We start from the raw sequence: 191,674 nt of genomic DNA, 5'->3' as shown, positions 1-191,674 counted from the left end.
AAGAGCCTCCACGGATGGATTCACGGCGCCCCCCGCAAACCCACACCCGCCGGCCAAGCCGCAGACGTCCGCAGACCAGGGCTTTTGCTGTTGTTTTTTGCTTTTGCTCTGCGCCTTACGCGCCAACCGACATCACTCGCAACGAATCGCCGTGATGATGTTGTCCTTGTCGAGGAAGACGCGCAGGCGGTCGGAGCGGCGGTCGCGGGTGGCGATGGTGGAGCCGGGGCCGATCGGGATGATCAGGCCGGCGCCGCTCTGCTTGAAGACGGTGCGCAGGGTGGCTTCGTCGGCGTTCTTGCCGATGGCCCAGGTCAGGCCTTCGGCGTGGCATTCGCCGCTGCCGGCGATTTCCGGGCCGGGCGCGGTGGCACAGGCGGACAGGGACAGAGCGGTGGCAAAGGCCACCAGCGGAAGCACGTTGCGCGAACGGGTCGTCATGGGTCGCTCCTGCGGTTGCCAGCCCCGACCATACCACCGCCGTGGTGGCGCCGGGGTGGGCGCCGCTACACTGGCGGCCGGAGTCGACGAAGGAGTGGGCGGTGCTGCACGTGTTCATGCTGGGTGGGCGCCACGCCCGCGCGCGGATCGAGGTTCATGACGTGGCGTTCGCCAACGTTGATCGCATCGAGGATGCGTATCCGCAGCTGCGCCGGGACTGGTTTGGCGAGATCAAGGGCCTGCACGTGGACGGCTGGCTGGCCGTCGACGGTGTCGAGGACCATCGCGTGCGGTTTGGCGATGCCGCACCGGCGGAGGGGGAGCCGCGGCTGTTCTTCGTCAACCTGGGGGGCTACGTGCCCGGCGCACTGGGCGAGGCGCATGACTACGTGTTGCTGGTCGCGCCCGACCTGGCGGCCGCCAGGCGCAAGGCCAAGGCACTGCAGGACGCCCGCTGGAGCAAGCCGCATACCGATGCCGTGCTCGAGGTGGATGACTGCATTGCCATCGACCAGGTAGGCGGCCGGCATGTGCAGCTGGTGCGTGGTGCGCACGCCGGCATTGAGCAGGTCAGCGACTACATCGTGATCGGCTGAGCGCGCACCGCCGCCCACAGCGCATCCAGGTGCTGCACGAACGGTGCCGGCGCCGCCGCCAGGTTCGCGCTGTCGTGGCGCTCCCCGCCGCGCGGCTCCTCCCCAGGCAGTGACACCCCAGCGTCCCCTTCGATGCCGTACCGCGTGCCGCCATCGATCAGGCTGACATGCAGCTGGTGCGGGTCGCCGCCGCCCCCACAGAATGTGCGGCTGGCCAATGTGATCTCTGCCTGCCCATCGCCGTCCAGGTCGGTCACGCCCACGTGCTCCAGGAGCCAGCCGGCGTCCAGGTCGAGACCGGCGCAGGGCTGGCGGATCTGGCGGTGCCATTGCCTGCTCCAGACCGTATTGGGACCAGGCCGGGCGTGCATCTGCGCGGTCAGGACCACCACGTCAAGCACCTCGCCGCTGTCGGCATGCTCAAGGGTTTCGCTTCTCCGCTCGAGCACCAGCAGGCCTTCCCCGTGACGATCGCGGAAATGCAGCCGCCGAAGCACGGCATCGCCGCCCGGCAGCGGGGCGGCCGTGGCTACCGGTTCGGGAAGCAGGATCAGCGCTGGCGCCACGGCCGGTACCTCGCCCGCGCAGGCGGCCACGGCCAGGCAGGCGACGCCCACCAGGACAGGGCGGAATGGACGGGTCAGACAGGAAGGTTCGTGCATGGGGGAGTGGTCGCGCATCTGCGGCGATCATCACCCGTCCCCATTGGCATGGCCACGCCCCGCGTCGCGACCGGCTTGTTCAGGGCCGCAAAGACCCATCGGACGCCTGTTGTTGCACTGCAGCGATCTCGCCGGCGCTAGCCCGCTGCAAAACAGCCACGTTATAGTGGTGGATCAATGCGGTGCCCGCTTTCGTGCCCGGGCTGTATGGCGCGTCGTACCTGACCAACTTCATGACTGCTGAAACGACTACTCCGCCGGCCGCTCCGGCCCAGGCTTCCGGTCCGCTGTTCTACCGCCAGCCGCTGCCGCTGCAATCGGACAAGCACGCCAACTGGCGCCTGCGTCCGGGTTCGCTGGCGTTTGCCGCCGAGACCAACGCCATTCCGGCCGTGATCGGCGAATTCGGCATGGCGGCCCAGCATTTCCCCATCCTGTTCACCGGGCAGGATGCCTCGCCGATCGTGGCGGTGGGCCTGGCCCGCCGCAATCTGTTCGTGGCCGATGGCAAGTGGGCCGACGATACCTACGCGCCGGCCTACCTGCGCCGCTACCCGTTCGTGTTCATGCAGTCCGATGAAGACGGCAACTTCCTGCTGGCACTGGACGCTGATTCGGAGCAGGTCAACCAGGGCGTCAGCGACGAAGGCGAGCCGTTGTTCGTTGACGGCAAGGCGACCGAACTGGTCGACAACGCCATGAAGTTCTGCGCCGATTTCACCCGGGAATATGAGCAGACCCGCCAGTTCAGCGCCGCGCTGAAGGAACAGGACCTGCTGGTCGAGCGCAGCATCGACGTCACCCTGCCCAGCGGCGAAAAGATGTCGGTGAACGGCTTCTACGTCGTGGATGTCGAGAAGTTTGCCAAGCTGCCCGACGACATCATCGTTGCCTGGCACCGTAATGGTTGGCTGGCCTCGATCCACCACCACCTGAGTTCGCTGGCGCGCTTCAATGCGCTGGTGCAGCGCCAGAGCGCACAGGTCGCGGCCGCTGCCTGAGCAGCCAGCGTGTGAGTGCGCAGACGGCGGCCGCAGGGTCGCCGTTTTTGTTTGGCCAGCGGTCAGGAACTGCTGTTCCGTGAACGGCCCAACTGTCTCCGGAACCCTTCAAGCTTGCTCGAGCGTGGCTGGAGATCGATCCCCACCCAGCGGTCCTGCTCCCGGCCGTCGGCGTCGATCTGCAGTTCGTGATGGAACAGTTCGCGAAGGCTGATGAGGCTGTCGCAGATACCGGTGATCTCGCTGATCGAGGCGATCACACGGCGGCCGCTGCCCAGCCGTTGAACCTGCACGACAAGATCAACCGCACCGGCGATCTGCCGACGCAAGGTGTCTTCGCTGCCCTGAAAGCCCGCGAGTCCGGCCAGTATTTCCAGCCGCTGCAGGCAGTCACGCGGCGAGTTGGCACGGAGGGTCGCCATGGAACCGTCATGGCCTGTCGCCATCGCCTGCAGCATTTCAAGTGCCTCGGCACCCCGCAGTTCACCGACCAGGATCCGATCGGGACGCATGCCCAGGCTGCCGCGCATCAGCTCGCGGGTACTGACCGCGGTCTGGCCGTCCGGGCCCGCTGGGCGGCTTTCGAGGCGGACGACATGCGGGTGCTTGAGGGTCAGTTCGGCAACCTCTTCAACGGTGGCAATGCGTTCGTGGGCGGGGATGCATCCGGCCATTGCGTTGAGCAGCGAGGTCTTGCCCGATTCGGCGGTGCCGCAGATGAGGACGTTGCAGCGGCCACGCACCATGGCGTTCAACAGCGCGTGCACGGCCGGATCGAACGTGCCCATGCGCAGCAGTTCGTCACAGGTGAAGGGGATCCTGCGGAACTTGCGGATGGATACCACCGGGCCATCAAGAGCCAACGGCGGAATGATTGCATTGAGATGGCCGCCCGCGGGCAGGCGCACATCGGCAATGGGGCTGTCTTCGTCGAGGCGGCGGCCCAGCGGGGCCAGGATCCGGCGCAGGATGCGCAGCAGATGATCATCGTCGGTGAAGCGCTGGCTGATGGGCGTCAGTTGCCCGCCCTGGGAGACGTGGATGTCGCGGTAGCCATTGATCAGGATGGCGTCGATGGCAGGGTCGCGCAGCAGGTCGTCCAAGGGGCCGAAGCCGGTCAGTTCCTTGACCAGGGCGGCAGCGACGACCTGCATTTCAGCGGTGTTGACCGGGATGCGCCATTCCTGCACGAACCGTTCGGTCTCGGTGGTGACGTAGCGCGCGACCGTGACGGGCGACCAGGCGTCGATGTCGACCTGGCCGTCCTCGATGCTGTTGAGAAGGTGCTCGTGCGCCGCTGCCAGCACCCGGAGAAAGTCCTCGGACTGGGCAAACGGCACCCGGGGTTCCGCGGCGGGATGGGCGGGCATCAAACCCGCACGCGAAGCGGCATGATCGAAGGGAGCTACTTTCTTTTCCATGGGCTGCGGTCCAGGAAGCGCAGGATGTTCTGCAGCGGGGAGTGGGGCCGGGCAGGCGGCGCCGCCGGGCGCAAGCGCGCCAGCAACGGCGCCAGGGCGCGCAGGTAGGGTGCGCGCGGTGCATCGTGCAGCAGCAGGTGCCCATGGGTGGCGCTGGTCTGCAGGCGGTCGCAGCAAGGCAGGCTGGCCAGCAGCGGCAGGCCGAACCGGGCAGCGATCTGGGTCGGCCCGAGCCCGCCGCCTGGGCCGTTGCGGCGGTTGATGACCAGGTGCAGGCGGGCATCGCGGTTGCCGATGGCGTCCAGATGTTTCAACACCTGGTCCAGTGAGACCAGGCTGCCGATGGCCGGGTCGGCGATCAGCCATATCTCGTCGGCACCGTTGAGCAGCGAGCGGGGAATCTGACGCACCGGCACGCCGCCCAGGTCGCACAGCACCGTCCCGAACACGCCGCGCAGACGCTGCATCAGTACGGCTGGATCGGCGAGGGTGGCACCCTCGCCGCCTGCCGGCTGCCCCAGCAGGCGCAGTCCACCTTCGTGACGCGTCATCACCGTGGTGACCACGCTCGCGTCGATGCGATTGGCGTGGCGCAGGGCATCCTCGTAATGGAAGTGGCTGTCCACGTTGAGGTACAGCGCGGCATCGCCTGTCGGCTGGCCGAGGTCAACCAGCAGCGTGTCGGGCGCGTCGCCCCCTCCAGCGCGATGCGGCGCGAGCTGTTGCGCCATGACGCCCAGATGCGTGGCCAGAGTACTGGTACCGACGCCGCCGCGTACGCCCAGCAGCAGGATCAATCGAGCCCTTTCGGCTCCCTGCGCCGGCTCGGCGGGAACGTCGGCGGGCAGCGCTCCGACACGCCCCACCACGGCGTCGATCTCGGCGGTGCTGGCCTCCAGGTCGAGGATGTCGCGCAGGCCCGCACGTACGGCCGCAACGACCCCTTCCTCGTTCCTCGCGGACGTCGAGCCGACCGCGACCAGCGGCAGGTCGGGATGACTGCGCTGGAGCCGCCTGGCCAGTTCGTTGGATGCCTGCGCGCTCCCGTCCAGGTAATCCAACAGCACCAGGCAGGTGCCGTTGCGACGATGAACGTCGAGGGCGCCGGCCGGTGCGGCGCTGTCCTGCCAGTGCACGCGCATGCCGACCGGGAGCCGGGCTTCGAGCAGGGCAGCCAGATGGCTGCCCGGCGCATAGAGGACGAGCGTCATTGGCGGCGGCTTGGGGTGCAGCAACTGGAGGCTGGCGGCCATGGGCTGTCGTCCTTGCGCGCGGGGCGCGTCGGACGATGTTCCGCCATCGCAGGCCCCGGCGGATGCACAAAATCGGCAGGGTGCGCGGTGGCATCAGGGGAGGGGACCGATCACCGTCGGTGAAGGAAGCATATTGACGCCGTGTAGACATCTTCACGCGGACACTCGGGCGGAAGCAGCGATGCTCATTCGCACCGATACAGCCACGCATTCCAACGGGGGGAATGCCCAGCAATCCAGGGGAGGGCAGCAGGGTCGATGGTGACCACCCTGCGGTCACCCCGCAAGGGAAGCCACTGTCATGGTCGATGGTGAAGTGCGGCAGGGTCACGATTCCAGGTTGCGCCAGCATGATCTGGCGTCCTTGAGCAGCGTGCTCCGCGTATGCGATCTGGAACTGGTGCTGCTGGATGACAACGGGCCGCGGGCCTCGATCCAGTCGCAGGTCCATGATGAATCGCTGTTCTGCACGGCCACGTGTGCTTTCCAGTGTCGTGGACGCTTCGTGCTGCCGGCCGAATGGTGCCTGCTGGGCTTCATCCACGAGACCGACGAAGCGCGAAGCTGGTGCCACGGGGTAAGCCTGGGCGCGGGGACGGCGCTGACGGTATTTCCGGAAGGCGCCAGCGAATTCGCGCTCAGTGCCGGCACCCGTTTCAGTTTCCTGCTTGCCCCCATGCAACGGATGCAGCGCAAACTCACCGAGCTGAGCCTGTGCTCGAACCTGCCGTTCGGGCAGACGCTGTCGCTGTTCCAGGCGGACGCTGGCGGCAGCGGATCCCGCCTTGCCCAGCGCTACACGCAGCTTCCCGCCTGGTTGTGCAATGAGAACGCGGTGCTGCCGCCGGATGCGGTCGATACGCTGCTGCACGATCACGTCCAGGCGTTGCTGGCTGCCCGGGGACAAAGCCGGCCGGCCAACTCCCGCGCGCGGCGCGCGCATTACCTCATCGCACAGCGCGCAGAGAGTTTCATGCGGCAGAACCTGCGGCGCAACATCTACATGCACGAGATCTGCGCTGCCGCCGGCGTGAGCGAACGTGCCCTGCGCTATGCCTTCGAGGACCTGTTCGGGACGTCGCCGAACAGGTACCTGTCGATGCTGCGGCTGTGCGCCGCGTGCCGGGGGCTGTCAATGGCCGACGCTACCCGCAGGTCGGTGAAGGCGGTGGCGCTCAGCTGCGGCCTGTGGGATCTGTCGCGGTTCGCCGACAACTACCGGCGTGTGTTCGGTGAACTTCCGCGCGATACGTTGATGCGGGCGCCCACGACGACGGGCATTCCCGCCTGAGTGCACGTTTCCGGCACCGTGCCGGAATTGCACATCCACGTGCCGCAATTCTCCCTCGTCTTGCCGGAACACACAGTCGTGCTGCCGGATCGAGGCGTCTTCGCGTCCATTCCACGGCTCTAATGACCACGAAGCGCCAACGCGTGGAAGGTCACCTGGATGCACAGGATCCCGCGACCGGCACACTTTGTCCTGGCTCGCTGTCAACCGCGGGATGTCTCCCCCGTCATCGCTCAGGGGGCAGCGAGCCAGGCCATTCTTCGATGGCGATGCGTCTCAGCTGCGGCCCCGCTCGCTGGTAATGACCGCCCCTTCGCGCATCACGAGGGTCACCGGCGTCCGTTCGACAACATCGAGCAACCGCTGCCACTGCGCGTCATCGAGCGCACCGGTGGCATGCAGGACCCGGTGGACCAGCAGCCGGTTGTCGGCGTCGCGGGAGGAGGAAAGCTCGGCGCGGAACGTACCGAGATCCCAGCCCTTCTTCTCCGCATACATGCGCAGGGTGATCGCCGTGCAGGCCGACAACGCAGCCAGGTACAGTTCGAACGGCGCCATGCCCGCGCCCTGGCCACCCAGCGTGGCCGGTTCGTCGGCCACCACGACATGTGTGCCGGCCTGGATCTGGTGCCGGTAGTCGGGGCCGTCGGAGATAATCTGGACCTGTGCCATGGGGCGTGCTTTGCAACTGGAAGGATGCACGGAGCATGCCACGCGGGCACGCCGCACGCAGCCTGCCGGCGACGGGACGGAGTGTTGCCGTCGACGGTGGATCATTCCACGCCCGGAATGATCACCTTCAGCGCAGTTGCCTCGGCCTCGCAGTCCTGCGCCACCACGCCGCTGCCGCGCAGGCTGTCGATCTCGGCGCGGGCGGCGCGCATGTCCGCGTTGAAGGTTTCATTGGCATGCAGCACCGCGACGGCGCCAGCGCCGACCGCGCGGCCTTGCAGCACGTCGCTCTGCCAGTGCGCGTTGCAGATGAGCCGGTTTTCGCCGAAGGCACGGCCGCGCGCGAGCACGGCGTCGGCCTGGGCCGGGCTCAGCTCGCTGAGCAACAGGGCCCAGGCCCAGCCGATCGATGTGTGCCCTGACGGATACGAGCCGTCGGTGCGCAGTGAGGCTTCGTCGGGCGGGAAACAGGTCCTCTCCTTGTAGAACACGAACGGCCGGGTGCGCTTGTAATGATCCTTGGCCGCGTACGTGGCCAGGCCCGCATCGACGAGGCTGCGTTGCAGCAGCAGGTACAGGCGAGGGGTGTCCTGCTGGCTGATCGGCACCCCCAGCGCGCACGAGAACGTGCCGGCCACCTGCGGGAAGCGCAGGTCGGCGTCGCGAATGGCCAACGCATAGCGCGTGCCGGACTTCAGCTTCTGCGCCGCCCGGCTGATTGCCTGGTCGCGGGCAAACCCGGGCGAGCCCTTGGCGGGGGGTGGCGGCAGCAGCGCCAGGCTGTCGGGCAGGTCGCGGCCCAGGTAGCCGGCGGGCACGCCCGGGCGCAGTTCGGGGACCGGCGCAGGCGGTGGCGGCAGCGCGGAGGGGTGCGCCACCGGTGATGGGGCGGTCAGCGGGCCTGTGGCGCAACCGACCAACAGCGCGACGGTAAGCCAGGACGTCCTGCGAAGAGCGGGCATGGAAAACTCCAGACGTGTGGGTGCAATCTGTCGCCGCCAGTAGTTCTACTGGCCGGGCGTCCCACGTGGGGCAGCGTCGCGCAGGGGAAAGCGCACCTCGATCCGCGCGCCGCCCAGCGGGCTGGTGCCCACATGCAGGGTGCCGGCCAGCAGCCGCGCGCGCTCTTCCATGCTGATCAGGCCCAGCCCAGGCGTGCGCCGAAGGCGGCTGTCCAGGATGCCCACGCCATCATCATCCACCCGCAGCACCACGTTCTGCCCGCGCACGCACACCAGTACATCGGCCACGCTGGCCTGCGCGTGCTTGTCCACGTTGTTGACCGCTTCCTGCACGATCCGGAACAGGCTCAGCTCCTGTTCGTCGTCCAGGTGCGGTGCATCCTCGATGCTGCAGCGCACCCGCAGGCGCCCCCGCGCGTTGCGCTTGATGCAGAACGCATCCAGCGCACTGGCAAGGCCGGTGAAACGCAGGATGCTGGGATGCAGTTCGTGGGAAATGGCGCGGATGTCGTTGGAAACCGACAACAACTGGTCCTGCAGCTCGACGACGCTGGGGCGCTCGGCGGGCGGGATGTGGTTGCGCAATGTGCTGAGCCGGATCGAAATCGCGGCCAGCGACTGGTTGACGTCGTCATGCAGGTCGCGCGCAATCCGGGTGCGTTCCTCTTCCTGCACCACCAGCATCCGCCCGGTGACCTCGCCAAGGCGCGCGTACGCACGCTGCAGCTTGATCCGGTTGGACAGCTTCTGCTCGGACAGTGCGCCCAGGAACAGCAGCGCGAGCCCAGTGCACAGGGTCCAGGCCTGGCCGGTGAGCAGGTTGCGTTCGGGCGTCCAGAAACCGAACGGCCCCATTGATTCCAGCCCCAGCTGCATCCCCAGCACGGCGACCGCCAGCAGGGTCATCGACGCACCCGCGATGCCAAACACGATCAGCGTCCAGACCAGCAGTGGGATCGGGGCCAGGGTAAGCAGCGGGGTGACCACGCCGTCCTGCCAGTCCACGGTCCATAACATCACCAGCACCGCCATCAGGACCAGGGCCAGGCCCGCGTTCCGCCAGTGCCAGCCGTGCCGTCGCTCGGGCGCATCAAGGATGCGGGCAAGGTTGACCAGGGCCGGCACCAGCAGCAGGTAGCTGACGCTGCTGGTCAGGGCGAACTCGCGCATGGCGGCCGGTTCCAGCGCGTCGCCACGCCCGCCCAGCGCCAGCGCGTACCACCACGCTCCGCACAGCGGCAGCAGCACGCAGGCCAGCAGCAGGAACAGGGTCAGGTCGCGGTAGTCTTCCAGTGCGGCGCGCTCGCCGCGCCAGCGCAACAGCAGCCATGCCACCACCGCGGCCATGGTGAATTCCCCAAGGCTGGCCAGCAGGCGCGGCAATGCTGACAGCGGCACCAGCAGCAACGACAACACCGTGCCGGCACAGGCGGCAAGCAGGCACCGGCGCCATTGGTTTCGCGGCGTGAACAGCAGCCAGCCCAGCAGGAGTGGACCTGGTACCCACAGCACGTGCAACCGCGGCGCGTCGGCCAGGGTGGGCAGCCAGTGGCCGAGCATGCAGCCGACCAGCAGCGGAAGCACCGTTGTTATGAGAACGCGCACGTCCAGTGGAGATGATGTGAAGCGTTTCCGGCGTGGAAAAGGAAGTCGACTGCGGACAGTGTCGGGCGGAGACGCTTCGACCTGGTTCACCTGGCTGCCTGCCTGCACTCTGCACCTCGGGGAGATGCGCGGGATCGCCACACTGGCTATCCATGCGCCGTAACGTGGTACGACTTTCGGGTGAGCAAGGGACTGCGACCGGTCATGGCTGGGGGCCGGCGGCGCCACTTGTCGCCATGCCGCAACGGCCCCACAATCGCGCCGATGAGAACAGGTTGAGTCGACGCGCGCTATCCACATTCCGACACGTTGCTGGAGTTGGTGATGGACGAACCGGTGTCTCCCTACAGTCGTTTCGTGGTTGACGGCTTTGATGCGGACGCCCTGTTGGGGGTGGTGCGCGACGCCCGCTTCGAGCAGCGGCTCCTGGCTGCCGGTCACTTCCGCGCCTGTGTGCAGCGCCTGGTCTTTCCCGAGTTCAGCCTGGACAGCGGCGCCTACACCCTGCCGATCTTCGCCAGCGGAAGTTTCAGCCAAGGCATGATCGCGCTGGCCCTGGCGGTTACCTGCGCGCAGCCGATGTGGGCGAACGGGCGCTGGATCGGAGCGGGTCAGATCATGGTGTTTGCCGAGGACAGCGAACTGAATGTGCGGCCCAGCCCCGGCGGCTGGCAGTGGGCGGTGATGCTGATTCCGCGCGCGGTGCTGCAGCGCGAAGCGGTGCGGCGGGTGAGGCGCGAGTTGCGGTTGCCCCGGGGCGGCTGGTACAGCCGCGCGGCAGCGCCCAGGGACGCGCGCAACCTGCGCGAAGGGGTGTTCAAGGTCCTGCAGGACGCCGCCGATTGGGACGGGATCATCCGGCCCGAGCAGCTGGACATGCAGGCAGCGACGCTGCTGGGGGTATTCATCGACGCGGTGGCGGCCTCCGATGGTGGTCCAGAACGGCGCGGCCTGGGCAGCTGCAACGAACGCCGCCGTGATGCGATCGTGCGCCAGGCGGAGGCCTACCTGAAGTCACAGCTGGAAAACGCATATGACAGCCGGGCGCTTGCCGTCCATCTGGGGGTAAGCGAACGCCAGCTGGAGCGACTCTTCCGCGATGCCTATGGACACGGTCCGTGCCACTGGCATCAGCTGGCCCGATTGAACCTGGCGCGTAACGTCCTGCGCCATGCGAGGGGCACGCTGGGGGTGACCGAAGTGGCCACGCGGTTCGGGTTCGCGCACCTGGGGCGATTCTCGGTGATGTACCGCGACGTGTTCGGCGAAAGCCCCCGGGATACCCTGCGGGGCTGAACCGTTTTAAACACCCGTCACAGTACAGGACAACGTCACGGCGCCATCACGTCGTCACCATCAAGGTCGAGCCGTTGTGCGGGGCCGGCCACACCGCTGGTCCGCAGAGCACTTCAATCAGGGGACGATTGATGCCACGGGAGACGATAACATGCAGGTTTCGTATTCGACGGCGGAGTGCCGGTATCGCAGGGTAGTGCTGGCCGATGACCACCGCGTGGTGGCTCAGGGCATCGAGCATCTGCTGGAAGACCAGTTCGATTCGATCGAGCTGGTGTCCTCCGGCGAGGAGCTGGTGGAGGCCGTTCGACGGGATCCTCCCGACGTGGTGGTGGCCGACATCAGCATGCCGGGCCTGACCGGCATCCAGGCGCTGCGGCGGATCCGTGAGGAGGGCTATGACATTCCGGTGGTGTTCCTCACCATGCACGACGAGTCCAGCGTGGCCGCCGAGGCGATACGCGCAGGTGCGCGCGGGTATGTGCTCAAGAGCGCGGCCGGCGAAGAGCTGGTGCGCGCGCTCGCCGGCGTCATGGGCGGGCATACCTACGTGACCCCGACGCTGGCGGTGGATGCCATCACCAATGCGGGGCGGCACCAATATGTGCTGACCGACAAGCAGCTGCGGATCCTGGAGTATGTGGCGAGGGGCCTGCGCTCGAAGCAGATCGCCTACGAACTGGGTGTTTCCGTGCGCACGATCGAATCCCACAAGTACGCGATCATGCAGGAACTGGGCGTGCATGGAACGCTGGAACTGGTGCGCAAGGCCGAGCTCGAAGGGTTGATCCGCCACTAGACACCCCGTCGGCGGTGGGCAAGTAGATTTACTTGCCTCCGCCCGGTTGTTTTTCCCTTGTTACGGTCTCCGCTGCGGCACACCATCAGGGCACGCGATGCCCTGGCGGAACCCATGAACGCTGTCCGTGTGCTGCTGGCCGAAGACGGCTCCGCCATGGGGCGCCAGCTGCGCGGGCTGCTGGCCGAACAATTCGAGGTCATTGGCCTGGTCCAGGATGGCGCTTCACTGGTCAAGGCCGCCCAGAGCATGCTGCCAGACGTCGTAGTGACGGATATCGCCATGCCAGAGCTCAATGGGCTGGAAGCCGCACGTCGGCTGCGCGTGCAACGCCCGGTGCTGGGCGTGGTATTCATCACCGTGCATGCCGAACCGCAGATGGTGGACCAAGCCATGGCGCTGGGGCCCTGCAGCTATGTGCTCAAGTCCGATGCCGGTGATGACCTGGCACTGGCCGTGCAGGCCGCGCTGCGCGGCGAGCGGTTCGTATCGCGCTCGCTCTGAGCCACCGATACCGGCTCAGACCAGGATGCCTGCCAGCTTGGCCACCAGGTCGTCTACCGACATCGCCACCAGCGCCAGCGGCAGCAACGGCACGAAGGTGACCAGCAGCAGCGCCGCAGCGAGCCACCAGGACAGGTGCGGCTGCCTTGCAGCGCACCGCAGGCGTGCAGCAGGCGGTGCAGCAGTCCACCCCGCATCAGTGAGTAACTCTCCTGGCTCATGCCGGATGAGCATACCCATACGGTCAGCCGCTGCCGACGCAGTAAAAATACTGAAGCCGGTGCAGTACCTATCCCGATGTGCATTTACGTTGGCAGCAGCCAAGCTGGAATCCTCTGGACTGGAACCCGGCAATGCTCCTCGCCATCGATTTCCTCACGCGCTTCTGGACGGACATGATGGGTCGTACGGACGGTCCGATGGCGTTCCGCTTCATGCTGCAGCCGACCATGGCACTGATCACCGCGCTGATCGACGGCATCCGCGCTGCGCGCGCGGGAAAGCCGCCCTATGCCTGGCTCATCGCGCACAGCAGTGGCGGCGAACGTCTGGCCACCTGGCGCGAAGGTGTCACCGCGACCGCGCGCATCCTGCTGCTGGGGGTGGTAATGGATGTGATCTACCAGGTACGCGTGTACGGCGGCTTCCGCTACCCGCTGGAGTCGTTCGTAGTGGCAGTGGGGCTGGCCTTCGTTCCGTACCTGGTCCTGCGTGGGCCTTTTACCCGGCTTGCCTCGCATTGGTTGCGCACTCACCCCACCCATGACAAGGGATCCCGGCAATGACCGAAAACGATCCTGTGAACGCATTGACCGAGCAGGCAGCCGCATTGGAACGCGCACGTCAGGCCCTGGGCGGAGCGGACCAGGCATCGCTGGAACTTTCGTCGCGGCGGACCGGAATGTCGTTCCAGCGCACGCGCATGAGTGCCGACCGCACGTTGATGTCGATCATGCGGACCGCGTTGTCGCTGATCGGATTCGGTTTCACCATCTACCAGTTCTTTGGTCACATGCTGGAAGTGCCCGGCGTGAACCTGCGCCCACACGCGCCACGCAACTTCGGGGTGGCGCTGGTCGGACTCGGCATCGTGATGCTTACGCTCGGCATCGTCTATCACGTGCGCTACATGCAGGGGCTGCGGCACGAACGCCGGTTGATGATCGCCGAAGGTCTCGTCCATGGGGAGAGCCACTATCCCATCTCCCTCACCCTGATCACCGCCGGATTGCTGTGGCTGCTCGGCCTGCTGGCCATCGCCGGCATGACATTCGACGTGGCGCCGTTCGGATGACGCGCCTGCGCTGCGACGTTCAATCTTCCCGCACGCCTGACCCGGAGAACCCGATGGCAGCCACAGCTTCCCGAACCCGATCGCACCGGCGGCCCTCGCTGAAGGATGGCCAGGAATGAGTGTCGTGGCCGACAGCATGATCGAGATTGAAGGCGGGGTGTTTCTGATGGGGTCCAACGACCACTATCCGGAAGAGCGTCCGGCGCACAAGGTGCGTGTCGGGGCGTTCCGGATTGACCGCTATCCGGTTACCAACCGGGAGTTTTCCCGCTTTGTGGCCGCAACCGGTTATGTGACGGCCGCCGAACGGCCGGCGGATCCGCGCGACTATCCGGGCGCTGACCCGGCCCTGCTGGCGCCCTCGTCGGTGGTGTTCATGCAGCCCGCCCATCCGGTGGACATGTCCAATACCCACAACTGGTGGCATTACGTGGCCGGCGCGAACTGGCGCCACCCGCGTGGGCCGTTCACCCAGCTGGATGGGCTGGACGACCACCCGGTCGTGCATGTGACCTTTGCCGATGCGCAGGCTTACGCCACATGGATGGGCAAGGACTTGCCGACCGAAGCGGAGTGGGAGTATGCGGCGCGCGGCGGGCACGACCCCACCGAATTTGCCTGGGGCGACAGCCTCACCGTACGCGGGCGCCACCAGGCCAACACCTGGCAGGGCGAGTTCCCGTGGTTGAACCTGGAGGAAGACGGCCACCGCTGGACCTCGCCGGTGGGCAGCTACCCCCCGAACGGCTACGGGCTGTACGACATGATCGGCAACGTCTGGGAGTGGACGACCGACTGGTACCAGCAGCATGACCAGCTGCAGAGCAAAGCCTGCTGCGCGATCGACAACCCGCGCGGAGGCGAGCGCCAGCGCAGCCATGATCCGGGCGACCGCAGCGCGGTGCCACGACGGGTGATGAAGGGCGGCTCACACCTGTGCGCACCCAACTACTGCCGCCGCTACCGGCCCGCCGCGCGAATGGCCCAGCCGATCGATACCTCCACCTGCCACGTCGGCTTCCGCTGCGTGGAACGCTGATGAACGAGGTGATTGTCATGCCATCCCCGTCCGCCTCGCATTACCGTCGCAGCTGCCTGGCCACGGCCGTACTGCTGGGCACGCTGGCGCTGGTGGCCACGCTTCCGGCACACGCGGTCGAAGGTGGCCTGGGCCGTTCGATCACGGGCATGCAGATTACCTCGTACGTCGGCATCATCCCGCCGGATCCGGGCATGCAGTGGTCGCTGAGCTATGTGCACTACGACGGAACGATCGGCGGCAGCCGACCGGCGCCCATTGCCGGACAGATCTCGCTGGGGCTGGACGCCGACGTCAGCCTGTTGGCAGCTACGGGGGTATACGTGTGGCCGACCAAGGCCGGCAAGTGGAACTTCGGCACGATGCTCACGGTGCCCTACATCGACGCGGATATCACCGCTGGGCTGCAGGGCCCGTTGGGCAACCAGGTGCGGGTCCAGGACAGCACCTCCAATTTCTTCGACCTGTACTTCGCCCCGGTCATTGCCAGCTACCACATCGACCCGGTACAGCACGTCTCCTTCGGGCTGTACGTGTACGCGCCCACCGCCAGATACACCCCGGGCAAACTGGCCAACCCCGGCATGAATGTGTGGACCGTGTCGCCGGCGGTGGGCTACACCCACCTGTTCCAGACGGGGACGCTGGAGTTCAGCGCGCTGGGCGGCATGGACTGGTACAGCCGCAACGACGCCACCGATTACAGGAATGGCCTGGTCCTGCGCGCCGATGCATTGCTGGTCAAACGCACCCCGGGTGGTTGGGGCTTCGGTGCCGCCGCTGGCTGGGTGCAGCAGGTGCAGGACGATGACAGCGCGCTTGCCGATCGTTTGAATGGCTTCAAGGGCCGCTCGTTCGGGGTGGGTCCGGTGCTGACCTACGGAAAGAAATGGTCCGGTGGCGAGCACGTGGATGTGTCTTTCCGCTACCTCAGTGAGTTCAGCGTGCGCAACCGCTTCGAAGGCGATCCCTGGAGCGTATCGATCAGCGCCGGTTTCTGAGTCGCGCGTTTCCCCTTCCGTTTCCGGAGATACCCCATGGCCACCCCTGCGATCCTCAACGTCCGCACTGCCTGCCTGCTGGTCGCGGGGCTGGCGGGCATCGCATTGCCACTGGCGGCTGCGCCCGCGCCCCCGCCCGCCGCCAGAACCGACGCCGGCGAGCGCGATCCCGAAGCGCTGGCCGCGCTGGACCGCATGGGCGCGGCATTGCGCGGCCTCAAGCAGTTCTCGCTGACGTCCGATGCCAGCACCGAGGTGGTACTGGAGGATGGCCAGAAGATCGAACTGGACGGGGTGGTGACCTACAAGGTAAAAGCGCCCAACCAGTTGTTCCTGGAACTACGCAGCGACCGCCAGCTGCGCCAGCTGATCTACGACGGAAATGCGTTGACGGTGTATTCGCCGCGCCTGAAGTACTACGGGCAGGTGGACGGGGCAGGGGCGTCGCTGGGCGAACTGGTCGACCAGGCCGCCACCCGCTACGGCATCGAGATGCCGTTGGCCGACATGTTCCTGTGGGGCACGGACAAGGCGCCCAAGACCGCGATCCGCAATGCACTGCACATCGGCGGTGGCACCGTGGACGGCGAGCCGGTCGAGCAGTACGCGTTCAAGCAGGACGCGGTGGACTGGCAGGTGTGGATCTCCAAGGCGACCTCGCTGCCGAAGAAGCTGATCATCAATTCCCTGGACGACCCGGCCCAGCCGCAGTACCGCGCCCGGTTGACCTGGGATACCCGCACGCCGGTGCCGGCCACCGCGTTCCAGTTCAGTCCACCGGCCGATGCCGCGCGGATCAAGCTGGTGCCGCTGGAGGTTGCCGTGGTGGTCCCCGATGGCAGCCAGGAGAACTGACATGCGCATTCTGCTCAAGACCCGTACGCCTCTGTTGGCCAGCGCGGCAAGCCTGTTGGTCCTGCTCGCGGTGGGCATCGCGCCGGCCAATGCGCAGCACGGGCACCGCGGCGGCGGTGGCGGTGCGGCACGTGCCAGTGCCCATGCCAACATCAACCGGCCGGTACAGCGGCCGCAGGGCGGCGGTGCGCACCGCGATGTGAACCACAACGCGAGCCATAACGTGGACCGCAACGTCAACCGGAACGTGAACCGCAACGTCAACCGGGACGTTCACGTCGACGTGGATTACCACGATGATCACTGGAACCGTTATGACGATCATCCGTTCGCCACGGCGGCGGCGGTCACCGCGGGCGTGGCGGTGACCTCGGCGGTCATCGGCTCCATCGTGAACTCGGTACCGCCCAGCTGCGTCACCACCGTCATCAATGGCATGGCCTACCAGCAGTGTGGCAGTACCTGGTACGAGCCGCAGTACAGCGGCACCACGGTGCAGTACGTGGTGATCAATCCGCCCAGGTAAGCATGACGGTCAACCTGTGTGCGGGTGCGTTTGAAAGGGGGGGTCGAAGGAGAGTCCACATGCACGCTCTTATGCACGCACACAGGCCTCGGAGGCCCGAATGATGACGCTGACGCCACACCCGGAATCGGCAACACGGGACCAGGTGAAGCTGCGGACGGTCCTGAACGCGCTGCCACTGGCCTTGCTGCTGGTCGACCGGCACTGCGTGGTGCGTTACGCCAACGACCGTGCGGCGGCGGTATTCGGCTATGCGCAGGGAGAGATCGAGGGCACGCCGCTGGTCGGGCTGTTGCCCGATGCCACCGGTGCCATCTGGTCCTGCCGCCATCGCGCAGGTCCGGTCGCCGCGCGTGCCATGGACCGCGACGAGCAAGGCCTGCGTCGTGATGGCCAGGCATTCCCGGTGGAACTGCTGTTCAACGCAGTGGAGCTGGACTGTGGGTGGCAGGGCGTACTCGCGGTCGCCGACCTGACCGCGCAGCGGCATACCGAGCAGGAGCTGGCAGTGGAGCGCGAAAGCATGGCGCACATGTCGCGGGTCACCCTGATCGGAGAGATTTCCGGCTCGCTGGCGCATGAGCTCAACCAGCCGCTGGCCGCGATCCTGAGCAACGCCCAGGCCGGGTTGCGGATCCTGCGCCGCGACCCGGGCGCGATCAGCGAGATACGCGAGATCCTGCAGGACATCGTCGAGAACGACCAGCGCGCCGGCGAGGTGATCAGCCGCCTGCGCGGGCTGCTGCGACGCGAGACCCGAACGCTCGGCGCGCTGCTGGTCAACGACCTGGTGCATGATGCGGTCCGTGTGATCCGCAACGACCTGATCAACCGCGGTGTCGAATACCGGCTGGACCTGTCGGTACCGTTCAGTCGGGTCCAGGGGGATGCCGTGCAGCTGCAGCAGGTGCTGCTCAACCTGGTCATCAATGCCTGCGATGCCATGGTCGACAGCCCCCGCCGGGTGCTGACCCTGCGCACCGACGGGTCGGTGCCAGGGACCATCCGGATCGAGGTGCGCGACACCGGACCCGGCATCGCGGTGGAACGCATGGACGCCATCTTCGCGCCCTTCCATACCAGCAAGCCCGAAGGCATGGGCATGGGCCTGGCCATCTGCCGCACGCTGCTGCGTGCCCACGGCGGCGAGATCCATGCCGGTAACCTGCCCGAAGGCGGCGCCTGTTTCTGCATCGAACTTCCCTTGATGGAGTAGTGCCATGAGCACTGTCGTGCACATTGTCGACGATGATCCGCGCGTGCTTGCCGCGCTGGGGCGCTGCCTCCGCGCCGATGGGCTGGAAGTGACCCTGAGCGGTTCCCCGGACGAATTCCTGGCCAAGTATGATGCCGACACCGCAGGCTGCGTGGTGCTCGACCTGCACATGCCCGGGATGGACGGGCTGGCGTTGCAGCAGCTGTTCGGAGAACGCGGCCAGGCGCCGGTGATGATCTTCGTCAGTGGCGATGCGGACGTTCCCAGCTGCGCCCAGGCAATGCGTGCCGGTGCGGTGGATTTCCTGACCAAGCCGGTGGATGCGGCGGTGCTGCTGGAGGCGGTGATGCGCGGCATCGACGCCGATGCCTGCGCACGGATCCGGCGTAATGGCGAGCAGGGCGCGGTGCAGCGCTACCAGTGCCTGACCCCGCGCGAGCGCCAGGTGCTGCCGCATGTCATTGCCGGGCGCTTGAACAAGCAGATCGCTGCGGACCTGGGTATTTCGTTGAAGACCACCAAGGTGCACCGCAGCCGCATCATGCTGAAGTTCGGCGTACGTTCGGTGGCGGCGCTGGTGCGCCTGGCCGAACTGGCCCATGTCGACCCCGGCAGTGGCTGAACGCGGTCCGCGCCGGCCGGCACTCAGGCCATCGCCAGCACCATCACCGTCCCCCAGGTGGTCAGCAGCACATGGGCGATGGCGACTGCGCCGGAGTAGCCGATCACCGCGATCGGACTGTCCGAGCGCTCCTGCAGCGCGGCCAGTGCCGCGGTGAACGTCTGCGCGCCGGAGATCGCACCCAGCAGCAGCACCCCGGGAATTTTCAGCACCTTGTGCCCGAACCACAGCCCGGCCAGCAACGGGGTCATGGTCACCACGATGCCGCCCAGGAACAGGCCGAGCCCATGTTGTTCCACCGCTTCGACGAAATGCGGGCCGGCGCCCAGCCCGACCATTGCCACGAACGCGGCAAGGCCGTAGGACTGCATCAGCTTGACCGCGCTGTCCGGGACCCGTCCAAACAGGGGGCGGCGGACCCGCAGGTGCCCGACCACGATGCCGCCCAGCAGCGCGCCGACGCTGCTGCCGATGCTGACCGACAGCGTGCCCAACGGAACCACGGCGACGATGCCGAACACCGCGCCGAGGAAAATCGCCATGCCTACCACCACGAAATCGGTGGCGGTGGTCGGGTGCAGGATCCGACCGACTTCGGCGGCAGCACGCAGCACCGCAGGTTCCGGTCCGATCAGTTCAAGCACGTCCCCGCGTTCGAGCACCGTCTGGGTGCCGATCGGTATCGATTGGCCGTTGCGACGGATCCCGCGCAGGAACACCGCGCGCACCGCATCATCGCGGGCGATCTGTTCCAGGCGCTGCCCGGCCCAGGTACGCCGGCTGACCAGCACCTGGTGGGACGCCATCGGAATGTCCAGCAGTTCTGGATCGTCTACTTCCTCGGCACGCTCGCCAAGCACTTCCACCAGCGCCTTGCGTGGACCGCCGATGACGACGTGGTCGCCGGCATGCAGGCGCGTGGCATGGCCCGGCTCGACCAGGGACTTGCCGTGGCGCACCCGGTAGACGAACAGGCGCAGGCCCGGGAGGAGGCATTCGGCCTGGTCCACGCGCAGACCGGCGATGCGCATGCCCGGCGCGATGCGATAGGCGCGGGTATCGAAGGGTTGCCAGGCCGATGCGATGCCGGCCGCCGAGCGTTCGATGCCGAACCGGTGCTCCAGCGCCAGCGCGTCGCCGACCAGGTCTAGGCGCAGCAGGCGCGGCCCGATCACGTTGCAGGTGAGGATCACCCCCAGTGCCCCGGCCACGTAGCACAAGGCATCGGCAACGCCGACATGGGCGATGTAGCGGGCCTTGAGCGCGTCATCGATGGGCAGGCGTTGGATGGCCTCGCTGGCCGTGCCCATCGCCGGCGATTCGGTCAGCGCGCCGGACATCATGCCGGCGGCCAGGCCCGGATCGAGCTTCAGCGCATGGGCGACGACCAGGGCGGCCAGCAGCCCCACCACGGGCATGAATACTGCCAGCACCGCATAGCGCCAGCCATCGCCCTTCATCGCGGACAGGAAGCGCGGGCCGACTTCGTAGCCGATGCCGAACAGGAACAGCAGGAACACCAGCGATTTGGCGGTGGCCGCCACCGGGACATGGAAGGCCCAGCCGATCAGCATGCCCACCAGCAGCGAACCGGTGACGCCGCCGAGGTTGAACCCATGGATCTTGATGCTGCCCAGCCAATGGCCCACCGCCAGGGCCAGGTACACGGCAAGTTCCGGATAGCGGACCAGCAGCGATGCGAAGCCGTCCATGCGCGCCTCCGGAGGGGTGGATCAGAGTCCCGGCGGGTCGTAATAGACCAGCAGCCGGAGGTCGTCCAGGTCGCTGGTCTGCGGACCCTTCTGGCTGACGTGCGCGTACCGCACCCGCATCATCAGGCCTTTCAGCGGTCCGTCGGCCATCGTCCATTGGGCATTGAGGTTGTACTCGTCCTTGGCGTATTCGGTAGGCGCGTCGGGATCGGAGCCATCCACGTACAGCGCGTAGAAGCTCAGCCCCTTGACCGATTGGACGTTGTACGCCGCACGCAGCAGCCAGGCGCCTTCGCCATTGCGGTTGAAATCCTCGACCTGCACGCTGGTGTAGCCGGGATAGCCGCTCCACGGGTTCTGCATGTTGGTGCCGCCGCTGGCACGGGTGTAGCCGGTGGTGAACAGCGCGCCCTTGTAACCCAGTTCCAGCTTGCCACCCCACTGGCGGGCAGAAAATTCATCGCCGCGCAGCAGGTTGTCGCCCGCACTGTCCTGGTCGGAGTACTGCAGCGCCAGGTTGAGTTTGGCGGTGTCGCCCAGCGGAAAGGCGTACTTCGCCTCGGTGTAGAAGATGCCGATGATGTCGTTGCTGTGGTAGTAGATCGCACCGGCGCTGAGCCGGTCGCGGGTGTAGTTCGCGCCGAGGGTATATACACCGCGGTCGACCCAGGACGGCGCGCCGGCGTCCCTGGCCATGGAGACGAAGGTGTCGGCGTTGCGCTCCTTGATCTTGTCGAAGTAGCCGGCGCCGAACTTCCATTGCGGCGCGCCGTCGTCGCCGCCGTACACCCCCTGCACGGTCAGGGCCTGGAAGGTGTTGGGGGTCATGCGCGCGTCATTGCGGTTGACGTAGGGGGTATCGATGCCGAAGCGGCCGAGCTTGAGCCGGGTGTCGTCGTTGATCAGGAATTCGCCATAGGCTTCGCCCAGCACGGTGTAGCCTTCCTGGCCGGGTTTGAGCAGCAGGGTGCCGTCCTTGTCATCCGGTCCGTACAGGCGCTGGGAGGTGTAGCCGGTGGCGCCGAAGGCGAAGCGTTCGCGGAAGTAGCCGGTCTTGAACCCGGCCGAGCCGCCCAGCGCCCACGCCGTGCTCTGGCTGTCGTCGTACTTGTCGCGGTCCAGGTAGAAAGTGCGCGCCTGCACGTCGAAGGTGGTGTCCTTCCACGCCTGGCGGCGCGTGTCGCGGATCCAGGCAGCGCGGTCGCGCGGGGTGAACGCTTCGTCGAGCGGGGTCTGGCCCTGTTCGGTGGAACGGGGCTGCGCGTCGGCCGTTTCCGGGTCATCAGGCGCAGCGGACTGCGCCTGGGCCAGGGCTGGCAGCAGCGCCGCTGCTGCCAGCATGCATGCGAGCGGCTTCATGTCGGCCTCCTAGTTCGAAAGCACCATCGCGAAGTAGCCAAACACCGTGTACAGCACGCCGGACACGGCATAGCCGACCGGGAAGCCCACCCAGGGCACGGTACTGTCGATCTCCTTGGCGGCCTCGCGCGCTGGACCCGAATGCGAACGCGAACCGGCCACGCCGCCCATCAGCACGGCGGGATTGATCTTGAAGAAGTGGTAACCCACGGCCCAGGTGATGAACGGCGGCACCGTGCTGGCGACGAAGCCTGCCAGGAATATCTTGACCGCGATGGCGCCGGTCAGCTGTTCCAGCAGGGTGGCACCGGCGTTGATGCCGACGATGGCGATGAAGGTCACCAGGCCCAGGTCCTCCAGGATGTTGCGCGCGGCGTTGGGCGTGCTGCCGAAGAAGCGCAGCCGCGACACCACCGACGACACCAGAATGCCTGAAAGCAGCAGGCCACCCGCGTTGCCCAGCCCGACCGAGAAGTCGCCGATCGGTACGTTGATCTTGCCGATCAGCAGGCCCAGCACCATGCCAGCGGACAGCGTCAGCAGGTCGGTGGTGGTGCTGGGGCGGGCGATCTTGCCCAGCAGGCCGGCCGCACGGTCGACCGCGCTCTTCAGGCCGGTGACGAACACCACGTCCAGGCGCTTGAGTTCCGTTTCGGCGCCGGCCGGGATGGGTTCGCCCGAGCGTTCCAGCCGGGTGACCTGCAGCTGCCCGGCGAAATCTTCGCCGGCCAGGCTTTTCAGCGGCTTGCCGACGAAGTCCTTGTCGGTGACCAGGATCTCGGCCTGGTCCAGCGGAATGTTCAGCGCCTTGGGGTCGTCCACTTCCACACCGAGCAGGCCGATGTTGTCGGTGAGGTCCTGCAGGCGACCCCCGAGCGCGACCACGTCGCCCTGCTGCAGCACCAGGCCGGGGGCGGCACCCAGCGTCTCCTCGCCGCGGCGCACGTTGGCGATGCGGTACTGCGGATACCTGCTGCGGAACTGGCCGATGCTCTGGCCGGCGGTGGTGGTGTTGTCGAGGCGGTAGGCACGCAGGCCACCACCGCGGTAGCCCGACAGTGCGGCGTCGTCGACATTGCGCACGCCGTGTTCCAGCTCGTATTCGCGCGCGGCCTTGCGCGCATCCACGCCCCACCAGCGCGGCAGGTACTTGCAGATCAGGATGATGCCCACCGTGCCCCAGATATAGGTGACGCCGTAGCCCAGCGCGATCATTCCTGAAACCTGCTCGGCGGTGGTCCCCGGCGGCAGCTGGTAGGCGCCTTGTTCGACCGCCATTTCGGCGGTGCCGATGGCGGCCGACATGGTCTGCGAGCCGGCCAGCACGCCACCGGCGGCGCCGGCCGGCAGGCCCAGCATGCCGGACATCAACACCACCAGGCCCAGGCCGAGCACCGAGCAGATCACCGCCAGGATGGTGAAAGTGATGCCATCCTTCTTGAGGCTGTTGAAGAACGCCGGCCCCACCCGCAGGCCTACGCCATACATGAACAGATAGTAGAAGAGTGACTTGGCGAAGTTGTCCAGCTGCAGCTTCACGCCGTAGGTGGACGCCCAGGTGGCCAGCGCCGCGCCGACCACCACGGCCGCGGCGACCATGCCCAGGCCGTAGCCCTTGACCGAGAACTTACCCACCAGCACCGCCATGCCGACGGTGAAGAACAGCAGGATGTAGGGGTTGTCAGCGAGAAACTGGAAGAAACCTTGCATGACATGTGCTCCTGTCCGGGGAACGGCGGTTCACTGCAGGGAACCGGCACGCAGGCCGGCCAGCGCATCGGGTTTGATCAGTTTGATTCCCTGCGCGGCGTGGTAGCCGTGGATCTCCTTGACATCCAGCTTGCGCATGAAGGCAATGGTGTCGGCGGTGATCACCTGCCCGGGTACCATGATCGGGAAGCCGGGCGGGTAGGGGATGACGAAGTTGGCAGACACCATCTGCGGCCCTTCGGCCAGGCGCCGGTCGACGTCGTCGCTGTGCAGCCGCACGAATTCGCAGTTGGCTTCCTCGTACGCCATGAAGAACGCCGGGCGCATGTGGCCTTCGTTGCTGGCCCCGTCCGGTGCTTCGCGGAAGGCATCGTGGAACTGGCTGAAGTTGGGCAGGTCGGGCACGTCGGTCATCAACGCGCGGACCCGCTCGGCGAAGACCTGGCGACCGTTGTCGCCTTCCTGCGCCAGTCGCGATTCGATTTCGCGCGAGAGGTCGGCCAGCGCCTTGATCAACAGCGCCGCGTCGCTGTGGGTGTTGTTGATGTTGGTCTGTACCAGGATGCTGTTGCGCGAGGTCTTGTTGATCTGGATGTCGAAGCGCTCGGCCAGCAGGCCCTTGAACTGGGTGCCGTCGAAGCCGGCGGCGCCGCAGATCACGGTCAGGCGGGTCGGGTCCAGCGCGAACTCATCGTCGTCCCAGGCCTGCAGCGTCTCCACCCAGCTGGCATTGGGCGGCCCGTAGTCGCGCAGGCCGGAGGCGCGGAATTCGGCCGGGATCATGTCTTCGGGCGTGGCGACATGGAAGTACTTCGAGATCAACGGGTGGCTGTTGATGGTGCGCCGCAGGCGCAGCGCCAGGTCGGTCATCTTGAGTGTCAGGCCGTATCCCTCCAGCTCCATCTGCCGCCGTGCCAGGTCGAGCGAGGCGATCAGCTGCAGGTTTGGCGAGGTCGAGGTGTGGGCGAAGAACGCCTCTTCGAACGGGCCTTCCACCTCGTGGAAGTCCTCGTCCCAGACCAGCATCATCGACCCCTGCCGGAACGCGGACATCGACTTGTGGGTGGAGTTGGTCTGGTACACCCGGATGCGCACCGCATCCGGATCGGGCAGCAGATGTTCATCGAGCTGCGCCGGATCGCCGGGATCGACCTTTCCCCGCTGTTCCTTCCAGGCCTCGTACTCGGCGCGGTAGGCCTTGCTGCGATAGCGCTCGGTCAATGCGGCCGCGGCGCCCAGGCCGGTGCGCCGACGGTGCAGCGGGCTGAAACGGGCGAAGCCGAACCACGCTTCGTCCCACAGGAAAATCAGGTCCGGCTTGATCGCCAGGCATTCCTCCATCACCCGCTGCGGGTTGTACATGTGGCCATCGAAGGTGCAGTTTGTCATGTCGATGACCTTGACCCGGTCCAGCGTGCCGCCGGCCTGGCAGTCCAGCAGCGCCTGCTTGATGGTACGCAGCGGAACCGCGCCGTACATCGAATACTGGGTCAATGGGAAGGCTTCCACGTAGTAGGGCTGCGCACCGCTGAGCACGAAGCCGTAGTGGTGCGATTTGTGGCAGTTGCGGTCGACAATGACGATGTCGCCCGGCTTGCATACCGCCTGCACCACGATCTTGTTCGAGGTGGAGGTGCCGTTGGTGCCGAAGTAGGCGCGCTTGGCGCCGAAAGCCCGTGCCGCTGCCGTCTGCGCGCGTTTGATGGTGCCGGTGGGTTCCAGCAGGCTGTCCAGGCCACCGGTGGTGGCCGAGGATTCGGCGAACAGGATGTTGGTGCCGTAGAAGTGGCCCATGTCGCGGATCCAGTTGGAGCCGAAGATGGACTTGCCGCGTGCGATCGGCAGTGCGTGGAAGGTCCCGATCGGGCGCAGCGCATATTTCTTGAGGTTGTCGAAGTACGGGGTTTCGTAGCGGTCGGCGATGCCATCCAGCAATGCCAGGTGCACTTCCATGGGTTCTTCGACGTGGTGGAAGACGCGGCGCAGCGGCGCGGCTTCGTCGCTGCCGGCCAGCCGCTCCGGGGAGCGGTCGGTAAGCAGGTACAGGTCCAGCTCCGGGCGGAAGTGCTTCAGGGCGCGGGCCAGCGAGGTGGACAATGCGCCGGCAGCGGACGGCTCGGCGTCGTTGCCGAGGTTGCGGGCGAGGAACTGTTTCAGGTCCGGGATGTCGAGCAGCGAGGTGAAACGGAATCCGTCGACGATGACCACTGCCTGCACGTCCGCGTTGACCATTGCCGCCAGCGCGGCATCCTCGAAACTGCCAGCGTGGGTGACGGCATAGTGGAACTGATCATCGCCGCGGCGCATGGCGCGCATTTCGTCACGGGCACGTTGCCACAGCGCCGGTTCGTTGGGGGTCACGATCAACACTTCGAAGTAGGGCTTGTCCGGCGCGCCCAGCAGCTCGGGCGGCAGCGCGTCGAGCAGGGTGCGGTCGCCGTCGTCGTCGGCGTTCCAGGCCTGTTCGTCGCGGCGGAAATCACCGGACAGGATTGCGGCGGAAAGCTTGCGTGCCAGCCGCGCGAACTGTGCGGCGTCGTTGTCGGCCAGAGCCGCCGCCAGCGCGGCCAGCAGGCGTTCGCCGGGGTAGGCCCAGCACTGTTCGAGCGGGCGCAGGTCAGCCAACGCTTCAACGCAGGCGGCGCGCCGTTCGGCGCTGTCGGTGCCTGCGGCAGCCCACACTCGCGCATACGCGTTCAGCTGGCGCCAGTGGTCGGCGCGCATCGAGGCCGCGGCCAGCACCGTGGACAGTTGCGGAGGGGCAGCAGGGTCGGCATTCATGGCAGGGCTCCGGCGGCGAACGAAAGGAACATGCCGCGCGCTGCGATGAGGGCGCGGCGGTCACTACGCAGCGCAGGCTAGACCCCTGCCGCAGGGCCGGGAATTGGCCCTTGGGGCCATGCCGGACGTATGGCCCCAAGGGCCAATTGCGGGGCGGCTGGCCCACGCCTAGCGTGGTTCATCGTCCCCGTTCCTGGAGCTGCCCCATGTCCACGCGCCCTTTGTTCCGCGCCGCCGCCCGCCTGCTGCTGGTGCTGGCCGGCTTCACCGCCCTGGCCGCCTTGGCCGCCGATCCGGGCAGGACCAAGCTCAAGGGCGTGATCACCGCCGTGCAGGGCAACACCATCACCGTGGTGGACCAGACCCGCACGGCACACACCGTGCAGGTGTCGGCCGACACGGTCTACAAGAAGACCAAGGGCTTGACCAACGTCATCCATGAAAAGACCGACGCCAGCGTTCTGGCGGCGGGCCTGCCGGTCACGGTCGAAGGCAGCGCCGCAGGCGATGCGCTGGCCGCGCGCGAAATCAGCTTCCGCTCCGAGGACCTGCGCACCACCCGGCAGATCCAGGCCGGCATGGCGCCGACCACGGCGGAAGTCGGTGCGATGAACCAGCGCATGGACGAGTTCGGTACGTACGAGCAGCTGGATGCAGCGGAAGTGACCTTCGACTCGGGCAGCGCAAAGCTGTCGGCCAAGGCGCGCGGCGACCTGGACGCATTCGCCGCGAAGGCCAAGCAGACCCACAACTACGCCGTGGTGCTGCAGGGCTTCACCGATGCCACCGGCAACGCCGCCGCCAACCAGCGCCTGAGCACCCAGCGTGCCGCGGCGGTGGCCAACTACCTGCAGCAGAATGCCGGCCTGGCACCGGGTCGGGTCCGCGCCGGCGACGGCATGGGCGTGGCACCGGATGCCGGCAGCGGCAGCAACGGCGCGGCGCGCAAGGTGGTGGCCAAGCTGGTGGTGGACAAGGGCGTACAGGCGGGCGTCAAACCCTGAACCCTGGCCGCAGGCGCACGGCGCATTGAAGTGGAGGTTGCATGCACACCTACCTGACATGGGCACGGCTTCCCACGCTGGTGCTGGTGCTGGCGCTGGCCTGCTCGGCGGTGGCGGTGGATCCCGTCGTCGCTGCCGTACCGGCGCCCGCCAAGGCAGCGGTGGGCCAGGGCACGTTCACCCGCGAACAGCTGGACCAGATGCTCGCCCCGGTGGCGCTGTATCCCGACGCGTTGCTGGCGCAGGTGCTGATGGCCTCCAGCTATCCCGGCGATGTCACCGACGCGGTGGCGTGGTCCAAGGCGCATCCGGATGCCAAGGGCGAAGACGCCGTGCGCCAGGTGGCCAACCAGGCGTGGGATCCCAGCGTGCAGTCGCTGGTTGCGTTCCCGCAGCTGCTGGCGGTGCTGGGGCAGGACCCGGCCTGGGTGCAGAAAATGGGCGATGCGTTCCTGGCCCAGCCGGACGCCGTGATGGACTCGGTGCAACGCCTGCGTCGGCAGGCGCAGAGCGCCGGCAACCTGGACTCCAACCAGCAGCAGAAGGTGAGCACCCAGCCTGCGGCAGCGTCGGCGCCGCAGACCATCGTGATCGAGTCGGCCGACCCGCAGGTGGTCTACGTGCCCAGCTACAACCCCGGCGTGGTGTATGGCAGCTGGGCCTACCCGGCCTACCCGCCGTACTACTACCCACCTCCGCCGTACTACTATCCTGGCGGTGCGCTGCTCAGTTTCGGCATCGGCGTGGCCGTAGGCGGTGCGCTGTGGGGCGACCTGGACTGGGGGCACGGCGATATTGATATCGACGTGAACCGTTATAACGAGTTCAACAGCAACCGCCAGATCAACCGCAACGACAGCAAGTGGAAGCACAATGCGGCCAACCGCGACGGCGTGCCCTACCGTGACGGTGCCACCCGCGAACGCTTTGATGGCGCGCGCGACGGTGCGGCGCAGCGCCAGGAGTATCGCGGGCGTGATGATGCCCGGGCGGCCGAGCGCGACCGCGCGCGCCAGTCGATGGAGCGCCGCGGATTCGATACGCCCGCCACCACCAACCGCGAGGCGCGCGACCGCGCCGGCGCGTCGCAGCGTGAGCTGGGACAGCGCAGCAACCAGGGCGGCGCCGGCCACGGCCGCCCGCCCGGCAGCCATCCGGAGAATGCATTCAGTGGTGCGCGCAATCCCGGCCAGTCGCTGGGCGATGCCAACCGCGGGCATCGCAGCGTGCAGAGTTCGCAGCGTCCCGCCGGCGCACGCCCGCAGGGCCGGCCGATGAATCGGCCCGCCGCTCCGCGCGGCGGCGGTGGCGGCGGTCGTCGCCGTTGATCGGAGATCTGCCATGACCCTTCGTCTTTCCCTATTGAGCGTGGCCTGCCTGCTGCTGGCCGCGCCCACCCAGGCGCAACAGGCCTACCCCAGCGCCGCCGCTGCCGCCGATGCCCTGGTGACGGCGCTGGAAGTGCGTGACACGCAGCCCGAGCAGGTTTCGGTGGTGCTGGGTGCCGACTGGGAGGACTACGTGCCGCGCGACGATATCGAGCGCAAGGACGTGGACACCTTCGTCAGCCAGTACCAGCGCAGGCATGCGATACAGCCGGTCGATGCCAGCCATGCGCTGGTCAGCGTGGGCGACGAAGGCTGGACCTTGCCGGTGCCACTGGTGAAACAGGGCGCCGGCTGGGCCTTCGACCTGGCGGCGGCGGCGCCGGAACTGCGTGCGCGCCGGATCGGGCGCAACGAGCGCGAAGCAGTGCAGGCCGTGCTGGCCTACCATGACGCCCAGCGCGAATACGCGCGCCGTGACCGCAACAACGACACGCTGCCCGAGTACGCGGCCCGGCTGCGCAGCAGTCCCGGCACGCATGACGGCTTGTACTGGCCGGCCGATGCCGGTGGCGAGAGCCCGCTGGGGCCGTTGTTCGGCGGCGAGACGCCGGACGACGAGTGGCATGGCTACCACTACCGGATCCTGCAGGGGCAGGGTCCCTCTGCACCGCGAGGGGCTTACCCTTACACGGTGGCCGGTGCCATGACCCGCGGCTTCGCGCTGGTGGCCTGGCCGGCGCGTTACGGCGACAGCGGCGTGATGAGCTTCACCATCAGCCATGCCGGCCAGGTCTACGAAAAGGACCTGGGGCCGGACACCGACCGCGAAGCCCGCGCCATGACCCTGTTCGATCCGGACAGCAGCTGGACGCGGGTCGATACCGAAAATTAGGTTTCGTCGTTGGCCGGTGCCGGACGTCCCTCCCAGTACGCCTTCGGCACCACCTTGGCCTGCTCCGGGTCGCCTTCGTAATTGGGCGACATGATCTGCACCCCTGCGGCATTGAATGCGTCCTGGATCTGCGCGTGCAGAGCGCTGCGTACCTGCCACCTGCGCTCGACCTCGATCACGCGCACGCGCAGCACGTAGCGCACCGCGACGTCGCCCAGTTCGGACTGCACCACGTGCGGCGCTGGATCGGCCAGTACCCCGTCAGTGGCCGCCGCGGCCTGCAGCAGCAGGCGGTGCACCTGCCGCCACGGTGCGTCGTAGCCGATGGTGAGCGCACTTTCCAGCCACAGGCCCGGCCCCTGCGGATCGCGCGAGTAGTTGCGCAGCTCGCCGGCCAGCACCACGTTGTTGGGGATGCTGACTTCCACCCCTAACGGCGTGCGCAGGCGGGTGGTGAACAAGCCGATCTGCAGTGCCACGCCTTCGGTGTCGCCCACGCGCACGACATCGCCGACCATCAGGGTGCGTGAGTACAGCAGGGTGAAGCCACTGGCCGCCTGCCCAACGATGCTGGACGCACCCAACGACACCATCAGGCCGACGAACACGCTCAGCCCCTTGAACGCGTCGGTCTCGGCACCGGGCAGGTAGGGGTAGGCCATTGCCAGCGCGAACAGCCAGATCACCACGGTGATGATCCGGCGGGTCGGTTCGGCCAGCGGTTGGTCGATGCCCACGAACTGGAAGCGACCGCTGGCCACCCCGTCGAACACGATGCGGACCGCCTGCACCACCAGCCGTGCGGCCAGGAAGATCAGCGCGGCCGTGAACAGGTCGGGCAGTGCCTCCACCACGCCGCGACCAAAGCGGCCGAACCGTTCGGCGATCCAGCCGCCCATCGCCGCCGACCACGGCTGGGTGTAGGGGAAACGACTGAACACGAAGCGCAGCCATTCCTCCAGCACCACCAGCACCACCAGCCAGCCCACCAGCCGCCCCAGGCTGCGCGCACTGGTCACCAGCCCCAGCAGCAGCTGCCGCGCCGAAACGCTGCGCAGCAGCTGCACGCGCTGCTGGACCCAGCCATCCACCCGTCGGCGCATGCGCCGGCTGCACCAGCGCAGCCCCCACAGCACGCCCACCGCGATGACGGTGGCCAGCAGTGCCCACGCGGCACCGGCCAGCAGGCGTTGCGGCAGGCGTGCCTGTTCTGCGGCCACCAGCGCCTGCTGCATCCGGGCCACGGTGCGATCGCGCAGTTCAGGCAGGGTTTCGTTGCCCAGCGCGTTGCAGTCGGCCGGTGTCAGCACGGTGACCAGCTGCCCGCCGGCCAGGATCAACACGCCCTGCGGCACCGGCTGGGTCTGCAGGGTTGCCTGGCCAGGCAGATCGACGATGCGGGCCAGGTTGGCTTCCGTGGCGCGCGCGCGCATCTCCGGCGGGTTGCCGTACAGCGCTGCGCGGAAGGTCACCAGGTCGCGGTTGAACCAGCGCGCCGTGGCCGGGGTGGGCGCAGCGCCCGCCATGAGCGCCCAGGCCAGCAGCCCGGTCGCGCACGCACAGCGCAACAACAGCCGAAGCACGGGCATGGCGATCAGAACCGGTAGATCACACCGACCCGCACGCCGCTGTCGACGAAGCGCAGGTTGCCATCCAGGCGCGAGGCATCCACGTCCGCTTCGATGCGGCGCACCGTGTAGTCGAGCGAGAACCCCCAGTTGTCCCACGGGAAGTACTCCACGCCGCCGCGACCGAAGGTGACGTCCGCATCGACGTCATTGAGGCTGGCGCTGAAATATCCCGCGTCGGCGCTCAGGCGCCAGTGCTCGCCAGGTGCCCAGCGCCAGCTGCCGCCGATCGTGGGCGCCGGCAGGTCGGCGTTGACGTCGTTGCCCGCGCGAGCATTGATGGGGTTGCCGTTGACATCGGCGGTGGCGCTCAGGTCCAGGTCCATCTGGTACCAGATCAGGCCCACGCGCGGACCCAGGGCCCAGCGCTCGTCGCCCCAGGCCCACCACGTGTAGTAGCCCTCGTAGGCGTCCAGGTCGAACTTGGCGCGGATCCGGGTATGGGTGGCGTAGTGCTGGCCGTTGAAGTCGATGTCGCGTTCGGTGTTGCGCTCGGCATCGGCGCTGTCGCGGTACCAGGACAGGCCGAACTCATGCTTTTCCCAGGGGCGCCAGCTCAGCGCGATCACCCCGATGGCGTTGTTGTTGTCCAGGCCCAGGTCGCGGTTGAGGTCGATGCGCGTACCTTGGCCGGTCTGGCCGTCGGCGCGCACTTTCGTATCGAAATCGGTGATGTAGCCACCGACGCGGACGCTGAAGGTATCCAGCGGTTCAACCGCCCAACACGGGGAACTGGTGAGCAGCAGGAGGAACGAGGGCAGCAGGTACAGACGTTTCATGACGGGCTCCCGGGTGTGCGATGGGTCAGGGGGATCGATCGGTACTGCGCAGGCCCACCAGGCGCGCGACCAGCAGCGCCAGGTAAAGCTGGCCGGCAATCGCTTCCAGCGTGGCCAGCCCGCGCGCAACCTGGCTGACCGGGGTGATGTCGCCGTAGCCGAGCGTGGCCAGGGTGACGAAGCTGAAATACATCGAGGTGCCAATGCCCAGGCCATGCGCCGTGCCCTGGCCGCCCACCGCCATGGAGCCAGGTGAAATCGCCGACAGCGCGGCGAACACCACGCCGCCACACACGCCCAGCAGCAGGTAGGCGCTCAACGCGGCGGCCAGATGCTCGGTGCGCACGCGGTGGCTGGACAACGAAAAGCGCACGGCGTGCCAAGCGGCGATGGTGGCGAGCACGCCCCACAACACCGCGCCGGCCATGGCGACCGCGCCGCCGGCGTCGCTGGCCCACCAGCGCAGCAGCTGGGCGACCAGCACCAGCACCAGCAGCACGTGGCGCTGCAGGCGCTGCCCGATCGGAAACAGCGCGGCCAGCAGGCTGGCGCACAGCAGCAGTTCCATCAGCCGGTGGCCGAACGACATCGCCTCCAGCAACGGGCCCAGGGTCACCGTCACCAGCAGCGCACCGAACAGGAAGGTGTAGCGATGGCGGTGGATCAGCAGGGCGGGCGAGGGGCGCATGCGCGATCATGTTCCCGCGTCCGGCACGAACCAGAACAGCGTGGCCAGGATCACGTACAGCCCAAGCAGCTGTACCCCACGCAGCCAGTCCGCGCGACCATCGCTGGCCACCTGCCCGGTGATGATCACTGCCACCAGCACGCTCAGCACCAGGCCGGGGCCGAATTCCAGGCTCATCGGCTGCGGACCGATCACGTAACTGAGCAGCACCAGCAGCGGCGCGACCAGCAGCGCCAGCTGCACGCCCGACCCCAGCGCGATGGACAGGCTCAGGCTCATCTGGTTGCGGCGCGCAGCCACCAGCGCGGTGGCCTGTTCGGCCGCGCCGCCGATCACGGCCAGCACGAACACGCCGGTGAACGCATCGGAGAATCCCAGCTGCTGGCTGGCCGGCTCCACCACGCCGACCAGGATCTCGCTCATCCAGATGATGCCGATGCTGGTGCAGGCCAACAGCAGCAGGGCGCGGGTGTTGGACAGGCTGGCATCGTGGCCGTGGCCGGCGGCGGGCTCGCCGCCCTCGCTTACCGCGTTGCGCAGGGTGAACACCACCGTGGCCAGGTACACCAGCAGCAGCAGCACCGAGAGCACCAGGCTGATCGACTGCAGCGCGGCGTCGGCTTCGGGCACCACCGCGCGGTACGACGCCGGCAGGATCAGGGTGATCACCGCCAGGGTCAGCATGGTGGCCTGCATGCGGGCATTGGCGGCGTCGTAGCGCTGCTGGCCGTGGCGCAACCCGCCCAACACCATCGACAGCCCGAGCACGAACAGGATGTTGCCGATGATGGTGCCGGCGATGGAAGCCTTGACCATGCCGTGCAGCCCGGCGCGCAGCGCGGCCAGCGCGATGATGAATTCGGCGGCGTTGCCGAAGGTGGCGTTGAGCAGGCCGCCGATGCTGGGCCCGAGCCGCGCGGCCAGCGCGCCGGTGGCACGCGACATCAGCGCCGCCAGCGGCACGATCGCCAGCGCGGTGGCGCCGAAGACCAGCAGGGCGTTGCCCGGCAGCAGGTAGTGCAGCGCGATCGCCAGCGGTACCAGCAGCAGCATCCAGTACATGCGCACTTACTCCGGGGAGGGGGAGGGCGGGCTGCCAGGCGCCGCGGCGTCTGCCGTGGCGTAGTCGCCGCCCAGGGCCAGGTACAGATCCACGCGCCGGCTCAGCCGTTCGCGGCGCACGCCCAGCAGCGCCGAGCGGGCGGCCAGCGCCTGCATTTCCTGGGTGGCCACCGCGCGGTGGTCGGCCCGGCCGATGCGTTCGGAATCGCGCACCTGCAGTACTACCTGTTCGTTGTTGGCCAGCACCTGCCCGAGCAGCTGTTCGCGCTCGGCCAGCACGCGTTCGGCGGTCAGCGCGTCTTCCACCTCGCCCAGCGCCAGCAACGCGCGCCGCGCATAGTCGGCCACCGCCTGCTTCTGCTCGGCCGAACGCAGCTGCACCTGGCCGCTGAGCGCACCGCCGGTATAGAGCGGCATGATGCCGGTGGCCGAAACGCTGGAGGTGGTCTGTTCCAGATCGTCACGGGTGCGCACGGCGGCATTGCTGAGCCGTCCGTAGCCGGCCGACAGCGACAGCGTGGGCAGCATCGCCGCGCGCGCCTCGCCAACCCGGTCGAAGGCGGCTGCCACGCGGCGCTCGGCGGCATACAGGTCCGGCCGCCGGTTGAGCACATCAATGGGCATGCCGGCCGGCACGTCGCCGGGCAGCGCGGTGAGCGCGGCCGGCGCGGCCAGCGTCGCGCCAGGGTAGCGGCCCAGCAGGATCTCCAGCGCGCGGCTGGCGCTGTGGGTGGCCAGGTCGGCCTGCTGGCGGGCATCCAGGTAGCTGGCGGCGCTGGCGCGCGCGGCCAGGGTTTCGTTGGAACTGCCCGCGCCAACCCGTTCGCGCTGTTCGGCCAGGCGGACCAGCTGCTCGCCGCTGCCGGCCATCTGCCCGGCGATGTCGTACTGCAGGCGTGCTTCGGTCACCGTGAACCATGCGCGGGCGACGCTGGCCGCCAGCGATTGCTGGGCATAACGGTAGTCGGCGTTCTGCGCATCACTGGCGGCCATGGCGGCATTGCGGGCGTAACGCAGGCGCCCCCACAGATCGATCTCCCAGCTCAGGCGCAGCATCAACCCGCTCAGCAGCGGCACCAGGTCGGCGATCGGTTTGGAGCCGCCGCGGCCGATCAAGCCGATGGCGGGGCGCAGCTGGGCCTGGGCGATCTCGACCTGGGCATTGGCCTGTTCGACCCGCGCCGCGGCAATCAGCAGGTCCGGATTCCGGGCCAGCGCTTCGTGCACCAGGGCGCTCAGCTGCGGGTCGGCAAACGCATCGAGCCAGCCGCGGTCGACCTGGGCCTGGCTGGCGGGCGCCGACCAGTTCGGCGGAATGGCCACCGTGCCCAGCGCATCCGCGCGGATCTGCTTGCTGCCCGGTTCCGGAGCGGTGGCGCAGCCGGCCAGCGCGAGGGCCAGCGCCAGCAGCAGCGGGCGGGGCGGGGCACGACGGCGGCGGCGCGGTGCGGTCATGTCAGTGCAGCTTCAGGACCAGCCAATCCAGCTTGCTGCCCACGCGCAGGATCACCCGCCGCACGATGTGGATCAGCGTGCCGTGCTCGGTGTAGATCGCGCCCTGGCCCTGCGCGCCCATGGCGATGAACACATCGCGGTCGCGCCCGTCCGGGCGCAGCCGCACCGCGATCCGCCCCGGCGGCAGCGGGCTGGTACCGGTCTGCGGAATCATGCCGCTGATAGGCAGCTGGCCGGTGCCGGATGCCCACACCACCGAATCGACCCGGCACTTGATGATGCGGTTGGGATACACCTTCAGCGCGATTTCCGCTTCGTTGCCGGGCGCCACGTTGCCCAGTTCGTTCTGCGAGAACATCGCCAGGATCCATTGCTCGCGCTCGACAAAGGTCATCACCGGGGTCAAAGGCAGGCTGGCGGCGTAAGAGCCTTCGCGCAGCTGCAGGTTGATCACGCTGCCATCGGCCGGCGCGCGCACCACGGTCTGCTCCAGCTGCCAGCGTGCTTCCACGATCTGCGCCTGCAGCTGGACCATGCCGGCCTGGGCCTGCGCCACCTCGGAGAGTTCGCCGTCGCGGGTCTGTGCGGACAGTTTCTGCTGCACCTGCGCCATCTGCGCGGTGGTGGACACCAGGTCCGAGCGCAGGCTGGCCGCTTCGGTCTGCGCCTGTTCATGTTCGAAGCGGCTGCCTGCACCGGTGCTGGCCAGCTCACCGGTCTGGCGTTGGCGGCGTTCGGCCAGCTGCAGGCGCACGGCCAGCGCCTCGCGGGTGGCGCGCGCGCCGCGCAGCTGTTCGCCCAGTTCGCGCTGGTAGGCATCGGCACTGTCCACTTTTGCCGACAGTTCGGGCAGCTTCGCTTCCAGCGCCGCCAGTTGCTGCTGGTAGGGCACCGGGTCGATGCGGAACAGCACCTCGCCCTTGCGCACCGGGCGGTTGGCTTCCACCGGCACCTCGATCACCCGTCCGGTGACGCGCGGGACCACCTGCACCACGTAGTTGATCGCACGCACGTCCGACGAGGAGGGCGCCACCACGTTCAGGACCAGGATCAGCGCGGTCATCGCGAAGATCGGCAATGAGACCACCACCACCTGTGACACGAAGTTCCACGGCAGCCATTTGAACTTGAAGAAGATCAGCCAGACGAAGAAGGAATAGATGAGCAGCAGGATGACTTCCATGGTTCACTCCTCCGCCCGCGTCGACGGGCCCGGGTGCAGCCGTTCCATGTCCGCCAGGCGCCGCTCGAGGGCATCGACCCGCTGCTGCCACGCAGAGGCGTCCACGGGGGTGGGCAGGTCCGGCTCGACCGACTCCGCCCGGGCATCGTGCAGGGGCGCCAGCGCGGCGTCGCCGTGGCCGTGGTCGACCTGGTCGGTGCCGTAGGCCAGCTTGTGCAGCACCGGGCGGGTATAGGCCCACAGCCATGCCAACGGCCACAACAGGCCACCGAACAGCAGTGACAGCAGGCACAGGGTCTTGATCGCATCGAGCTGCGGGTGGTGGCGCTTGTGGGCGATCTTTTCGGGCAGGATGTGCACCATCCAGAACACCGCGATCAACACCACCGGCACCACCACCAGGGCCAGCCAGGCGATCACGTTGGCCGCCGTATCCAGCGCCTCGCCACTGAGGAAGGAGGCGTGCGCATCGGGCGCTGCACCGAGCAGCAGGGCGGGCGGCAGCCACGCGGCGGCGGAAGCAGCGGCGGAACAGCGGGGACGGTTCATGGGGACTCCGGCCGACCATGCGGGGAGGAGGGGTGTTGTCGCGCGCAGCGCTCGATCGCCGCCTGCGTGGCGTTGATCAGCGCATCGCCGTCCACCGGCTTGCACAGGTACGCGTCGGCGCCCCCGGCCAGCGCCTGGTGGCGGCTGGCGGTACTGTCGTCGGCGCTCAGCACCACCACCGGAATGGTCAGCTGCTGGGCGCGAAGCGACGCCTGTACCTCGAAACCGCTGGGACCGGGCATGCGCAGGTCCAGCACCACGCAGTCGGGCAGGCTGGTTGCGGCATGGCGCAGGAACTCCGACCCCGATTCGTAGGCCAGCACGTCGTACCCGGCCGAGCGAAGCAACCGGCGCAGTGCAAGCCGCACGTCGTCTTCGTCGTCGACCACCGCAACCACTGGCGCTCGCTTGGTCATTGGGGGTGAAGATCGCCTGTGCTGGACCGGGCCAGCAATTGGCCCTTGGCCCCATGCCGGTGCGGCAACCCGTAGTTTTGCTGGCTGGACTGCGTAGTTATGCGGATGACCACGCGTGGGCCACAAGCTAGGCTGGAAGCCAGATCACTGCCCGGGAGTGTCGCGTGATGAAAGCCTTTGCGATTGCGGTCCTCGCCACCTCGCTGGTGGCCTGTGCCACTACGCCAACCGTTCACACCGACTTCGATCCGGGGGCGAACTTCGCCTCGTTCAAGACCTACAGCTGGGCAATGAAGCCGCAGGGCGGTTCCCCGCTGATCACCCAGCGCATCGTGGACGGCATTGATTCACGGCTGGCGGCGCGGGGCTGGCGGCAGACCCCCAGCGACGGTGACGTCGCGCTGGCCGCGCATATCGTGACCAGCCAACGGCAGACCCTGGACACCTTCTACACCGGCAGCAACATGGGCGGCTGGGGCTGGCGCGGGGGCGGCTGGGGCGGTGGCATGGGCATGGGCAGCGCGACCACGACTGTCCGCACCTACGAGGTGGGCACGCTGGTGGTGGACATGTTCGACGCGCGCAGCAAGCAGGCGGTCTGGCGTGGCACGGCCAGCGCCACGGTGCCAAGCTCGCCTGAGCGGGCCAACGCGGCGGTGGAAGCAGGCTTGGACAAGCTGTTTGCCGCTTTCCCGCCGGGTAGTGCGCCGGCCCGATGAACCGCTGACGGCACACGACGTTTCACCGCGCGGCGCCGCACCGGGGCCCATCCCTCCCACCGGCCCGGCGCCGCGCACCTTATCGAGGTGGCTCTTGGTGATTCCCACGCCTGCGGGCATGTGCCTGCTGTTGGCCGGCTTGCTTGCGCCTGGCGCCGCCCTTGCCGTCGGGCCGGCCGCGACGCTGGACGGCACGCAGTGTGGACACCGCGACAGCGGCGACCCGCGTCCGCGGATCGGGGTGGCGCTGGGCGGCGGTGGCGCGCGCGGTATCGCCCATGTGCGCATCCTGCGCCAGCTCGAAGCCCTGCACATCCCGGTGGACTGCATTGCCGGCACCAGCGCGGGTGCACTGGTGGGTGCCCTGTATGCCTCCGGAAAATCGCCCGACGAGATCGAACAGGTGGTCCTGGGTACGCAGTGGATGGCGATGTTCAGCGACACCCTGCCGCGCCGCGAGCGCTCGCTGCAGCGCAAGGCCGATGACTACGAACAGCTGGCGCCGATCGGGATCGGGCTGGGTGGCGAAGGCAAGCGGGTGCAGCTGTCGGCGGGCATGTCCCAGGGCGAACGCCTGATCGCGCTGTTCGAGACCGCCACGGGTGGCAGCCGGGTCACCGGCAACTTCGACGACCTGTCCATTCCCTTCCGTGCCATCGCCACCGACCTGAACACCGGCGAGGCGGTCGTGCTCGATCACGGCAGCCTGCCGATGGCGATGCGCGCCAGCATGTCGCTGCCCGGTATCTTCCGGCCGGTCACCCTTGATGGACGCGTGCTGCTCGATGGCGGTGTCTCCAACCAGGTGCCGATCGACGTGGTGCGCGCGATGGGCGCGGACCGGGTGATCGCGGTGGATGTGGGTACCCCGCTCAGCGCGCTGGACCGTGATGCCAGCCTGGTGGACGTGATCGGCCAGCTCAGCGGCTTCCTGACCACCCGCAACGCGCAACGGCAGCTGGACACGCTGGGCCCGCAGGACATGCTGATCGCCCCGGCGCTGACCGGCAAGGTGGCCACCGGCGACTTCGACAAAGCCCCCGAAGCGTTGGCCATCGGCCAGCAGGCCGCGGAGCAGGCCGCGCCGGCGCTGCGTGCGTTTTCGCAGCCTGCGCCGGTGTACCAGCGCTGGCATGCCAGCCGCGAAACCCGTGCGGCCCGCGCGGCGCCGGCGCCCATCGCGTTCATCGAGATACGCAACCATACCGGCTACGCCGACGAGCTGCTGCTGTCCTACCTGCCGGTGGAAATCGGCAAGCCGCTGGACAGCAGGGCCATGCAGGAAGGCGTGCTGAAGGCCTATGGCATGGATACCCTGGCCAGCATCAGCTATGCGCAGGAGCGCCGCGATGGCCAGGTCGGGGTGGTGATCACCGCTTACGAAAAACCCAATGGGCCGGCGTACCTGGAAGCGGGCTGGACGCTCAGCAACGATCTCGACGGCAATCACGAAAGCAACCTGCGCGCGGGCCTGCTGTTCGCGCCCCTGTCGCCGTATGGCGCCGAGGCGCGGATAACCCTGCAGGCAGGTAGTGAGCCGGCGATCAAGGGCAGTTATTACCATCCTTTTGACGTGCGCAACCGCTACGCCTTCGACGCCGTGGGCGGCTACGAAACGCGCAGCTTCAACGTGTTCGACCAGGCCGGCAACAAGACCGCGCGCTACCGGACGCGTCGCACCGGGGCGGGCGTGGACCTGGTGCGCAATGTATCCAACGTGCTCTCTGTGCGCGCTGGTATCGAGCGCTATACCGGCAGTGCGCGGATGGACATCGGCTCGCCGCCGGTGCCCCGGACGGACTTCGACGAAGGAGCGCTGACCGCCCGCATCACCTACGACAACATCGACAGCCTTTACTTCCCGCGCGACGGGTTGCTTGCCGGCTTGGGCACCTACCAGTCGCGTGAGAGCCTGGGGGCGGATTCGCGGTTCGGCCAGATCGACCTGGACGCGGTGGGGGCGTTCCCATTCGGGCGCAGCGCGGTGCAGCTGGGCCTGCGCTACCACGTGACCTCGTCGGGCACTGCGCCGGTGCAGAGCATCTACCGGCTGGGCGGGCGCTGGCGGTTGGCCGGTTTCCAGCAGAACCAGCTGACCGGCCAGGACTACGCGCTGGGTTTTGCCGGCTACACCTATGAGCTGGGCAAGGTGCTGGGGCGGTCGGCACAGGTGGGCGGCACGGTGGAGTACGGCAATGCGTGGCAGCGCCGGTCGGACATGTCACTCAGCGATGGGATCTGGAACGGCAGCCTGTTCCTGGGCTTCGATTCGTGGATCGGGCCGCTGATCTTCGGTTTGGGCATGCGCGAAGGTGGGCATCGGGTGGTGTTCATCGAGCTGGGGCAGTCGCTGTAGCCGTTACAGCACCTGCGACAGGATCACGGCCAGCGCGCCGATCCAGCACACCAGCACGAACCAGGCCAGCACCGCGTTGGCGGTGATGCCGCGCCTGCGCACCAGCAGGCTCACCACCAGCGCGGCCACCAGCGGCACCAGGAACAGGGCCAGGAACCAGATCCAGGGATGCTGCAGCGTCATCGCGGCACGCCTGGCGCTGCGTACTGCACGGTGGTGTCGGCGTAGCGGGGTGGGTAGCCGCCATTGCTCGGACTGCGGCAAGAACGCATGGGGTTCTCCTGTGGTTCCGGGCCTGCCAGGCAGGCCATGCCCCCACTGTGCGCACCCACCGCGGCGCGGACAAGCGGAGTTTCACCGAGGCGTGCTAGGTATTTCTACCGGTCAGGGGGCGCGTCGAGGATCACCGCCGCCACTGGCAAGCCACGCGTCCACGGCCTGCTCCACTACGGTCATCGGCAGCGCGCCGTTGCCCAGAATCAGATCATGGAAGGCGCGGATGTCGAAGCGATCGCCCAGTTGCTTCTGCGCCTTGGCGCGCAGCGCGAGCAGGCGCAGCTGGCCCATCTTGTAGGACGAGGCCTGGCCCGGCTGCACCAGGTAGCGGTTTACTTCGATGCGAACGTCGGATTCGGCCATGCCGGTCTTCTCGCGCATGTACGCGATGGCCTGCCCGGGCGTCCAGCGCTTGCGGTGCAGGCCGGTGTCCAGCACCAGCCGCACCGAGCGGAACATCTCGGCCTGCAGCCGACCGATGTCGGCGGCCGGGTCGTCGCGGTAGACCCCGGCTTCGGCCATCAGCTGCTCGGCATACAGCGCCCAGCCTTCGGAAAACGCACTGGGATTGAGGCTGCGGCGCAGCAGCGGCAGATCGGCCAGGGTCTGCCCGATCGAGATCTGGAAGTGATGGCCCGGCGAACCTTCGTGGTAGGTCAGGGTAGGCGTGCTCCAGCGGGTGTTGGAGGCCATGTCACCCAGGTTGATGAAGAAGGTGCCCGGGCGCGAGCCGTCCATCGCCGGCGGGTAGTAATAGCCGCCGGGCGAGGTGGCCTGCATGTGCGCCGGCACCGGCTGCACCAGCAGTTTCTGTGGAGGCAGGTGGCCGAAGTAGGTGGGCAGGAGCGGATCCAGGTTACGCAGGCGCTGTTCGATGTCGCCGATCAGTTCCCTGCGGCCGGCATCGCTGTCGGCATAGCGGTAACGCGGATCGTCGCCGAGGGCCCGGATGCGCTCGGCGACGGTGCCATCGCGCAGGCCGATCTCGCGCAGGCGCGCGTCCATGCTCTTTTCCAGGCGCGCCACTTCGTCCAGGCCGATCTGGTGGATGGCATCGGCATCCAGGTCGGTGCTGGTGTACCAGCGCAGGGCCGCGTCATAGAACGCATCGCCATGCGGCAGCGCCCACATGCCGTTGTTGCCGGGGTGGGTGGCCTGCAGCGCCTGCACGCGATCGAGCAGGCGCTGGTAGCCGGGGTTGACCGAATCGCGCACGGCCACGGTGGCCTGTTCGACCAGTGCCGCGCGCTCGGCGGCGGGGATCGACGGCAGCGTCTCCAGCTTGCGCTGCAGCGACGCCACCCACAGGCTGTCCTTCGGTGCCGGTTTGAGCAGGGTGCGGAACTGGCTGGCCGCGCCGGCCAGGGCCAGTTCCGGCGGCACCACGCCTTCGGCGGCCTGCATGTCGAGGTTGGCCCGTACCTGGTCCAGCTTGCTGCCCATCGCGTTCAGGCGGGCAATATAGTGGCGCGCACTGGTCACATCGGTGACGGCGTGCTGGTTGTCGAAGAACTGTGGCAGGTTCACCGGCAGGCTGAACAACTGGTCCACCGCGTAGGTGCTTCCTCCCACCGGCAGCCACGCCGCCGCCCACGGCACCGCCATCAGGTCGATCTGCGCCTGGTAGAACCAGCGCGCCAGGCCGTCGCTGAGCTGTTGCTGCGGGTCCAGCGGCGCGCCCTTCCAGGCCTTGATCGCGGCCAGGTTGTCGGCCAGGAAGCGGCGGTTGACTTCACGCCGGGCCAGCGACACATCGGTGAGCTGGTCGGAAGTGTCGCCCGCGCCGTCGCCGCTGATCCCCAGCAGGGTTTTCAGTTCCGGATCGGCGTTGATCGCCGCCATGGTCTGCGCATCGAGCAGTGCGTTGAAGCTCTGCGTCGCCGGGACGCTGGGAGGGGCAGGAGCGGTCTGCGCGGCAGCGATGCCGGGCAAGGGCGCGGTTGCGAGGGAGAGGCAGAGCAGGACGTTTACGGCGGGCAGGGACGCGGGCACGGTCGGACTCCAGCAGCGGGCGGATTGCCCGCAGCCTAAGCCAGGGCAGCCGCCGCGTCAGCTGCGCGGCTCGAACCCGTCCGCGCTCCAGTCTTCGCTGCCGACGCCGTGATGGATCACGAACAGCCCGTCCGGGTCGTAGCGGCGCTTGGCTGCCAGCAGGCGGGGGTAATGCGGGCCCCAGAACGACTGCTGCCAATCGCGCTGGAAAAAATCGCACTCGGAAACGTAGGTTGGCGCGGCAGGCAGCACTTCACGGAGCGCAGCGTAGGATCGACCGACCCTGGCGCTGCCCTCGCGCGCTTCCACCTCGTCCACCGCGCCGCCGCTGCCGGCGAACACCGGCCCGCCAGCGTTGCCGATCAGCGCCAGCGCGAACGCATCCAGCACCGCAGGATGCATGGCGGTATCGCGGCTGGCCGCGAGCGCATCGGCCGGTGCGCCGAACAGGCCCTTGTTACAGTGCAGTTCCACCGGCATGTGCGCCGCGGCGTTGCAGATGGCCGCGGCGGTGGCATCGCGGCGGGCATCGTCCAGCAGCGCGGAAGGCATCCACGCGGAGGCATACCCATGCAGGTACCAGCCGACCTGGCCCTGGTCGCCCTTCCACAGCATGTGCGTGGTGCGCGCGCCAACCCGCGTGTCTTCGGCGATCAACGTTGGGGCATGCTTGCGGAAGAAGTCCGCGTCCCACATGTGCTGGGCGGGCAGCGCCAGCGCCTGCAGGGGATCGATCACGGTGTACTGCGGGCGCGCGGCCACCCACGCCGCAAACGGCGCCCACACCGCCACAGCCTGTTCCTGGCTCAGCCCCTGGAACACCATCGACACGCCGAAGGTGCGATGGCTGTCGAAGCGCAGCTGTTCGCCCCACTGCGCATTGCACAGGGCATCGCGGTAGAAGCGCAGGACTTCGGCGGCCAAGGCCTGGTAGGCCGCGTCGTTTTCGGCCTTGACCTTCATCGACACCCCACCGAACGTCGCCGGCAGGGCATGGGTGCGCAGCGTGATCTGCGTAACCACGCCGAAACTGCCGGCGCAGCCGCCCTTGAGCGCCCAGAACAGCTCCGCATCCTGGCTGGCGTTGACCACCCGCACACGCCCATCGGCGGTGACCACTTCGGCTTCGAGCAGGCTGGCCGCTGCAGTGCCGAAACGTTTCGAGAAGCTGCCGAAGCCGCCACCGGTGACCAGACCCGTCACGCCCACCGAGGTGCAGCCGCCGCCCTGGACGTAGCGGCCGGCGCGGGTGGTGACCGCATCGTAGGCATCAATCCACATCGCACCGGCGCCGAGGCTGACTGCCGGCTGCGCGGCGGTACCCGTGGGCGCGCCCTGGGCCACGAAAGCATCGTGCAGCGCGACCTGGTTCATGGCGCGCGTCCAGACCAGCAGCGAATCGGGCGTGCAGGAGGTGCCGTGGTAGCTGTGCCCACCGCCCTTGACCACCAGCCGCAGCCGGTGCCGCCGCGCGAAATCGACCGCCGCCGCCACATCGGCGCTGTTGGCGGCGGCTATCACCCGCGCGCTGGGCCGCGACAGCCACGCCCCGTGGTAGCCGCTGGTCTGGGTCAGCGCAGGCTCGTCGCCGATGAAGAACGGGTTCTGGATCTGCGCCAGTGCCTCGGCGCGGGCAGCCGCATCGGCGAGGAAGGGGGAGACCGGGATCGACAGCCGTCCACCGACGGCGCGGGACAGCTGGTTCCATTCGTTCGCAGATGGCCACCCGGCGGCACCGGGACGGACACGAGCGAAGGCGTTCCGTGACGCCTTTGCAGTGCCCGCAGCGGCCTTCTGGACCAACGGAAGCAAGGGCACGGCCAGGCCGGCTTTCAGGCAGTCACGACGTTTCATGGCAGTCACAGGCAAAGGGCGAAGAACCCAGCATGTGCCCCTCAACCCTTGCTGTCATTGGCCTGGGGCCGAATGGCGGTCACCCGGGACGAATGGCGGCGGCGGGGTGACATGGGTGTTGGCCGGTTCGCGGTCAGCAGGCCCGGATCGACCAGCACGCAGCGGTGAACACTACCCGATCGCCCCGCACGAACGGTGCGAACGCGTCGACCACGGTCGACAGCACCCGCTGCCTGACGTCCGGATCCAAGCCCTTGGCCCGCAACGCCTGCCCGACCGGCCCCAGCAGTGACACGTACGTCGGCAGATCGTCGCGGGCGATGCTGCATTCCACGTCGAGCGGAGCGATGTCGATCTGGTCCCAGCCACTGTCATCCAGGATATCCAGCACATCGTCCGCATCGGCAAACGCAAACTGCCCCGGCCCGACTTCCGCCCGCGCCGGCAAGGTCAGCAGGGACGCAGCGGCGCGCTCGGCGGTGGTCATGAACGGATTCTCGCCCGGGCTGCGCCAGGCGATGGCATGCAGCATGCCGCCGGGACGCAGCGCCTGCCACAGGTTGCCGAACGCGCGCACCGGATCATCGAAGAACATGACCCCGAACCGCGACACGATGCGGTCCAGGCTGGCGGGGGCAAAGGGATGCTGCTGGACATCGCCCACGGCGAAATCGATGGACTTGCCTGCCGCCAGCGCCCGCGCACGCGCCACCGCGATCATCGGCGCGGAAATGTCCACGCCGCTGCACCGGCCCTGTGGACCCAGCCGATCGGCGATAGCCAGGCAGACCGCGCCGGTACCACAACCGACGTCGAGCACGCGGGCATCTGGCTCGGCGGCAATGGGATCGGCAAGCATCGGCTCGAAGCCGGCGAACATGCCATCGAGCAGGGACTGCGCCTGTACCCAGGCGTCGCCGGCGGGGCCGTTCCAGAGGTCGTGCTGCGAAGGAGGCGATGTGGCGTGGGCCATGTCGGAAATTCCAGGAGGACTCCGCGCACTGTGCCACCTCAACTGTGATTGAGGTCAAGAGCAGACAGGCAGGGCCTGTCGCTACGCGGCCGATGCGTACAGCCGGAACGGAGGCGACCGGATGTATCCGGGTCTACGCTCGTTACGCAACCCTTCGCAGCGCCGGGCCATGCCCGGCGACCCCCGATCACCCCACCAACGTCTCCGCCAACAACTTCACGTTCAACACCACGATCACCGCGGCAATCACCCACGCCAGCGTCAACAGCCATCGCGGGGCCGCCAGCGTGCCCATGCGTGCTTTGTCGCCGACGAACATCACCAGCGGAATCACCGCGAACGGCAGTTGCATCGACAGCACTACCTGGCTCAGCACCAGCAGCCGCGCCGTGCCCTGTTCGCCGTAGATTGCGGTGACGATCACGACCGGCACGATGGCGATGCCACGGGTCAGCAGGCGGCGCGCCCACGGGGCGATGCGCAGGCGCAGGAAACCTTCCATCACGATCTGCCCGGCCAGGGTAGCGGTCACGGTGGAATTGATGCCCGAGGCGAGCAGCGCCACCGCAAACAAGGTCGAGGCCACCCCGACCCCCAGCATCGGTGCCATCAACTCATGGGCCTGCTCGATCTCCTGCACGTCGGTGCGACCGTTGGCATGGAACACCGCTGCGGCCAGGATCAGGATCGAGGCGTTGATGAACAACGCCAGCATCAACGCGATCGTGCTGTCGGTGACGGCCCAGCGCAGTGCGCTGCGCCGGCCGCTGTCGGTACGCGGGTAGGCACGGGTCTGCACGATGGACGAGTGCAGGTACAGGTTGTGCGGCATCACGGTGGCACCGATGATGCCGATCGCCAGGTACAGCGCATGCGGGTTGGTGACCACCTCCGCGCGCGGGATGAAGCCGCCCAGCACTGCCATCAGCGGCGGCGCGGCCAACGCGATCTGCACCACGAAGCAGGCAGAGATCACCAGCAGCAGGGCGATCACGAACGCTTCCAGCGCGCGGAAGCCGCGATGCATCAGCCACAGCACCAGCACCACGTCCACGGCGGTGATGATCGCACCCACCACCAGCGGCAGCCCGAACAGCAGTTTGAGCGCGATGGCGGTGCCGATCACTTCGGCCAGGTCGCAGGCGATGATGGCGATCTCGCACAGCACCCACAGGCACAGGTTCACCGGTCTGGAAAAATAGTCGCGGCAGGCCTGTGCCAGGTCGCGGCCGGTGGCGATGCCCAGCCGCGCCGACAGCCCCTGCAGCACGATGGCCATCAGGTTGGAGAGCAGGATGACCGACAGCAGCAGGTAGCCGAACTGCGCGCCACCCGCGATGTCGGTCGCCCAGTTGCCCGGGTCCATGTACCCCACCGACACCATGTAGCCGGGGCCCAGGAAAGCCAGCAGCCGGAACCACCAGTGTCCACCGCTGGGCACGGCCACGCTGGCGTGCATCTCGCCGAGGCTGGGGCGATTGCCGGTGGCCTGCGGCCACGCGGTGACGGTCGGGGAGGTGGGTTCCGCGCTCATGCCCGCCAATATAGCAGCGGCTATATTATAAAGGTGAGGGCATCGGCAACGACCGCATGCCATGGGTATGCGGCAGGCTGGCCTTCATGGCATCGATGAAGGCGCGCAGCCGCGAGGGGATCTGGCGCGCGGCGGGGTAGACCAGGTGCACGGGCAACGGTGGCGCTTTCCAGCCGGGCACCAGCTGCACCAGGCGTCCCTCACGCAGGTCATCACCCACCAGCCACGCAGACACCACCGCCGCGCCCAGGCCAGACACGGCCGCCCGGCGCAGGACAAACAGGTTGTCGGTGAGCAGGCGCGGCTGGATGTCCACCCGCAGCGCCGGACCGTCATCGGCCGGAAGCAGGGTGAAGCGATCGCGGTAGAAGGTGGTCAGGGCGATCCACGGCAGGCCGGGCAGCAGGGCGGGATCGTGCAGGTCGGCCGCGTCCAGCAGCGAAGGTGCGGCAATCACGATCCGCGGCACCTCCGCCAGCGGCACCGCCACCAGCTGCGGTTCCTCTACGCCGCCCACCCGGATGGCGCAGTCGATCCCGTCGGCGATGAAATCCACCGGTTGGTCTTCCAGCATCCACTCCAGAGTGACCTGCGGGTGACGGGCCATGAACTGCAGCATCGGGTCCAGCAGCTGGGCCTGGCCGAAGGCATGCGGCACCACCACCCGCAGCCGTCCCCGTGGTACGTCCACTTCGCCACGCAGGTCCGCCTGGATCGCATCCCAGTCATCCACCAGGGCGCGAGCGTGCGCATAGCAGCGCTCGCCGTCCTCGGTAAGTGTCATCTGATGGGTGGAGCGCTTGAGCAGGTGCAGGCCGAACAACCGTTCCAGCGTCTGCAGCCGGCGGCTGACGGTCGGCTGGGTCGTGCCCAGCTGTACCGCGGCCGCCGACAGGCTGCCGCTCTCGACAATGCGCACGAAGGTGGCCAGCAGGTCGATCCGGTCCGCACCGGATGCCGGGAAGGGCGTGCTCATACAACCTTCGTATGATGGATATGTACCGAAGCCTACTACACGCCTTGATCTACAGGCGCGATGCTGACTCCACTTTCTTGAAGCGTGGAGTGGCTCATGTCCAGCGTGCATACCCCGGCGATGGCCGTACCCCGGCCTGCGGTGCCGTCGCGGCTGATCGTCGCGATGGCGGCCGGGGCCGGTTTTTCAGTGGCCTCGATCTACTACAGCCAGCCGATGCTGGGCGTCATCGCCAGCGGGCTGGGCAGCGACGCGCAGGCTACCGGCATGGTGCCAACCCTGACCCAGCTGGGCTACGCGCTCGGCATCCTGCTGCTGGCGCCCTTGGGCGACCGCTTCGACCGCCGCCAGCTGATCCTGCTCAAGTCGGTGCTGCTTGCCACCGCGCTGGCCGGAGCAGCGCTGTCGGGCAGCCTGCCCACCCTGCTGCTGGCCAGCCTGCTGATCGGGCTGATGGCCACCGTGGCCCAGGACGTGGTGCCGTCGGCGGCGATGCTGGCACCCGAAGCCGAGCGTGGCGCGGTGGTGGGCAAGGTGATGACCGGGCTGCTGCTGGGCATCCTGCTGTCGCGGGTGGCCAGTGGGCTGGTCGCCGAGGCCCTGGGCTGGCGGGCGATGTTCGGTATCGCGGCCGGCTCGGTGGTGGTGATGGCGTTGGTGCTGGCGCGCGAGTTGCCGCACCTGGCACCGACCACGTCGTTGCGGTATCCGGCGCTGCTGCGTTCGCTGGCTCACCTGTGGCGTGGACAGCCGCAACTGCGCCGTGCGGTGTTCGCGCAGGGGCTGCTGGCGGTAGGCTTCAGTGCGTTCTGGTCGACCCTGGCAGTGATGCTGCACGACCGGTACCAGTTGGGCAGCGCGGTGGCCGGAGCCTTCGGCATCGCCGGTGCGGCCGGTGCGCTGGCGGCGCCGCTGGCCGGCCGCTGGGCCGACCGGCTGGGCAGCCACGCGGTGGCGCGCATCGCGATCGGGATTGCCTTGGCGGGGTTTGCAATGCTGCTGCTGGATGCGTGGCTGCCGCGGGTGGCGATCGTGCCGTTGCTGGCGGTCAGTGCCGTGGTGTTCGACTTTGGGTTCCAGGCCGCACTGGTATCGCACCAGACGCTGGTCTACGGGTTGGCGCCGGAAGCGCGCAGCCGGCTCAATGCGCTGCTGTTTACCGGGGTGTTTCTGGGCATGGCCGCAGGAGGGGCGCTGGGCGCGGTGGCGTTGGCGCACGGTGGATGGAGTGCGGTCGCTGGGTTGGCGACGCTGGCGGCCGGGTGCAGTCTGGTGGTCCGGTTGCGCTGAGCGGCTTCGCTGGGTGGTGCGTGGTTGCCGGGCAGGGCCCGGCACTACGGGTCGGTGTCCAGGGTGATGATGCCGCGCTTGAGGGCGAGGGTGACGGCGTGGGTACGGTCGCGGGCGCCCAGTTTTTCCATGATGTTCTTCATGTGCGCCTTGACCGTCTGCTCGGAGATGCGCATCTGTTCGCCGATGCTCTTGTTCGAGCGCCCGGCAGCGACATGGCCCAGCACTTCGGTTTCGCGGGGTGACAGGCTGTCTTCAACCACGTGTGCGGCGATGCTGGCCGCCAGCGTGGCCGGAATGCCGGCGCGGCGGCCGCTGTGCACGGTGCGGATGGTGTCGACCAGTTCATGGCGCAGCATGTCCTTGAGCAGGTAGCCGCTGGCCCCGGCCTGCAGCGCACGCACCGCGCGCACATCGCCGCGGTAGGTGGTGAGCACGATGATCCGCGCCCGCGGGTCGAGGTGGCGGATGCGGGTGATCGCTTCCACTCCGTCCACGCCGGGCAACTGCAGGTCCATCAGCACCACGTCCGGTTGCAGGGCCAGGTACTGGGCCACCGCCTCCTCGCCATCGGCCGCTTCGCCCAGCAGGCGCATGTCCGGCTGCAGGCCGAGGAGTGCGGCCAGGCCGTCGCGCAGCAGGGGGTGGTCGTCGACCACCAGGATGCCGATCGGCAGGGATGCAGCGGTCATGCGGTTTCTCCGGAAGTACGCCGCCACCGCCAGCGCCGACGGTGGTGGCGATAGATGCGCTCGCCAGGCAGGGACAATTCTATTTCGGTACCCACCCCGGGGCGCGACCACAGCCGCAGGCGCCCGCCGAGCCGTTCGGCGCGTTCGCGCATGCCGACCAGGCCCCAGCGGCCGTCTGGCAGGGTGGCCGGCAGTCCGCTGCCGTCGTCGCGGATGTGCAGGCGCAGGCCGCGGCGGGCGTAGATCAGCTCGATGTCGACGGCCTCCGCGGCCGCATGCTGCAGGGCGTTCAACAACGCCTCCCGGCCGATCAGGAAGACCTCTTCCGCGGCATCGTGGCGCAGCGGCTTCGGCGTGCCTTCCACGTTGAGGCGCAAGCACGGGCTGCTGCTGTCGGCGGCGCGCTCGCCATACACCTGCACCAGCGAGGCGCCCAGGTCCTGGTAATCATCGCTGCCTTCGCGAAGCCGGTTGACCCGTTCGCGGCCTTCGGCCAGCGCGCTCTCGGCCTGCTGCATCGCCGCTTCCAGTGCTTCGCGCACTTCCGGGCTGGCGTGCGCCGAACGGCTTACTGCATGCAGGCGCAGGATCAGGCCCTGGGTGCCCTGCAGCAGGGTGTCGTGCAGTTCACGCGCGATGCGCTCGCGTTCGGCGTGGCGCTCCTGCAGGCGCGCGCGTACCAGACGGGTGAGGCTGCGGCTGCGCAGACGCATGGCCAGGGCCAGCAGGGCCAGCATCGCCAGCACGCACGCGGCGCTGAACCACAGCGTCTGGTACCACATCGGTGCGATGGTGAAACTGCGCTGCGCGACTGCGGTGCTCCAGACCTGGTCTTCGTTGGCGGCGCGCACCTCGAAGCGGTACGGGCCCGGCGGCAGGTTGGTGTAGAACGCGCGGGTAAGGCTGCCGGCCTCCTGCCACTCCGCGTCCAGTCCCATCAGGCGATGCTGGTAGCGGGTCCGCTCGGGGCGTGCCAGCGACACGGCGAGGTAGTCGATCTGCAGTTGCGCGGTGCCGGCCGGCAACTGCAGGCCATCGCGCAGCGGCTGCTGCCGGTTGCCGGAGGTGACCGTGTCGATGTGCGGCAGCAGCGCCGGTGCGTTGGGCCGGTCCTGCAGCGTGTCCAGCCATCCCAGGCCCTGGTTGGTCGCCACCCACAGCAGCCCGTCCGTAGCCAGCAGTGCGCTTGACACCGGGGTGGCCTGGGTGGCGATTCCCGGCATGCCGTCGGCGGTGTCGTACAGGCGCGGAGCGGTTTCCCTGCCCGCGTCGACCGCCTGCTCCAGCGCGTCGGCGCTGGCCCGGACCAGGCCGCGGCTGCCGTTGAGCCAATAGTAGCCGCGGGTGTCGCGCGCGATGCCGGTAATGCCTTCGAAGACACCTGCGGTGGCGGCCAGCGCGGTGCGGAAGCGTCCGTCCCGGCCGAGCAGGGCCAGGCCGTTCTCGCCGGCGACCCAGATCCGTGCGCCGATCATCGCGGTGGACGTCACCGGGCCCACGTCCAGGCCGTCGGCGCGGGTGTAGTGACGATAGGTGCCGCTACCGCCGACCCGCAGCGTGCCGTCGGGGTAGCCGATGGCCACCTGACCGTCGCTGCCGCTGGCCAGCGCGGTACACGCCTGCGGCGGCAGGGCCGGGTCCTGGATCCAGCGCCCGGCGCGGTAACGCAGCACGCCGCCATTGCGGAAGCAGAACCAGGCTTGGTCATGGCCCAGCGCCAGCATCGCGCGCGGCTCATGCGGGGCAGGAATGCCTTGCGGTACCAGCGGCGTGCGCTGACTGCGGTCGATCCGCAGCGGGCCCTCCTGCCCGGTCAGCCACAGCGGTCCGGACGCCACAGGCGGACCCGGCGAGCGTCGCGCCGGGGCCGCGTCCACCCCCTCGCGGCGCAGCGCCATCGGCCGCAGGTCCTTGCCATAGCCGAACACCTCACCTTCGGGCGTACGTGACAGCGTGCGCAGGGGGTCGGCCGGACCGGGCAGCGCCAGTGCATGCACCAGTCGCTGGCGGAACCGGTTCAGGCCCAGGTTGGAGCCGACCCAGAGGTTGCCTTCGCGGTCCTGCAGGAGCGGCCCGGCGGTGGTGGAGGCCAGCCCCTGCGCGGCGTCGAAGTGCTCGACCCGGTTGCCGCCGCTGTCGTCGGCAGCGACGTGGAAGATGCCGCCGTTGGCCACGAAGCTGCCCCACAGGCTGCCGTCGGAGGTGAAGCGGATGCGTCCGGCCAGCAGCCCCGGCAGCCGATGGGCGTGGCGGTGTGCGGCGGTCACCAGGCCACGTGCATCGCCAATGGGCATCACACCCTGCTGGCGGTCAGCCAGCCACACCTGGCCGTCCCCGCGCAGGGCAAGCGAGGAAAACCGGGACACCGCCAGGTGCATGCGCTCGAAACGGCGGGCATGCGCGCGCAGCCGCCACAGTTCGTCGCCGGCCAGCAGCCACAGCGTTCCGGCGCGGTCGCGCAGTGCCCAGTGCGCCGGTATGTCGCCAATGCCCATCGCCTCGGTCGGCGCTTGCCAGCGTTCGCCGTCGAACCAGCGCAGGCCTGCATCCGAGGCGGCCCACAGGCGGCCGCTCGCATCGCGTTCCATGCGCGGGATCAGTCCCGGGCGCAGGCCGTCGCGGCTGCCGAAATCGCGCGAGCCGTGTGCATCCAGGCGCGTGATGCCGCCGTTGAAATACGCAATCCACAGCGTGCCATCTGGATCGACGGACAGCGAGGTCATGTTCGCCGAGGGGAACGAGCCGCCATTGGGCGGGGCCACCCGCTCGAACTGGCGCCCGTCGAAGCGGTACAGGCCCGCGCCAGTGGCCAGCAGCAGTCGGCCATCGGGAAGCTGGGCGATGTCCCAGATATCACCCGGGGCCCCTTCGCCGACCACCCAGGCGCTGTGCCCGTAGGCGTCCAGGCCGGCCGCGGCAACCGGCAGCGGTGCCAGCAGCGCGAGAACCAGTGACACCAGGAGTGCACGCGGCGCCCGCCACGCGGCTGCCGGAACGGGGAAACGAAACACGTGGGACGCATGCGGCATGCGGGGATTGTCGCAGGCCAGGGGCAGTGCACGACTACCCTTTTGGGGCAGGCGCGCGCCGGCGTCGATGCGCTAGCGGCGCCGCGTCTCCCCCAAAAGAGTAGCCAACGCCACCACCCAAGGGGGGTAGGGCATTGCCGCTCCGGCGACGACCATGAGCGGATCCGACCACCCAGGAGTCCCCCATGACCACCGCCACCGCCGTTGCCGGCGCCTCGTTGCTGTCGCCGGCCGATCACGCCTTGGTGCTGATCGACTTCCAGTCGCAGATGGCCTTCGCCACCCGCACCATCGATATCGCCGCGCTGCGCAACAACGTCGCGCTGATCGCCAAGGGCGCTGCCGGGTTCAAGGTCCCGGTGGTGCTGACCACCGTGGCCGAAAAGTCGTTCTCCGGCCCGATGTTCCCGGAGATCGCGCCGATCTTCCCGGGCCAGAAGGTGTTCGACCGCACCTCGATGAACTGCTGGGAAGACCAGCCGGTGATCGATGAGATCAACCGCATCGGTAAGCAGCGTGTCGTCATCGCAGGCCTGTGGACCAGCGTCTGCATCGTCGGCCCGGCGCTGTCGGCCATCGACCAGGGGTTCGAGGTGTATGTGATCACCGATGCCTGCGGCGATGTCAGCGATGAAGCACACGAGCGTGCGGTGACCCGCATGGTGCAGGCCGGCGCGGTGCCGATCACCTCGGTGCAGTACCTGCTGGAACTCCAGCGCGACTGGGGCCGCAGCGCCACCTATGCCCTCACCACCGGCATCGCCCGCGAACATGCCGGCGGCTATGGCCTGGGCATCCAGTACGCCAAGAGCATGTTCGGCGCACAGGAAGGCGGGCACTGAGCATGGGCGGCGCCACCGGCCAGGACCTGGGCCTGCTGGTGCTGCGGCTGGCAGCAGGTGGTTTCCTGCTGCCGCACGCGCTGGGCAAGCTGTTCGGCTGGTTCGGGGGGCCGGGACTGGCCGGCTTCGCCGATGAACTGCGTGGCTTCGGCCTGCCTGCACCGGCACCGGCGCCGCTGCTGCTGGCGGTGGTGCAGGTGCTGTCCGGGGTGGCCGTGCTTGTGGGCTGGCAGGTGCGCGTGGCGGCCACGGTCGCGGCGCTGTTCCTGGCATTCACCGCCGTGCTGGCCCTGCCCAGGGGCTGGTTCTGGATGCGCGGCGGCATTGAATACCCGTTGTTCTGGACGCTGGCGCTGTGCGCCATCGCCTTGGCCGGTCCCGGCGCGCTTGCATTGCAGTTTCCATGAGCGGAGACGTCCACCATGACCGCTGATCCCATGCTGCCTGGTCGCCGTGACCTGCTGCTCGGCGCTGGCGCTGCCATGGCGCTGGGCCTGGCCGGCCGCGCCTTCGCCACGTACCCGGAGAAACCCATGACCACGCTGCTCATCCGCAACGCCCGCATCACCACGCTTGACCCGCACCTGCCGCACGCGGATGCGCTGGCCGTGGTCGATGGCCGTATCGCCGCCATTGGCACCGAAGCGCAGGTGCGCGCAGGCCTGACCGACGCGACGGTGATCGACGCCGGTGGCCGCCGGCTGGTGCCCGGACTCAACGACAGCCATACGCACCTGATCCGCGGCGGCCTCAACTACAACCTGGAACTGCGCTGGGACGGGCTGCGCTCGCTGTCGGACGCAATGGCCATGCTCAAGGCGCAGGTCGACAACACCCCGGCACCGCAGTGGGTGCGGGTGGTGGGCGGTTTCACGGCCGAACAGTTCGTGGAAAAGCGCCTGCCGACGCTGGCCGAAATCAACGCCATCGCGCCGGATACGCCGGTGTTCCTGCTGCACCTGTACGACCGCGCGCTGCTCAACCGCGCCGCGCTGCGTGCCTGTGGCTACGACAGGAACACGCCCGACCCGCCCGGGGGGCAGATCGCGCGCGACAGCCTGGGCAACCCCACCGGGCTGCTGCTGGCCAAGCCGAACGCGCTGATCCTCTACGCGACGCTGGCCAAGGGCCCGCGCCTGCCGATCGAGTACCAGGCCAATTCGACCCGGCACTTCATGCGCGAACTGAACCGGCTGGGGATCACCTCGGTGATCGACGCCGGCGGCGGCTTCCAGAATTACCCCGAGGATTACCAGGTCATCGAGCAGCTGCACCGCGACGGTGAACTGACGGTGCGCATCGCCTACAACCTGTTCACCCAGAACAAGGGCAAGGAAGTGCAGGACTTCCAGCACTGGAGCGAGATCCTCACCCCGCGCCAGGGCGATGACCTGCTGCGCCACAACGGCGCGGGCGAAATGCTGGTGTTCTCAGCGGCCGACTTCGAACTGTTCAACGAACCGCGCCCGGAACTGCCGGCAGGCATGGAGCCGGAGCTGCATGAAGTGGTCAAGCTGCTGGTGGAAAAGCGCTGGCCGTTCCGCATCCACGCCACCTACGATGAAAGCATCGACCGCATCCTGGATGTGTACGAGCAGGTCAACCGCGAAATTCCGTTCGACGGCCTGCACTGGTTCATCGACCACGCCGAGACCATCACCCCGCGCAACATCGACCGGATCAGCGCGCTTGGCGGTGGCCTGGCGATCCAGCACCGCATGGCCTACCAGGGCGAGGCCTTCGTGCAGCGCTATGGCGCTGATGCGGCGCGGCACACCCCGCCGGTACGGCGCATGCTGCAGGCGGGCGTGCCGGTCGGCGCCGGCACCGATGCCACCCGCGTGGCCAGCTACAACCCGTGGGTGGCGCTGTCGTGGCTGGTCACCGGTCGCACCGTGGGTGGGCTGGCCCTGTATGGCGAAGAGAACCTGCTCGAGCGCGAGGAAGCGCTGCGCCTGTGGACCCAGGGCAGCGCGTGGTTCTCCGGCGACGACGGCCGCAAAGGCACGCTGGCGGTCGGCCAGCTGGCGGATTTCTGCGTGCTCTCGTCGGACTTCTTCGCGGTGGACGATGCCGCCATTGCCGATATCACCAGCGTGCTGACCGTGGTCGGCGGACGGGTGGTGCATGGCGAAGGTGACTTCGGCCCGCTCGCGCCGACACTGCCGCCGGCAATGCCGGACTGGTCACCGGTCAACCGCTTTGGCGGCTACCACGTCGGCGGCGCGGCTACCGGGCTGGTGGCGCATTCGCATGCACACGGTCACGGCGCAGGTGCCTGCCGCACCCATGGCCACGGCCACGCGGCGGCGCATGCGGTGCCTACCGATGCGCCGAACGCGTTCTGGGGCGCGCTGGGATGTTCGTGCTTCGCCTTCTGAGCCTGGCACTGGCGTCGGCGGTACCGGCGCTGGCGTTCGCGTGCACGCCGGATGCGTCGGGTCATTGCATCGCGCTGGAGGGCGGTGGCGAGGTTCAGCTGGATGCGTCCCTGCGCCTGCGCGGCATGTATTACGACCCGACCCGCTTTGGCATCCAGGGCCGCGAAGATGGCTATGGCCTGATGCGCGCGCTGGGTTCGGTGACCGTCACGCGGGACCGCTGGGAAGCGATGGCGCAGCTGGGCGTGCATGCCGAGCAGGGCCGCGCTGGCGGGCCCGGTGGCACCGACCGCGGCGCGCTGGACCTGCAGCAGGGTTACCTGCGTTGGCACGGTGATCGCCTGTCCTGGCAGCTCGGGCGGCAGGAGGCGGCCTATGGCAGCTCGCGCCTGCTGTCGGTGCGCGATGGCCCCAACATCCGGCTGGCCTTCGACGGCGTGCGCGGGCGCTGGCAGCAGGGTGCACTGACGCTGGACGTGATGGCGCTGCGCCCGGTCGATAACCGCATGGGCGCCTTCGATGACCGCAGCGACCAGGGCCAGTTCCTGGTTGGCAGCTACGCCACCTGGCAGGGCGCACGGCCCGGCAATGGGCTGGACCTTTACCTGCTCGGGTATGGCCGCGATGGCGCGCGTTTTGCCAGTGCGGTGGGCGACGAGCGCCGCACCTCTCTCGGCGCGCGCTGGTTCGTGCTGCAGCCGCGCTGGAACGCCAACATCGAACTGGTCGCGCAGCGCGGCACGTTGTCGCGCGCGCAGGGCGATCTGGCGATCCGCGCCTGGACGCTGGCCACCGACAGTGGCGTTCGGTGGCCCGGCCACCGCTGGCAGCCGCGCCTGGGCATCAAGCTGGATATCGCCAGCGGCGACCGTGACGCGCACGATGGCCGCCTGGACACCTTCAACGCGATGTACCCCAAGTCGGCGTACTTCAGCGAAGCCAGCCTGCTGGCGCCGGCCAACCTGATGGACGTGCAGCCGACCCTGTCCTTGACGCCGCGCCCGGGCCTGACCACCGAGATCGGCTGGCAGCTGGCCTGGAAGCACCGCCGCAGCGATGCGGTGTACACCACCCCGGCACCGCTGGCCGCCGTGCCCGGCACGGCCGGCACGCCCCGGCGGATCGGCCAGCAGTACAAGTGGGAAACCAGCTGGGAGGCCAGCCGGCACTGGACCTGGAAAGGCCAGCTGGCCTGGTTCGAGGCCGGTCCCGGCCTGCGTGCGGCCGGTGGCCGCGACACCCTGTTTGCATCGGTAGTAGGAGCATGGCAATGGTAGATACACACGAAAACGCCGCCCCGGGCGCGTGGTCGCCACTGAAGATCAAGCTGTTCCGCGCGATGTGGCTGGCGATCCTGGGCAGCAACGTCGGCACCTGGGTCAACGATGTGGCCGCCGCGTGGGTGATGGCCGAGCGCACCGGCTCGCCATTGATGGTGGCGCTGGTGCAGTCGGCCACCACGGTGCCGGTGGTGCTGCTGGCGCTGGCCGCCGGCACGTTGGCCGACATCGTCGACCGCCGCCGCTACCTGCTGTTCACCCAGGGCTGGATGCTGCTGGTGGCCGCCACCCTGGCCACGCTGACCGCACTGAACCTGCTGACCCCGCCGTTGCTGGTCGGGCTCACCTTCGCCATGGGCTGCGGCGCAGCGATGGCGATGCCCGCGCAGGCGGCGATCGTGTCCGAGCTGGTGCCACGGCCGATGCTGGCCTCGGCCGTGGCGTTGAATTCGATCGGCATCAACATCGCGCGCTCGCTCGGCCCGGCCATCGGCGGCCTGATCGTGGCGCAGCTGGGCGCGGGGTGGGCGTTCGGCCTGAACGCGCTGAGCTTCGCGGCGATGCTGTGGGTGCTGTTCACCTGGAAGCCCGAAGCGCACGTGTCGAACCTGCCGCCGGAGGGCTTCGGCGCCGGACTGCGCGCAGGCCTGCGTTATGCGCTGCGGGCCGGGCGCCTGCAGGCGGTGCTGATCAAATCGGCCGGGTTCTTCTTCTTCGCCAGTGCGGTGACCGCGCTGCTGCCGCTGGTGGTGCGCAGCGAACTGCATGGCGGGGCGGGTACCTATGGCCTGCTGCTGGGCTGCATCGGCGTGGGTGCGGTCAGTGGCGCCCTGGTGCTGCCCAGCCTGCGCGCGCGGTTGGACCGCGACCTGCTGGTGCTGCTGGCCACGCTGGCCTGCGCGCTGAGCCTGTTCGGCCTGGCGTGGCTGCGGCACATGGCGCTGTTGCCGCTGGCAATGCTGGTCAACGGCTTTGCCTGGATCACGGTGCTGTCCTCGCTGCAGATCGCCGCGCAGACGGCGGTACCTGCGTGGGTGCGGGCGCGCGCGCTGTCGCTGTACATCATGGTGTTCTCGCTGGGGATGGCGGCCGGTGGGCTGAGCTGGGGCAGCATTGCCCAGCGCACCTCGATCCCGCTGGCGCTGACCATCGCCGCAGTGGGTGCGGTGATCGGCGGGCTGCTGGTGTGGCGGGTGCGCATTGCCGGCAGTGAAGAGCTGGACCTGCGGCCGGCCGGCCATTGGCCCGCGCCGGAGCTGGCGGTGCCGGTCACCCACGACCGGGGACCGGTGCTGGTGACGGTGGAGTACCACATCGACGATGCCGACCGCGCCGCGTTCCATGTGTTGCTGGGTGAGCTCGGCGGTACCCGCCGCCGCGATGGCGCGGTGATCTGGGGCGTGGCCGAGGACGTGGCCACGCCGGGCATCCACCTGGAATATTTCGTGACCCCCTCCTGGATCGAGCACCTGCGCCAGCATGAGCGGGTGACGGCCGAAGACCGGACCCTGCAGGAGAAGGTCAGGGCACTGCACCGCAATGAGCATGCGCCGATCGTGCGTCATTTCGTGGGTGGCACGGGCGCCTTGAAGGCGCTGCAGCACGGTCACCAACATCCCGCACTTGGGTGATGGTTCCGGTGCATCACCAATGGTGGTGCGCTGCCGGTCATGGCACCTTCTTAACCGCAATGCGCGTATGGTCGGTGCTCTTTGAGCGGGAGTGAATGCATGCGCTGGATCGTGTTGTTGGCCGCCTTGGCCATGCCGTTGGTGGCGTGGTTGTCCCAGACCGGTCAGTTCGGCCCGACCAATGGTGCGATCTCCGACCGCTATCCCACGTTGCTGGTTGCGGCCGGCTATGCGTTTTCGATCTGGGGCCTGATCTTCCTGTGGGACGTGGCCTTCGGGCTGTGGCAGCTGCGCCAGCGCCGGCCCGATGACAATGCCGGGGTGCGCGGCTGGGCGGCCGCCGGGTTCGCGCTGACGGCGGCGTGGATGCCGGTATTCTCCAACCAGGCGTTCCTCCCGGCGCTGGCCATCATCTGGCTGGCGCTGGTGTGCCTGCTGGTTGCGGCGGTACGCGCGGCGCCGGCCACCGCCAGTGCCGGGCAGCGCGCCTTCGCTGCCTATCCGCTGGCGCTGCACGCAGGCTGGCTGACGATGGCCGCCTTCCTCAACACCGCCCAGGTGATCGTGGCCTACCAGTGGCTGCCGACCGGCGACATGCTGTCGTGGAGCGTGGTGCTGCTGGCGCTGGCCACCCTGCTGGCGTGGGTGATGAATCACCGTCTGCGTGGGCACTTCGCCTACCCGGCGGCGGTGATCTGGGCGCTGGTGGGCATGTACGTCAAGCAATCCGGCTGGCGCCTGCCCGGTGCCGATACCGTGGCCGTGCTGGCGCTGGCCGTGGCCGCGCTGCTGGTGCTGCAGACCCTGCTGCTGCGTACCCGGGCCTGGCGCGCACCGCGCGTGGGCGTGGTCGCCGCACACCGCCATCGTCGTTGATAGAGGAGATTCGCATGCGCGCTGCATTGCATGAACAGTTTGGTGACCCGACCGTTGTCCTGCATGGCGGTGAGGCCGCCACGCCTGATCCCGGTGCGGGCGAGGTGCGCATCCGCACCGTGCTGGCGCCGATCCACAACCATGACCTGTGGACCGTGCGCGGCCAGTACGGTTACAAGCCCGAGCTGCCTGCCATCGGCGGCAGCGAAGGCACCGGCGTGATCGACGCGCTGGGCGAGGGCGTGACCGGCCTGCAGGTGGGGCAGCGGGTCAGTGCGGCGTCGGTGCATGGCACCTGGGCCGAGCAGTTCATTGCGCCGGCGCGGATGGTGATTCCGATGCCGGACAGCATCGACGATGAAACGGCCGCGCAGCTGATCGCGATGCCGCTCAGCGCGTTGATGCTGCTGGAATTCCTGCAGGTGGAAGCCGGACAGTGGATCGTGCAGAACGCGGCCAATGGTGCGGTCGGCAAGGCGCTGGCGATGCTGGCCAAGGCGCGCGGCGTGCACTGCGTGAACCTGGTGCGGCGCGATGCGGGCGTGGCCGAAATGGCGGCGCTGGGCATCGACAACACGATTTCCACCGCGCAGGCGGACTGGGTGGCGCAGGTGCAGGCGCGGGTGGGCGAAGGTGCGGCCGCGGCGGTCGATTCGGTCGGCGGGCGTGCCAGCGGCGAGTTGCTGGGCCTGCTGGGCGAGGGCGGCACGCTGGTGTCGTTCGGCTCGATGACCGGCGAGCCGATGCAGCTGGGCTCAGGCGATGTGATCTTCAAGCAGGCCGTGGTGAAGGGCTTCTGGGGCAGCAAGGTGAGCCAGAACATGGCCGCGGAAAAGAAGCGTGCGCTGGTGGGCGAGCTGCTGAAGCTGGCCGCGGCGGGCGGCCTGAGCCTGCCGGTGGACGCCGTATTCGGGCTGGACCAGATAGCAGAGGCGGCGAAAGCCAGTCTCGAACCGGGCCGCAACGGCAAGGTCCTGCTGCGCCCGTAAGGGCGCGGCGTTACACCCGCAGCGCGTCGATCACCACGCGCAGTGCGCTGGAAGATTGGCGGCGGCTGGGGTAGTAGGCGTAGAAGCCGTCGAACACATCGCACCAGTCCTCCATCACCCGGTGCAGGCGCCCTGCAGCGATGTCCTCCAGCACCATCTCTTCCAGCAGATAGGCCAGCCCAGCGCCGGCCAGTGCGGCGCGGTGCATGGCGATGCTGCTGTTGAAGGTCCATTGCCCCTGAACGCGCACGTTCACGTTCTGCTCGTCCCGGCGCAGGTCCCACACCATCAACCCGCCGTGGGTAGGCAGCCGCAATCCGATGCAGTCGTGTGCGGCCAAGTCACCTGGCCGCAGCGGCGCGGTGTGGCTCCTGAAGTACGCCGGGCTGCCGACGATCGCCATCCGCTGCGGGCCGGTGACCGGCACCGCGATCATGTCCCGTGCGACCCGTTCGCCGAGCCGGATGCCGATGTCGTAACGCTGTTCGACGATATCGGCAAGTCCATAGTCGATGGTCAGCTCCACGTTCAGATCGGGGTAGCGGGGCAGTACGTTCGCCAGGCGGGGCCATACCACCGTGTTGGCCACGTGCTCGGAGGCGGTGATGCGGACGGTGCCGGCCGGACGGTCACGGTACTCCGCCACGGCCGCGATCTCTGCTTCGATTTCCTCCAGCCGCGGTGCCACGCTCACGTACAGGCGTTCGCCGGCTTCGGTCATCGACACGTTGCGGGTAGTGCGGGTCAACAGGCGGACACCGAGCCGCTCCTCCAGCGCCCGCACGGTATGGCTGAGCGCAGACTGCGATACGCCCAGCTGCGCGGCAGCACGGGTAAAGCTGCGCTCGCGCGCTACGGTCACGAAGACCTGCAGGTCATTGAAGTTCTCGCGGGCCATGAGGGCAGCTGCGGCGCATGACGGTCATGCCAGCCCATGATGGCCGGGAGCCATGGCGATTTGTAGGGGCGTGGGGTGCAGGCTAGAATCGCGGTTCTTCCGTGACAACCGCGAGCCCCGCATGAACGACACCCGCTTTTATCCCATCGGTACCCCCGGCCAGCCCTGGGGCGATGCAGAGAAAGCGGAGTGGCGGGCGCGGCAGTTGCCGGTGCGGCGTTATGCCGACGATGTGCTGCCGGTACTGGACCAGCTGCGCGCCCAGTTCGATGTGGTCCAGTACGGCACGCTGGAGTACGCACCGGACAGCTACCCGCTGTTCGCGGTGCGCAGCCGTGACTGGAACCCGGCGCTGCCGTCGGTGCTGGTCACCGGTGGCGTGCACGGCTACGAAACCAGCGGCGTGGAAGGTGCACTGCAGTTCCTGGCCACGCGTGCGGCCGACTACGCAGGGCGCGCCAATGTGCTGGTGGCGCCGTGCGTGAGCCCATGGGGCTACGAGCGCGTCCAGCGCTGGAATGCCGATGCGATCGACCCGAACCGCTCGTTCGTGGCCAGCAGCCCGGCGCAGGAATCGGCAGCGCTGATGGCCCTGGTGGCGCCGCTGCGTGACGGCATGGTGCTGCATATCGACCTGCACGAAACCACCGACAGTGACGAAAGCGAGTTCCGCCCGGCGCTGGCCGCGCGCGATGGCAAGGCGTTCGCCCCGGGCCTGATTCCCGATGGCTTCTACCTGGTGGACGACACCGAAAACCCGCAGCCGGCGTTCCAGCAGGCGGTCAACGCGGCGGTGGAGCGGGTGACCCATATCGCCCCGGCCGACGACAGGAACGAGATCATCGGCTCGCCGGTGGTGGCACCGGGGGTGATCGAGTATCCGCTGAAGAAGCTGGGGCTGTGTGCCAGCATCACTGGTGCGCGCTTCACCACCACCACCGAGGTGTATCCGGACAGCCCGCGCGCGACCCCACAGCAGTGCAACGATGCGCAGGTGGCGGCGGTGTGCGCGGCGATCGATTACGCGCTGGCGCATTGAGCATTGCAGGCGTGCAGCGCCCGACGACGGTGCGCGCTGTCCACGCAGGGTGTGGACCTACGCCTTCACCCAGCGGGCGGTGATGCCTACCAGCAGCAGGGCTGCTGCGACCAGGCAGAACGCCGTCGCCAGACTGCTCGCTTGGGCGACGACGCCGATCAGGGCCGGGCCGGCGAGCACGCCGGCGTAGCCGAGGGTGGTGATGGCGGGGATGGCCAGGCTTTCCGGCATGGTCCTCTGGTTGCCGGCCATCGAGAACAGGGCCGGCACGATGTTGGCGCAGCCCAGGCCGATCAGGGCGTAGCCGAGCAGGGCCGGTAGCAGGGCGCTGGCCAAGGTGGCGATGCCGAAGCCGGCCGCGGCCACGAGGCTGCCCAGCAGGATCGCGCGCAGCCGGCCGAGTTTCGCCACGATGCCGTCGCCGACCAGGCGGGTGACCGTCATGGCGATGGCGAAGGTCATGAAGCCCAGGCCGGCGCGGTCCGGTGGTACCTGCTGCACTTCATGCAGGAACACCGCGCTCCAGTCGAGCATGGCCCCCTCGGCAAGGAAGGCGACGAAACAGAGCACGCCGATCGCCAGTACCACGCCATGCGGGATCGCGAATACCGGGGCGCCGCTCGGCGCGCGATCGCGCCGCCAGTACGCTACCGATAGCGCCAGCACTACCGCCATCGCCACCGACGCCAGTACGCACACCCACAGCGGCGGCAGCCGCAGCGCCAGCAACGCGGTCATCGCAGCAGCACCCACCGCACCGCCGATGCTGTAGAAGGCGTGGAAGCCGGACATCATCGGCCGCCCGCTGTCGCGCTCCACCATCACCGCCTGGATGTTCATGGTGCAGTCGCAGGCGCCCACACCGGCGCCGAACACGAACAGGGCAAGGCCCAGTGTCCACGGCGAGGGCGCGATGGCCAGCAGCGGCAGGCTCGCCATCACCATCAGCAGGGTGGCGATCATCACCGCGCGGCAGCCATGGCGCGCGGCCAGGATGCCGGCCAACGGCATTGCCAGCAGCGAACCGGCGCCGAGGCACAGCAGCACCAGGCCGAGCGTGCCTTCATCCAGTCCGGCGCGGCTCTTGGCGAACGGCACCAGCGGGGCCCAGGCGGCGGTAGCGAAGCCAGGCAGGAAAAACGCAGCACGGGTGGCGTGCTGTTCGGCGGTTCGTGCGCGTGGGCTGTCGGTCAGGGCGTTACTGGCATCCGGCATGGCACTGAAAACGATTACAGAAGGGCGCCCAGCTTACCTGCACCCCCTCGCCCCAGGTCAATCCGGGCGGCCCAGCTCCGGCGTGACCAGCGCCGCCAGCCAGTCCATGAAGGCCGCCACCCGGCGTGGCAGGTGCCGTCGCTGCGCGTACAGCAGGGTGACCGGCATCGGCTCGGCCACGCACTCCGGCAGGATTTCCACCAGCGTCCCGGCGGCCAGCGCCACGCGCGCACCCAGCCGTGGCACCTGGATGATGCCCAGCCCGGCCAGCGCCGCCGCACTGTAGGCCTCGCCACTGTTGACCGTGATGGCGCCGCGCATCGGCATGCTGCGGTAGGCCTGGCCATCGTGGTACTCGAAGCCCGGCGAGCGCTGGCCGAGCGTGCCCACGTAATGCACCAGCGCATGGCGCGACAGGTCCTCCCGCGAGCGTGGCACGCCTCTTGCCGCCAGGTAGGCCGGGCTGGCGCAGTTGACGATGTGCATCACCCCCAGCGGGCGCGCTACCAGCGTGTTGTCGTCCAACGGGCCGACCCGGACCACGCAGTCGAAGCCTTCGCGCACCAGGTCGACGCGGCGGTCGGTGCCGCTCAGTTCGATCTCCAGCCCGGGGTGCCTCTCAAGAAACCCCGGCAGGCGTGGTATCACCAGCTGCCGGGCGAGCCCGCTGGACATGTCCACCCGCAGCCGGCCTTTGAGCTGGGTGTCACGGCGGAACATGCCCTGCAGGTCTTCCATGTCGTCGATCAGGTCGCGGGCACGCTGCTGGAACTGCGCGCCATCGGCCGTCAGCCGCACCCGGCGGGTGGTCCGGTGCAGCAGCTGCACGCCCACTTCCGCCTCCAGCCTCTGGACGGCCAGCGATACGCTGGCCTTGGGCAGGCCCAGCTGCTCGGCGGCGGCCGTAAAAGAGCCCAGTTCGGCAACGCGCAGGAAACTGCGCAGGTGGTCGAGGCGGTCCATGGATTGTTCGCTCTGGGTGGACAGTCAAATCAGGATTGCGTGGTTTATGTGATTGTGCAATGCCAATAGTCTGGCGTCACACCTCATCCAGGAGCACTCCATGTCCCTCTCCACTTCCCGCGTCGTGCTGATCACCGGAGGCAGCCGTGGGCTTGGCCGCAACGCCGCCCTGGCGCTGGCGGCCGACGGTGCCGACATCCTGCTGACCTACCGTCGCCGGGCCGATGCGGCCGACGCCGTGGTCGCCCAGATCCAGGCGCTGGGCCGGCGTGCCGCCGCGCTGCCGCTGGACATGGCCGACAGCGCCGGCTTTGCCGGCTTCGCCATGGCCGTGCAGGCGCAACTGCAGGCCTGGGGCGCGGCCGGCCTGCAGGGGCTGTTCAACAACGCTGGCGAAGGCCTGTATGCGGGGTTCGCTGACACCACCCCGGCCCAGTTCGACGAACTGGTCGCCGTGCACCTGAAAGGGCCGTACTTCCTGACCCAGGCGCTGCTGCCGCTGATCGCCGATGGCGGCCGCATTCTCAACGTGTCCAGTGGACTGGCCCGCTTCTCGCTGCCGGGAAGTTCGGCCTACGCGATGATGAAGGGCGGTATCGAGGTCTTCAGCCGTTACCTGGCCAAGGAACTCGGCGCGCGCGGGATCAGTGCCAACACGCTGGCGCCGGGCGCGATCGAAACCGACTTCGGCGGCGGGCATGTGCGTGACAACGCCGACATCAATGCGATGGTGGCCGGCAACACCGCGCTGGGTCGCGCAGGGCAGCCGGACGATATCGGACCGGTGGTTGCCGCGTTGTTGTCGCCGCGCACGGGCTGGATCAACGCGCAGCGCGTGGAAGCGTCGGGCGGCATGTTCGTCTGAGTGCGAAAGCATCGCATTCGCGCCAAGCCGGTATGATGGCCGGCCTTGCCGCCCCTGCAGAGATTGCCTTGCGAGCGTACGTACCGATGCACCCGATGGGTCGTGTGTTTGCCGTTGTCGCCTTGTTCGAGGCCTTTACCTGGGCCGGGCTGCTGGTCGGCATGTATCTGAAGTACCACGCCGCCGAGCCGTCCACCGCCGGCGTGGCGCTGTTCGGGCCGGTGCATGGCGTGGCCTTCATGGTCTACGTGGTGGTCACGGTGCTGGCGGCGGTGAAGCTGCGCTGGCCGTGGTGGGCCGCCGGCCTGGCACTGCTGGCAGCGGTGCCGCCACTGGTGACGTTGCCGCTGGAGGGGTGGTTCAAGCGGCGCGGCTTGTTGTCCGCGCCGCCATCTCACCACCTGTAGCTGAGCCCGATCTGCGCAGTGCGCTGGAAATATCCCTGGCCCTGCTGCAGCGACAACCCGCCCCACGCGCCAAAGCCGTTGGCGAACAGCAGCGAGGCACCGGCACTGAACTCGCCACGGTTGCGCGGAATGCGCGCATCCACCGGCTCGTCATCCATGCGCACGCGCGCGTCCGCGCCGGTGCGGATCCAGTGCGCGGCGATGTAGGGCTGTACGCTGGCCGCCGTGCCCTGCCAGCGGGTCACGCCGGACACGCGCACGCCGACACGCCCGAAGGTTCCGTTGGCGTCTTCGCTGGTGACCAGCGTGCCGTTCTGTTCAAGATGGCGTACATCACTCCAGCGCGTATAGCCCACCTGCAGCTGCGGCTCGAGGAACACCCCGCCATGCCCGCCACCGCCGATGCGGAAGGCGTGGCCCACTTCCAGCGCGCCCTGCCAGGCGCGGCTGTCGTACTGCTCGGTGGCCAGTCCGGCGCCTTCCACCCGGTTGGAAAAGCGCGCGTGCTGCAGCGAGCCGTCCAGGTAGAACCCGGTGTAGGGATCGGCATCGGCGTCGGCCGCGGCGCGCCAGGTGGCATACACGCCCAATGCGGCCCCGCGCACCTTGCCGCGGGCGTAGTATCCGGTCAGCGTGCTGGTCGAGGTGCTGGAGGCATTGCCGCTGGACAGCATCACCCCGAACGCGCTGCCCTGGGTGTTGCGCAGCAGGTCGGTACCCACGCTCAGCGCCTGGCTGCTGCCATGCACATCCAGCTGGGAGCTGTCGGCGTCGAAGCGCGAACGCGCGCCATCCACGCGCACCCAGGCGCGCCCGCTGTTCTGGCCTGCGTGGCGCTCGTGATAGCCGAGCCGGAACATCCCTTCGGCCGCCTGCAGGTTGGCCAGGTACGCGCCCGGTTCCGGCCGCAGCACCGGCACCGGCTCGGGGTCCACGCATTCGGGCAGGGTGGGATCGACCGCGCACGGATCCGGTTCCGGATCCACGCAGCCAGGCAGGGTCGGATCGACGCTGCAGGGATCGGGGGCCTGCGAGCGGAGGTACCAGTTGCCATCGGCGGTGCCCTTGAACAGGAAGTACTCGTATTGGCCACCCACCGCGCGCCCGGCGAGGTCGAAGGTGCCGTTGGACGCCCCACCCACTTCGATCAGGCTGATGCCCTGGCTGGTCTGCGCACCTGCACCGCCGACATTGTTGACGCGCACGCTGGTCTGGCCGCTGCTGTCGCCGGCGATCACCAGCTTGTCCGAGGCCGATTCGTCGCCGGCCAGTACGGTGTTGAACAGCAGCGTACCGCCGCCGCCGACGTAGTCACCGGCCACCTGGAGCGTGTTGAAGGTGCTGCCATCACCCAGTTCCAGCAGCGACCCGCTCCCCAGGGAAAGGTCCTGCACCGTGCTGTCGCCGGTCATCTGCCAGCGGGCGTCGGTGAGGCCGACCGCGGCACCGTTGAGGATGGTGCCGGTCAGTGATGCCCCCTCGCTGAGCGCGATATTGACCTCGGCACTGTTCAAGCCGCGGGTCTGGCCGACGATGTCGCCGACCAGGTTGGAGCCGGCAACCGCCAGGTTGGCGACCGCCCCGGCCGCGACCTGCAGGATCACGCCATTGCCCGCTTCAACGGTGGAGCCGTTGGCGATGCGGATGTCGGCGTTGCCCGTCAGCGGCATGACGATGGCCGGGCCGGTAGTCGACACCAGGCGCGACTGGTCGATGACCACGGTGCTGTTGCCGGCGGCGTTGCCGGTGATGGACAGGGCGCTGCTGCTGCCCTCCACGGTGCTGCCCTGCGACACCACCAGGCTGGCGTTGTTCACCACCACGCCCATGCCGTTGTTGGCGCCGCTGCCGGTGCCCGTGCCACGCACCTGGCTGGCGGCCAGGGTCAGGCTGGCCCCGCGCGAGACGGTCGCGCCGGTGGCGCCGATCACCTCCGAGCCGGACAGCGCAGCCGTGGGGCCGGAGGTGCCGGTGCCGGCCATGGACAGCGCGGTGCTGCCGGACTGGATCGTCGAGGCATCCATGACCAGCGCGCCGCCGGTCATCGCCACCCCGGACAGGCTGCCCGTCAGGGTGCTGTTGGATACGCGCGCTGTACCACCTTCGATGTCCAGCGCGTAGCCGAAGCCGGCGCCGGAAGTGCCGACCGAGGTTGCCTGCACGTTGTCCAGCACCAGCAGCGCGCCATCGCTCAGCTGCAGGGCTTCGCCGCCGGTGTCGACGGTGGTGTTGGTCAGGGTGAGTTCGCTGCCGTCGCCGGTGGCGCTGAAACCGCGCCCGGCGGAAGCGACGGTCACCGCGTTGATGCCCATCGTGCTGCCCGACGAGACCCCGCCAGCGTCGGCGAAGGTCGAGGTGAAGGTCATCGTGCCGCCGTTGATGGCGGCGCTGCCGGCGTTGGCAACGCGGATCCCGAACAGGCCGCTGATGTCCACGTCGGTGCCGATCACGCTGGCGTTGTCGACCTGGGTCGGGCCAGCCAGGCCACCGGCGGCGATGGTGAGCTCGGCGCCATCGGACACCGTCCAGTCCTCACGCAGGTCGCCGGGCTGCACGGTGTGCGTGCTGCCGGGGCCGGTGAGCGTGCCTGCTGCTGCAGCAAGGGGCAGGGTCGCGAGCGTCACGGCGATGGCCGTAACGAGCATGCGGCGCGGGCCGCATGGGGTAATGGCTGTCATGACTGGACTCCGAAACGGAACTGGGTGGACCGCACGACCCCCGTAGCACCACAACGTCGTACCAGGATCAGCGAGGGACCGAATCCTCCGGTCCAAAGGCCGCTGTATCCATGCAACATCTTGTATGCGTCATCTATCACTACCGCCTGTTCAGCATGAGCAGGTCTCTGTGGGGCCAGCGTGAAGGCAGTGTTGTGGCACGGCGGGCGCCCCGTATCCGGGCACGCGGAGGACGTCGCCCGGCGTGCGCACGGAGAGGACCGGTTGTCGCACCCGGTGGTGCTATTTCCAGGGCAGCCCGCGCAGCTGCAGGGCACGCTGGTGCATCAGTTCTGCGTGGAGGCGCACATAATCCTCCCCGGTAAATGCCTGTGCCATCGGTGAGCGTGCGGCCTCGGCGGCCACCCGTGCGCGCGCCTGGTCGAGATCCTCGCTGCGCAGGGCCAGATCGGCCATCACGATCACCTTGGCGGGTTGCACTTCCACGTAGCCACCGGACACGTACACGTGCAGCGGCGGTTCGGCCTTGAGTGGATACACCGACACCATGCCCTCCTGCAGCGTGCTCAGCAGCGGGGCATGCCGGGCCATCACCCCGAAACGGCCGTCACTGCCGGGCATGCTCACCTCGCGCACCTCGCCGCTCCACAGTTCACCCGCCAGGCTGATGATCTGCAGTGGGAAGCCCTGTGCGTCGGCAAGCAGGGCGGGCAGGGCAGGTGACGCCATGGGCGGGTTTCCGGGGACCATTGCCTGCAGCTTAGTCGGGTCGCCGGAAGACGGCGTCGATCCGCCTCATGAACACCGGAATCATTGAGCGGGCAAACACAAATGCGAGCTGTTATCATTTGAGTCGATAGCCACGACGGTCCCCGGATCGACGAAGCCGAATCAATCGAACGCCCGCTCTCGCGCGGTGCGTGTCCATTTCTGATCGGTCGTGGTGATGCATGCATTCAACTCCCGTGGTACCCGGCTTGCCCGATCTGGTGTCTGCCGAACGAGATGCGGGGTTGCCGGTTCCGGCCGCGCAGGCGAGGCGACAGTTCCTGCTGCGCCTGCCCGGACGCACGCTGGATGCACGCGGATGCCATGCCACGCTCCCGGCCGGCGGAACCGCAACGCTGGACGCGCGCGTGCGGACCTTCTTTGCGCGCAAAGGCCGCGCACCCGGGCTGCTGGTGGGCGCGCTGCCGTTCGATCCGGCAGCGGCCGACGCGCTGTACCAGCCGCAGGAACTGGTGCAGGGAAGCGCTGAACCGGCGACGCCTGCAGTGCCCTTCAATGGCGACATCCACCCGGAGCCGAGCGCGGCGCAGTATGCGGATGCGGTGCAGCAGGCAGTGGCAGCGTTGCACGACCGCGACGGCGAACTGAAGAAAGTGGTACTGGCACGCACGCTGCGTGTGCACAGCCGCGCGGTTATCGACCCGCGCGCGTTGGTGGCGCGGCTGGGCCAGGACCCGGCAGCGGTCACCTACCTGTGCCCGCTGCCGGTAGCCGCCGGCGATGCGCCAGCGTGGCTGGTCGGGGCCAGCCCGGAGCTGCTGGTGTCGCGCCGCGGACCGCAGGTGTTCTCGCATCCGCTGGCCGGCTCGACCCGGCGTCGCCCGGATCCGGATGAGGACACCCTGGCGGCCCATGAGCTGTTGGGCTCGGCGAAGGACCATGACGAGCACCGCTACGTGGTCGACGCCATCGTGGCGGCACTGCGTCCGTATTGCGAGCGGATCGACGCTGCAGCGCGGCCGACCCTGCATGCCACCACCACCCTGTGGCACCTGGGCACGCGCATCGAAGCACGCCTGCGCGATCCGTCCACGTCGGTAGCCACGCTGCTGGCTGCCCTGCATCCCACGCCGGCGGTGTGCGGTACGCCTGCCGCAGTGGCGTTGGATACCATCCGCCGCCTTGAGCCGGTGCAGCGCGGCTTCTACGCAGGCGCGGTGGGCTGGATGGACGCGCACGGCGATGGCGACTGGTACGTGGCGATCCGCTGTGCACGCGTGCAGGGTCACCGGGCCCGCATCCATGCCGGCGCCGGCATCGTCGCGGGTTCGGCGCCGGCCGCAGAGGTCGTCGAGACCGGGGTGAAGTTCGGGGCCTTGCTGGCCGCGCTGGGCGCGGACGCCGCCCCACGGATTGAAGGATGGACATGCTGATGACTACCGCCGCTTCTCCGGTGCGTGTGCCGCTGCGCCAGGTCTGGCCGCCGGCGCTGGTCGCACGCTATCGCGCCGCCGGCTACTGGCGTGGCGAAACCTTCCCCGGTTTCCTGCGCGAGCGTGCAGCGCAGTTCGCCGACGACGTGGCCGTGGTCGGCGGCGAGACCCGCCTGACCTATGCACAGCTGTGGCAGGAGGCCGGGCGCATCGGTGCTGGTCTCCTGGCCGCCGGATTGGCGCCGGGTGACCGGGTGGTGGTGCAGCTGGGCAACACGGTCGAATTTGTCAGCGTCGTCTGTGGGCTGTTCCGCGCGGGGTTGATCCCGGTGTATGCCCTGCCGGCGCATCGGCTGACCGAGATAGCCCACGTGGTGCGCACGGCAGAAGCCAGCGCGTACATTGCCGCCGCCTCGTCGCCTGGAACCTTCGACTACCGGCCATTGGCGCGCGAACTGCAGGCGTTCATTCCCGCCCTGCGCCACGTGTTCATCGTCGGCGATGCCGCGGAGTTCGTTGCCGTTGCCGGGTTGGCCGGCGATCCCGCCGCGCTGCCGCCGGACCCCGACCCGCAGTCGGTGGCGTTCCTGCAACTCTCTGGTGGCAGCACCGGTTTGCCGAAGCTGATTCCGCGCACCCACGACGACTACCTGTATTCGTTCCGCGCCAGCAACGGGATCTGCGGCATCGGCCGCGACAGCGTGTACCTGGTGGCGCTGCCGGCCGCACACAATTTCCCGATGAGTTCACCCGGCTTCTTCGGCGCACTGTACGCCGGGGCGCGAGTGGTGCTCAGCCCCGGCCCAGGCCCGGACACCGCCTTCCCGCTGATCGCGCGCGAGCGGGTGACCTGCGTGGGCCTGGTGCCGCCGTTGGCGCTGTTGTGGGCACAGGCTGCGGCCAGTACCCCGCATGACCTGTCCAGCCTGCAGGTGCTGCAGGTCGGCGGCGCCAAGCTGGTGCCGGAAGCCGCGCGCCGGGTCATCGATGGGCTGGACTGCCGGTTGCAGCAGGTGTTCGGCATGGCCGAAGGGCTGGTGAACTACACCCGCCTGCACGATGCGCCGGAGTGCGTGCTGAATACCCAGGGCCGCCCGATCTCGCCCGACGATGAAGTGCTGGTGGTGGACGATCACGGTAACCCGGTGGCGCCGGGCGAGGTGGGCCACCTGCTGACCCGGGGCCCTTACACGATCCGCGGTTACCACAATGAGCCCGGCGCGAACGCACGGTCGTTCACCGAGGATGGCTTCTATCGCACCGGCGACATGGTCCAGCAGCTGCCGGGCGGCTACCTGGTGGTGCAGGGCCGCGCCGGCGACCACATCAACCGCGCGGGTGAAAAGATCTCTGCCGAGGAGATCGAAGACCACCTGCTCGCGCACGCCAGCGTCTTTGACGCGGCGGTGGTGTCCATGCCCGACCCGTACCTCGGCGAGCGCAGCTGCGCCTTCGTCATCACCCGCGGCGAGCGCCCGACCGCCGCCACCCTCAAGGCCTGGGTGCGCGGCCGCGGCCTTGCCGCCTTCAAGGTGCCGGACCAGGTGGTATTCGTGGACGCCTTCGGCACCACGGCGGTGGGCAAGGTCAGCCGCCGCGAACTGCGTGCGCAGCTGCGCGCACGCCATATTGAACAGACAGGAGAACCGCGCTGATGGCGCTGCCCACCATTCCCACCTACGCGCTGCCCACGGCGGCCGAATTGCCGGCGCCGCGCGGGCCGTGGCAGCCTGACGCCGGGCGCATCGCGCTGCTGGTGCATGACATGCAGCGCTACTTCCTGGCCGCGTTCGGTGCCAACGCCGCGCCGCTGGCCCCGGCCACCGCCAACATGGTCCGGCTGGTCGCGCAGTGCCGGGCGCAGGGCATTCCGGTCTTCTACACGGCCCAGCGCGGCAACCAGGACCGGCGAGACCGTGGACTGCAGGCGGATCTGTGGGGCCCGGGAATGCAAGCGATCAGCGAACACGTGGCGATCGTCGATGCGTTGGCGCCTGCCGATGGCGATCACATACTGGTCAAGCACCGCTACAGCGCGTTCCAGCGCAGCAACCTGGAGACGATGATGCGTGCACGCGGCCGCGACCAGCTGCTGGTGACTGGCGTGTACGCCCATATCGGCTGCGCCGCCACCGTGGCCGAGGCGTTCCAGCGCGATATCGAAGCCTTCATCGCGGCCGACGCCGTGGCCGATTTTTCGCGGGCGGACCATGACCAGGCACTGCACTGGATCGCCCGCACCTGCGGCGTGCCGATGACCACCGGGCAGCTGCTGGAGCGCCTGGCATGAATGACGCCCGCACCGCATCCCTGACCTTGGAACGGATGCGCGCCGATGTGGCCGGCATGCTCGGCGAAGCCCCTGACGCGGTTGGTGATGACGACCACCTGATGGACCTGGGCCTGGATTCGATGCGGGTACTCGGGCTGGTGCTGGCCTGGAGCAGCACCGGCATCGCGCTGGAGTTCGGCCACCTGGCCGAGCACACCACGCTGGCCGGCTGGTGGCAGGTGGTGCAGCAGCTGCAGGCCCGGGCCAGCGCCGGGGCATGAGCGCGCAGGTGGCCAGCGCTGAGGGCGCAGGGCAGCAACGGTATCCGCTGAGCGGGGCGCAGACCGGCCTGTGGTACGCGCAGCGCCTGTCGTCTGCGCCCGCAGCATTCAATACCGCACACGTCGTGTGGTTTGAAGGCGCGCTGGATGTTGACCGTTTCCGCGCCGCTGCCGATGCAGCCGCCGCTGAAGCCGAGGCACTGTGCCTGCGCGTGGCCGAAAACGCAGCGGGCGTGCCGCAGCAGTGGCTGGACCCGAGCCACATTCCGCGCGTGCAGGTGGTGGATCTGTCTGCGCAGAGCGACCCGTTGCACGCCGCGCGGGAGGTGATGCAGGCCGACCGCCTGCGGCCGGTCGATCCCGGCCGCGACCGCGTCGCCCAGCAGCGCCTGTTCGTGCTTGGTCCGCGGCGTTTCGCGTGGTATCTGCGGGTACATCACCTGGCCACCGATGGCTATGGCATGGCGCAGTTCAGTGCCCGGGTGCGTGCGCTGTACGCCGGGGAGACCACCGATGCGCTGCAGCCACTGTCGCCGGTGCTGGACGAAGACGCGCAGTACCGCACCGGTGAACGCCGCGCGGCCGACGCCGCCTATTGGCAGGCATACATGCGGGGCGCGGCACCTGCAGAGGTTTTGGGGGGTCGCATGGCCGCGGCGGCTGGCGACGCCCTGCGCCTGACCAAGGTCATCGGCGCGCCGCTGCGCGAGCGGCTGCTTGCCGCTGCGCAGGCCATGGGCCAGCCCTGGCCGGACCTGCTCACCGCATTGACCGCCGAGTACTGCCGACGGATGACGGCAAGCGACGAAGTGACCGTGGGTGTGCCCTACATGGGGCGCTTGGGCAGCGTGTCGGCACGGGTGCCGGCGATGGTGATGAACGTGCTGCCGCTGCGCGTAGCCGCAACAGCAGATGAAACCGTTGAGGGCAGGGTGCGCGATACCGCGCGGGCGCTGGTGCGCGGCCGACGGCATGGGCGCTACCGGGGCGAGCAGATCCGCCGGGACCTGGACTGGAGCGGGCAGCAGCATCGGCTGCACGGCGCCCTGGTGAACGTGCAGCCGTTCTACCGGCCGCTGCCGTGGCCGGGGGTCGAGGCACAGCTGGAAGTGCTGTGTACCGGCCCGGTGGACGACATCACCTTCGGCTTCCGCGGGGATGCACTGACGTCGCTGGCGCTGGAGATCGAGGCCAACCCGCAGCAGTACGCGAGGTCGGAGATCACCGCGCATGCCAGACGGCTGCTGCATTTCGTGTCGGCCGCGCTCGACGTGCAGGCACGCGGCGACCTGCTGGCAGACGTTGCGCTATGCACGCCTGACGAGGCGCAGCAGTGGCTGCACATGGTCAATGCCACGCAGCATGCGGTTCCCGATGTGTCGCTGGCCGCGCTGCTGAACCTGCGGCTGGCCGATTCGCCGGACGCAACCGCGCTGGTGTTCGACGGCGAGGCATTGAGCTACGCGGCGCTGGAACAGCGCAGCCGTGCCTTGGCGCTGCAGCTCCAGGTACTTGGCGTTACCCGCGAGTCGCGCGTGGTGGTGGCGTTGCCGCGTTCGTTGTCGCTGGTGATCGCGCTGGTGGCCGTGGTGCGTGCAGGCGGCGCGTACCTGCCTGTGGATCTGGACCACCCGGATGCGCGCCTGCGGAAGATCCTGGCGTCGGCGCAGCCACGGTGCGTGCTGGCGGAGGCAGGCGCCGCGCACCGTTTCGTGGGCGCGCCCGTGTTATCGCCGCCGCAGTGGGCAACCAGCAGCGATCATGCTCTCCCCGATATCGTGCAGCCCAGCGATGCCGCGTACGTGATCTATACCTCCGGCTCCACCGGCGAACCCAAGGGCGTCGTGGTGGAACACCGCGCCATCGTCAACCGTCTCGAATGGATGCGCAGCCAGTACCGGATCGGGCCGGAGGCACGCATCCTGCAGAAGACGCCCGCCACCTTCGATGTCTCGGTCTGGGAGTTCTTCCTGCCGCTGATCAGCGCTGCCACGCTGGTGATCGCATCGCCCGGCCTGCACCGCGACCCACAGGCGCTGACCCGACTGATCGCGGCCGAACGCATCACCACGCTGCATTTCGTGCCGTCCATGCTGGACGCCTGGCTGGCCGTGCCGGATCTGCGTGGGCTGGCGCTGCAGCAGGTGTTCACCAGTGGCGAGGCCCTGGACGCCGGCTTGCGCGACCGCTTCCATGCGCGCGTGGATGCGGAACTGCACAACCTCTACGGTCCCACAGAGGCCGCGGTGGATGTCAGTTACTGGCCTGCTTCCCGCGAGGACCGCTCCGACCCGGTGCCGATCGGCCGCCCGGTCTGGAACACCCGACTCTACGTGCTGGACACACAGCTGCGTGCGCTGCCGGCAGGCGTGCCCGGTGACCTGTATCTCGGCGGTGTGCAGCTCGCGCGTGGCTACCTTGGGCGCGAGGACCTGACCGCCGAGCGCTTCCTCGACGATCCGCACGTCCCCGGAGGGCGCCTGTACCGCACGGGCGACCGCGCACGCTGGCGTGATGACGGGGCGCTGGAATACCTGGGCCGCAGTGACCACCAGGTCAAGCTGCGCGGCCTGCGCATCGAGCCGGGCGAGATTGAATCCGCGCTGCGCGGCGTGCCCGGCGTGGCCCGCGCCGAGGTGTTGCTGCGCGACCAGGATCCAGGCATGCCGGCCCGTCTGGTGGCGTACGTGTCCGGCGACGTACCGGACACAGGCAGCCTGCGCCGTGTGCTCGGCGCGCAACTGCCCGAGTACATGGTGCCGGCCGCCATCATGGTGATGGAGGCATGGCCGGTGACGGCCAACGGCAAGCTCGACCGCACCGCGCTGCCACTGCCGGACACCCACGCGGCCGGCCGCCGCGCGCAGACGCCAACCGAACAGGCACTGGCCGCGCTGTTCCAGCAGGTGCTCGGGCTGGCGGCGCCGGCAGCAGCCGACGCGGACTTCTTTACGCTGGGGGGTGATTCGTTGTCCGCCGTGCAGCTGCTGCTGGCGATCCAGCACCGTTGGCAGCAGGACCCGGGCTTGGGTGCGGTATTCGCCACGCCGACGGTGGCAGGGTTGGCCGCGCGGCTGGAGGCGGCGCAGCAGCACACCGACCACGGGCTGGCGCCAGTGATCACCCTCGCACGCGGCGAGCCGGGCAGGGGGCCGCTGTTCGTGATCCATCCCGCGGGCGGCATCGCCTGGAACTACCGTGAGCTGGGTCGTGCGCTGCACCCGGCGCGCGATGTGCATGGCCTGCAATCGCCGGTACTCGATCCCGCCCAGCCGCTGCCGGCGGGGATCGATGCGCTGGCTGCCGACTACGCCGCACGTATCCTCGCGCTGCAGCCGCTGGGGCCGGTGCACCTGTTGGGCTGGTCGGTGGGCGGAATCATTGCCCAGGCGATCGCCGTACACCTGCAGGCGATGCAGCGTGAGGTCGGCGCGCTGGTCCTGCTGGATGCGTATCCCAGCGAATGCTGGCGCGCCGAACCCGAGCCGGACCCGGTGGCGGCGCTGCGTGCGCTGCTGGCCATTGCCGGGTACGACCCGGAGGGCCATCCGGAGCTGGACAGCCGTGAACGCATCGTGGCGTTCCTGCGCCGCGGCGACAGCGCGCTCGGCAACCTGCCCGGGCACGTATTGGACGGCGTGGTGCGCGCGGTGACCGGTACCAACCGGCTGATCCGCGAGCATGACCATCGCCACTTCGACGGCACCCTGGTGCACGTGCGTGCCGGCAATGACCATGCGCTACGCCCGCACCTGCAGTCCGCGCTGTGGCAGGCGCACGCATCGCGGGTGGAAGCAGTGCCGCTGCCGTTCCTGCATGCCGAGCTGACCGGCCGCGATGCCGTGGCGCAGCTGGCGCCATGGCTGTCGGCGCGGCTGCAGCACTGGGACGGCCATGAACGAAAGGACATGACATGAAGCTGACGGGATTCGAAAATACGATTGCGCTGGTCACCGGCGCCGGCGGTGGGATTGGCGCCGCGCTGGTCCAGCAGCTCCTGGACAGCGGCTGCGTGGTGGTGGCCACCGACCTCGCCGCGCCGGCGCTGCCGCCCCATCCGCGACTGCACCCGCGGCTGCTGGACGTGACCGATTCAACGGCGGTTGGCGCCCTGGTCGGAGCGGTTGAAGCCACCCTTGGCCCGATCGGCTTCGGCATCAGCGTTGCCGGCGTGCTGCAGGTCGGCGAGGTCAGCGGCATCGATGACGCCCAATGGCACCATGTGTTCGCGGTCAACGCCGACGGCGTCTTCCATCTATGCCGTGCGCTGGCGCGGGTGATGACCCCGCGCGGGCAGGGGGCCATCGTGACGGTAAGTTCGAACGCCGCCGGCGTGCCGCGCCATGGCATGGCCGCGTATGCGGCGTCGAAAGCGGCGGCGACCATGTTCACCCGCTGCCTGGGCCTGGAACTGGCACCGCACGGCATCCGCTGCAACATCGTGGCGCCGGGTTCCACGCTGACGCCGATGCAGACCGGAATGTGGGCCGATGAACACGGCGCGCAGCGGGTCATCGATGGCAGTCCTGCGACCTACAAGGCCGGCATTCCGTTACGCAAGCTGGCCACCCCGGATGACATCGCGCAGGCGGTGATGTTCCTGCTGTCCGACCAGGCCGGCCACATTGCCATGAGCGACCTGTACGTGGACGGCGGCGCGACCCTGCGCGGCTAGCGCGCGGTACGGCTGCGGCGCGGCTTGGCCGGCGTACGGCCGGGCACGCTGTCGCGACTGGGCAGGGTGCCGCGCTGCTGCATCTGCTCCAGCCAGGCCAGGTTGTCGATGTACGCCAGGAAGTGTTGCAGGTACGCGGGCCACACGTCGCCCATCCAGCCGATGGCACGGTGCACCAGCACGCTGGAGTTCAACGGACCGCCATCGCTCGGGGTCTGCGCCAGGGTGTGCCGCACCTGGCCAGCGGTGCGCAGCGCTGCCCACGTGCTGCGGAACCCGGCCAAGGCCGGCAGTGCCGGGTAGTCGGGGTTGTGCGTGGCGCGCGGTTGGCCCAGCGCGGCCAGCGTATCCGCCCTTTCGGCGTGCCTCGCGGGCGCGGTTGCAACGGGGGCGGCAGCCACGCGTTCAGCGTAGGCCGCCAGCAGCGTCTCCAGGCGAGCGTCCAGCACGCCGCGCAGCGAACCGCTGGCCAGCTGCGCGCGGCGCTGCAGCGCTTCCAGGAAGGCGAACTGCACCGGATCGTGGCGATCCAGCTGCTGCCCGCGCCAGTGCGCGAGCCGGTCGCTGGCGGCAGTACGGTTACCGTCCATCGCCCGCTACGGTCGGTTTCGGGCGTGGAATCGGCGCCATTTCCACGCGCCGGTTGCGCGCACGGCCTTCCTCATCGGCGTTGGAGCCCACCGGCTGTTCGGCACCGAACGCGGCGGCGAACACCGAACCGGCCGGCACGCCTTCGGCGATCAAGGTGCGGGTCACGGTCAAGGCGCGCTCGGCCGACAGTTCCCAGTTGTCGGCGAACTTGCGGTTGCTGTCGCGTACCGGACGGTCATCGGTGAAACCGCTGACCATCAGGATTTCCTCGCGCGACGAAAGATACCCGGCCAGCGGCGCGGCCAGGCTGCGCAGCAGCTCGCGGCCTTCAGGCTGCAGCTGGTCGGAATTGAGGGCGAACAGCACGCTGCCACGGATGCCGATGCGGCCATCCACCAGCGTCACCCGCCCGGCGGCCAGCGGGCCGGCCAGCGCCTGTTCCAGGGTCTGGCGCCGCTTGGCTTCGGCCTGGCGCTGCGCGACTTCCTCATCGAGGCGATGCGACAGCTCCAGCTGCAGCGCCACCACGCCGACCAGGATCAGCACGAACGCGCCCAGCAGCACCGACATCAGGTCGCCGAAGGCGGCCCAGATCGGCGCGCCGGTTTCGCCTTCCAGCTCGATCTCGTCACTCATGCGGTGGCGGCCCCGGCGTTGCGGCGGCGGCCGGCCAGCTGCTGCAGTTCTTCGATGATCTGCTGCTGCGAGAGCACGCTCAGGTCGATCACTTCACGCGCCTGCGTTACGTAATACGCCAGCTGCTCATCGCTGCGGGTCATCGAGGCATCCAGTGCGCCGGCCACCTGCTGCAGCTGTTCGCCCAGCCCGGTGCTGGCGGTGCCGAAGCTCTGCATCGCGGTGCCGAAGGCGTCGGCCAGGCTGGCCACTTCCACCGCGCTGCCGCTGAGCTGCGCGGCCACGCCATCGAGCTTGCCGGTTTCCGCGGCGATGTGGTCGGTGAACTGCGTGCCCACGCGCTCAAGCAGATCCGCCGAGGTGCTGACCAGCGCGTCCACGGCGGCGCGCTGCTCGGTGGAGGCGTGGTTGACCGCATCCAGCAGCGTTTCCAGCGTGGCCAGCAGGCGGGTGCGCTCGTCCAGCATGGCGGTGTCGCGGACCATGCTGTCGGACAGCTTCTGGCGCAGTTCGGCGACCACTTCGGCGGCCGCCTTCGGTGCTTCCGAGGCGAGCGTGACCAGTCGCGAAATCTCGCTGATGGTCTCGGCCGCATGTGCCTGCGCCTGCGTGCCGATCTCCTGTGCGGTACGCGACAGGGTTTCGCAGACCGCCTGCTGGCTGGCCGCGACCTGGGCGCCGTTGTCGGCCCACTGCTGGCCCAGCTGTTCCGACAACTGGGTGAAGGCATCGCTCCAGGTGGCCAGGCGCTGCGCATCGCGCGCCTCCAGGCGGTCCTGCAGGCCGCTGTGCGAGGCCTGCAGGCCGTCCACCAGCGAACGTGCATGGCCATCGAAGCTGGCGGTGGCCGCCACCAGCGCCTGCTGGTTGCGCTCGGCGAGTTCGGCATTGACCGATTGCTGGCCCTGCAGCGCATCGCGCCACGCCTGCGCATGGGTGCTTGCGCTGCTCTCGATGCGCTCGGCGAGGGTATCTACCAGTTCGGTGGCCCGCTGGTTGTGTGCGTCGCCGAAGCGTTCCAGTGCGGCGCCCAGCTGCGCGATCAGCGCGGCGTGGGTCTGCTGCTGCAGTGTCTGTGCTTCCTGCCACTGGGCTGCCGTGGCCTCCAGGCGTGCGCCTACTGCGTCCAGCAGGCGGGCACCGTGCTCGCCCTGCAGCTGGCTGAAGCGCTCAAGGGTGCCGCGCAGGTCGCGGGTAAGGGCGGCGTGACGCTGCTCCTGTTCGGTCTGTGCCCCGGTCCAGGTATCGACGCTGGCGTCGAGACGGGCCGCCAGCGTTTCCAGCAGCTGCACGGCGCGCTGGTCGTGCTGCTCGCCGAGCGTGGCCAGGGTCGAACGCAGTTCGGCCGACAACGTGTCGTGCGCCTGCTTCTGGCTGCTGAGCGCAGCGGCCCAGGTCTCGCTGGTGGCGGCGCGGCTGGCCTCGAAGCCACTGGCCAGGCCGTCGAGCTGCACACGCACGGCATCGCCCACCGTGGCCTGCAGGGCGGTGGTCTGCTGTGTGATGCCGGCCATGGTCTCGGCCATGATCGGCTGCAGGGCCTCGCCGACCGCGCGCGCACTCTTCGCGACGCTGGCCTGCAGTGCCTCCTGCACCGAACCGGCCAGGCGCTCATGGGCGGCCTCGGCACGGGCATGGAAGGTTTCCTGGCTGGCCGCCAGGCGTTCGCCCGCCGCGCCGCTCTGCGCTTCGATCGCGGCACTCAGCGCTTCCAGGCGGTCCACCAGCGCCGGCATCAGGCCTGCCTGCGCCTGCAGCAGGCGGAACGCTTCAGCGCGCTGCCACGCCTGGGAATGCACGTGCAGGGTGGTGGCGATACGGGTATCCAGCTGCTGCACGCCCAGCAGGCGTTCCCGCCGGCACAGCGCCGACAGCAGGCCCAGCATGGCCGAGGTGGCCACACCGGCGATCGAGGTGCCGAACGCCACGGCCAGGCCCTCCACCGGCGCGCCCAGCGAACCGCGGATGGACTGCAGGTCGGTGGCGCTGCCCAGTGCCAGCCCGGTGCCGCGCAGGGTGGCCATCATGCCGAGCAGGGTACCGAGCATGCCCAGCAGCACCAGCAGGCCGACCAGGTAGGGGGTCAGCACCGGCGCCGGCAGCGCCACGCGCTCGCCCTCCACGCGCAGGCGCACCGCGTTGCGCAGGCCGGCCGGGACCTTCTCCAGCCACGCGCCCAGGCCGGCCGGCGCGGTAGCCGCCTCGGCCACCGCCAGCCCCAGCCCGGCTGTCGCCTGCCGGTAGCGGTGCAGTTCAACGGCACCGGCCACGTAGCAGGCGGCAATCACCAGCGCCACGGCCAGGCCGACCGGGTTGCTGCCCACGTAACCGGCACCGATCCAGCACACCGCCAGCAGGCCGGCGAGGAAAACAACGAGGTAGAGAGGAGTTCTGAACATGACAGCCCGGTTAGTGGGGGCGAAGCGCCGCAAGCAGGCCTTCGATAGGGTGAAAACGGACATCCAGTTCGGCCAGCAGCACGGCCTGCATGTCGTTCCTGAACACCTGCAGCCAGCCGCCGTCCGGATCGACCTCGGCGGTGCCGGCGTCGTCGCGCAGACGCTCGAAATGGGCGCCGAGCAGGGCCGGCACGCTGGCCAGCAGGTGCTGCTCGCGCGGGCTCAGCGCCTGCTCCATGGCGGCGTCCACCTCGGCCAGCCGCGGCAGCTCGCCGGGCCCGGCACTGAGCCTGTCCCGCAACAGGCCGCGAAGGCGCCCGGTGGCGGTGAGCATGGCGCGCTGCACGGTGAGACAGCGCTGGCGGTAGGCCGTGGCGTCGGTCGCGACCGGCTTGCCTGCCGCGGGCGGGGCGGTGATGCTTTCGACCAGGGTGGTGCGAACCCGCGCACATTCTTCGTCCAGCGCCTCAATGGAGCCCGGTGCGGGCTCGGCCACAGCCGGCAGCCGCCCGTCGAGCGCGCGAGAAAGCGCAACGGCCCGGGTCCAGTCGATCCACTGGCTGAGCCGGTCGGACAGGTCGGGCCCGGTACGCGGGGCATTGCGGTCGGCCAGCGCCGCCAGCAACCGGATGAAGGGCGGGCCGGGGACGGGCGTGCGGTGCTGCTTCTTCGCCATGGTTCCGGTCAAAAACCGTGAATTTTACACCGTAATGACGAACCAGCTCCCTGAATGCCCTTGCACACACGGCGAACACGCGCCTATGCACCGCGCTTACATTCGTTTCCCTACGGTGGGGGCGGGCCAACACACCGCCCGTTTTTCCATCCAAGGAGTCCTCCATGTCCCACCTGCAGATCCCCAAAGGTACCCTCGTCATCGTCGCTGATGGCGGCTCGGCCCGCGTGTTCACCAATGTGGGCGACGACCGCACGCTGCAGCTGAAGCAGGAGGACGAACTGAAGGTCAAGGACATCAGTGCCGAAGGCGTCTCCGGCCAAGGGCCGTCCGGCGCGGTGCCCAAGGACATGAGCATTTCCCAGCTCAATGAAGCCACCTTCGCCAAACAGCTGGCGCAGCAGTTGAACGATCACGCGCTCAAGCACCTCTACGAGCACCTGATCCTGATTGCCGACCCGACCACGCTGGGCCACATCCGGCCGCAGCTGCACAAGGAAGTACAGAGCCGGATGCTCAAAGAGATCGCCAAGGATTACACCAATTCCACGCTGGAAGACATCCAGAACGCACTGGCGGCCTGAGTCATGGCCTACGCACGGAAGTTCACCGACCAGTTGGAGCCGCCCCGCGCCGAGGTAGAAGCTGGCGAGGGCTGGCTGCTGCTGGAATTCGGGACGGACTGGTGCGGGCATTGCGCGGCCGCGCAGCCAGTGGTCAAGGACTTTGTTGAAAAGCGCGCCCTGGACCACCGCAAAGTCGAGGATGGCAAGGGCCGCCCCTTGGGGCGCGCCTTCACGGTCAAGCTCTGGCCCACACTGATCCTGCTGCGCGATGGCCGCGAGGTGGGGCGGGTAGTCCGCCCGACCGCCAGGGAGGATCTGGAGGTGCTTGAACGCGCCCTTGGGTAGATGAATATCCCTTTATTCCCAATTTACCCAAAAGGGGTATAGTGGCCACATTCCCTTGCTGGATGTCGGTCATGAGCCTGCCCCTGGATGTTCCCGGCCTTGAAAAGGCCACTGCGTCATCGGTGAAGACCCGGGGCTGGCCGAGCCTGATGCGTACGGTGCGCGAAAAGCAGGCCCTGGTAATCACCAACCACAACCACCCCGAAGCGGTGATCGTGGACATCAAGGCCTACCAGGAACTGCTGGCCCGCGCGGCCGGCAACCCGGATGACGTACGCCAGGGCGAGTTGGACCGCCTGCGCGCGGAGTTCGACACCACCCTGGCCAGCCTCAACGCCAACGGTGGGTTGGGCAAGGTGATGGGTCAGCCGATCCGTCGTGGGCGCAGGACTGCCCTTGGCCCCTCGCTCTGATCGGTGGCAAGGATACTGGTACTGGCCGGCGTCAATGGCGCCGGTAAAAGTTCGCTGCTGGGTACATGGCTGCGCGACGCCGGGTTGACCTGGTTCAACCCGGACAGCTTCACCCGGCGCCTGGTCGAACAGGGCTGGCCACTGGACGAGGCCAATGCGGCCGCGTGGAGCGAAGGCGCGCGGCGGCTCCGCCAGGCGATGGCCGACGGCACCGATTTCGCGTTTGAAACCACGCTGGGTGGCAACACCATCCCGCGTCTGCTGCGCGATGCCTGCCAGACCCACGACGTGGCGATCTGGTTCTGCGGCCTGCACAGCGTTGCGCTGCACATCGAACGCGTGGCCGATCGGGTCAGCCAGGGCGGGCACGATATTCCGCACGACAAGATCCGGGCACGGTTTGATTCCGCGCGCGAGAACCTGATCGACCTGCTGCCGCATCTCGCCGAACTGCACGTGTATGACAACAGCGCGCCGGCTGATGCAAAGGGCAGGGCAGCACCACTGCCACTGCTGCAGCTGGATCGCGACGGCCTGCATTTTCCGGTGACGGTGATCGATCTGCTGCAGACGCCGGATTGGGCCAAACCCATCGTGATGCGCGCAATGGAACTGCAAAGCGGGGCTTGATGCGGCCGCGGTGTTCGCCGTGCGGCGGTAGGGTCGATTCCCAAACGACCGCCCTCGACGCGTCCGCGTTCGGTAACGCATGACCTGCGCCGACGCGAAGGCCGTTTTCCGGTAATGGTCATGCCACAAACGAACGTTGGTGGTTCCACTGCAGTCGATCGGGATGCGACCCTACCTGCGCACGCGTAGCCAAAACATGCCTTGAAAAGGGCATTTACGCCGTGCGTGAAGAAGTGATAAAGGACGCATGCACACACTGTGCTAACATGACCGCTTGATCATTGCCTCGGGCCATTGCCCGTCTCTCGGTCATCCTTCCTGCAGCGCCGTGGTGTACCACGCGGCCGTCCGGGAACGCCTGTTGCTACCCCTCTTCGCGCCTCGTGCAGCGTTCTTCCAGAGGCGGTGTTCACCTGTGCCTTGCGCGGGACCTCGGGCGCGTTGATGGCCCTGCTTCCAGGAGAAAGCAGATGCAGGAACTGCATGCCGCACATGCCCACTTCGGGTGGTTCAAGCGCCGCCGCCAGATGAAGGTCGACGAAGTCACGGTGGTCGACCGCCCCATGCTCAAGAAAGCGGTGGGTGCCGCCGCGCTCGGCAATGCGATGGAATGGTTCGATTTCGGTGTGTACGGCTATCTTGCGGTCACGCTCGGCCAGGTGTTCTTCCCCGCCAGCAGCCCGACCGCGCAGTTGATCGCCACCTTTGCCACGTTCACCGTGGCATTCCTGGTACGCCCGCTGGGCGGGCTGGTGTTCGGCCCGCTGGGTGACAGATACGGCCGCCAGAAAGTGCTGGCCTTCACCATGATCCTGATGGCGCTGGGCACCTTCAGCATCGGCCTGATTCCCTCCTACGACAGCATCGGCATGTGGGCCCCGGCCTTGCTGCTGCTCGCACGGCTGGTGCAGGGCTTCTCCACCGGTGGCGAATACGGCGGCGCGGCGACCTTCATTGCCGAGTATTCCACCGACCGCAACCGCGGCCTGATGGGCAGCTGGCTCGAGTTCGGCACGCTGGGCGGCTACATCGCCGGTGCGGCCACGGTGACCGTGCTGCACATGGCCTTGAGCAGCACGCAGATGCTGGACTGGGGCTGGCGCCTGCCGTTCATGATCGCCGGCCCGCTGGGCCTGCTCGGCCTGTACATGCGCATGAAGCTGGAAGAAACCCCGGCCTTCCGCGCCTATGCCGAAGAGGCCGACAAGCGCGACCTCGAGCGCCCGGGACTGGGCGCGCTGCTGCGCGTGCATTGGCCGCAGCTGCTCAAGTGCGTGGGCCTGGTGCTGGTGTTCAACGTCACCGACTACATGCTGCTCACCTACATGCCCAGCTACCTGAGCGTGACCATGGGCTACGCCGAGAGCAAGGGCCTGCTGCTGATCATCATCGTGATGCTGGTGATGATGCCGCTCAACGTGGTGGGCGGCTTGTTCAGTGACCGCCTGGGGCGCCGGCCGATGATCATCGGTGCGTGCATCGCGCTGTTCGCGTTGGCTATTCCGTGCCTGCTGCTGGTGGGCAGTGGCCATGACGGGCTGATCTTCCTCGGCCTGATGCTGCTCGGGTTGGCGCTGGTGTGTTTCACCAGTTCCATGCCGTCCACGCTGCCGGCGCTGTTCTACACCCCGGTGCGCTACAGCGCGCTGTCGATCGCGTTCAACGTGTCGGTGTCGTTGTTCGGTGGCACCACGCCGTTGATCACCGCCTGGCTGGTGGAGCGCACCGGCGACCCGCTGGTGCCCGCGTACTATCTGATGGGTGCAGCGGTGATCGGCCTGGTGACCATGCTGTTCGTCAACGAAACCGCCAACCTGCCGCTGCGTGGCTCGCCGCCGGCAGTAGCCAGCGAAGCCGAAGCCCACGCCCTGCTGCGCAGCGACGAACCGGTAACCGTGGACGCCACCCAACCGACGCTGCCGCAGCTGGCACTACCGGACGACCCCACCCCCGCGTAGTGCCACGCCCTGCAACCCCGGCCAACCCGCTCCGTTCGACCAACCCGCGACACCCCCGCGCCGCAACATGCGGCGCGGGGACAACCAGTGCTAGGATCGGTTCACCTTGAATCGATCTAAATCCATATGAGCAGAGCGGGGAAGTCGGGGTGGGTGGCATTGGCCATGGGCGCCATGCTGGTGGCAGGCGGCGCGACGGGAGCGCCGCAGAGCGCAGGCGAACGCGCGTACGCGGCCGTGGACCCGTTCATCGGTACCGGCGGCGAAGGGCATACCTATCCCGGCGCGACCGTGCCCTTCGGCATGGTCCAGCTCAGCCCGGACACCCGCATCCAGCCGCGCGAAAAGGCCTACGACTGGGCTGCCGGCTACCGGCATGACGACAGCAGCATCGTCGGCTTCTCGCACACCCATTTCTCCGGCAGCGGCCATTCCGACCTGGGCGATGTGCTGGTAATGCCGTTCATCGGCGACCCCGGCCTGGAGCGCGGCGATCCGGAAAACCCGCGCAGCGGCTATGCCTCGCGCTTCGACCACAAGGATGAAAAAGCGGAGCCCGGCTATTACGCCGTGACGCTGCAGGACTACAAGGTCCGCGCCGAACTCACCGCCAGCGCCCGCACCGGCGTGCACCGTTACACCTACCCGAAGGGCGAGTCGGCCAAGCTGCTGCTCGACCTGCGCACCAGCCTGTACGACTACCCCGGCAAGATCCTGTGGTCGCGCCTGCGCCTGCGCGAGGACGGCACCGTCACCGGCTTCCGCGAAACGCGCGGCTGGGCCCCGGGGCGCCAGCTGTACTTCGCCATGCGCTTCTCGCGCCCGCTCACCGGGCACGCGCTGCACAACACCGAAACCGATATCGCCTACAAGGGCTTCCCGCCGCCGGGCCAGAACAATCCCGAGCAGCGCCCGCAGATCGAAGGCCGCCAGCTGGTGGGCACGTTCGACTTCGGCAAGCTCGATGCCCCGCTGGTGGTCAGCGTGGCGATCTCCCCGGTAAGCGAAGCCGGCGCCATCGCCAATCTCGACGCCGAAGCGAAAGACCAGAATTTCGACCGCATCCGCGCCGACGCCCGCACGCAATGGCAGCAGGCGTTGTCGGTGCTGGACATCGAGGCCCCCGCGCATGACAAACGCAGCGCCTACACCGCGCTGTACCACAGCCTGCTCGGGCCAACGCTGTTCATGGACGTCGATGGCCAGTACCGTGGCTCGGACAACGCCGTGCACCGCGCCGAGGGCTACACCAATTACTCGACGTTCTCGCTGTGGGATACCTACCGCGCCCTGCACCCGCTGCTGACCCTGGTGCAGCCGGAGCAGCGCACCAGCGACATGGTCAATTCGCTGCTGGCCCACCAGCACAACAGTGCCTACGGCATGCTGCCGGTGTGGGCGTTCCACGGCCAGGAAACCTGGTGCATGATCGGCTACCACGCCGTTCCGGTAATTGCCGATGCCTACGTCAAAGGCATCCGCGGCTTCGATGCCGACAAGGCGCTGCAGGCGATGGTGGCCACCGCCAACTACGGCCCCTACGACGGCATCGCGCAGTATCGCGAGCTGGGCTGGGTGCCGATCGATGAAGAGGGCGAAGCGGCGAGCAAGACGCTGGAGTATGCCTTCGACGACTGGACCATCGCCCGCATGGCCACGGCCATGGGCAAGTCCGACGTGGCCGCCGAGTTCGACAAGCGCGCCGGCAACTGGCGCAATGCCTTCGACGCCGAGACCGGGTTCATGCGCGCACGCAAGCGTGACGGCAGCTTCCGCACCCCGTTCGATCCCAGCGCAAGCGGGTACGGCACCGACTACACCGAAGGCAACGCCTGGCAGTATTCCTGGTATGTGCCGCAGGATGTGGCCGGTCTGGTCGATGTACATGGGGGTGCCGACAAGCTGCTGGCGCGCCTGGACGCGGTGTTCGATGCCAAGGTTGATCCGTCCATCTTCGAGCACATGGAAGACATCACCGGTCTGATCGGCTGGTATGCGCATGGCAACGAGCCCAGCCACCACGTGGCCTACCTGTATTCCTACGCAGGCCAGCCGTGGCGCGCGCAGGCGCGGTTGAAGCAGATCATGGACACCCAGTACGCCGATCGCCCCGATGGCCTGGCCGGCAATGACGACCTGGGCCAGATGTCGGCCTGGTACGTGTTCACCGCGCTGGGCTTCTACCCGGTGGCACCGGGCAGCGCCGAGTACATCATCGGCCGCCCGTTCCTGCCCAAGGCGGTGCTGAACCTGCCCAACGGCAAGACCTTCCGCATCACCACCGAGGGCATGGGCAAGGGCCACGAGTACGTGGGTTCGGTGACGCTGAACGGCAAGCCGCTGAACCGCACCTTCCTGCGCCATGCGGAAATCCTGGCCGGCGGCGAACTGCACTTCACCCTGCAGGCAGCGCCTAACAAAGCATGGCCCGGTGAGGGCGCGGAACAGCCGTACTCGATGTCGCGCTGACCTCGCTCAGCTGTCTTCGTCCCAGCCATCGCCGTCCCCGTCCATCGGGGGCGGCGATGTCGTTTCCAGGTCCGGGTCGACCGGCTCCAGCAGCGTGTAGTCGTCGCGCTTGAGGTCGCGGAAGGCGCGCCCGACCGGATAGGCCTCCAGTGCCGGCGAGCGTACCCGCAGCGCGGCAGGCGTGTTGGCGGCACCGGAAAGCCATGCCAGTGCCAGCTCGGCGGGCAGGAACACCGGCCCATCCGGTGTCAGCGGTTCCGGAATGGAACGGTTGGGCGCGGTGAGCACGCTGAAGGAATTCATCGCGTTGCCTTCGCCGTCCTCCCAGTGCTCCCAGAGGCCGGCCGCCAGCAGGGCCAGGCCATCGCGGCGCTGCACGAACAGCGGCCATGGCGGGCGGCGCTGGCGGTCCAGCTTGTAGTACCCGGTCATCGGAATCACGCACGGGCGTTCGGCCCAGGCCTTGGCGAAGATGCGGCTGCCGGGCGCCCGATCCAGCCGGGCAGTGACCGTGGTGTAGGGCGTATCCGGCGTCTTCGACCAGCGCGGCACCAGGCCCCAGACCATGTCGGTCACGATCAGCTCGCCATCGGCATTGCGCGCCAATACCGATGCGGTGGAGCCCTTGCCGATGTTGTAGCGGTCCGGCGCTGCGGCCACGGCAGTGGCGAGCGCGCGCGGCAGCCCGTCAGGGACCGATTCCGGCTCGGCAATGGCTTGGGCGAAACGACGCATGGGTGCAGGGTAGGGCGCGCGCCGTGAGCATGTGGTTGAGCGGCGGCACGGGCGGCGCTAGAGTCGCGGGGTGGTTGTTTCGCGGTATCTGCCCATGCCTCATCGGAAAAAAGACATCCGCCCTGTCGACGCTGCTGGGCAGCGCCTGCCGCTGGGTCCCGAGTCTGCGGTCATCTGCCGGGCGCGCGACTACGCCGCTGGTACGGTGATTCCGCTGCACCACCATCCGGACCGACACCAGCTCGTCTATGCCGCCTCCGGCGTACTGGTGGTGCAGGCTGGCGCCGGCCGCTGGGTGGTGCCCAGCACGCGCGCGATCTGGATGCCGGCCGGGATCGGCCACAAGGTGAGCTGCATCGGCGCGGTGCGCATGCGCAGCCTGTACATCCTGCCGCAGGCGATCGCCGACGCGCCGCCCAGCGCAGCGACCGTGTCGATCACCCCCTTGCTGGCCGAACTGATCAGTGCGGCCGCCATCGTGGAGCAGCCCTACGTTCCGCACTCGCGCGACGGCCATCTCATGCAGCTGATCCTGGACGAGCTGCAGGCGCTGCCGGTGCTGCCGCTGCATGTTCCCGAACCGGTCGACCCGCGCCTGCAGCTGATCGCGCAGCACTGGGAAACGTCGCCTGATGATGCCTCAACCCTGCAGGACTGGGCGCTGCGGCTGGGCGTGGACGCCAAGACCATCCAGCGCCTGTGCGCCCGCGAACTGGGCATGACATTCGGCCAATGGCGCCAGCAGATCCGCTTGGTCCGTGCGCTCGAACGCCTGGCCCACGGCGACAAGGTGATCGACGTAGCGCTCTCGCAGGGATACGCCAGCCCCAGCGCGTTCACCGCCATGTTCAAGAAGCGCTTCGGCCAGCTGCCCAGCCAGTTCTTCCAGTAACGCGGCAGTCTGGTGCGCGACGGTCGCACCGACTGTTGGCTTGGCTACCCCACAGCGGGCTATCGCATCGATGTCTTCGGCAGGAACGCAGTAGCCAACCCCAACAACGGCAGGAACGAGGTGAGGTGGTAGACCCACACGATGCCGTGAATGTCAGCCAGCTTCCCCAGCCCGGCCGCGCCGATCCCCCCGATACCGAACATCAGCCCGAACATCAGGCCCGACACCATGCCGACGCGTCCCGGTACCGCTTCCTGTGCATACACCACCAGCGCCGCAAACGCAGACGACATCACAAGGCCGACCGCAACGGCCAACACCGCCGTACCCATAAGGTTGGCGTAGGGCAGGGCGAGCGCGAACGGGGCCACGCCCAGGAAGGAAATCCAGATCACTGCCTTGCGCCCGATCCGGTCACCCACCGGGCCGCCAATGAAGGTGCCCAGCGCGATCGATGCCAGGAACACGAACAGGTACATCTGGCTCTGCTGCACGCTCAGGTGGAAGCGTTCGATCAGGTAGAAGGTGAAGTAGTTGGTGATGGAGGCGATGTACACGAACTTGGCGAACATCAGCACCGCGATCACCGCGATGGCCTGCACCACCTTGCCGCGGCCCAGGCCGATGCCATGCGAGCGCGCGAGGCTGTTCATCTTGGCCTGACCGTGGCGCACGGTCCAACCGGTCAGCCGGAACAGCACGAAGATGGCCACCGCTGCGATCAGCAGGAACCAGCCGATGGCGCGCTGGCCATGCGGAATCACCACGGCGGCGGCCAGCAGCGGGCCGATGGCCGAGCCGGTATTGCCGCCGACCTGGAAGGTGGACTGCGCGGTGCCGAATCGCCCGCCCGAGGCCATGCGGGCTACGCGCGAGGCTTCCGGGTGGAACGTGGCCGAGCCCACGCCGACCACGGCGGCGGCCAGCAGCAGCATTTCGTAACTGCTGGCCATGGCCATCAAGCCGATGCCGACGAAGGTGGCGATCATGCCGGAGGGCAGCAGGTAGGGCAGCGGGCGCCTGTCGGTGTACATGCCCACCCACGGCTGCAGCAGCGAGGCGGTGAACTGATAGACCAGCGCGATGGTGCCGATCTGGCCGAAGGTCAGGGCGAACTGGCTCTTGAACATGGGGTACACGGCCGGCAGCACCGCCTGGATCATGTCGTTGAGCAGGTGCGCGAACGCGGCGGCACCGACGATGCGGATCGCGAAGCCCTGATGGGCAGGGTCGGCGGAGGCAGGCAAGACCGGTGAAACGGCGTCAGGCGAAGCGGATGGTGGGGTTTCTGTGCTCATGGGACCGTTGAAGGACAGCAGGGCCCGGGCCGGCCACCCTGCCAGGGGTCCGGCGCGTGCTCCAGCCTGGACCTGGTGGGGGACAAGCGAAGCAAGAGGGTATGCCGGATGCACGCTGCCGTCTCGCGCGATAGGGGCCACTATCGTCGCATTAGGGACATCACGCATGATGGCGGCATGAGAATCCGTTACGCCGCGTTGTTGCCTGCCCTCCTGATTGCCCGTGCCGAAGCGGGACCGCTGCTCGAGCCCGGGATTTACCAGCTCTCGCCTGAGGCGCCCGAGGCAGAAACGGCGGCAGCGCCGGCCGCAGGCGAAATCCATCACGAAGCGCTTGCCAGCGCCATTCCAGACGCGGCGAAGGTACGCTACGCCTTCGTGTCGCGCGATCCGGGCAAGGCCTTGAACAAGCTGGTGTTCGTGACCGATGGGGCGTACCGCTACGACATCAACAGCGCCAACCGGCTGTGCCCGGCCTATGCATTTCCCGATTGGAACGAACGTTCCGACGCACAGCCGTTCTGCCGCACCCACATTGGCAGTGCAGACACCGAAGCGGCGCTGGCCTGGACCGAACGTGGTTTCACGCTGCGCTGGGCCGACCAGAAAACGCTGATCCGTACCGAGCAGGTTGCCGCCACCCGCAAGCCCTCCCCGGATGAAATCGGCGCCTGCGCGGTGGGCGGCGTGTGTGTGCCCGCCGCTTACGGCAGCGTTCTGCAGCACTACCAGGTAACCCACTTTCGCGACGGGTTCTCCCTGCAGGCGCCACGACCCTACATCGACGTGTTCGCGGCGACCGTGGACACCCCGGTTTATCGAAGCGCCGAGGACGGCACGGCATCGGGCACGCTTGCGGCGGGGCGCTATGCCGGTGTGCTCAGCAGGGGCGCCGAATGGATCGGCATCGAAGAAGTGGCGGCGGGCGGTGCGACGACGCCCGGCTGGATCCGCCGGGATGACCTTGCCGGCGGGGAGTTGCGTTTTCCCCAGCAGGCAACCACCGCCCACCTGCGTTTCGTGCTGGTCGTCGCGCCCGCCGACGACGATCAGGCGCTGTTGCAGGCCATCGACATCCTGGACGCCACCACCGGCCAGCGTCGGCAGATCCTGCGCGACATCGATGCCGAGCCGCTGAGCGCTGGCCCGGACGTGGTGCAGCTTCTGGACGCCAACTTCGACGGCTGGCCCGACCTCAGCGTGCCTGGGTACTCTGGCGGGGCAGGCCCGAATGCCACGCGGAACCTGTTCCTCTTCGATCCAGCGGCCCAGGCCTTCATGTTCGAGCCAACGCTGTCGAGCCTGCCGCAGATGGACATCGACCCCGCCACGCGCACCCTCACGTCTGCCTCGCGCGGGGGCTGTTGCGCGCACGCCACCGAAACCTACCGCTATGTGGACGGGAAGCTGCAGCAGGTGGCCAGCTGGGAGGAATCGCTGTCGCCCGATGGCGAACACCTGCAGACGACGGAGGGCACCCTGCGCAACGGAACGATGAAGTACCGCACCCGCACGCGCAAGCTGCCCGCCGACTGGCGCTGAGCGCATCAACCCCCCGTCACGCACGCGGTGGCAGGATACCGGCTGCATTCCCCTCAGGAGACCGCCGTGTCCACAACCGCCGTCGTGACCCGCCACTGGGTCATCCATCCGTTCCATGCCGCCGTACTCGGCGGCGTGCTGCCGCTGTTCCTCGGCGCGCTGCTGGCCGATTACGCGTACTGGAACACCTATGAGATCCAGTGGAGCAACTTCGCCTCCTGGCTGCTGGTCGGGGCGATGGTGATGACCACGCTGGCCGTGCTGTGCGGTCTGGTAGGCCTGGTGCGCGGCAGCCGCAACGGCTTCTACGTCATCGTGCTGGCGGTCACCTGGATCGTGGGCTTCATCAACTCGCTGCACCACGCACGCGACGCCTGGGCCATCATGCCGGCCGCGCTGCTGTGGTCGGTGATCGTCACGGTGCTGGCGTTGATCGCCACCTGGCTTGGTTTCTCCAGCGTCCGTGTGCGCGTGGGAGGTGCCCTGTGAACCGCGTTTCTTCGAAGGTACTTGCACTCTCCGTGCTCGCCGTGGCCCTGGCGGCTTGCAGCGGCAAGGCGCCGGAGCTGCAGCAGATCGGCGCCAACCCGGAACTGCCCAACCCACATCGCGGCGTCATGCCCGACATGACCATCGCCAAGCCGACCGCCTGGGGCGATATCGTGCCCACCGTGCCGACCGGTTTCAAGGTCTCGGCGATCGCCACCGACCTGGCCATTCCGCGCCAGACCCTGGTGCTGCCGAACGGCGACATCCTGGTGGCCGAAGGCCGGGGCGGTAGTGCGCCCAACCTCAAGCCGAAAGACGTGATTGCCGGCAAGATCAAGGCCAAGGGCAATACGCAGGTCAAGAGCGGCAACCGCCTGACCCTGCTGCGCGATGCCGATGGCGACGGCGTCTATGAGCTGAAGACGGTGTTTGCCGACAAGCTCAATGCCCCCTACGGGCTGGCACTGGTGGGCAACGCGCTGTACGTGGCCAACCAGGATGCGCTGGTGCGCTTCGATTACACCGAAGGCCAGACCAAGGCCAGCGGCGCACCGACCAAGGTGACCGACCTGCCATCGGCCATCAACCACCATTGGACCAAGTCGCTGGCGGCCAGCGCCGATGGCAGCCATCTGTACGTGGGCATCGGCTCCAACAGCAACATCACCGAACGCGGCATGGCGGCGGAAATCGACCGTGCCCAGGTCTGGGAGATCGATGCGCAGACCGGCGCGCACCGCACCTATGCCAGCGGCATCCGCAACCCCACCGCATTGGCGGTGCAGCCCGGTACGGGCACGCTGTGGGCGGTGGTCAACGAGCGCGACGAGATCGGGCCGAACCTGGTGCCGGATTACCTTACCTCGGTGCGTGACGGTGGCTTCTATGGCTGGCCTTACAGCTACTGGGGCAAGCATGTGGACCGCCGGGTGATGCCGCAGAACCCGGAGAAGGTGGCGTCTGCGCTGACCCCGGACTTCGCGCTGGGCTCGCACGTGGCCGCGTTGGGGGTGGCGTTCGCCAACCCTGCAGTGGGCGGCAAGTTCACCGACGGCGTGTTCGTGGGCCAGCACGGCAGCTGGAACCGAAACCCGCCGGTGGGCTACAAGGTAGTGTTCGTGCCGTTCCGTGACGGCAAGCCGGCCGGCGACGCGATCGATTTCGCCACCGGATTCCGCGGTGATGACGGCAAGACCCGCGGCCGCCCGGTCGGCGTCAGCGTCGATCCGCGCGGCGCAGTGATCGTGGCTGATGATCTGGCCAACACCATCTGGCGGATCACCCCGACCGCTGCACCCGCCACGCCAGCAGCACCGCCTTCGGCAACGCCGTCGACGCCTCCGGCAACCCCGTCGGCGCCGGAGGCCTCGGCGCCGTAGGGCCACGCCCTGTGTGGCTGCTTTGCGCCTGCGGCCCAACGCCGCAGGCGCATACCCACACTCCACCGTGCGATGGCCACGTGAGCCGGATCTTGACGCGCACGCAGCGCAGTGACGGGGATACTGCTGACTCCTTTCGCAGGAGCACGGTATGGCCCGTCGCAGGCGCCTCCGGATTGCCACCTTCAACGTCAATGGCATCAAGACGCGGCTTCCGCATCTGTTGGCGTGGCTGGAAAAAGAGAAGCCGGACATCGTGGCGCTGCAGGAGCTCAAAGCGTGCCAGGATGCGTTTCCTGAAACCGAGATACGTGACGCAGGCTATGGTTGCCTGTGGCAGGGGCAACGAGCGTGGAACGGCGTGGCGCTGCTCGCCCGTGGGCAGGACCCGATCGAAAGCCGGCGTGGGCTTCCAGGCGACCGCAACGACGACCAGAGCCGCTATCTGGAGGCGGCGGCGCACGGCGTGCTGGTGGGAGGGCTGTACCTGCCCAACGGCAATCCGCAGCCCGGGCCGAAGTTCGATTACAAGCTGAAGTGGATGCAGCGGCTGCACAGCCATGCACTGGGACTGGTCGGGCTTCCGCATCCGGTCGCGCTGATCGGGGATTTCAATGTGGTGCCGACTGACGCCGATATCTACGATCCCAAGTCGTGGCGACGGGATGCGCTGTTGCAGCCGGAGGCGCGAGAGGCGTACGCCGATCTGCTGGCACAGGGATGGACCGACAGCCTTCGCCGGATGCACGGCGACGCGCCGATATTCACGTTCTGGGATTACTTCCGCCAGCACTACGAGCGTGACCGGGGCCTGCGGATCGACCACCTGCTGCTCAATCCTGTGCTTGCGGAGGGGCTGAAGGATGCTGGCGTTGATCGCTGGGTAAGAGGGCTGGCGAAGGCGAGTGACCATGCCCCCACCTGGATCGAGGTTCTTGCAGCCTCACCGGTGAAAAGTGTGAACGCTTAAGACTCGGCGTTTTTACTGCGCCATGCACTGAGGTTCATGCCAGAGGCGCATGTCCATATGCGTTATGGAAAGCAGATGGTCGATCGGCAGGGGCAGATCGAGGCGCATTCTGGCGCTCGTGCGGTCGGTGGTCACGAAGTTGTCGCGCTGTGTTCACGAGTTGTTTATTCGCATCACAGGTAGATTCCAACCAAGGTTGACGCGCGACGGCTCCGGCGCCGCAGAAGCCCCCCGCTCCTGGCGCAACGCCATGGGCACCCCCACAGCGGTTCCACCTTCGAGATAACCCCCATGTCGCCTCCGCGCGTCTCTGCTGTTCCTGTTCCTTTGCCTGTTCCCGCTGCAGAGGGCGCTGGTCGCGGCAACCGCGTGCGCCGCGCGCCCCGCCTGCGCGCGGTGGAAAGCACCCCTGCGCCCACCGCCAGGACCGCGCGTGCGCGACGCGTACTGTTCGTGACATCGGAAATGGCCGACTACATCAAGGCCGGCGGGCTGGGCGACGTGGCCGCATCGCTACCGCGCGCTCTGCGCGGGCGCTCCGACGTGCGCGTGCTCATCCCGGGCTATGACGAGGTGATTGCCGGTTCGCCCGACCTGCGTCTGGTCGGCCGCGTCCCGGCGCGCGCGGGCATTCCGGCCTGCGACATCGGCGAAGCCACGCTGCCGGATGGGCTGCCGGTGCTGGTACTGGTATGTCCGGCGCTGTACCAGCGCGGCGGAAGCCCCTACGTCGATGGCAGCGGCCAGGACTGGAGCGACAACGCGGTGCGTTTTGCCGCGCTGTCGCGCGCCGCTGCGGTGATCGCCTGCGGCAATGCGGGGCTGGAGTGGCAGCCGGAACTGCTGCATCTCAACGACTGGCCGTGCGCGCTGGCAGCCGCCTACCTGCGCTGGTACGGCTCGGCTGTGCCGGCGCTGCTGACCATCCACAACCTTGCCTACCAGGGGCTGTTCCCGCTGGACCAGGCGGCGGCACTGGGCGTTTCGGCCGACCAGATGGACAGCATCACCTTCCACGGGCGGCTTTCCTTCCTGCAGGCCGGGATCGTCCATGCCGACCAGGTGAACACGGTCAGCGTCAGCTATGCCCGTCAGATCACCGGCCCGGAGCAGGGCTGCGGGCTTGACGCGTTGTTGTCGCGGCACGCCGCCAGCGGCCGCCTGAGTGGCATCGTCAACGGCATCGACAGCAGCTGGGATCCGCGCACTGATCGCCATCTTACCGAGCACTTCGACCTGCACCGCTGGGAGGGCCGGGTGGCCAACAAGCGTCGCGTGCAGCGTGCGCTTGGCCTGCCCAACAGCGACGGCCCGCTGTTTGCGGTGGTGTCGCGGCTGGTTCACCAGAAGGGGCTGGACCTGAGCTGCGCGGTCGCCCATCAGATTGCCGCGGCCGGTGGGCAGCTGGCCATCATCGGCGGCGGTGAGCCGCGCATCGAGGCCGACGTGGCCGCGCTGTCGCGACGCTTTCCTTCCTCGGTGGGGGTTTATCCGGGGTTCGATGAAGGGCTGGCCCGCAAGATGTTTGCCGGTGCAGACTTCCTGTTGATGCCGTCCCGCTTCGAGCCGTGCGGACTGAGCCAGATGTACGCGCAGCGATTCGGCTGCCTGCCCATCGCCCATGCGACCGGCGGCCTGATCGATACGATCGAGGACGGCGTGACCGGGCTGCTGTTCGACTCCGCCGATGCCGATGCCCTGCGTCGCTGCGTGCAGCGCGCCTTCCGTACCTATCGCATGCCGGGCCTGCTCTCGGCGATGCGCCGCGCTGCGATGCTGCGGCCGGGCAGCTGGGACCTGGCCGGCTCCCATTACCTGCGGTTGTACGACCGCGTGCTGGAGCGTCAGGCATGAGTGAGGATGTGCGTGTGCGGTGCGAAGACCTTGTGGTTGATGAGCAGCGGGAGGAAGCCGCCGAGCCATTGCCCGTGGCGTACGCCGATCTGGTGGCCGGTCGACCCTGCGATGCGTTCGCGCTGCTGGGTCCGCACCAGCAGGCGGCAGGCTGGCAAGTGACGGTCTGGCTGCCGGGGGCACGCGGCGCCAGCGCACAGCTGTCGTCTGGCAGTTGGCTGGCGCTGGCGCGGGTAGACCCCGCGGGTCTGTTCCAGGCCCACGTCACAGAACGGGGTACGGGGCTGCTGCGCATCCAGTGGCCTGACCATGTGCAGGAGATCGAAGACGCCTATGCCTTCGGCATCCAACTGGCCGAATCGGACCTGCATGCATTGCGTGCCGGCGACCCCGATGCCGCGCGAGGTTGGCTCGGTGCGGTGGCGACCAGCTGCGACGGCGTGCGCGGGGTCCGCTTCGCGGTCTGGGCGCCGAACGCCAGCCGCGTGGCCGTGGTAGGCGATTTCAACGGCTGGGACACCCGCCGCCACCCGATGCGGCTGCGTCATGACGCGGGCGTCTGGGAGCTGTTCCTGCCGCGGGTGGAGGAGGGTGCCCGTTACAAATTCGCGCTGACCGCCGCAGACGGAAGTGCGGTGATGTTGAAGGCCGATCCGATGGCGCGCGCCTGCGAGTTGCCACCGGATACCGCCTCGCGTGTGCGCGCAGCGTCCCGCCACGAATGGAATGACAGTGGCTGGATGGAAACCCGGTCCCTCCAGCCGGGCCAGGCGATCTCGGTTTATGAGGTGCACGCCGGCTCCTGGCGGCGCGACGCAGATGGCAACCCTCTCGATTGGAATGCGCTTGCCGCACAGTTGATTCCTTACGTGAAGGCGTTGGGGTTCACCCACGTGGAGCTGTTGCCGGTCAGCGAGCACCCGTTCGGCGGCTCGTGGGGCTATCAGCCACTGGGTCTGTTTGCACCCACTGCACGCCATGGCAGCCCGGATGACTTCGCCGCCTTCGTGGACCGCTGCCACCAGGCGGGTGTTGGGGTCATCGTGGATTGGGTGGGTGCCCATTTCCCCACCGATGCCCATGGCATGCAGCGGTTCGATGGCACCGCGCTGTACGAGCACGAGGACCCGCGCCTGGGGCTTCACCCGGACTGGAACACGCTGATCTACAACTACGGTCGCGCCGAAGTGGCCGCCTTCCTGATCGGCAGCGCATTGGAGTGGATTGATCGCTTCCATATCGACGGCCTGCGCGTGGACGCGGTTGCGTCCATGCTCTACCGCGACTACAGCCGCGCTGAAGGGGAGTGGCTGCCGAACGCCAACGGCGGGCGCGAGAACCTCGAGGCGGTGGCGTTCCTGCGCCGGTTCAACGATGCCATTCGCGCCCGCTTCCCGGATGTGCTGGTCATGGCCGAGGAATCGACGGCCTGGCCAGGCGTGACCGCTTCTACCGCTGCGCACGGACTGGGGTTCACCCATAAATGGAACATGGGCTGGATGCACGACACCCTGGCCTACCTGCACCGCGACCCCATCCACCGCTGCCACCACCACGGCGAGATGACCTTCAGTGCGATCTATGCCTTCAGTGAGCGCTTCATCCTGCCGCTGTCGCACGACGAAGTGGTGCACGGCAAGGGTTCGCTGCTGGCCAAAATGCCCGGCGACCGCGACCAGCAGCTGGCCAACCTGCGCGCGTGCTACGGCTTCATGTGGGCGCACCCGGGCAGCAAACTGCTGTTCATGGGCGGCGAGTTCGCCCAGCCGGCCGAATGGAACCACGACGCCAGCCTGGACTGGGACAGCGCCGCGCAGCCAGCACACGCCGGCATGGCCCGGCTGATCGGCGATCTCAACCGCCTGTTGCAGCAGGAACCCAGCCTGCGCCTTGGCAACGACGAGGAAGCAGGGTTCGAGTGGAGTGTCAGTGACGACCACCGCAACAGCGTGCTCGCCTTCGTTCGTCATGCCCCGGCAGGCGAGGGACGCTCCACGCTGGTGGTGTGCAACTTCACCCCGGTGACCCGTCACGGCTATCTGCTGGGGGTGCCGTCGGCGGGGCAGTGGTCCGAGCTGCTCAACACCGACAGTGCGTTCTACGGCGGCAGCAACATCGGCAATGCCGGTCGTGTGTCCACGCTTGCCCGGCCGATGCATGGCCACGCCCAGTCGCTGCCGCTGACCCTGCCACCCCTGTCGGTGCTTTACCTGCAGGCAGAGGAATGAGCGTCGAGGCAGGGCGCTGGGGTGCCTGGCCGGGCACGGACGGTCATTGGCACTTCTCGCTCTGGGCGCCCGCCGCGCGGCGCATGGATCTGCTGTTGGAAGGCGCCGAGCTGACGATGCAGCGCGACCACAGCGGCTGGTTCACGCTGCGCACCCCGGCGGCGGCAGGCATGCGCTATCGCTACCGTATGGACGGCGAACGCGTGGTGCCCGACCCGGCCTCGCGCGAGCAGCCGGAGGGCCTGTTCGGCCCCAGTGCACTCGCCCTCGACGACGCCTTTGCCTGGCAGCACCGGTCCTGGCGCGGGCGCCCCTGGCATGAGGCGGTGATCTACGAAGTGCACGTGGGCGCAGCGGGAGGCTCCTACGATGCCGTGCGCGCACAGCTGCCGCAGCTGGCGGCGCTGGGGTTCACCGCTATCGAACTGATGCCGCTGGCCACTTTCCCGGGCAACCGCAACTGGGGCTACGACGGCGTGCTGCAGTACGCGCCGGCTGCAGCCTACGGCACCCCGGATCAGCTGAGGGCGCTGGTCGACGCCGCCCACGGGCTGGGCCTGATGGTGCTGCTGGATGTGGTCTACAACCATTTCGGGCCGGACGGTAATCCGCTGCCGGCGCTCGCCCCAGGCTTTTTCCAGGAAGATGTACATACCCCGTGGGGGGCGGCCATCGACTTCCGCCGGCCCGAGGTGCAGCGCTATTTCATCGACAACGCGCTGATGTGGCTGCGCGACTACCGCATTGATGGACTGCGCCTGGACGCAGTGCATGCCATCCAGCCCACGGCGTTCCTGGAGACCCTGCGCGCGCGCATCCACGCGGCACTGCCCGGCCGCGAGATCGCGCTGGTGCTGGAGAATGAGCACAACCAGGCATCGCTGCTCGCCGCCGGCTTCACTGCGCAATGGAACGACGACTTCCACAATGCGCTGCACGCGCTGCTGACCGGCGAGCATGAAGGCTATTACCGCGATTTCGCCGATGATCCGAACGGCCGCCTGCGTCGGGTGCTGGCCGAAGGCTTCGCCTGGCAGGGCGAGGTCAATGCATCCGGTCGGACGCGCGGTGAACCGAGTGCCGCCATTGCGCCGCGCCAGTTCGTGGTGTTCGCCCAGAACCATGACCAGATCGGCAACCGCGCGCAGGGCGAGCGCCTGCTGCAGCTCATCGGCCCGCGCCGGACCGCGCTGGCGCTGGCGCTGACCGCGTTGACCCCGGCGATTCCGCTGTTCTTCATGGGCGAACCCTGGGGGGCCACGACGCCGTTCCTGTTTTTCACTGACCACCGTCCGCCGTTGGACGTGCAGGTACGCGACGGGCGACGCGCCGAGTTTGCCCATTTCAGCAGTTTCCGCGACGACGCCCTGCGCGCCCGCATTCCCGACCCGAATGCGCTCGGTACGTTCAAGGCGTCGCGCTGCCCCTGGCCCGACCCGGGCGATGCGGAGGCAGCGTGTTGGCTGGGCTGGTTCAGCGCGCTGCTGGCGGTACGTGCGGCCTGTCTCGGAACCGCGGTCGACGTGCGTCCGCTGGGTGCCGAGGTGCTGGCGCCGGGGGTGCTGCGTGCCGGCTGGCAACTGCCCGATGCGCAGTGGTGGATCGCATTCAACGCCAGCGATGCGGCCGAGGCCGTGGGCCTTCCGTCCGGTCGTGAAGTATTCAGGCTGGGTGCGGCGCGCGATGACGGGCGCTTGGAGCCGAACGGGCTGTATGCCGTTCTGGTCGATGGCGCATGAAGGGCGCCGCGTCACTAAGCGCGCTGGCCGACGCGGTCGGTCTGAGTGTCGACTGGACCGACGTCGCCGGACGGCCGCAGCGGGTGCACGAGGACGCGCTGGTGCCGCTGCTGGAGGCGCTCGGGGTACCGAGCGCGAATCCCGCACACCGACGCGACGCCCTGCTGTCACTGCGCTTGGCACGGCAGCGCCCCGTACTCTGCACCACCCTTGTGGGTGAGCGGGTGCAGGCGGGTCCCGCCGACGCGCCTTGCCTGTGGGAGCATGAGGACGGCGGTCGAGAGGAAGGACGTGCAGACGCGCACGGCAACGCGCAGGCACCCGCGCGCCCCGGCTATTGGACCCTGTCCTGCGGCGCGCGCAGCCAGCGCGTTGCTGTCGCTCCCGCACGTTGCTTCGGAGTGCCGGACGCGGTGAAGGGGCCATCGCACCCCTGGGGGCTCGTGCTGCAGCCGTACGCGGCGCGCGGCCCGCATGATGGTGGGGTGGGCGATACCGCCGCGTGTGCTGCGTGGGCGCAACGCGCTGCGATCGCCGGTGCGGACGCGCTGGCCTTGGGGCCGGTGCACGCCGCCAACGGCATCGACGCCGCCTACAGTCCCTATTCGCCGGGCGACCGACGCTATCTGGAGGCGATCCATGCCGCGCCTGTGGACGCCTTTGGCGACATCGCACTACAGGTACTGGACCAGCATCCTGCGCTGCGCGAGAAGCTCGCCGCGCTGGAGGACGCGACGCTGATCGACTGGCCCGCTGCCGCCGCGGCAAAGTGGGCGTGGCTGGCCGCGGTGCGCGCCGCCGTTTCTGCAGATCCAGCAGCAGCCGAGGACCTGCAGCGCTTCGTTGAAGAGGGAGGGCAGGCGCTGGAGCGGCACGTCGCGTTCTCGCACCCGCACGCAGGCGTGTCCGCACCGCTGTACCGGTTCGGGCAATGGGTGGCAAGCCGTGGCTGGCGGCGGGCGCAGCATCTGGCGCGAGGCGCCGGCATGGGTATCGGCCTGATCGCCGATCTGGCGGTGGGTTTCGATCCCCGTGGTGCCGAAGCTGATGCTGCGGGCAGCGCCCGCCTGCAGGGCCTGGTGCTGGGAGCGCCCCCCGACGCATTCTGCGCCGGCGGCCAGGTATGGGGAGTGACCAGCTATTCTCCGCAGGGACTGCATGAACTGGGCTTTGCGCCTTTCATCGCGCTGCTGCGCGCGGTGATGCGCGACCGCGGCGGACTTCGCATTGATCACATCCTGGGCTGGCAACGGCTGTGGGTGGTGCCGGAAGGGGCCGGCGCAGGGCAGGGCGCCTACCTGCGCTACCCGCTGCAGGACCTGCTCAACATCGCGGCGATTGAGTCCTGGCAGCAGCGCTGCATCGTCATCGGCGAAGACCTTGGCGTGGTTCCGCCCGGCATCCGCCAGACACTGGCCGCGCGCGGTGTGCTGGGCATGGATGTGCTTGCGTTCGCCCGCGACGAGGCAGGCGGCTTCCTGTCGCCCCGGGCCTGGCGCGCGGACGCGGTGGCGATGACCGGCACCCATGATCTTCCTACCCTGGTCGGATGGCGGCGTGGCCTCGACCTGGGCTGGCGGTACCGTCTGGGTGAGATGGATGACATTGCCCTGCAGGCGCAGGCCGCCGAACGCGCGGCCGATGTGCAGCGCCTCGATCTCGCGCTGGGCCAACCGGCCGGGAATGAAACAGACGTGCGCCTGGCTGCGCTGGAGTATGTAGCGTCCAGCCCGGCCGCGCTGGCGCTGCTGCCGGTGGAAGACGCGCTCGGCATGGCCGAACAGGTGAACCTGCCAGGCACCGTGGCCACCCATCCCAATTGGCGGCAACGCCTGCCCGTATCGGGCGCTGGACAGACACTGGAGGATTCGATGGCCCGTTTCGCAGCCGCACGCCGCAGGGCCGAGGCATGAGCATCGTGCGTGCGACCGTCCGGCTGCAGCTGCATGCCGGCTTTACCCTCTACGACGCCGCGCGCGAGCTCGATTATTACGCCGCGCTTGGCATCAGCCACCTGTATCTGTCTCCGGTCTGGCACGCCGTGCCAGGCTCAACGCACGGGTACGACGTGGTTGATCCCAGTGCGATCAACCCCGCCCTGGGGGGCGAGGACGCCCTGCGCGCCCTGGCGGCGCAGGCGCGTGCGCTCGGCATGGGGCTGGTCCTCGACATCGTGCCCAATCACATGGCCGCGCACGCCGACAACCGCTGGTGGTGGGACGTGCTTCGGCACGGGCGTCAAAGCGCGTACGCACACTGGTTCGACATCGACTGGCGCGCGCCCCTGTCGCAGGGCCGCCTGCAGGTGCCCGTGCTGGACCGGCCGCTGGACGCTGCGTTGGACGAAGGCGCGTTGCGCATCGACAGCAGCGCCAGCGAACCGGTGCTGCGCCACCACGACACGCGGCTGCCGCTGGCGCCGGGCAGCGTGCCCGACACGCCCGCGCCTGACCTGCGCGCGGTGGTGGGCGCGCAGGCGTACCGGCCGCTGTGGTGGCGGCTGGGCGATGACCGCCTCAACTACCGGCGTTTTTTCACCATCTCCTCGCTGGTCGGACTGCAGGTGCAGCACGACGACGTGTTCGATACCGTACACCGGTTGCCGTTGGCGTTGCTGGCCGAGGGCCTGGTTGACGGGCTGCGCGTGGACCACGTCGATGGTCTGGCCGACCCACAGGCCTACCTGCAACGACTGCGGGCCGCCATGGATCACGCGTGGGGCCAACGCGCGGAGCGGCCCCTGCTGTGGGTGGAAAAGATCCTGGCGCCGGACGAGGACCTCCCATCCGGATGGGACTGTGACGGCACCACCGGCTACGACTTCATGGACCAGGTCGGGGCGTGGCTGCACCAGTCCTCGGGTGAAGCGCCACTGGCGCGGCAGTGGCGCCAGTCCACGGCCCGGACCGCACGTTTCAGCAGCGAGGAGCGGCTGGCGCGCCGTGAAGTCCTGGAGCGCGGCCTCCGGAGCGAGTTCGATGCGCTGCTGCGGCTCGTGGTGAAACACGAGCGCAGTGCGGTGCAGCCGGGCGCACGGCTGGGCCGCGCGGTCCTGTCGCGGGGGCTGACCGCACTGCTGGTCCGGTTCCCGGTGTACCGCACCTATGCGACGGCGACGACGGCCCATGACGCCGATCGCCAGCGCTGGGACAACGTGCTGGACGGGGTGGCAGGCGAAGAGCCCGAGGACACGGCACTGGCCGCACGCTGGATCGCCGCACGATTCTGGCAGGACGCCACCGCGGAAGCCGATCTGCAGGCGCGCGCAACGCTGCGCCGGCGATTCCAGCAGCTCAGCGCCCCGCTCAATGCCAAAGCGGTCGAAGACCGGGCCTTCTACCGTCATGGCGTGTTGCTGTCGCGCAATGAAGTGGGCAGCCACCCCGATCATTTCGCGCTGTCCAGCCGTGCCCTGCACACGCGGACGCAGATGCGCGCCAGCCGCCACCCGCAGGCGATGCTGGCGACCGCCACCCACGATCACAAGCGGGGCGAAGACAGCCGCGCCCGCCTGGCGGTGTTGTCCGAACGTCCGCAGTGGTGGGCGCGGCAGACCCGCTCGCTGGACCGCCGCGCGGCCCGCCTGGGTCTGGCCCTGCCGCCGCCGGCAGTTTGCCAGATGCTCTGGCAGACCCTGCTGGGCGCCTGGCCGACGCAGGGCATCGAGGATCCCGCACGCTTCGCCGCGCGCATCGTGGCGTGGCAGTGCAAGGCACTGCGCGAATCCGACCTGTTCTCCTCGTGGACCGACCCCGATGCGGTGATGGAGCAGAGGGTGCAGACCTTCATTGAAACGCTCCTGCTGCATCCGGCTACGGGGTCGCTGCGCAACGTGCTGGAGCAGGCGGTCGCCCACGTGGGTGCCGCTGGCGCGCGCAATTCACTTGCACAGGTCGCCCTTCGGCTGACCCAACCCGGTGTTCCCGATCTGTACCAGGGCACTGAAGGCTGGGACCTGTCGCTGGTGGATCCGGACAATCGAGCGCCGGTGGATCATGCGCAGCGCCGTGCCTGGCTGGAAGATCGCCGCTCGTGGGCACAGCTGCTTTCAGACTGGCAGGACGGCGCGGTCAAGGCACGCCTTGTGCAGCGCCTGCTTGCGCTGCGGCAGGCCCGACCCGCGCTGTTCGCCGGCGGAGACTACCAGCCGCTGCACGCCGACCGCGAGGTGCCGATGCTTGCCTTCCTGCGTCGGCATGCGCACGACTCGCTGCTGGTCGCGGTGGCGCGGCATACCGTGCTGCAACCTGCGCGACAGGGTGCAGCCCTGGGCGACTCACACGCAGCCGGTGCGCTCCTGGTGATTCCCCAGGGGACGTACCGCAACGTTCTGACCGGCGCCTCCCTCGTGAGCGACGGTTCTCCCATGCGACTGCGGCAGCTGTTCAACGGCAGCCCGGTTGCGATCTACTCCACCTGCTGAGACGACGATGATGGACGAACAACAGAAGGCCGAACGCACCCGGGAACTGGCCCGGCAGATCTGGGAGGCCGAGGGGCGCCCGGATGGGCACTCGGCGCGTCACTGGCAGATGGCCGAGCGGCTGGTCGCCGCTGAGATCGAAGCGTCCCTGCATGACCAGGAGGCCAACCGATGAGCCGCGCCACCAGCACCAGCCATTCTCGGGTGAAGGCCGGAAGGCCCTATCCGCTGGGCGCGACCTGGGACGGGCTGGGGGTGAACTTTGCCCTGTACTCCCGCCATGCCACCCAGGTGGAGCTGTGCCTGTTCAACGAAAAAGGCCGCGAGGTGGAGCGGATCCGCCTGCCCGAATATACCGACGAAATCTGGCACGGCTACCTGCCCGATGCGCGTCCGGGACAGCGCTACGGGTATCGTGTGCATGGGCCGTACGCGCCCGATGCCGGCCACCGCTTCAATCCCAACAAGCTGGTAATGGACCCGTACGCCAAGCAGCTGGTCGGGCAGATCAAATGGGCGCCGCACCTGTTCGGCTACACCATCGGGCACAAGGACAAGGACCTGAGTTTCGACCGGCGTGACAGCGCCGCGTACGTGCCGCGCTGCGTGGTGGTCGACCCGGCGTTCACCTGGGGCGACGACCGTCGTCCATCGGTACCGTGGGACCGCACCGTGATCTACGAAGCGCACCTGCGGGGGCTTTCGATGCAGCATCCCGAGGTTCCGGAGGCTTCGCGCGGTACGTTCTCGGCGCTGCGCGCCGACGCGATCACCGACCATCTGCGTCACCTCGGGGTGACCGCGCTGGAACTGCTGCCGGTGCATGCGCACGTGGATGACCAGTACCTGGTGGAGCGCGGGCTCAAGAACTATTGGGGCTACAACACGCTGGGTTTCTTCGCGCCGGACCCGGCGTATCTGTCCACCACTACCATCGCCGAGTTCAAGCAGATGGTGGCCAGCCTGCACCATGCCGGCCTGGAGCTGATTCTCGATGTGGTCTACAACCACACGGCCGAGGGCAACGAACTGGGGCCCACGTTGTCGTTCAAGGGCATCGACAACGCCAGCTACTACCGCCTGGCCGATGACCGCCGTTACTACATCAACGACACCGGCACCGGCAACACCTTCGACCTGACCAATGCCGGCGCACTGCGCATGGTGATGGATTCGCTGCGCTACTGGGTGCAGGACATGCACGTGGACGGGTTCCGCTTCGACCTCGCCACCATCCTTGGCCGCGAGCGGGCCGGGTTCGATCCGTCCGGCAGCTTCCTCGACGCGGTACGCCAGGACCCGGTGCTGAGCCAGGTCAAGCTGATCGCCGAACCGTGGGATATCGGCCCGGGTGGGTACCAGTTGGGCAACTTCGCACCCGGCTGGGCCGAGTGGAACGATCGTTTTCGTGACAACCTGCGCGCCTTCTGGAAGGGCGATGAAGGGCAGCTGTCCGAATTCGCCACACGCCTGATGGGGTCGGCCGATCTGTTCGACCACAACGGCCGTCGGCCGCCGGCCTCGGTCAATTTCGTGACCGCCCACGACGGCTTCACCCTGCACGACCTGGTCAGCTACAACGACAAGCACAACATCGACAATGGCGAGGAAGGTCGCGACGGCAGCGACCACAATATTTCCTGGAACCACGGCGCGGAAGGCGCCACGGACGACGCGGGCATCCTCGCGCTGCGCCGTCGGCAGATGCGCAACCTGCTGGCAAGCCTGCTGTTGGCCCAGGGCACGCCGATGCTGCTGGCCGGCGACGAATTCGGCCGCACCCAGAATGGCAACAACAATGCGTATTGCCAGGACAACCCGATCAACTGGATCGACTGGGAGCGCGCGGCCAGTGAAGAGGGCCAGCAGCAGTCGCAGTTCGTCCGCCGCCTGCTGGCGCTGCGCCGCCGCTATCCACAGCTGCGTCGCAGCCGCTTCCTTGACGCTCGCGACGGCCACGAGGCTGACGCCGCGCACTGGATCCGTCCGGATGGGCAGCCGATGCAGGAGGCCGATTGGCACGCTCCGCAGCAGCGCGCGTTGATGCTGCAGTTGCCGGCCATGCCGCAGGAGGGCGAGGCACACGCGGCCGAAAGCACACAGCTGCTGTTGCTGATCAATGCTGCCGCTGAACCACAGGTGTTCGTGCCACCCACGGCCGACAATACCCCGTGGCGGCTGCTGATCACCTCGGTGGACGACACGCCGGTGCAGGCCGACGACCACGGCACGTGGCGGTTGCCGGATCGTGCGATCGCCCTGCTGGCCAGTCGTGGCGGCGGGTCGCACTGACCCGCGTCAGGGATCGTCGCCGGGCGTCATCCCGGGTGGCCGCGACAGCCACTCGGGGCCGGCGCGGGCGCGGTCATGGCCGACCTCGTACAGGACTTTCATGCGTTCCGGGTCAAAGCTGGTCGCCTCGGGCAACGCCAGGGTGGAATCGATGGTGACCCAGGCAAACCGCGCGCGGTCGCGGCGCGCATAGGCGTATTCGCGGAACAGGTCGCCGATCATGCCGGCGCGGCCGGCCACGTCGATGGTGCGGAACGCGATGCCACGCAGCGAACGTTCCGCCGGATCGGAGGCGGCATTGAGCTGGCCGTTGTGGATCATGAAGGTGTCATAGGTGGCCGGCGCGCGGGACAGGCGGTTGTAGATCCGCTGCGGATCGATGACGCCGGCATGCAGGAAGATGTTGGCGGCAACGAAGCCATCCACGTGCATCTCGTCGTAGCGGTGGCCGTGTACGTCCACTTCGATCAGCACCGGCGGAAACGCGATGGGGATGGAGGCCGACGCCAGCATCACGCGGCGGAACAACGCCATCGACTCCGGTGTCCCGCGGCTGGCGATCAGGCCCATGTTCCAGACCACGAAGTGACGCGAATCCAGGTCCGCCGTGCCCATGTACAGCCGCCGCCCGGCGCGATGCTCGGCGGCGATCTTTGCCAGCAGCGGCGCATCGATCGCCGTGGCGATGAGCGCTTCCAGCGGCGCGGTGTGGGCGAGCGAGTCGCGGCGCAGCAGCGCCATCAGCGGGTTGCCGGCGGCGAACACGTCGGCATTGGAGGTGGTGGTGTAGAAGCGCCGCAGCGCTTCGTCGTAGTCCGGCCCGAGGAATGCATACGGCGCCATCAGCGCACCGGTGGACACACCCGTGACGATCTTGAAGGTGGGGCGGGTGCCGGTAGTGGTCCAGCCATTGAGAAAGCCGGCGCCGAATGCGCCATTCGCACCGCCACCGGACAGCGCAAGATGTGGGTAATGGATGCGCCCGTCCGCAGCCACGGGAAAGTGGTCCGGGTGTTCATCGCGGATGGACTGCTCGAAATCGAGCTCCATGTCGCGGTTCGGCCGGCCGGCCCAGGCGCGCACATCCGGCATGCCGGGTATTACCGCCCAGGCTACCTGATCGGCGGGCACGGGGGTGCGGGGCAGGGTGGCGCAGCCGCCCAGCAGTAGGCTGGCCGCCAGGACAGCGGCCAGAAGCGGAAGGCGGCGGAAGGTATGGATCGCATCCATTCGCCCAGCGTGGCATCGACCCGGACCCGGTTCCACAGTAATTCCCGCAGCGCGTGGACACGCATGGCGTGTCCCTACGGGCGATCCCAGTTGCCGAATCCCTCCAGCAGGAACGCCGTCACCTCGCGGACCTTGCGGGAGCGCAGCTTGTTCTCGGGCGAGAGCAGCTGGATGTAGGAGGTCTCGGTCGCGACCGAGCCCTCCCACGCCCCGAGCAATGGCACCAGTTGCTGCTTCGCGAAGCTTTCGCGGTGGTACAGCCAGCTGGGGAACAAGACCACGCCGTGCCCTTCGAGCGCCGCGGCGAGCAGCACTTCGGCGTTGTTGCTGCACAACGGCCCGCTGACGTTGATGCCTTCGAACGGCTGCGATGCCTCCTCGCGGAAGTACCAGCGCTGGGTGCCGAACTGGCCCTTGTAGAGCAGGCAGCGATGGTCCAGCAGGTCGGCGGGCACCTGCGGCGTACCGTGCGCGGCCAGGTAGGCCGGGCTGGCGGCCACGATCTGCTGCTGGGCAGCGACGGTTCTGCCGATCAATCCCGAATCCACCTGCGGCCCGATCCGCACCGTGATGTCCACGCCTTCCTGCACCGGGTCGATGTAGGCGTCGGTGAGCTGCAGTTCCACATCCAGCGCCGGGTGCCCGGCCTGGAGCGCGTTGATCAGTGCGGCCACGTGCAGCCGCCCGAACGCTTCCGGCGCATTGATCCGCAGCCGGCCACTCAACCCGCCGTCATCGCGCCCCAGGTCGTCCACGGCCGCATCGAGCAGTTCGATGGCTTCGCGCACCTGCTGGTGGAAGCGCTCGCCGTCCTCGGTGAGCCGCACCGCGCGGGTGCTGCGGTAGAACAGCTGGCGGCCCAGGTCTTTTTCCAGCGCGGCGATGAAGCGCGACACCGAGGAGGCCGGTACCCGGAAATGCCGGGCGGTGGCCAGGAAGCTGCTGGTACTCGCCACCATCAGGAAGTAGCGCAGGGCCTTGAGCTGCATGGGGCGTGCTCCATGAATGCCATTTGAGCAATTGTGATTTGCCCGTTGGCTGGATTGTAGCTGTATCGGCATCTGTCTAGCATGCACACCTGCCCGCATTGGCGGGCCCCTCCCCAGGAACACCGCAATGACGTCCTTGTTCACCCCGTTCGATCTCGCCGGCACGCCGCTCCGTAACCGCGTGGTGATGGCCCCGCTCACCCGCGCCCGCGCGCCCAACGACATCGCCGACGAGCGCATCGCGCTCTATTACGCGCAACGCGCCACCGCCGGCCTGATCGTCAGCGAAGGCACCCCGATCTCGCAGGAAGGGCAGGGTTACCTGTTCAACCCGGGCATCTTCCGCCCGGAACAGATCGAGGGCTGGCGCCTGGTGACCAACTCGGTACATGCCCTGGGCGGCCGCATCGTGGCCCAGCTGTGGCACGTGGGCCGGGTTTCGCACCCGACCATCCAGGCCGATGGCCGCCTGCCGGTGAGCGCCAGCTCCAAGCAGCCGGTGGGCGCGCAGGCGTTCGGCTACGACGAAACCGGCACGCCGACCCTGGTGGCACCGCCGGCGCCGCGCCAGCTGGCCACCGACGAGATCGCACGCATCGTGGGCGAGTTCGCGCAGGCGGCGGCCAATGCGATCGACGCCGGTTTCGACGGCGTGGAAATCCACGGCGCGAACGGTTATCTGTTCGAGCAGTTCATGAACCCGCTGGTCAATGACCGCACCGATCAGTACTCGGCCGACACCATGGAAAACCGCCTGCGCTTCACCCTGGAGGTGATCGACGCGGTGGTGGCCCGAATTGGTGCGGCGCGCACCGGCATCCGCCTGTCGCCGTATGGGCAGCTGTTCGACATGCCGTTGCACGATGGCATCGACCAGACCTACGGCGTGCTGAGCAAGGCCATCGGCGAACGTGGACTGGCCTTCGTCCATCTGATGGACCAGTCCGGGTTCAAGGTGGGCGATGTGGTGGTCGACCCCGGCGCCGAGGGGGGCTTCCAGGGCCTGCTGCGCACCATCAAGGGCAACCTGCCCAACACCGCGTTGATCCTCGCCGGTGGCCTGGACCGCGCACGCGCCGAGCAGTTGATCGACGCCGGCCTGATCGACCTGGCCGCCTTCGGCACGCCGTTCATCGCCAACCCGGACCTGGTGGCGCGCCTGCAGAACGGCTGGCCGCTGAACACCCCGGACCGCACCACGTTCTACGGCGGTGGTGCGAAGGGTTACACCGATTACCCGGCGTACGCTGCGGCCTGATCGGCGAAGGCATCGGTGGCGCGCACCAGCGCGTCCACCGTGGCCGGCTCGGTCGCGCTGTGGCCGGACAGCACCATCTCCAGTCTGGCTTCCGGCCATGCCTGGGACAGGTCCCATGCGCTGCGCGGCGGGCAGATGATGTCGTAGCGCCCCTGCACGATCACCCCGGGCAAGTGGCGGATGCGGTCGATGTCGCGCAGCAGCTGGCCGTGCTCCAGGAACGCGTTGTGGCGGAAGTAGTGCGCTTCGATCCGCGCCTTGGCCAGGGTATCCAACGGGTCGGCGTCGGAGACGGCGTCCACGTCGTGTACCAGCGTGGCGGCGAAGTCCTCCCAGCCCAGCCAGGCCTGCGCCGCTGCGATTCGGGTGGCACTGTCGTCGCTGTCCATGCGTTGCCAATAGGCCTCGATCATGTTGCCGTGTTCGCCCTCCGGCAGATGGGCAGCGTAGTTCGCCCAGCGCTCGGGAAACACCCAGCGTGCACCGCCATCGGCTTCATTGAACCAGCGGTTCTCTTCGGCCCGGCCCAGGTAGACGCCGCGCACGATCACGCCGGTGGCGCGTTCGGGATGCGCCTGCGCATACGCCAGGGCCAGCGTGGAGCCCCATGAGCCACCAAACACCAGCCAGCGTTCGATGCCCAGCCGGGATCGCACGGTTTCGATATCGGCCACCAGGTGCGCGGTGGTGTTGTCGCGCAGTTCGCCGAACGGAGTGGAGCGGCCGCTGCCGCGCTGGTCGATCAACACGATCCGGTAACGCGCGGGATCGAAGAAGCGCCGGTGCGTCGGCGAAACGCCCGCGCCAGGACCGCCATGCAGGAACACGACCGGGATGCCGTCAGGCGTTCCGCATTCCTCCACATGCAGGGTGTGCAGGTCATCGACCTGAACGTGGTGCTCGCGGAACGGGGTGATCGACGGATAGAGCGTGCGCATGGAGGAAACCTTGGGGCGGGTGCCATGCAAGGATAGCCCACGCATCGGATCAGTCGCGCTCTACGTCGACGTCCACGTCCCGTGCGGCGTCGCGTAGCAGTTCGACCGTAAAACGCGGTGAGCCGCGTCGCGCCGTGATGACCACTTCCTCGCCACCGACCAGCACCGCCGTATAGCGGTTGCCCAGCCGCCCGCCCAGTGCATCGCGGACGGCGATGGCGATGTCCACGTTCGACTCGCCCTTGCGGATCGGAATATCGACATGCATCGGCGACTCCTCATGCACCCAGAGACGGAAGCTGATGATGCCGTCTGAATCGGCCGCGTCGCTGAACTCCAACCGCCAGCGGTCGGCCGGCTCGGGTCGCGGTGCCTGGTCGGCTTTCGGCATGAGAAGCGGGGAGAACTGCGCGTGGACAGGCGCAGGGGCGGCAGGCAGCGCGCAGATGGCAACCAGCACCGCCACCAGGGTGTTTCTGATCGCCTGCGGATTCATGCTGGACGCTCCGCCGTTGGCCGAGGAAACAACCCAGCGTGAGCCTTGCATGAAAAGGCGCCGTCCGCATCGGAAAATCTGCGTGGACGTGATCGGTATTTCTACGCAGCAGCAGGTAAGGTGGGCAGCCATGGCCTCCGACGCTGCTTCCGCCCCGACCGTATTCACGCCCGCTACCCACGCCTGGTTCGCGTCGGCGTTTCCCGCACCCACTCCGGTGCAGGCGGCGGCGTGGCGCGCCATCGCGGCGGGCGAACACACGCTGGTGATCGCGCCGACCGGATCGGGCAAGACATTGGCAGCCTTCCTGCATGCGATCGACCAGTTGTACCGCGCGCGACAGCAGGAGGCAGCGGCGCAGGCAGGCGCTTCGAGAGCAGCGCCGCGCCGGACCCGCGTGCTCTACCTTTCGCCGATCAAGGCATTGGGTGCTGACGTCCAGCGCAACCTGCAGGTGCCATTGCAGGGCGTCGACGCCGAGCGCCAACGGCGTGGCGATCCCGCGGTGGCCCTGACGGTTGGCATCCGCACCGGCGACACGCCGGTGGCTGAGCGTGCGCGCCTGGTGCGGCGGCCGCCGGACATCCTGATCACCACGCCCGAATCGCTGTTCCTGATGCTGACCTCGAAAGCGCGCGAGACGCTGCGCGAGGTCGATACCGTGATCGTGGATGAAATCCATGCGGTGGCCGGCAGCAAACGCGGCACCCATCTGGCGCTCAGCCTGGAGCGGCTGGACGCATTGCTGCAGGTGCCCGCGCAGCGCATCGGCCTGTCCGCCACGGTGCGCCCGGTGGAGCAGGTGGCTGCCTTCCTTGGTGGTGACCGGCCGGTGACCGTAGTCGACCCGGACAGTCCGCGCCATCTCGACGTACGCATCGTGGTGCCGGTGGAGGACATGGCGGACCTGCCGCCGCACGCAGGGCCCGGCGCGGAACGTGAACCGGGCGGCCGGGTGGGTTCGATCTGGCCGCACGTGGAAGCGAGCATCCTCGACCAGGTGCTGGCGCGGCGCTCCACCATCGTGTTCGCCAACTCGCGTGGCGTAGCCGAGAAGCTGACCGCGCGGCTCAACGAGCTGCATGCCGAACGCAGCGCGCGCGCAGCCGGCCAGCCGCCGGTCGCGCCGGTACCCGAGCAGTACGGCTCGTTCACCGGCAGCACCGTGTCGCGGGTGGTGGCCAGCCCCGAGCTGATCGCGCGGTCGCACCACGGCTCGGTTTCCAAGGAACAGCGGCGCGACATCGAGCAGTCGCTCAAGGACGGTTCGCTGCGCTGCGTGGTGGCCACCTCCAGCCTGGAACTGGGCATCGACATGGGGCTGGTGGACCTGGTCATCCAGGTCGCGGCGCCACCGTCTGTGGCCAGTGCGCTGCAGCGGATCGGCCGGGCCAGCCACCAGGTCGGCGGGACTTCCACCGGGCTGGTCTACCCGCGCACGCGACGCGACCTGATCGACGCCACAGTGGCGATCGAGCGGATGCTGGAAGGGCGCATCGAAGCGGTGGATCCGCCGCGCAACCCGCTGGACGTGCTCGCCCAGCAGACCGTGGCGGCGGCCTCGATGGAGCCACTGGATGTCGAGGTCTGGTATGCGCGCATACGTCGCGCGGCACCGTACCGCACGCTGCCGCGCAGTGCGTTCGATGCCACGCTGGACATGCTGGCCGGGCGCTACCCGTCCGACGACTTCGCAGGCTTCCGTCCGCGCCTGCTATGGAACCGGCAGACCGGTGAACTGAGCGCGCGCCCCGGGGCCAGGCAGCTGGCGGTGACCAGCGCCGGGACCATTCCCGACCGTGGCATGTACAGCGTGATGCTGCCCGAAGGCGAAGAACGTGCCGGCTCGCGCCGGGTCGGTGAGCTGGACGAGGAGATGGTCCACGAATCGCGGGTCAATGACGTGATCACGCTGGGGGCCACTTCCTGGCGGATCGAGCGGATCACCCATGACCAGGTGGTGGTTACGCCCGCGCCCGGGCGCTCGGCACGGCTGCCGTTCTGGCGGGGCGAAGGCGTGGGCCGTCCGGCGGAACTGGGTGAGGCGGTAGGCGCGTTCCTGGCCGCGCTGGATGCCGACGCGGGCAACGACACGCTTGCACCGGCGTTGCTCGCGCGGTTGCAGGGGGCGGGCCTGCAGCCCAATGCGATCGCCAACATCGTCGGCCTGCTGGACGAGCAGCGCGCGGCAACCGGCGTGCTGCCGACCGACCGCCGGCTGGTGGTGGAACGCTGCCGTGACGAATCCGGCGATTGGCGGGTGATGCTGCATTCGCCCTACGGACGGCGCATCCACGATCCCTGGGCGCTGGCACTGGCAGGGCGCATCCAGGACCGCTGGGGCGTGGACCCGGCGGTGGTGGCCAGCGACGACGGCATCATCGTGCGCATTCCGGATTCGTCCGGGCGGCTGCCCGGTGCCGAGCTGTTCCTGTTCGAGCCGGAACGGCTGCGTCGTGAGGTCACGCTGGCGGTAGGCAATTCAGCGCTGTTTGCCGCGCGGTTCCGTGAGTGTGCCGCACGCGCACTGTTGCTGCCGCGAAGCAAGCCCGGGAAGCGTTCGCCGCTGTGGCAGCAGCGCCTTCGCGCCGCCGAGCTGCTGGCCATCGCACAACGCTATCCCGAATTCCCGATCCTGATCGAAGCGGCGCGCGAGTGCCTGCAGGATGTCTACGACCTGGATGCGCTGGACACGGTGATGCAGCGGCTGGCCGAGGGCCGCATCGAGATCGCCGAGGTCACCACCGAGGTGCCGTCGCCGTTCGCCGCCAACCTGCTTTTCGGCTACGTGGCCGAGTTCATGTACGGCACCGATGTGCCGCTGGCCGAGCGCCGTGCATCGGTGCTGTCGCTGGATGCTGGACTGCTGGGCGACCTGCTGGGCCAGGTGGATCTGGGTGAATTGCTTGATCCTGCGGTGGTGGAACAGGTGGGGTTGGAGCTGCAGCGGTTGGCACCGGGGCGCCAGGCGAACGGCAGGGAAGGAGTTGCCGACCTGCTGCGCGAGCTGGGGCCATTGAGCGAAACCGACATCGCGGCGCGCCTGATCGATGCAGACGGCGTCAGCGTGCATCTTCTGTCGCTTAAGAGCGAACAGCGCATCGTGTCCGTTCCGATAGGCGGACGGCAGGTCTGGGCCGCAGTGGAGGACGCCGCCCGTTTACGGGATGCGCTCGCCGTTGAACTGCCGGACGGTGTACCTGCCGTGTTCCTGCAGCCTGCCAGCGACCCGTTGGGCGAACTATTGGGTCGCTACGCGCGCACCCATGCTGCATTCACGACGGGCGACGCCGCACGTCACTGGGGGCTGGGGGTGGCCGTGGTGGACGCGGCGCTGGAGCATCTGGCCGGACAGGGCAAGGTGCTCAGTGGTCATTTCGGCGCGGGGCAGGCGCGCGACGATGGCGACGATGCTGCAACGGTTCCGTTGGCGCGCCGCGAATGGGTGGGGGAGGCCGTGTTCCAGCGCCTGCGCCTGCGCTCCCTGCAGGCCGCGCGCGAAGCGACCCGTCCGGCCAGCCGTGAGGCGTATGCGGCGCTGCTGCTGGAGCGGCATGGGCTGGTGGCCGACGCGACGGTGGCGTCCCGCTCCAGCGCGGTCCCTGCGCACGGCGCGTTGCAAGGCGCGGACGGCGTACTGCGTGTTATCGAGCTGCTGGCCGGCGTGCCACTGCCGGTGTCGGCGTGGGAGCAGCAGATCCTGTCGGCACGGGTAGCCGACTACACACCGACGATGCTGGACGAACTGCTGGCAACCGGCGCGGTGGCGTGGGTGGGGCACGGCCGCCTGGGCGAGGATGACGGTCTGGTGTCGCTTCACGTGCAGGAGGGCATGGGCGAAACGTTGCCTGTCGTGCAGGCGATCGAACCTTCGCCCCTGCAGACGGCGCTGTTGACGGTGCTGGCAGACGGGGGCGCGTTCTTTGCACGGCAGCTGGCCGCCGCAGTGCAGGCGCGCCTGGCGGCTGCGGGAGTGGACGACGTCGTGGTCGACGCCGAGACGCTGCACACCGCGCTATGGGAACTGGCGTGGGCGGGTGTCGTGACTACCGATCTATGGACGCCGCTGCGCCACCTGTCGGCCACCCGACCCGCGCGCCCACGGGCGACGACGTCTGCGCGGCAGAGTCGCTACGCACGGGGCAGGGCGATGATGGATCCACTCGGCGCGGCGGGCGGCCTGCAGCCGATGGCGACCACGTTGGCCACACCCACCCTCGCGGGCCGATGGTCGCTGTTGCAGCGGCCGCCGGTCAGCGACACGGTGCGCGCGGTCGCGCTGGCGAACGGGCTGCTGGAGCGCCACGGTATCGTGACGCGCGGCGCGGCCATCGCCGAAGGCATCGCCGGCGGTTTCCCGGCGCTGGTGCAGGTGTATCGCGGCATGGAAGATGCCGGCCGGGTGCTGCGAGGGCGGTTCGTCGATGGCATGGGCGGCGCACAGTTCGCAGAGCGTGGCATGGTCGATGCGTTGCGTGAGGTGGCCGAGGCACAGCAGCCGGGGCAGGTTGGACTGAGCCTGGGGCTGTCGGCGGTGGATCCGGCCAATCCGTTCGGGCCGGTGCTGCCGTGGCCGGCGCACCACGCAACGCAGCGGCCGGTGCGACGGCCCGGGGCGCTCGTGGTGATCGGCGGTGGTCGCCTGCGCATGTACCTGGCCCAGGGCGGTCGGCAATTGCTCACATGGTTCGCGCCGGGAGCGCCCGGCGAAGATGCTGCGCTGACGGCGGCGGCGCAGGCGCTGGTGATCGCACTGCGACGCGGGCGGCGCATGTTTACGCTGGAACTGATTGACGATGCGCCCATCCAGCGCGACCCGGTAACCGAGGCACTGCGCGCGGCGGGTTTCTCCAGCGCGCCACGCGGCCTCGACTGGCAATCCTGAAACCACGACGTCAGTCGTCGATCAGTCCCAGTTCGTGCGCGGCGCGCAGATCGTCGGGGGTATCGATATCCAGCGCGAGGGCAGGGGCGTGCAGCACGCCGACCGTTCCGGGTTCCAGCGCACGCAGCCGTGCGCGGAAGCCGCTGTCACCCTGCCCATCGGCAAGGTCGGCGAACCACGCGCCGGGCACCACCGCCGGCACGCCGAGCGTGCCGAGCAACAGGGTAGCCGCGCAGCCTGAGGTGGACTGGCTGGCGCTCTCCAGCAACGCGTGCAGATGCGCAGCCTCCAGCGCGGGCTGGTCGCAGGCCACCACAAGCACCCGTGCGGATGCCTGCACGGCAGGCGCGGCGACCACCAGGCTGCTGCCCATGCCGCGCTGCGCGTCGGGATTGAGCGCCTGCACGCAATCGAGGTCGGCCACCGCGTCCCTGAGCGCTCCGGAGGCCTCAGGCAGCACGACCACCAGCAGTGAAGGTGCTGTAGCGGCTGTCAACCGGACCATCCGGTGCAGCAGGGTCTCGCCGCCGCGGCGCAGGAGCTGTTTGGGGCGGCCCAGCCGCGTGCTTGCGCCGGCGGCCAGTACCACGGCGGCATGGGCGTTCATCACGGCAGTTCCGGCACGCCGTGCCGCCACGCCTGCAGCTGCGCGGCAATGCTCAGTGCAATGGCCTCCGGCCCCCGCCCACCCAGTCCCAGCCCGACGGGCGAACGCAGGCGAGGGGAAAGCGATGCCCGCGTTTCGGGGGGCAGCACGGTGAACAGGTCATCGCGCCGTCGTCCTGGCCCCAGCAATCCGATGAACGGAATGGCCGTGGCCGCCAGCGCGTCCAACGCCTCGCGGTCCAGCTCGAAGTTGTGGTGCATCACCAGCACCGCATCCGGCAACGGCGCGTTCGTCCACCGCGTCCTGCAATCAGTGGACGAACCCCCGGTAGCACCCGACCGTTGGTCGGGTGTCGCGACAACAGCAAGCCGCTCCCGCCACCGCTCCCGTGGCTCATGAATCTCCACCCGCCATCCCAGGCCCCTCAACAAGGGCAGCAATGGCGCGGCCTCCGGCCCAGCCCCCAACACCACCACGCTCGGCGCACGCCGCCATTGCAGCTGCCACTCCGCGCGAGGGGCTTCCCAGTCGACCGGCGGACTGGCGATGTCATGGGAAAGACGCATAGCGCCGCAGCGCCATTGCAGTGCTCCGTCGCTGTGCAGCCTGAGCTCCAGCGTTCCCTCTCCCCGCAGCCACCGGCCAAACATGCCATCAATGCCGGCAAGCGCTGCCAGCGGAATCAACACCACCCGTTGCCGCCCCCGGCATCCCACCGCGTTGCCGGCAAACAATGCGTCATCATCGCGGGTATCGATCTCCATCCACGCCAAGGTGTTCCCGTCCACGGCCTGCATCGCTCGGCGTTCAATCTCCGGTTCCAGGCAGCCACCGCTCAGCCACCCGACGTGGCCGTGATCAGAAAACAGCACCACCGTGCCGGCGCGGGTATAGGTGGAACCCTCGGTTTCGAGCACCACGGCCAGCGCCGCGCGGCGACCCTCGTACAGCGCATCGAGGGTCGCCTCGAACACGAGGCCGGGGTTACCGTCCTCGGCATCCAGCGGCGTAGTGGCCAGGTCGGCACTCATCCCAGTGCAGGCAGCCCGGCCAGCAGCTTGTCCAGCGTGATCGGATACTCGCGCACGCGGGTGCCGGTGGCGTTGTAGATCGCATTGGCCACCGCCGCACTGACACCGCACAGGCCGAGTTCGCCCACGCCCTTGGCCTTCATCGGCGACGACACCGGATCGGTCTCGTCCAGGAAAACCACTTCCTGGTGGGGGATGTCGGCGTGCACGGGCACTTCGTAGCCGGCCAGGTCGTGGTTGACGAAGAAGCCCAGCCGCGTATCCACCGCCAGCTCTTCGGAAAGCGCGGCGCCCACGCCCATGGTCATCGCGCCGATCACCTGGCTGCGCGCGGTTTTGGGGTTGAGGATGCGCCCGGCGGCGCACACCGCCAGCATGCGCCGGATCCGGCTTTCGCCGGTGGCAACATCCACGCCCACTTCGACGAAATGCGCGGCAAAGGTGGACTGCTGGAACTTCTCTTCCAGTTCGGCGAACTCGATGGTGTCTTCCACCACCAGCTCGCCGTCGGCCGCGGCCTTGCCCAGCGCGACGCTCTTGCCGCCATCGCTGACCTTGCCCTTGGCGAAGGTGGCTTTCGCCGGGTCCAGACCCAGCTTTCCCGCTACGGCCTCGCGCAGCTTGGTGCAGGCGGCGAACACGCCGGCGGTGGAACTGTTGGCGCCCCATTGGCCGCCCGAACCGGCCGAGGCGGGGAAGCTGGAGTCGCCCAGTTTCACCGTAACCTGCTCCAGCGGCACGCCGAGCATTTCCGCGGCAGTCTGGCCGAGGATGGTGTAGCTGCCGGTGCCGATGTCGGTCATGTCGGTTTCCACCGTGACCCGGCCGCTGCCATCCAGCCGTACGCGTGCGCCGGATTTCATGACGAGGTTGTTGCGGAAGCCTGCGGCCACGCCCATGCCGACCAGCCAGCGGCCGTCGCGCCGGGTGCCAGGGCGGGCGTTGCGCTGGTCCCAGCCGAAGCGCTTGGCACCCTCGCGCAGGCACTGCACCAGCTGGCGTTTGGAGAACGGGCGTTCCGGATTGGCCGGATCCACCTGGGTGTCATTGCGGATGCGGAACTCGATGGGATCCAGGCCCAGCTTTTCGGCCATTTCGTCCATCGCGATTTCCAGCGCCATCAATCCGGGCGTTTCGCCCGGCGCGCGCATGGCGTTGCCTTCCGGCAGGTCCAGGTGCGCCAGGCGCAGTCCGGCCAGCCGGTTGGCGCCGGCGTACAGCAGCTTGGTCTGCTGTACCGCTTCTTCGGGCGAGCCGCCGGGCAGGTTGCCCGACCACGATTCGTGACCGATCGCAGTCAGGGTGCCTTCGGCGGTCGCACCCAGCCGGATCCGCTGCAGCGTGGCCGGGCGGTGGGTGGTGTTGTTGGCCACCATCGGCCGCGACAGCGTTACCTTGACCGGGCGCTTGGCAGCGCGCGCACCGAGCGCGGCCAGCACCACATCGGAGCGCACGAACAGCTTGCCGCCGAAGCCGCCGCCGATATAGGGCGAGATCAGCCGCACATTGTCCTTGGGCAGGCCCAGCGTCTTGGCCAGGTCCGTCCTGCCCCAATCGATCATCTGGTTGGAGGTCCACACCGTCAGCTTGTCGCCTTCCCAGGCGGCCAGCGTGGCATGCGGTTCCATCATGGCGTGCGACTGGTCCGGCGTGTGGTACATCGCATCCAGCGTGACCGGTGCGTCGCCGAAGGCCTTTTCAAAGTCACCGACGCGCGCGTCCGGATCGGTCTTCTGGAAATTCGTGCCTGCCTTTTTGGCTGCAGCCAGGTCATAGGCACCCTGTTGGGTGGCATAGCGCAGCCTCACCAGCCCAGCTGCGGCGCGCGCCTGTTCAAAGGTTTCCGCGACCACCAGCGCCAACGCCTGGTGGTAGTGCGTGATGTCCGGGCCGCCCAGCAGCGGGGCGGCATTGCGCTGCGACTTGTGCAATGGACCGGCATTGTCGGCGGTCACGATGGCCAGCACACCGGGCGAGCGGCGCGCGGCGTCGAGTTCCATCGACGTCACCCGGCCCTTGGCAATGCCGGCGGTGACTACGTAACCGTATGCGGCGTTTGGCACGGCATCGTGCCACTCGTAGGCGTACGTAGCATGGCCGGTTGTCTTCAGCGGGCCGTCGATCCGGTTCAGCGGCTTGCCCACCACCTGCAGCTGGTCGATGGGGTTGGTGCCGGCGGGGGTGTCGAATTTCATGGCTTATCCCTTCGCTTGCTGGAGGACGGCGGCGAGCGTGCGCTCGGCCAGCTGCACCTTGAAGGCGTTCTGCGGCGAGGGCGAAGCGTCCTCCAGCAGTTTGGCCATGACCGCGGCAGCGCCCTGCGGCAGCAGCGCGTCCGCTTCCGGCTTGCGCCACGGTTTGTAGGCCACGCCGCCCAGTGCAACCCGCCCGCTGCCATCCGGTTGCAGCACCGCCGCCACCGATACCAGTGCAAACGCGTAGGAGGCACGGTCACGCACCTTGCGGTAGATATGGGTGCCGCCAAGCGGTGCGGGCAGAATGGCCGCGGCGATCAGTTCGCCTTTCTCCAGCACCGTCTCGAGGTGCGGGGTGGTGCCCGGCGCGCGGTAAAGGTCGTTCAATGGAATGCGCCGGCTGGATCCGTCGGGACGCAGCGTCTCCACCACGGCATCCAGCGCCATCATCGCCACCGCCATGTCGCTCGGATGGGTGGCGATGCATGCGGCACTGGTGCCGACCACGGCCAGCTGTCGGCTGAAGCCACCGATGGCGCCGCAGCCACTGCCCGGCAGGCGTTTATTGCATGGCTGCGCGGTGTCGTAGAAGTAGGGGCACCGAGTGCGCTGCAGCAGGTTGCCGGCGGTAGTGGCCTTGTTGCGCAGCTGGCCGGAGGCGCCGGCCACCAGTGCGCGGGTGAGCAGGGCGTAGTCGCGGCGGATACGCCGGTCGGCCGCCAGGTCGGTGTTGCGCACCAGTGCACCGACGCGCAGGCCGCCGTCAGCGGTCGCTTCGATGGTGTCCAGCGCCAACCCGTTGACGTCGATCAGGTGCGCCGGCGTCTCGATCTCCAGCTTCATCAGGTCCAGCAGGTTGGTGCCCCCGGCAATGAAGCGCGCGCCCTGGGTGCGGGCGGCCGCTGCGGCCGCTTGGGCCGGGGTAGTGGCACGCTCATAAGTGAAGGCCCTCATGCGCGCGTTCCTCCGACGTCTTCGATCGCCTCGACGATGTTGGAATATGCGCCGCAGCGGCAGATGTTGCCGCTCATGCGTTCGCGGATCTCATCGGCGGTCAGCGTGGCGCGGGCGCCCAGGTCATCGGTGACGTGGCTGGGAATGTTGTCGCGCACTTCCTGCAGCACTGCCACCGCCGAGCAGATCTGCCCGGGGGTACAGTAGCCGCACTGGTAGCCATCGTGTTTGACGAACGCGGCCTGCATCGGGTGCAGTCTGTCCGGAGCGCCGAGCCCTTCGATGGTGGTGATCTTCGCGCCCGGGTGCATCACCGCCAGGGTCAGGCACGCGTTGATGCGGCGGCCATCGACCAGCACGGTGCAGGCACCGCATTGGCCGTGATCGCAGCCCTTCTTGGTGCCGGTCAGCTGCAGGTGCTCACGCAGTGCATCCAGCAGGGTGACGCGGGTGTCCACCTGCAGCGTGTGGGGCTTGCCATTGACCTCGAAGGCCACCTCGGCGGTCACCGGCGCGCGTGCGCCGGCGGTATTTCCCTGGGCTTCGGCGACCACGGTGGGGATTACCATGCTCGTGGCCGAGCCGGCGCCGAGTTTCAGCACGTCGCGGCGGGAAAGGGATAGCTGGGGGGGCGTGCTCATGCGGTGGCTCCTCGTTGGCTGCTGCAGCCTGGCTCACGGGGTCGGTACGACGATGATGGTTCAGCGGGGGTCGGCATGCGGTGAAGCGCTGTGTGAATGGGGGTTGCCGCCGTGCGAGCAGACCACCCACTCGCTGTCGCCTTCCACGTACAGCTCCTTCTTCCAGACCGGCAGCCGGTGTTTGATCGCATCGATGATGTAGCGGCATGCGCCGAAGGCGGCGTCGCGGTGGGGCGAAGAGACGCCGACCCATACGGCCAGCTCGCCTACGGCCAGGCGTCCGCTGCGGTGTACGCCGATGGCGTCGATGTCGCCGAAGCGCTCGCGGGCTTCGTCCAGGATCGCCTCGCCCTCGATCTGGGCCAGCGCGGTGTACACCTCGTACTCCAGCCCTTCCACGTCGCGACCGTCGTTGCGGTTGCGCACCCAGCCTTCGAACGCACAGAAGGCGCCGTGGGCGGGGTTCTGCAATGCCGAGCGCAGGGCGGGAACATCCAGCGCAGACGCGCTCACCGAAAACGCGCTCATCCGCCGTTGACCGGCGGAATGAACACCACGGTGTCGCCGTCCTGCAGGGGCTGTTCCCAACCGCAGAAGCGCTCGTTCACGGCGACCCGCAGCGCCGACGCCGGCAGCGTGAAGCCGTGCCTGGCCTGCAGCTGTTGGTAGAGGGTGCCAAGCGAGTCTGCGTCGGTGTCCACGCGCTCGGCGCCCATGTTGGCCTGTTCGCGCAGCTGCGCGAAATAGTTGAGTTCAACCTGGGGCATCAGTTCGGTTCCAGTTGCTGGCGCGCCTGCAGCAGCTCGCCAGGGGTATTGATGTTGTCCAACGCGTTGCCAGGGGAGGGCAGCGCATGGATCTGCAACTGCAGCAGCGCCTTGCGCGGGCAGAAGTGGTGCGCCTCGAAGCGCTGGCGCAGCAGCGGTGCCGATGACGGCTCCCAGATGGCACAGAGTGGCTCTGGAAGGCCGTCGTGGCGACTGACGAACACGGTGGCGTCCTTGCCCGGTTGTCGTGCCGACACCAGTGACCGCAGTGTGCGCGCATCCAGCAGAGGCAGGTCACAGGCGATCACCAGCCATGCGTGCCCGGGGTAGGCCTGCTGCGCGGAGAGGATGCCGGCTACCGGACCCACGCTGTCAACGCTGTCGGCCAGAGCGGGCAGGCTGCCCCGCAACATTTCGCTGCGCTGGTCCGGCCGGAGCGAGACAAACGCCTGCACCAGCTCGATATGCCGCAGCAGGGCCCAGGCGCGCAGCAGCTGCGGCTGCCCGGCGTAATCCAGCAGTGCCTTGTCGGCCTGCATGCGGCGGCTCGCGCCACCGGTGAGCAACAGTGCCGACAGCGGTGCACTCATGACGGATGGTCCAGGTCGGACTTGCCGCCGCGTTTGGACACCAGCCGCACCTGCTCGATCACGATGGCGTGCGAAAGGGCCTTGCACATGTCATACAGCGTGAGCGCGGCAATGCTGGCCCCGGTCAGGGCTTCCATCTCGACGCCGGTGGTGCCGTGGCAGGCGACCGTGCAGTCGACCACCGCACTGTCACCGTCCATGTCGATGGTGATGTCGCAGCGCTGCAGGGCAAGCGGGTGGCACAGCGGAATCAACTGCGAGGTGACCTTGGCGCCCATCACCCCGGCAATGTGGGCCACGGTCAGCACCGCGCCCTTGGGCAGCACGAAGCCGGCCTCGCGCAGCTGGATGGCGACCTCGGGCGGGAAGCGCACCCGGGCCTGGGCGTGTGCCACGCGGTCGGTGGCGGTCTTGCCGCCTACATCGACCATGCGCGGCCGTGCATCGGCGTCCAGGTGCGAGAGCAGGGAAGGATTGGGTTCCATCATCCACCTATGTAGTGCATTTCGATGCGGCGCCCGGGCTTGGACGCCGGGCGGCCGCGCAGTTCGCTGTAACGGTCGTTGCGGGCCGACCACACCCCCGCCAGCACTGCGCGAAGGGCGGCGTCGTCCGCGCTGGCCCGCAGCAGGCCGCGCAGGTCGGTGCCGCGGGTGGCGAACAGACAGGTATAGAGCTGGCCTTCCGAGGACAGCCGCGCCCGGGTGCAGTCGCCGCAGAACGGCTTGGAGATGGACGAGATCAGGCCGATTTCACCGGCGCCATCGACGAAGCGGTAGCGGGTGGCGACTTCGCCCGGATGGCGGGGCGGCAACGCCAGCAGCGGCCAGCGGGCGTCGATGCGGGCGTGCAGTTCCTGCGAGCTAACCACGCAGTCGGCCGACCAGCCGCTGCGGTTGCCCACGTCCATGAACTCGATGAAGCGCAGCACCACGCTGCTGCCACGGAAGCGTTCAACCAGGTCGAGCGCGCCGGCGTCGTTGCGCCCGCGCTGCAGCACGGCGTTGATCTTCACCCCGTCACGGAAGCCAGCGTCCTTGGCCGCATCGATCCCGCGCAGCACGGCATCCACGTCGCCACGCCCGCCGCTGATCTGGCGGAACAGCGCGGGATCCAGCGTATCCAGGCTGACCGTGACCCGGTCCAGGCCCGCGTCAGCCAATGCGTTCGATTGCCGGTCGAGCAGCACCCCGTTGGTAGTAAGGGCGATATCGTCGATGCCGTCGATGCGACGCAGGCGGCGGATCAGGTCGGGCAACTGCGGGCGGAGCAGCGGTTCGCCGCCGGTCAGGCGCAGCTTGCTCACGCCCAGTGCCGCAGCCTGGCGGCATACGCGTTCGATTTCGTCGAAGCTCAACCGCGCTTCCGGCGGCAGGAACGCATAGTCCTCGCCGTAGGTCGACGCCGGCATGCAGTAGGTGCAGCGGAAGTTGCAGCGGTCCATGACCGAGATGCGCAGGTCGCGCAGGGGTCGATTGCGGCGATCCAGGAGGGGTGTGGGTGCGCTCATCTCACCACCGGTGCAGCCGCAGTGGCTGGCCTGCTGCACCCACGCGGCCGGCGGCAAGTTCCAGCACGCCGGCGGTGCCGGCCAACGCCGTGAAATCTCCGGAATTCCGCGAGGCCACGGGCTCGGCCACCGCATTGCCGGCGTCATCCTCATGCAGATGGACCGGGATGAACTGGGCCAGCGCAAAGGCGGGCAGGGCGGTGGCGAGGGGAACCTGCGCCGCTGCAGCGGGTGCAGCGCCCATGCCCGCCAGCAGCGCCGGACGTACGTAACGGATCAGGCAGACCAGCGACGAAACCGGGTTGCCCGGTAGTGCGAAGACCCGCTGACCTTCAGGCCCCACGCCATACCACATGGGCTTGCCCGGGCGCTGTGCGATGCCGTGGAAGTGGCAACGCACGCCCAGCGCCGCCAGCGTGTCGGGCAGGTAGTCGCGCTGCCCCATGGAAACACCGCCGGACAGCACCAGCGTGTCGTGCGACACCAGCAGCCGGCCCAGCGCCTCGGCAAGCAGGGCGGGATCGTCTGCCAGATGATGCAGGGAGGCGCGGCCCAGGCCGGCCGCCTGCAGCGCGGCCATCAAGGCCAGGTCGTTGGAACGCCGGATCCGCCCCGGTGGCAGTGCTGCGTCCACGTCCACCAGCTCATCGCCGGTGGCGACGATGGCCACGCGGGGCAACCTTGCGACGGTCACCCGGGCCACGCCGTTGGCGGCCAGCAGCGCCATCTGGGGGGCGCCAATGCGGCTGCCGGGCGCCAGCACCGGCGTGCCGGCGGCGCAATCGGTTCCACGGCGGTGGATGAACTGGCCGGCGACCGGCGTGGCCGTAGCGCGCAGTGCATAGCCGTCGGCGGTACGTTCCAGCTGTTCGATCGGCACGATGCAGTCGCAGCCCTCGGGAAGCACGGCGCCGGTCGAAACCTCGATGCAGCTGCCCGGGTGCTCCAGGACCTGGCCGTGCATGCCGGCCATCTGCGCACCGGCAATGCGGAGTACCGCGGGCATCACCGGCTGCCAGCGGGTGGCCACCCCATCCATCATGACCCGGTCGAACGGCGGTTGCGGGCCTTCGGCGACCACGGCCTGTGCCAGCACGCGGCCGACCGCTTCCGGCAGGGCGATCTGTTCGGTGACGACGTCGGGAGTGCTGGAACGAAGCACGGCATCGGCTTCCTCTACGCTGATCAACGGCCTCATCAGTGCGTATGGGTGGCAGGGAATGGCCCAGTTTGGCGATTCCTGCGTGATCGCCATTTCACGTCAGCGCATCACCTTGTCCGGGGTGATCGGGGTGCTGCGGATGCGCTTTCCGGTGGCGTGGAAAATCGCATTGCTGATTGCGGCGGATACCCCCACCAAGCCGATTTCGCCCACGCCCTTGGCGCCCAGGCTGCTGACCACCCGGTCATCTTCATCCACAAACACCACGTCCACGTCGTGGATGTCGGCGTTGACCGAGACGTGGTACTGGGCGAAATCGCGGTTCATGAAGCGGCCGAACCGATGGTCGGCCTCGGTGTGCTCGTGCAGGGCCGCGCCGATGCCCCACACCACGCCGCCGATGATCTGGCTGCGTGCCGTGGTCGGGTTGAGGATGCGCCCGGCGGCAATTGCGCTTACCACCCGCATCACCCGCACGGTGCCCAGGTCTTCGTCGACCCGCACTTCGACAAACACGGCACTGTGGGTGGCGCGGGTGAACCTGCGTTGCTCCAGCAGGTTCGGCAGCAGCAGGTAACTGGCCTCGATGCTGGCGCGGTCAGCCCCGGCCAGCAGCGTGGTCAGCGGTACCGCGCTGGCCGCGTCGTCGCGGAGCGCCAGGGTGCCATCGCGGAACACCACATCCTCCAGACGGGCGCGCGCGAACGCGGTTCCGGGTGCCAACCGCGCCAGTGCCAGCAACCGGCGGCGTAGTTTGGTGCAGGCGCCCTCCACCGCCGAGCCTACGGTGCTGACGTGCGAGGAGCCGCCTTCGATCGGGGCCACCGGCAGGGTGGAATCGCCCAGCTGGAAGGTCACCTGCTCCAGCGGCAGGCCCAGCGCTTCGGCGGCGATCATGCTCATCACGGTATAGGTGCCGGTCCCAATGTCGCTGGCGGCGCTGCTCACCACCAACTGGCCATCGGCATGCAACACGGCGCGCGCGCGGGCGAACATCTGCATGGCATCCCATTGGCCGGTGGCCATGCCCCAACCGACCCACTCATTGCCTTCGCGGCGCGAACGCGGCTGCTGCGGGCGGTCGGCCCAGCCGAAGCGGGCTGCGCCCTGCTCGTAGCATTCACGCAGTGCCTTGCTCGAATAGGGCTTGCCGTCGGCCGGGTTGACCTCGGCATAGTTCTTCAGGCGCAGCGCCAGCGGGTCCATGCCGAGGCCGGCGGCCAGCTCGTCCATTGCCACTTCCAGCGCATGCACGCCGTGGGCCGCACCGGGTGCGCGCATGTCGATCGGGGTGTACTGGTCCAGGTCCACCACCTTGTACCCCAGGTGCACGTTGTCGCAGCGGTACAACTGGCCGCTCCAGTTCACCACTACTTCCACATAATCCTCGATACGTGAGGTTTCCCCCACGGCCTCGTGCCAGATCGAGCGCAGGGTGCCGTCGGCGTCCGCGCCCAGCTTCACCCGCTGCACGGTCTCTGCGCGGTGGCCGAAGGTGAACATCTGCTGCCGGGTCAGCACTACCCGCACCGATTTCTCCAGCGCGAGGGAGCCCATCACGGCCAGCGGCAGCTGATACTGCGGGCGCAGCCCCGCGCCAAAGGCACCACCCACATACGGGTTGCGCACCGTCACTTTCCGCTTGGGCAGGCCGAACACATGCGATACGTACCACCGGCTGTTCTGCGACCCCTGTGTCTTGTCGTAGATGGTCAAGTGCCCGTCTTCCCCGCGGATCACCGTGCTGGCGAACAGCTCCATCGGGTTGTGGTGTTCCACGCCGTGGTAGAAATCGGCGGTGACCTGGAAGGGCGCCTGCGTGAACGCGTCATCGGGCTCGCCCTTGTCTTTGGGCGGCGCGGAAAAGCCTGCTTTCAGCTTCTTCGGTGGGCGTGCCCGGGCCATGGCGGCCAACAGGTTGGTGTCGTGCTCCTCGACGTCGTAGTGCACCTCCACGCGTTCGGCAGCCTCGCGGGCGGCTTCGAATGTCTCGGCCAATACCAGCGCGACCGGCTGGCCGCTATAGAGCACGGTGGCGTCGTACAGGGGGCGGAACGGGCTGCCGGCCGGCGCGGTCATGTCCTTGTAAAACACACCTGCACTGCGCATCCGCGGGCGGTTGTCGTGGGTGAGAATGCGCAGCACGCCAGGGACTGCCAGGGCGGCGTCCAGGCTGAAGCCCAGAATCCTTCCCTTGGCGACGGTGCTGTTGACCGCCACCCCGTACACCAGGTCCAGCGCCGGCCACTCGGCGGCGTAGCGCGCCTGGCCGGTGACCTTGGCGCGCCCGTCAATGCGCGGCGTACCGGTGCCGGTCGGCACGTGCCCGGTGCCTGCCGGTGCTACCGGCGGATGGAGCGGGTTGGGAAGATTCATGCCGGCGTCTCCGGTTGGGGGCGCGAGCTGCCCTGGTTGTCGACGGTGCCACGTGCGGCGGTTTCGAGCGCGCGGATCACCGTGCGCCGGGCCAGCGGGATCTTGAAGGCGTTCTGGCCCTGCGACACCGCGCCCTGCAGCAGTGCCTCAGCGGCGGCGGCAAAGGCTTCGGCCCCGGGTCGTGCGCCCTCCAATGCCGCTTCGGCGGCAGCCACTCGCCACGGCTTGTGCGCCACGCTGCCCAGTGCCAGTCGCGCAGCGCGGATGGTGCCATCCGGCCCGATATCCAGTGCGGCCGCGACCGAGACCAGCGCGAATGCGTAGGACAGGCGTTCGCGCACCTTCAGATACGCGCTGTGGGCGGCAAAGCGCATGGCCGGGGGCAGCTCGATGCGCAGGATCAGTTCATCGGCGGCAAGCGAGGTGTCGACATCGGGCGTGTTCCCGGGCAGCCGATGGAAGTCGGCGAACGGAATCGCGCGTTCACCGCGCACGCTGGCTACATGCACTACTGCGTCCAGGGCGGCAAGGGCCACGCACATGTCCGACGGGTGGGTGGCGATGCAGTACTCGCTCGCGCCGAGGATGGCGTGGTGGCGGGTCAACCCGCCGATGGCAGAGCAGCCGCTGCCCGGCTCACGCTTGTTGCAGGGAGTGGCGCGGTCGTAGAAGTACGTGCAGCGGGTGCGCTGCAGCAGGTTGCCCCCGTTGCTGGCCATGTTGCGGATCTGCGGGGATGCGGCGGCGAGCATGGCGGCTGACAGCAACGGGTAGTCGCGCTCCACCAGCGGGTGCCAGGCCGTGTCGGCGTTGCGCGCGGTAGCGCCCAGGCGCAGGCCGCCGTCATCGCGTGCTTCGATGCGATCCAGTGGCAGCCGGTTCACGTCGATCAGTGCGGCCGGGGTAACCAGCTGCAGCTTCATCAGGTCCAGCAGGTTGGTGCCGCCCGCAACGGGCCGGATATCGTTGCTGCCGGCGGAGCCGGCCAGGGCCTGCAGGGCATAGGCGATCGTATCGGGTCGCTGGTAGGTGGCCGGAATCATGCCGGCACCGTACCTGGAACCCATTCAGACGCCGGGGCGTCGGTTCCCGGGGATTGATCCGTTTCCAACACGGACATGACTGCATCGGTGATCTGCGGGTAGGCGCCACAGCGGCAGACGTTGCCGCTCATCAGCTCGCGCACCTGGTCGCGGCTGCACGCCTTGCCCTCGTTGATGAGGCCCTGCGCGGAGCAGATCTGCCCGGGCGTGCAGTACCCGCATTGCAGCGCATCGCAGGCGATGAAGGCCCGCTGCAGCGGATGCAGGTCGTCGCCTTCGGCAAAGCCTTCGATGGTCTGCACCTGTGCCCCGTCCTGCATCACCGCCAGGGTCAGGCAGCTGTTGATTCGTCGCCCGTCCACCAGCACGGTGCACGCCCCGCATTGCCCGTGGTCGCAGCCCTTCTTGGTGCCGGTCAGCTGAAGGCGTTCACGCAGCAGGTCAAGCAGGCTGGTGGAGGATTCGACCTGCAGCGCATGCGGCGCCCCATTGATGGTCAGACTCAGCGGGTACAGCACCCGCGGGCGCGGGGCAGGCCGTGGGGGTGTGGCGGCAAGCAGGGGGGCGACAGACTCGCTCATGGCAGTTCCGGCTGGGGCGATACGCTCCACCGTGCGCCATGTGGCGTCCAACCGGGGTGCAGGCGCAGTGCAGTGCACGCGAAGATGTCGCCGGCTGCCCTCACGTAGATTTACTGAGTCGCGCTCCGTAGTTCAACGCTGGCTGCGGTATCTGCGTGCCACCACCCTGTGCGCAACGCTGCCGTCGCAGTGCTCCGGGAGCCCGCGTGCCATGCCCAGTCAAGCCTCCGCCATCCACTGGGTCGAATGGTCGGCATTGGGTATCGAGTTGCTGGCCATCGCGCTCATTGTTGCCACGATCCTGGTGTCCACCGCCGTCTACGTCGTGGCGCTGGTGGTCCAGCACAAGGACCATGCCGACAGCTACGAACGCTACCGGCGTCGGCTGGGCCGCGCTCTGTTGCTGGGCCTGGAGATCCTGGTCGCCGCCGACATTGTCCGCACCGTGGCGCTGGACAGCACGCTGAACGCGATATTGTCGTTGGGCCTGCTGGTCATCATCCGCACCTTCCTGAGCTGGTCAGTCGTGCTGGAGGTCGAGGGCTTCTGGCCCTGGAAGCGCCCACCTGCGCGGCAACCGGGCGCACGGGAGGAACACGCTCCGCCATGACGATCCAGGCACTGACGATTCTTCACGTCAAATGGCGACGGCGCAGTGTATCGACGTCGCCTGTCACACGTGACCAGGGTTCAAGCGGCTGACGCGATGCAAGTGGCGATCACTGATTTCCTTCGCCATGGCGTACGGCGAAGATGATCTCCTTGCGGTGCATCTCCGCCAGCTCCGAGCGGGCCACCACGATCTCGTCGTCCATATCCCACACGACCTCCTTGAGATCGCCACGCAGCTCGCGCTTGGCCGACATTTCGTCATCCCAGGCGCTGCTGTCGGTCACCACGGTGACGGTGTCCGGCTCGACCTTGATGACCTTCAGCAGCCCGTAGGCCTTTTCGCCTGGCTGCTGGAATTCGGCAAACTCCGAAAGCACCGCGGCATACAGGTCACCGACCTTCGGGTCGTTCGACTCAGTGGCCTTGTCGCCGCCGCGGGCGCAGGCAGTGAGAAGGCTCAGCGAGGTGAGCAGCAGGGCAAGCAAGGCAAGCTTCTTCATGGCTATCCATAATCTGAAGGGTAGAAAGTGGCGGCATTCTACCTCACCCGCTGTTGCGCACGACCCGCTTGCGGTAATCGCGCACGTTGTCGCCCCGGATCCGCGTTTCCTGCGTGCCCGTGATGGTGTCGACCTGCCGGTCCGAGCCGGTCACCGGCTTGGCCTCCACCGTGGTCTCACGCTCGAACGCATGCGACTTGTCGGTGTTGCGGTAGTACCGGTACAGGCCCCAGTACAAGGCGGTCGCGCTGGCGGGACCCGCCAGCAGCAACCAGAGTCCACTGTCATCGCTCATGAGGCTGCTACCAGGAACCAGAGGGTGATGGCTTCAACGATGGTGCCGGTGGTGAGCGCGGCCAGCAGCAGCTTCCACTGCTGTACCGGCACGCTGCCCATGGTTTCACCGGTACGGCCGTTGACCGCGATGTAATGCAGCATGCCGCCGTTGCGGCCAGGCTGGTGGTACGAATACAGCCATACCGGCAGGTACATGGATACCCAGCGCGAGCCGTGCAGGTCCACGCGTTCCTGCTCCCAGCGCACGCCGCGGTCGTAGCGGCGCACCGAACCTTCCACCTGCGCGCGGGCGATGGACAGCAGCTGGTCTTCCAGCCGCGGCTTCATCTTTTCCACGTCCAGGTTGCGCTTCTCGGACGAGAAGCCCAGCAGGTACGATGCGTTCCACTTCAGCGCGTTCTTGGTATCGAACGGCAGGATCGTATTGATGATGTTGTTGGTGTTGGCCCTGGTATCCAGGTTGCCGCGTTCGGCCGACGATTCCAGCGGCAGGTCATCCACGGTAAAGTCCACCGCGCGGTCCACCTGGTATACATCGGCGTCGTAATAGGTCTTTTTCTTGTCGCCTTCGCCGCGGGTGTACTGGCGGGTCAGGATTTCGCCCTTGCCGGATACGCTCGCGCTGACATTGCTGTCCACGATCATGTAGGGCATGTACACACCCACCACGTTCTCGGGCGTGAACTGGTCCTTGAAGGCCTTCAGCGCGAACAGCCGGCGCTTGTCCACGAACTGGCGGATGCGCGCCACCGCGTCGTCTTTCGTGATGCGGAACGGCAGCACCGCATCGGGCACCGCGCCGTTGGACACCTGTTCGTTGACGCCGAACACATGGCGGCACCAGTGGCAGCGTGCGGTCATGGTGGTTTCGGTGTTGATGGTCACTTCGGCGCCGCAGCCGGTGCATTTGAAGCTCATCAGGCTGGCGGTGCCGGCCTCGATGTCGCGTGCGCCCGACGCGATGATGGTGCCGCGCAGCTGGTCCAGGCCTTCGCCCAGGCCGAACTCCTGCTCGACCAGCGCGCCATGCCATTCGTTCCGGCAGAACTGGCAGACCAGCACATCGGTACCCAGCTTCAGGCGCACATCGGTGGAGCCGCACTTGGGGCAGCGGTTCAGGCCGTCCTTGAGCTCTTCGGCACTGGTATCGAGCGCGACCGGATCCGGCGCCTCGATCTCGGCGCGGATCGGATCGGGCAGGGTGGCCGGGTCAAGCGGGAAGCTGCCCGGCAGGGGCGGTACATCGCGCGGCGAGCCGGGGCCGGTCACGCCCGCCGGCAACGGCGGTGGACCCCCGGGTAGCGGGGGCGGAGTCTTCGGGTCGGACATAATTTCGTTCGTCCGCCTTACAGACCCAGTGCCTTGGCCTTGAGTGCGTTGTAGTCGTCCTGGGTGATCAGGCCGAGGTCCAGCATCTCCTTGGCCTTCTGGAGCTTGGCCACCGGATCGTCGGCCGCCGGTGCTGCCGGGGTGACCGGCTGCTGCAGGCCGGCCGCACCGAACATGCCGGTCGCCATGCCGACCCCGACCAGGCCGGCCGCGCCGCCATTCTCACCGGCCGACTGGATGCCCTGGGCCACGCTGGCCTGCAGGTTGGAATTGCCGCGGCCACCGGACAGCGCATCGGCGCGCTGCACCGTCTTGAGCAGCTCGCGGGTGTTGGCGTCGTATTCGATGGAGACAATGGCGGTCTTGACGATGGCCAGGCCACGGTCGGACTTCCACTGGTAGCCCTGTTCAACCGCCGCCGACAGGCTCTGGGCAAAGCCCAGCGAATCCTGCTGCAGCTTGGTGATGCGGTTGCCCTTGCCGGGATCGTTGGTGTACAGGCTGAACGCCGGGGCCAGCGAGCCCACCACTTCGTTGAACAGCTGGCTGGCCGCCGCGTTGTCCAGGTCGGTGAAGTCGAACACCTTGCCCGGCTGCAGGTAGCTGGCCGGCACGAAATTCTTCACGAACAGGATCGGGTCGACGATCTTCAACGTGTACGAGCCACGCGTGACCGCACCGACCTGGGTGTTGAGGAAGCCGTCGTCCCAGTAGATTTCCGACTGGGTGCCGAAGCGGTTGTCAGGCAGTTCCTTGAGCGACACGAAGAACGCCGCCTGCTGGCCGCCCGGCTGGCCGCCGAACTTGAAGCGCTCCCAGCTCTGCTTGATCAGCGGGGTGACGATGCCGTCGCCGGCAAAGATCGACTGCGAATTGAGGTCATCCGAGCGCCATTCGTAGCCACCCGGTTCGGCCACGAAGCCGGTGATGCCGCCATCCTGGAACAGCAGCAGGCCGTAACCTTCCGGCACGACGATCTTCGAGCCGTTGGTGATGATGTTGGACGAGCTGCTGGTATTGGACCCGCGCCCGGCATTGGTGCTCTGGGGTACCGCCGCGAACAGCGCCGCGGTGGCCGGCAGGCCCGCCGGCACGGTGTAGAAGTCCTTCCACTGGTCGGCCAGAACACCGCCTACCGCACCTTTGACTGCCTGGATGAGACCCATGACCCGCTCCCTGAGTTCCAAGGACGGGCGGGGTGCCCGTCACGATGGGGGAACTATAGCAGCGGGGCATGCATCGGATGGGCGTATTCGGCCGGTCAAGGCCTAAACCCTTTTCCGCTTTCCGGGATGGGCTAGGAAGTGGAGCTGTCGCGCAGGTCGCAGTTCCTCCGCCCCATTCTTCTCGAGGAGCTCACGATGTCCGATCCAAATATCATTGGTACAGGAGGCCCGGATCTTCTGATGGGCGGAGCCGGCGCTGACCATATCGAAGGCCGCGCCGGAGAGGACAGCCTGTTCGGCGGCGGCGGCGACGACTTCCTCGATGGCGGCGAAGGGTGGGACTACCTGTACGGCGAGGACGGTAACGATCTGCTGCTGGGGGGGAAGTGGAAATGACATCCCTTACGGGGGCACTGGCGACGACGTGCTTGACGGCGGGGCCGGCAAGGACAACCTTGAAGGAGGGCAGGGCTCGGATACCTACCGCTTCAGTGCAGGGTTTGGTACCGACAGAATCGTTAATACCAGCAGTGGCAGCACGGACATGGACGTGATCGAGTTCACGTCAGATGTGTCGGTGCAGAGCGTGCGCGTAGATAATTCTGGCGGACACCTGCTGATCACCATCGATGGGCATCCTGATGATCGGATCTCCGTGGACAACCATTTCTTCGGTGGTTCCTACGCAATTGATGGTATCCGGTTCGCGGATGGAACCTACTGGGATCAGCTCGAGATCAAGCGGCAGTCCAACCGGCCGACCGACGCGAATCAGAGCCTGACCGGTACTGACGGCGTAGACATCATCGATGGTGGTGGTGGCGACGACTCCCTCTAGGGTCGCGGGGGGGGGGACGACATCCTGTCCGGCGGGACAGGTAATGATTATCTGACGGCGAAGAGGGCAACGACAGCCTGGATGGCGGCGAAGGAAACGACCGGCTGTATGGGAATGACGGCAACGATCTCCTGATGGGCGGAGACGGTGACGATGAGCTCGATGGTGACCTTGGCGACGACGTGCTGGTGGGCGGCGCGGGCGATGATGTACTGGTCGGTGGCGAGGGCAACGACACCTACTATTTCGAAAGTGGCTGGGGCAAGGACACGATCCGCAACGCGAATCCGCTCGTGGATGGCGCAGGGCTGGACCGAATTCATTTCGCCGAAGGCATCCTTGCCACTGACATCGTGGTAGGCAGCACGGCCTTTGACCTGACCATGACCCATGGCGCCAGCGGTGACCGGATCACCCTGGGGGCTTCTTCTCCCAGATTGCGGAAGGTGGTGACCGGGGAGTTGACGAGGTCCGGTTCACCGACGGAACGACATGGTCCGTGGACGACCTGATCCTCGGCCAGCAGCTCGGCACCAGCGCAGCCCAGTACATCCACGGCCGCACCGGCGCTGACACGATCGATGCCGGCGGCGGCAATGACCAGGTGTTCGGCTACGGCGGCGATGACATTCTGGACGGTGGCGCCGGCAATGATCGCCTGGATGGCGGCAGTGGCAGCGACACCTACCACTTTCAGCTGGGTTGGGGGCAGGACGTCGTGGTTGCCAGCGGACCGGCTGCAGGCGCGACCGACGTGGATGTGATCTCGTTCGGCGCGGGCGTCGCGGCCAATCATATTGGCCTGGTAAGCAACGTAGCCGACCTGACCCTGCAGCACGTCAATGGCGACCGGATCACCCTGGAACGCTTCTTTACCGACCCCGGCGCCATCCAGGAAGTGCGGTTCGACGACGGCACCACCTGGACCGTCGCCGACCTGTATGCCCAGCAGATGCTGGGCAATGATGCCGACCAGTACCAATACGGCACCGCGCAGGCCGACCAGATCCAGGGGCTGGGTGGCAATGACCTCGTCTACGGACGTGGCGGCGCGGATGTGCTGGAAGGCGGTGACGGCGACGACGTGCTGGACGGCGGCGCCGGCAATGACGTGCTCAATGGCGGCGATGGAAACGACATGTTCGTGTTTTCGGCCGGCTTCGGCCAGGACCGCGTGATCAGCCAGGACCCGGACGGCATCTATTGGGACGTGGTCCAGCTCGGCGAAGGCATCACCTCCGACCAGATCGGCCTCAGCCGCGAAGGCCGTGACGTGGTCCTGAGCCTCACCGGTACCGACGACAGCCTGACCCTGGTCGACTTCCTGCCCGAGATCGAAGGCGATTGGCCGACCGCCATCGACGAGGTGTGGTTCGCCGATGGCACCGTATGGGATGCCTACAGCATCATCGGCGCACTGCCGGCTGCCGACGCTGCAGGTGGCGTGGAGCTGCAGTCGCTGGTGGCAGCAATGGCGGTGTCCTCGGCGTCGTCGTTCGATGCGGGCCCGCTGCTGTGGCGGCCTGAGACCCATCCCGGCCTGCAGCAGGTTGCGCACGCAGCGATCTAAGCGGGCCTAAACTTTTTCGCGCCCCTCGGGATAGAGGGAAAGGAGCTGCAGGAAGGTGCGGCCTTTCTCCACTCAAGGGGCGCGTAATGGCCGCAGTTATTGCAGGGAATGGTCTGGGTCTGTTCAATTCTTCGCTCCAGGCAGGCCTGGGGTTGGGGAGCGGTGCGCGGCTGGGGGTGCAGGGAGGCGACCGCCAGTACGTCAACATCAGCAACGGCAACCTGATCCTGCACAGTCAGGACGAACAGCTGCTGTTCCGCGGCATGACCCTGGGCCAGTTCCGCACCTACAACAGCCAGGGGTTGTCCAGCCAGGTCGGGAGCGACGGCTGGATCACCGGATTCGAGCGCCGCGTTGAGCTGCTCTCTGGAACCGCCGGTGCCGTCGGCAGCGTGATGCGCCTGCACACCGGCGATGGCGGCTACCAGGACTTCACCCATACCGGTGGCAACACCTACCTGTCCACCGACGGTGACGGCGCGCACGATACGCTGACCTACGCAGCCGGTACCAAGACCTGGACCTATGTCGAAGGCAGCTCGCGCCGCGAGGAAACCTACGCCGACCATGCCAACGCCACGCTCAAGGGGCGGTTGACCCGCATCCGCGATCTGCTCGGCGATGCCACTTCACCCACCAGCTGGGACGTGCTGTACGACGGTGCCGGCCGCATCACCCAGATCCGCAGCAAGGACACCGGCGCGGGCGCTACCCCGGATGCGCTGGTCTTCAGTTACGACACGGCGGGCCGCCTGGCCGCGCTGTCCACCCGCGAGAACGGCGTAGTGCTCGGCCAGGTGGCCTATGGCTACGACAGCATCGGCCGGCTGTCCTCGGTCCTGGTGGATTTGACCCCGCGCGACGGTGCCGCCGACCTGGAGACCTGGAACGCGACCGACGCCGCGGCCAACGACGGCTACCTCTACCGCACCGTCTATTCCTACGCCGATGCCACCAGCCTGCGCATCAGCCAGGTCCGGCAGGGCGATGGCACGCTGGTCAGCTACGGCTATGACGCCGAAGGCCGGATCATTTCGGTCACCCAGGGCGACGACAATGCCAACGACGCCGACGGCGTTGGCCAGACCCTCACCTACAGCTACGACACGGCCAACCGCCGTACTGATGTCAGCGACTCCAGCGGCCGCACCTGGTCGTACGGCTACGATACTGCCGGCCGCCTGACCGACGTGCAGGCACCGGCCGTGGACGGCCAGCGTGACACCAGCCAGTACAGCTACGACGCTGACGGCAACCTGGTCCAGGCGCGCACCCAGCGCGGTGGCGTGGTGCTCAGCCAGAGCGACTGCCAGTACGATGCCAACGGCAACCTGCTGTGGCAGTGGAACCTGGTCGATCCGGCCCACAACGCCAGCGCCATGGCGGTGCAGCGTACCTACACGGCCAACAACCAGCTGGCCTCGGAAACCGTGTTCACCGGACTGGATGCCGACGGTGCCGGCAGCGCCTCGGGCCCGCAGGGCGGCGCCACCACCCATTTCCTGCGCGATGCGCAGGGCCGGGTTCGTTTCAGCATCAGTGCCGCTGGCGAAGTCACCGAAACCACCTACGCCACCGCAGGTACCGGTATCGGCCAGGTGGCGTCGGTGCGCCGCTACCTGGCCGACACCTACAGCGGCGCTTTCACCACCAGCGACCTGGAAGCGTGGGCCACGGCGGAGCGACGCGCACAGAGCGGTCTCACCGAATACGGTTACGACCTGCGCGGCCGCCTCAACCAGACCCGTGGTTTCGACCAGGTCGATGCCACCGGTGCCGGTGTGCAGAGCGATGGCACCGAAACCGTGGACTACGTGTACGACGCCCAGGGCCTGCTGCGCGAAAAGATCATCGTCCGCTACCCGGCCGGTCGCGAAGAGAGCGGCACCACGCTGACCGAACAGACCAGCTACACCTACGACGGTCTGGGCCGGCTGCTGGCCGAAACGGTGCAGCAACGCCGCCGGACCGGCGGCGTACTGGTCGAAGAGGCAACGCTGCGGACCACGACCTGGTCCTACCAGGATTCGGGCAGCACCCTGCGCACCAGCATCGAAGGTGGAGTGGCCGGCGACGGCACCGGCAACGATCTGCTGCGCACCGAGGTTCGCAATGCCGCCGGCCAGCTCATTGCCGTGACCGAATCTGTGCTGGATGGCAGCGCTCCGGCGCGCACTACGCAGCACTTCTACGACAGCACCGGCCAACTGCGCGCCAGCCAAGACGCCAATGGCGGCCGTACGTACTTCTTCTACGACGCCGAAGGCCAGCTGGCCGGGCAGGTGGATGCCACCGGCACCGTGACGGCGTTCGTGCGCGACGCGCTCGGCCGCGTCATCACCACCACCACCTACGCCACCCAGGTACCGACCTATGGTTGGTTGGTGGAGGGTGTGGTGGTTCCGGCGGCCCTGGACAGCGTGCTGCCGGCGGCCACGGCCGAGGACCGTTCTTCCCAGGTGCAGTACGACGCACTGGGCCGCAAGCTGGTCGAGATCGATGGTGAAGGCGGCATCACGCGCTACACCTACGATGGTGCCGGCCGCCTGCTTGAGGCGCGCGCCACCGATGCGGCAGGCACCGCCGCCACAGCGCGGGTGCTGCGCTACTTCTACGACGCGGCCGGCCGTGAGAGCGGCCGCCTGGATGCGGCCGGCTACCTGATCGAGTTCCAGTACGACGCAGGCGGGCGGCTGGTGCGCTCCATTGCGTACGCTACAGCCACGGCCATTGGCGACCGCTCCGCCGGGACGCTGGATGACCTGCGCCCGCAGACTACCGACAGCGATGCGGTCACCCGCAGTTTCCATGACGGCCGCGGCAACCTGATCGGCCAGCTGGATGCGGAGGGCTACTTCACCGAATACGTGTACGACCAGGCCCGCAACCAGCGCGGCGTGGTGTCCTACAGCCTCAAGCTGGACGCCGCCGACCCGGCGACCAGCTTCTCCGCGCTGCGCCAGCTGGTGCAGGCCGGTGGACAGACGCGGAGCACCGTGCGCAGCTACAACGCGCTGGGCCAGCTCAGCGTGGAGGCTACCTCGGAAGGACTGGTCACCACGTTCAGCTATGACAGCCAGGGCCGGCTGGTGCATACGGTGTCGGCCGTGGACACGACCGAGGCCCGACATGCCGTCGTACGCTACGACGCCTTCGGCAACCTGGTGGCCGAGCTCAACGGCGAAGGATCGGCGCTCTACAGCGACGACATGAGCGACAGCGATCTGCAGGCGCTGTATGCCAGCTACGGCATCCGCCACAGCTACGACGCGCTGGGCCGCCGCAGCGAGAGCGTTGATGCCGAAGGCAACCGCACCTGGTACTTCCATGATGCGGTGGGCCGCCTCACCCACACCGTGTATGGCATGTACTCGGAAAGCGAGGGCCTGAGCAACGCCGAAGGTGAGGTCGAGGAGATTCGTTACGACGCCTTCGGCCAGGCACGCGACACCATCCGTTACACCGGTCGGGTGCTGCTCAGCCCGCCCTTCGGCCGCGACCAGGCCGCAGCGGCCATCCAGGTGCTGCAGTACATTGCCACCTACGACAGCCGCCAGCAGTTCAAGTACGACCGCCGTGGTCTTGTCACAGAGCGCACCAGCGCCGAGGGCTACCGCTCGTTGATGGCCTACAACGCCTTCGGCAACCTGGTTCGGCAGGACGACCAGATCAGCGCCAACAGCTGGCGCGTGACCGAAAGCGCCTACGACCAGCGTGGCCAGCGCCTCTCGCTGACCGAAGACGCACAGGGGCTGGCGCGGATCACCACGGCACAGTACGACGCGTTCGGGCGTGCCACCCAGACCACCGACGGCCGGGGAACCACCACGCTGTACAGCTTCGACCGCATGGGCCGCCAGGTGGCGGTGCAGCAGACCGTATCCGGCCGACAGGAACGCGCTGAACTTGCGTACGACGCCTGGGGCCGCGTGGTCAGCCAGGTGGATGCGCTGGGCCGCGTGACCACCTTCGTGCACGACAACGAAAACCGCACGATGACCATGACCACCCCGGAAGGGCTGGTGGTGGTGACGACGTACAACGTGCATGGGCAGCAGGTGGAGATCCGGCGAACGGATGGAACCGGCACCACCTTTGAGTATGACGAGGAAGGGCGCCTGGTCTGGCAGGGGCAGGGCGATGGCCCGGATATCCATGACGGGGGTGTCGGCTACGAGTACGACAGTCGCGGCCTGCTGATGGCAAAGGATGACGGTGGCTACGTCACCGCATACCGGTACGACGCGCGGGGGCGGGTGTTGGAAACGTCCGAAGCCGTGTGGGTACAGGAGTGGGAAGACACCGATGGCGACGGCTGGGGTGACAAGGAAGTGTTCTGGCTCGACCGCCGCCCCGGCACGACCTATCAGTACGATGGTCAGAGCCGTCAGGTGCTTGTCACCGATGCGACCGGGGTCAAAACCGCGCTGGTATACGACCTCGATGGCCGCCTGACGGAGTCCACCCTGGACCCGGATGGCTTTGCCCTCAAGACCCAGTACACCTGGGATGGCCTTGGTCGTCAGCTGACAGTCACCGAGGCCGCTGGCACCGCCGTGGCGCGGGTAACCGACTATGCCTACGACGGCTTGGGCCGTCGCACGAGCCAAGTGGTCGCGTCCGGATCACTGAACCTGACCACGCAGTATCTCTACGACGCCAACGACAACGTCGTGGCCAGCGTGGACGCGGCCAACCATGTAACCCGCTTCGTGTATGACGAGGCCGGCCGGCTGACGTTCACCGTTGACGCACGCGGCAGCGTTTCCGAGCAGCGCTACGATGCAGCCGGGCAGCGTACCGCGACCCGGTCCTATGCAAACCTGGTTGCGCCGGGGGTACTGCCGCAGGCAGCGACCGAGGCACAGATCCGTGCCCTGCTGGTGGCCGACGATGCGCGCGATCGCCAGAGTTACTTCGTGTACGACCAGGATGGCCGGCAGAGGGTAGTGGTCGACGGCTCAGGGGCGACAACGGTACGCACCTTCGATGTGGCCGGTAATGCCACACAGGTGCGGTCGTACGCGGCCGCCTTCCCGCTGACAGGCGCCGCTCGCCAACAGCTGGCCGCAGGAACCCTCTCTGCCGATCAGATCGTGCAGTCGATCACCGCCGATGATGGGGCCGACCGGCTCGATTCCTATCTGTATGACTCTGCAGGGCGGGTGATCGGCCATCTTGATGGTGCGGGCTACTACACCGAAACCAGTTACGACAGCTCGGGCAGGGTCATACTGGAGCAGCGTTCCGCACAGCCGCTGCCGTGGGACTACCATGCCGGCATGGCAGCGGGTGGAACCCGCGGCGACTCGGCAGAACAGCTCTACTATTTCGACTACCTCAACGCCGGCGACGGGCGCACCGAGTACCTGTATGACGACGGCGGCCGGCTCGTTTTCAAGCTGACCTACGTCCGCAGCGATGCGCAGGAGTACTGGACCCAAGGTGCCAACTCGATTCTCATTGAGCGCATCGGGTATGACGCCGCCGGGCGGGTCACGAGCGAAACGGCATACGCGGAGTCGCCCCAGATTTACTGGCCGTCGCGAATGGCAGCTCGCCGTGGGGATGACAGCCTCTGGAGCATGCAGGCGGTGATGGAATTCCTCACCTACAACGGTGAGGGGAACCTGTTCAGCAGGCCGCAGCGCACCACACAGTACTTCCGCGACACGGCCGGGCGCGAGCAGTTCCGCGTCGGCCCTGACGGGCTGGCGCAGGAATCCATCTACGACGCGCAGGGCCGGGTCATTGAGACCCGCCAATTCGGGGAGCGCGTTGACGTTCAGCAGTGGTCGAGTGTTGAGGACATCGCAGCTCAGGTCGCTGGCATCAGCACCGTCCGTGTCACCCGGCAGGAGTATGACCAGGCAGGCAACGTTGTTACCCGCTACGACGCGCTTCAGGCGGTGGAGCGCTATGCCTATGACGGTATCGGCCAGCTGATCTCGTACACGGACAAGAACCAGGCCGTCTGGACCTATCAGTACGACGCCGTTGGCAACCGTACCTCCGAAACCAGCCCGCAGGTGATCGTGTCGCGCGCAGACGCGGCTGGAAACCTGTCCAACGTTGCGCGGTCCGTTGTCACCTTGACGGAGTACGACGCGTTCGGCAACGTGACCCGGCGGATCGAGGATCTGGGCACCGCCACGGCCCGTGCCACCGAGTACGTCTACGACAACCGTGGGTTGCAGGTGCTGATCCGCTTCCCGGATGCTGGTGTGATGGGGGCAGACGGGCAGGTGCAGGCCACGGGCGTGCGTCCCACCGTTGAAGTTACCTACAACGCGCTGGGCCAGGCCGTGGCCCAGAAGGATGTGCTGGGCTACTACAGCTTCAAGACCTACGATTCAGCCGGTCGGGTTGTGTATGACATCGACGCGGAAGGCTACGTGACGGAGTACGGGTACAACCTGTACGGCCAGCAGACCCGCCTGTTGCGCTACGCCGCGCCGGTGTCGATCCCCGGCAACACCGCACCCAGCACCAGCGATGTGTCGGCACTGGTCCAGGTGTCCTACAACCAGGACCGCCTGCTGCTGACCCGCTATGATCTGGCCGGACGCAAGCAACAGGTAGTGCAGGTCTACAACCGGGTATCTCCCTGGAATGGCGACAGCTTCATCCAGGCGTACGGCCGGACCACGGATTACCAGTACAACATCTTTGGCGAGGTGGTGTCCGAGCGGCTGACGACAGACGCCGAAGGTTGGGAGCTTGATGAAGGCTATCCCAGCTCCCAGGACGGGGAAGCCCAGACCCGCTACTACTATGACAATACCGGCCGCCAGACCCACAAGATCGATGCCGGCGGCTTCGTTACCGCCTGGGAGTACAACGTCAATGGCGAACTGATCCGTGAGATCCAGTACGCCGTAGCTGGCGATGGCGCGCCACCGGATTATGAGGGGGGCGGAAACAATGGAGGTTGGTCGCGCTCTTCGGCAGAGCCCACGTTCGACCCACTGTTCGCAGGCCACAACCGCGTTACCGAATGGACCTACGACGCCCTCGGCCGCAAGATTTCCGAGCGGCGCAGCCAGGGCAATCCGGACGATGGCGCATTCGTTGAGAGCCTGGCCGAGTACGACGCCTCGGGCCGCGCCACCGCCGTGACGGTCCAGGGCGAGCAGACCCGCACCTACTACGATGCGATGGGCCGGGTCACCGCCGTGCGCGAAAGCGAGCGCGATGTCATCAACGGCAATTCGGACATCCAGCTCGGCTCCACCGGGGTCAACCTGCAGTCCGAATCGCTGTACCGCCGCGCCTCGCCGTACAGCACCATGGCCTACGACGCCTTCGGCAACGTGGTGCAGGTGCGTCGCTACGCCGATGGCGCCGAGACCGGGCAGGGGGGGGTGGCGTCCGCGCGCGACCAGGTCATCAGCACCCTCTACGACTGGCAGGGCCGGAGCGTGCTGGAGCGCGACGCTGCGGGCACGCTGCATGCCCGCACGTATGACGCAGCCGACCATCTGCTGGCTACCCGCTCGCGGCTGGACGGCAACTCCGGGCGTTGGTCGCTGGCGGTCAATGAAGCGGTCTACGACAAGGTCGGGCGCCAGATCATCAACAAGGTGTCCCGCGAGCTGCACCAGGGCGAGGGCGGTGCCGTACTGCAAGTCGTGGTCGACACCGCCTCGCAGGTCCGCTACAACGCTTTTGGCGAGATCATCGCCAAGGACAGCAATCTCGACATGGGGGTGTACACCTCCGAGTTTGCGGTGCAGTACCAGTACGACGAACAGGGCAACATGATCTCCAGCAACGCCGAAGGCGGCGTGAAGCGGAACTACGAATACGACCGCGCTGGCCGAGCCATCAAGGAGTCGCACGTCGTCCGCGACTCGAACGGCAACCTGGTCACCGTCGAAACGACCATGGAATATGACCTGCGGGGGAATCTGGTCAAGCAGATACTTCCCGGCAACACCGATCAGCCCGGTGATGTCAGCACCGTCGAGCGTACTTACGATGCCTGGGGCAACGTGCTTTCGATGCTCGATCAGCGTGGCGGTACCACGTTCTATGAGTACAACCAGCAGAACCAGGTGGTGCGCGAGGTCAAGCCCACGGTACGCGTCCTCAACAGCGATGGCTCGGTGAGCAACATTGCTCCCGAGACCCTGTGGGACTATGACGCCCTCGGCCGGCTGGTGGGTACCCGCGACGCCAATGGCAACTGGCAACGCTCGGCGTATGACGCCAGTGGCCGCCAGCGCTACACCGAAACCGCCACCGGCGACCGGACACACTTCGCCTATGATGCCTTCGGGCAGAAGCGCTACACCCAGAATCCGCTCGGCTACCTGACCTTCCTCGACTATGACCACGCCGGCCGCGTCGTCGCGCAGGGCGACTTCCTGCGCGATAGCGATGGCCAGACCCGTGCCAAGGCCGTGCGTGAGCGCTATGCGCTCGATCAGAACGGCAACCGCCTGCGCGTCACCGACGCGTTGGGCTACGTCAACACCTATGACTACGACAGCCGTGGCCTGGTGATCCGAAGCCTGACGGCGGCGGGCGTGGCCATGTCGTACGGCTACGACCTGCAGGGCAACAAGATCCGCGAGACCAATGCGCTGTCCGACCCAAGCCTGGCGGCCGACGGCGTGCCGGTGTTCAATGGAGGAGTGGTCGATACGCAGTTTGCGGCGATTGGGCAGACGGTGAGTTTCAGCGTGCCAGCTGCGGCGTTCACCACCGCCGAAGGTGAGATACCCGCGGTCTCGGTGCGAGTGGAATACTGGGATTCGGCGGCGCGGGCGTTCCGTATGGCCGATGGCTTCAGCTACGACCCGCAGACCCGGACCTTGACCGGCGCCGGTACCCAGAACGGCGAATATCGCATCACCTTCACCGCCACCAGTGCCAGTGGCAGGACTGCCACGGCCAGCTCTGTCCTGCATGTGGTCAATGCGACCGCGTACGCCAACTATTACGCAGGCGCCCCGGCTCCGGCGATGGGCCTCTTCAACCAGAGGGTCACCGCCGGCCAGCCCTTCAGATACCAGATGGCGGCGGGCACCTTCGTCGACACCCAGGGCCAAGGCATCTCGTACAGCGCGTCCGTCCTGGTGAAAATCAGCGAGTACGACTACGAACGGCGGCAGGAGATAACCTACGACGAGTGGGTAACCATCGGCTCGCCGGGGGACACCTCGGGTCTGAGCTTCGACCCTGCGACCGGCACCCTGTCCGGCACGCTGTCAAGTGTTCAGCGCTATGAAGTCCAGATCACCGCGACCGGCACCAACGGACGTTCCAGCTCCCTGAACATGGAGGTCCAAGGCCGGACCGAAAGTGGACGGCGTACTGTCATCGATTACGAGCGCGACGACGAAGGCGAGGTCATGAACCTCGACGAGCTCACCTGGGTATACGACTACTTCGGTCGCCTGACCGACCATAACGACCTGAGCGGCGCCGACTACGATTACGAGTACGACAGCGAAACCGGGCAGCTGCTGCGCGAGAACAGCCAGTGGACCGAGCAGGCTCGGCAGTACTCCACGCCGATCGATGATTACTGGTACGAACGTGACTGGTCCCAGTACGGCCTGGACGCCGACCAGACCAACCTGGACCTGCCCGAGCCGCTGCTGCTCAACGACCCCGAGCGCAGCTACAGCTACTTCCGCTCCGGTGCGTTGAAGGAGCTGCGCGAGGGCAACAACTGGTTCCGGTACACCTATGACGCGGCCGGCAACCGTACCTCCGAGGAGGCGTACACCTATGACGCGGACGGACAGCTGCTGCACGTGCTGACACGCGTCAGCTACGACGCGCATGGCCGCATCACCAAGGTGACCCAGAAGGACATGGTCGCCAACCACACCCAGCTGGAGCTCAACTACGACTATGACGCGGTGGGCAACCGTCGTCGCGTGCTGGCACGGACCTCCTTCGACGCCAATGCGCCGGGCCTGGACATCAGCGGCATCACCAACCCGGACTTCGAGCGGGGCGATATCGGCTGGACCATGACCGAGGGCTGGAGCGTAGTCAGCGGTGGCGAGCAGGGCAGCACCCAGCGGGCCCAGTTCGACTTCACCGGCAGCTCCACGCTCCTGAACAAGCAGCGGGTGGAGGTAAAGCCGGGCGAGACCATTACCGCTTCGGTGCGGGTCGACCAGGGCGCCTCCAGCGAGGGCGAGGCCGGCGCTGCTGTCGTCATCCAGTGGTACGACTATGCCGGTAATGCGATCAAGCTGTCGTTGGGCAACATGGTGGACTCTGCGTCCAACGGCAACATCTACGATTCAAGGGTGTCGATGCAGGTGCCGCCGGGCGCCGTGTTCATGTCCATCGGGGTGCATGCGTTCCGAACCGGGGGAGGCGACGCGCTGTACGTCGACAACTTCACCTGGGGCTCGGCGCCAGCCAATGGCAACCTGGCCAACTCGTCCGGGTGGACCTTCGGCACGGGCACGTCGTGGACGTCCGAGTCTGGCGGATCGATCCGCTTTCAGCGCGACGAAGAAAGCAAAGCCGTCAACAACGAGCGCATCGCTGTCCGCGCGGGCAGCGTGGTCAACGCCCGCGGCAATGTGCAGCAGGGCGCATCCAGCGCCGGGACGGCGTGGGGCGCGGTATTCCTGCGCTTTTATGATGCCGATGGGAACGTCATCACGGACGTGCTCGGCAATCGCGTCGACAGCGGCTCCGGCGGCGCCTGGCACTCCTCCTACATCAATGCACGGGTGCCCGAGGGGGCAGTCAGCATGTCGGTCGGCGGCGTGTCCGGCCGCAGTGGCGGAAAGGCCGTCTGGATGGACGACTTCAGCTGGAACTACGAGCGCGGCGGCGAGCTGGGGGATGTCGGTGACTACGTGGATCCGGATCCGTCCAACCCGTACAACATGGCCGAGCCGTTCAAGGACTACTGGTATCAGTACGACGCTCAGAACCGCGTAACGGTCGCCAACGGTAAGATGAAGGACGGGCAGATCGTGCTCGGCAACGCCGATGTGAGCTACGCGCTGGACTACGACGAAGCTGGCAATGCGGTGCGCCGCCGTTACTTGAGCGGCCATGTCCAGGTGGCCGAAACCACCCAGTACGACGAGCGCGGCCAGCGCTTGAACGTTTTCCAGTCAGTACCACTGGACGGCACCTCCGGCCTGGTGCTGAAGGACAGTTACCGGTATGACGCGGTCGGCCGGCTGATCGAGCAGCGCACTTACTTCGACAATGGCTCCGTGCGCAACGGGGTGAACGTATCGGGGTGGCTGAAACATGCCGAGACCTTCAGCTACGACGCTGACGGCCGGATCCAGCAGCAGCTGATCCTGGGTCGTCAGCTCGGCTGGAGCGCCGGTGCGCCCACCGATGGTGGCGCGTTCCAGGTGACCAATCTGGGCGCTCTGCAGAACCTGGCAAGCGTCAACTACGGCATGGGGTACGACGTCGCTGGGCGGCTTCGCGGCTACACCTACCAGTACGCCCAGCACGAGGAAGGCAGCGGCGCGGCGGCGGACGACCCGAAGGGCTACACCCACCGCTACAACTACACCTACGAAGCGCGTGACAGTTACCTGGAAGCCCGCGTCACCGGCGCCAGCAGCAACCAGAACTTCCGCGCCTCCAGCACCTTCAGCACCTACGACGCCTGGGGCCGCCGCGTGGCGGTGCGCGAAAACACCCCGCTGGCCAGCAACCTGGGAACGCTGGACGACCGCATCCGCTATTTCAGTTACGACGCCACCGGCAACATCCTGCGCCGCCGCGAGGGTACGCTCGAAAACGGGCTGTTCACTCAGGACGCTGCCCAGAAGACCCAGACCCAGCTGTACGCGTATGTGGGCGGCCAGCTCGTGGCTTCAGGCAAGCGCACCGGTGAAGTGGACGTGGTCGGGCGCCTCACCGCCTACCAGAGCAACAACGCCGCCGGCAGCAGCCGCACCACGGTGCAGGCGGGCGAGACCCTGCGTGGCATCGCCCAGCGGGTCTACGGAAACGCCAACCTCTGGTATGTGCTGGCCGAAGCCAATGCAATCACCGACGACAGCGGCCTGACCGCCGGTACCACCCTGGTGGTGCCGGAAGTGAAGGTGACCGCCAACGATGCGAGCACGTTCAAGCCGTTCAGCCCGCAGGAAGCCATCGGTAACACCTCGCCTTCGTTGCCGTACATCGAGCCGCCGCCGAAGGAGCATTGCAACGGCATTGCCATGGTGTTGATGGTGGTGGTGGCCGTTGTGGCTGCGGTGTTTACGGCGGGTGCGGCGTTGACGGCCATTGCTGCGCTGGCACCGTCGCTCGGCATCGCGACAGGAACCACCCTCATGGCAACCGGCTTTGCCGCACTCACTGGTGGCGTGGTGGCCACCGGCACAGCGCTTGGGGTCGGCGCAGCGGTGGCTGGGGCGGCATTTGTGGGAGGTATGGCAGGGAGCATCGCCAGTCAGGCGGTAGGCAAGTCGCTGGGAGTCGTGGATAGCTTCAGCCTACGTAAGGCAGTTGCTGGCGGCGTCAGCTCCATGGTGACCGCGGGCGTGGGTGGTGCTGGCAGCATCAGTGAGATCGCTGCGGCGGGAGCTGCCAGTGCGGCTGGCGCGTACGTAGGCGCCAAAATCGCGGGTGTCCCTGACACTCACTTCAGTTGGCGGGCTGTCGCTGCCTCTGCGGTCAGCGCGGTGGTAGCGGCTCCGATCAGCCGGACGGTGGGGTCAACGTTCCCAGGTACGACCGTAGGTTCTGTGGCGAACAGGACCCTGCAGGGAATGGTGGGGGGCGTTGTCAGTCTGCATACCTTCCGCCAGTTTGGCTTGGAGGCGGACATAAACTACGGTGCGATTGCGGCGGATGCGTTTGGCAACGCATTGGGAGAGAGCTTCGTTGCCAGCGTGGCGCGAGGGAGTGGATCACCGATCCGTGCGCGCGTGGAAGGAGCTGCACCGGAGATTGGGCGCGCACTCGACCCTGACTATCGGCCTGATTGGCTGTTCGGCGATTCCACGGCGGGAGCAGATTGGGTAGGCAGGCCGACCGGGAGATTTGCTTACGCCGTTGCATCCAATGGAGAGAGTTTCGGACCAGGGGAATTGGCGGATTCCGTAGTATTCGAGGCAACGTGGCGCAATGCTGGATACACCTCGCCGCTGTCTGGGGGAGGAGCGGACTTCTTCTTGGCTGAGGACCACGCTGGCTTCTCTGATGACGTCTGGGAATCTGGCAGGATCAATGTGCTTCCGGATCCTCTTGACGTAGCCATCTATGCCGCGATGAACATGGAGCCAGTGGGTGCGGATCAGTACCTGCGTGGAGACTCAGTCGATGCACCTTACGGACCAATTGGCCGAGTGTCCGGTCTTGACGCTGCGATAAAGGGAATGGAGGCCGGAATGGAGTCGCTGGCGACCTACGGCCCTATGCCCCAAATGAGATACGATGATGTCCAGGGCAGGGAGCTGCAAGCCGCCAACTGGCGGCGAATAGAGGCAATGCAGCACAGTCCTGTTGCAGCCGTCTACGCCACAGCAGCTATGGCAGCAGGTGCTGACGAATATGCTCAGAACAGGGCTGCCGGCGTGGGCGAGGCTGCCGGTGAGATTGCGATGGCTATGGCTCCCATAGGCATCCGCGGTCGTGGTGCGCGGGGGTCAAGAACGACGTTACTCGACGCGACGCCGGCGAGCATTGGACGAACTGTTGGGGGGCCTTCCTCAGTGTCCCCAGTTGCGGGGCCGCGCATTCAGGCCCCGGCTGGTCCTCGTAAGTTCACGTACTCTGAGCTTAGGGCACTAAGGGATATCGGCATGACGCGGGCCGAGATCACCAAGAGCGTGTCTGTCAACGGCGACATCTACCTTTTCCGGGGTACATCCACGGCGAACTTCCAGGGAAATCCAGCTGCGCAGTCGACCAAAGCATCCGCGACAGTGGACCCGTACATTGCTACAGTATTCGCTCTTGAGGCGCGGACGCAGAACGGAAGCGGAGTGGTGTACTTCGGTAGCCGTACGGAGTTGGGTTCGTTCGGCAGGGGAAACCCCGTCGCCGCCAGGATTGAGCGCGAAGTTGCAGTGGAAGGCGGTTCAATGGGCTTTGCAAATCGAGCATCAATGAGCGTGTCGGTGGACAGGTCAAGAGCCATTCTGAGCGATATGGGAATGCCCCCATTGCCCAGATCGTTCCCCGGACATCAGCGGTGGGATTGGATTCGAGAGGCGCCCCGAATGACGCCAGATCAGATCAATGAATACATGCGCCGCGTGCGTAGCGAAGGCACTGGAGAATGAGTATGAAACCCGCCTCAGTTTATTTTGTTGGCGCTGTTACTAAGCGGTCGGGCCGCCTTGCTTACACGGGATTCGTGGTCTCCGGTCCGGAGCTTCGTGTTGGAGATGTTTTTCGAGTCAGATACGAATTGCCCAGCACGGCGGAAGAGAGACGTCTTGGTACGGCTTCGTTGGAGCCAGCAATGGTTGCTGAAGTGTCGCTTAGGGTGGATGGAATGTACTCCATGCGGGAAAGTGTGGAAGCCCTGTGGAGAGGAGTGACTGGAGAAGTATTCTTGTCCGGTGACGGTCTTGATCGGGTTTCGGAGGATACCTTGTTGTGTACAAGTTTGGATATCCCGATTATTCGCGCCGAGTAGATGGTACTTATATATTATGGGCTCAGGACGGCATGCTCCCGTGGTTTGCCTAGATGTGCGCTGAAGCGCCTGAGGTCGTCACGCATTTGTTTCTGCCAGAAGAGACTTGTGTGTTGGACAGGGTTTTCATTTAGATCGACGATTGCAGGGCCAAGTTCATCGTCCATTGAACTTTCGAGATCAATTGTCCACTTGAGGAGGCTGGATCGTTCTCCTTTGCTGTGGCGAGCATGTTTGTAGGTGGTGGGGCCTCGGTGGCCGCCAATTCGTCCCGCATGCTCTCGGGGGTGCATAGTGTTGAGCGCGCCTTGTCCGGGCATACTTCCACGCCTCCGGCGAGGCGGCACCTTCGGAGATGCTGGATGAGGCGGCCGATGGTGCAGGGCCCGGGATACATCGAAAGATCGTAAACGCGCGTGCCTGCAGTGAGCTGAAGGCCTCCATGCAGATGCGCATGGTCAAGCTGGCAGCTGGCGGAGCATGGATCGGCGGTTTGGCCGGAACCTCCCTTGCTCCTTTCACCGGGGGTTGAGCATTCCGGTAGGCATCGCGCTGGGAGGCTATGGGGGAGATTGGTTGTCTGAAAGCAAGATCAGTGATTTCGCTAAAACAGGTCTCACTGGTGTCGATCTTGACAAAGTGAAGGCAATGAATGCGAGTCGGAATCCGTAAATTAGGCAAAAGCATCGTAGTCTGGACCACGTTGGCTTTCGTGGGGGCGTGGCTGGCGCTGGTCACAGCTGGGCGGAGACTTCCGTATTTGGAACTTGATTCGTCCGCGACCTGGCGGTCAGCCATCATATTTATAGTTCTTTACGGCACTTGTTTTTACTTTCTCTATTTGAAACGCGTTCCTTCAACGGGGGCTTCGGCAGCTCGAACACATTACGATGCCGCGGGAGGAGGGGCTAGAGGATTGACGCAGGTGGTTGGCTCAGGTGTCGGAGCGATCTTCATCTGTGGCGCATTAGCCTTAACAAGCTTTGCGCCAGTGGCAGTGTTCACTGGTGTGGCTGCGACCAGGCCAGCAACGGGAGTCTACCGGCTTACCAGTGTTGAAGGTTGGGGAGGGGGCTCTAGGGCTGGAATGCGTCGCTTGAAGGCTCTCGATGAAAGCGGTCGACCAATCACGCTAAATGTGAAGAGTGCCGATTACAGCAACCAGTTCTGGGAGAGCGGATCTCTGTTGTGCTTGTCGGGGCGGAAATGGGCATTTGGGATGCAGGTTGACTCGATAAGGAAGGATGTGGCGGATTGCGGGCGTGCATCTCCAGAAACTTTAGTGCTGTGAGAATTCACGACTCAAGGAGCATTAGTTCACTGGAGAGCGGAAGTGCGTGCTTTCGTCCAGATACAATCGCCCTTTTGAAGAGGCACTCAATCGTGATCGTTCTACTTGGCTTTCAAGATTTCATGATGCCGGGATAAGTTCCTTCTACCTCTGTTTATCGAGTTTGTTGTCTGCCTTAGTGAAGTTGACGAGGGGGCGGGGATGGCTGAATGCGCTTGAGGGATCTGGGCGAGTATGTGCATCTGGCCTGTGAGATGAGAGCGCATGCGCCCCTATCGGGTGTGGGGCACCGCTGTTTCGGTTCACTGTATGGTCAGGGCTGTATCCTAGTGAGTAGGACACCAGCGCCGGGGCCACCCCGGATGCCCTGGTCTTCAGCTACGACACGGCCGGTCGTCTCGCCACCCTGTCCACCCGCGAAAACGGCGTGGTGATCGGCCAGGTCAGCTACGGTTACGACGGTGTCGGCCGCCTCAGCGGCGTACTGGTCGACCTGACCCCGCAGGATGGCGACGGCGACAGTGATGTGTGGGACAGCGCCAATGCGGCAGCCAACGATGGCCGCCTGTACCGCACCGTCTACACCTACGCCGACGCCACCAGCCTGAAGATCAGCCAGGTGCGGCAGGGCGATGGGAGTGCCGTAGGCTACACCTACGACGCCGCCGGCCGCGTTGCCACCGTGGTCACCGGCGACGCGCAGGGCGCCCATGCCACGCTGACCTACAGCTACAACCTCGCCAGCGGCCAGACCGACATCACCGACGATGGCGGCCGAACCTGGTCCTACTTCCATGACGCGGCGGGCCAGCTCACCGAGATCCACTCCCCGGCAACGGACGGGCAGCGCACCGTCAGCGCGTACAGCTACGACGCGGACGGCAATGTCACCCAGGTCCAGACCCGGCGCGGCAGCCAGCTGCTCACCCAGGTGGACAACCAGTACGACGCCAACGGCAACCTGACCTGGCAGTGGACCGCCCTGGAGCCTGGGACCTCCGCGTTGGCTACCGCCGTACAGCGCACCTACACCGCCAGCAACCAGCTGGCGTCGGAAACCGTGTACAGCGGCCTGGATGCCGACGGCGCCGGTGCCGCCGCGACGGCGCAAGGCGGGGCCACAAGCACCTTCGTGTACGACGCGCAGGACCGGGTCCGCTTCATCATCGACGCGGCCGGGGAGGTGGCCGAGCGCAGCTACCATGCAAGCGGAACCGGCATCGGCCAGCTGGCCAGCGAGCGCCGCTATCTCGGTGCAACGTACGCCGGTACGCACTCGCTGGCGGCACTGCAGGCATGGGCCGATGGCACGCAGCAGGCCAGCAGCGGCTGGGTCGACTACAGCTATGACCTGCGCGGGCGGTTGAGCCAGACCCGCAGCTTCGATGGCGTGAGCCCGGACCCGGAAACCACGGAGTACGTGTACGACGCTCAGGGCCTGCTGCGGGAAAAGGCGGTCATCCGCTACCCGGAGGGGCGCGAGGTTGCTGGCAACAGCATTCGCCAGTCCACGGTATACGCGTACGACGGGCTTGGCCGCCTGTTGTCCGAGCTGGTGCAGGAACGCGCCATCTTCGCCGGCGTACCGCAGGCGACGCAGACTCTGCGTAGCACCACATGGCTGTACCAGGACTCCGGCAGCACGGTGCGCACCGCCATTGAGGCCGGTGTTGCCGGGGATGGCACGGCCAATGATCTGATCCGCACTGAGCTGCGCAACGCCGCAGGCCAGCTGGTAGCGGTTACCGAGTCGGTCGTGGACGGCAGCAGTGGCGGCAGCCGGCAGACCCGCCAGTACTACAACGCCAGCGGTCAGCTCAGCGCCAGCGAAGACGCCAACGGTGGCCGTACGTACTACCTCTGCGACGCTGCAGGGCGGTTGAATGCGCAGGTGGACGCCACCGGTGCCGTGGTGGAGTTCATCCGCGACGGCCTGGGCCGGGTAGTCAGCACCGTGGCCTACGCAGAACGGGTCACGAGTACGGCGTGGATGAGCGGCGGCGTGGTGGTGCCGACCCTGCTGTCCGCAATCCGGCCGGCGGCTACGGCGGGCGACCGGACCACGACGGCAACCTATGACGCCGCAGGGCGCAAGCTGCAGGAAGCGGACGCGGAAGGTGGCATCACCACCTGGGCTTACGACGGCGCTGGCCGACTGCTGCAGGTACGAAGCACGGATGCGGCCGGTAACGCGGACACCGCGCGCAGCGTGCGGCATCTGTACGATGCCAGCGGCCGCGAGGTAGGCGTGCTGGATGCGGCCGGCTATCTCACCGAGTACACCTACGACGCGGGTGGACGGCGCGTGTTGGTCATTCGCTATGCGAACGCCACCCGCGAGCAGGACCGAGCCACCGGTGACCTGGCCACCTTGCGGCCGCTATCCAGCGAGGCGGATGCGACCAGCCGGAGTTTCTACGATGGCCGCAACGCCCTGGTCGGCGAGCTGGACGCCGAAGGGTATCTGACCGAGTACGTGTACGACCATGCGCGCAACCAGCGCGCCGTGGTTGCCTACGCGCTGAAGCTGGGGGGCAATGCCCTCCAGGGCGGCTTCTCCTCCCTGCTGGCAGCGGCAAAGGCCGGCAGCGCACGGACCACGCTGCGTAGCTACGACGCGCTGGGCCAGCTGGTCACCGAGGTGTCGCCCAAAGGCGCCGTCACCCGGCTCAGCTATGACGCGCAGGGGCGCCTCCTGCACACTCGCTCCGACGCCACCGGCAACGACGTGCGCGATGGCGTACGTCGGTACGATGCGTTCAACCGACGACATTACCAACCTTCCCGCAGTTCAAGTGGGCGTGTCCGACGCGGAGTGGATGGCGCAGGGCCTCAACATGCAGCAGATTGCAGAGCTGAGATGGGCATTCGCCAGCCATGCAGCGGCCGCACAGGATCGCGGGCGCGGAAACGAGATTGATGTAAGCGCATTTGATGGGGGCGGCGACGTCCCAAGTCACCATGCGACATACATCCAAAGCCCCAGCCCGGTCCCCAGCCGCGTATTGTCTGAGCCGATCGAGCCCACGATTGCATCCAAAATTGGCGGCGTTGCACGAGAGGCGATCTCTGGCTACTTCCGACCGCTCACCAGCATCATTGAATTTAATATGCATGTGCAGGACACCGCACTGGTGGCCATCAAGAACGGTATGAACTCTCTCCGGGAGAGCTCACGGGAATCGACAGGTAACTCAAGCTCTGGGATCGAAGCTGGGTTTGCTTTGACGTTGTACGCAATCAACAGCCTTACGGGCAACGTTGTATCGGGTGGCGTCGACTCGTTGAGGTTCTTCACGAACGGAGAAGAGCGACGCAAGACCCTAGAAGGGATCGGTGTTCTGTTGACCACCAACCCGCTGACCACTGGCGCGCTGGCCTGGAAGCAGTGGTCCGACAAGACGGACGAGGAGCGGCTCATCAGCGGAGGCGGGGCGATCATCTCGCTCGCAAGCGCCGCCGCGCAAGCCTCTGCACTGCGTAGCTCCGGAGCGGTGGTCGGGCCGGGGCTTAGGGCTTTACCGTCTGCAACTTCTGGGTGGACTCCCTTGGCTCGTAAGGTCAGGGCGTGGATAAGAGATATAGAGTTGCAGACAGGATTGCGAATTCCAGCGAAACAGAGGAGCATCCTTGCCGACGCGCTGCAGACGAATCAATACGGACCCATATCAAAGGAGGCTGCAGCAAAGAGTCGATCTCAATTCGGTCGAATTAAGGGCGACCTCATCGCAGAGTGGGAGCGCAACACCGGCCAGGTATGGCCAACCTATTCGCAGCCAGTAATCAGCAAATCCGGGGAAGTCAGCAGAAGAGTTGGTCAGCACTATGAAGCTCATCACGTCATAGAGCTTGGTTATGGAGCGCCGAATGAATGGTGGAATATTCATCCGGCGAGGTACCCTGATCAACATCAGGCGGGCATCCACAGGTCAGGGTCGCCTGGCAGAGATCTTTTCGTAAGGTGAGGCGAGAATGACTGATTACGGGCGATTGAACGATATTCAAGGCATAGACGCTTTGTTGAAGAAGCTTGTCTCCGTTTCGAACGAGAAGGCAGCGTCGTTGCGGGAACAGTATCCCGGGTTGCCAGAAGACTATGTTGAGTTCCTTTTGCGCATCGGTGCCGGCGAGGTTGGAAGCCAAAACTATATGATCTATACAGGGCTGATTCCGGCTGAAGAGATCTACGGCGAGCGCAAGCTGGTTGGAAGCGTACTGCTGTTCGGAGATGATCTCTGTGGCTTCGCGGCTGGCTTCGATGCCCAGACCTGGCGGGTTGTTGAAGTTGACACGGAAGATCCGACAGCAGTCGAGGTAGCGCCTGACTTCGCGACATTCATCGCGCAGAAATTTAGTGAGATTGCGTCGTGGCAGTAAGTTCAAGTGTCGGTCGGGTCTCGTTCATCGAGGCTCGGCTCGGACTGATTGTCAGCGACTGAATTCGCTCCTCACTATTGGTGGGGAAGACTGAAGGATGAATTGAGCATTGGGCATCCCATCTGCACGTTCAATGCTTGCCCGATGATTTTGAACTGGAGCGATACCATTATGGATTTTGACAAGCTTGATATAGACGAGCTGCTTCGATTGTCCATTGATGCGGTTAGCAGGGACAGAACGCCAGACGCCATGGTGCTGCTGAAGACGGTGATTGAACGGGATCCGGCGCATGTCTACGCCATCTACCTACTCGCTGCCCAATATGCCCAGCTAGGCATGGTCGACCGTGCAGAACACGGGTTCAAGAAGGTGGTCGTGGGTGCATCAAGCCTACCCATTGCACGCTTCCAATACGGCCAGTTGCTTATGGGTCAAGGGCGTAACGAAGAGGCGGCTGACATGCTTGCGCCGATCCTGGAGCAGGTCGATGACCTGGGAGCCTACGCCCGCGCTCTGAGTGCGGCAGGGCAGGATCGCATTCAGGACAGCCTGCGTGAACTGGACAGAGGGCTGGAGCTGCCCCAGTCGATTCCAGCGCTCACCATCGACATGCGCCGGCTCAGGGAACAATTGGGCGGTGTCACTTCGCAGGTAGCCAGTGACGTTGTCGCGATCAACGAAACCCCGGCAGCGATGTTCCTGACCGGCTATGGTCGAACCAACTAGCCCTTGATATTGAGTTTCCCGTGCCGATCGACCGCGCCCACAGCTCATCACCCCTGATCGCGCCGCGCGGGCCGAGCTCACGCAACGCGGCTTGCGCACCCAGGTGAACGCCGGCAGCAAGCCGGCCACCCAGGCACCCCCGCGACCGACCGGAAACCTGCGTACCGAGGTCGCGGCCATGCTGCGCGGGGTGGATGTCGATGACCCCGTGGCTATGCGCTCCGCACGCCGGCGGGTGATCCGTGCCGTGTTGCTGGCTGAACTCGGCGCAGAACTACGTGAGTACAGCCAGTGGCAACCCATGCTGGACAGCTTGGTAGAAAGTCTCGAAGCCAATGAGATTCATCGCGACTCGTTCAGCTCGTTGATTAAATCTGTGACGGAATAACGATATTTTGAAACTGCCTTGACGTGCCATGTCGCCGGTGCTGGACCGCATGAACCACGATGCGATCGCGCCGTACATGAGCGAGCAGATCACCGCCCAGCAGGCGATCGAGCTGGGCACCAAGCCGCTGCGCGAGTTCATGGTGTCGCAGACCCGCGAATCGGACCTGCGCGCGGTGATCGAGATGGCCAAGGCGCCGCAGCCCAAGACCATGGAAGAGATCCGCTTCGGGCACCTGGTGACCGTGGTGGTGGCGGCATTGATGGCGCTGGGCATGACCATGCTGCCACCCACGACGATCAGCCTGCCGCTGAAGATATTGCTGTTCATCCTCATCGACGGTTGGGTGCTGCTGTCCAAGGCGCTGCTGGGAAGTTACTGGAACTGACATGGATGCCGACACCAGGGAAGGTGAGGATTCGCTATGGCAGCAACTTCGACAGCATCGCGCGCCATCGGCGCGCGAGGCCCTGTACGTGCGCTACACACCTTGGGCGTCGGCGGTAGCGCGGCGGGTGCACCGTCGCTTCCCACGCCTCGCGGCTGACCGCGACGACTTCGTCCAGAACGCCAACATGGGGTTGCTGGAGGCCATCGACCGCTATGACGCCGGCCGTGGCATCGCGTTCCAGGCCTATGCCATGGCGCGGGTGCGCGGCTCTGTGTTCAATGGGTTGCGGGCCATCCTGGGCGGCCAGGCCAGCGAGCGCTACCAGGAACGACTGGAAACGCTGCAGGCCCAGGAGTACGATCCGTTCGATGTGCTGGTGGGCTCCATTGTGGGCCTTGGCATTGGCTACCTGCTGGACGATGCTGCAACCGCATTGGCGGCCGACCCTCAGGATGGGCTGCGCTATACCGAAGACCGCGAGATCGCCACGCGTCTTGCCCGCGCCCTGAACCAGCTGCCGCCCCGGCACAGAATCATCGTGGTCAGGCACTACTTCGAATTCACGCCCTTCATTGATCTTGCGAGGGAGTGGGGCCTGAGCAAGGGGCGCATCGCACAGCTGCACCGGGCGGCGCTGGAGGGGTTGAAGGTGGCGTTGGCGCAGCGCTGAACCTGCTTACGGCAGATCGCACTTCATCCTGCCGTCCACATAGTATGGCTTGGGTACGTTCGGGTTCTCGCTGGTCTTCTCGAACACCACCTCGAAGGAAGCCACATCCGGCGTGCCCTTGCGCTCGGTGCAGGCATCCTGCAGCTTCTTCTTGACCGCGGCGATGCCCGCGTCGCGATTCGCACCCTCGGCGCTGTTGGTCAGGTTGGCGACTTCCGCGAAAGCGAGGGAACTCATGCCCAACAGGCATCCGGCGAGGACGGCAGCGTGCAGCTTCTTCATTGCGACTCCTTTGCAGTGCCCAGTGCTTCGGTCAAGCGATCCGGACGGAACGAGGGTCAGCCCGGGCGCTGTGCCCAAGGCCGGCTGTCAGCATAAGGAGCGCGGGTTAAGGCGTCGTGGTCGGATGGCTGTCTTGACGCCGCCTTGGCACCGGCTGAGGATACTTCCAGCGTGTCCAGCGGGAGACGGGTCATGAGCGCATCACATACTAGTTTCAAGGCGCCGCAGGTACTGCGGATCGAAACCATGTCGCTGGATCTGGGCGAAATGGCGGTGGTGATCGAGCTGGACGCTGCGCCGTCGCGCGCCTGGGCCCATGCGCTCGACAAGGCACTGTTGCAGGGCGAAGGATTGGAAGACGCCAGCGCACGGTTCGATGGGCGATTTGTGTACATCATCGGCCTTGAGCCGGAGCTGCGGGGCGCCGTGCAGCGGGTCAGCCGGGTGCTGGCGGTGGTGCAGGGGCGCGCAGTGCAGGGCCCGTGCGTTCCCGCTGCGGTCCAGCACGGTGGCAGGCAGACGGTGCATGCCTGAAGGTGGGGGCGTTGTCAGCCACCGGCACGCCTTTCCCTGCGCCGGCGCTCATACAGCTTCATGTCCGCGCGGTTGATGGTATCGGCGACGGCTTCCGACGCCCGGTTGATCGCGCAGCCGCCTGAGAAGCGGATCGGCGCGAGGTGGGCGCGCTGCTGGTACCCGGCCTCCAGTGCCTGCAATCTTCCCAGCGTTGCGCCGGGGACGAAGACCAGGAACTCGTCGCCGCCCAGACGTACCACCACTTCGCCTTCATCAAGCGGGGCTGACAGGAACGCCACAAACTCCACCAGCACGGCGTCGCCGTGGGCGTGCCCCTGGGTGTCATTGATTTCCTTGAAGTGATCCAGGTCGAACACCAGGCAGCCCCACGCATCCAGCTGATTCCCGGCCAGCTCGCTCAGATACCGGCGATTGAAGGCGCGGGTCAACGGGTCGCGGATGGCCAGCTCGAGCAGCTGCCGCTCCTGCAGGTGCTGGGTGGTGATGTCCTGTGCGTGGCCCAGCACGTAGGGTGGGTCGGCCTCGGTATCCAGCACGTTGTGGTAGGCCCAATAGCGCTTCGAGCCGTCCTCGGCCACCAGCTCCATCAGCCCCGAATCGCTCTGGTTCTCCACGACCCGCTGCAGGTAGTGCTGCAGGTGCGGCTGCTTCTCGACGGGGATGATCTCGCCCAGCGAACGCCCCAGCAGTTCGGCCTCCGGTCGTCCCAGCGACAACGACGCGGCAGGATTGACCGAGGTGATCACCCCGTCCAGGGTATGAGTGCAGATCAGTCCCAGGCTGTGCTGGAACAGCCGGCGGTAGCGTGCCTCGCTGTGCGCCAACGCGTCGCTGGCCGTGCGTTGTTCGGTCACGTCCTGGATGGCACCGATCAGCCGGGTACCGGTCGCGTCATCCACGCGTTGCCCTACGATGTGGACCCAACTGCGTTCGCCGCCGGCCTTGGTTGCCTTTACCGTGAGGTCGATGGGGGTCCCATCGGCGGCGCAGGACGCAATGGCATCCTGCAGCAGGGCCCGGCTTGCGTCAGGGTAGAACGCCCATGCGGCGTCAAGGCTCGGATCGAACTCCTCGGCCACGCCATGGATCAAACGGGTTTCCCGGGTCCAGTCCAGTATGCGGGTGTCGAGCGCCAGCTCCCAGCCGCCGACTTTGGCCAGGGTATTGGTGCGCTCCAGGAAGCGCTGGCTGCGTTGCAGCTGGTGGTGCAGCCGGTTGCTCTCGGCAATACGGTTGAGCAGGCTGGCGCGCTGCTCCATGCCGATGGCCGCTACCCGCGCAAGCCATGCCAGTGCTTCGCGCTGCCCCAGGCTCGCGCGCCCGGGCTCCGGGTTGAGCAGGCACAGCGTGCCGATCCGGCTGCCGCCCTCCAGCCGGATCGGCGCGCCCAGGTAATGCCGCACGTACGGCGGGCCCACTACGATCGGGTTGTCGGCAAACCGTGGGTCGTCCCGCGCGTCCTCCACTTCCAGCACCATGTCGGATTGGATCGCCCAGGTGCAGAACGAGATGTCGCGCGCAGTCTCGGTGGCCACATCCAGGCCCACCTGGGCCTTGAACCACTGTCGTTCGCCATCGATCAGGGAAATCATCGCGACCGGCATGCCGGTCAGGGCATGTGCGGCGCGGGTCAACGCATCGAAGAACGGTTCGGGGTCCGAATCCAGGATCCGCAGGGAATCCAATGCTGCCTGGCGTGCACTTTCGGTCATCCGGTGGCTCCACAGCGTATTTCGACGCGACCCTCCGTCGCGTCTGGACCCATCGTAGAGAGCCGCCGGGCAGTGGCCGGTGAAATCCGGTGTTACGTCTGAGTAACGTAATGTTATAGTGTCACATTACTTCCAGCGCTCTGACATGAAGATCCACGCCCTCGTTGCGGCCCTCGCCGCCGTTCTGCTCGCTCCCGACTCCCGCGCCCAATCGTCCGACGCTGCGCTCACGCTGGGCCGGGTAGACGCACACCAGCACACCGAAGGCCAGCTGACCGCCCATCAGGTGCTGACCTCGGTGGACGTGCTTGGCGCCGACCAGATCGAGGACAAGAACGTCTCGCACAGCTGGGAACTGCTCGGCCAGATGCCCGGCATCCAGCTCACCGAAACCCGCCAGGGCGCCGAATCGGGCAAGGTCAGCTTCCGCGCCTTCAATGGCGAGGGCTATCTCAATGCGATCAAGACGCTGATCGATGGCGTGCCCAGCAACGTCAACAGCGGCAACCAGCGCTTCATCGACATGCTGTTTCCGCTGGAAATCAGCTTCATCGAGGTGGTGCGTGGCACCAACGATCCGCGTTACGGCCTGCACAACATCGGCGGCAACGTGAACTTCGGCACGCGCCAGGGCGGCACCTACACCGACGGCCGGTTCGGCTACGGCAGTTACAACACGCGTGATGCGCAGCTGGCCATCGGCCGGGAGAACAACGGCTTCGCGCAGAACTACTTCATCGGCACCCAGGCCTCGGAGGGGTATCGTGACCATGACAGCTCACGCAAGTACGCCATCGGCGGCAAGTGGTTCTACGGGAGTCTGGACGACGGCATACGCATCGGTCTCACTGCACGTGCCTACCACCACGAAGCCGATGAGCCGGGTTTCATGACGGCCGAAGAGCTGCGTACCGACCGCCGCGGCTCTCAGCTGCGAAACGCCAACGACGGCGACGACCGTGACATGCGCCAGATCGGCGTGCACATGGACCTGAAGCTGGCCGACACCCTGTTCCTGGGCAGCAAGCTGTACTACAACCGCTACGAAGACGACCGCCGGGTGACCTTCAGTGACCTGCCCACCGGCAATGCGCCGCGCCAGCGCCGCGTGTGGGACGAAACGCAGACCGGCATGCTCACCACGCTGACCTGGCAGCCCGGCGCCACGCTGACGCTGGAAGGCGGGGTGAACGTCGAGCACCAGGACAACGGCTACATCCGCGAGCGTTTCAGCTACGCCGAGCCCACCGACTTCAGCGCTACCCCGGCACGCGTGCAGAACAACGACCGCCACACCTTCGACAATTACGGCGCGTATGTGCAGGCGATCTACCAGCCCATCGACGCGCTGAAGATCGTGCCGGCGTACCGGGTGGACCGTTTCGATGGCGATACCCGCCTGCCGGGCGGCATCACCGGCCCGCTGCAGCGCTACGGCACCATCGAGCAGCCCAAGCTGAGCGTGGTCTATGCCTTCACCGACAGCACCAACGTCTATGCCAACTGGGGCCGCACGTTCCAGGTGCTGACCGGCTCCACTGCGCCGGCCTACCTCACGCCGGGGCAGGGCGCCATGAACCCCTCCACCAATACCGGCATGGAGCTGGGCATGAAGTTCAGCCCGTTTGCCGGCAGCCAGGCGCGTATCGCGGTATGGCAGCAGGATGCGGCCAACGAAGTGTCCAACATGCCCGCCACCGGTACCACCGTGACCCTGGGCAAGACCCGCCGGCGTGGCGTGGATGCGCAGATCAGCGCGCAGGTGGGGGAGAAGTGGACGGTATGGGCCTCCCACGCGTACCAGGAGGCCAGGATCGAGCGAGATGGTCGCGATGCCAGCCTGTCGCTGGAGGGGCGTGAAGTCGCCGCCACCCCGCGTTACATCAGCAACATCGGCGTGGATTACCAGGCTACTGATACCCTGCAGATCGGCCTGCAGGGCAGGGCGCAGGGCGATTACTACCTGGAAGAGCGCAACGTGGCCGGCAAGTACGGTGGCTTCGCGGTGCTGGACCTCAGCGCCCGCTATGACATCACGCCCCGTTGGAGCGTCGATGTGCAGATGAAGAACGCCACGGACCGCCAGTACGCTTATGCGTGGTACGACAGCTTCTTCTGGGAGCAGCCGCAGCCGATGTTCTCACCGGCTGCGGGGCGCTCGCTCCATCTCGCCTTCAACATGAAGCTCTGACCGATCAGAACCGCGCAGTAGCGCCCACGAAGAAGGTGCGCGCACCACCGTCGTAGTTGTTGCCTTCGTCGATGGTGGAGACGTCGCCTCCGTTCAGCACGCCTGCGCGCAGGGTCAGGTTTTCGTTGACGTTGAACCCGGTCACCAGGTCCCACGTGGTGTAGGCCTTGGCGAACGTCGCGCTGGTGCTGGAGACCAGCTGCTCGCCGATGTGCTGCGCGCTCAGGTTCAAGGACCACGCCTCGGTGACCTGCCAGTCCAGCGAGGTGTTGGCGGTGATCTTCGGCACCACCAGCAGGTTCGCGCCGGTGGTGCGGTTCTTCGATTCCAGCATGCGGGTGGCGTTGGTGGTCCAGCTCAGGCGCTCGTGCAGGGGCACGGTGACGCTGGCTTCCACGCCCCGGGTGCGCGCCTTCTGGATGTTCTGCGCCACCGTCCACCAGAAACCGTTGACGAAGCTGGAGTCGTAGCCGGGAATCTCGCGCAGCGGCACCTGTTCGATCTTGTCGTCGAAGTCGGTGAGGAAGTAGGTGGCCGAGGCCGACCAGCCGCCGCGATCGAAGCCGACGCCCAGCTCGTAGTTGGTGCTGGTTTCCGGTTCCAGGTTCGGGTTGCCGGCCATGTAGCAGCCGGTGGTGCCATCGGCGCTGACCGACCGGTTGGTCCAGCCTTCCACGGTCAGGCTGCGGCAGCCGTTGCCGCCGGACTGGGTGGCCGCGCCGGCGCTGCCCTGCTTCAAGTTCGGGGCGCGGAAGCCCTGCGATACGCCGCCGCGCACGGTCCAGTCATCGGACGGGTGCCACACGCCGTAGATGCGCGGGCTGAGGTTGTCGTCGTAGTTTTCGGTGTTGTCCCAGCGCAGGCCCAGGGTCAGGGTGAAGCGCTCATGCAGGGTGATGTGATCTTCGGCGAACAGCGCCCACGAATCGGCCTCGTTGGTCGGGCTGATCCGGCCGCTGCCGCTCCAGGTCACCGGCACGGTGCCGATGGTGTCGGTGTTCTGCAGCTCCTCGCGCTTCCACTGCCCGCCAACGTTCAAGCGGTGCTCGACGCCCAGGTGGAAACCGGTGGCGAAGGCGGTATCGAACACCGTCTCCTTGGAGTGGTTGCCCACCTGGCTGCCCTTGTCCTCGTAATCGTTCTGGGTCAGCGTGGACTTAAAAGTGCTGGCATCACCATAGCGACCGTCATGGGTCACCACATAGCCGGTGTGCACCAGCTTGGACAGGCCCCATGCGCCGACATCGCCGCCACCGCGGTTGCGCTGCACGCCATGGGTGGCTTCGAAGCCCACGGTGTGGTCGCCGTTGATCGCCCAGTTGAGCAGCGCGTTGGCATTTTCCGCCTTGGTGCCCGGGGTCTGACCACGACCACGATCGGATTCGCGATCGGTCACGTTGGCGCCGATGCGCAGGCCCAGGTTTTCCGTGAGCGGGCCGCTGAACAGCGCGCCCATCTGGGTGGTGTTGCCGCGCGTGGAGGAATCCGGTTTGCTGTAGTTGAAGGTGACCGAGCCACCCCATTCCGGGGCGATCTTGCGGGTGATGATGTTGATCACCCCGCCCATGGCATCGGAGCCGTACAGCGACGACATCGGGCCACGCACCACTTCGATGCGTTCGATCATGTCCGGCGACAGCCAGTTCAGATCCTGCGGACCCAGGTCATCGCGGTAGTTCACGCCGGACGAATTGCCCTGGCGGCGGCCGTCGATGAGGATCAGCGTGTACTGCTCGGGCAGGCCGCGCAGGCGGATCTTGGACTGCGCACCGGACAGCGCGTAGCCACCGGTCACGCCCGGCACGGTGCTGAGCAGTTGGCCGATGCTGGTCACCGGCTTGCGCTCGATTTCCTGGCGGGTGATCACGCTGATGCTGGCGGGGGCGTCCTTGATCCACTGCTGGGCACCGGTGGCGGTAACCACCACGGTGTCGATGTTTTTGGCATCGCCCGCAGCATCGGCGGCTGCATGGGCCTGGGCGGAGAGGGCGAGGGTGATGGCGGCGGCCAGAACGGCGGAGACATGGGCGGAACGGGAGGAAACGTGCATCGAGCAAACTCCTGAGCAAGAGGGTCCGCTGGCGATGGCTGGGACGTCCGTGTGCGTTGTTTCAGACAACTTTAACAATCGTATCACGAATCATTCGCATCAGATACATTGCGACATGAAGGCGCCAGCATCCTGCTGGCGCCGTCGCGCGCCTCACCAGTCGGTGGGCGCGTAATCCTTCAGGAACTGGCCCCACACGTGCTCGCCCGTGTTGAAGCCGTGGATGATCGGGTCGACGATGCGCGCGGCACCATCAACGATGTCCAGCGGCGGGTGGAAGCGTTCTTCCTCCACCTTGCGCGCGGCGATCTCTGCCGGATCCTCATCGGTGACCCAGCCGGTATCCACGGAGTTCATGTGGATGCCATCGTTCTGGTAATCGGCCGCCGAGGTGCGCGTCATCATGTTCAACGCGGCCTTGGCCATGTTGGTGTGCGGGTGGCGGGTGGTCTTGAAGTTGCGGTAGAACTGCCCCTCCATCGCCGACACGTTGACGATGTGCTTGTCGCGCTCGGGCGAACGCAGCATCAGCGGCTTCAGGCGCGCATTGATGATGAATGGTGCGATGGCGTTGACCAGCTGGGTTTCCAGCAGTTCTACCGACGGCACTTCGGCCATCAGCAGGCGCCACGAATTGCGCCCGCGCAGGTCCACCTGCTGCAGGTCCTGGTCCAGCCGACCTTCGGGGAACAGGTGCTGCTGGCCCAGCAGTTCATCGGCCAGCAACGGCACCTGCGAAAGCTCGGCCGCGCGGGTCAGGCCATCGGCCCCCACCAGCGCCTGCTCCTGCAGCGAGGGCACGTTGGCATCCGAGCCCAGGCCCAGCATCTCCGGGCTGCGCAGCCCTTCGTACTGCCCCACCAGCTTGCGGATGGTGTCCGGCAGGTCGTGCAGGGCGGCGGTTTCGCCGGCCATCATGTGCGCGTAGAACTGCGGCGGGCGGCGCACGGTCTGGCAGGCGTTGTTGATGATGAAGTCCAGGCGCGTGCGCGTGGCCAGCAGCTCGTTGCAGAACGCTTCCACGCTGGGCGTGTGGCGCAGGTCCAGGCCGTACACCTGCAGACGGTGGCCCCATTCGGCGAAGTCCGGCTCTTCGGCATAGCGTGCGGCCGAATCGCGCGGGAAGCGCGTGGTAACGATCAGCTCGGCACCGGCGCGCAGCAGCTTCAGGCCCGCCTGGTAGCCGATCTTGACCCGGCCGCCGGTGAGCAGCGCCACGCGGCCGCGCAGGTCGGCGGTTTCGGTGCGCTTGATGAAGTTCAGCTCGGCACAGGCCGGGCACATCTGGTCGTAGAAATGGTGCAGTTGGGTGAACTTCTGCTTGCACACATAGCAGTGGCGCAGTTCCGGCGAATGCACCGGCTCCGGCGTGGCGTCGGCGTTTTCACCGTTGTGCGGATCGTGCAGGCCGGCCTTGTGCGGCGGGAAGTAGTTCGGCGTACTGAACACCGGCTTGCGGCGCAGCGCGCGTATGCCGGTCTGTTCCAGCAGCGCTTCGGCCTTGCGCACCTTTTCCTGGTGGCGGGCCTTGGCCTGCTGCTTGAGCATCGCCCGGCGCGCTTTGGGCTCGGGGTGGTAGACCTTGGCCACGACCTGGTGGAAACGCACGCGGTCATCTTCCGGCAGCGTGTCCAGCACGGCGCGGTCGGCCTCGATCGCCTCCAGCAGGTCCAGCGCAGCGCGCAGGCGGTCGGTCAGGGGCAGCTCGTCCTGGGGCAGGGCGTCGGCGGGAGGGGAGGCGATAGCGTTCACGTTGGATCCGGAGATGACGGCAGGATGGCGGCCGGGGTATTGCGCCCGGGCCGCAGGTTCAGCGGGCCGCTATTCTCCCCGATCTGGGGCTTTCATGCTGGGGAACGCTGAACGAGGCGCCGCCGTGTGCACGCTCAGCTGACGTCGTGCCCGGTCCATTGCGCCGACAACACCCACAGTTGTTCGGCAATGGCATCGTCCGCCGCCCAGGCTGCCACGCCCTTGCGGCCCATGGCCCCATCGTTGAGTGGAGCGACATCGGAATCCTCGCAATACACCCCGCCGTGGCCGGCAAGCAGTGGGCTGGTTGCGCACCAGAGGGTGGTGGCCGCGCCCTGTTCGACGGTTTTCATGCCCTTCTCAGGGTCGACCTTGGGGTTTCCCTGTGCATCCAGCGCATCGAACGCAGAGAGCTCTTCTTCGCTGAGATGGCGCGCCAGGTCGGTAAGGATCTGGCCAGGATGCAGCGAGAAGGCACGAATGCCGTGATCGCGGCCGCGTGCATCCAACGCGCGTGCGAACAGCGCATTGGCGGTCTTGCTTTGGCCGTACGCCACCCATTTGTCGTACGGGCGCCGGTCGAAATCGATGTCATCCAGGTCCACCCCTGCGAGCTGATGGCCCCGCGAGGAGACCGCTACGACCCTGCAGCCTTCTGCGGCCCGCAGCGCCGGCCAGAGTCCGCACGCAAGGCGGTAATGACCGAGGTGATTGGTCGCAAACTGAGCCTCGTGCCCGTCGGCATCGCGCGACAGCGGCGTGGCCATGATCCCGGCGCTGTTGATGAGCAGGTGCACCGGAACCCCACGACGGACGATCGCAGCGCCGAAGGCGTCGACCGAAGCCGCCGTGAACAGGTCCATCGGCATGATCTCGACCCCGGACAGGCCCGCCAGCGCCGAACGGGCGCGGGTCACGTCGCGTGCCGGCACGATCACCTCGGCACCGGCCTGGACCAGGTGGCTGACCGTGACCCGGCCAAGACCGGAGTAGCCGCCGGTTACGATGGCGCGCTTGCCGGTCAGGTCGATACCATCCATGACGTCGGCGGCAGTGCTGGCGGGGCCAAAGGGACTTCCAAGGGGCTGCTGGGGGGTGAGCATGGGGCGGGCCTGTAGCGGGGATGTGCGTCTATTTTCCCTGTCTCAAATGGACGAACCAGCTGCTGGCGTCTATATTTCTGTCGTGATCATCCAGGACCTGCCCGCCGATCCCCTGTCCGATGTGCTCAGCCTTTCCGGCCTGAGCGCCGCATGTTCGGTGCGGCTGTCAGCAGGGGGCGATTGGGCGCTGCGCTTCCGGCCCATTGCACTGAAGTTCAACGTCGTTCGACGTGGCAGCTGCTGGTTACGGGTGGAAGGCATGCCTTCAGTGGCGCTGCAGGCGGGCGATTGTTTTGTGGTCAAGGCAACACCGTTCGTGTTGGCGAGCGATCCGGCCGTGCCAGCCATCGACGCCGCGCAGGTATTTTCCGGTTCTCCCGACGCTGCGCGGTACGGCAGTGGTGAGGATGTTGCGCTGCTCGGCGGCAGCGTCACCCTGCAGGGACCGGCTGCGTCCGAACTGCTGGAACTGCTTCCCGGCGCCATTGTCATCCGCGCGCAGCCGTGCGGGGCATCGCCCATCGCCTGGCTGCTTGATGCGCTGGATCGCGAATGGCGGGCCGGGCACGCAGGTGCCCGTGTGGTCTGCAATGACCTGCTGCGTCTGATGTTCGTGCATGCGCTGCGGCAGCATATCGATACGGCCGATGTGGATGCGCTGGGGTGGCTGGGTGGTCTCAAGGATCCGCCCATCGCGGCGGCGCTGCGCAGCATCCATGCGGCGCCCGAACAGCCGTGGACGCTCCAGGCGTTGGCCGCGATCGCCGGGATGTCCCGCTCGGCATTCGCGTTGCGCTTCAGGCAGGCGGTGGGGCAGGCCCCGGTAGCCTATGCTGCCCGGTGGCGGATGCGGGTCGCGGCGTTGCGATTGAAGAACACGGTCAGCAGCGTGTCACGGATTGCCGCGTCGCTTGGATTTCTTTCCGACGCGGCGTTCGGCGCGGCCTTCCGCCGCGTGTACGGCATGTCGCCTGGCCAGTACCGCCGCAGCTGATGCTGGCGCGCGTGTCGCGCGCCAGCCTGTTTTTATTCTGCGTCTTCGCTGTCCCGCGCGGTCGTCGGATCATGCGCGGCCTTGGCCGCCTTGGCCTCGTCCTGCAGGTGCTGGCGGACCTTTCTGGCCTGGTCGGCGGTCACCTTGCCCGCATTGTTGCCGAAGTCCTGGCGGATGAAGGTCGCCAGCTGCGCGATCTCGGTATCCGACAGGCGCTCGGCGAACCCGGGCATGCCCAGGTTGGAGGGGCGCAGGGCGGTGGAGGGCAGCTCGCTGCCGGCCAGCAACAGGCGGATCACCGAGGTCGGGTCGTCGGCCAGCACGGTCGGGTTGCCGGCGATGGCCGGGAACACATTGGCGTAGCCCTTGGCATCGGTGCGGTGGCACGCGGCGCAGTTGTCGACGAACAGCTCGGCACCGCGGCTGTCGTTGATGCCGGTCTGCAGCTTGCGCGCGGTGGCATCGCTGGCGGTGTACGCAGAAGGATCCTGCGCACTGGCCGGCAGCTGCTTGAGGTAGACCGCGATCGCCTTCAGGTCGTCGTCGGTGAGCTTCTGCGTGCTGTGCCGGACCACGTCGGCCATCGGCGTGCCCACCACCGCGCTGTGCGCGTTGCGGGCGGTACGCAGGGTGTCCACGATGTCCTGCTCGGACCAGCGGCCCAGGCCATCGGCCGCGTTGCCGCGCAGGTTCACCGCGTTCCAGCCATCGATCACCTGGCCGCCCGACAGATAGGCAGCCCCGGATTCGTCCAGTGCTTTTTCCTGCAGCGCGAAGCCGCGCGGCGTGTGGCAGCTGCCGCAGTGGCCCAGGCCCTGTACCAGGTAAGCGCCGCGGGCCAGCTGGGGATTGTTGTAGTGGCTAGGATCGAATGCCACCGCTTCCGCGTCCGGCGCGAAGGTCTTGCGCCAGATCGCGAGCGGCCAGCGCATCGACAGCGGCCAAGTGATGTCCACGCCCCGGTTTTCCTGATGCACCGGCGCGATATCGCCGTGCAGGAAGTACGCGTGCAGCGCCCGCACATCATCGTCGGTGATGCGCGCGTAGGAGGGATACGGCATGGCCGGGTACAGCGTGCGGCCGTCGGGGGCGATGCCGTGCCGCACCGCGCGGTCGAAGTCGTCCAGCGAATACGCGCCGATGCCGGTTTCGTTGTCCGGGGTGATGTTGGTGCTGTAGATGTTGCCCAGCGGCGAGGCCACCGGCAGCCCGCCGGCAAACGGCTTGCCGCCCGGCCTGGTGTGGCAGGCGGTGCAGTCGCCGGCCGCAGCCAGGTAGCGCCCGCGCTCGATCAGCGCCGCGTCGGCGGTGGGGCCATCGGCCAGGACGCGGGTCTTGGTGGGAATGAACGCATAGGCCAGCGCGGCCAGCAGCACCACCAGGCCGATCACCACGATCCAGAGAAGAAGCTTCTTCATGCGCGCCTCCTCAAGCCTGGACCAGTGGGCCCGGATCGGGCAGGTACTTCTCGCGGATCGCCTTTGCTGCCCAGTAGGCCAGCCCGCCGACCAGCCCAGTGGGGTTGTAGCCGTTGTTCTGCGGGAACGCATTGGCGCCGATCACGAACACGTTCGGCACGTCCCAGCTCTGCAGGTAGCGGTTCAACGCCGAGGTCTTCGGGTCTGCGCCCATGATCGCGCCGCCGCAGGTGTGCGTGCTCTGGTACTTGGTGATGTTGTAGTGCTCGCCGTTCTTCTTGGCATCTCCACTCATCGACAGCGGATTGAGCGTGCGGCTCATCTGCATGGCCTGGTCCACGAAGAACTGGGAAGCCTTGATCTCGTTCGGATGCCAATCGAAGGTCATGCGCAGCAGCGGGCGGCCGAAGGAGTCCTTGTAGTTCGGGTCCAGGCTCAGGTAGTGCTGCCGGTAGGACATGCACGCACCCTGCACCTCGTAATAGAAGTTGTGGCGGAAGTTGTCGGCCGCTGCCTTCTTCCACGCCGCGCCCCAGTTCGGCGTGCCGGAGGGCACGTTGATGCCGCGCACCGGGCCGGCGCCGGGCTGGCGCGCCCAGACCAGGCCGCCACCGACAAAGCCGGCCTTGGCGTTGTCCAGCTGGTTGCCGTTGAGGTCGTCCATGGTGGTGCCGGCACCACCGATGCCGATGAAACCGTTCGCCTGCACGTCCTTGTCGAAGAACAGCACCACCCGGTTGAGGTTCTGGTAGGAGTAGTTGCGTCCCACGGTGCCGGTGTTGGTCTGCGGGTCGTAGGCTTCACCGATGCCGGAGACCAGCATCAGGTGCACGTTGTAGAGCTGGAACGCGCACAGCAGCACCATGTCGGCCGGCTGGTCCACTTCACGGCCCTGCGCATCCAGGTAGGTCACGCCGGTGGCCTTGGCTTTGGTGCTGTCCAGGTTCACCCGCAGCACCTGCGAATGCGTGCGCAGCTCGAATTTCGGGCGCTGGCGCAGCACCGGCAGGATGCAGGCGTTCGGGCTGGCCTTGGAATAGTTGAGGCAGCCGTAGTCGCTGCAGAAGCCGCACGCGTTGCACGGGCCCAGCTGGCAGCCGTAGGGGTTCACATACGGGCCGGAGGCGTTCGAGGCCGGAATCGGGTAAGGGTGCCAGCCCATTTCCTTGGCCGCCTTGTAGAACTGCTCGCCGCCCAGGTAGTTCGGGTTTGGGCCGAGCGGATATTCGCCCGAGCGTGAGCCTTCGAACGGGTTGCCGCCTTCCTGCACCACGCCGTTGATCACGCCCGCCTTGCCGGAGGTGCCGCACACCAGCTCGAACATGGCCAGATGCGGCTCGAGTTCGGCATAGGTGACCGGGAAATCCTGGATGGTCATGTCCGCCGGGATGAAGCTCTTTCCGTAGCGTTCTTCCACATTGGTGCGCAGGATCAGGTCTTCCGGCAGCGGCCGGAAGTGCGCGCCGGACCAGTGGCTGCCCGCGCCGCCCACGCCGGTCCCGGGCTTGAACGAGCCCATCTGCCGGTAGGGCACGGCGGTATCGGCCAGGGTGTGGCGCACCGTCACCGTTTCCTGGTTCAGGCTCTGCAGGTACTTGCGGTGCACCGAGCCTTCCAGCTCGTCCACCACCTTCGGGTAAGCGAAATCGGGCTGGGTATCGCGGTCGCCGCCGCGCTCCAGTGCCACCACGTGCAGGCCGGCATCGGTGAGTTCCTTGGCAAGGATCGCCCCGGTCCAACCCATGCCGACGATGACCGCATCGACCTTCGGTTTCGTGATCGCCATGGCTCAGCCCCTCCGCCCGGCCAGATCTACCGGCGGCAGGGGGTAGGCCTTGTTGCGCACGCCGATCCAGTCTATGTAGTCAGCGCGCATGCCCGGGTAGCCGATCATCTTCCAGGCCGCCATATCCTTGTTCGCGCCGTACTTGGGATCGGCGAAGTAGCCATTCTTCACTTCGCCCAGCAGGTTGGAGAAGAACAGCTTGCTGGAGATCGCCTCCAGTTCCAGCTTGCCGCCCTCGGCTGCCTTGAGCAGGGTTTCCTGCTGTTCGTGGCTCAGCTGGGCGAAGGTCTTGCCATCGAACTGGCTGCGGCAGTGCGCATCGAACGCATCGATGCCCACCTTCAGGATGTCACGCAGGGCGAGCTTGCCCTGGTAGCCGAACTCGCTGGGCGCTTCCAGGAAGGGGCCCTGCATGTACCAGATGGCGCCTGCCGCGTAGGGGGTCTGCATGTGCCGGTCCAGGAACTCGGGCACGCCCGATTCCACCGCGCCGGGGCCGGTCTCATCGGAGGGGATCAGGCGGTCGCAGGCAGCGGTGATGAACGCCCATTCGGCGGCGTTGAAGAATTCGGGGGTGTAGTCCTTGGCCGGCGTGGCGGCCTGGGTGCCAGGTTCGGCGGGGGTGCCGGGTGCGCAGCCGGGGAGGGCGGCGGCTACGGGGAGCAGGGTAAGCCCCTGGAAGAAGCGGCGACGCGTCAGCGTCGGCCGGTTCTGGTCGGCATCATCTTTCATTGTGCGGCTACCTGGTGGGTGGCTGTGGCTGAGCATGGCGCGGGTCCTGTCGCGGCAGCTTGCTCGCCGAATGCGGCCGGCCCTTCTGCGGCTGGCATGAATGCGACCATTGTGTGGATGTGCGACTGTTTCCGTAATGGCAATATGGGAAAGGAACTCTTGCCAGACTGGAAACACCGGCGTGATCGACGACCTCAACGAGCTGCGCACCTTCGACCGCATCGTGCACGGCGGCAGCCTTTCCGCCGCCGCCCGCGACCTGGGGATTTCGCTCGCCGTGGTCAGCAAGCGCCTCACCGCATTGGAGCGGCGCGTGCAGGTGCGGCTGTTGAACCGCAGCACACGGCGCGCCTCGCTTACCGACGAGGGCAGCCTGTTCCACCTGCACTGCCGCCGCGTGCTGGATGCGGTGGAAGCGGCCGAGGCGGCGCTGGAGCAGCGCCAGGACATGGTAGCCGGCGTGCTCAAGCTCACCGCGCCCAACGGATTCGGGCGCCGCCACGTGGTGCCGGCCGTGCGCAGCTTCCAGCAGGCGCATCCCGGGGTGCGCGTGCACCTGTCGCTGCGCGATGAGCTGGTGGATCTGGTCGGCGAAGGCATGGAGCTGGCGCTGCGCTATGGCGCGTTGGACGATTCCCGCCTGGTGGCGCGCGAACTGGCGCCGAACCGTCGCATCCTGTGCGCCTCCCCTGAATATCTGCGCCGCCGCGGCACGCCGCTGAGCATCGACGACCTCCACGACCACGATCTGATCGCCTCAGGCAGCCCGCCGGTGTCGCACTGGGTGTTCGCGCAGCCGGGTGGCACCATCGCGTTCCCGCTGGACGCCAGCACGCTCTGCGACGATGGCGAGGCGGCGCACATGCTGGCGGTGCAGGGCGCCGGCATCGCCCGCAAGTCGATCTGGGACGTGGCCGATGACCTTGACGCCGGGCGCTTGAAGGAAGTACTGGCCAACTGCGCGCTGGCGACTTCGCCGCTGAGTGCCGTCTACGCACCCGGGAAACAGGTGGCACCGCGGGTACGGGCGTTCCTCGGCCACATGGTGCAGCAGCTGCAGCAGTCGGCGGGCTGGCGGCATGCGAACCGTACCGCACCTGGCATCGGGATGGATCAGCAGAGTCGGGCGGGATAGCCCACGGGCTCAGACCCGCGCCAGGCTCGCGATCGCAAGGATGACGGTCGCGGTGGTGACCACGGTGAAGTACAGCCATCCCAGCGCGACGAACTTGAGCGTGGTCACCAGCCAGGATTGTGCGTACACCCGCCGCTGCATCAACCAGAGATACAGCGGCATCCACAGCAGCAGCGCCGTGATCAGCAGGCCTATGACAACCCCCGCGCCAGGCACGGTGGCCATCTGCCCGCCCAGCATCGACAGCAGCAGGATGCCCAGCAGCGCCACGCACAGGAACGCATGGCTGTACAACGCCACCACCAGGTGCTCCAGGTACAGCCGGCCACTGCCCAGGTAGAACACCTTCAGCAGCACCGCAAACAACGGCACCAGCACGAACAGCGCCGAAGGCACGGAGCCGAAGAACGCGTTGACCAGCAGCTGCGGCCGTTCGCTGATACGGGGCAGGTTGCTGCGGATGATCTCGGTCTGGCCGGTCAGCCAGCGGTTGGCGAACCCGGGCAGGAAACTTATCTCTACCGGGTCTGACTTCTGTGTCGCCATGTCCTGCACGGTGAACGGCTTGGCAGCGGGGGGCTTGCGGGCCGACGCGACCGGCGGGTGCTCCTTCAGTTCGCGCTCGCGCTTGGCGGCTTGCCTGTCCACCTTGGCAATGGCACTGTCGATCGGCGCGCGAAGGGACTCGGGCATTGCGTCGCGCGATTGCTGCAACGGTGCCAGCAGCGCACGGCGCACCTGCTGCACCTCGTCGTGGGTGGTGGCATCACGGAACGCACCCGGCACTTCCGGCGGGCGGGGAGTCTGGCTTACCAGGGAACCCGCATCCACGTGCACCGCCAACCGCGCCACGAAGAAGGTCAGCACGCTGAGGATTACGAACAGCCGGATCGGCGGGATGTAGCGGGTGCGGTGGCCGGCCAGGTAGGCCGCCGCCAGCCGGCCAGGCAGAAGCAGCTGGTGCAGGGTGCGGAAGATGCGCCCATCCAGGTGCCAGAACGATTCGAACACCTCTTCCACCGCGTGGCCGAAACTGCGCACCGGGCTGTGTGCGGACTGGCCGCATTCATGGCAGAAATCGCCCTGCAGCGGGGTGCTGCAGTTCTCGCAGGCGGCGGGGTGGGCAAGGGCGGAGTGCATCAGTGCGCGGAGCCGGGCAGGGAAGGCGCCTACGATAGTGGGGGCCGGGTACGGGTGCCAGTGCCGGCGTGCATCAATCACTGGGCGCGGGTCGGTAGAAGTACGGAAGCAGATCGGGAGGCTATCGGACATCCTCGAACGAACCCTCGCGCACTGTTGGTGATGCACTATGGATCGGCGGTTGTTTACCGTGACTCTCCCGATGTCCGCCAAACCACAGGGGCGCGGTCCTCTGCGCTTGGCGTTGCTCATTGCCTCAGTCCTGCTGGTGCTCTCGCAGCAGGTGCAGGCGCAGGATGCCGACGCGCTGGCGAAGAAGCTCTCCAATCCCGTCGCGGCGCTGATCAGCGTCCCGTTTCAATACACCTATGATGACGGCTACGCCAACGGAGGCTACCGACACACGCTCAACATCCAGCCGGTTGCGCCGTTTTCCATTGCCGAAGAATGGAATGTGATCTCCCGGACCATCCTGCCGCTGGCGTACCAGAAGGACGTGGTTCCAGGCACCGATCAGGCCGGCATGGGCGACATCACCCAGAGCTTTTTCTTCTCGCCGAAGGAGACCGGGTCCTCTGGCATCCTCTGGGGAATCGGGCCTGCCCTGCTGCTGCCTACCGGAACCGACGACCTGGGCGCCGACACCTGGGGTGCCGGGCCCACCTTCGTGGTGCTCAAGCAGGACAAGAGCTGGACCGTGGGCGCGCTGGTGAACCACATCTCGGACATTGCCGGCACCGGATCGGGCCGGCGCGACATCAGCAACACCTTTGTCCAGCCGTTTCTGGCCAAGGCGCTCCCCGGCGGCCGAACCCTGGCGTTCAACATCGAGTCCACCTATGACTGGAAGGCCAGCCAATGGACCGCCCCGCTCAACATCCAGTACTCCAGGGTGAGCAAGCTGGGTAGTCAGATGATCAGCTATCAAGGCGGCGTGCGCGCCTATCTGGATGGCCCGCGTGGCGGGCCGGACTGGGGGGTTCGGTTCACGGTCACGTTGCTCTACCCGAAGTAGAGTCGGCTCACCACCTTACGGAACGCCGACCATGCCACTGACCGACAAGCAACTAGCCATTCTGCGGGCCATCGAGGCGACCGATCCCGTGTCAGCGGACGATGCCACCTGGGCCGTCACCGAAGGTCTGGCGGTACAGGCCGAAGACAGCGATATCGACCTGACGTCTGCCGGCAAGGTCGCGTTGGGCGAGGCGTAGTACGGGTGCGCCTTTCGCGCGCACTGCATGCCGGCTGCACGCGCGCTCCACACCGCGCTGCCTACAGTGGTTGCCATTCCCCCGACGGCGCCGATAGCGTGAACCTGCAGACCTCCATGCCCCTTCCGCTTCCGCGCCGCCCGCTGCCGGACAGCTGCCAGTTCGAACTGCTGGATGTGAACGCGCTGCAGGACCCGTGCAGCGGGCGGATCGTGCACCTGTACTCGATGGTGGCGCGCTGCCTGTCCTGCGAGGCGGTGTTCAAGGCGCAGGAAGGCGATGGGTTCGTCAGCACCTCGGCCGCACGCGTGCTGCGCTGCCCCTCGGGGTGCGGCCAGCAGTCGCTCAGGGGTGCCGCGCTTCGCCAGTGGGGCGCGCAGGCAACGACCGGCTCTGGATCGACACGGCTTCAACAATCTGTTCCGGCGTAAACGCGCAATGCCCTTCGCCGGTGGGCGGTAGCGTCCTCGGCGGCGGCGTCGCGCCTGCCTTGGCGGCAAGCGCCGGGTAGATCGGCTCGAAGCGGGGCGTCACGGAAGGGTCATTGAGGTTGTACTGCAGCAGCAGCGGCCGACGCAGCGCGCCGGTCAGGGCCAGGTCGCGATCCAGCGTCGCCTTTGCTTCGGGATCCGCGGCAATGCGCCGTACGCCGGCGTTGAATGCCTTGTCGTCGCCGAAGCCTGCATACACCGTGTCCTTGTTGCTGACCGGAATGCCGCCGCTGATCTTGACCAGCTGCTGGAACACCAGGGCATGCAGGCTGATGGTGGCAGCCAGCTCATCCACCTTCAGCTCCAGGCGCTTCGCCAGTACTTCGGCTGCCTCCGGGCGGGACTGCACGGCAGCGGCGATGGCATCCACCATCACTCCCTGCGGTAACGTCGCAGCGGCAGGTGAGCCCAACCCGCCGTCCGGCAGCCCTTTTGCGCCAGGGAAGAAATACTCGAACGCCACCAGCGAGGTGAGCACTTCGGCGGCCAGCACATCGCCGGGCAGGTTGGCGCCACACATCGAGATGCCACCGGTGTAGTGCTCCGGCATCCGCTCCAACGTTCCGATCGCCACTGCGCCCCCCATCGAGAAGCCCAGGATCCAGCTGCGTTTCGTGTCTGGATGGTGGGCCACGAACTGCGCGCGCAGCCGCTCCAGATCATCGATGGCCCCGCGCACGGCCCAGCCCTGGTCGGCGTACCCACTCTGCGCCACCGCATAACCGGCCTTGACCAGCGCCTCGCTCCACGCGTTGCCCGGCCACGGGTCCGGACGCGGCGTGCCGACGGGCTCGAAGCCATGGGCGTACATCACCAGTTCGCCGTTCCAGTGGGCCGGAACGTCGATGCGCCAGGGCGCGCCCTGCAGCGTGCCCGTTTCGCTGTGGGTTTCCGGCGTCACCGGGGCCTTGGCCCAGCCCGGCGGAAGCAGCAGGGCGGTACACAGCCCCAGGCACAGCGAGACGGTCGCAGCAGTACGCATCCAGATCATCCTCGGTCAGGTGCCGGCGCAAGATCGACCAGCAGCGTGGGAATCAATTCGGAAACCGTGGGGTGGATCGGCACCGCCCAGCGCAGTTCATCCAGCGGCCGGTCGGCACTGATCATGTCGAGGATGCCGTGGATGGCCTCATCGCCGCCAGTGCCCAGGATCGCCGCGCCGAGAATCTTCCGGGTTTCGGCATCGGCCACCACCTTCATGAAGCCCTTGGTCTCGCCTTTCTCCACCGCACGGCCGACACGGGTCATGGGCCGCTTGGAGAACAGCAGGGGCCGGCCGGTCTTCACCGCCTCGGCCTCGGACATGCCGGCCCGGCCCAGCGGCGGGTCGATGTACAGCGCGTACCCGGGAACCCGGCTGCTCACCCGGCGGTCCTCCCCATCCAGCAGGTTGGCGGCCACGATCTCGAAGTCGTTGTAGGCGGTGTGGGTGAAGGCACCACGGCCATTGCAGTCACCCAGCGCCCAGACACCGGGGGCCGAGGTCTGCAGGTGGTCATCCACTTTGATGTAACCGCGCTCATCCCGGTCAATCCCTGCGCTGTCCAGCCCGAGGTCGTCCGTGTTGGGGCGGCGGCCAATGGCGATCAGGACGTGGCTTCCGGCCACCTCCGCGGGCCCGGTGGTGGTCTCGAAGGTCACCTCGATCCCGTCGTCGATCTTCCTGAAGGCAATCTTGTCGGCGCCGGTACGGACCTCGATGCCCTCATCTTCCAGGATGCCCCGCACCGCCTCGGAGACATCCGGGTCCTCGCGTGTGATCAGCCGGTCGGCCCGCTCGATGACGGTCACCTGCGCGCCGAACCGCCGGTACATCTGTGCGAACTCCAGCCCGATATAACTGCCGCCCACCACCAGCAGATGGGCGGGCAGGGCATCCAGCGCCACGATGCTGCTGTTGGTCAGGTAGGGAACGTCGTGCAGGCCCGGCATGTCCGGCACCGCCGCGCGGCCGCCCACGTTGACGAAGATGCGGGGGGCAGCAAGGCGCTCTCCGTTCACCGTGATGCTGCCCGGTCCATCGAAGCGGGCGTGGCCACGAATCAGTTCGACATTGGGCATGCCCGCCAGCCAGTCCTCATTACCTTTGCGCGAATCCATGATCACCTTGCGTGCGCGGGCCTCCACCACCTTCATGTCCACGCTCACCGTGCCCGTGGAAATCCCATACTCGGCACCCCGGCGGGCCATCTGCGCGGCATAGGCGCTGGCTACCAGGGTCTTGGTCGGCTTGCAGCCGGTATTGACGCAGGTACCGCCCACCAGATGACGCTCGATGATCGCCACGCGCATGCCCGCCGCGTCCAGCCGGCCGGCCAGTGATGGCCCAGCCTGGCCGGTGCCGATGATGATGGCGTCGAAGGCGCGGGCGGCAGCGGCGGGACCCTGGATGGAAGAGGGGTTCGACATGGGGAGACCCTTGTTGTGTGTACCAATGGCCATTCAATACACTCGTTGACGTGAGCGCCACGCACATCCGGCCCGGAGGCGCGGTGCCACTAGTATGATTTCTGCTCGATGGCCATGGAGAGGTAGCGTTGAACAAACTGATTGCAGGTGTGCTGTTTGCACTGATTCTCACCGGGTGTACCAAGACGCCTGAGTCCCCCGATTCCAAGTCCCTCGTCGATGCGTCGTTGACGGCCCCGCAGGTCCCGGCCAAGGCCTCGGCACTGGGTGGCCAACGCGGCGAAGGCGCGCCCTATGAAGTCGTTGGCAGCGAAGTCTGGAACGTTCCCGACCCGGTTTCCGGGCGGACGTACCAAGTGTTTGTTGCGCTGCCGCCCTCTTACGACGAGAGCCCCGACCGCAGGTATCCGGTTCTTTACGTGACCGACGCCGACTACGCATTTCCGTTGGTGCGGCAGATCGGCCGGCGCCTGAATGTGGAAGGCCCCAAGCTGGAAGAGTTCATCCTGGTAGGCCTGTCCTATTCGGTGGGTGACGATGGCATGACCAGCCGCCGGCGCGACTACACCCCGACACCCAATGGCCCCAGCAGCGCACCAGAAGACGCCGTGCACGGTGGCGCTGCACCCTACATTACCTATCTGCGCGAGCAGGTGCTGCCGTTCGTCGCCGGCCGCTACCGCACGGACGAAAGCCGGCGCCTCTTGCTGGGCCATTCCTACGGCGCGTTGCTGGGCAGCCAGATCCTCTTCACCGATCCGGACATGTTTGCGGGCTACATCGTGGGTAGTCCATCGTTCTGGTACGACCGCAATGTCATGTCGCGGTTCGAGAAGGACTATGCAGCCGCGCACAAGGATCTCAAGGCATCGGTGTACATGTATGTCGGAGAGCGTGAAGCGCCGGCCTTCGGCAACGACGCGGACATGGTGGCCGATGCGAAGAACATGCAGGCCGCGCTGCGCGCGCACAACTACCCGTCACTGCGCCTGCAGCTGGACGTGCTCAACGACGAGGACCACCTGAGCGTGGCCCCGCGCGGATTGACACATGGGCTCAAGTACCTGCTCGGCAAGCAGCCGGGCGGCTGACCGCCGTAAGAACCGCCGGCGCGGTCAGTACACGGCGGCCGGGTAGGGCACGCCGGTTGCCCGACAGGACTCGACGGCGTTGATCAACGCCGTAATGGGAAATGGCTTGGAGAAGAACGGCGCCCAGCGATGCTCGTCGGGCAGGGTGCAGGCGCTGCCCGAGGCGAACACATAGGGCACGCGGTCAGATCGCAGGCGGTCCGCCACCGGCAGGGTGGTGCCGTCTGTGACCGACAGATCCAGAATGGCTGCCTCGATCCGCCGCTCACTCGACAGGCAGGCAAGCGCGTCAGCGTTGGACCCAGCCAGCACCACGTCATACCCGGACATGTTCAGCACGTCCTGAAGCAGGCCAGCCAGTTCGGCGTCGTCTTCGACGACCAGCAGGGAGCCATGGACGGCGGGGTAATCGCTTGCGTGCGGCATGGGAAGGTGTGTTCCGGCAGAAGTACGCGCAACGCTACGGCGGGGCGCGTGACGGCACCGCGCCGAATCGCGTGAGGGCAGTGTCAATGCCGGCCCTGATGGACATCAGGGATTCGGGCATGCAGGGGTATAGTCGGACCCAATCTCACCGCAAGGATCAACGCCATGCCCAAGGGCTCGGATCTATTGGTTGCAGCGCTGGAGAACGAAGGCGTAGATCGCATCTTCGGCGTCCCAGGCGAGGAAAACCTCGACTTCCTGGAATCGCTTCGCAACTCCAGCATCGAGCTGGTCCTCACCCGCCACGAGCAGGCGGCCGCCTTCATGGCCGCCACCCACGGCCGCCTCACCGGCAGGCCGGGCGTCTGCCTGGCCACCCTCGGCCCCGGCGCGCTGAACTTCTCCACGGGCGCGGCCTACGCCCACCTGGGCGCCTGGCCGATGATCCTGATCACCGGCCAGAAGGCGGTGATGAGCGCCAAGCAGGCCCGGTTCCAGATCGTGGACATCGTGGCCTCGATGAAGCCGCTCACGAAAATGACCCGCCAGATCGTCAGCGGCGCGGCCATTCCGGCCACCGTGCGGGATGCCTTCCGCGTGGCCATGGAAGAGCGGCCCGGCCCGGTGCATCTGGAACTGCCGGAGGATATCGCCGGCGAAGAAGTGGAAGACGTGCCGGTCATCCCGGTCCACCCGCTGGAGCGCCCCATCGCCCACGCCGCCGCGCTCGACCGGGCAGCGGAAGCGATCCTGGCCGCCAAGCGGCCGCTGGTGATGATCGGCGCGGCCTGCAGCCGCCCGTGGCTGACCGAATCGCTTTCCACGTTCGTGGCGCGCACCCGCCTGCCGTTCTTCAACACCCAGATGGGCAAGGGCGCCGTCACCGGCGGGTCGAACCTGTACATGGGCACCGCCGCGCTTTCCGAAGGCGACTATGTGCACGAGGCCGTGGCGCGCGCCGACCTGATCATCGCCATCGGCCATGACACCGTTGAGAAGCCGCCGTTCCTGATGAAGGGCAAGGGCGGGCCCAAGGTCATCCATGTTGGCTTCCAGTCCGCCACGGTCGAACAGGTCTACCACCCGGATATCGAGGTGATTGGAGACATCGGCGCCACCGTGGATGGCCTCGCCGAGCGGCTGGAAGGCAAGGTGTCCGAAGACCAGGGCATGGTCGACCTGCGCCAGAAGATTCTGTCGCGCCTCAACGACCGGGCCGATGAGGACCGCTTTCCGGTCACCCCGCAGCGGCTGGTGCACGACGTGCGCGAGGCCATGCCCGAAGACGGCATCGTCTGTCTCGACAATGGCATGTACAAGATCTGGTTCGCCCGCAACTACCGCACCCACGTGGCCAACACGCTGCTGCTGGACAACGCCCTGGCCACCATGGGCGCGGGCCTGCCGTCGGCGATGATGGCTTCGATGCTGTACCCCAACCGGCGCGTGCTGGCCGTGTGCGGCGATGGCGGCTTCATGATGAACTCGCAGGAGATGGAAACCGCCGTGCGGCTGGGCCTGAACCTGGTGGTGATCATCCTCAACGACAGCGCCTACGGCATGATCCGCTGGAAGCAGGCCGTGGATGGCTTTGAAGATTTCGGCATGCGCTTTGGCAACCCGGATTTCGTGCGCTACGCCGAAGCCTACGGTGCCAAGGGCACGCGGGTAACCTCGGTTGAAGAACTGGTGCCCGCGATCGAAGCCGCCTTTGCCGGCGGCGGCGTGCACCTGCTGGACGTGCCGATCGACTACTCCGAAAACACCCGCGTACTGGTCGACGAGCTGCGCAACCGCACCCCCGATGTGGGCTGTGCGTAAGCGCCCCCGTTGCCCACTGAATACAAGGAACCCCACATGTTGACCGTAGTACAAGCCTTCGACCGCGCCCCGATCCAGGACGTTCCGTTCGATGACGCCGACGCGCTGGAGCGCAAGCTCGGCAATGCCGAACGCGTGTTCAAGGACCGCGACGGCTGGCTCAAGCCGCACCAGCGCATTGCCATCCTGCGCAGGCTGGCCGCCCTGATGGAAGCCAAGCGCGACCACCTGGCCCTGCAGATCGCGCGCGAAGGCGGCAAGCCGCTGCCCGATGCCATTGTCGAAACCAACCGCGCCATCGATGGCGTGCACAACGCCGCCGACGAGCTGCGCAACTTCGCCGGCCGCGAGATCCCGATGGGCCTGTCGGCAGCGGCGGAAAACCGCTGGGCGTTCACGACCAAGGAGCCGCTGGGCATCGTGGCTGCCATCTCGGCGTTCAACCACCCGTTGAACCTCATCGTCCATCAGGTTGCCCCCGCCATCGCGGTGGGGTGCCCGGTCATCATCAAGCCGGCCTCCACCACGCCGCTGTCGTGCCTGGAGTTCGTGGCAATGGTCCACGAGGCGGGCCTGCCGGAGCCGTGGTGCCAGAGCTTCATTCCGGAAGGCAATGAGTTGGCCGAAGCGCTGGCCACCGACAAGCGCGTGGCCTTCCTCAGCTTCATCGGCTCGGCGCGGGTGGGCTGGTCGCTGCATGCCAAGCTCGCCCATGGCGCACGCTCGGCGCTGGAGCATGGCGGCGTGGCGCCGGCCATTGTGGACCGCAGTGCGGACCTGGCCAGGATCATCGAGCCCATCGTGAAGGGCGGTTACTACCACGCCGGGCAGGTGTGCGTATCCACCCAGCGCATCTTCGTGCACAACGACATTGCCGAGGACTTCACCGAAGCGCTCATCGCACGCGTGGAGAAGCTGCGCACCGGCGATCCCACCCTGAAGGACACCGAAGTAGGCCCGCTGATCCAGCCGCGCGAAGCCGACCGGGTGGCCGAGTGGATCGACGAGGCAGTCAAGGGCGGGGCCAAGCTCGCTACCGGCGGCAAGCGCCTTTCCGAAACCACGTTGCAGCCCACCGTGCTGCTCAATCCAGCCGATGATGCACGGGTGACCACGCAGGAGATCTTCGGGCCGGTGGTGGCGGTGTATCGCTACAGCGAGCTGGACGAGGCCATTGCCAAGGCCAACTCGCTGCCCACCGCATTCCAGGCCAGCATCTTCGCCCAGGACATCGACGTGGCCATGCGCGCCGCCAACCGCCTGGATGCCTCGGCCGTGATGATCAACGACCCGACCGCGTTCCGCACCGACTGGATGCCGTTCGCCGGCCGCCGGGAATCGGGCTATGGCACCGGCGGCATTCCGTACACCATGCGGGACATGTCGCAGGAAAAGATGATCCTGATGCGCAGGAGCTGAGCCCAGGCCCGGAAACGGTATGTTTTCTGGGCGAAGCACAGTAGTTGTACGGGGGCGCAGGGGTAGGGCAGCTGGTGCAATAGCACAGCATCCGCCGCCCGCCTTGTTCTGGAGAGTCACATGCGCTTCCTGGCACTTGCGTCTTCCGTCACGCTCATCGTTGCAGCGCTCGCCACCGGCGGGTGCCAAACCACACCGCCGCCTGCTGAACCCTCAGCGCCTGCGCCCCGGTCGTTGCCGGGCCCCATGACAGCGGCTTCTGCTGCGGTGACGTTGCAGGGCCAGATCACCGCCATCGACACCCGCACCCGCGCGGTGACGGTCACCGGTGCCGACGGAAGCAGCCTGGACTTCATCGCGGGCGCCGACGTGCGCAACTTCAACCAGCTGAAGGTGGGCGACACGGTCACCCTGGACTACCAGGCCGCCGTCGCCCTGGACCTGCAGCCGGCAGGCAGTGCGCCGGTCGGCGTGACCAAATCGCAGGCGGGTACCGTGCCGATCCGCGGCGCCACGCCGGGTGGGGCGCGTTCGAACACCATCGAGATCGTCACCGAAGTGGCGGCCGTGGACCCGGTGGCCAACACCATTGCGCTGCGAGGGCCGCGTGGCAACACCCAGATCATCGCGGTGGAGCGCGAAGACCTGCGGGCCAAGCTGCCCAGCGTAAAGCGGGGTGACCTGCTGAAAATTTCCTACACCGAAGCCGTCGCGCTGGCCATTCGCCGCGATAGCCCCTGAAACAACGGCGGGGGAGGCACGGGGCAGGTGGGTGTACGCCTGCCCCGGTGGGGCACTTGACGGGCCAGTGGGTAGCCTTGACGATCGGCGCATTCAGCCTGCCGTCCAAGGATTGACCATGTCTGGCTTCATCGGTGACCTGTTGGAAGGCATTGTCGATTTCGTGACCGACATCTGGGTACTGCGTCGGCAGCGTGCCGCGAACGGCCGGCCGGCGAATTCGTGGGGTGAGGATGCGGCGGATACAGCTGTGTTCAATGCGTGGGTGATCGGCCTTTCGATCCTGGCCCTCGCTGCCGGCATGATCATGCTCTTCGTGCTCAAGCTGCCGCTTTGGATGAGTCTGGCGCCGGTAGTCGCGGGCGGGGTGTACGTGGGCTACCGTTGGATTGCGCTGACCCGCGCTTGATCGCGCACCGTGCGTCGGATGCGTCATGCGTTCGGTATTCCCGCTTTGCACGCCTGTGACGCGTTGAACGCCGCAGACGTGATCTGGTGCCGACGAAGACACGCCGCACCGCACGAAATTGCACGCAAACCGCCCATTCCACGACACATATAGATGGCGCCGATCAAACGCGGCCGATCAAAAGATCAAAACAACTTCCGCTATGCTCACGTTCGCGACATGGTTGAACCTCGGAGCGTAAGAACTCCCACAGTACGAAGCAACTTGGACGTAACATGTCGGGAGGGTGACGAAATACAACACCTTCGCGGGAATACGTCGCGCCGGACTGTGCGGTTCTTAACCTCCCGACTCCCTCGCCATCCCGGCGAGGGACGCTCCCTAACGGAGGTTCCACCATGTCCAGCCATTCCACCGACGCATCTTCCAGCGCAATCGCCAGTCAAAAGCTCTGGTGGCGTAAGCCCAAAAGCGTCATGACCAACGCGCTCCACCACGACGGCCTGGTGACCTTTCCCGGCTGCCCGCCCATTCCTTGCCTCAAGCTGCGCGGGCTGTGGATTCACGCTCTCGGCATCGAACCTGGCACCCGGTTGTATGTTGAAACAAGGCCGGGCGTCATCATCCTCTCGGTTGATCAAGCTGGCGTCACCGACATGCCTTCGGTGGCGTATCGCAAAGCTGTGCGCACTCCCGTCATGCTTGATAAGCAATGAGCACGTCCAGCATCGTTCACAGCTGAGACTGGCCGCACAGAACAGCGATCTCGCGATCCGCAGAACTCGATGCGAACGTACACTCTTCGTCAAGAAGAACCTCGGCTCACACGCCGAAGCAGGGCGAACAATGACAAAGACATCAAGCGGACCGGCCCCTAAAACACCAGCCGAGCGCGCACCAACCCACAAGGCAAAGAAGGCTGCGCGCGGAGCGGCTGCGGCACCCGGCACGGCAAGTGCCAAAGCCGGCGCGGAAGCGCCGGCGTCCAGGCGAAAGAGCTCGGCGCCGAAATCCTCTCTTGCACTGGCCGGGCCAGTGAGAGGACACACCAGCACGTTCCCGCTAAGAAAATTCCGCGTCTATGGATGCAGTCTGACCAAAGCCCAGCGCATCAGTGCTGTCTTCTCAGTAATGAAAAGGAAATAGCCTGGACTATGATTACGTCAGGGATTGACGCGAGCTGCGCGAACCACGTCTTCATCAACTGTCCGTTCACAGATGACTTCCGGCCCCTTTTCCAATGCGCGATCTTCACTGTTCTTCTGTGTGGGTTCTTGCCACGATCGGCGCTGGAGGCTGGGGATGGCTCTGAAGTTCGAATGGACAAGATCACGCGCCTGATCAAATAGTCGCAGTACAGTATTCATGACCTATCCGCTGTCCAGCTTGATTCCTTCAACGATCTGCCGCGCTTCAACATGCCATTTGAATTGGGAATGGTCATAGGCTCGAAGCGCTTCGGCGGAAAGCGGTTTGCAGGTCGCTCGGCGTTGATCATGGAACATACGCGATTCGCTTCACAGAAGTGCCTGTCCGATATAGCCGGGCAGGATCTGTCGGCCCACAACGGCGCGCCTCGTCGCATCTCTCGCATCATCCGCACGTGGCTGACCCAGGAATCAAGACGAAACGACATCCCGGGTGACCAAAGAGTGTTCGGTGCTTACGAAAAGTTCGCGGCAGAGCTACCGTCCATCTGCTCGTCCCGAGGCTTGGAGTACGAAGGACTGAGCTATCCCGACTTCCTCGGCTTGGCGCAAGTGTGGATCAATGCGCATTGATGAGTTCCGGATCAGGTCCTTGCCGCCCCGTAACACTGGATGCTACGCCATCTCCACCACCACCTTGCCCTTGGTCCGCCCGCTCTCCACATAGGCCAGCGCACCCCGGGTATCCTGGAAAGGGAAGACCCGGTCGATGACCGGGCGGATGGCACCGGACTCCACCAGCGAGGTGATCTCGCTCAGCTGACGCCCGTCGGCGCGCATGAACAGGAACGTGTACGCCACGCCCCGCTGCCTGGCTTTGCTGCGGATGCCACGGCTGAGCAGGCGCAGTATCTGCTTCAGCGGCCAGGCAAGCCCGCGCGCCACGGCAAACGCGGGAGTGGGCGGTCCGGAGATGGAGATGAGATGTCCGCCCGGCTTGAGGATCTGCAGCGAGCGGGTCAGTTCATCCTTGCCCAGGCTGTTGAGCACCACATCGTAGTCGCGCAGTTCAGTGGCGAAATCCTGCTGTTTGTAATCGATGACGACATCGGCGCCCAATGCCTTCACCCACTCGACGTTGGCCGTACTGGTGGTGGTGGCAACGAAGGCGCCCAGATGTTTGGCCAGCTGGATCGCCACGGTACCGACGCCGCCGGAGCCGGCCTGGACGAATACCTTCTGACCGGGCTTGATCTGGGCGGTTTCGACCAACGCCTGCCATGCGGTCAGCGCGACCAGCGGCAGTGAGGCCGCCTCCACCATGGTGAGATTGCTGGGCTTGAGCGCAACCGAGGCGGCGTTGACCGCGATGAACTCGGCAAACGTCCCGATGCGATCATCATCGGGACGCGCATACACTTCATCGCCTGGTTTGAAGTGGTGCACCCCTGCACCCACACTGACCACCGTGCCGGCCATATCGTTGCCAAGGATCAGCGGCAGGCGATAGGGCAGGATCAGCTTGAACTCCCCGGTGCGGATCTTGGTGTCCAGCGCATTGACGCTGGCCGCATGCACGCGGATGAGGACATCATCATCCCGCAGCGAGGGCTCTGGGGCGTCGCCGATGCGGCCGGTCTCCTTCTTGCCATAGCGGTCGATGAGGAAGGCTTTCATGCGCGGTGTGCTTCTGGATGAGGGGTGGCGTCGGGCTGCGGGGCAGGGAGGGTGGCGTCGTTCGGTCAGGGCTTCACTCGGCGGGGCGATAGCGTTCCGCCGCCTGCGCCTGCCGGATGTCCGAGAGCAGGCCCTGGCGGGAGGCATCCAGCGTGTCCCAGCGTTCGGCAGCATGCAACGGCGGAATGGTGACGTTTTCGCGGCGATCGAAGCCGACCAGGGCGGCATCGACCAGCTCGCCGACATCCATCACTTCCGGCAACGTGTTGATGTCGATGCCGGCACGCTCCCAGATCTCGGTGCGCGTGGCGGCAGGCAACACGGCCTGCACGTAGACGCCCTTCGGCGCCAGCTCCAGGCTCAGTCCCTGCGACAGGAACAGCACGAAGGCTTTGGACGCACCGTACACGGACATGCCGAACTCCGGCGCCAGCCCAACCACCGAACCAATATTGATGATCGCGCCTTCGCCGGCGTTGGCCAGGCGCGGTGCGACGGCCGCGGCGAGGCGGGTCAGGGCCAAGGTGTTCAGTGTGATCAGCTGTTCGATGCGGTCGGCCGACTGCTCGGTGAAGCCGCCGGATTGAGCGACGCCTGCATTGTTGATCAGGATGCCGATGCGGGCATCGTCGCGCAGGCGGGTTTCAACATTAGCCAGGTCGCTGCGCTGGGTGAGATCGGCCGGAAGCACGTCGATGGCAACGCC

General features: G+C 67.2%; 159 protein-coding genes (1 of these 159 only partly in view). 83 read left to right on the top strand and 76 right to left on the bottom strand.

The annotated features are described in order from the left end of the window. Positions 1-132 precede the first annotated feature (132 nt). Complete coding sequence (locus ACTJI4_RS10050) at positions 133-441, bottom strand: hypothetical protein (RefSeq protein ID WP_440869259.1); 309 nt, start codon at positions 439-441, stop codon at positions 133-135. A 101-nt stretch (positions 442-542) separates the two neighbouring features. On the opposite strand from ACTJI4_RS10050, the gene ACTJI4_RS10045 reads away from it, so the two are divergent. Then, complete coding sequence (locus tag ACTJI4_RS10045) at positions 543-1,037, top strand: DUF1543 domain-containing protein (RefSeq protein ID WP_392924238.1); 495 nt, start codon at positions 543-545, stop codon at positions 1,035-1,037. On the opposite strand, the gene ACTJI4_RS10040 is transcribed toward ACTJI4_RS10045, so the two are convergent. Beyond that, complete coding sequence (locus ACTJI4_RS10040; protein WP_440869258.1) at positions 1,019-1,699, bottom strand: M949_RS01915 family surface polysaccharide biosynthesis protein; 681 nt, start codon at positions 1,697-1,699, stop codon at positions 1,019-1,021. The two genes, ACTJI4_RS10045 and ACTJI4_RS10040, sit on opposite strands and share 19 nt — an antisense overlap. Positions 1,700-1,881: 182 nt before the next feature. Here ACTJI4_RS10040 and ACTJI4_RS10035 point away from each other — a divergent pair, with 182 nt between their 5' ends. Next, on the top strand, positions 1,882-2,700 hold the full coding sequence (locus ACTJI4_RS10035; protein WP_440869257.1) for a SapC family protein: 819 nt from the start codon (positions 1,882-1,884) through the stop codon (positions 2,698-2,700). A 62-nt stretch (positions 2,701-2,762) separates the two neighbouring features. On the opposite strand, the gene ACTJI4_RS10030 is transcribed toward ACTJI4_RS10035, so the two are convergent. Then, a complete protein-coding gene (locus ACTJI4_RS10030) occupies positions 2,763-4,121 on the bottom strand; it encodes a CpaF family protein (protein WP_440869256.1) in 1,359 nt (452 codons plus the stop codon). Next, positions 4,106-5,374 carry an AAA family ATPase gene (locus tag ACTJI4_RS10025; RefSeq protein ID WP_440869255.1) on the bottom strand — a complete coding sequence of 423 codons (1,269 nt, stop codon included), beginning with the start codon at positions 5,372-5,374 and terminating at the stop codon, positions 4,106-4,108. The genes ACTJI4_RS10030 and ACTJI4_RS10025 overlap by 16 nt, the downstream gene beginning before the upstream one ends. Before the next feature lie 301 nt (positions 5,375-5,675). On the opposite strand from ACTJI4_RS10025, the gene ACTJI4_RS10020 reads away from it, so the two are divergent. After that, positions 5,676-6,665 (top strand): helix-turn-helix domain-containing protein, encoded by a 990-nt coding sequence (locus ACTJI4_RS10020; protein ID WP_440869254.1) that lies wholly within the window; start codon positions 5,676-5,678, stop codon positions 6,663-6,665. A gap of 276 nt (positions 6,666-6,941) precedes the next feature. Here the strand turns inward: ACTJI4_RS10020 and ACTJI4_RS10015 are convergent, their stop codons facing one another. The 3 genes from ACTJI4_RS10015 to ACTJI4_RS10005 form a co-directional block, all read right to left on the bottom strand. Continuing rightward, the gene (locus ACTJI4_RS10015; RefSeq protein ID WP_440869253.1) at positions 6,942-7,337 is read right to left on the bottom strand and encodes an OsmC family protein; all 396 of its coding nucleotides are present in this window, start codon (positions 7,335-7,337) and stop codon (positions 6,942-6,944) included. A 101-nt stretch (positions 7,338-7,438) separates the two neighbouring features. Continuing rightward, on the bottom strand, positions 7,439-8,299 hold the full coding sequence (locus tag ACTJI4_RS10010; RefSeq protein WP_440869252.1) for an acid phosphatase: 861 nt from the start codon (positions 8,297-8,299) through the stop codon (positions 7,439-7,441). A 45-nt stretch (positions 8,300-8,344) separates the two neighbouring features. After that, on the bottom strand, positions 8,345-10,204 hold the full coding sequence (locus ACTJI4_RS10005; RefSeq protein ID WP_440869251.1) for a histidine kinase: 1,860 nt from the start codon (positions 10,202-10,204) through the stop codon (positions 8,345-8,347). A gap of 24 nt (positions 10,205-10,228) precedes the next feature. Here ACTJI4_RS10005 and ACTJI4_RS10000 point away from each other — a divergent pair, with 24 nt between their 5' ends. The 3 genes from ACTJI4_RS10000 to ACTJI4_RS09990 all read left to right on the top strand — a co-directional run bounded on the left by ACTJI4_RS10000 (position 10,229) and on the right by ACTJI4_RS09990 (position 12,503). Continuing rightward, the gene (locus ACTJI4_RS10000; protein WP_440869250.1) at positions 10,229-11,200 is read left to right on the top strand and encodes a helix-turn-helix domain-containing protein; all 972 of its coding nucleotides are present in this window, start codon (positions 10,229-10,231) and stop codon (positions 11,198-11,200) included. Positions 11,201-11,351: 151 nt separating this feature from the next. Continuing rightward, positions 11,352-11,999 (top strand): response regulator transcription factor, encoded by a 648-nt coding sequence (locus ACTJI4_RS09995; RefSeq protein WP_392924209.1) that lies wholly within the window; start codon positions 11,352-11,354, stop codon positions 11,997-11,999. 114 nt (positions 12,000-12,113) lie between these two features. Then, a complete protein-coding gene (locus tag ACTJI4_RS09990) occupies positions 12,114-12,503 on the top strand; it encodes a response regulator (RefSeq protein ID WP_392924206.1) in 390 nt (129 codons plus the stop codon). A 15-nt stretch (positions 12,504-12,518) separates the two neighbouring features. Here ACTJI4_RS09990 and ACTJI4_RS09985 read toward each other — a convergent pair whose 3' ends face one another. Further along, on the bottom strand, positions 12,519-12,827 hold the full coding sequence (locus tag ACTJI4_RS09985; RefSeq protein ID WP_440869249.1) for a hypothetical protein: 309 nt from the start codon (positions 12,825-12,827) through the stop codon (positions 12,519-12,521). Positions 12,828-12,856: 29 nt separating this feature from the next. Between ACTJI4_RS09985 and ACTJI4_RS09980 the strand changes: the two genes are divergently transcribed. The 8 genes from ACTJI4_RS09980 (at position 12,857) to ACTJI4_RS09945 (ending at position 19,056) form a co-directional block, all read left to right on the top strand. After that, complete coding sequence (locus ACTJI4_RS09980; RefSeq protein WP_440869248.1) at positions 12,857-13,288, top strand: hypothetical protein; 432 nt, start codon at positions 12,857-12,859, stop codon at positions 13,286-13,288. Further along, positions 13,285-13,797: a YidH family protein gene (locus ACTJI4_RS09975; protein ID WP_440869247.1), complete on the top strand. Its 513-nt coding sequence runs from the start codon at positions 13,285-13,287 to the stop codon at positions 13,795-13,797. Before ACTJI4_RS09980 ends, ACTJI4_RS09975 begins: the two co-directional genes overlap by 4 nt. A gap of 115 nt (positions 13,798-13,912) precedes the next feature. Then, on the top strand, positions 13,913-14,836 hold the full coding sequence (locus tag ACTJI4_RS09970) for a formylglycine-generating enzyme family protein (protein ID WP_440869246.1): 924 nt from the start codon (positions 13,913-13,915) through the stop codon (positions 14,834-14,836). 17 nt (positions 14,837-14,853) lie between these two features. Further along, positions 14,854-15,837 (top strand): SphA family protein, encoded by a 984-nt coding sequence (locus ACTJI4_RS09965; protein ID WP_392924192.1) that lies wholly within the window; start codon positions 14,854-14,856, stop codon positions 15,835-15,837. Between the two features lie 36 nt (positions 15,838-15,873). Beyond that, on the top strand, positions 15,874-16,692 hold the full coding sequence (locus tag ACTJI4_RS09960; protein ID WP_440869245.1) for a DUF2092 domain-containing protein: 819 nt from the start codon (positions 15,874-15,876) through the stop codon (positions 16,690-16,692). A gap of 1 nt (position 16,693) precedes the next feature. Next, entirely contained in the window at positions 16,694-17,218 is a 525-nt protein-coding gene (locus ACTJI4_RS09955; protein WP_392924184.1) for a hypothetical protein, read from the top strand. A 103-nt stretch (positions 17,219-17,321) separates the two neighbouring features. After that, positions 17,322-18,434 (top strand): sensor histidine kinase, encoded by a 1,113-nt coding sequence (locus ACTJI4_RS09950; protein ID WP_392924181.1) that lies wholly within the window; start codon positions 17,322-17,324, stop codon positions 18,432-18,434. Positions 18,435-18,438: 4 nt separating this feature from the next. After that, positions 18,439-19,056, top strand: coding sequence for a response regulator transcription factor (locus ACTJI4_RS09945; RefSeq protein WP_392924178.1), 618 nt, complete (start codon positions 18,439-18,441; stop codon positions 19,054-19,056). 23 nt (positions 19,057-19,079) lie between these two features. Here ACTJI4_RS09945 and ACTJI4_RS09940 read toward each other — a convergent pair whose 3' ends face one another. The 4 genes from ACTJI4_RS09940 to ACTJI4_RS09925 are packed head-to-tail and all read right to left on the bottom strand — an operon-like array spanning position 19,080 to position 26,618. Continuing rightward, entirely contained in the window at positions 19,080-20,768 is a 1,689-nt protein-coding gene (locus ACTJI4_RS09940) for a hypothetical protein (protein WP_440869244.1), read from the bottom strand. A gap of 21 nt (positions 20,769-20,789) precedes the next feature. Then, positions 20,790-22,127, bottom strand: a complete 1,338-nt coding sequence (locus ACTJI4_RS09935) for an OprD family outer membrane porin (RefSeq protein ID WP_392924172.1) — start codon at positions 22,125-22,127, stop codon at positions 20,790-20,792. Between the two features lie 9 nt (positions 22,128-22,136). Beyond that, on the bottom strand, positions 22,137-23,837 hold the full coding sequence (locus ACTJI4_RS09930) for an aspartate:alanine exchanger family transporter (protein ID WP_392924169.1): 1,701 nt from the start codon (positions 23,835-23,837) through the stop codon (positions 22,137-22,139). 30 nt (positions 23,838-23,867) lie between these two features. Then, positions 23,868-26,618, bottom strand: a complete 2,751-nt coding sequence (locus ACTJI4_RS09925; RefSeq protein WP_392924167.1) for a hypothetical protein — start codon at positions 26,616-26,618, stop codon at positions 23,868-23,870. A gap of 206 nt (positions 26,619-26,824) precedes the next feature. Here ACTJI4_RS09925 and ACTJI4_RS09920 point away from each other — a divergent pair, with 206 nt between their 5' ends. The 3 genes from ACTJI4_RS09920 to ACTJI4_RS09910 are packed head-to-tail and all read left to right on the top strand — an operon-like array spanning position 26,825 to position 29,842. Next, entirely contained in the window at positions 26,825-27,622 is a 798-nt protein-coding gene (locus ACTJI4_RS09920) for an OmpA family protein (protein WP_392924165.1), read from the top strand. Positions 27,623-27,663: 41 nt separating this feature from the next. Then, positions 27,664-28,950, top strand: a complete 1,287-nt coding sequence (locus ACTJI4_RS09915) for a DUF3300 domain-containing protein (protein ID WP_440869243.1) — start codon at positions 27,664-27,666, stop codon at positions 28,948-28,950. 13 nt (positions 28,951-28,963) lie between these two features. Further along, positions 28,964-29,842, top strand: coding sequence for a DUF2950 domain-containing protein (locus ACTJI4_RS09910; RefSeq protein ID WP_440869242.1), 879 nt, complete (start codon positions 28,964-28,966; stop codon positions 29,840-29,842). Here the strand turns inward: ACTJI4_RS09910 and ACTJI4_RS09905 are convergent. Genes ACTJI4_RS09905 through ACTJI4_RS09870 form a run of 8 tightly spaced genes read right to left on the bottom strand, consistent with a single transcriptional unit; the run spans position 29,839 to position 37,602 of the window. Beyond that, positions 29,839-31,431, bottom strand: a complete 1,593-nt coding sequence (locus ACTJI4_RS09905; protein WP_440869241.1) for a mechanosensitive ion channel family protein — start codon at positions 31,429-31,431, stop codon at positions 29,839-29,841. The two genes, ACTJI4_RS09910 and ACTJI4_RS09905, sit on opposite strands and share 4 nt — an antisense overlap. Positions 31,432-31,436: 5 nt before the next feature. Next, entirely contained in the window at positions 31,437-32,249 is an 813-nt protein-coding gene (locus ACTJI4_RS09900; protein WP_440869240.1) for a hypothetical protein, read from the bottom strand. A gap of 25 nt (positions 32,250-32,274) precedes the next feature. Then, positions 32,275-32,937 carry a potassium channel family protein gene (locus tag ACTJI4_RS09895; protein ID WP_440869239.1) on the bottom strand — a complete coding sequence of 221 codons (663 nt, stop codon included), beginning with the start codon at positions 32,935-32,937 and terminating at the stop codon, positions 32,275-32,277. A 6-nt stretch (positions 32,938-32,943) separates the two neighbouring features. Then, positions 32,944-33,999, bottom strand: a complete 1,056-nt coding sequence (gene cax / locus ACTJI4_RS09890; protein ID WP_392924149.1) for a calcium/proton exchanger — start codon at positions 33,997-33,999, stop codon at positions 32,944-32,946. A 6-nt stretch (positions 34,000-34,005) separates the two neighbouring features. Then, positions 34,006-35,454: an efflux transporter outer membrane subunit gene (locus tag ACTJI4_RS09885; protein WP_440869238.1), complete on the bottom strand. Its 1,449-nt coding sequence runs from the start codon at positions 35,452-35,454 to the stop codon at positions 34,006-34,008. 1 nt (position 35,455) lies between these two features. Further along, complete coding sequence (locus ACTJI4_RS09880) at positions 35,456-36,637, bottom strand: HlyD family secretion protein (RefSeq protein ID WP_392924144.1); 1,182 nt, start codon at positions 36,635-36,637, stop codon at positions 35,456-35,458. Positions 36,638-36,640: 3 nt separating this feature from the next. Next, on the bottom strand, positions 36,641-37,186 hold the full coding sequence (locus tag ACTJI4_RS09875) for a DUF3302 domain-containing protein (protein ID WP_392924141.1): 546 nt from the start codon (positions 37,184-37,186) through the stop codon (positions 36,641-36,643). Then, positions 37,183-37,602, bottom strand: coding sequence for a response regulator transcription factor (locus ACTJI4_RS09870; protein ID WP_440869237.1), 420 nt, complete (start codon positions 37,600-37,602; stop codon positions 37,183-37,185). Before ACTJI4_RS09870 ends, ACTJI4_RS09875 begins: the two co-directional genes overlap by 4 nt. Before the next feature lie 167 nt (positions 37,603-37,769). On the opposite strand from ACTJI4_RS09870, the gene ACTJI4_RS09865 reads away from it, so the two are divergent. Both ACTJI4_RS09865 and ACTJI4_RS09860 read left to right on the top strand, forming a co-directional pair. Further along, positions 37,770-38,321 (top strand): DUF4136 domain-containing protein, encoded by a 552-nt coding sequence (locus tag ACTJI4_RS09865; RefSeq protein ID WP_392924134.1) that lies wholly within the window; start codon positions 37,770-37,772, stop codon positions 38,319-38,321. 97 nt (positions 38,322-38,418) lie between these two features. Further along, positions 38,419-40,677 (top strand): patatin-like phospholipase family protein, encoded by a 2,259-nt coding sequence (locus ACTJI4_RS09860; RefSeq protein ID WP_440869236.1) that lies wholly within the window; start codon positions 38,419-38,421, stop codon positions 40,675-40,677. 3 nt (positions 40,678-40,680) lie between these two features. Here the strand turns inward: ACTJI4_RS09860 and ACTJI4_RS09855 are convergent, their stop codons facing one another. The 6 genes from ACTJI4_RS09855 to ACTJI4_RS09830 all read right to left on the bottom strand — a co-directional run bounded on the left by ACTJI4_RS09855 (position 40,681) and on the right by ACTJI4_RS09830 (position 48,282). Next, a complete protein-coding gene (locus ACTJI4_RS09855; protein ID WP_392924129.1) occupies positions 40,681-40,860 on the bottom strand; it encodes a hypothetical protein in 180 nt (59 codons plus the stop codon). A 201-nt stretch (positions 40,861-41,061) separates the two neighbouring features. After that, positions 41,062-42,945 carry a DUF885 domain-containing protein gene (locus ACTJI4_RS09850; RefSeq protein ID WP_440869235.1) on the bottom strand — a complete coding sequence of 628 codons (1,884 nt, stop codon included), beginning with the start codon at positions 42,943-42,945 and terminating at the stop codon, positions 41,062-41,064. Positions 42,946-43,002: 57 nt separating this feature from the next. Continuing rightward, positions 43,003-44,799: an FAD-binding protein gene (locus ACTJI4_RS09845; RefSeq protein WP_440869234.1), complete on the bottom strand. Its 1,797-nt coding sequence runs from the start codon at positions 44,797-44,799 to the stop codon at positions 43,003-43,005. 133 nt (positions 44,800-44,932) lie between these two features. Next, positions 44,933-45,772, bottom strand: coding sequence for a class I SAM-dependent methyltransferase (locus tag ACTJI4_RS09840; RefSeq protein WP_440869233.1), 840 nt, complete (start codon positions 45,770-45,772; stop codon positions 44,933-44,935). A gap of 187 nt (positions 45,773-45,959) precedes the next feature. After that, a complete protein-coding gene (locus tag ACTJI4_RS09835) occupies positions 45,960-47,306 on the bottom strand; it encodes an Nramp family divalent metal transporter (protein ID WP_440869232.1) in 1,347 nt (448 codons plus the stop codon). A gap of 25 nt (positions 47,307-47,331) precedes the next feature. Then, on the bottom strand, positions 47,332-48,282 hold the full coding sequence (locus ACTJI4_RS09830; protein ID WP_440869231.1) for a LysR substrate-binding domain-containing protein: 951 nt from the start codon (positions 48,280-48,282) through the stop codon (positions 47,332-47,334). 165 nt (positions 48,283-48,447) lie between these two features. Between ACTJI4_RS09830 and ACTJI4_RS09825 the strand changes: the two genes are divergently transcribed. Further along, positions 48,448-49,572 (top strand): MFS transporter, encoded by a 1,125-nt coding sequence (locus ACTJI4_RS09825; protein ID WP_440869267.1) that lies wholly within the window; start codon positions 48,448-48,450, stop codon positions 49,570-49,572. Between the two features lie 44 nt (positions 49,573-49,616). On the opposite strand, the gene ACTJI4_RS09820 is transcribed toward ACTJI4_RS09825, so the two are convergent. After that, positions 49,617-50,264: a response regulator gene (locus ACTJI4_RS09820; protein WP_440869230.1), complete on the bottom strand. Its 648-nt coding sequence runs from the start codon at positions 50,262-50,264 to the stop codon at positions 49,617-49,619. Continuing rightward, positions 50,261-53,221: a sensor histidine kinase gene (locus ACTJI4_RS09815; protein WP_440869229.1), complete on the bottom strand. Its 2,961-nt coding sequence runs from the start codon at positions 53,219-53,221 to the stop codon at positions 50,261-50,263. Before ACTJI4_RS09815 ends, ACTJI4_RS09820 begins: the two co-directional genes overlap by 4 nt. A 257-nt stretch (positions 53,222-53,478) precedes the next feature. Between ACTJI4_RS09815 and ACTJI4_RS09810 the strand changes: the two genes are divergently transcribed. The 7 genes from ACTJI4_RS09810 (at position 53,479) to ACTJI4_RS09780 (ending at position 61,292) form a co-directional block, all read left to right on the top strand. Continuing rightward, positions 53,479-54,135, top strand: a complete 657-nt coding sequence (locus ACTJI4_RS09810; RefSeq protein WP_440869228.1) for a hydrolase — start codon at positions 53,479-53,481, stop codon at positions 54,133-54,135. A gap of 2 nt (positions 54,136-54,137) precedes the next feature. Beyond that, positions 54,138-54,542 carry a DoxX family protein gene (locus ACTJI4_RS09805; RefSeq protein WP_440869227.1) on the top strand — a complete coding sequence of 135 codons (405 nt, stop codon included), beginning with the start codon at positions 54,138-54,140 and terminating at the stop codon, positions 54,540-54,542. A 126-nt stretch (positions 54,543-54,668) separates the two neighbouring features. Beyond that, entirely contained in the window at positions 54,669-56,516 is a 1,848-nt protein-coding gene (locus ACTJI4_RS09800; RefSeq protein WP_392924266.1) for an amidohydrolase, read from the top strand. Beyond that, a complete protein-coding gene (locus tag ACTJI4_RS09795; protein ID WP_440869226.1) occupies positions 56,495-57,793 on the top strand; it encodes an alginate export family protein in 1,299 nt (432 codons plus the stop codon). The genes ACTJI4_RS09800 and ACTJI4_RS09795 overlap by 22 nt, the downstream gene beginning before the upstream one ends. Beyond that, positions 57,787-59,427: an MFS transporter gene (locus ACTJI4_RS09790; RefSeq protein ID WP_440869225.1), complete on the top strand. Its 1,641-nt coding sequence runs from the start codon at positions 57,787-57,789 to the stop codon at positions 59,425-59,427. The genes ACTJI4_RS09795 and ACTJI4_RS09790 overlap by 7 nt, the downstream gene beginning before the upstream one ends. Before the next feature lie 99 nt (positions 59,428-59,526). Continuing rightward, positions 59,527-60,303 carry a hypothetical protein gene (locus ACTJI4_RS09785; RefSeq protein WP_392924096.1) on the top strand — a complete coding sequence of 259 codons (777 nt, stop codon included), beginning with the start codon at positions 59,527-59,529 and terminating at the stop codon, positions 60,301-60,303. A gap of 14 nt (positions 60,304-60,317) precedes the next feature. Beyond that, positions 60,318-61,292, top strand: a complete 975-nt coding sequence (locus ACTJI4_RS09780; protein ID WP_392924094.1) for a zinc-binding dehydrogenase — start codon at positions 60,318-60,320, stop codon at positions 61,290-61,292. Positions 61,293-61,302: 10 nt separating this feature from the next. Here the strand turns inward: ACTJI4_RS09780 and ACTJI4_RS09775 are convergent, their stop codons facing one another. After that, entirely contained in the window at positions 61,303-62,190 is an 888-nt protein-coding gene (locus ACTJI4_RS09775; RefSeq protein ID WP_440869224.1) for a LysR family transcriptional regulator, read from the bottom strand. Between the two features lie 121 nt (positions 62,191-62,311). On the opposite strand from ACTJI4_RS09775, the gene ACTJI4_RS09770 reads away from it, so the two are divergent. Then, positions 62,312-63,229 carry a M14 family metallopeptidase gene (locus ACTJI4_RS09770; protein ID WP_392924088.1) on the top strand — a complete coding sequence of 306 codons (918 nt, stop codon included), beginning with the start codon at positions 62,312-62,314 and terminating at the stop codon, positions 63,227-63,229. Positions 63,230-63,286: 57 nt separating this feature from the next. On the opposite strand, the gene ACTJI4_RS09765 is transcribed toward ACTJI4_RS09770, so the two are convergent. Together ACTJI4_RS09765 and ACTJI4_RS09760 are read right to left on the bottom strand one after the other, a co-directional pair. After that, a complete protein-coding gene (locus ACTJI4_RS09765; protein WP_440869223.1) occupies positions 63,287-64,444 on the bottom strand; it encodes an MFS transporter in 1,158 nt (385 codons plus the stop codon). A gap of 57 nt (positions 64,445-64,501) precedes the next feature. Then, positions 64,502-65,407, bottom strand: a complete 906-nt coding sequence (locus tag ACTJI4_RS09760) for a LysR family transcriptional regulator (protein ID WP_440869222.1) — start codon at positions 65,405-65,407, stop codon at positions 64,502-64,504. A gap of 100 nt (positions 65,408-65,507) precedes the next feature. Between ACTJI4_RS09760 and ACTJI4_RS09755 the strand changes: the two genes are divergently transcribed. Both ACTJI4_RS09755 and ACTJI4_RS09750 read left to right on the top strand, forming a co-directional pair. Further along, positions 65,508-66,272, top strand: coding sequence for an SDR family NAD(P)-dependent oxidoreductase (locus tag ACTJI4_RS09755; protein WP_392924080.1), 765 nt, complete (start codon positions 65,508-65,510; stop codon positions 66,270-66,272). Between the two features lie 86 nt (positions 66,273-66,358). After that, positions 66,359-66,679 carry a DUF3817 domain-containing protein gene (locus ACTJI4_RS09750; protein ID WP_392924263.1) on the top strand — a complete coding sequence of 107 codons (321 nt, stop codon included), beginning with the start codon at positions 66,359-66,361 and terminating at the stop codon, positions 66,677-66,679. Here the strand turns inward: ACTJI4_RS09750 and ACTJI4_RS09745 are convergent. Together ACTJI4_RS09745 and atpC are read right to left on the bottom strand one after the other, a co-directional pair. Further along, a complete protein-coding gene (locus tag ACTJI4_RS09745; RefSeq protein WP_440869221.1) occupies positions 66,667-69,357 on the bottom strand; it encodes an autotransporter family protein in 2,691 nt (896 codons plus the stop codon). The two genes, ACTJI4_RS09750 and ACTJI4_RS09745, sit on opposite strands and share 13 nt — an antisense overlap. Before the next feature lie 282 nt (positions 69,358-69,639). After that, positions 69,640-70,086: an ATP synthase F1 subunit epsilon gene (atpC, locus tag ACTJI4_RS09740; protein WP_440869220.1), complete on the bottom strand. Its 447-nt coding sequence runs from the start codon at positions 70,084-70,086 to the stop codon at positions 69,640-69,642. Positions 70,087-70,346: 260 nt separating this feature from the next. On the opposite strand from atpC, the gene ACTJI4_RS09735 reads away from it, so the two are divergent. The 6 genes from ACTJI4_RS09735 to ACTJI4_RS09710 are packed head-to-tail and all read left to right on the top strand — an operon-like array spanning position 70,347 to position 78,747. Continuing rightward, the gene (locus ACTJI4_RS09735) at positions 70,347-71,519 is read left to right on the top strand and encodes an isochorismate synthase (RefSeq protein WP_440869219.1); all 1,173 of its coding nucleotides are present in this window, start codon (positions 70,347-70,349) and stop codon (positions 71,517-71,519) included. Beyond that, positions 71,519-73,174 (top strand): (2,3-dihydroxybenzoyl)adenylate synthase, encoded by a 1,656-nt coding sequence (locus tag ACTJI4_RS09730; protein WP_440869218.1) that lies wholly within the window; start codon positions 71,519-71,521, stop codon positions 73,172-73,174. Before ACTJI4_RS09735 ends, ACTJI4_RS09730 begins: the two co-directional genes overlap by 1 nt. Further along, positions 73,174-73,809, top strand: a complete 636-nt coding sequence (locus ACTJI4_RS09725) for an isochorismatase family protein (protein WP_440869217.1) — start codon at positions 73,174-73,176, stop codon at positions 73,807-73,809. Before ACTJI4_RS09730 ends, ACTJI4_RS09725 begins: the two co-directional genes overlap by 1 nt. Further along, positions 73,806-74,072: a phosphopantetheine-binding protein gene (locus ACTJI4_RS09720; protein WP_392924063.1), complete on the top strand. Its 267-nt coding sequence runs from the start codon at positions 73,806-73,808 to the stop codon at positions 74,070-74,072. The genes ACTJI4_RS09725 and ACTJI4_RS09720 overlap by 4 nt, the downstream gene beginning before the upstream one ends. Beyond that, on the top strand, positions 74,069-77,989 hold the full coding sequence (locus ACTJI4_RS09715) for an amino acid adenylation domain-containing protein (RefSeq protein WP_440869216.1): 3,921 nt from the start codon (positions 74,069-74,071) through the stop codon (positions 77,987-77,989). The genes ACTJI4_RS09720 and ACTJI4_RS09715 overlap by 4 nt, the downstream gene beginning before the upstream one ends. Further along, positions 77,986-78,747, top strand: coding sequence for a 2,3-dihydro-2,3-dihydroxybenzoate dehydrogenase (locus ACTJI4_RS09710; protein WP_392924057.1), 762 nt, complete (start codon positions 77,986-77,988; stop codon positions 78,745-78,747). The genes ACTJI4_RS09715 and ACTJI4_RS09710 overlap by 4 nt, the downstream gene beginning before the upstream one ends. On the opposite strand, the gene ACTJI4_RS09705 is transcribed toward ACTJI4_RS09710, so the two are convergent. From ACTJI4_RS09705 to ACTJI4_RS09690, 4 genes are read right to left on the bottom strand one after another with little or no spacing between them, the layout of a single operon-like run. After that, a complete protein-coding gene (locus tag ACTJI4_RS09705) occupies positions 78,744-79,337 on the bottom strand; it encodes a DUF2894 domain-containing protein (RefSeq protein ID WP_440869215.1) in 594 nt (197 codons plus the stop codon). The genes ACTJI4_RS09710 and ACTJI4_RS09705 overlap by 4 nt on opposite strands. Beyond that, positions 79,327-79,974, bottom strand: a complete 648-nt coding sequence (locus ACTJI4_RS09700; RefSeq protein ID WP_440869214.1) for an OmpA family protein — start codon at positions 79,972-79,974, stop codon at positions 79,327-79,329. Before ACTJI4_RS09700 ends, ACTJI4_RS09705 begins: the two co-directional genes overlap by 11 nt. After that, positions 79,971-82,373, bottom strand: a complete 2,403-nt coding sequence (locus tag ACTJI4_RS09695) for a DUF802 domain-containing protein (RefSeq protein WP_440869213.1) — start codon at positions 82,371-82,373, stop codon at positions 79,971-79,973. Before ACTJI4_RS09695 ends, ACTJI4_RS09700 begins: the two co-directional genes overlap by 4 nt. A gap of 10 nt (positions 82,374-82,383) precedes the next feature. After that, positions 82,384-83,061 (bottom strand): DUF3348 domain-containing protein, encoded by a 678-nt coding sequence (locus tag ACTJI4_RS09690; RefSeq protein WP_440869212.1) that lies wholly within the window; start codon positions 83,059-83,061, stop codon positions 82,384-82,386. A 152-nt stretch (positions 83,062-83,213) separates the two neighbouring features. Between ACTJI4_RS09690 and ACTJI4_RS09685 the strand changes: the two genes are divergently transcribed. The 6 genes from ACTJI4_RS09685 (at position 83,214) to ACTJI4_RS09660 (ending at position 89,430) form a co-directional block, all read left to right on the top strand. After that, positions 83,214-83,633 carry a baeRF12 domain-containing protein gene (locus ACTJI4_RS09685; RefSeq protein ID WP_440869211.1) on the top strand — a complete coding sequence of 140 codons (420 nt, stop codon included), beginning with the start codon at positions 83,214-83,216 and terminating at the stop codon, positions 83,631-83,633. A 3-nt stretch (positions 83,634-83,636) separates the two neighbouring features. After that, positions 83,637-83,960 (top strand): thioredoxin family protein, encoded by a 324-nt coding sequence (locus tag ACTJI4_RS09680; protein ID WP_440869210.1) that lies wholly within the window; start codon positions 83,637-83,639, stop codon positions 83,958-83,960. 71 nt (positions 83,961-84,031) lie between these two features. Continuing rightward, positions 84,032-84,373, top strand: a complete 342-nt coding sequence (locus ACTJI4_RS09675) for a type II toxin-antitoxin system prevent-host-death family antitoxin (protein ID WP_392924038.1) — start codon at positions 84,032-84,034, stop codon at positions 84,371-84,373. Positions 84,374-84,376: 3 nt separating this feature from the next. Continuing rightward, positions 84,377-85,003 carry a hypothetical protein gene (locus ACTJI4_RS09670; protein WP_392924035.1) on the top strand — a complete coding sequence of 209 codons (627 nt, stop codon included), beginning with the start codon at positions 84,377-84,379 and terminating at the stop codon, positions 85,001-85,003. Positions 85,004-85,473: 470 nt separating this feature from the next. Continuing rightward, a complete protein-coding gene (gene proP, locus ACTJI4_RS09665; RefSeq protein WP_440869209.1) occupies positions 85,474-86,961 on the top strand; it encodes a glycine betaine/L-proline transporter ProP in 1,488 nt (495 codons plus the stop codon). Between the two features lie 126 nt (positions 86,962-87,087). Next, positions 87,088-89,430 carry a GH92 family glycosyl hydrolase gene (locus tag ACTJI4_RS09660; protein WP_440869208.1) on the top strand — a complete coding sequence of 781 codons (2,343 nt, stop codon included), beginning with the start codon at positions 87,088-87,090 and terminating at the stop codon, positions 89,428-89,430. A gap of 6 nt (positions 89,431-89,436) precedes the next feature. On the opposite strand, the gene ACTJI4_RS09655 is transcribed toward ACTJI4_RS09660, so the two are convergent. Beyond that, positions 89,437-90,165 carry an SOS response-associated peptidase gene (locus tag ACTJI4_RS09655; protein WP_440869207.1) on the bottom strand — a complete coding sequence of 243 codons (729 nt, stop codon included), beginning with the start codon at positions 90,163-90,165 and terminating at the stop codon, positions 89,437-89,439. Positions 90,166-90,259: 94 nt separating this feature from the next. Here ACTJI4_RS09655 and ACTJI4_RS09650 point away from each other — a divergent pair, with 94 nt between their 5' ends. Further along, on the top strand, positions 90,260-91,057 hold the full coding sequence (locus tag ACTJI4_RS09650) for an AraC family transcriptional regulator (protein ID WP_440869206.1): 798 nt from the start codon (positions 90,260-90,262) through the stop codon (positions 91,055-91,057). Between the two features lie 59 nt (positions 91,058-91,116). On the opposite strand, the gene ACTJI4_RS09645 is transcribed toward ACTJI4_RS09650, so the two are convergent. Then, positions 91,117-92,355: an MFS transporter gene (locus ACTJI4_RS09645; RefSeq protein ID WP_440869205.1), complete on the bottom strand. Its 1,239-nt coding sequence runs from the start codon at positions 92,353-92,355 to the stop codon at positions 91,117-91,119. Positions 92,356-92,532: 177 nt separating this feature from the next. Between ACTJI4_RS09645 and ACTJI4_RS09640 the strand changes: the two genes are divergently transcribed. The 11 genes from ACTJI4_RS09640 (at position 92,533) to glgX (ending at position 109,271) form a co-directional block, all read left to right on the top strand. After that, positions 92,533-93,897: an XAC2610-related protein gene (locus tag ACTJI4_RS09640; protein ID WP_440869204.1), complete on the top strand. Its 1,365-nt coding sequence runs from the start codon at positions 92,533-92,535 to the stop codon at positions 93,895-93,897. A gap of 66 nt (positions 93,898-93,963) precedes the next feature. Then, the gene (locus tag ACTJI4_RS09635) at positions 93,964-94,386 is read left to right on the top strand and encodes a DUF2231 domain-containing protein (protein WP_440869203.1); all 423 of its coding nucleotides are present in this window, start codon (positions 93,964-93,966) and stop codon (positions 94,384-94,386) included. Further along, positions 94,383-95,765: a PQQ-dependent sugar dehydrogenase gene (locus ACTJI4_RS09630; protein WP_440869202.1), complete on the top strand. Its 1,383-nt coding sequence runs from the start codon at positions 94,383-94,385 to the stop codon at positions 95,763-95,765. The genes ACTJI4_RS09635 and ACTJI4_RS09630 overlap by 4 nt, the downstream gene beginning before the upstream one ends. 151 nt (positions 95,766-95,916) lie before the next feature. Further along, positions 95,917-96,735 (top strand): exodeoxyribonuclease III, encoded by an 819-nt coding sequence (gene xth, locus ACTJI4_RS09625; RefSeq protein WP_440869201.1) that lies wholly within the window; start codon positions 95,917-95,919, stop codon positions 96,733-96,735. 291 nt (positions 96,736-97,026) lie between these two features. Then, entirely contained in the window at positions 97,027-98,589 is a 1,563-nt protein-coding gene (glgA, locus tag ACTJI4_RS09620) for a glycogen synthase GlgA (protein WP_392924005.1), read from the top strand. Next, positions 98,586-100,817, top strand: a complete 2,232-nt coding sequence (gene glgB / locus ACTJI4_RS09615; protein ID WP_440869200.1) for a 1,4-alpha-glucan branching protein GlgB — start codon at positions 98,586-98,588, stop codon at positions 100,815-100,817. Before glgA ends, glgB begins: the two co-directional genes overlap by 4 nt. Next, entirely contained in the window at positions 100,814-102,556 is a 1,743-nt protein-coding gene (gene treZ / locus ACTJI4_RS09610; RefSeq protein ID WP_440869199.1) for a malto-oligosyltrehalose trehalohydrolase, read from the top strand. The genes glgB and treZ overlap by 4 nt, the downstream gene beginning before the upstream one ends. Further along, positions 102,553-104,469, top strand: a complete 1,917-nt coding sequence (locus ACTJI4_RS09605; RefSeq protein ID WP_440869198.1) for a 4-alpha-glucanotransferase — start codon at positions 102,553-102,555, stop codon at positions 104,467-104,469. The genes treZ and ACTJI4_RS09605 overlap by 4 nt, the downstream gene beginning before the upstream one ends. Further along, positions 104,466-106,979: a malto-oligosyltrehalose synthase gene (treY, locus tag ACTJI4_RS09600; RefSeq protein ID WP_440869197.1), complete on the top strand. Its 2,514-nt coding sequence runs from the start codon at positions 104,466-104,468 to the stop codon at positions 106,977-106,979. Before ACTJI4_RS09605 ends, treY begins: the two co-directional genes overlap by 4 nt. 10 nt (positions 106,980-106,989) lie before the next feature. Further along, positions 106,990-107,154, top strand: a complete 165-nt coding sequence (locus tag ACTJI4_RS09595) for a DUF2934 domain-containing protein (protein WP_440869266.1) — start codon at positions 106,990-106,992, stop codon at positions 107,152-107,154. Then, on the top strand, positions 107,151-109,271 hold the full coding sequence (glgX, locus tag ACTJI4_RS09590; protein ID WP_440869196.1) for a glycogen debranching protein GlgX: 2,121 nt from the start codon (positions 107,151-107,153) through the stop codon (positions 109,269-109,271). Before ACTJI4_RS09595 ends, glgX begins: the two co-directional genes overlap by 4 nt. Positions 109,272-109,277: 6 nt before the next feature. On the opposite strand, the gene ACTJI4_RS09585 is transcribed toward glgX, so the two are convergent. After that, positions 109,278-110,501 carry a patatin-like phospholipase family protein gene (locus ACTJI4_RS09585; protein WP_440869195.1) on the bottom strand — a complete coding sequence of 408 codons (1,224 nt, stop codon included), beginning with the start codon at positions 110,499-110,501 and terminating at the stop codon, positions 109,278-109,280. A 74-nt stretch (positions 110,502-110,575) separates the two neighbouring features. Continuing rightward, positions 110,576-111,490 (bottom strand): LysR family transcriptional regulator, encoded by a 915-nt coding sequence (locus tag ACTJI4_RS09580; RefSeq protein WP_392923984.1) that lies wholly within the window; start codon positions 111,488-111,490, stop codon positions 110,576-110,578. A 127-nt stretch (positions 111,491-111,617) separates the two neighbouring features. On the opposite strand from ACTJI4_RS09580, the gene ACTJI4_RS09575 reads away from it, so the two are divergent. Next, entirely contained in the window at positions 111,618-112,748 is a 1,131-nt protein-coding gene (locus tag ACTJI4_RS09575; protein WP_392923981.1) for an alkene reductase, read from the top strand. On the opposite strand, the gene pip is transcribed toward ACTJI4_RS09575, so the two are convergent. Both pip and ACTJI4_RS09565 read right to left on the bottom strand, forming a co-directional pair. Further along, a complete protein-coding gene (gene pip, locus ACTJI4_RS09570) occupies positions 112,724-113,686 on the bottom strand; it encodes a prolyl aminopeptidase (protein ID WP_392923978.1) in 963 nt (320 codons plus the stop codon). The two genes, ACTJI4_RS09575 and pip, sit on opposite strands and share 25 nt — an antisense overlap. Before the next feature lie 49 nt (positions 113,687-113,735). Continuing rightward, positions 113,736-114,182 (bottom strand): hypothetical protein, encoded by a 447-nt coding sequence (locus tag ACTJI4_RS09565; protein WP_440869194.1) that lies wholly within the window; start codon positions 114,180-114,182, stop codon positions 113,736-113,738. 130 nt (positions 114,183-114,312) lie between these two features. Here ACTJI4_RS09565 and ACTJI4_RS09560 point away from each other — a divergent pair, with 130 nt between their 5' ends. Beyond that, positions 114,313-119,067: an ATP-dependent helicase gene (locus ACTJI4_RS09560; RefSeq protein WP_440869193.1), complete on the top strand. Its 4,755-nt coding sequence runs from the start codon at positions 114,313-114,315 to the stop codon at positions 119,065-119,067. A gap of 10 nt (positions 119,068-119,077) precedes the next feature. On the opposite strand, the gene ACTJI4_RS09555 is transcribed toward ACTJI4_RS09560, so the two are convergent. The 14 genes from ACTJI4_RS09555 to ACTJI4_RS09490 form a co-directional block, all read right to left on the bottom strand. Further along, entirely contained in the window at positions 119,078-119,677 is a 600-nt protein-coding gene (locus tag ACTJI4_RS09555; RefSeq protein ID WP_440869192.1) for a nucleotidyltransferase family protein, read from the bottom strand. After that, entirely contained in the window at positions 119,674-120,705 is a 1,032-nt protein-coding gene (locus ACTJI4_RS09550; RefSeq protein ID WP_440869191.1) for an XdhC family protein, read from the bottom strand. The genes ACTJI4_RS09555 and ACTJI4_RS09550 overlap by 4 nt, the downstream gene beginning before the upstream one ends. Continuing rightward, positions 120,702-122,900, bottom strand: a complete 2,199-nt coding sequence (gene paoC, locus ACTJI4_RS09545; protein WP_440869190.1) for an aldehyde oxidoreductase molybdenum-binding subunit PaoC — start codon at positions 122,898-122,900, stop codon at positions 120,702-120,704. Before paoC ends, ACTJI4_RS09550 begins: the two co-directional genes overlap by 4 nt. A gap of 3 nt (positions 122,901-122,903) precedes the next feature. Continuing rightward, entirely contained in the window at positions 122,904-123,854 is a 951-nt protein-coding gene (locus ACTJI4_RS09540; RefSeq protein WP_440869189.1) for an FAD binding domain-containing protein, read from the bottom strand. Further along, the gene (gene paoA / locus ACTJI4_RS09535; RefSeq protein WP_440869188.1) at positions 123,851-124,495 is read right to left on the bottom strand and encodes an aldehyde dehydrogenase iron-sulfur subunit PaoA; all 645 of its coding nucleotides are present in this window, start codon (positions 124,493-124,495) and stop codon (positions 123,851-123,853) included. Before paoA ends, ACTJI4_RS09540 begins: the two co-directional genes overlap by 4 nt. Before the next feature lie 60 nt (positions 124,496-124,555). Next, positions 124,556-125,023, bottom strand: a complete 468-nt coding sequence (locus tag ACTJI4_RS09530) for a molybdenum cofactor biosynthesis protein MoaE (RefSeq protein ID WP_392923951.1) — start codon at positions 125,021-125,023, stop codon at positions 124,556-124,558. After that, positions 125,020-125,262 (bottom strand): MoaD/ThiS family protein, encoded by a 243-nt coding sequence (locus ACTJI4_RS09525; RefSeq protein ID WP_392923949.1) that lies wholly within the window; start codon positions 125,260-125,262, stop codon positions 125,020-125,022. The genes ACTJI4_RS09530 and ACTJI4_RS09525 overlap by 4 nt, the downstream gene beginning before the upstream one ends. Beyond that, complete coding sequence (locus ACTJI4_RS09520) at positions 125,262-125,852, bottom strand: NTP transferase domain-containing protein (protein ID WP_440869187.1); 591 nt, start codon at positions 125,850-125,852, stop codon at positions 125,262-125,264. Before ACTJI4_RS09520 ends, ACTJI4_RS09525 begins: the two co-directional genes overlap by 1 nt. Beyond that, entirely contained in the window at positions 125,849-126,340 is a 492-nt protein-coding gene (moaC, locus tag ACTJI4_RS09515; protein ID WP_440869186.1) for a cyclic pyranopterin monophosphate synthase MoaC, read from the bottom strand. The genes ACTJI4_RS09520 and moaC overlap by 4 nt, the downstream gene beginning before the upstream one ends. After that, a complete protein-coding gene (gene moaA / locus ACTJI4_RS09510) occupies positions 126,337-127,362 on the bottom strand; it encodes a GTP 3',8-cyclase MoaA (RefSeq protein WP_392923941.1) in 1,026 nt (341 codons plus the stop codon). Before moaA ends, moaC begins: the two co-directional genes overlap by 4 nt. A 1-nt stretch (position 127,363) precedes the next feature. After that, complete coding sequence (locus ACTJI4_RS09505) at positions 127,364-128,524, bottom strand: molybdopterin molybdotransferase MoeA (protein WP_440869185.1); 1,161 nt, start codon at positions 128,522-128,524, stop codon at positions 127,364-127,366. Positions 128,525-128,623: 99 nt separating this feature from the next. Next, positions 128,624-130,900, bottom strand: a complete 2,277-nt coding sequence (locus ACTJI4_RS09500) for a xanthine dehydrogenase family protein molybdopterin-binding subunit (protein ID WP_440869184.1) — start codon at positions 130,898-130,900, stop codon at positions 128,624-128,626. After that, positions 130,897-131,967 carry an FAD binding domain-containing protein gene (locus ACTJI4_RS09495; protein WP_440869183.1) on the bottom strand — a complete coding sequence of 357 codons (1,071 nt, stop codon included), beginning with the start codon at positions 131,965-131,967 and terminating at the stop codon, positions 130,897-130,899. The genes ACTJI4_RS09500 and ACTJI4_RS09495 overlap by 4 nt, the downstream gene beginning before the upstream one ends. After that, positions 131,940-132,524 (bottom strand): (2Fe-2S)-binding protein, encoded by a 585-nt coding sequence (locus ACTJI4_RS09490; RefSeq protein ID WP_440869182.1) that lies wholly within the window; start codon positions 132,522-132,524, stop codon positions 131,940-131,942. Before ACTJI4_RS09490 ends, ACTJI4_RS09495 begins: the two co-directional genes overlap by 28 nt. A 211-nt stretch (positions 132,525-132,735) precedes the next feature. On the opposite strand from ACTJI4_RS09490, the gene ACTJI4_RS09485 reads away from it, so the two are divergent. After that, entirely contained in the window at positions 132,736-133,134 is a 399-nt protein-coding gene (locus tag ACTJI4_RS09485) for a DUF1622 domain-containing protein (RefSeq protein WP_392923929.1), read from the top strand. A gap of 109 nt (positions 133,135-133,243) precedes the next feature. Here ACTJI4_RS09485 and ACTJI4_RS09480 read toward each other — a convergent pair whose 3' ends face one another. The 4 genes from ACTJI4_RS09480 to ACTJI4_RS09465 are packed head-to-tail and all read right to left on the bottom strand — an operon-like array spanning position 133,244 to position 136,428. Beyond that, the gene (locus tag ACTJI4_RS09480) at positions 133,244-133,636 is read right to left on the bottom strand and encodes a hypothetical protein (RefSeq protein ID WP_440869181.1); all 393 of its coding nucleotides are present in this window, start codon (positions 133,634-133,636) and stop codon (positions 133,244-133,246) included. A 43-nt stretch (positions 133,637-133,679) separates the two neighbouring features. After that, entirely contained in the window at positions 133,680-133,931 is a 252-nt protein-coding gene (locus tag ACTJI4_RS09475) for a hypothetical protein (protein WP_440869180.1), read from the bottom strand. After that, entirely contained in the window at positions 133,928-135,262 is a 1,335-nt protein-coding gene (locus ACTJI4_RS09470) for a TFIIB-type zinc ribbon-containing protein (RefSeq protein ID WP_440869179.1), read from the bottom strand. The genes ACTJI4_RS09475 and ACTJI4_RS09470 overlap by 4 nt, the downstream gene beginning before the upstream one ends. 17 nt (positions 135,263-135,279) lie before the next feature. Further along, positions 135,280-136,428: an SPFH domain-containing protein gene (locus ACTJI4_RS09465; protein ID WP_440869178.1), complete on the bottom strand. Its 1,149-nt coding sequence runs from the start codon at positions 136,426-136,428 to the stop codon at positions 135,280-135,282. A gap of 195 nt (positions 136,429-136,623) precedes the next feature. Here ACTJI4_RS09465 and ACTJI4_RS09460 point away from each other — a divergent pair, with 195 nt between their 5' ends. The 12 genes from ACTJI4_RS09460 to ACTJI4_RS09405 all read left to right on the top strand — a co-directional run bounded on the left by ACTJI4_RS09460 (position 136,624) and on the right by ACTJI4_RS09405 (position 161,290). Further along, positions 136,624-136,824: a hypothetical protein gene (locus ACTJI4_RS09460; RefSeq protein WP_440869177.1), complete on the top strand. Its 201-nt coding sequence runs from the start codon at positions 136,624-136,626 to the stop codon at positions 136,822-136,824. A gap of 28 nt (positions 136,825-136,852) precedes the next feature. Continuing rightward, positions 136,853-137,266 (top strand): calcium-binding protein, encoded by a 414-nt coding sequence (locus ACTJI4_RS09455; protein ID WP_440869176.1) that lies wholly within the window; start codon positions 136,853-136,855, stop codon positions 137,264-137,266. A 134-nt stretch (positions 137,267-137,400) separates the two neighbouring features. Further along, entirely contained in the window at positions 137,401-137,778 is a 378-nt protein-coding gene (locus ACTJI4_RS09450) for a hypothetical protein (protein ID WP_440869175.1), read from the top strand. Beyond that, positions 137,766-138,836, top strand: coding sequence for a calcium-binding protein (locus ACTJI4_RS09445; protein ID WP_440869174.1), 1,071 nt, complete (start codon positions 137,766-137,768; stop codon positions 138,834-138,836). The genes ACTJI4_RS09450 and ACTJI4_RS09445 overlap by 13 nt, the downstream gene beginning before the upstream one ends. 86 nt (positions 138,837-138,922) lie before the next feature. Then, a complete protein-coding gene (locus ACTJI4_RS09440) occupies positions 138,923-153,085 on the top strand; it encodes a putative Ig domain-containing protein (protein WP_440869173.1) in 14,163 nt (4,720 codons plus the stop codon). 2,077 nt (positions 153,086-155,162) lie between these two features. Beyond that, entirely contained in the window at positions 155,163-157,655 is a 2,493-nt protein-coding gene (locus ACTJI4_RS09435) for a hypothetical protein (RefSeq protein ID WP_440869172.1), read from the top strand. Then, positions 157,573-158,700 carry a hypothetical protein gene (locus tag ACTJI4_RS09430; protein WP_440869171.1) on the top strand — a complete coding sequence of 376 codons (1,128 nt, stop codon included), beginning with the start codon at positions 157,573-157,575 and terminating at the stop codon, positions 158,698-158,700. The genes ACTJI4_RS09435 and ACTJI4_RS09430 overlap by 83 nt, the downstream gene beginning before the upstream one ends. Before the next feature lie 7 nt (positions 158,701-158,707). Next, positions 158,708-159,112 (top strand): SMI1/KNR4 family protein, encoded by a 405-nt coding sequence (locus tag ACTJI4_RS09425; protein WP_440869170.1) that lies wholly within the window; start codon positions 158,708-158,710, stop codon positions 159,110-159,112. Between the two features lie 171 nt (positions 159,113-159,283). After that, on the top strand, positions 159,284-159,841 hold the full coding sequence (locus tag ACTJI4_RS09420; protein ID WP_440869169.1) for a tetratricopeptide repeat protein: 558 nt from the start codon (positions 159,284-159,286) through the stop codon (positions 159,839-159,841). Between the two features lie 91 nt (positions 159,842-159,932). Then, a complete protein-coding gene (locus ACTJI4_RS09415) occupies positions 159,933-160,229 on the top strand; it encodes a hypothetical protein (RefSeq protein WP_440869168.1) in 297 nt (98 codons plus the stop codon). Positions 160,230-160,257: 28 nt separating this feature from the next. Further along, the gene (locus ACTJI4_RS09410; protein WP_440869167.1) at positions 160,258-160,617 is read left to right on the top strand and encodes a hypothetical protein; all 360 of its coding nucleotides are present in this window, start codon (positions 160,258-160,260) and stop codon (positions 160,615-160,617) included. A gap of 1 nt (position 160,618) precedes the next feature. Further along, positions 160,619-161,290, top strand: a complete 672-nt coding sequence (locus ACTJI4_RS09405) for a sigma-70 family RNA polymerase sigma factor (protein WP_440869166.1) — start codon at positions 160,619-160,621, stop codon at positions 161,288-161,290. A 6-nt stretch (positions 161,291-161,296) separates the two neighbouring features. On the opposite strand, the gene ACTJI4_RS09400 is transcribed toward ACTJI4_RS09405, so the two are convergent. Next, complete coding sequence (locus ACTJI4_RS09400; RefSeq protein WP_440869165.1) at positions 161,297-161,572, bottom strand: hypothetical protein; 276 nt, start codon at positions 161,570-161,572, stop codon at positions 161,297-161,299. Between the two features lie 192 nt (positions 161,573-161,764). Between ACTJI4_RS09400 and ACTJI4_RS09395 the strand changes: the two genes are divergently transcribed. Then, on the top strand, positions 161,765-162,106 hold the full coding sequence (locus ACTJI4_RS09395; protein WP_440869164.1) for a hypothetical protein: 342 nt from the start codon (positions 161,765-161,767) through the stop codon (positions 162,104-162,106). Between the two features lie 14 nt (positions 162,107-162,120). On the opposite strand, the gene ACTJI4_RS09390 is transcribed toward ACTJI4_RS09395, so the two are convergent. After that, the gene (locus tag ACTJI4_RS09390; protein ID WP_440869163.1) at positions 162,121-163,821 is read right to left on the bottom strand and encodes a sensor domain-containing diguanylate cyclase; all 1,701 of its coding nucleotides are present in this window, start codon (positions 163,819-163,821) and stop codon (positions 162,121-162,123) included. A 145-nt stretch (positions 163,822-163,966) separates the two neighbouring features. On the opposite strand from ACTJI4_RS09390, the gene ACTJI4_RS09385 reads away from it, so the two are divergent. Beyond that, a complete protein-coding gene (locus tag ACTJI4_RS09385) occupies positions 163,967-166,012 on the top strand; it encodes a TonB-dependent receptor (protein WP_440869162.1) in 2,046 nt (681 codons plus the stop codon). A gap of 4 nt (positions 166,013-166,016) precedes the next feature. On the opposite strand, the gene ACTJI4_RS09380 is transcribed toward ACTJI4_RS09385, so the two are convergent. From ACTJI4_RS09380 to ACTJI4_RS09370, 3 genes are all read right to left on the bottom strand, one after another. After that, a complete protein-coding gene (locus ACTJI4_RS09380) occupies positions 166,017-168,062 on the bottom strand; it encodes a TonB-dependent receptor domain-containing protein (protein WP_440869161.1) in 2,046 nt (681 codons plus the stop codon). 153 nt (positions 168,063-168,215) lie between these two features. Continuing rightward, the gene (locus ACTJI4_RS09375) at positions 168,216-169,814 is read right to left on the bottom strand and encodes an SDR family NAD(P)-dependent oxidoreductase (protein WP_392923904.1); all 1,599 of its coding nucleotides are present in this window, start codon (positions 169,812-169,814) and stop codon (positions 168,216-168,218) included. Positions 169,815-169,948: 134 nt separating this feature from the next. Next, positions 169,949-170,854, bottom strand: coding sequence for an SDR family NAD(P)-dependent oxidoreductase (locus ACTJI4_RS09370; RefSeq protein WP_440869160.1), 906 nt, complete (start codon positions 170,852-170,854; stop codon positions 169,949-169,951). On the opposite strand from ACTJI4_RS09370, the gene ACTJI4_RS09365 reads away from it, so the two are divergent. Next, complete coding sequence (locus tag ACTJI4_RS09365) at positions 170,820-171,911, top strand: AraC family transcriptional regulator (RefSeq protein WP_440869159.1); 1,092 nt, start codon at positions 170,820-170,822, stop codon at positions 171,909-171,911. The two genes, ACTJI4_RS09370 and ACTJI4_RS09365, sit on opposite strands and share 35 nt — an antisense overlap. Before the next feature lie 32 nt (positions 171,912-171,943). On the opposite strand, the gene ACTJI4_RS09360 is transcribed toward ACTJI4_RS09365, so the two are convergent. From ACTJI4_RS09360 to ACTJI4_RS09350, 3 genes are read right to left on the bottom strand one after another with little or no spacing between them, the layout of a single operon-like run. Next, on the bottom strand, positions 171,944-173,329 hold the full coding sequence (locus ACTJI4_RS09360; protein WP_440869158.1) for a cytochrome c: 1,386 nt from the start codon (positions 173,327-173,329) through the stop codon (positions 171,944-171,946). Positions 173,330-173,339: 10 nt separating this feature from the next. Next, the gene (locus ACTJI4_RS09355) at positions 173,340-175,115 is read right to left on the bottom strand and encodes a GMC family oxidoreductase (protein ID WP_440869157.1); all 1,776 of its coding nucleotides are present in this window, start codon (positions 175,113-175,115) and stop codon (positions 173,340-173,342) included. 3 nt (positions 175,116-175,118) lie between these two features. Beyond that, a complete protein-coding gene (locus ACTJI4_RS09350) occupies positions 175,119-175,847 on the bottom strand; it encodes a gluconate 2-dehydrogenase subunit 3 family protein (RefSeq protein ID WP_392923892.1) in 729 nt (242 codons plus the stop codon). Positions 175,848-176,028: 181 nt separating this feature from the next. On the opposite strand from ACTJI4_RS09350, the gene ACTJI4_RS09345 reads away from it, so the two are divergent. Next, positions 176,029-176,982, top strand: coding sequence for a LysR family transcriptional regulator (locus ACTJI4_RS09345; RefSeq protein WP_440869156.1), 954 nt, complete (start codon positions 176,029-176,031; stop codon positions 176,980-176,982). Between the two features lie 9 nt (positions 176,983-176,991). Here the strand turns inward: ACTJI4_RS09345 and ACTJI4_RS09340 are convergent, their stop codons facing one another. Next, entirely contained in the window at positions 176,992-178,122 is a 1,131-nt protein-coding gene (locus ACTJI4_RS09340) for a DUF3667 domain-containing protein (protein WP_392923887.1), read from the bottom strand. A 202-nt stretch (positions 178,123-178,324) separates the two neighbouring features. Between ACTJI4_RS09340 and ACTJI4_RS09335 the strand changes: the two genes are divergently transcribed. The 3 genes from ACTJI4_RS09335 to ACTJI4_RS09325 all read left to right on the top strand — a co-directional run bounded on the left by ACTJI4_RS09335 (position 178,325) and on the right by ACTJI4_RS09325 (position 179,767). After that, the gene (locus ACTJI4_RS09335) at positions 178,325-179,137 is read left to right on the top strand and encodes a transporter (RefSeq protein WP_440869155.1); all 813 of its coding nucleotides are present in this window, start codon (positions 178,325-178,327) and stop codon (positions 179,135-179,137) included. 31 nt (positions 179,138-179,168) lie between these two features. After that, a complete protein-coding gene (locus ACTJI4_RS09330; RefSeq protein ID WP_392923881.1) occupies positions 179,169-179,336 on the top strand; it encodes a hypothetical protein in 168 nt (55 codons plus the stop codon). A gap of 98 nt (positions 179,337-179,434) precedes the next feature. Next, positions 179,435-179,767 carry a hypothetical protein gene (locus ACTJI4_RS09325; protein WP_392923879.1) on the top strand — a complete coding sequence of 111 codons (333 nt, stop codon included), beginning with the start codon at positions 179,435-179,437 and terminating at the stop codon, positions 179,765-179,767. On the opposite strand, the gene ACTJI4_RS09320 is transcribed toward ACTJI4_RS09325, so the two are convergent. Beyond that, positions 179,682-180,809, bottom strand: a complete 1,128-nt coding sequence (locus tag ACTJI4_RS09320) for an alpha/beta hydrolase family protein (protein WP_440869154.1) — start codon at positions 180,807-180,809, stop codon at positions 179,682-179,684. The genes ACTJI4_RS09325 and ACTJI4_RS09320 overlap by 86 nt on opposite strands. Positions 180,810-180,814: 5 nt before the next feature. Then, a complete protein-coding gene (locus ACTJI4_RS09315; RefSeq protein WP_440869153.1) occupies positions 180,815-182,236 on the bottom strand; it encodes an FAD-containing oxidoreductase in 1,422 nt (473 codons plus the stop codon). 128 nt (positions 182,237-182,364) lie between these two features. On the opposite strand from ACTJI4_RS09315, the gene ACTJI4_RS09310 reads away from it, so the two are divergent. Beyond that, complete coding sequence (locus ACTJI4_RS09310; RefSeq protein ID WP_440869152.1) at positions 182,365-183,327, top strand: alpha/beta hydrolase; 963 nt, start codon at positions 182,365-182,367, stop codon at positions 183,325-183,327. 24 nt (positions 183,328-183,351) lie between these two features. On the opposite strand, the gene ACTJI4_RS09305 is transcribed toward ACTJI4_RS09310, so the two are convergent. Further along, entirely contained in the window at positions 183,352-183,753 is a 402-nt protein-coding gene (locus ACTJI4_RS09305; protein ID WP_440869151.1) for a response regulator, read from the bottom strand. Positions 183,754-183,918: 165 nt separating this feature from the next. Between ACTJI4_RS09305 and ACTJI4_RS09300 the strand changes: the two genes are divergently transcribed. The 5 genes from ACTJI4_RS09300 to ACTJI4_RS09280 all read left to right on the top strand — a co-directional run bounded on the left by ACTJI4_RS09300 (position 183,919) and on the right by ACTJI4_RS09280 (position 188,859). Next, a complete protein-coding gene (locus tag ACTJI4_RS09300; protein WP_440869150.1) occupies positions 183,919-185,574 on the top strand; it encodes an acetolactate synthase large subunit in 1,656 nt (551 codons plus the stop codon). A 36-nt stretch (positions 185,575-185,610) separates the two neighbouring features. Continuing rightward, on the top strand, positions 185,611-186,993 hold the full coding sequence (locus tag ACTJI4_RS09295) for an aldehyde dehydrogenase family protein (RefSeq protein WP_440869149.1): 1,383 nt from the start codon (positions 185,611-185,613) through the stop codon (positions 186,991-186,993). A 246-nt stretch (positions 186,994-187,239) separates the two neighbouring features. Further along, positions 187,240-187,734 carry a hypothetical protein gene (locus ACTJI4_RS09290; RefSeq protein ID WP_440869148.1) on the top strand — a complete coding sequence of 165 codons (495 nt, stop codon included), beginning with the start codon at positions 187,240-187,242 and terminating at the stop codon, positions 187,732-187,734. Between the two features lie 118 nt (positions 187,735-187,852). Beyond that, entirely contained in the window at positions 187,853-188,143 is a 291-nt protein-coding gene (locus ACTJI4_RS09285; protein ID WP_440869147.1) for a hypothetical protein, read from the top strand. 398 nt (positions 188,144-188,541) lie between these two features. After that, positions 188,542-188,859, top strand: a complete 318-nt coding sequence (locus ACTJI4_RS09280; protein ID WP_440869146.1) for a hypothetical protein — start codon at positions 188,542-188,544, stop codon at positions 188,857-188,859. A gap of 447 nt (positions 188,860-189,306) precedes the next feature. Here ACTJI4_RS09280 and ACTJI4_RS09275 read toward each other — a convergent pair whose 3' ends face one another. Further along, complete coding sequence (locus ACTJI4_RS09275) at positions 189,307-189,510, bottom strand: hypothetical protein (protein ID WP_440869145.1); 204 nt, start codon at positions 189,508-189,510, stop codon at positions 189,307-189,309. A gap of 51 nt (positions 189,511-189,561) precedes the next feature. Between ACTJI4_RS09275 and ACTJI4_RS09270 the strand changes: the two genes are divergently transcribed. After that, the gene (locus tag ACTJI4_RS09270; RefSeq protein ID WP_440869144.1) at positions 189,562-189,924 is read left to right on the top strand and encodes a hypothetical protein; all 363 of its coding nucleotides are present in this window, start codon (positions 189,562-189,564) and stop codon (positions 189,922-189,924) included. Positions 189,925-189,966: 42 nt separating this feature from the next. Here ACTJI4_RS09270 and ACTJI4_RS09265 read toward each other — a convergent pair whose 3' ends face one another. Both ACTJI4_RS09265 and ACTJI4_RS09260 read right to left on the bottom strand, forming a co-directional pair. Next, positions 189,967-190,968 carry an NADP-dependent oxidoreductase gene (locus tag ACTJI4_RS09265; protein ID WP_440869143.1) on the bottom strand — a complete coding sequence of 334 codons (1,002 nt, stop codon included), beginning with the start codon at positions 190,966-190,968 and terminating at the stop codon, positions 189,967-189,969. Between the two features lie 73 nt (positions 190,969-191,041). Continuing rightward, on the bottom strand, positions 191,042-191,674 hold the 3' portion of the coding sequence (locus ACTJI4_RS09260; protein WP_440869142.1) for an SDR family NAD(P)-dependent oxidoreductase. The gene runs 153 nt beyond the window's last position; 633 of the gene's 786 nt are visible here — the last part of the coding sequence; its start codon lies off the right edge, out of view; it ends in the stop codon at positions 191,042-191,044.

The organism is Stenotrophomonas sp. 22385 (genome assembly GCF_052045085.1).
Lineage (GTDB): Bacteria > Pseudomonadota > Gammaproteobacteria > Xanthomonadales > Xanthomonadaceae > Stenotrophomonas.
This window is presented reverse-complemented; position numbering and strand designations above follow the sequence as displayed.

Coding starts and splice junctions, on each gene's coding strand:
- ACTJI4_RS09950 (WP_392924181.1), top strand. CDS start 17,322: ATGACGCTGACGCCACACCCGGAATCGGCAACACGGGACCAGGTGAAG.
- ACTJI4_RS09465 (WP_440869178.1), bottom strand. CDS start 136,428: ATGGGTCTCATCCAGGCAGTCAAAGGTGCGGTAGGCGGTGTTCTGGCC.
- ACTJI4_RS09920 (WP_392924165.1), top strand. CDS start 26,825: ATGTCCACGCGCCCTTTGTTCCGCGCCGCCGCCCGCCTGCTGCTGGTG.
- ACTJI4_RS09495 (WP_440869183.1), bottom strand. CDS start 131,967: ATGGGTTCCAGGTACGGTGCCGGCATGATTCCGGCCACCTACCAGCGA.
- ACTJI4_RS09805 (WP_440869227.1), top strand. CDS start 54,138: ATGGGCGGCGCCACCGGCCAGGACCTGGGCCTGCTGGTGCTGCGGCTG.
- ACTJI4_RS10010 (WP_440869252.1), bottom strand. CDS start 8,299: ATGCCCGCTCTTCGCAGGACGTCCTGGCTTACCGTCGCGCTGTTGGTC.
- ACTJI4_RS09795 (WP_440869226.1), top strand. CDS start 56,495: ATGTTCGTGCTTCGCCTTCTGAGCCTGGCACTGGCGTCGGCGGTACCG.
- ACTJI4_RS09875 (WP_392924141.1), bottom strand. CDS start 37,186: ATGAACCGTCCCCGCTGTTCCGCCGCTGCTTCCGCCGCCGCGTGGCTG.
- ACTJI4_RS09710 (WP_392924057.1), top strand. CDS start 77,986: ATGAAGCTGACGGGATTCGAAAATACGATTGCGCTGGTCACCGGCGCC.
- ACTJI4_RS09285 (WP_440869147.1), top strand. CDS start 187,853: ATGTCTGGCTTCATCGGTGACCTGTTGGAAGGCATTGTCGATTTCGTG.
- ACTJI4_RS09350 (WP_392923892.1), bottom strand. CDS start 175,847: ATGAAAGATGATGCCGACCAGAACCGGCCGACGCTGACGCGTCGCCGC.
- ACTJI4_RS09330 (WP_392923881.1), top strand. CDS start 179,169: ATGCCACTGACCGACAAGCAACTAGCCATTCTGCGGGCCATCGAGGCG.
- ACTJI4_RS09685 (WP_440869211.1), top strand. CDS start 83,214: ATGTCCCACCTGCAGATCCCCAAAGGTACCCTCGTCATCGTCGCTGAT.
- ACTJI4_RS09335 (WP_440869155.1), top strand. CDS start 178,325: ATGTCCGCCAAACCACAGGGGCGCGGTCCTCTGCGCTTGGCGTTGCTC.
- ACTJI4_RS09780 (WP_392924094.1), top strand. CDS start 60,318: ATGCGCGCTGCATTGCATGAACAGTTTGGTGACCCGACCGTTGTCCTG.
- ACTJI4_RS09990 (WP_392924206.1), top strand. CDS start 12,114: ATGAACGCTGTCCGTGTGCTGCTGGCCGAAGACGGCTCCGCCATGGGG.
- ACTJI4_RS09470 (WP_440869179.1), bottom strand. CDS start 135,262: ATGTCCGACCCGAAGACTCCGCCCCCGCTACCCGGGGGTCCACCGCCG.
- ACTJI4_RS09945 (WP_392924178.1), top strand. CDS start 18,439: ATGAGCACTGTCGTGCACATTGTCGACGATGATCCGCGCGTGCTTGCC.
- ACTJI4_RS09960 (WP_440869245.1), top strand. CDS start 15,874: ATGGCCACCCCTGCGATCCTCAACGTCCGCACTGCCTGCCTGCTGGTC.
- ACTJI4_RS09785 (WP_392924096.1), top strand. CDS start 59,527: ATGCGCTGGATCGTGTTGTTGGCCGCCTTGGCCATGCCGTTGGTGGCG.
- ACTJI4_RS09450 (WP_440869175.1), top strand. CDS start 137,401: ATGGGCGGAGACGGTGACGATGAGCTCGATGGTGACCTTGGCGACGAC.
- ACTJI4_RS09770 (WP_392924088.1), top strand. CDS start 62,312: ATGAACGACACCCGCTTTTATCCCATCGGTACCCCCGGCCAGCCCTGG.
- ACTJI4_RS09810 (WP_440869228.1), top strand. CDS start 53,479: ATGACCACCGCCACCGCCGTTGCCGGCGCCTCGTTGCTGTCGCCGGCC.
- ACTJI4_RS09520 (WP_440869187.1), bottom strand. CDS start 125,852: ATGAGTGCACCGCTGTCGGCACTGTTGCTCACCGGTGGCGCGAGCCGC.
- ACTJI4_RS09270 (WP_440869144.1), top strand. CDS start 189,562: ATGCCATTTGAATTGGGAATGGTCATAGGCTCGAAGCGCTTCGGCGGA.
- ACTJI4_RS09430 (WP_440869171.1), top strand. CDS start 157,573: ATGCAGCAGATTGCAGAGCTGAGATGGGCATTCGCCAGCCATGCAGCG.
- ACTJI4_RS09995 (WP_392924209.1), top strand. CDS start 11,352: ATGCAGGTTTCGTATTCGACGGCGGAGTGCCGGTATCGCAGGGTAGTG.
- ACTJI4_RS09405 (WP_440869166.1), top strand. CDS start 160,619: ATGGATGCCGACACCAGGGAAGGTGAGGATTCGCTATGGCAGCAACTT.
- ACTJI4_RS09870 (WP_440869237.1), bottom strand. CDS start 37,602: ATGACCAAGCGAGCGCCAGTGGTTGCGGTGGTCGACGACGAAGACGAC.
- ACTJI4_RS09640 (WP_440869204.1), top strand. CDS start 92,533: ATGAGAATCCGTTACGCCGCGTTGTTGCCTGCCCTCCTGATTGCCCGT.
- ACTJI4_RS09965 (WP_392924192.1), top strand. CDS start 14,854: ATGCCATCCCCGTCCGCCTCGCATTACCGTCGCAGCTGCCTGGCCACG.
- ACTJI4_RS09395 (WP_440869164.1), top strand. CDS start 161,765: ATGAGCGCATCACATACTAGTTTCAAGGCGCCGCAGGTACTGCGGATC.
- ACTJI4_RS09300 (WP_440869150.1), top strand. CDS start 183,919: ATGCCCAAGGGCTCGGATCTATTGGTTGCAGCGCTGGAGAACGAAGGC.
- ACTJI4_RS09305 (WP_440869151.1), bottom strand. CDS start 183,753: ATGCCGCACGCAAGCGATTACCCCGCCGTCCATGGCTCCCTGCTGGTC.
- ACTJI4_RS09755 (WP_392924080.1), top strand. CDS start 65,508: ATGTCCCTCTCCACTTCCCGCGTCGTGCTGATCACCGGAGGCAGCCGT.
- ACTJI4_RS09705 (WP_440869215.1), bottom strand. CDS start 79,337: ATGGACGGTAACCGTACTGCCGCCAGCGACCGGCTCGCGCACTGGCGC.
- ACTJI4_RS09725 (WP_440869217.1), top strand. CDS start 73,174: ATGGCGCTGCCCACCATTCCCACCTACGCGCTGCCCACGGCGGCCGAA.
- ACTJI4_RS09595 (WP_440869266.1), top strand. CDS start 106,990: ATGGACGAACAACAGAAGGCCGAACGCACCCGGGAACTGGCCCGGCAG.
- ACTJI4_RS09700 (WP_440869214.1), bottom strand. CDS start 79,974: ATGAGTGACGAGATCGAGCTGGAAGGCGAAACCGGCGCGCCGATCTGG.
- ACTJI4_RS09280 (WP_440869146.1), top strand. CDS start 188,542: ATGTCCAGCCATTCCACCGACGCATCTTCCAGCGCAATCGCCAGTCAA.
- ACTJI4_RS09585 (WP_440869195.1), bottom strand. CDS start 110,501: ATGGATGCGATCCATACCTTCCGCCGCCTTCCGCTTCTGGCCGCTGTC.
- ACTJI4_RS09540 (WP_440869189.1), bottom strand. CDS start 123,854: ATGAGGGCCTTCACTTATGAGCGTGCCACTACCCCGGCCCAAGCGGCC.
- ACTJI4_RS09420 (WP_440869169.1), top strand. CDS start 159,284: ATGGATTTTGACAAGCTTGATATAGACGAGCTGCTTCGATTGTCCATT.
- ACTJI4_RS09660 (WP_440869208.1), top strand. CDS start 87,088: ATGAGCAGAGCGGGGAAGTCGGGGTGGGTGGCATTGGCCATGGGCGCC.
- ACTJI4_RS09425 (WP_440869170.1), top strand. CDS start 158,708: ATGACTGATTACGGGCGATTGAACGATATTCAAGGCATAGACGCTTTG.
- ACTJI4_RS09490 (WP_440869182.1), bottom strand. CDS start 132,524: ATGAGCGAGTCTGTCGCCCCCCTGCTTGCCGCCACACCCCCACGGCCT.
- ACTJI4_RS09750 (WP_392924263.1), top strand. CDS start 66,359: ATGCACCCGATGGGTCGTGTGTTTGCCGTTGTCGCCTTGTTCGAGGCC.
- ACTJI4_RS09320 (WP_440869154.1), bottom strand. CDS start 180,809: ATGCGTACTGCTGCGACCGTCTCGCTGTGCCTGGGGCTGTGTACCGCC.
- ACTJI4_RS09940 (WP_440869244.1), bottom strand. CDS start 20,768: ATGGACGGCTTCGCATCGCTGCTGGTCCGCTATCCGGAACTTGCCGTG.
- ACTJI4_RS09365 (WP_440869159.1), top strand. CDS start 170,820: ATGGCGCGCTTGCCGGTCAGGTCGATACCATCCATGACGTCGGCGGCA.
- ACTJI4_RS09835 (WP_440869232.1), bottom strand. CDS start 47,306: ATGAGCGCGGAACCCACCTCCCCGACCGTCACCGCGTGGCCGCAGGCC.
- ACTJI4_RS09655 (WP_440869207.1), bottom strand. CDS start 90,165: ATGCGTCGTTTCGCCCAAGCCATTGCCGAGCCGGAATCGGTCCCTGAC.
- ACTJI4_RS09865 (WP_392924134.1), top strand. CDS start 37,770: ATGAAAGCCTTTGCGATTGCGGTCCTCGCCACCTCGCTGGTGGCCTGT.
- ACTJI4_RS09790 (WP_440869225.1), top strand. CDS start 57,787: ATGGTAGATACACACGAAAACGCCGCCCCGGGCGCGTGGTCGCCACTG.
- ACTJI4_RS10030 (WP_440869256.1), bottom strand. CDS start 4,121: ATGGAAAAGAAAGTAGCTCCCTTCGATCATGCCGCTTCGCGTGCGGGT.
- ACTJI4_RS09825 (WP_440869267.1), top strand. CDS start 48,448: ATGGCGGCCGGGGCCGGTTTTTCAGTGGCCTCGATCTACTACAGCCAG.
- ACTJI4_RS09485 (WP_392923929.1), top strand. CDS start 132,736: ATGCCCAGTCAAGCCTCCGCCATCCACTGGGTCGAATGGTCGGCATTG.
- ACTJI4_RS09410 (WP_440869167.1), top strand. CDS start 160,258: ATGTCGCCGGTGCTGGACCGCATGAACCACGATGCGATCGCGCCGTAC.
- ACTJI4_RS09560 (WP_440869193.1), top strand. CDS start 114,313: ATGGCCTCCGACGCTGCTTCCGCCCCGACCGTATTCACGCCCGCTACC.
- treZ (WP_440869199.1), top strand. CDS start 100,814: ATGAGCGTCGAGGCAGGGCGCTGGGGTGCCTGGCCGGGCACGGACGGT.
- ACTJI4_RS10005 (WP_440869251.1), bottom strand. CDS start 10,204: ATGTGGATAGCGCGCGTCGACTCAACCTGTTCTCATCGGCGCGATTGT.
- ACTJI4_RS09925 (WP_392924167.1), bottom strand. CDS start 26,618: ATGAATGCCGACCCTGCTGCCCCTCCGCAACTGTCCACGGTGCTGGCC.
- ACTJI4_RS10020 (WP_440869254.1), top strand. CDS start 5,676: ATGGTCGATGGTGAAGTGCGGCAGGGTCACGATTCCAGGTTGCGCCAG.
- proP (WP_440869209.1), top strand. CDS start 85,474: ATGCAGGAACTGCATGCCGCACATGCCCACTTCGGGTGGTTCAAGCGC.
- ACTJI4_RS09460 (WP_440869177.1), top strand. CDS start 136,624: ATGTCCGATCCAAATATCATTGGTACAGGAGGCCCGGATCTTCTGATG.
- ACTJI4_RS09370 (WP_440869160.1), bottom strand. CDS start 170,854: ATGGATGGTATCGACCTGACCGGCAAGCGCGCCATCGTAACCGGCGGC.
- ACTJI4_RS09820 (WP_440869230.1), bottom strand. CDS start 50,264: ATGACCGCTGCATCCCTGCCGATCGGCATCCTGGTGGTCGACGACCAC.
- ACTJI4_RS09645 (WP_440869205.1), bottom strand. CDS start 92,355: ATGAGCACAGAAACCCCACCATCCGCTTCGCCTGACGCCGTTTCACCG.
- ACTJI4_RS09905 (WP_440869241.1), bottom strand. CDS start 31,431: ATGCCCGTGCTTCGGCTGTTGTTGCGCTGTGCGTGCGCGACCGGGCTG.
- moaA (WP_392923941.1), bottom strand. CDS start 127,362: ATGAGCGCACCCACACCCCTCCTGGATCGCCGCAATCGACCCCTGCGC.
- ACTJI4_RS09380 (WP_440869161.1), bottom strand. CDS start 168,062: ATGCACGTTTCCTCCCGTTCCGCCCATGTCTCCGCCGTTCTGGCCGCC.
- ACTJI4_RS09880 (WP_392924144.1), bottom strand. CDS start 36,637: ATGGAAGTCATCCTGCTGCTCATCTATTCCTTCTTCGTCTGGCTGATC.
- ACTJI4_RS09730 (WP_440869218.1), top strand. CDS start 71,519: ATGACTACCGCCGCTTCTCCGGTGCGTGTGCCGCTGCGCCAGGTCTGG.
- ACTJI4_RS09745 (WP_440869221.1), bottom strand. CDS start 69,357: ATGACAGCCATTACCCCATGCGGCCCGCGCCGCATGCTCGTTACGGCC.
- moaC (WP_440869186.1), bottom strand. CDS start 126,340: ATGATGGAACCCAATCCTTCCCTGCTCTCGCACCTGGACGCCGATGCA.
- ACTJI4_RS09265 (WP_440869143.1), bottom strand. CDS start 190,968: ATGAAAGCCTTCCTCATCGACCGCTATGGCAAGAAGGAGACCGGCCGC.
- ACTJI4_RS09390 (WP_440869163.1), bottom strand. CDS start 163,821: ATGACCGAAAGTGCACGCCAGGCAGCATTGGATTCCCTGCGGATCCTG.
- ACTJI4_RS09340 (WP_392923887.1), bottom strand. CDS start 178,122: ATGCACTCCGCCCTTGCCCACCCCGCCGCCTGCGAGAACTGCAGCACC.
- ACTJI4_RS09680 (WP_440869210.1), top strand. CDS start 83,637: ATGGCCTACGCACGGAAGTTCACCGACCAGTTGGAGCCGCCCCGCGCC.
- ACTJI4_RS09765 (WP_440869223.1), bottom strand. CDS start 64,444: ATGCCGGATGCCAGTAACGCCCTGACCGACAGCCCACGCGCACGAACC.
- ACTJI4_RS10025 (WP_440869255.1), bottom strand. CDS start 5,374: ATGGCCGCCAGCCTCCAGTTGCTGCACCCCAAGCCGCCGCCAATGACG.
- ACTJI4_RS10000 (WP_440869250.1), top strand. CDS start 10,229: ATGGACGAACCGGTGTCTCCCTACAGTCGTTTCGTGGTTGACGGCTTT.
- ACTJI4_RS10050 (WP_440869259.1), bottom strand. CDS start 441: ATGACGACCCGTTCGCGCAACGTGCTTCCGCTGGTGGCCTTTGCCACC.
- ACTJI4_RS09975 (WP_440869247.1), top strand. CDS start 13,285: ATGACCGAAAACGATCCTGTGAACGCATTGACCGAGCAGGCAGCCGCA.
- ACTJI4_RS09295 (WP_440869149.1), top strand. CDS start 185,611: ATGTTGACCGTAGTACAAGCCTTCGACCGCGCCCCGATCCAGGACGTT.
- glgA (WP_392924005.1), top strand. CDS start 97,027: ATGTCGCCTCCGCGCGTCTCTGCTGTTCCTGTTCCTTTGCCTGTTCCC.
- ACTJI4_RS09500 (WP_440869184.1), bottom strand. CDS start 130,900: ATGAATCTTCCCAACCCGCTCCATCCGCCGGTAGCACCGGCAGGCACC.
- paoA (WP_440869188.1), bottom strand. CDS start 124,495: ATGAGCACGCCCCCCCAGCTATCCCTTTCCCGCCGCGACGTGCTGAAA.
- ACTJI4_RS09650 (WP_440869206.1), top strand. CDS start 90,260: ATGCCTCATCGGAAAAAAGACATCCGCCCTGTCGACGCTGCTGGGCAG.
- ACTJI4_RS10015 (WP_440869253.1), bottom strand. CDS start 7,337: ATGGCACAGGTCCAGATTATCTCCGACGGCCCCGACTACCGGCACCAG.
- ACTJI4_RS09355 (WP_440869157.1), bottom strand. CDS start 175,115: ATGGCGATCACGAAACCGAAGGTCGATGCGGTCATCGTCGGCATGGGT.
- ACTJI4_RS09475 (WP_440869180.1), bottom strand. CDS start 133,931: ATGAGCGATGACAGTGGACTCTGGTTGCTGCTGGCGGGTCCCGCCAGC.
- ACTJI4_RS09550 (WP_440869191.1), bottom strand. CDS start 120,705: ATGAGTGCCGACCTGGCCACTACGCCGCTGGATGCCGAGGACGGTAAC.
- ACTJI4_RS09895 (WP_440869239.1), bottom strand. CDS start 32,937: ATGCGCCCCTCGCCCGCCCTGCTGATCCACCGCCATCGCTACACCTTC.
- ACTJI4_RS09915 (WP_440869243.1), top strand. CDS start 27,664: ATGCACACCTACCTGACATGGGCACGGCTTCCCACGCTGGTGCTGGTG.
- cax (WP_392924149.1), bottom strand. CDS start 33,999: ATGTACTGGATGCTGCTGCTGGTACCGCTGGCGATCGCGCTGCACTAC.
- ACTJI4_RS09695 (WP_440869213.1), bottom strand. CDS start 82,373: ATGTTCAGAACTCCTCTCTACCTCGTTGTTTTCCTCGCCGGCCTGCTG.
- glgB (WP_440869200.1), top strand. CDS start 98,586: ATGAGTGAGGATGTGCGTGTGCGGTGCGAAGACCTTGTGGTTGATGAG.
- ACTJI4_RS09840 (WP_440869233.1), bottom strand. CDS start 45,772: ATGGCCCACGCCACATCGCCTCCTTCGCAGCACGACCTCTGGAACGGC.
- ACTJI4_RS09760 (WP_440869222.1), bottom strand. CDS start 65,407: ATGGACCGCCTCGACCACCTGCGCAGTTTCCTGCGCGTTGCCGAACTG.
- ACTJI4_RS09575 (WP_392923981.1), top strand. CDS start 111,618: ATGACGTCCTTGTTCACCCCGTTCGATCTCGCCGGCACGCCGCTCCGT.
- ACTJI4_RS09385 (WP_440869162.1), top strand. CDS start 163,967: ATGAAGATCCACGCCCTCGTTGCGGCCCTCGCCGCCGTTCTGCTCGCT.
- ACTJI4_RS09930 (WP_392924169.1), bottom strand. CDS start 23,837: ATGCAAGGTTTCTTCCAGTTTCTCGCTGACAACCCCTACATCCTGCTG.
- ACTJI4_RS10040 (WP_440869258.1), bottom strand. CDS start 1,699: ATGCACGAACCTTCCTGTCTGACCCGTCCATTCCGCCCTGTCCTGGTG.
- ACTJI4_RS09525 (WP_392923949.1), bottom strand. CDS start 125,262: ATGCCCCAGGTTGAACTCAACTATTTCGCGCAGCTGCGCGAACAGGCC.
- ACTJI4_RS09315 (WP_440869153.1), bottom strand. CDS start 182,236: ATGTCGAACCCCTCTTCCATCCAGGGTCCCGCCGCTGCCGCCCGCGCC.
- xth (WP_440869201.1), top strand. CDS start 95,917: ATGGCCCGTCGCAGGCGCCTCCGGATTGCCACCTTCAACGTCAATGGC.
- ACTJI4_RS09275 (WP_440869145.1), bottom strand. CDS start 189,510: ATGAATACTGTACTGCGACTATTTGATCAGGCGCGTGATCTTGTCCAT.
- ACTJI4_RS09955 (WP_392924184.1), top strand. CDS start 16,694: ATGCGCATTCTGCTCAAGACCCGTACGCCTCTGTTGGCCAGCGCGGCA.
- ACTJI4_RS09830 (WP_440869231.1), bottom strand. CDS start 48,282: ATGAGCACGCCCTTCCCGGCATCCGGTGCGGACCGGATCGACCTGCTG.
- ACTJI4_RS09360 (WP_440869158.1), bottom strand. CDS start 173,329: ATGAAGAAGCTTCTTCTCTGGATCGTGGTGATCGGCCTGGTGGTGCTG.
- ACTJI4_RS09480 (WP_440869181.1), bottom strand. CDS start 133,636: ATGAAGAAGCTTGCCTTGCTTGCCCTGCTGCTCACCTCGCTGAGCCTT.
- ACTJI4_RS09675 (WP_392924038.1), top strand. CDS start 84,032: ATGAGCCTGCCCCTGGATGTTCCCGGCCTTGAAAAGGCCACTGCGTCA.
- ACTJI4_RS09775 (WP_440869224.1), bottom strand. CDS start 62,190: ATGGCCCGCGAGAACTTCAATGACCTGCAGGTCTTCGTGACCGTAGCG.
- ACTJI4_RS09400 (WP_440869165.1), bottom strand. CDS start 161,572: ATGAAGAAGCTGCACGCTGCCGTCCTCGCCGGATGCCTGTTGGGCATG.
- ACTJI4_RS09440 (WP_440869173.1), top strand. CDS start 138,923: ATGGCCGCAGTTATTGCAGGGAATGGTCTGGGTCTGTTCAATTCTTCG.
- ACTJI4_RS09885 (WP_440869238.1), bottom strand. CDS start 35,454: ATGACCGCACCGCGCCGCCGCCGTCGTGCCCCGCCCCGCCCGCTGCTG.
- treY (WP_440869197.1), top strand. CDS start 104,466: ATGAGCATCGTGCGTGCGACCGTCCGGCTGCAGCTGCATGCCGGCTTT.
- ACTJI4_RS09845 (WP_440869234.1), bottom strand. CDS start 44,799: ATGAAACGTCGTGACTGCCTGAAAGCCGGCCTGGCCGTGCCCTTGCTT.
- ACTJI4_RS09900 (WP_440869240.1), bottom strand. CDS start 32,249: ATGAAACGTCTGTACCTGCTGCCCTCGTTCCTCCTGCTGCTCACCAGT.
- ACTJI4_RS09935 (WP_392924172.1), bottom strand. CDS start 22,127: ATGAAGCCGCTCGCATGCATGCTGGCAGCAGCGGCGCTGCTGCCAGCC.
- ACTJI4_RS09290 (WP_440869148.1), top strand. CDS start 187,240: ATGACAGCGGCTTCTGCTGCGGTGACGTTGCAGGGCCAGATCACCGCC.
- ACTJI4_RS09800 (WP_392924266.1), top strand. CDS start 54,669: ATGACCACGCTGCTCATCCGCAACGCCCGCATCACCACGCTTGACCCG.
- ACTJI4_RS09565 (WP_440869194.1), bottom strand. CDS start 114,182: ATGAATCCGCAGGCGATCAGAAACACCCTGGTGGCGGTGCTGGTTGCC.
- ACTJI4_RS09910 (WP_440869242.1), top strand. CDS start 28,964: ATGACCCTTCGTCTTTCCCTATTGAGCGTGGCCTGCCTGCTGCTGGCC.
- paoC (WP_440869190.1), bottom strand. CDS start 122,900: ATGAAATTCGACACCCCCGCCGGCACCAACCCCATCGACCAGCTGCAG.
- glgX (WP_440869196.1), top strand. CDS start 107,151: ATGAGCCGCGCCACCAGCACCAGCCATTCTCGGGTGAAGGCCGGAAGG.
- ACTJI4_RS09715 (WP_440869216.1), top strand. CDS start 74,069: ATGAGCGCGCAGGTGGCCAGCGCTGAGGGCGCAGGGCAGCAACGGTAT.
- ACTJI4_RS09855 (WP_392924129.1), bottom strand. CDS start 40,860: ATGACGCTGCAGCATCCCTGGATCTGGTTCCTGGCCCTGTTCCTGGTG.
- pip (WP_392923978.1), bottom strand. CDS start 113,686: ATGCGCACGCTCTATCCGTCGATCACCCCGTTCCGCGAGCACCACGTT.
- ACTJI4_RS09970 (WP_440869246.1), top strand. CDS start 13,913: ATGAGTGTCGTGGCCGACAGCATGATCGAGATTGAAGGCGGGGTGTTT.
- ACTJI4_RS09530 (WP_392923951.1), bottom strand. CDS start 125,023: ATGAGCGCGTTTTCGGTGAGCGCGTCTGCGCTGGATGTTCCCGCCCTG.
- atpC (WP_440869220.1), bottom strand. CDS start 70,086: ATGGCGTCACCTGCCCTGCCCGCCCTGCTTGCCGACGCACAGGGCTTC.
- ACTJI4_RS09605 (WP_440869198.1), top strand. CDS start 102,553: ATGAAGGGCGCCGCGTCACTAAGCGCGCTGGCCGACGCGGTCGGTCTG.
- ACTJI4_RS09980 (WP_440869248.1), top strand. CDS start 12,857: ATGCTCCTCGCCATCGATTTCCTCACGCGCTTCTGGACGGACATGATG.
- ACTJI4_RS09720 (WP_392924063.1), top strand. CDS start 73,806: ATGAATGACGCCCGCACCGCATCCCTGACCTTGGAACGGATGCGCGCC.
- ACTJI4_RS09580 (WP_392923984.1), bottom strand. CDS start 111,490: ATGCAGCTCAAGGCCCTGCGCTACTTCCTGATGGTGGCGAGTACCAGC.